General features: G+C 58.1%; 212 protein-coding genes and 3 tRNA genes (2 of these 215 cut by a window edge). 88 read left to right on the top strand and 127 right to left on the bottom strand.

Annotated elements, in window-relative coordinates; translation table 11 throughout:
* The 10 genes from AC0V6Q_RS01570 to AC0V6Q_RS01525 all read right to left on the bottom strand — a co-directional run.
* Positions 1-24 carry the beginning of an aspartate/glutamate racemase family protein gene (locus AC0V6Q_RS01570; RefSeq protein ID WP_486166687.1) on the bottom strand. The gene continues 681 nt to the left of window position 1, outside the view, so the window shows 24 of its 705 coding nt (coding positions 1-24); its start codon is at positions 22-24; the stop codon falls past the left edge of the window.
* A 124-nt stretch (positions 25-148) separates the two neighbouring features.
* Positions 149-1,147, bottom strand: coding sequence for an alpha/beta fold hydrolase (locus AC0V6Q_RS01565; protein ID WP_486166686.1), 999 nt, complete (start codon positions 1,145-1,147; stop codon positions 149-151).
* Complete coding sequence (locus AC0V6Q_RS01560; protein WP_486166685.1) at positions 1,144-2,172, bottom strand: SO2930 family diheme c-type cytochrome; 1,029 nt, start codon at positions 2,170-2,172, stop codon at positions 1,144-1,146. The genes AC0V6Q_RS01565 and AC0V6Q_RS01560 overlap by 4 nt, the downstream gene beginning before the upstream one ends.
* A complete protein-coding gene (locus AC0V6Q_RS01555) occupies positions 2,172-3,356 on the bottom strand; it encodes a parallel beta-helix domain-containing protein (protein WP_486166684.1) in 1,185 nt (394 codons plus the stop codon). The genes AC0V6Q_RS01560 and AC0V6Q_RS01555 overlap by 1 nt, the downstream gene beginning before the upstream one ends.
* 62 nt (positions 3,357-3,418) lie before the next feature.
* Entirely contained in the window at positions 3,419-3,781 is a 363-nt protein-coding gene (locus AC0V6Q_RS01550) for a hypothetical protein (protein ID WP_486166683.1), read from the bottom strand.
* 7 nt (positions 3,782-3,788) lie between these two features.
* The gene (locus AC0V6Q_RS01545) at positions 3,789-5,246 is read right to left on the bottom strand and encodes an NAD(P)(+) transhydrogenase (Re/Si-specific) subunit beta (RefSeq protein WP_486166682.1); all 1,458 of its coding nucleotides are present in this window, start codon (positions 5,244-5,246) and stop codon (positions 3,789-3,791) included.
* Positions 5,246-5,530: an NAD(P) transhydrogenase subunit alpha part 2 gene (locus AC0V6Q_RS01540; RefSeq protein WP_034959357.1), complete on the bottom strand. Its 285-nt coding sequence runs from the start codon at positions 5,528-5,530 to the stop codon at positions 5,246-5,248. The genes AC0V6Q_RS01545 and AC0V6Q_RS01540 overlap by 1 nt, the downstream gene beginning before the upstream one ends.
* Entirely contained in the window at positions 5,530-5,961 is a 432-nt protein-coding gene (locus AC0V6Q_RS01535; RefSeq protein WP_486166681.1) for a hypothetical protein, read from the bottom strand. The genes AC0V6Q_RS01540 and AC0V6Q_RS01535 overlap by 1 nt, the downstream gene beginning before the upstream one ends.
* Positions 5,958-7,079, bottom strand: coding sequence for an NAD(P) transhydrogenase subunit alpha (locus tag AC0V6Q_RS01530; RefSeq protein ID WP_486166680.1), 1,122 nt, complete (start codon positions 7,077-7,079; stop codon positions 5,958-5,960). Before AC0V6Q_RS01530 ends, AC0V6Q_RS01535 begins: the two co-directional genes overlap by 4 nt.
* Positions 7,080-7,091: 12 nt before the next feature.
* On the bottom strand, positions 7,092-7,214 hold the full coding sequence (locus tag AC0V6Q_RS01525; protein WP_486157999.1) for a hypothetical protein: 123 nt from the start codon (positions 7,212-7,214) through the stop codon (positions 7,092-7,094).
* Positions 7,215-7,555: 341 nt separating this feature from the next.
* On the opposite strand from AC0V6Q_RS01525, the gene AC0V6Q_RS01520 reads away from it, so the two are divergent.
* Together AC0V6Q_RS01520 and AC0V6Q_RS01515 are read left to right on the top strand one after the other, a co-directional pair.
* Positions 7,556-9,004, top strand: coding sequence for a sigma-54-dependent transcriptional regulator (locus tag AC0V6Q_RS01520; protein ID WP_486169219.1), 1,449 nt, complete (start codon positions 7,556-7,558; stop codon positions 9,002-9,004).
* A 43-nt stretch (positions 9,005-9,047) separates the two neighbouring features.
* Positions 9,048-9,818, top strand: a complete 771-nt coding sequence (locus tag AC0V6Q_RS01515) for an SDR family NAD(P)-dependent oxidoreductase (protein WP_486166679.1) — start codon at positions 9,048-9,050, stop codon at positions 9,816-9,818.
* 19 nt (positions 9,819-9,837) lie between these two features.
* Here AC0V6Q_RS01515 and folP read toward each other — a convergent pair whose 3' ends face one another.
* From folP to AC0V6Q_RS01490, 5 genes are all read right to left on the bottom strand, one after another.
* Entirely contained in the window at positions 9,838-10,977 is a 1,140-nt protein-coding gene (gene folP / locus AC0V6Q_RS01510; protein WP_486166678.1) for a dihydropteroate synthase, read from the bottom strand.
* Between the two features lie 254 nt (positions 10,978-11,231).
* Entirely contained in the window at positions 11,232-12,026 is a 795-nt protein-coding gene (locus tag AC0V6Q_RS01505; RefSeq protein ID WP_486166677.1) for an outer membrane protein, read from the bottom strand.
* A gap of 163 nt (positions 12,027-12,189) precedes the next feature.
* Positions 12,190-13,344 carry a DNA methyltransferase gene (locus AC0V6Q_RS01500; protein WP_486166676.1) on the bottom strand — a complete coding sequence of 385 codons (1,155 nt, stop codon included), beginning with the start codon at positions 13,342-13,344 and terminating at the stop codon, positions 12,190-12,192.
* A 210-nt stretch (positions 13,345-13,554) separates the two neighbouring features.
* Complete coding sequence (locus AC0V6Q_RS01495) at positions 13,555-14,478, bottom strand: calcium/sodium antiporter (RefSeq protein WP_486166675.1); 924 nt, start codon at positions 14,476-14,478, stop codon at positions 13,555-13,557.
* Positions 14,479-14,505: 27 nt separating this feature from the next.
* On the bottom strand, positions 14,506-15,156 hold the full coding sequence (locus AC0V6Q_RS01490) for a ribonuclease HII (protein ID WP_486166674.1): 651 nt from the start codon (positions 15,154-15,156) through the stop codon (positions 14,506-14,508).
* Here AC0V6Q_RS01490 and AC0V6Q_RS01485 point away from each other — a divergent pair.
* From AC0V6Q_RS01485 to AC0V6Q_RS01465, 5 genes are all read left to right on the top strand, one after another.
* A complete protein-coding gene (locus tag AC0V6Q_RS01485; protein ID WP_486166673.1) occupies positions 15,155-16,297 on the top strand; it encodes a PQQ-dependent sugar dehydrogenase in 1,143 nt (380 codons plus the stop codon). The genes AC0V6Q_RS01490 and AC0V6Q_RS01485 overlap by 2 nt on opposite strands.
* A 39-nt stretch (positions 16,298-16,336) precedes the next feature.
* The gene (locus AC0V6Q_RS01480) at positions 16,337-16,888 is read left to right on the top strand and encodes a GNAT family N-acetyltransferase (protein ID WP_486166672.1); all 552 of its coding nucleotides are present in this window, start codon (positions 16,337-16,339) and stop codon (positions 16,886-16,888) included.
* A 67-nt stretch (positions 16,889-16,955) separates the two neighbouring features.
* Positions 16,956-17,504 (top strand): DUF1285 domain-containing protein, encoded by a 549-nt coding sequence (locus AC0V6Q_RS01475; protein WP_486166671.1) that lies wholly within the window; start codon positions 16,956-16,958, stop codon positions 17,502-17,504.
* Positions 17,505-17,506: 2 nt separating this feature from the next.
* A complete protein-coding gene (locus AC0V6Q_RS01470) occupies positions 17,507-18,103 on the top strand; it encodes a CoA pyrophosphatase (RefSeq protein ID WP_486166670.1) in 597 nt (198 codons plus the stop codon).
* A gap of 46 nt (positions 18,104-18,149) precedes the next feature.
* Positions 18,150-19,340: a CCA tRNA nucleotidyltransferase gene (locus AC0V6Q_RS01465; RefSeq protein ID WP_486166669.1), complete on the top strand. Its 1,191-nt coding sequence runs from the start codon at positions 18,150-18,152 to the stop codon at positions 19,338-19,340.
* Here AC0V6Q_RS01465 and parC read toward each other — a convergent pair.
* Positions 19,337-21,628 (bottom strand): DNA topoisomerase IV subunit A, encoded by a 2,292-nt coding sequence (gene parC / locus AC0V6Q_RS01460; RefSeq protein ID WP_486166668.1) that lies wholly within the window; start codon positions 21,626-21,628, stop codon positions 19,337-19,339. The genes AC0V6Q_RS01465 and parC overlap by 4 nt on opposite strands.
* Before the next feature lie 249 nt (positions 21,629-21,877).
* Between parC and AC0V6Q_RS01455 the strand changes: the two genes are divergently transcribed.
* The gene (locus AC0V6Q_RS01455) at positions 21,878-22,792 is read left to right on the top strand and encodes a DUF4349 domain-containing protein (RefSeq protein ID WP_486166667.1); all 915 of its coding nucleotides are present in this window, start codon (positions 21,878-21,880) and stop codon (positions 22,790-22,792) included.
* A 308-nt stretch (positions 22,793-23,100) separates the two neighbouring features.
* Here AC0V6Q_RS01455 and AC0V6Q_RS01450 read toward each other — a convergent pair whose 3' ends face one another.
* Together AC0V6Q_RS01450 and AC0V6Q_RS01445 are read right to left on the bottom strand one after the other, a co-directional pair.
* Complete coding sequence (locus tag AC0V6Q_RS01450) at positions 23,101-23,208, bottom strand: enoyl-CoA hydratase (protein WP_486166666.1); 108 nt, start codon at positions 23,206-23,208, stop codon at positions 23,101-23,103.
* A 40-nt stretch (positions 23,209-23,248) separates the two neighbouring features.
* Positions 23,249-23,356 carry an enoyl-CoA hydratase gene (locus tag AC0V6Q_RS01445; RefSeq protein ID WP_081853275.1) on the bottom strand — a complete coding sequence of 36 codons (108 nt, stop codon included), beginning with the start codon at positions 23,354-23,356 and terminating at the stop codon, positions 23,249-23,251.
* A gap of 399 nt (positions 23,357-23,755) precedes the next feature.
* Between AC0V6Q_RS01445 and AC0V6Q_RS01440 the strand changes: the two genes are divergently transcribed.
* On the top strand, positions 23,756-24,337 hold the full coding sequence (locus tag AC0V6Q_RS01440) for a DUF4274 domain-containing protein (protein ID WP_486166665.1): 582 nt from the start codon (positions 23,756-23,758) through the stop codon (positions 24,335-24,337).
* 57 nt (positions 24,338-24,394) lie between these two features.
* Here the strand turns inward: AC0V6Q_RS01440 and AC0V6Q_RS01435 are convergent, their stop codons facing one another.
* The 3 genes from AC0V6Q_RS01435 to AC0V6Q_RS01425 form a co-directional block, all read right to left on the bottom strand.
* Positions 24,395-24,730 carry a 2Fe-2S iron-sulfur cluster-binding protein gene (locus tag AC0V6Q_RS01435; protein WP_486166664.1) on the bottom strand — a complete coding sequence of 112 codons (336 nt, stop codon included), beginning with the start codon at positions 24,728-24,730 and terminating at the stop codon, positions 24,395-24,397.
* Between the two features lie 4 nt (positions 24,731-24,734).
* Positions 24,735-25,817 (bottom strand): cysteine desulfurase family protein, encoded by a 1,083-nt coding sequence (locus tag AC0V6Q_RS01430; RefSeq protein WP_486169218.1) that lies wholly within the window; start codon positions 25,815-25,817, stop codon positions 24,735-24,737.
* 250 nt (positions 25,818-26,067) lie between these two features.
* Positions 26,068-27,057: a cysteine desulfurase family protein gene (locus AC0V6Q_RS01425; protein WP_486166663.1), complete on the bottom strand. Its 990-nt coding sequence runs from the start codon at positions 27,055-27,057 to the stop codon at positions 26,068-26,070.
* A gap of 135 nt (positions 27,058-27,192) precedes the next feature.
* Between AC0V6Q_RS01425 and AC0V6Q_RS01420 the strand changes: the two genes are divergently transcribed.
* Both AC0V6Q_RS01420 and AC0V6Q_RS01415 read left to right on the top strand, forming a co-directional pair.
* Entirely contained in the window at positions 27,193-27,849 is a 657-nt protein-coding gene (locus AC0V6Q_RS01420) for an alpha/beta hydrolase (RefSeq protein WP_034959385.1), read from the top strand.
* A 194-nt stretch (positions 27,850-28,043) separates the two neighbouring features.
* The gene (locus AC0V6Q_RS01415; protein ID WP_486166662.1) at positions 28,044-28,718 is read left to right on the top strand and encodes an energy transducer TonB; all 675 of its coding nucleotides are present in this window, start codon (positions 28,044-28,046) and stop codon (positions 28,716-28,718) included.
* A gap of 47 nt (positions 28,719-28,765) precedes the next feature.
* On the opposite strand, the gene AC0V6Q_RS01410 is transcribed toward AC0V6Q_RS01415, so the two are convergent.
* Complete coding sequence (locus AC0V6Q_RS01410; RefSeq protein ID WP_486166661.1) at positions 28,766-28,987, bottom strand: hypothetical protein; 222 nt, start codon at positions 28,985-28,987, stop codon at positions 28,766-28,768.
* Between the two features lie 99 nt (positions 28,988-29,086).
* On the opposite strand from AC0V6Q_RS01410, the gene AC0V6Q_RS01405 reads away from it, so the two are divergent.
* Both AC0V6Q_RS01405 and AC0V6Q_RS01400 read left to right on the top strand, forming a co-directional pair.
* Positions 29,087-29,452, top strand: coding sequence for a DUF3597 family protein (locus AC0V6Q_RS01405; RefSeq protein ID WP_486166660.1), 366 nt, complete (start codon positions 29,087-29,089; stop codon positions 29,450-29,452).
* Between the two features lie 181 nt (positions 29,453-29,633).
* Positions 29,634-31,259, top strand: a complete 1,626-nt coding sequence (locus tag AC0V6Q_RS01400; protein ID WP_486166659.1) for an FAD-dependent oxidoreductase — start codon at positions 29,634-29,636, stop codon at positions 31,257-31,259.
* 10 nt (positions 31,260-31,269) lie between these two features.
* Here the strand turns inward: AC0V6Q_RS01400 and AC0V6Q_RS01395 are convergent, their stop codons facing one another.
* Together AC0V6Q_RS01395 and AC0V6Q_RS01390 are read right to left on the bottom strand one after the other, a co-directional pair.
* Positions 31,270-31,818: a DUF937 domain-containing protein gene (locus AC0V6Q_RS01395; RefSeq protein WP_486166658.1), complete on the bottom strand. Its 549-nt coding sequence runs from the start codon at positions 31,816-31,818 to the stop codon at positions 31,270-31,272.
* A gap of 27 nt (positions 31,819-31,845) precedes the next feature.
* The gene (locus tag AC0V6Q_RS01390; protein ID WP_486166657.1) at positions 31,846-32,202 is read right to left on the bottom strand and encodes a hypothetical protein; all 357 of its coding nucleotides are present in this window, start codon (positions 32,200-32,202) and stop codon (positions 31,846-31,848) included.
* Positions 32,203-32,317: 115 nt separating this feature from the next.
* Here AC0V6Q_RS01390 and AC0V6Q_RS01385 point away from each other — a divergent pair, with 115 nt between their 5' ends.
* Positions 32,318-33,322 carry an endonuclease/exonuclease/phosphatase family protein gene (locus AC0V6Q_RS01385; protein ID WP_486166656.1) on the top strand — a complete coding sequence of 335 codons (1,005 nt, stop codon included), beginning with the start codon at positions 32,318-32,320 and terminating at the stop codon, positions 33,320-33,322.
* 25 nt (positions 33,323-33,347) lie between these two features.
* Here AC0V6Q_RS01385 and AC0V6Q_RS01380 read toward each other — a convergent pair whose 3' ends face one another.
* Positions 33,348-34,985 (bottom strand): phosphoenolpyruvate carboxykinase, encoded by a 1,638-nt coding sequence (locus AC0V6Q_RS01380; protein ID WP_486166655.1) that lies wholly within the window; start codon positions 34,983-34,985, stop codon positions 33,348-33,350.
* 322 nt (positions 34,986-35,307) lie between these two features.
* On the opposite strand from AC0V6Q_RS01380, the gene AC0V6Q_RS01375 reads away from it, so the two are divergent.
* The 7 genes from AC0V6Q_RS01375 (at position 35,308) to AC0V6Q_RS01345 (ending at position 40,813) form a co-directional block, all read left to right on the top strand.
* Positions 35,308-36,120, top strand: coding sequence for a response regulator transcription factor (locus AC0V6Q_RS01375; protein WP_486166654.1), 813 nt, complete (start codon positions 35,308-35,310; stop codon positions 36,118-36,120).
* Complete coding sequence (locus AC0V6Q_RS01370; protein WP_486166653.1) at positions 36,113-37,711, top strand: sensor histidine kinase; 1,599 nt, start codon at positions 36,113-36,115, stop codon at positions 37,709-37,711. Before AC0V6Q_RS01375 ends, AC0V6Q_RS01370 begins: the two co-directional genes overlap by 8 nt.
* Before the next feature lie 20 nt (positions 37,712-37,731).
* Complete coding sequence (locus AC0V6Q_RS01365; RefSeq protein WP_486166652.1) at positions 37,732-38,160, top strand: HPr kinase/phosphorylase; 429 nt, start codon at positions 37,732-37,734, stop codon at positions 38,158-38,160.
* A 54-nt stretch (positions 38,161-38,214) separates the two neighbouring features.
* The gene (rapZ, locus tag AC0V6Q_RS01360) at positions 38,215-39,156 is read left to right on the top strand and encodes an RNase adapter RapZ (protein ID WP_486166651.1); all 942 of its coding nucleotides are present in this window, start codon (positions 38,215-38,217) and stop codon (positions 39,154-39,156) included.
* A 108-nt stretch (positions 39,157-39,264) separates the two neighbouring features.
* Entirely contained in the window at positions 39,265-39,711 is a 447-nt protein-coding gene (locus AC0V6Q_RS01355) for a PTS sugar transporter subunit IIA (protein WP_486166650.1), read from the top strand.
* A 10-nt stretch (positions 39,712-39,721) separates the two neighbouring features.
* Entirely contained in the window at positions 39,722-40,000 is a 279-nt protein-coding gene (locus AC0V6Q_RS01350; RefSeq protein WP_486166649.1) for an HPr family phosphocarrier protein, read from the top strand.
* 12 nt (positions 40,001-40,012) lie between these two features.
* Positions 40,013-40,813 (top strand): TrmH family RNA methyltransferase, encoded by an 801-nt coding sequence (locus tag AC0V6Q_RS01345; RefSeq protein WP_486166648.1) that lies wholly within the window; start codon positions 40,013-40,015, stop codon positions 40,811-40,813.
* On the opposite strand, the gene AC0V6Q_RS01340 is transcribed toward AC0V6Q_RS01345, so the two are convergent.
* The 3 genes from AC0V6Q_RS01340 to recR form a co-directional block, all read right to left on the bottom strand.
* Entirely contained in the window at positions 40,814-42,268 is a 1,455-nt protein-coding gene (locus AC0V6Q_RS01340) for a DNA recombination protein RmuC (protein ID WP_486166647.1), read from the bottom strand. It abuts the gene before it with no gap.
* Positions 42,269-42,617: 349 nt separating this feature from the next.
* Entirely contained in the window at positions 42,618-43,190 is a 573-nt protein-coding gene (locus AC0V6Q_RS01335) for a peptide deformylase (RefSeq protein WP_486166646.1), read from the bottom strand.
* A gap of 81 nt (positions 43,191-43,271) precedes the next feature.
* Positions 43,272-43,868, bottom strand: coding sequence for a recombination mediator RecR (recR, locus tag AC0V6Q_RS01330; RefSeq protein WP_486166645.1), 597 nt, complete (start codon positions 43,866-43,868; stop codon positions 43,272-43,274).
* Between the two features lie 53 nt (positions 43,869-43,921).
* On the opposite strand from recR, the gene fmt reads away from it, so the two are divergent.
* From fmt to AC0V6Q_RS01310, 4 genes are read left to right on the top strand one after another with little or no spacing between them, the layout of a single operon-like run.
* On the top strand, positions 43,922-44,827 hold the full coding sequence (fmt, locus tag AC0V6Q_RS01325; protein WP_486166644.1) for a methionyl-tRNA formyltransferase: 906 nt from the start codon (positions 43,922-43,924) through the stop codon (positions 44,825-44,827).
* On the top strand, positions 44,824-45,579 hold the full coding sequence (truA, locus tag AC0V6Q_RS01320) for a tRNA pseudouridine(38-40) synthase TruA (protein WP_486166643.1): 756 nt from the start codon (positions 44,824-44,826) through the stop codon (positions 45,577-45,579). Before fmt ends, truA begins: the two co-directional genes overlap by 4 nt.
* A 35-nt stretch (positions 45,580-45,614) precedes the next feature.
* Complete coding sequence (locus tag AC0V6Q_RS01315; protein ID WP_486166642.1) at positions 45,615-45,989, top strand: hypothetical protein; 375 nt, start codon at positions 45,615-45,617, stop codon at positions 45,987-45,989.
* Between the two features lie 23 nt (positions 45,990-46,012).
* Positions 46,013-47,125, top strand: a complete 1,113-nt coding sequence (locus AC0V6Q_RS01310; protein WP_486166641.1) for a zinc-binding dehydrogenase — start codon at positions 46,013-46,015, stop codon at positions 47,123-47,125.
* Between the two features lie 52 nt (positions 47,126-47,177).
* Here AC0V6Q_RS01310 and AC0V6Q_RS01305 read toward each other — a convergent pair whose 3' ends face one another.
* Entirely contained in the window at positions 47,178-48,170 is a 993-nt protein-coding gene (locus AC0V6Q_RS01305; RefSeq protein WP_486166640.1) for an asparaginase, read from the bottom strand.
* On the bottom strand, positions 48,167-48,523 hold the full coding sequence (locus tag AC0V6Q_RS01300) for a MerC domain-containing protein (RefSeq protein WP_486166639.1): 357 nt from the start codon (positions 48,521-48,523) through the stop codon (positions 48,167-48,169). The genes AC0V6Q_RS01305 and AC0V6Q_RS01300 overlap by 4 nt, the downstream gene beginning before the upstream one ends.
* A 249-nt stretch (positions 48,524-48,772) precedes the next feature.
* Between AC0V6Q_RS01300 and AC0V6Q_RS01295 the strand changes: the two genes are divergently transcribed.
* From AC0V6Q_RS01295 to AC0V6Q_RS01280, 4 genes are all read left to right on the top strand, one after another.
* Positions 48,773-49,402, top strand: coding sequence for an ABC transporter ATP-binding protein (locus tag AC0V6Q_RS01295; protein WP_486166638.1), 630 nt, complete (start codon positions 48,773-48,775; stop codon positions 49,400-49,402).
* Positions 49,399-50,679 carry an ABC transporter permease gene (locus AC0V6Q_RS01290; protein WP_486166637.1) on the top strand — a complete coding sequence of 427 codons (1,281 nt, stop codon included), beginning with the start codon at positions 49,399-49,401 and terminating at the stop codon, positions 50,677-50,679. The genes AC0V6Q_RS01295 and AC0V6Q_RS01290 overlap by 4 nt, the downstream gene beginning before the upstream one ends.
* Positions 50,680-50,681: 2 nt before the next feature.
* A complete protein-coding gene (locus tag AC0V6Q_RS01285; protein ID WP_486166636.1) occupies positions 50,682-51,275 on the top strand; it encodes a DUF3299 domain-containing protein in 594 nt (197 codons plus the stop codon).
* 101 nt (positions 51,276-51,376) lie between these two features.
* Positions 51,377-52,738, top strand: coding sequence for an alkaline phosphatase PhoX (locus AC0V6Q_RS01280; protein WP_486166635.1), 1,362 nt, complete (start codon positions 51,377-51,379; stop codon positions 52,736-52,738).
* A gap of 50 nt (positions 52,739-52,788) precedes the next feature.
* Here the strand turns inward: AC0V6Q_RS01280 and AC0V6Q_RS01275 are convergent, their stop codons facing one another.
* Positions 52,789-53,916, bottom strand: a complete 1,128-nt coding sequence (locus tag AC0V6Q_RS01275; protein WP_486166634.1) for an iron-containing alcohol dehydrogenase — start codon at positions 53,914-53,916, stop codon at positions 52,789-52,791.
* Positions 53,917-54,070: 154 nt separating this feature from the next.
* Here AC0V6Q_RS01275 and AC0V6Q_RS01270 point away from each other — a divergent pair, with 154 nt between their 5' ends.
* The 3 genes from AC0V6Q_RS01270 (at position 54,071) to AC0V6Q_RS01260 (ending at position 57,790) form a co-directional block, all read left to right on the top strand.
* Positions 54,071-56,239: a S46 family peptidase gene (locus AC0V6Q_RS01270; RefSeq protein ID WP_486166633.1), complete on the top strand. Its 2,169-nt coding sequence runs from the start codon at positions 54,071-54,073 to the stop codon at positions 56,237-56,239.
* A gap of 110 nt (positions 56,240-56,349) precedes the next feature.
* Positions 56,350-56,425: transfer RNA gene (locus AC0V6Q_RS01265), tRNA-Val, on the top strand.
* A 114-nt stretch (positions 56,426-56,539) separates the two neighbouring features.
* Positions 56,540-57,790 carry an FAD-dependent oxidoreductase gene (locus AC0V6Q_RS01260; RefSeq protein ID WP_486166632.1) on the top strand — a complete coding sequence of 417 codons (1,251 nt, stop codon included), beginning with the start codon at positions 56,540-56,542 and terminating at the stop codon, positions 57,788-57,790.
* On the opposite strand, the gene AC0V6Q_RS01255 is transcribed toward AC0V6Q_RS01260, so the two are convergent.
* Positions 57,742-58,347, bottom strand: coding sequence for a TlpA family protein disulfide reductase (locus AC0V6Q_RS01255; protein ID WP_486166631.1), 606 nt, complete (start codon positions 58,345-58,347; stop codon positions 57,742-57,744). The genes AC0V6Q_RS01260 and AC0V6Q_RS01255 overlap by 49 nt on opposite strands.
* Positions 58,348-58,381: 34 nt before the next feature.
* Here AC0V6Q_RS01255 and argH point away from each other — a divergent pair, with 34 nt between their 5' ends.
* From argH to AC0V6Q_RS01235, 4 genes are read left to right on the top strand one after another with little or no spacing between them, the layout of a single operon-like run.
* Entirely contained in the window at positions 58,382-59,758 is a 1,377-nt protein-coding gene (gene argH, locus AC0V6Q_RS01250; protein WP_486169217.1) for an argininosuccinate lyase, read from the top strand.
* Complete coding sequence (locus tag AC0V6Q_RS01245; protein ID WP_486166630.1) at positions 59,758-60,006, top strand: hypothetical protein; 249 nt, start codon at positions 59,758-59,760, stop codon at positions 60,004-60,006. Before argH ends, AC0V6Q_RS01245 begins: the two co-directional genes overlap by 1 nt.
* Before the next feature lie 15 nt (positions 60,007-60,021).
* Positions 60,022-61,281: a diaminopimelate decarboxylase gene (gene lysA / locus AC0V6Q_RS01240; RefSeq protein ID WP_486166629.1), complete on the top strand. Its 1,260-nt coding sequence runs from the start codon at positions 60,022-60,024 to the stop codon at positions 61,279-61,281.
* 10 nt (positions 61,282-61,291) lie between these two features.
* Complete coding sequence (locus AC0V6Q_RS01235; RefSeq protein WP_486166628.1) at positions 61,292-62,107, top strand: precorrin-2 dehydrogenase/sirohydrochlorin ferrochelatase family protein; 816 nt, start codon at positions 61,292-61,294, stop codon at positions 62,105-62,107.
* A gap of 99 nt (positions 62,108-62,206) precedes the next feature.
* Here AC0V6Q_RS01235 and AC0V6Q_RS01230 read toward each other — a convergent pair whose 3' ends face one another.
* Positions 62,207-63,220: a MarR family transcriptional regulator gene (locus AC0V6Q_RS01230; RefSeq protein WP_486166627.1), complete on the bottom strand. Its 1,014-nt coding sequence runs from the start codon at positions 63,218-63,220 to the stop codon at positions 62,207-62,209.
* A gap of 129 nt (positions 63,221-63,349) precedes the next feature.
* Here AC0V6Q_RS01230 and AC0V6Q_RS01225 point away from each other — a divergent pair, with 129 nt between their 5' ends.
* Both AC0V6Q_RS01225 and AC0V6Q_RS01220 read left to right on the top strand, forming a co-directional pair.
* Positions 63,350-63,943: an RNA polymerase sigma factor gene (locus AC0V6Q_RS01225; protein WP_486166626.1), complete on the top strand. Its 594-nt coding sequence runs from the start codon at positions 63,350-63,352 to the stop codon at positions 63,941-63,943.
* Positions 63,940-64,314 carry a DUF6768 family protein gene (locus tag AC0V6Q_RS01220; protein ID WP_486166625.1) on the top strand — a complete coding sequence of 125 codons (375 nt, stop codon included), beginning with the start codon at positions 63,940-63,942 and terminating at the stop codon, positions 64,312-64,314. The genes AC0V6Q_RS01225 and AC0V6Q_RS01220 overlap by 4 nt, the downstream gene beginning before the upstream one ends.
* Before the next feature lie 10 nt (positions 64,315-64,324).
* On the opposite strand, the gene AC0V6Q_RS01215 is transcribed toward AC0V6Q_RS01220, so the two are convergent.
* From AC0V6Q_RS01215 to AC0V6Q_RS01205, 3 genes are all read right to left on the bottom strand, one after another.
* Positions 64,325-64,915, bottom strand: a complete 591-nt coding sequence (locus AC0V6Q_RS01215) for a L,D-transpeptidase family protein (RefSeq protein ID WP_486166624.1) — start codon at positions 64,913-64,915, stop codon at positions 64,325-64,327.
* 108 nt (positions 64,916-65,023) lie between these two features.
* Positions 65,024-66,313: an adenylosuccinate synthase gene (locus AC0V6Q_RS01210; protein ID WP_486166623.1), complete on the bottom strand. Its 1,290-nt coding sequence runs from the start codon at positions 66,311-66,313 to the stop codon at positions 65,024-65,026.
* Positions 66,314-66,418: 105 nt separating this feature from the next.
* Positions 66,419-68,134, bottom strand: a complete 1,716-nt coding sequence (locus AC0V6Q_RS01205; protein WP_486166622.1) for a hypothetical protein — start codon at positions 68,132-68,134, stop codon at positions 66,419-66,421.
* A gap of 270 nt (positions 68,135-68,404) precedes the next feature.
* Between AC0V6Q_RS01205 and AC0V6Q_RS01200 the strand changes: the two genes are divergently transcribed.
* Entirely contained in the window at positions 68,405-69,505 is a 1,101-nt protein-coding gene (locus AC0V6Q_RS01200; RefSeq protein WP_486166621.1) for an alpha/beta hydrolase, read from the top strand.
* A gap of 2 nt (positions 69,506-69,507) precedes the next feature.
* On the opposite strand, the gene AC0V6Q_RS01195 is transcribed toward AC0V6Q_RS01200, so the two are convergent.
* From AC0V6Q_RS01195 to AC0V6Q_RS01185, 3 genes are all read right to left on the bottom strand, one after another.
* Positions 69,508-70,614, bottom strand: a complete 1,107-nt coding sequence (locus AC0V6Q_RS01195) for an ATP phosphoribosyltransferase regulatory subunit (protein WP_486166620.1) — start codon at positions 70,612-70,614, stop codon at positions 69,508-69,510.
* A gap of 128 nt (positions 70,615-70,742) precedes the next feature.
* Entirely contained in the window at positions 70,743-72,326 is a 1,584-nt protein-coding gene (gene serA / locus AC0V6Q_RS01190) for a phosphoglycerate dehydrogenase (RefSeq protein ID WP_486166619.1), read from the bottom strand.
* Positions 72,327-72,439: 113 nt separating this feature from the next.
* Positions 72,440-73,618 (bottom strand): phosphoserine transaminase, encoded by a 1,179-nt coding sequence (locus AC0V6Q_RS01185; protein WP_486166618.1) that lies wholly within the window; start codon positions 73,616-73,618, stop codon positions 72,440-72,442.
* A gap of 151 nt (positions 73,619-73,769) precedes the next feature.
* Between AC0V6Q_RS01185 and AC0V6Q_RS01180 the strand changes: the two genes are divergently transcribed.
* The gene (locus tag AC0V6Q_RS01180; protein WP_486166617.1) at positions 73,770-74,984 is read left to right on the top strand and encodes a glycosyltransferase family 4 protein; all 1,215 of its coding nucleotides are present in this window, start codon (positions 73,770-73,772) and stop codon (positions 74,982-74,984) included.
* On the opposite strand, the gene AC0V6Q_RS01175 is transcribed toward AC0V6Q_RS01180, so the two are convergent.
* Together AC0V6Q_RS01175 and AC0V6Q_RS01170 are read right to left on the bottom strand one after the other, a co-directional pair.
* Complete coding sequence (locus tag AC0V6Q_RS01175) at positions 74,985-75,440, bottom strand: hypothetical protein (RefSeq protein WP_486166616.1); 456 nt, start codon at positions 75,438-75,440, stop codon at positions 74,985-74,987. It abuts the gene before it with no gap.
* Between the two features lie 92 nt (positions 75,441-75,532).
* Complete coding sequence (locus AC0V6Q_RS01170; protein WP_486166615.1) at positions 75,533-76,186, bottom strand: PadR family transcriptional regulator; 654 nt, start codon at positions 76,184-76,186, stop codon at positions 75,533-75,535.
* Between the two features lie 116 nt (positions 76,187-76,302).
* Between AC0V6Q_RS01170 and AC0V6Q_RS01165 the strand changes: the two genes are divergently transcribed.
* Positions 76,303-77,628 carry a replication-associated recombination protein A gene (locus tag AC0V6Q_RS01165; protein ID WP_486166614.1) on the top strand — a complete coding sequence of 442 codons (1,326 nt, stop codon included), beginning with the start codon at positions 76,303-76,305 and terminating at the stop codon, positions 77,626-77,628.
* Positions 77,628-78,530: a hypothetical protein gene (locus tag AC0V6Q_RS01160; protein ID WP_486166613.1), complete on the top strand. Its 903-nt coding sequence runs from the start codon at positions 77,628-77,630 to the stop codon at positions 78,528-78,530. The genes AC0V6Q_RS01165 and AC0V6Q_RS01160 overlap by 1 nt, the downstream gene beginning before the upstream one ends.
* A 115-nt stretch (positions 78,531-78,645) precedes the next feature.
* On the opposite strand, the gene AC0V6Q_RS01155 is transcribed toward AC0V6Q_RS01160, so the two are convergent.
* A complete protein-coding gene (locus AC0V6Q_RS01155) occupies positions 78,646-79,245 on the bottom strand; it encodes an NINE protein (protein ID WP_486166612.1) in 600 nt (199 codons plus the stop codon).
* A gap of 17 nt (positions 79,246-79,262) precedes the next feature.
* Between AC0V6Q_RS01155 and AC0V6Q_RS01150 the strand changes: the two genes are divergently transcribed.
* The 3 genes from AC0V6Q_RS01150 (at position 79,263) to AC0V6Q_RS01140 (ending at position 84,063) form a co-directional block, all read left to right on the top strand.
* Positions 79,263-79,338 (top strand) — tRNA-Thr (locus AC0V6Q_RS01150).
* A 284-nt stretch (positions 79,339-79,622) separates the two neighbouring features.
* Positions 79,623-82,709, top strand: coding sequence for an AAA family ATPase (locus AC0V6Q_RS01145; RefSeq protein WP_486166611.1), 3,087 nt, complete (start codon positions 79,623-79,625; stop codon positions 82,707-82,709).
* Between the two features lie 52 nt (positions 82,710-82,761).
* Positions 82,762-84,063 (top strand): cytochrome P450, encoded by a 1,302-nt coding sequence (locus AC0V6Q_RS01140; protein ID WP_486166610.1) that lies wholly within the window; start codon positions 82,762-82,764, stop codon positions 84,061-84,063.
* A gap of 6 nt (positions 84,064-84,069) precedes the next feature.
* On the opposite strand, the gene AC0V6Q_RS01135 is transcribed toward AC0V6Q_RS01140, so the two are convergent.
* Genes AC0V6Q_RS01135 through AC0V6Q_RS01125 form a run of 3 tightly spaced genes read right to left on the bottom strand, consistent with a single transcriptional unit; the run spans position 84,070 to position 87,327 of the window.
* Positions 84,070-85,716: a Dyp-type peroxidase gene (locus tag AC0V6Q_RS01135; protein WP_486166609.1), complete on the bottom strand. Its 1,647-nt coding sequence runs from the start codon at positions 85,714-85,716 to the stop codon at positions 84,070-84,072.
* On the bottom strand, positions 85,713-86,660 hold the full coding sequence (locus AC0V6Q_RS01130) for a hypothetical protein (RefSeq protein ID WP_486166608.1): 948 nt from the start codon (positions 86,658-86,660) through the stop codon (positions 85,713-85,715). Before AC0V6Q_RS01130 ends, AC0V6Q_RS01135 begins: the two co-directional genes overlap by 4 nt.
* The gene (locus tag AC0V6Q_RS01125; RefSeq protein ID WP_486166607.1) at positions 86,653-87,327 is read right to left on the bottom strand and encodes a hypothetical protein; all 675 of its coding nucleotides are present in this window, start codon (positions 87,325-87,327) and stop codon (positions 86,653-86,655) included. Before AC0V6Q_RS01125 ends, AC0V6Q_RS01130 begins: the two co-directional genes overlap by 8 nt.
* A gap of 119 nt (positions 87,328-87,446) precedes the next feature.
* On the opposite strand from AC0V6Q_RS01125, the gene AC0V6Q_RS01120 reads away from it, so the two are divergent.
* Positions 87,447-88,142, top strand: coding sequence for a Crp/Fnr family transcriptional regulator (locus AC0V6Q_RS01120; RefSeq protein WP_486166606.1), 696 nt, complete (start codon positions 87,447-87,449; stop codon positions 88,140-88,142).
* Positions 88,143-88,383: 241 nt separating this feature from the next.
* On the opposite strand, the gene AC0V6Q_RS01115 is transcribed toward AC0V6Q_RS01120, so the two are convergent.
* The 3 genes from AC0V6Q_RS01115 to AC0V6Q_RS01105 all read right to left on the bottom strand — a co-directional run bounded on the left by AC0V6Q_RS01115 (position 88,384) and on the right by AC0V6Q_RS01105 (position 93,044).
* Complete coding sequence (locus AC0V6Q_RS01115) at positions 88,384-89,802, bottom strand: DUF1501 domain-containing protein (protein ID WP_486166605.1); 1,419 nt, start codon at positions 89,800-89,802, stop codon at positions 88,384-88,386.
* Positions 89,803-89,812: 10 nt separating this feature from the next.
* On the bottom strand, positions 89,813-91,681 hold the full coding sequence (locus tag AC0V6Q_RS01110) for a DUF1800 domain-containing protein (RefSeq protein WP_486166604.1): 1,869 nt from the start codon (positions 91,679-91,681) through the stop codon (positions 89,813-89,815).
* A 133-nt stretch (positions 91,682-91,814) separates the two neighbouring features.
* Positions 91,815-93,044 (bottom strand): saccharopine dehydrogenase family protein, encoded by a 1,230-nt coding sequence (locus AC0V6Q_RS01105; RefSeq protein ID WP_486166603.1) that lies wholly within the window; start codon positions 93,042-93,044, stop codon positions 91,815-91,817.
* A 95-nt stretch (positions 93,045-93,139) separates the two neighbouring features.
* On the opposite strand from AC0V6Q_RS01105, the gene mobA reads away from it, so the two are divergent.
* Positions 93,140-93,739 (top strand): molybdenum cofactor guanylyltransferase, encoded by a 600-nt coding sequence (mobA, locus tag AC0V6Q_RS01100; protein ID WP_486166602.1) that lies wholly within the window; start codon positions 93,140-93,142, stop codon positions 93,737-93,739.
* On the opposite strand, the gene galK is transcribed toward mobA, so the two are convergent.
* The 4 genes from galK to AC0V6Q_RS01080 are packed head-to-tail and all read right to left on the bottom strand — an operon-like array spanning position 93,736 to position 99,501.
* Positions 93,736-94,767, bottom strand: coding sequence for a galactokinase (gene galK / locus AC0V6Q_RS01095; RefSeq protein WP_486166601.1), 1,032 nt, complete (start codon positions 94,765-94,767; stop codon positions 93,736-93,738). The two genes, mobA and galK, sit on opposite strands and share 4 nt — an antisense overlap.
* Entirely contained in the window at positions 94,764-95,846 is a 1,083-nt protein-coding gene (locus tag AC0V6Q_RS01090) for a galactose-1-phosphate uridylyltransferase (RefSeq protein ID WP_486166600.1), read from the bottom strand. The genes galK and AC0V6Q_RS01090 overlap by 4 nt, the downstream gene beginning before the upstream one ends.
* The gene (gene glpD, locus AC0V6Q_RS01085) at positions 95,843-97,333 is read right to left on the bottom strand and encodes a glycerol-3-phosphate dehydrogenase (RefSeq protein ID WP_486166599.1); all 1,491 of its coding nucleotides are present in this window, start codon (positions 97,331-97,333) and stop codon (positions 95,843-95,845) included. The genes AC0V6Q_RS01090 and glpD overlap by 4 nt, the downstream gene beginning before the upstream one ends.
* Complete coding sequence (locus AC0V6Q_RS01080; RefSeq protein WP_486166598.1) at positions 97,333-99,501, bottom strand: alpha-galactosidase; 2,169 nt, start codon at positions 99,499-99,501, stop codon at positions 97,333-97,335. The genes glpD and AC0V6Q_RS01080 overlap by 1 nt, the downstream gene beginning before the upstream one ends.
* A 283-nt stretch (positions 99,502-99,784) precedes the next feature.
* Here AC0V6Q_RS01080 and AC0V6Q_RS01075 point away from each other — a divergent pair, with 283 nt between their 5' ends.
* Positions 99,785-101,332 (top strand): sodium:solute symporter family transporter, encoded by a 1,548-nt coding sequence (locus AC0V6Q_RS01075; protein ID WP_486166597.1) that lies wholly within the window; start codon positions 99,785-99,787, stop codon positions 101,330-101,332.
* A gap of 10 nt (positions 101,333-101,342) precedes the next feature.
* On the opposite strand, the gene prfH is transcribed toward AC0V6Q_RS01075, so the two are convergent.
* Genes prfH through AC0V6Q_RS01060 form a run of 3 tightly spaced genes read right to left on the bottom strand, consistent with a single transcriptional unit; the run spans position 101,343 to position 103,797 of the window.
* Complete coding sequence (gene prfH / locus AC0V6Q_RS01070; RefSeq protein WP_486166596.1) at positions 101,343-101,960, bottom strand: peptide chain release factor H; 618 nt, start codon at positions 101,958-101,960, stop codon at positions 101,343-101,345.
* A complete protein-coding gene (locus AC0V6Q_RS01065; protein ID WP_486166595.1) occupies positions 101,957-103,063 on the bottom strand; it encodes an RNA ligase RtcB family protein in 1,107 nt (368 codons plus the stop codon). The genes prfH and AC0V6Q_RS01065 overlap by 4 nt, the downstream gene beginning before the upstream one ends.
* Positions 103,063-103,797 carry a hypothetical protein gene (locus AC0V6Q_RS01060; protein ID WP_486166594.1) on the bottom strand — a complete coding sequence of 245 codons (735 nt, stop codon included), beginning with the start codon at positions 103,795-103,797 and terminating at the stop codon, positions 103,063-103,065. The genes AC0V6Q_RS01065 and AC0V6Q_RS01060 overlap by 1 nt, the downstream gene beginning before the upstream one ends.
* A gap of 684 nt (positions 103,798-104,481) precedes the next feature.
* Here AC0V6Q_RS01060 and AC0V6Q_RS01055 point away from each other — a divergent pair.
* The 3 genes from AC0V6Q_RS01055 (at position 104,482) to AC0V6Q_RS01045 (ending at position 111,726) form a co-directional block, all read left to right on the top strand.
* Positions 104,482-107,856, top strand: coding sequence for a S8 family peptidase (locus AC0V6Q_RS01055; protein ID WP_486166593.1), 3,375 nt, complete (start codon positions 104,482-104,484; stop codon positions 107,854-107,856).
* A gap of 62 nt (positions 107,857-107,918) precedes the next feature.
* On the top strand, positions 107,919-108,977 hold the full coding sequence (locus AC0V6Q_RS01050) for a tetratricopeptide repeat protein (protein WP_486166592.1): 1,059 nt from the start codon (positions 107,919-107,921) through the stop codon (positions 108,975-108,977).
* Positions 108,978-109,122: 145 nt separating this feature from the next.
* Positions 109,123-111,726 carry an EAL domain-containing protein gene (locus AC0V6Q_RS01045; protein ID WP_486166591.1) on the top strand — a complete coding sequence of 868 codons (2,604 nt, stop codon included), beginning with the start codon at positions 109,123-109,125 and terminating at the stop codon, positions 111,724-111,726.
* A gap of 63 nt (positions 111,727-111,789) precedes the next feature.
* Here the strand turns inward: AC0V6Q_RS01045 and kduD are convergent, their stop codons facing one another.
* The 8 genes from kduD to AC0V6Q_RS01005 all read right to left on the bottom strand — a co-directional run bounded on the left by kduD (position 111,790) and on the right by AC0V6Q_RS01005 (position 121,103).
* The gene (kduD, locus tag AC0V6Q_RS01040; protein ID WP_486166590.1) at positions 111,790-112,548 is read right to left on the bottom strand and encodes a 2-dehydro-3-deoxy-D-gluconate 5-dehydrogenase KduD; all 759 of its coding nucleotides are present in this window, start codon (positions 112,546-112,548) and stop codon (positions 111,790-111,792) included.
* 34 nt (positions 112,549-112,582) lie between these two features.
* Positions 112,583-113,215 carry an RpiB/LacA/LacB family sugar-phosphate isomerase gene (locus AC0V6Q_RS01035; RefSeq protein WP_486166589.1) on the bottom strand — a complete coding sequence of 211 codons (633 nt, stop codon included), beginning with the start codon at positions 113,213-113,215 and terminating at the stop codon, positions 112,583-112,585.
* Between the two features lie 131 nt (positions 113,216-113,346).
* Positions 113,347-114,369 carry a LacI family DNA-binding transcriptional regulator gene (locus tag AC0V6Q_RS01030; RefSeq protein WP_486166588.1) on the bottom strand — a complete coding sequence of 341 codons (1,023 nt, stop codon included), beginning with the start codon at positions 114,367-114,369 and terminating at the stop codon, positions 113,347-113,349.
* A gap of 57 nt (positions 114,370-114,426) precedes the next feature.
* On the bottom strand, positions 114,427-115,704 hold the full coding sequence (locus AC0V6Q_RS01025; RefSeq protein WP_486166587.1) for a TRAP transporter large permease: 1,278 nt from the start codon (positions 115,702-115,704) through the stop codon (positions 114,427-114,429).
* Positions 115,704-116,219, bottom strand: coding sequence for a TRAP transporter small permease (locus AC0V6Q_RS01020; RefSeq protein WP_486166586.1), 516 nt, complete (start codon positions 116,217-116,219; stop codon positions 115,704-115,706). Before AC0V6Q_RS01020 ends, AC0V6Q_RS01025 begins: the two co-directional genes overlap by 1 nt.
* Positions 116,219-117,205 (bottom strand): TRAP transporter substrate-binding protein, encoded by a 987-nt coding sequence (locus AC0V6Q_RS01015; RefSeq protein WP_486166585.1) that lies wholly within the window; start codon positions 117,203-117,205, stop codon positions 116,219-116,221. Before AC0V6Q_RS01015 ends, AC0V6Q_RS01020 begins: the two co-directional genes overlap by 1 nt.
* A 35-nt stretch (positions 117,206-117,240) precedes the next feature.
* Positions 117,241-118,023, bottom strand: coding sequence for a 2-keto-4-pentenoate hydratase (locus AC0V6Q_RS01010; RefSeq protein WP_486166584.1), 783 nt, complete (start codon positions 118,021-118,023; stop codon positions 117,241-117,243).
* Positions 118,024-118,049: 26 nt separating this feature from the next.
* Positions 118,050-121,103: a TonB-dependent receptor gene (locus AC0V6Q_RS01005; protein WP_486166583.1), complete on the bottom strand. Its 3,054-nt coding sequence runs from the start codon at positions 121,101-121,103 to the stop codon at positions 118,050-118,052.
* Positions 121,104-121,288: 185 nt separating this feature from the next.
* Between AC0V6Q_RS01005 and AC0V6Q_RS01000 the strand changes: the two genes are divergently transcribed.
* The gene (locus AC0V6Q_RS01000; protein ID WP_486166582.1) at positions 121,289-122,917 is read left to right on the top strand and encodes a hypothetical protein; all 1,629 of its coding nucleotides are present in this window, start codon (positions 121,289-121,291) and stop codon (positions 122,915-122,917) included.
* Between the two features lie 65 nt (positions 122,918-122,982).
* On the opposite strand, the gene AC0V6Q_RS00995 is transcribed toward AC0V6Q_RS01000, so the two are convergent.
* The 9 genes from AC0V6Q_RS00995 to aspS all read right to left on the bottom strand — a co-directional run bounded on the left by AC0V6Q_RS00995 (position 122,983) and on the right by aspS (position 130,845).
* A tRNA-Met gene (locus AC0V6Q_RS00995) sits at positions 122,983-123,059 on the bottom strand.
* 117 nt (positions 123,060-123,176) lie between these two features.
* Positions 123,177-123,842, bottom strand: a complete 666-nt coding sequence (locus AC0V6Q_RS00990) for a Crp/Fnr family transcriptional regulator (RefSeq protein WP_486166581.1) — start codon at positions 123,840-123,842, stop codon at positions 123,177-123,179.
* 51 nt (positions 123,843-123,893) lie between these two features.
* Positions 123,894-124,412 (bottom strand): 2'-5' RNA ligase family protein, encoded by a 519-nt coding sequence (locus AC0V6Q_RS00985; protein ID WP_486166580.1) that lies wholly within the window; start codon positions 124,410-124,412, stop codon positions 123,894-123,896.
* Between the two features lie 6 nt (positions 124,413-124,418).
* Entirely contained in the window at positions 124,419-125,390 is a 972-nt protein-coding gene (mltG, locus tag AC0V6Q_RS00980; protein ID WP_486166579.1) for an endolytic transglycosylase MltG, read from the bottom strand.
* A gap of 4 nt (positions 125,391-125,394) precedes the next feature.
* Complete coding sequence (gene fabF, locus AC0V6Q_RS00975) at positions 125,395-126,657, bottom strand: beta-ketoacyl-ACP synthase II (RefSeq protein WP_486166578.1); 1,263 nt, start codon at positions 126,655-126,657, stop codon at positions 125,395-125,397.
* Positions 126,658-126,816: 159 nt separating this feature from the next.
* The gene (locus tag AC0V6Q_RS00970; protein ID WP_348157542.1) at positions 126,817-127,053 is read right to left on the bottom strand and encodes an acyl carrier protein; all 237 of its coding nucleotides are present in this window, start codon (positions 127,051-127,053) and stop codon (positions 126,817-126,819) included.
* 94 nt (positions 127,054-127,147) lie between these two features.
* Positions 127,148-127,930: a hypothetical protein gene (locus AC0V6Q_RS00965; protein WP_486166577.1), complete on the bottom strand. Its 783-nt coding sequence runs from the start codon at positions 127,928-127,930 to the stop codon at positions 127,148-127,150.
* A gap of 46 nt (positions 127,931-127,976) precedes the next feature.
* Positions 127,977-128,924: a tetratricopeptide repeat protein gene (locus AC0V6Q_RS00960; RefSeq protein WP_486166576.1), complete on the bottom strand. Its 948-nt coding sequence runs from the start codon at positions 128,922-128,924 to the stop codon at positions 127,977-127,979.
* Positions 128,925-129,054: 130 nt separating this feature from the next.
* A complete protein-coding gene (gene aspS / locus AC0V6Q_RS00955) occupies positions 129,055-130,845 on the bottom strand; it encodes an aspartate--tRNA ligase (protein ID WP_486166575.1) in 1,791 nt (596 codons plus the stop codon).
* A 163-nt stretch (positions 130,846-131,008) separates the two neighbouring features.
* Between aspS and rnd the strand changes: the two genes are divergently transcribed.
* The gene (gene rnd / locus AC0V6Q_RS00950) at positions 131,009-132,277 is read left to right on the top strand and encodes a ribonuclease D (RefSeq protein WP_486166574.1); all 1,269 of its coding nucleotides are present in this window, start codon (positions 131,009-131,011) and stop codon (positions 132,275-132,277) included.
* On the top strand, positions 132,274-133,170 hold the full coding sequence (locus AC0V6Q_RS00945; protein ID WP_486166573.1) for a hydrogen peroxide-inducible genes activator: 897 nt from the start codon (positions 132,274-132,276) through the stop codon (positions 133,168-133,170). Before rnd ends, AC0V6Q_RS00945 begins: the two co-directional genes overlap by 4 nt.
* Before the next feature lie 23 nt (positions 133,171-133,193).
* Here the strand turns inward: AC0V6Q_RS00945 and queF are convergent, their stop codons facing one another.
* On the bottom strand, positions 133,194-133,682 hold the full coding sequence (queF, locus tag AC0V6Q_RS00940) for a preQ(1) synthase (protein WP_486169216.1): 489 nt from the start codon (positions 133,680-133,682) through the stop codon (positions 133,194-133,196).
* A 312-nt stretch (positions 133,683-133,994) separates the two neighbouring features.
* On the opposite strand from queF, the gene AC0V6Q_RS00935 reads away from it, so the two are divergent.
* The 9 genes from AC0V6Q_RS00935 (at position 133,995) to AC0V6Q_RS00895 (ending at position 142,697) form a co-directional block, all read left to right on the top strand.
* Complete coding sequence (locus tag AC0V6Q_RS00935) at positions 133,995-135,485, top strand: hypothetical protein (RefSeq protein ID WP_486166572.1); 1,491 nt, start codon at positions 133,995-133,997, stop codon at positions 135,483-135,485.
* Between the two features lie 57 nt (positions 135,486-135,542).
* Complete coding sequence (locus AC0V6Q_RS00930) at positions 135,543-136,400, top strand: sulfurtransferase (protein ID WP_486166571.1); 858 nt, start codon at positions 135,543-135,545, stop codon at positions 136,398-136,400.
* Positions 136,397-137,602, top strand: a complete 1,206-nt coding sequence (metC, locus tag AC0V6Q_RS00925) for a cystathionine beta-lyase (RefSeq protein ID WP_486166570.1) — start codon at positions 136,397-136,399, stop codon at positions 137,600-137,602. Before AC0V6Q_RS00930 ends, metC begins: the two co-directional genes overlap by 4 nt.
* Complete coding sequence (locus AC0V6Q_RS00920; RefSeq protein WP_486166569.1) at positions 137,602-138,675, top strand: mechanosensitive ion channel family protein; 1,074 nt, start codon at positions 137,602-137,604, stop codon at positions 138,673-138,675. The genes metC and AC0V6Q_RS00920 overlap by 1 nt, the downstream gene beginning before the upstream one ends.
* 94 nt (positions 138,676-138,769) lie before the next feature.
* Positions 138,770-139,525: a uroporphyrinogen-III C-methyltransferase gene (gene cobA, locus AC0V6Q_RS00915; RefSeq protein WP_486166568.1), complete on the top strand. Its 756-nt coding sequence runs from the start codon at positions 138,770-138,772 to the stop codon at positions 139,523-139,525.
* On the top strand, positions 139,522-139,821 hold the full coding sequence (locus tag AC0V6Q_RS00910; RefSeq protein WP_486166567.1) for a DUF2849 domain-containing protein: 300 nt from the start codon (positions 139,522-139,524) through the stop codon (positions 139,819-139,821). The genes cobA and AC0V6Q_RS00910 overlap by 4 nt, the downstream gene beginning before the upstream one ends.
* On the top strand, positions 139,821-141,452 hold the full coding sequence (locus tag AC0V6Q_RS00905) for a nitrite/sulfite reductase (RefSeq protein WP_486166566.1): 1,632 nt from the start codon (positions 139,821-139,823) through the stop codon (positions 141,450-141,452). The genes AC0V6Q_RS00910 and AC0V6Q_RS00905 overlap by 1 nt, the downstream gene beginning before the upstream one ends.
* Complete coding sequence (locus AC0V6Q_RS00900) at positions 141,445-141,918, top strand: DUF934 domain-containing protein (RefSeq protein WP_486166565.1); 474 nt, start codon at positions 141,445-141,447, stop codon at positions 141,916-141,918. The genes AC0V6Q_RS00905 and AC0V6Q_RS00900 overlap by 8 nt, the downstream gene beginning before the upstream one ends.
* Positions 141,915-142,697 (top strand): phosphoadenylyl-sulfate reductase, encoded by a 783-nt coding sequence (locus AC0V6Q_RS00895; RefSeq protein ID WP_486166564.1) that lies wholly within the window; start codon positions 141,915-141,917, stop codon positions 142,695-142,697. The genes AC0V6Q_RS00900 and AC0V6Q_RS00895 overlap by 4 nt, the downstream gene beginning before the upstream one ends.
* Before the next feature lie 89 nt (positions 142,698-142,786).
* On the opposite strand, the gene AC0V6Q_RS00890 is transcribed toward AC0V6Q_RS00895, so the two are convergent.
* The 29 genes from AC0V6Q_RS00890 to AC0V6Q_RS00750 all read right to left on the bottom strand — a co-directional run bounded on the left by AC0V6Q_RS00890 (position 142,787) and on the right by AC0V6Q_RS00750 (position 174,310).
* On the bottom strand, positions 142,787-143,701 hold the full coding sequence (locus tag AC0V6Q_RS00890; protein WP_486166563.1) for an NAD-dependent epimerase/dehydratase family protein: 915 nt from the start codon (positions 143,699-143,701) through the stop codon (positions 142,787-142,789).
* Between the two features lie 10 nt (positions 143,702-143,711).
* Positions 143,712-144,854: a glutamate 5-kinase gene (gene proB / locus AC0V6Q_RS00885; protein ID WP_486166562.1), complete on the bottom strand. Its 1,143-nt coding sequence runs from the start codon at positions 144,852-144,854 to the stop codon at positions 143,712-143,714.
* Positions 144,839-145,909, bottom strand: coding sequence for a GTPase ObgE (gene obgE, locus AC0V6Q_RS00880; protein ID WP_486166561.1), 1,071 nt, complete (start codon positions 145,907-145,909; stop codon positions 144,839-144,841). The genes proB and obgE overlap by 16 nt, the downstream gene beginning before the upstream one ends.
* Before the next feature lie 103 nt (positions 145,910-146,012).
* A complete protein-coding gene (locus tag AC0V6Q_RS00875) occupies positions 146,013-146,966 on the bottom strand; it encodes a hypothetical protein (protein WP_486166560.1) in 954 nt (317 codons plus the stop codon).
* A 242-nt stretch (positions 146,967-147,208) separates the two neighbouring features.
* Positions 147,209-147,940, bottom strand: a complete 732-nt coding sequence (locus AC0V6Q_RS00870) for a Bax inhibitor-1/YccA family protein (RefSeq protein WP_486166559.1) — start codon at positions 147,938-147,940, stop codon at positions 147,209-147,211.
* A 149-nt stretch (positions 147,941-148,089) separates the two neighbouring features.
* Complete coding sequence (locus AC0V6Q_RS00865) at positions 148,090-148,902, bottom strand: pyrroline-5-carboxylate reductase family protein (RefSeq protein WP_486166558.1); 813 nt, start codon at positions 148,900-148,902, stop codon at positions 148,090-148,092.
* Positions 148,903-148,945: 43 nt separating this feature from the next.
* Positions 148,946-149,452: a type III secretion system chaperone family protein gene (locus AC0V6Q_RS00860; RefSeq protein ID WP_486166557.1), complete on the bottom strand. Its 507-nt coding sequence runs from the start codon at positions 149,450-149,452 to the stop codon at positions 148,946-148,948.
* Between the two features lie 181 nt (positions 149,453-149,633).
* Positions 149,634-151,109 carry a tetratricopeptide repeat protein gene (locus tag AC0V6Q_RS00855; RefSeq protein WP_486166556.1) on the bottom strand — a complete coding sequence of 492 codons (1,476 nt, stop codon included), beginning with the start codon at positions 151,107-151,109 and terminating at the stop codon, positions 149,634-149,636.
* Positions 151,110-151,227: 118 nt separating this feature from the next.
* Positions 151,228-152,949 (bottom strand): cell division protein FtsZ, encoded by a 1,722-nt coding sequence (gene ftsZ, locus AC0V6Q_RS00850; protein WP_486166555.1) that lies wholly within the window; start codon positions 152,947-152,949, stop codon positions 151,228-151,230.
* Between the two features lie 179 nt (positions 152,950-153,128).
* The gene (gene ftsA, locus AC0V6Q_RS00845; RefSeq protein ID WP_486166554.1) at positions 153,129-154,475 is read right to left on the bottom strand and encodes a cell division protein FtsA; all 1,347 of its coding nucleotides are present in this window, start codon (positions 154,473-154,475) and stop codon (positions 153,129-153,131) included.
* Positions 154,475-155,392, bottom strand: coding sequence for a cell division protein FtsQ/DivIB (locus AC0V6Q_RS00840; RefSeq protein WP_486166553.1), 918 nt, complete (start codon positions 155,390-155,392; stop codon positions 154,475-154,477). Before AC0V6Q_RS00840 ends, ftsA begins: the two co-directional genes overlap by 1 nt.
* A complete protein-coding gene (locus tag AC0V6Q_RS00835) occupies positions 155,385-156,383 on the bottom strand; it encodes a D-alanine--D-alanine ligase (protein WP_486166552.1) in 999 nt (332 codons plus the stop codon). The genes AC0V6Q_RS00840 and AC0V6Q_RS00835 overlap by 8 nt, the downstream gene beginning before the upstream one ends.
* Positions 156,380-156,904, bottom strand: a complete 525-nt coding sequence (locus AC0V6Q_RS00830; protein WP_486166551.1) for a DUF4262 domain-containing protein — start codon at positions 156,902-156,904, stop codon at positions 156,380-156,382. The genes AC0V6Q_RS00835 and AC0V6Q_RS00830 overlap by 4 nt, the downstream gene beginning before the upstream one ends.
* Positions 156,901-157,872: a UDP-N-acetylmuramate dehydrogenase gene (murB, locus tag AC0V6Q_RS00825; RefSeq protein WP_486166550.1), complete on the bottom strand. Its 972-nt coding sequence runs from the start codon at positions 157,870-157,872 to the stop codon at positions 156,901-156,903. Before murB ends, AC0V6Q_RS00830 begins: the two co-directional genes overlap by 4 nt.
* Positions 157,873-157,880: 8 nt before the next feature.
* Positions 157,881-159,332 (bottom strand): UDP-N-acetylmuramate--L-alanine ligase, encoded by a 1,452-nt coding sequence (gene murC, locus AC0V6Q_RS00820; RefSeq protein WP_486166549.1) that lies wholly within the window; start codon positions 159,330-159,332, stop codon positions 157,881-157,883.
* Positions 159,329-160,549 (bottom strand): undecaprenyldiphospho-muramoylpentapeptide beta-N-acetylglucosaminyltransferase, encoded by a 1,221-nt coding sequence (gene murG, locus AC0V6Q_RS00815; protein WP_486166548.1) that lies wholly within the window; start codon positions 160,547-160,549, stop codon positions 159,329-159,331. The genes murC and murG overlap by 4 nt, the downstream gene beginning before the upstream one ends.
* On the bottom strand, positions 160,549-161,718 hold the full coding sequence (locus tag AC0V6Q_RS00810) for an FtsW/RodA/SpoVE family cell cycle protein (RefSeq protein ID WP_486169215.1): 1,170 nt from the start codon (positions 161,716-161,718) through the stop codon (positions 160,549-160,551). The genes murG and AC0V6Q_RS00810 overlap by 1 nt, the downstream gene beginning before the upstream one ends.
* 68 nt (positions 161,719-161,786) lie before the next feature.
* Complete coding sequence (murD, locus tag AC0V6Q_RS00805; protein ID WP_486166547.1) at positions 161,787-163,196, bottom strand: UDP-N-acetylmuramoyl-L-alanine--D-glutamate ligase; 1,410 nt, start codon at positions 163,194-163,196, stop codon at positions 161,787-161,789.
* A gap of 10 nt (positions 163,197-163,206) precedes the next feature.
* Complete coding sequence (mraY, locus tag AC0V6Q_RS00800; protein WP_486166546.1) at positions 163,207-164,277, bottom strand: phospho-N-acetylmuramoyl-pentapeptide-transferase; 1,071 nt, start codon at positions 164,275-164,277, stop codon at positions 163,207-163,209.
* Positions 164,278-164,286: 9 nt separating this feature from the next.
* Positions 164,287-165,771, bottom strand: coding sequence for a UDP-N-acetylmuramoyl-tripeptide--D-alanyl-D-alanine ligase (locus tag AC0V6Q_RS00795; RefSeq protein WP_486166545.1), 1,485 nt, complete (start codon positions 165,769-165,771; stop codon positions 164,287-164,289).
* A complete protein-coding gene (locus AC0V6Q_RS00790) occupies positions 165,768-167,291 on the bottom strand; it encodes a UDP-N-acetylmuramoyl-L-alanyl-D-glutamate--2,6-diaminopimelate ligase (RefSeq protein WP_486166544.1) in 1,524 nt (507 codons plus the stop codon). Before AC0V6Q_RS00790 ends, AC0V6Q_RS00795 begins: the two co-directional genes overlap by 4 nt.
* On the bottom strand, positions 167,288-169,114 hold the full coding sequence (locus AC0V6Q_RS00785; RefSeq protein ID WP_486166543.1) for a peptidoglycan D,D-transpeptidase FtsI family protein: 1,827 nt from the start codon (positions 169,112-169,114) through the stop codon (positions 167,288-167,290). Before AC0V6Q_RS00785 ends, AC0V6Q_RS00790 begins: the two co-directional genes overlap by 4 nt.
* Positions 169,111-169,674, bottom strand: a complete 564-nt coding sequence (locus AC0V6Q_RS00780; RefSeq protein WP_486166542.1) for a hypothetical protein — start codon at positions 169,672-169,674, stop codon at positions 169,111-169,113. Before AC0V6Q_RS00780 ends, AC0V6Q_RS00785 begins: the two co-directional genes overlap by 4 nt.
* Positions 169,671-170,627, bottom strand: coding sequence for a 16S rRNA (cytosine(1402)-N(4))-methyltransferase RsmH (gene rsmH / locus AC0V6Q_RS00775; protein WP_486166541.1), 957 nt, complete (start codon positions 170,625-170,627; stop codon positions 169,671-169,673). The genes AC0V6Q_RS00780 and rsmH overlap by 4 nt, the downstream gene beginning before the upstream one ends.
* Positions 170,624-171,118, bottom strand: coding sequence for a division/cell wall cluster transcriptional repressor MraZ (locus tag AC0V6Q_RS00770; RefSeq protein ID WP_486166540.1), 495 nt, complete (start codon positions 171,116-171,118; stop codon positions 170,624-170,626). Before AC0V6Q_RS00770 ends, rsmH begins: the two co-directional genes overlap by 4 nt.
* Before the next feature lie 460 nt (positions 171,119-171,578).
* A complete protein-coding gene (locus AC0V6Q_RS00765) occupies positions 171,579-172,424 on the bottom strand; it encodes a hypothetical protein (RefSeq protein WP_486166539.1) in 846 nt (281 codons plus the stop codon).
* Entirely contained in the window at positions 172,405-172,839 is a 435-nt protein-coding gene (locus tag AC0V6Q_RS00760; protein ID WP_486166538.1) for a hypothetical protein, read from the bottom strand. Before AC0V6Q_RS00760 ends, AC0V6Q_RS00765 begins: the two co-directional genes overlap by 20 nt.
* A 70-nt stretch (positions 172,840-172,909) precedes the next feature.
* Complete coding sequence (locus tag AC0V6Q_RS00755) at positions 172,910-173,920, bottom strand: cysteine synthase A (protein WP_486166537.1); 1,011 nt, start codon at positions 173,918-173,920, stop codon at positions 172,910-172,912.
* A gap of 75 nt (positions 173,921-173,995) precedes the next feature.
* Positions 173,996-174,310, bottom strand: a complete 315-nt coding sequence (locus AC0V6Q_RS00750) for a 2Fe-2S iron-sulfur cluster-binding protein (RefSeq protein ID WP_486166536.1) — start codon at positions 174,308-174,310, stop codon at positions 173,996-173,998.
* Between the two features lie 109 nt (positions 174,311-174,419).
* On the opposite strand from AC0V6Q_RS00750, the gene AC0V6Q_RS00745 reads away from it, so the two are divergent.
* The 4 genes from AC0V6Q_RS00745 to AC0V6Q_RS00730 all read left to right on the top strand — a co-directional run bounded on the left by AC0V6Q_RS00745 (position 174,420) and on the right by AC0V6Q_RS00730 (position 178,612).
* Positions 174,420-175,037, top strand: coding sequence for a DNA-3-methyladenine glycosylase family protein (locus AC0V6Q_RS00745; RefSeq protein WP_486169214.1), 618 nt, complete (start codon positions 174,420-174,422; stop codon positions 175,035-175,037).
* A gap of 14 nt (positions 175,038-175,051) precedes the next feature.
* Complete coding sequence (locus AC0V6Q_RS00740) at positions 175,052-175,468, top strand: TonB family protein (protein ID WP_486166535.1); 417 nt, start codon at positions 175,052-175,054, stop codon at positions 175,466-175,468.
* 147 nt (positions 175,469-175,615) lie between these two features.
* Positions 175,616-177,706 (top strand): S9 family peptidase, encoded by a 2,091-nt coding sequence (locus AC0V6Q_RS00735; RefSeq protein ID WP_486166534.1) that lies wholly within the window; start codon positions 175,616-175,618, stop codon positions 177,704-177,706.
* An 84-nt stretch (positions 177,707-177,790) separates the two neighbouring features.
* A complete protein-coding gene (locus AC0V6Q_RS00730; RefSeq protein ID WP_486166533.1) occupies positions 177,791-178,612 on the top strand; it encodes an SDR family oxidoreductase in 822 nt (273 codons plus the stop codon).
* A gap of 271 nt (positions 178,613-178,883) precedes the next feature.
* Here AC0V6Q_RS00730 and AC0V6Q_RS00725 read toward each other — a convergent pair whose 3' ends face one another.
* Positions 178,884-179,189 carry a 4a-hydroxytetrahydrobiopterin dehydratase gene (locus tag AC0V6Q_RS00725; RefSeq protein ID WP_486166532.1) on the bottom strand — a complete coding sequence of 102 codons (306 nt, stop codon included), beginning with the start codon at positions 179,187-179,189 and terminating at the stop codon, positions 178,884-178,886.
* A gap of 63 nt (positions 179,190-179,252) precedes the next feature.
* Between AC0V6Q_RS00725 and ccmA the strand changes: the two genes are divergently transcribed.
* The 3 genes from ccmA to AC0V6Q_RS00710 are packed head-to-tail and all read left to right on the top strand — an operon-like array spanning position 179,253 to position 181,211.
* Complete coding sequence (gene ccmA, locus AC0V6Q_RS00720) at positions 179,253-179,885, top strand: heme ABC exporter ATP-binding protein CcmA (RefSeq protein WP_486166531.1); 633 nt, start codon at positions 179,253-179,255, stop codon at positions 179,883-179,885.
* On the top strand, positions 179,882-180,532 hold the full coding sequence (locus AC0V6Q_RS00715) for a heme exporter protein CcmB (RefSeq protein ID WP_486166530.1): 651 nt from the start codon (positions 179,882-179,884) through the stop codon (positions 180,530-180,532). The genes ccmA and AC0V6Q_RS00715 overlap by 4 nt, the downstream gene beginning before the upstream one ends.
* Positions 180,533-180,548: 16 nt before the next feature.
* Complete coding sequence (locus AC0V6Q_RS00710; protein WP_486166529.1) at positions 180,549-181,211, top strand: hypothetical protein; 663 nt, start codon at positions 180,549-180,551, stop codon at positions 181,209-181,211.
* Positions 181,212-181,224: 13 nt separating this feature from the next.
* On the opposite strand, the gene map is transcribed toward AC0V6Q_RS00710, so the two are convergent.
* The gene (gene map, locus AC0V6Q_RS00705; RefSeq protein ID WP_034959834.1) at positions 181,225-182,052 is read right to left on the bottom strand and encodes a type I methionyl aminopeptidase; all 828 of its coding nucleotides are present in this window, start codon (positions 182,050-182,052) and stop codon (positions 181,225-181,227) included.
* Positions 182,053-182,147: 95 nt separating this feature from the next.
* Here map and AC0V6Q_RS00700 point away from each other — a divergent pair, with 95 nt between their 5' ends.
* The 5 genes from AC0V6Q_RS00700 (at position 182,148) to glnA (ending at position 186,999) form a co-directional block, all read left to right on the top strand.
* Positions 182,148-183,533 carry a leucyl aminopeptidase family protein gene (locus AC0V6Q_RS00700; protein ID WP_486166528.1) on the top strand — a complete coding sequence of 462 codons (1,386 nt, stop codon included), beginning with the start codon at positions 182,148-182,150 and terminating at the stop codon, positions 183,531-183,533.
* Between the two features lie 69 nt (positions 183,534-183,602).
* Entirely contained in the window at positions 183,603-183,959 is a 357-nt protein-coding gene (locus AC0V6Q_RS00695) for a hypothetical protein (protein WP_486166527.1), read from the top strand.
* Positions 183,956-184,924: an N-acetyl-gamma-glutamyl-phosphate reductase gene (gene argC / locus AC0V6Q_RS00690; protein WP_486166526.1), complete on the top strand. Its 969-nt coding sequence runs from the start codon at positions 183,956-183,958 to the stop codon at positions 184,922-184,924. Before AC0V6Q_RS00695 ends, argC begins: the two co-directional genes overlap by 4 nt.
* 245 nt (positions 184,925-185,169) lie before the next feature.
* Positions 185,170-185,508: a P-II family nitrogen regulator gene (locus tag AC0V6Q_RS00685; protein WP_486166525.1), complete on the top strand. Its 339-nt coding sequence runs from the start codon at positions 185,170-185,172 to the stop codon at positions 185,506-185,508.
* Between the two features lie 81 nt (positions 185,509-185,589).
* The gene (gene glnA, locus AC0V6Q_RS00680; protein WP_486166524.1) at positions 185,590-186,999 is read left to right on the top strand and encodes a type I glutamate--ammonia ligase; all 1,410 of its coding nucleotides are present in this window, start codon (positions 185,590-185,592) and stop codon (positions 186,997-186,999) included.
* 69 nt (positions 187,000-187,068) lie between these two features.
* Here glnA and AC0V6Q_RS00675 read toward each other — a convergent pair whose 3' ends face one another.
* The 5 genes from AC0V6Q_RS00675 to AC0V6Q_RS00655 form a co-directional block, all read right to left on the bottom strand.
* Complete coding sequence (locus AC0V6Q_RS00675; protein ID WP_486166523.1) at positions 187,069-189,009, bottom strand: putative bifunctional diguanylate cyclase/phosphodiesterase; 1,941 nt, start codon at positions 189,007-189,009, stop codon at positions 187,069-187,071.
* A 168-nt stretch (positions 189,010-189,177) separates the two neighbouring features.
* Positions 189,178-191,112 carry a vanadium-dependent haloperoxidase gene (locus AC0V6Q_RS00670; RefSeq protein WP_486166522.1) on the bottom strand — a complete coding sequence of 645 codons (1,935 nt, stop codon included), beginning with the start codon at positions 191,110-191,112 and terminating at the stop codon, positions 189,178-189,180.
* Positions 191,113-191,410: 298 nt separating this feature from the next.
* Entirely contained in the window at positions 191,411-192,067 is a 657-nt protein-coding gene (locus AC0V6Q_RS00665) for a hypothetical protein (RefSeq protein ID WP_486166521.1), read from the bottom strand.
* Positions 192,057-192,269 (bottom strand): helix-turn-helix transcriptional regulator, encoded by a 213-nt coding sequence (locus AC0V6Q_RS00660; protein ID WP_486166520.1) that lies wholly within the window; start codon positions 192,267-192,269, stop codon positions 192,057-192,059. Before AC0V6Q_RS00660 ends, AC0V6Q_RS00665 begins: the two co-directional genes overlap by 11 nt.
* A 78-nt stretch (positions 192,270-192,347) precedes the next feature.
* The gene (locus AC0V6Q_RS00655) at positions 192,348-194,630 is read right to left on the bottom strand and encodes a putative bifunctional diguanylate cyclase/phosphodiesterase (RefSeq protein ID WP_486166519.1); all 2,283 of its coding nucleotides are present in this window, start codon (positions 194,628-194,630) and stop codon (positions 192,348-192,350) included.
* A 212-nt stretch (positions 194,631-194,842) separates the two neighbouring features.
* On the opposite strand from AC0V6Q_RS00655, the gene AC0V6Q_RS00650 reads away from it, so the two are divergent.
* Positions 194,843-195,496: a lysozyme gene (locus AC0V6Q_RS00650; protein WP_486166518.1), complete on the top strand. Its 654-nt coding sequence runs from the start codon at positions 194,843-194,845 to the stop codon at positions 195,494-195,496.
* On the opposite strand, the gene AC0V6Q_RS00645 is transcribed toward AC0V6Q_RS00650, so the two are convergent.
* The 4 genes from AC0V6Q_RS00645 to AC0V6Q_RS00630 all read right to left on the bottom strand — a co-directional run bounded on the left by AC0V6Q_RS00645 (position 195,493) and on the right by AC0V6Q_RS00630 (position 204,316).
* Positions 195,493-199,728, bottom strand: coding sequence for a translocation/assembly module TamB domain-containing protein (locus AC0V6Q_RS00645; protein WP_486166517.1), 4,236 nt, complete (start codon positions 199,726-199,728; stop codon positions 195,493-195,495). The two genes, AC0V6Q_RS00650 and AC0V6Q_RS00645, sit on opposite strands and share 4 nt — an antisense overlap.
* Complete coding sequence (locus AC0V6Q_RS00640; RefSeq protein WP_486166516.1) at positions 199,728-201,941, bottom strand: autotransporter assembly complex protein TamA; 2,214 nt, start codon at positions 201,939-201,941, stop codon at positions 199,728-199,730. The genes AC0V6Q_RS00645 and AC0V6Q_RS00640 overlap by 1 nt, the downstream gene beginning before the upstream one ends.
* Positions 201,942-201,951: 10 nt before the next feature.
* A complete protein-coding gene (locus AC0V6Q_RS00635; RefSeq protein ID WP_486166515.1) occupies positions 201,952-202,797 on the bottom strand; it encodes an arginyltransferase in 846 nt (281 codons plus the stop codon).
* A 265-nt stretch (positions 202,798-203,062) separates the two neighbouring features.
* Positions 203,063-204,316, bottom strand: coding sequence for a threonine ammonia-lyase (locus AC0V6Q_RS00630; protein ID WP_486166514.1), 1,254 nt, complete (start codon positions 204,314-204,316; stop codon positions 203,063-203,065).
* Positions 204,317-204,418: 102 nt separating this feature from the next.
* Here AC0V6Q_RS00630 and AC0V6Q_RS00625 point away from each other — a divergent pair, with 102 nt between their 5' ends.
* The gene (locus tag AC0V6Q_RS00625) at positions 204,419-205,318 is read left to right on the top strand and encodes an NAD(P)-dependent oxidoreductase (protein WP_486166513.1); all 900 of its coding nucleotides are present in this window, start codon (positions 204,419-204,421) and stop codon (positions 205,316-205,318) included.
* On the top strand, positions 205,318-206,988 hold the full coding sequence (locus AC0V6Q_RS00620; RefSeq protein ID WP_486166512.1) for an amidohydrolase: 1,671 nt from the start codon (positions 205,318-205,320) through the stop codon (positions 206,986-206,988). Before AC0V6Q_RS00625 ends, AC0V6Q_RS00620 begins: the two co-directional genes overlap by 1 nt.
* A gap of 6 nt (positions 206,989-206,994) precedes the next feature.
* Here AC0V6Q_RS00620 and tatC read toward each other — a convergent pair whose 3' ends face one another.
* The 9 genes from tatC to AC0V6Q_RS00575 all read right to left on the bottom strand — a co-directional run bounded on the left by tatC (position 206,995) and on the right by AC0V6Q_RS00575 (position 214,827).
* Positions 206,995-207,837, bottom strand: a complete 843-nt coding sequence (gene tatC / locus AC0V6Q_RS00615; RefSeq protein WP_486166511.1) for a twin-arginine translocase subunit TatC — start codon at positions 207,835-207,837, stop codon at positions 206,995-206,997.
* Positions 207,838-207,846: 9 nt separating this feature from the next.
* A complete protein-coding gene (gene tatB / locus AC0V6Q_RS00610; RefSeq protein WP_486166510.1) occupies positions 207,847-208,254 on the bottom strand; it encodes a Sec-independent protein translocase protein TatB in 408 nt (135 codons plus the stop codon).
* A 59-nt stretch (positions 208,255-208,313) separates the two neighbouring features.
* Entirely contained in the window at positions 208,314-208,565 is a 252-nt protein-coding gene (gene tatA, locus AC0V6Q_RS00605; RefSeq protein ID WP_486166509.1) for a twin-arginine translocase TatA/TatE family subunit, read from the bottom strand.
* A gap of 137 nt (positions 208,566-208,702) precedes the next feature.
* Complete coding sequence (gene scpB / locus AC0V6Q_RS00600; RefSeq protein ID WP_486166508.1) at positions 208,703-209,389, bottom strand: SMC-Scp complex subunit ScpB; 687 nt, start codon at positions 209,387-209,389, stop codon at positions 208,703-208,705.
* Positions 209,389-210,174, bottom strand: a complete 786-nt coding sequence (locus AC0V6Q_RS00595) for a segregation and condensation protein A (protein ID WP_486169213.1) — start codon at positions 210,172-210,174, stop codon at positions 209,389-209,391. The genes scpB and AC0V6Q_RS00595 overlap by 1 nt, the downstream gene beginning before the upstream one ends.
* Before the next feature lie 80 nt (positions 210,175-210,254).
* Positions 210,255-211,277: a beta-N-acetylhexosaminidase gene (gene nagZ, locus AC0V6Q_RS00590; protein WP_486169212.1), complete on the bottom strand. Its 1,023-nt coding sequence runs from the start codon at positions 211,275-211,277 to the stop codon at positions 210,255-210,257.
* Between the two features lie 137 nt (positions 211,278-211,414).
* Positions 211,415-212,170, bottom strand: a complete 756-nt coding sequence (locus AC0V6Q_RS00585) for an SPOR domain-containing protein (protein WP_486166507.1) — start codon at positions 212,168-212,170, stop codon at positions 211,415-211,417.
* Positions 212,171-212,213: 43 nt separating this feature from the next.
* Positions 212,214-213,965 (bottom strand): arginine--tRNA ligase, encoded by a 1,752-nt coding sequence (gene argS, locus AC0V6Q_RS00580; protein WP_486166506.1) that lies wholly within the window; start codon positions 213,963-213,965, stop codon positions 212,214-212,216.
* A 184-nt stretch (positions 213,966-214,149) separates the two neighbouring features.
* Positions 214,150-214,827, bottom strand: coding sequence for a hypothetical protein (locus tag AC0V6Q_RS00575; protein WP_486166505.1), 678 nt, complete (start codon positions 214,825-214,827; stop codon positions 214,150-214,152).
* A gap of 82 nt (positions 214,828-214,909) precedes the next feature.
* Between AC0V6Q_RS00575 and ispH the strand changes: the two genes are divergently transcribed.
* The 3 genes from ispH to rnhA are packed head-to-tail and all read left to right on the top strand — an operon-like array spanning position 214,910 to position 217,375.
* On the top strand, positions 214,910-215,896 hold the full coding sequence (gene ispH, locus AC0V6Q_RS00570) for a 4-hydroxy-3-methylbut-2-enyl diphosphate reductase (RefSeq protein ID WP_486166504.1): 987 nt from the start codon (positions 214,910-214,912) through the stop codon (positions 215,894-215,896).
* 18 nt (positions 215,897-215,914) lie between these two features.
* The gene (locus tag AC0V6Q_RS00565; RefSeq protein WP_486166503.1) at positions 215,915-216,883 is read left to right on the top strand and encodes a homoserine kinase; all 969 of its coding nucleotides are present in this window, start codon (positions 215,915-215,917) and stop codon (positions 216,881-216,883) included.
* Positions 216,884-216,913: 30 nt separating this feature from the next.
* On the top strand, positions 216,914-217,375 hold the full coding sequence (gene rnhA / locus AC0V6Q_RS00560; RefSeq protein ID WP_486166502.1) for a ribonuclease HI: 462 nt from the start codon (positions 216,914-216,916) through the stop codon (positions 217,373-217,375).
* Between the two features lie 79 nt (positions 217,376-217,454).
* Here rnhA and AC0V6Q_RS00555 read toward each other — a convergent pair whose 3' ends face one another.
* From AC0V6Q_RS00555 to AC0V6Q_RS00545, 3 genes are all read right to left on the bottom strand, one after another.
* A complete protein-coding gene (locus tag AC0V6Q_RS00555; RefSeq protein ID WP_486166501.1) occupies positions 217,455-217,631 on the bottom strand; it encodes a YegP family protein in 177 nt (58 codons plus the stop codon).
* Positions 217,632-217,696: 65 nt separating this feature from the next.
* Positions 217,697-218,821: an NAD(P)/FAD-dependent oxidoreductase gene (locus AC0V6Q_RS00550; RefSeq protein WP_486166500.1), complete on the bottom strand. Its 1,125-nt coding sequence runs from the start codon at positions 218,819-218,821 to the stop codon at positions 217,697-217,699.
* Between the two features lie 7 nt (positions 218,822-218,828).
* Positions 218,829-219,845, bottom strand: a complete 1,017-nt coding sequence (locus AC0V6Q_RS00545; RefSeq protein WP_486166499.1) for an alpha/beta fold hydrolase — start codon at positions 219,843-219,845, stop codon at positions 218,829-218,831.
* 132 nt (positions 219,846-219,977) lie between these two features.
* On the opposite strand from AC0V6Q_RS00545, the gene AC0V6Q_RS00540 reads away from it, so the two are divergent.
* The 7 genes from AC0V6Q_RS00540 (at position 219,978) to AC0V6Q_RS00510 (ending at position 227,587) form a co-directional block, all read left to right on the top strand.
* Positions 219,978-220,457, top strand: a complete 480-nt coding sequence (locus AC0V6Q_RS00540) for an A24 family peptidase (RefSeq protein ID WP_486166498.1) — start codon at positions 219,978-219,980, stop codon at positions 220,455-220,457.
* A 109-nt stretch (positions 220,458-220,566) separates the two neighbouring features.
* On the top strand, positions 220,567-221,682 hold the full coding sequence (cpaB, locus tag AC0V6Q_RS00535; RefSeq protein WP_486166497.1) for a Flp pilus assembly protein CpaB: 1,116 nt from the start codon (positions 220,567-220,569) through the stop codon (positions 221,680-221,682).
* A gap of 118 nt (positions 221,683-221,800) precedes the next feature.
* The gene (locus AC0V6Q_RS00530) at positions 221,801-223,450 is read left to right on the top strand and encodes a type II and III secretion system protein family protein (protein WP_486166496.1); all 1,650 of its coding nucleotides are present in this window, start codon (positions 221,801-221,803) and stop codon (positions 223,448-223,450) included.
* A gap of 24 nt (positions 223,451-223,474) precedes the next feature.
* Positions 223,475-224,131: a CpaD family pilus assembly protein gene (locus AC0V6Q_RS00525; protein WP_486166495.1), complete on the top strand. Its 657-nt coding sequence runs from the start codon at positions 223,475-223,477 to the stop codon at positions 224,129-224,131.
* Between the two features lie 3 nt (positions 224,132-224,134).
* A complete protein-coding gene (locus AC0V6Q_RS00520) occupies positions 224,135-225,421 on the top strand; it encodes a pilus assembly protein CpaE (RefSeq protein WP_486166494.1) in 1,287 nt (428 codons plus the stop codon).
* Positions 225,422-225,574: 153 nt separating this feature from the next.
* Positions 225,575-226,546 carry a type II secretion system F family protein gene (locus AC0V6Q_RS00515; RefSeq protein ID WP_486166493.1) on the top strand — a complete coding sequence of 324 codons (972 nt, stop codon included), beginning with the start codon at positions 225,575-225,577 and terminating at the stop codon, positions 226,544-226,546.
* An 18-nt stretch (positions 226,547-226,564) separates the two neighbouring features.
* On the top strand, positions 226,565-227,587 hold the full coding sequence (locus AC0V6Q_RS00510) for a type II secretion system F family protein (protein ID WP_486166492.1): 1,023 nt from the start codon (positions 226,565-226,567) through the stop codon (positions 227,585-227,587).
* An 80-nt stretch (positions 227,588-227,667) separates the two neighbouring features.
* Here AC0V6Q_RS00510 and AC0V6Q_RS00505 read toward each other — a convergent pair whose 3' ends face one another.
* Positions 227,668-228,159, bottom strand: coding sequence for a MarR family winged helix-turn-helix transcriptional regulator (locus tag AC0V6Q_RS00505; RefSeq protein ID WP_486166491.1), 492 nt, complete (start codon positions 228,157-228,159; stop codon positions 227,668-227,670).
* A 55-nt stretch (positions 228,160-228,214) separates the two neighbouring features.
* Positions 228,215-228,921, bottom strand: the 3' portion of a protein-coding gene (locus tag AC0V6Q_RS00500) for a crotonase/enoyl-CoA hydratase family protein (protein ID WP_486166490.1). Its footprint extends 166 nt past the window's final position; the window shows 707 of its 873 coding nt (coding positions 167-873); the start codon falls outside the window, past its right edge — the gene reads right to left on this strand; the stop codon is at positions 228,215-228,217.

Here is a 228,921-nt window from a genome sequence, read left to right as displayed (position 1 = left end):
CCCGATCATTCCCAGTTTGCGCAAGATTAAAGTCCCTCGAATCCTAAGTGCTCGCCAACGCATTGGCGCTGGCTGATGTAGCGAGCATAAGCCGCATTCGTCCATAGCGGCTGATTAAGATCGTCAAATCTGCAAACAGGGCGGAAAATCACCCTTCAGGCTCTGCACCTTCAAAGCTGGCCAGCCATGCCTTTACATCCGCCAAAGTGGCCTTTGGCGCTTCCTCGTGGGGAAGATGCCCGATTCCGGGGTACACGACCAGCGATGAGGCAAGCATGGTCTGATCAAGCCATTGGCCCGCTTCGACCGGGATCAGCCCATCTTCATCGCCCCAAAGGATCAGCGAAGGCGCCGAAATCGCGGCGATCTCTGCCTTGGTTAGAGGCTCGTAGTCGGCAGAAAACCGAGCCATGGTCGCTGCACGGTTGCCTGGATAGCGCAACAATTGCCAATAGCGATCAACCGCTTCTTCGGTCACAACCGCTTTGTTCGAGACGCTTTGTTCAAGGCTTTGCTTGATAAGCGAGCGCGGGGTGATGTGCTCGGCGATCATATTGACGCCGGGCATACGCGCAATCGTGAAACCGATATTTCCGCCGTCATCTGCTTCCAGTTCAGCCGGGTCCATCAAAGCCTCGACCTCGGCTTGAGGGGCTCCGCCTGCATCAACAAGGATGAGGCCTGCGATGCGATCCGGATATGCATTTGCAACGGCCAGAGCGTGCTTTCCACCCATGGAATTCCCGCCAAGGATGAATTTTTCGACACTCAGCGCATCGGCGACCTCGATCACATCGGCGGCATAGTTTGCTCTGGAATAATCCCCGGAAGGGTCAGGTCCGGTGAGGCCGTGGCCCACCTGGTCAAAGCGGATGATGCGGTGTGCCGCTTTGAGCCCCTCAACCCAAGGTTCCCACGTGTGCAGGTCTGCGTTTGAACCATGGAGCAGAATAATAGGTATGCCCTCTTGTGCGCCTTCATCGCGAAGGTGGACGGTTACTCCGTTACCAATCTCGACATATTGAGACGGCTCCCCGCCCCAACGCGCGCGCATCATCTCGGGGTCTGTATCCGGCACGCGCAGAACGAGGAAGGCAATCACCAAAATCGCAAGGATCGCAAAGACGATCCGAATAGCCCACTTCATTCACCCATCTCCGCAATCCAATCTCTCATCAGTTCAACCGCATCGTGATCGATGGTTGAACGGCCCAATTCAGGCATCGCAACGCCGGGCTCATTGGAATTCATACGGTGCAGGAGGATCGACTTGTCAGGCTTACCGGGCTCGATTGAGACAAGCAGCCCCCCTGCCCCGCGCCCGGCCGCAACCGGCGGTTTGTTGATGCCGATGGCAAAGGCGTCGGTCTGCTCCCAGCTGAGGTCGAGGCCGGAATTGGATGCTCCGCCTCCCGGACGATGACAATGCGCGCAATTTACGTCGAGATAGGCGCGAGCACGCGCTTCTTTGCTGGCTCTGATATCGTCCAAAAGGGGCAATGTGTCTGCCCCCACGGGCACTTGGTCTAGCCAGCCCTTTTTGTGCATTTCGTTCACCCACTCGCTCGACAGATTGCGCGCTTTAGGACCGATGGGGATGACTTCTCCATCCACTGAATGGCACGCCTTGCATTGGTTTTTATTGGGTATCCGGTAACTGATTTCCTCACCCGATGGCGTGGTGATCGGCACGCGCCCTCCGGCAAGTGCCAATTTCGCCTCAGTTTGCTCTTCGTTCCACCGATACGGGAGGGCCAACCACCCATCGGCCCGGTGCAGCAACACGCGCGTTTCGATAAAGCGCTGGTCTGAACCCTCACCAAAAGCAAAGGTCTTTATGATTGCGCTGCCCACGGGGAAATTAAGCAATCCCTTGCCATTGGCCCCAAGCGGTTTTGCCGCGCCCGTTTCATCGCCGGGCACGTAAATATATCTAAGCTTGTCCGCACCATCTGACCAAAGCGATGTATTGAGAGAATAGGCATGAACACCCCAATTGGGCTGGCGCGCGGCGGCATCGCTGAAAAAGCTGTACGCTTGAAGCGTGCGAGGGAAACCATCCCCTGAGATCAAGTCATCGCGCACTTCATTTGGAGCGAGCACTGTCGCTTGCGCCACCACAGATGCAACCAACGCCGCCAACGCAGCGAGAAAGGTGCGCAATGTTGACATCAGATACGCGCATCCAGCTCGGCAGGTGCACCGATGCCGGTGCGGTCGAAGTCAGCCTCCGGCTCCGGCACGCTAAGTGGAGATGGGTTGGCCCCTGCCAAACCCTTGCCTTGTTCGGTCAGGTTCAGCGACCAGCCAGCGGTGCCGGGCACGGCATAAAGGCTCCCCTGTCCATCCCACATGACAGGCGGCAATGATCCGCCAAAAGCTGCGAGAAGCATTTCTGCGCCTTCCATCTGAGGCTCATCCCCGCCGCGGCCATAGATGTTATTGCCAACCACCACCTCGCGCGGGAACGGGTTGTAACGGTCATCATCGAACCCTTGGATATAGGCGATCACCATGATCGGCGCGGTGGGGTTCTCGTCGATGATATTGTCCTGGATAAGGACCTTTTCATTGGCCATCACCATGATCCCCGTGCCTCGGCGCACGCCTGCGACAATATTGCCGGGAGGGGCAAAGTTGGGGGTGTCATTGGCCACCACGAGGTTGTTTTCAACGATTACATTGCCGCCATTCATGACCGGCAGACCGGGCAGGTCAAATACGAGGATGCCACCGGTGTTGCGGGTCGCAATGTTGTGCTCGACCAAGGCATTGCGGCTGTTCTCGATTTCGATGCCAGCAACATTGGCCTCGGCAATGGAGTTGCGCACGGTGATCTGGTTGGACTGGCCGACATAAATGCCAGCGTCAGAGGCTCCGGTAACCTTCACCCCGTCAACCAGAACGCCGGTGCTCTCAACCGGATAAATGCCATATGCGCCATTGTCGGGGTCAGGCCCCTTGGTCCACGTCACGCGAATGCGGTGGTAGACGATTTGGTCAGCGCCCTTGGACTTGATCCCATCGCCCTTGGGGTTCTCCAATGCGAAATCGCGCAGTGTCACGTTGTCTGAGGTGATCAACAGCCCCTCGCCAGAACCCGCCTGCGTGGTGAAATCGAGCACCGTCCCATCCATACCGGCCCCGCGCACTGTCACGCCGTCCACATCAAGGCTAAGCCCATCGGTGAGCGTGTATCGGCCTGCTTCAAGCACGATCTCATCGCCGGGCTCTGCAAGGATCAACGCCTCTTGCAAACGCTCCTGTGCGCCTTCGCCCGGGCTGACTGTATGCGTTTCGGCCAATGCGGGCGCTGCGCTCGCCAGCAATGCTGCGGCAATCGAAATCCTGATCATGTGATGTGTCTCCCTCTCCAGAGCGCATAGTGGCGCAATTCGAGGGCGGATTGCAAGCAAGCTTAGCGCCTCAGAAGCTCCAGTCCGATGTCGACACCGCAACCACCAGCAACAATGACCACTTGTTCAACGGCGTCGCGATCATCGACCCTGCGAAGACGGGCCATTGCTTCTCCTGTCGACAAGGGAATGCGTCTCTCACCTTCTTCGGGGGCAAAGCGTTCAAGCTTGAGCAATTGCTCGATTGTGAGCTTGTCGACGAGGCGCGGTGCCATGCAGGACGACATGCGCGCAGGCACGCCATTGTCGAGCAAAGCTTGCTCCACGCGCGCCTCTGTGACCTTCTCGACCAGTTTCTCTCCGCCAAGCACCCAAAAGGCACCCAGCCCCAAAAGAAACACAAGGAAGAGCAGCAGGTACCGCATCGAGCCTCTAGTCGAGCGCCTTCACAATGCCTTCGACCATCTTCTTGGCATCAGACAAGAGCATGACCGTTTGCGGCATGTAGAAGACATCATTGTCAACGCCTGCATAGCCAACGCCACCCATTGAACGCTTGATGAAGAAGACCTGCTTGGCCTTATCCACGTCAAACACAGGCATGCCGTAAATGGGTGATGACTTGTCGGTCTTTGCCGCCGGGTTCACCACGTCGTTTGCACCGATGATGAAGGCAACGTCAGCTTGCGCGAACTCGCTATTGATGTCCTCAAGCTCGAAGACTTCATCGTACGGGACATTTGCCTCGGCCAGAAGCACGTTCATGTGCCCCGGCATACGCCCTGCGACCGGGTGGATCGCATATTTGACCTCGACGCCCTTTTCTTTGAGCGCATCGGCCATTTCGCGCAGCACGTGCTGAGCCTGTGCCACCGCCATGCCGTAGCCCGGGATGATGATAACGCTTTCAGCCTGTTCGAGCATGAACGCTGCATCGTCAGCAGAGCCTTGCTTGTAAGGGCGCACCTCGCGCGGAGCCCCGTCGCTGTTGCCACCATCTTCCGCGCCAAAGCCGCCAGCGATCACGCTGATGAAGCTGCGGTTCATGGCTTTACACATGATGTAGCTGAGGATCGCGCCGGAAGAGCCCACCAGCGCACCGGTGATAATCATCGCCGAGTTGCCAAGAGTGAAACCCATGGCCGCCGCAGCCCAGCCCGAATAGCTGTTCAGCATCGACACAACCACCGGCATATCTGCCCCGCCGATCGGGATGATGAGGAGGAAGCCGATAAGGAAGGCGAGGACGGTCACCCAGATGATAAGCTGCCCTTCGCCCGGACCACCTGCGCCCGACACAGCATAGGCTGCAATCATACCAAGGATCGCGGCAAGCGTACCAAGGTTGATAAAGTGACGCGCTGGCAAAAGGATTGGAGAACCGCTCATCCGGCCAGACAATTTGAGGAACGCAATAACCGAGCCTGAGAAGGTGATCGCACCGATTGCGATACCAAGACCAAGCTCAACGCGGCTAACCACAAGAATCTGCCCGGTTGCGTCGAGAATACCAAACGCGCCGGGGTTAAGCCAAGCAGCGAGGCCCACGACTACAGCTGCAAGACCCACAAGGCTGTGAAAGCCCGCTACCAGTTCGGGCATCGCGGTCATCGCGATCTTGCGCGCGATGGTGACACCGATGATGCCGCCAAGGAAGATCGCGATTCCAATCTCGACTATATTGGCGATGTCATGGGTGACCAGCGTCGTAATGAGCGCAATGCCCATGCCGATCATGCCGTTTCGGTTACCCGCACGTGATGTGGCGGGGCTGGAAAGCCCGCGAAGCGCAAGGATGAAGAACACGCCCGCCGCAAGGTAGGCGAGCATAGCCCAAGCGGGGGTTCCGCCCACACCATCGGCGGCGGCTGCCAGAAGCGAGAAGCTCATCAGTTCTTCTCCTTCTTCTTATACATGGCGAGCATACGCTCGGTCACGGCAAAACCGCCAAAGATGTTGATCGAGGCCATCACAACCCCTGCCAGGCCAAGCCATTTGGCAAGCGGGCTCGTCGCCTCAGCTGCTGCGATTAGAGCGCCCACAATGATGACCGAGGAAATCGCATTGGTCACAGCCATAAGCGGCGTATGCAGCGCAGGCGTCACCGACCAAACCACATAATAGCCGACGAAACACGCCAGCACGAAGATGGATAGGATTGAAATAAAGTCCATTATTCGCCTCTCTCGGCTAACTCAGCGAGCACAATATCGATGCGGTCCATCACCGAATTGGCGACAGATGCTTCCAATTTATCGGCTTCTGCCTGCTGCTCTTCAGAAAACTCAGGGCATGCGATATCGACCAAGCTCATTTGATAATCATAGTCTGCCTTGGCGATGGCGAAATCGACCTCGCGCGGCGTACCTTTTTGCGCCGCGCGCATCGCTTGAAAACGCTCATAAGAGCTCGCAAGGCCAGCAGATCGCCCGCATGGATTGTACACCGCGCTCAGAACAACCCCGACCTCCGAACGCAACTGAGCCCCGTCGCGAACGTCATCCAGCGAATACACGGACTGCGTTTCAACGTTGTCAGTCTGGGCGCACGCTATAGTCGGCACAGTTGCAGCAACGATCAGAGCTGTAGCGGCGAATGCTCTCACACGTTCAGCCTTTCATTCACAACTTCGCCGCCTTGGGTCAGGCGGATCGCATCGCCGATCTCTTCGTCGAGTTCGGGTTTGCCTGCTTCGGCATCCCAGAAGGCAGAGAGAAAGTTGAAGTGGTTACGCGCAAACAGCGCTGAGGCATCGGCAGCAAGAGCCGCTGGCGTATTGGCATAGCCGATGATCTTCACACCGTGCTTTTCGACGACCCTATCAGCCTCTGAGCCTTCGACGTTGCCGCCTTGAGCAACGGCAAGATCGTAAATCACACTGCCCGGCTTCATCGAAGCAATCTGCTTGTCAGTGATCAGCACAGGAGCAGCGCGTCCGGGGATCAGCGCTGTGGTGATGACGATATCCTGTTTGGCAATGTGTTCGGAGACAAGCTTGGCTTGCGCTGCCTTATACTCATCGCTCATCTCTGTCGCATAACCGCCAGAACCTTCGCCCTCGATGCCTGCGACTTCGGTCACGAAGATCGCTTTTGCGCCAAGGCTTTCGATCTGTTCTTTGGTGGCAGAGCGGACATCAGTCGCAGACACTTGAGCGCCCAAACGCCGCGCGGTTGCAATCGCCTGGAGCCCTGCGACACCCACACCCATGATAAAGCAACGCGCGGCTTGAACCGTGCCTGCCGCAGTCATCATCATCGGAAATGCGCGGCCGTAAGTGTCAGCCGCCGCCAGAACCGCTTTGTAGCCAGCAAGGTTTGACTGGCTGGAGAGCACATCCATCGACTGAGCGCGGGTGATACGCGGCATAAACTCCATTGAGAGCGCCTCAAAGCCGGCCTTGGCGTAGGCAGCCAGCAGATCGCCGTTCTGGAACGGGTCGAACAAGGCTGCGACCCATGCACCGGAAGCTGCGCCTTTGAGCTTTGCTACCTCGGGGGCCTGGATGCCAAGCACGATGTCGGCGCCCTTCACCGTTGCAGCGGCGGTGCCAACAGTGGCGCCTGCCTCTGCATAAGCCTCATCAGGGATAGAGGCAGACAGTCCGGCGCCTTTTTCGACGGCGAACTCATTACCCAGCGCGATGAATTTCTTCACCGTCTCAGGCGTCGCAGCCACTCGCGTTTCGCCAGCGGCACGCTCTTTCAGAACAGCAATTTTCATTAAGTTACGCCCTTATGGAGCGATCAAAGCCACAACGATAAATGTGATGATCGCAATCAAAGGGATTGCCCATTTGAGCGCCCCCATAAACCCATCATAGGTGGAACGGGCGTGGTCCATATCATTGGCTGACATCGTTAAAGTCCCTTCAGCTTTCTTTCCCTCGAATGCCTTGGAATTCAGCGTTTGTTGCAACGCGGCCCCTTTCGGCATTCGTTCCTTCCCCGAACCCACTATCGAAGGGTTAGTTCAAGCTCAACCCACCAAAGCCGGTTCCGGTTCCGAATGACATCCAAATTGCAGGACATTGCACAAGTCGCAACAGCCTTAATTCCGTCTTTACCCGTCTCCTTTATGCCCAACCCACGTCTAACTCCCGGGGCGAGAGCCGGGTCTGTAAAGGAATCAGGGCCGAATATATGGCGCAAAGCGACGAACACGCTGAGATTTTGCCCGATTTGGCGGCTGACGAAGGCATGGATGCCGGTACCGATGTGCATGACGAATCGGATGAGAATACCCGCATCGTCATGCTTATTGACGACGAGCCTGCCCAAAGCCGCCTGATTTCCGCGATTGCTGCGCGCGATGGTTGGCGCACTGTTGTCGCAAGCGATGCCGAAACCGCGATTGCCATGCTTGGCACGCGCGAAGGCATGCAATTGTCCGCGATCCTTCTCGACCAGTGGGTTCCAGGAGACGATGCCTGTTCGCTTATCGCCGAGCTTAAAGAGCGCCGCCCTGCTCTGCCGATCCTGATGCTCACCACCAGCGCGTCTCCGCTCCTCGCGGTCGAAGCCATGCGTGCAGGGGCCAGCGATTACCTCGTTAAACCCATTTCGCCTGACCGTTTGATGGATGCCCTTCGCGCGGTCACCACCCGCGAAGCGCCTCGCGATGAGCTTGCGCCTCTGACCGAGAAGATGTCGGCGAGCCTCGATTTTGACGCCATGATCGGCACAGCGCCGCCTTTCCGCACAGCCCTTGCCCAGGCCGCAAAGGCCGCGCGCGGGCACAACCATTCGCTCATCGAAGGTGAAAGCGGGACCGGCAAAGAGATGCTGATGCGCGCAATGCACGCCGCCTCTCCGCGTTCGAAAGAGGCCTTGCGCATCATCAATATCGCAAGCGTTCCACCAAACTCGGTCGAGTCTGTCCTTTTCGGCCACGAACCCAACGCCTTCCCTGGAGCCTTTGACCGCCAGATCGGTGCGCTCCAGCATTGCGACGGGGGCACCCTTGTCCTTGACGAGGTCGACCGGCTCAGCATGTCCGTTCAAGAACGGCTGAGCGACGCGCTTGAGACGGGCATTGTCCGGCCGATGGGCGCAACCCATGGTTTCCGTATCGACATTCGCCTCCTTTCCGCCAGCAACATGAGCCTCGCGCGCCTTGTTGAAGGCGGCCTGTTTGACGCGGGCCTTGCCCAAAAGCTTGGCGCAACGCGGGTTCAGTTGCCACCCTTGCGAGAGCGCACGGGCGATATATCCGCGCTCACCCGCCACTTCCTCACCCGGATCGGAGAGCAGCCGGGTCTCACCCACCTCTCCATCGCCGACAGCGCGCTTGCCCTGCTTGCCGCATATGATTGGCCGGGCAATGTGCGTCAGCTTCAATCGGTTCTCTTCCGCGCGGCTGTGTATTGCGAAGGCGATACGCTGACCGCTGAAAGCTTCCCGCAACTCTCCGAGATGATCGGCGAACCCGACAGCACCGCGCGTTCTGCCCAGCACGAGGGCGTTGGCGTGATGCTTTACACCGAAGATGGCAATCTGCGCCCCCTCGAAGAGATCGAAGCTGATGTGATCCGCCTTGCAATCGGGCATTACCGAGGCCGGATGACAGAGGTCGCAAGACGCCTCGGCATTGGTCGCTCAACGCTCTACCGCAAGCTTTCCGACCTTGGCATCGACAACGCAGCGTAACGGGCAGCTTGATCTGTCGGCCGCGCACCCGTAGCGGTGGCGCATGACAAATCTCAAAGACTTCGGCGGGCGCACTGCCCTCGTCACTGGCGCGGCTTCCGGCATTGGTGCTGCGTGTGCAAAGCTCCTTTCGAAGCGCGGCGCGGCCAAGCTCTTCCTTGTTGACGTTGACGCCGAGGGTCTCGCCGCTCTCGACCTTGAATGCGAGGTTGAAGCCGTCATTGGCAGCGTTGCTGATGAAGCCTTGTGGGACGACCTCACCCCCAAGTTGTCGGACCTTGACCACGCCGTTGTGAACGCTGGCGTTGGCGGGTTTGGTACTATTGACGAACTCTCCTTCGATGAATGGCGCCGCGTTATGGCGATCAACCTTGATGGCGCTTTCCTTACTTTGCGGGCCGCTTTGCGCGGCATCAAAGCCAATGGGAAAGACACAGGCGGCAGCGTTGTTATCACCGGCTCCTCCACCGGGGTGAAGCCTGTTCCCGGCATCGGTCCTTATGGCCCGGCCAAAGCCGCGGTTGCCCATATGGCGCGCATCGCCGCGATGGAGAACGCACCCGCCAATATCCGCGTCAACGCCATTGCGCCTGGCGGCGTCGACACCGCCATTTGGGAGGGCGGCGATGACTTCAACGCTAGCGTCGAGGCCATTGGCCGCGAGGAAACCCTCAAACGCATGTCCAAGACGACGCCCAATCGCCGCTTTGCCACGTCCGAGGAAATGGCCGGAACCATCCTCTACATGCTCGGCGATGCCGGATCGAACATCACCGGACATGTCTTGGTCAGCGACGGCGGCTTTACGCTGTAACGGGGCCGACACCCTGCCTTCAAAGAGGCAGCCCGCTAAAGTCCGTCAGCGCCGCATCGCGAAGTCCGCGCCACACATTGCGCGCCTGAACCGTCTCGGCCACATCATGCACCCGCAGCATATGCGCACCGGCATTCATCGCAGCGGTCGCCAAGGCAATCGAGCCGCCAAGCCGTTCGTGCGCAGGCTCTTCATTGCTCAGCGCACCAATCATCCGCTTGCGACTTAGCCCGACCAGAAGCGGGCTTCCCAAAGCGTGGAACAGCGGCAGCGCATTGATCAGCGCCAGATTGTCAGCCAACGATTTGCCAAAGCCGATGCCCGGATCAATCATGATGCGGGTCTCTTCGATACCGTTCGCGATTGCCTTTGCCCGCTGGTGGTAAAGCGTGTCGAACACATCGCTCACCACATCGGTATATGCGCCCCCGCTTACCCCTTCCATGGAGTGCAAATCCTCACCCGTGCCAGGCGCATGCATCAACACCACGGGGCATTTTGAACTCGCCACAAGGTCGAGCATCCGCGGGTCATAGCGCAGCGCGGAGACATCGTTTGCCATATGCGCGCCCTTGGCAAGAGCCGCCTCAAGCACGCCTGCACGCCTTGTATCGACACTGATCGCAGCGCCCATGCTTGCGCAATATTCGATGGCCGGGACAACGCGCTCTATCTCGTCGCCTTCAAAGGTGGGCGTGCTGCCGGGCCGTGTGCTTTCCCCGCCAATGTCGATGATCGCGGCCCCTGCCTCGACCATGGCAGCGGCATGCGCGCGTCCTGCATCGGGTTTCTCCAGCCATTCGCCGCCATCGCTAAAGCTGTCTGGCGTGACATTCAGAACCCCCATCACCTGCGGCTGATCAAGGCGAATGGTGCGATCGCCCAGCGTCAGCGGCGCGTGGGTTTTTTGCAGATTTTCCCACTGCTGCTCCGCCTCGCGCGTCAAAGTGCCGCCGGGCTCTGCCAAAGCGTAATCAGCCTCGCTCACGCCGAATATGCGGCGGTATGTGACCTTGCCTTCTTCGCGGACAATCAGGGCAAAGCGGCTGGCATAGACCATCGTGCCTGCAAGCCGGATTGCGCCCGGGCCATCGCCGGTTGATTCCGTTTGCGGACCAAGCGAAAGGCCGACCGGACGAAGATAGATGCTCGATGTCATAGTCTATTGTATTCTTTCAATTATCGCCAAGTTTTGACACACTTGACACACTGTTCAGGGCCAAAAAACCTTGTGGCGCGAAAACCTGCCTGAAATGCCTGTCCCAAACCGGTTTCCATGGTGTCAATTCGTACATCGCGGGGCAGGTTTAGCAAGCCTGCACGGTGTAGGACACACGCTAACGAGGATGGCGCAAACGAAAAAGGGCCGCGCATTGCTGCACGGCCCCTTCCCATTGCAATGTGGTTCCGGTGTTAGCCGCCGAAGCGCACGCGCACCCCTGCAGTGACGAGCGATTGCTGCGCGCCAACATCAAGGTTTGCGGGAAGAATGGTCAAAGGAATGTCCACGTCTTCCGTCGTGTCACGGAAAGTGTACTGGCCAAAGACTTCGACACTGTCTGTCACGGCATAGCTTGCGCCTGCCATCAATTGATAGGCAAACACGCCGTCACTGTCGTCGCCCACCGGCACGCCTGATGGCTGATAATCAACGTCGACCCATTGATAGCCAAGACCACCACCGATGTAAGGCTTGATCGCGGTGCCGGTGTTGATGTCGTAATAGACATTACCAAACAGGCCGAAGGTCGAGACATCGCCTTGTCCGTCGGCAAGAACATCTCCTACGGTCGGGTTCGCAGCGTTTGCCGGACCGCGGGTCAGGACCGCTGAATCGACGCCGTCAATGATCGCGCCGCCAACCGACAGATCTTGGTGATCGTCAACGCTGTAGTCTGAGTAGGCTGCTTCAACTTCTAGACGGAAACCGTTTTCAAACGCGTATCCCGCCTGACCACTGATGGTGTAGCCGGTGTTGAAATCGGTTTCCCAACCGATGGGCGTGTCTGCCGGGATGGAGCCGAAATCATCGGTTTCAGGCACGGCCGTGGTAGTAACGCCTTCATTATTGCTGTCCTTTGGCAGTGCAATACCGCCACTGACCCCGATGTAGGGTCCGGATGTGTTGTTGTCCTGAGCGCTTGCCGGAACAGCGATCATTGCTGCCAGAATGGCCGGGGCGATAAGAAATTTTGACTGGTATTTCATGAGTTACCTCTTGTTCTAAACCAACGCACAAGTGTTCGGGGGTGTGCGATGAGAACTCATGTACGAATTTGTAACATTAATGGGAGCCAACAGGTCGATGACCCGTGCAATGCAAGCGATAATCAGTTGCAGTTTTCGATGAAACGAGTCGAGTGTGGGACGGTCAGTCTTCGTTAGCCAGCCGGTATAGGTCGCGCGCGGCGTCAACCGGCTTCATCTCGTCGCCGTCCTGATAATACCAGAAGGTCCAGCCATTGCAGCTTGGCGCGCCTTGCAGGTCCTTGCCAACGCCATGGATGGAGCCCTGAAGCTTACCCTTGGGTGTTTCGCACTCGAGCGAGCCGTCGGCCCGCACGGTTGCAAACCAGCGGCGCTTCTTGTCGAAGATTTGTGAGCCCGGTTTGATCAACCCGCTTTCCACCACTGCGCCAAAGGCGACGCGCGGAGCGGCCTTCTTGGATTGCATCGTGGTGAGAGCGCTTTCATCCAGCGGAAGCTCTTTTTCGATCCGTTTGTAGGCGGCATCGCGGTATACGTCTTCGCGCTCGCACCCGATCCATTCGCGGCCCAAACGCTTGGCAACCGCGCCGGTTGTGCCTGTACCAAAAAAGGGGTCTAGCACCACATCCCCGCGCTCTGTCGTGGCCAGAAGCACGCGGTAGAGCAGGCTTTCCGGTTTTTGCGTCGGGTGCACTTTGGTGCCGTTTTCCTTCAAACGCTCATTGCCTGAACAAATCGGCAGCACCCAGTCAGAGCGCATTTGCAGCTCGTCATTCAGCGTCTTCATCGCGCGGTAATTGAAGTGATAGCGCGCCTTTTCACCCTGGCTTGCCCAGATCAAAGTCTCATGCGCATTGGTGAAACGCGTACCCTTGAAATTGGGCATTGGGTTGGTCTTGCGCCACACGATATCGTTGAGGATCCAGAACCCGATATCCTGAAGGATCGCGCCCACGCGGTAGATATTGTGATAGCTGCCGATCACCCAAAGCGCGCCGTCAGGCTTCAGAACGCGTCTCGCTTCGATTAGCCAAGCCTTTGTAAATTCGTCATAAGCTTTGAAACTGTCGAACTGGTCCCAATGGTCCGTGACCGCATCCACTTCGGACCCGTCTGGGCGGTTGAGATCGCCGCCAAGCTGAAGGTTGTAGGGCGGGTCTGCGAAGACGCAATCGACGCTGTTATCGGGGAGCGAACGCAGGGCTTCGATGCAGTCTCCGTCGAGGATCTGGCCCAGCGGAAGGAGCGCGCGCACGTCCTGCGAGGTCGCTTTGGCTGCCCGCTTGGTCCGCTGCTTTGTTGTTTCAATCACGCCCATAATTCTGTCCCAGAGGTCACTATTCGCCAAACTTATCCACAGGGGATGAGTCCTCAGGCGTTTCGCGTCAAGCGCTTAGTTTCTGGGCTCTTATGGTTAATGCTTGGTAAACGCCCCTAAGTGCGGGGCGGAACAAAACGGGGCCCCACACAATGTTGAGTCCGCCCTTAAGGCAGGGACTCCAGATGTAGGGGGTGTTGCGTGGAGGACTCAGGCGAATACCAAGACGACGTTAGCCGTAAACGCCGCCAGCAATAGCGCGCCCAAGGGACGCCCGATGCGCTTTGCAAACCATAGCAGTGCCAATAGCGCCGCCGCGCTTGCCGTTAGAAGCGCCATTTGCAGGCCGCCAAGCTCAGCGGGAAGCGCAAAAGGCGCAATGCTCATCGTCGCCCCGCCGATCAGCAGGATGTTGTAAATGTTGGAGCCCACTACATTGCCCAGAGCCAGCGCGGATTTCCCGCGCAGGGCAGCGGCGATCGAGGCGGCGAGTTCCGGCAGGCTTGTGCCCACGGCGACAACGGTCAGGCCGATCACCGTCTCTGGCACCTTGAATATCGTTGCGAGGCTTATTGCGCCTGTGACCAAGGCATCACCGCCCAGCACAAGAATGCCCAGCCCGGCCACGAACAGCGCGGTCGCGACGACACCGTTTTGCGGGCCTTCTTCGTCCTCTTCATCCTCCAGGCTTTGCCCCGGATTGCGGTAGCGCCAGACGATGTAGGCGACGATGCCGAACAATAGCGCAAAACCGATCCATCGCGCGCCATAGCCGGACAGGACAAGCCCCCACAAAAGCACGGTCACAGACAACGCAACCACCGCATCGCGCTGTCCAACGCCTGTCAGGATAATCGGTGCCACGAGCGCCGAAACGCCGAGGATCAAAAGCGTGTTCGCAAGGTTTGATCCAACGATATTGCCCCACGCAATCTCGGGAGAGCCCGCAAGGCTTGCCTGAACGCTGGCGACCATTTCGGGCATGGATGTCGCAAAGCCGACGATCACAAGCCCTGTAAACAGGGTCGAAACGCCCAGTTTTTGGGCAATGCCAACAGCGCCCCGCACCAAAAGTTCGCCGCCAATGGCAAGGCCCACAAGGCCCGCCAGACTTAAGAGGATCGCATTCAACATGGCGTATGCGCCTAAAGCCTTGAGCCGCTAAAGCAAGCGGGCTTGAGCCACAGGGGCAAATGTCTGGCGGTGGAAAGGGGTTGGACCATGCTCTTGCAAGGCGTCCATATGCTCTTTCGTACCATAGCCCTTGTTGCGCTCCCACCCGTATTGCGGATGCGCCTGTGCTGCTTCGACCATCAAACGGTCGCGCCATTCCTTGGCGATGATGGAAGCGGCGCTGATCGAAGGTTCGAGCCCGTCGCCCCCGACAATCGCACGCGCAGGCCATCGCCAATCGTCACAGCGGCGCTCTGGTGTCTGGTTGCCGTCGATCAGGACGATCTCAGGGCCCCCAAGATTTTGGCCCTCCAGCTGAGCAACCAGATCGCACACGCACCGCGTCATCGCCTGCATGGTTGCCTGAAAGATGTTGACCTCGTCGATCTCGGCTGCATCTACCACGGCGACCGCCCATTGGCAGCTCTTGCGCAGTTCCTCGTCGAACACGGCGCGGCGTTTGGCCGATAACTTCTTGGAATCCGTGACGCCCGAAGGTATCGCCTCCCCCATAACAACAGCTGCGGCCACCACCGGCCCGGCCAATGGCCCCCGCCCCGCCTCATCGACCCCTATAATAATAGGTCCGGTTGCACATGAGCGGGCACCAATTTTAAGTTCAGGAGTTCCCTGCGACATGAACACTCTTTCAAAATATACCGCCTTATCCTCTCTCCCCGCGCTCGCGCTCGCAAGCTGTGCGACGGCCGAAACCGGGGAAAGCTCTCGTAGCGGCGGCCTGACCATCGCCGAAATGGGCGAATTTGAAAAACCGTGGGCGATTGAATTTGCACCGGGCACCGACATGCTTTTCGTCACCGAGAAAGAGGGCGTCCTCAAGGTGATGGACACGAAGAGCGGCCAGTCCGCCACCGTTGCCGGCGCGCCTGAAGTGGCCTTTGGCGGACAAGGCGGATTTGGCGATATCGCCTTCCTGCCAAGCGAAGCCGGGACAAGCGTTGATGGTCGTACCATCTATCTCAGCTGGGCCGAGATGGGCGACGATGGCGACACACGCGGCGCGGTTGTCGGCAAAGGCACTTTGTCTTGCGCCTCGATGGAGGACTGCGCGGTCGAAGGTCTTGAAGTGATCTGGCATCAGGCACCCAAAGTATCGGGCCGTGGCCACTATTCACACCGCATCACATTCTCACCCGATGAAAGCCATATGTATGTGGCCAGCGGCGACCGTCAGAAAATGTCGCCTGCACAAGATATGAGCAACACGCTGGGCTCTATTGTGCGGCTCAACCTTGATGGTAGCCCGGCTGAAGGCAATCCGTATGCCGATAACGGCGGCGTGACCGCTGAAATCTGGTCATACGGCCACCGCAATATTCTGGGTATGGATTGGGACGCAGAAGGTCGCCTGTGGGATGTAGAGCATGGCCCTGCTGGCGGGGATGAGCTGAACCTGGTTGAGGCCGGTGCGAATTATGGCTGGCCCACGCGGTCTTATGGCGAGCATTACAACGGCGACCCCATCACCGACCACACGGACGATGACGGCTATAACAAGCCCGCAATCTGGTGGACGCCGGTGATCGCGCCGGGCGATATGCAGTTCTATTCAGGCGACATGTTCGCCGATTGGCAAGGTGATGCTCTTATCGCTGGCCTTTCCAGCCGCGCCATCGTCCGCGTCGAAATCGAAGGCGAGAGCGCGACCGAAGCGGCCCGCTATCCGATAGAGGGACGCGTTCGCTCGCTCGATATTGCATCGGACGGCAGCATTTGGGTGGCGACGGACGAAGGGTCTGTCCTTCGCCTCAGCATGTAAGCTTGGCAAAGCAGCGCAAAGGCCCTAGCGCCCGGCGCGATGTCTGAAACAGCTACTCTCGTCCCGCTTTCAGCGGTTCCACCCGCCATGATCGAGGAATTGCTCGACCGTGTGTTCGGCGAGGATCGCCATGCGCGTACCGCTTACCGCATTCGTGCAGGTATGGAGTGGCTCGATGCGCTGTCCTTCGCAGCGCTTGATGCAGACGAAATGCTGGTCGGCACGATCCAGTGCTATCCCGTCGGCCTGCAAGCCAAAGACGGCGCGCGCGTGCCACTTGTCATGGTTGGGCCGGTGGCTGTTGTCCCCGAACGCCAGGGCGAAGGGTTTGGCGTTGGGTTGATGATGGCGATGCTGGACGCGGAAAACCGCATGGCGGGCGAAGGCTCGCCTGTGTTCCCGCAAGTTCTTATCGGAGACGAGGAATATTACGGGCGCTGGGGCTTTAGCGCGGGGTCAACCGTTGGATGGCAATGCCCGGGCCCCTATGAAAAAGAGCGGCTGCTTGCACGCGGCGCGGCGCTTTCGCAGATGCCGCAAGAGGGAATGCTGGGCCCCTGGAATGGCTTGGAAAGCAATGTAGCAAGCTAAGATTTTCCCATAGGTGCGCAAATGCACTTTCCTACGTGCCAAGCTTCTGCCATCGCATAGCTCGACTATGCCATACGAACCACCACCTTACCTCGCCGAACTCAGCCTCGCCGAGATCGCCAAGCAGGTCGAAGACCGCAAACTCCCTCCGGTGGAGAATTGGGCACCTGAAAAACTGGGCGACAGCTATATGCGCATTGCCGCCGATGGCACATGGTTTCACGAAGGCGATCCGATCCGCCGCCCGGCTATGGTGCGCGCGTTTTCCAGCCTTCTAACGCGCGATGATGCGGGGCAGCACTGGCTGGTCACCCCGTTCGAGAAACTCACGATCGAGGTCGATGATGCGGCCTTTATCGCGGTCGATTGCGTTGCAAAAGAGGGCGATCTCGCCTTTCGGCTGAGCACCGATGAACTGGTCGTGGCAGGGCCCGACAACCAGTTGCGCGTTGCAGGTGACCCCGACACGCCTGCGATCTATCTCCACGTACGGCGCGGGTTAGAGGCGCGTTTGAACCGCTCAACCTACACGCAGCTGGCTGAAATTGCGCTTGAGACGGGCGGCGATGACTGGATTGTCTCTAGCCAGGGCGCGCTCTTTTCGCTTCAAGGATAAGCGTGGACTTATTCAATAGACTGAGCGATCTTTATCAAACGGGCCATGCAAAAGAGTTGCACGGCCTTTTGGACGACGCCGAACTTGCCGATAGTCACACAGGCACGCCTGCTGCGGTTTTGATCGCAGTCACGGACCGGCCAGAGCCCGGCATTATCCTGACACAGCGTCCGCGCGGCATGCGCGATCACCCGGGGCAAGTCGCCTTTCCGGGCGGCAAATGCGATGATGGAGAAGACGCTGTCACCGCGGCCCTTAGGGAAGCGGAGGAAGAACTCGCTCTTCCCCGTGACGCTGTGCGCGTGATCGGAACCAGCGATCTTTACCGCACCGGCACCGGCTTTGATGTGACGCCTGTGCTGGGCGTTGTCCCGCCTGACCTGCCGCTCATTCCAAGCCCTGCCGAGGTCGAGGCATGGTTCGAACCGCCGCTGGAACTGCTGCTTGATCCTGCAAACTGGACGGCGCAGGAAGTGTTTTGGAAGGGTCAAGACCGCCGCTATTTCGAGCTCAATTACGAAGGTTTTCGCATTTGGGGTGTGACTGCCGCTATCATTCTCAATCTCGCTCGCCGCATTGAATGGACAAGAACCCAATAGAGGAAACTTGTCGAACACGCGCTTTTCTGTTTAGCGCAAGTCCACCGTGACCAAGACATTACTCCAAGCTGATTGGCCCAAACGCGAAGGCCTGGCGCTGCTCACTCAGGCGCTGGGCGCAGACAATGTGCGCTGGGTCGGCGGGGCTGTGCGCGACACGCTGTTGGGGACGCACGTGCACGATATCGACTGCGCGACCACGCTTACCCCCGATGTCGTGATCGACCGGTGCAAAACCGCCGGCATTCGCACCGTCCCGACAGGGATCGACCACGGCACGGTCACCGCCATTTTGAATGATGGAGCGGACGCAAAACTGACGGTGGAGGTCACCACCCTTCGCCGCGATGTGTCAACCGATGGCAGGCGCGCAACGGTCGCCTTTGCCACCGAATGGAAAGACGATGCGGCCCGCCGCGATTTCACGATCAACGCGCTCTACGCCCACCCCGAGACGCTTGAAATCTCAGATTACTTTGGCGGTCTGGACGATTTGGAGGCGCGCCGTGTGCGCTTTATTGGCGATGCGCGCGAAAGGATCGCAGAGGACCATCTTCGCATCCTTCGCTACTACCGCTTTCAGGCCCGCTTTGGCGCTCGGCTGGATGATGAGGCGGAGGAAGCATGCGCCGACCTTTCGGCAACGCTAAAGGGTCTGAGCCGGGAGCGCGTTGCCGATGAACTTCTGCGTCTGATCTCCCTGCCCGATCCGCACGCGACTGTGCAGCGCATGTTTGAACGCGGCGTCCTGCCGGTCATCCTGCCGGAAGCTTGCAAGGTGCATATCAAGGCGTTTCGCGCGCTCATCGACAGCGAAGCAGCGCAATCCATCGCGCCCGATCCGATCCGCCGCCTGGCAAGCCTGCTCCCGCCCTCACCCGATGTTGCCGAGGGGGTAGCGGCCCGCCTCAGGCTTTCCAGAGCGCAGCGCGCACGCCTTGTTTCGGCGGCGGAAAGAGGTGCGGGAGATGCCGAGAACCCGCAAGCGCTCGCTTACAATCTCACCGTGCCGTTCGCCGTTGACCGGATGCTGTTGCTGGGTGAGGACGCAAGCGCGCTTGCCCATTGGATGCCGCCCACCTTCCCGCTCAAAGGCGGTGCAATCGTTGCGCGCGGGGTTGCGGCAGGACCAGAAGTCGCCCGCATCCTGCAAACGGTGGAGCGCCAATGGGTCGCAGAGGGCTTTCCCGATGAGGCACGGGTTGAGGCGATTTTGGCGGAAGTGCTCTCAGCCTAGAACCTATTGTTCTTCGGGAACCCTTGAGGCGGCATGCGTCCGGCGGCTCCGCGCGCGACTTTCCATTGCCAGATTTCGTTTTCGGTGCGGGTGCGATCGCCCGAACCGCCCATTTGCCAGCTCAGCCCATCGGCAAGCGTGAAGGTCGTCGCATCGCTCAATCCGCCATCACGGTAACGCTGCAGCATCACGCCCTGCCCCCGCGCCATCACGGGCATCTCTTCCATATTGAAGACAATCAGTTTCCGGTTCTCTCCCACCGCCGCGACATGATCGTGGCCCGCAGGAATTTCGCGGATGACTTGCAGCCTGGCGTTGCCTTTGAGGTTCACCACCTGCTTGCCCTTTTTGGTCTCGGCGATGAGTTCCTTGGTCTCCGCGATAAAGCCTTTGCCAATGCTGGAGGCGAGCAACAGCCGGCCTTCGGGCTTGTGCACGAGCATGGAGGCGATGCTGGTTTCGGCAGGCAGGTCGATCATATTGCGCACCGGTTCACCAAAGCCGCGCGCGCCCGGCAATTTGTCGCACCCAAGGGTGTAGAACCGTCCGTCTGACCCTGCGATCAGAAGCTTGTCCGTCGTCTGCGCATGGAGGATAAAGGCCTGTGTGTCGCCTTCCTTGTATTTGAACTCCTGATCAAGATCGACGTGGCCTTTGGCGCCCCTGATCCATCCCTTTTGGGAGAGGATAACGGTCACAGGCTCCTTCTCGATCATCGCGTCCATCGAAAACTCGACCGCAGGCGCGGCCTCTTCGATCCGCGTGCGGCGCGCGCCCAAAGCGGTGTCCTCGGCGTAATCCTTGCGAAGGGCGCGCAGGTCCTTTTTGAGGCGCGTGCGTTGGCGTGCGGGGCTTTCGAGAAGCTTGTTAAGCTCTTCCTGCTCTTTGAGAAGTGTATCCTTCTCGGTGCGCAGCTCCATTTCCTCAAGCTTGCGCAAAGACCGCAGACGCATGTTGAGGATCGCCTCGGCCTGACGGTCGGTGAGCGCAAACTCGGCCATCATCACTTGCTTTGGCTCATCCTCGTAACGGATGATCTCGATCACGCGGTCAAGGTTGAGGAAGGCGGTGATGTAGCCTTCGACCAGCTCCAGCCGCCGCGCAATCTGGTCAAGGCGGTGCTGGGTGCGGCGTTGCAGGATTTCAATCTGCGCGGCGGTCCAGTTTTGCAGAAGCTCTTTAATCCCCATCACCATCGGCGTGCGGGTCGCATCGAGCACATTCATATTGAGCCCGAAGCGCGTCTCCATATCGGTGAGCTTGAAGATGCTCTCTTTCAGCAATTCCGGATCAACATTGCGGCTGCGCGGGACAAGCACGATGCGGATGCTTTCGTCGGACTCGTCACGGACATCATCGAGGATCGGCAGCTTCTTATCCGCAATCGCCTGAGCGATCTGTTCGATCAGCTTGCCCTTTTGCACCTGGTACGGGATTTGCGTGATGACCAGCTGCCATTGCCCGCCGCCCAGACGTTCAATGCCCGCTGCCTGATCTTCGGCCTTCTCTGCCTCTGGCGCATGGAACACACCGCGCAAACGGAAAGACCCTCGCCCGGTGCGATAGGCCTCGGAAATGACCGACGCGCTGTCCACCAATTGCCCGCCGGTCGCAAAGTCCGGCCCCTGCATCAACTCCATCAGGCGCTCATGCTCGACATGCGGATTGTCGATCAATTCCAGCGTTGCATCAATCACCTCGGCAACGTTGTGCGAGGGGATATTCGTCGCCATGCCCACGGCAATCCCGCTTGCCCCATTGCCCAGCAGATTGGGGAAGAGCCCTGGCATCAACTCTGGCTCTTCTTCCTCGCCATTGTAGGTCGGGATGAAGTCCACGGTGCCCGCATCGAGCCCTTCCATCAACTGGATCGCCGTCTTGGTCAGGCGCGCTTCGGTGTAACGGTAGGCGGCGGCATTATCGCCGTCGATATTGCCAAAGTTTCCCTGCCCCTGAACGAGAGGATAGCGAAGCGAGAAATCCTGAGCCAATCGCACCATCGCATCGTAAGCGGCGGTGTCGCCATGCGGGTGATACTTACCGATCACCTCACCCACGACGCGGGCGGATTTTTTATAGGTGCTGTCCGGTGACAGCTTCAATTGACGCATGGTCCAAAGCAACCGCCTGTGCACCGGCTTCAACCCGTCGCGCAGGTCCGGCAAAGAACGCGCGGTGATCGTCGAAAGCGCATAGACCAGATACCGCTCCGACAAAGCGGCATCAAAGGGCGCATCAACAATTGCATCAAAGGGATCGGTATCGTCGGTCATAGTGGGGTCAGCCATCGCCCACGCTTAGCAAGGTGCGACCCAAGGGGGGAGAGCAGTTTCCACAGAGTTGGTGGATTTGGCGATAGCGCCGTGACCACCCGTTTTGGCAAGGCCAAACTCCCCATTACAAGGCGACAAAACTTCGTCTGACTTGAATTATGGCAAAATTGTGGCACAACTGCGGCAAGAATGTGGCACTTAAAGACAAAGTCAGGTTCGGCTGCCCCATTCTTGATCCGCCGGTTTCCTTCAAGGGAGAGACAAATGCGTAAGTCACTAATTTCCATCGGAGCGCTCGCTCTTGCTCTAAGCGCCTGCAGCGAAACGCAAAATATGGAAGCGGACATGGTCGCCGCTGATTCTGCAGAGCCAGCGTTGGAAGCGATTGAAGCGGCTACGGGCAGCTCGGCCAACGGCGACAGCATTGAAGTCGATGACGCAGTGGCAGCGCCGCAAATCGCCTATCGCTATGCTTTGGGCTTTCGCCTTCCCGCAGATGCAATCAAGCCCCTGCAGGAACGCCATGCAGACCTTTGTGAAACACGCGGACCAACGCAGTGCCGCATCATTTCGATGGATCAAACGGATTCCGATGGCGATTATGCCTATGGCAATCTTCAAATCGCGGTTGCTGCCAATATTGCGCGGTCCTTTGCCAAAGAGCTCGAGGCAAGCTCCGGCAGCGCAGACGGAACGCTGGTTTCATCGTCCATCACTGGTGAGGACCTCTCAAAACAGATTGTCGATACCGAAGCCAAATTGCGGGCTCGCACTCTGCTGCGTGATCGCTTGATGGATATCTTGCGCAATCGCAGCGGGACGGTGGCAGAGCTGGTCGAGGCTGAACGCGGCGTGGCGCAGGTCAATCAAGAGATCGATCAAGCGCAAAGCTGGCTCAATGAGATGCGCGGACGTGTCGCATTCAGCCAGATGACGATCAGTTACGAATCCGGCAGCCGCGCCTCTGGCAGCTTTACCCAGCCAATCCGTGATGCGTGGAACTCGCTCGGCTCTATTCTGGGCAGTGTCATCGCCTTTTTGATGTTGGCCTTCACCGTTATTGTGCCAATTGGACTTGTCGGGTTTGGAGCGTTCAAATTGTGGCGTTGGATCAGGCCCAAGGCGCAAGCGCCTGTCGAGAGCCCGTCGCCAGTCTCATCTGAAGAGCCCGCTGGCTGAGGCAAGCTCATCATTCACGACAAAGGGCGCATCGGTCCTTTAGGGGAGAGAAACCGGTGCGCCCTTTTCGGGGTCTATTTGAGGGGTCAGCGGGGCGGATCAGGCGATGATGCCCGGATTGCTGAAGAAGATAACGGTCGCAAGGACTGCCGAGGTCGAGAGGATCGAGAGGGCGGCGGCGTAGAGGTTGTTCGTGCCGTTTGAGATTCTTGGGGGCATTATGGGTCTCCGGATGGGCAAGTGGACTAAGGGGTGGGGGACTGGGGGATGGGGGACTAGAAGATGGGGTTACCGGGACCCGTCAGCGATCAGGCAAATGCGAGCGGGCTGGCGGGTACGATGGCATAGGCAAACAGGCTAGCCGAGATAACTACTGAGAATGCTGCGGCGAGGAGGTTGTTGGTGGCGATAGTCATTTTGAAATTCCTTTGAATTGAGTGTTTGTCGAGATTGAAATTAAGCGAACATCGTGGGGCTTGCTGGAACGATGGCGTATGCAAGCAGGCTGGTTGAAACGATGATTGAAAGGGCTGCGGCGAAGAAGTTGTTTGCTGTGTTGGTCATGGTTCGTCTTTCCGTCTGATAAAGTTACTGTGGTCATTTGCGGGTTGTTTCCGCTGTATGCCAACTATCATGCAGACACCGTGCCAAACTCGAAAAACGGCAGAATTCTGCGGCTTTCGCGCAATCACCCAAACACACGAATTGCCCCCAAACGCAAAGATTGGGAAATTTTACCAATGTTTAGGATCGGCTTAATCGCCTATTCAGACAGGATCGTTATAATGCTGCGCTTTACTGCGATGGGGCGCTGCGCATTTCACCCCGCACGCTTTGCTTTGAGCGGTCATGTCCGACGCTGCGGTAAGTCTGGCTAAAGAGGCGAAGCTAGAAGGTAAATATTTCGAAACAAAGGTTTGGCATCTCAACCTGCCCTCAATTCTGATTTAGAGATGTGCCCTCATGACCGACGAAGAACTCCTCCAGAAGCTCACCGCTGCACAGATGAAGGCTCTTGAGAAAATGAGCCCAGACGACTGGCACTTCATCGCCGATGTCCACAATTGGGATGACGAGTTGAACGTGCTCTACTGGATCGTAAGCCAGCCCGATTGCGACAAGGCGACCGCAAGGCAGATCTTTTGGACAGGTGAGCCGACGGGATATAACTTCGAGGAATGCGAAGAGGTCATGGGCGAGAGCCCCTACAGTGTCGAACCCCTGCTGAAATACATCGCCGACCGCTTCCGTAGTGGGGGCTATCGTCGCGAAGAGATCAAATTCGACATTCTTCAAGCTATAACAGGCAGCGCTGATTACCTATTGCGCGAGGATCGGTCTCACGTCGACTATGGCATGGGACCAGAATTCGGCGAACTTCGAGACCGCGCGGCAGAAGTGGGCGCGCCTCCATTCCCTGAGGGTCTTATGGTCACGCACACGCCCGGACGGCTGATCAATCGATATGCTTATACGCTAAAGAGCCCAGAGCCGTATCCATGGACCATCGATCTCGAAACGGGTGAGCTCGACTTCGAAGGATAGACCTTCTAGCCGTGCTCTGAGTTATCAGTCCTTTCAAAAGGCCCGATAACAGCCATTCTAAAGCCCTCGCGCATCGTGGCTTTCGCCCGGTACGCTGACGGTAAGACCGTCCATCTCTTCGGTAAGATCAATCTGACACGACAATCGCGAGGTCCTCCGCGCTCCGGCGGCAAAGTCGAGCATATCTTCCTCTTCCTCAGACGCCTCGGCAAGCTTGTCGAACCACTCCGCTGCAACCACCACATGACAGGTCGAGCACGCCATCTGCCCCTCGCAAGTCCCTTCGAGCGGGAGGCCGGCGGCCTGACCAAGCTTCAGAAGATTCTCACCCACCTCGCCTTCGCATGGCACAGGCGCCCCTTTGGGATCGATAAAGGTCACTTTGATTGTCATTAGATTAGCCCCAGAGCTCCTGGTCTTTTGCCGCTGCCAATATCGTTTTGGCCGCATCGTCGATATCGTCAAGCGTGGTGTAACGCCCCCAGCCCAGCCGGATTGATGATTTGGCCTCGGCATCGGTGAGCCCGATGGCTTTCAGCACATGGCTTGGCCGGCCTGACCCGCTCGCACACGCGCTGCCAGCCGAAAACATAATGTTTCGGCAATCTGACATCAGCCGCGCCACGTCCAGCCCGTCCTTGCGAATGTTCATATTGCCATACCAGCGCGATGCCTCGCTGCCATTAAGGGTCCAGCTGTCGAAATGTTCGCGCGCGCGGGTCCACAAGGCTTCGACATGGGCGGCGTCTTGCTCCATCCGTTCCTTGGAAAGCGCGGCGGCCGCGCCAAATCCGGCGATGAGCGCTGGCGACAAAGTGCCGGAGCGAAGGCCATGTTCCTGCCCTCCGCCGGTTTGCACCTGCTGCAGTTCCACCCCGTCGCGCACCCATAATGCGCCCACGCCCTTGGGGCCGTTGAGCTTGTGCGCCGATACCGCGAGCATATCCGCGCCCGCGACGGCGATCTTGCCGTAAGCCTGCACCGCATCGACGAGAAAGAGAGCATTTTCCTGTTTGGCGCGGCGCTGCCAATCGAGGGTCGGTTGAATAGTGCCAATCTCATTATTGACCTGCATCACCGCAATCAGACGGGTCGCTTTGCCAATGTCCTGCGCCGGATCGCAGATTCCGTCGCTATCAACCTCGAGCATTTTGGAGAGCCCGGCATCGCGCGCGGTGTCGCCAACGGCTGAGTGTTCGATGGCAGAGAAGGCAACGCTCCCCTTGCCACTGGTGCCGCGAATGGCGAGGTTAAGCGCTTCGGTTGCGCCGCTGGTGAAGATCACTTTGCCGCCAGCAGGGAAAAGCGCCGCCACGGTGTCGCGCGCAGCCTCGATTGCCGCGGCTGCCTGACGGCCCATTTTATGCGGGGAATGCGGATTGCCGAAGCCAGTGCCATCTGGCCCATCGAGCCAGCGGATCATCGCATCGCGCGCTTCGGGTGCAAGCGGCGTGGTGGCTTGGTTGTCGAGATAGATCATTTCCTTGGCACCATCTTCTTCCCGCAATTTGGGCACTTCTTCATTGAGCCAATGCCATCAAAGTGCGTTGCAATCCTGTGGTCATGAGCTGGAAGGCCACAATTCATGCAACGAAAAGTGAAGACCGCCCAGCCAATCGCGCACGCAACGGGAATAAAAGACCAAGCGGTTCCAAAGATTGCATATTCTGCCATCGGAATGAAAGGAGCTGGGGTGAGAATCCTGAAGTACCATTTCCACCATTCAAGAGTCACTTGAGCGACCTCCACGCCTCAATGAAGCGGTCCAACTCCCCTGTGTTGGTATTCCACCCAAGGCTCACCCGGATGGTGCGCGCGGCGACGTCATCGCTCACGCCAAAGGCATCGAGCACCCGGCTTTTCTTCAAAGTCCCCGAGGAACACGCACTTCCCGCCGACACGGCAATGCCCATGGCGTCCAATCGGATCAGGAGAGCCTGCGCGCTCATGCTCGGATGCGCGAGCGCGAAGATGTAGTCAGTCTGATCACCGAATGTCAGGAGGTCATAGCCCAACTCCTTGGAAAAACCGGCCCGTTCTTCCGGCGTGGTCAGCCATTCGCTCGCCTCAAGCGCGCTCGCAAAGCCGAGCGCTGCGGGCATATTCTCTGTGCCCTGACGATAGCCGCGTTCGTGCCCGCCCATGGGCTCTAGCAAAGCCCAATCGCGCACCAGAAGCGCGCCAATGCCAATCGGGCCACCCAGCTTGTGAGCGGAAACCACCAGCATATCGGCATCAGGCAGGTCGAGCTTGCCCGCAGACTGCGCACAATCGGACAAAAGCACAGCGCCTGTGGATTTGATCGTCTCTGCCATCTGGGAGACAGGGTTGATCACGCCGGCTTCTGAATTGACATGCTGGACGGCCAGAAGGGTCGAGGCGTCAAATGTGCTTTCGTCCGAGGAGATTTCCGCATCGGGCGCTGCGCGAAACACCGCGTCATGCTCCACCGCGCTTACAATCCGGCGGCTCGCCTTGGTGCGATTGAGCGCAAGCCACAGCGATTCGCTAGCCCCGCTGGTAAAGATTACCTCGCCGTTCCATGAAAGCGCCGCCTTCACCCGGGCCCGCGCATCTTCGAGCGCCTGCTTCGCCTTGCGCCCCTCTGCATGCGGGCTCGACGGGTTGGCCCACAAGGCAAATCCCTCCTCCATCGCCAGCTTCGCTTCGGGGCGCAGCGGCGTTGTGGCGGCATGGTCGAGGTAAATCCGGTTGGTCAAGAATGAGCCTTATTGCGAAACGTTCTCAATAATTTGCATAGTGCAATCAATGCCTATATAGAGCCCGTAACTGCTGGCACCAGCCGGTGCACGCCATAGTTTTTCTGCCGCAACTCATTTCATAAAGGGTACTTGATGCCATCAGTCATCTTTCCCGGCCCAGAGGGCCGTCTCGAAGGTCGTTTTTCGCCGCCACCACGCCCGCGTGCACCTGTTGCCATGATCCTGCATCCCCACCCTGAAGGCGGCGGAACGATGAATGACCGGATTGTGCAGCGGCTTTACAAGACCTTCACCGACCGCGGCTTTGCAACGCTTCGCTTCAACTTTCGCGGTGTGGGCCGCAGCCAAGGCAGCTTTGACAATGGCATTGGCGAACTTTCCGATGCGGCCAGCGCGCTTGACTGGGTGCAATCGATCCACCCCGAGGCGCAGCAAACCTGGGTTGCGGGTTATTCCTTTGGCGCGCTGATCGGTATGCAATTGCTGATGCGCCGTCCGGAAGTGCGCGGATTTATCTCCGTTGCGCCGCCTGCGAATATGTATGATTTTTCGTTCCTGGCACCCTGCCCGGCCTCCGGCATTTTCGTGCAAGGGGCCGCCGATACGGTGGTTCAGCCGAGCGCTGTCCAGAAGCTCGTCGACAAGCTGCGCACGCAAAAGCACATCACGATCCATCACGACGAAATCCCGCGCGCCAACCATTTCTTCGAAAACGAAATCGAAGAGATGATGGGCAGCGTCGACAATTATCTCAATTTCCGCCTGTCGCCGGATTGTCCGATCAAATAGCCTCGATGGCTATTTAATCGTTCTTTGCTTTGCGCAACCGCACCCGCGCATACGCATTCGCAAAACAATAATTCCACGCAATTATAATACATTGCATCGGGCGACGGGTCGCGCTTTGCAACTCGATATTGCTTGTCACTCGCAACAACTCCTGTCAGCCTCCACTCATCGCACATCATGAGAGGAGAGAATCCATGAGTTTCGCGAACACAGCAAACCGCCCCAACCCCCTTGCCGCCGTTGGCGCTTTGGGCGTTCCTGCTGGAGTTGGACTGGTCTTGATTGCGGGCCTCGCAGTCACCCAAGTGATCATCCCGCCCAAGCCTAACCCCACGGCATCCAACATCCCCGATGTTGTCATTACCCCCAAACCCATCGACGACGTTCTTCCGCCGACAGACACCAAATCGGCCTCAACCCCGGTGCCCGTGCCCACATACACACGGCCGCAAAGCGACTTTGACCTGGATCTTGGCCCGACCGGTCCGATCACGCCAATTGGCAATCTGGATCCGGGCTCTTTGGTAGGGTCCGACGCCTTCACTGGCACGCTTCCTCCGATTGAACCCCTGTTTGACCCGGTCGCCGCCTCCCCGCGCGGCAATCCGTCGAACTGGATCACCACAGCCGATTATCGCAGCACCTGGATCAGGCGCGAGCTTACCGGAACGGCGCGCTTTACCTTGCAGATCGATGCAAGCGGCAAGGTCAGCGATTGCAGGATTACCGGTTCGACCGGCCATGCCGCGCTTGATCAGGCGACTTGCAGGCTGATCGAGGCGCGCGCCGTGTTCAACCCCGCCAAGGGCACCGATGGCGGCGTAACGGCCGGAACCTATTCCAGCTCGGTCAACTGGCAAATCCCCTAGGGTCCTGACCCTAGCCAACCGAGCAGGCAGCAAATGGCCGGGGCGTTTTACTGCGTCTCGGCCTTTTGTGTTTCCTCGATCATGTCGACCGGCGATGCGCCGTCCGATGTCGGGATCGTCCAGATCAGGACATTGCCAACCGCGATGACGGCCAGAACCACCATAAGCGCAGGCTGTTTCACCTCGCCTGTGCGCCGCCAATAGAGGTAGGCGCCAAGCACCAGGAAGATCGCAGCGAGCATCACGAGCGAGAAAACCAGATCAGTCATGCTTTGCGCCAATCATCCATTTGTCATCAGTTGTAAATGCTCTGGCAAAACAGCGCTTTGGTCGCTAGCCTTGAACCAACGCATTTCAAGGAGGGACATATGGGTATTTTCAGTTCAATTTCTAACGCGATTTTCGGCGACGACGAAGAAGAGAAAAAAGCAGCTGAAGCAGCGCCTGCCGCAGCGTCGGCCGCACCAGAGCGCGCAGCGATCAGCGCGGACGACGTGGCCGCTCGCATCGGCAGCATTCCGGGTTCGGACAAGCTCAACTGGCAGACTTCGATTGTCGACCTGATGAAGCTTGTGCGCATCGACCCTAGCTATGAGAACCGCAAGGCGCTCGCCATCGAGATGGGCAACACCGATTATTCGGGCACCGCAGAAGACAACATCGCTCTTCACAAGGCGGTTCTGAACCAGATGGCAGCCGCTGGCGGTATCGTCCCGGCTCACCTGAAAGACTGAGTTACCTGCGAAATCCTGTCGCCTCCGTTACCGGCTTCGGGAAAATCGCCTAAATCCAAACGCGCCGCCATGCCTGTTTCAGGGATGGCGGCGCTTTTATTTGCGCTTCTTGCCGCCAACTGATGGTAGTCTTGCGCCAGATCACTAAATCATGTGCTGACAAACGATCAGGAGCCGCGCGATGGAACAGTTGGGAAACGATCTTGAAACGATGCGGCGCGTGCCGCTTGCAGATGCGCACGTTGATGCAATCTGCGAAATTGGCGAGGAAAAAACCTATCCGGCGGGTAGCATCGTTGCCGACATCGGCGACCGGATGGACACCTTTGTGTATGTGCTCGACGGCGAAATCGAAGTCGTTGACCAATACACCGGCAAACGCCTGATGGAAGCATCGCTTGGTCCGACCCAGTTTATGGGGGAGATCGGCTTTCTCAATCGGGGCGCGCACTATCTCAAGATGCGCGCGACCTGTGACACCAGAGTGATCGAAGCGCCTCGGACACAAATGCTTGAGCTGATGAGCCGCGTGCCGGAATTGTCCGACCATATCCTGACCGTATTTGCAGCGCGCAGGCGCAAGCAATTCGAGCTTTCCAATGGCTCGGTCAAAGTCATCGGCGCAGATCGGGATGCAAAAGTTCAGGAAGTTGAACGGTTTTTGTCGCGCAACCGCATCCCTTTTTCCAGCTACGATATGGACCATGGCGACCGCGAAACGCTTGAGGCGTGCTCCATCGTCAGCCATGAGCCGGGCGTCATCGTTGGCACCGACACGAAACTGGAAGATCCCAGCCCTCGCAAAGTGGCGCAGTACCTGGGCCTTGATCTCGATATCTGCTCCCAACGCGAATTTGACCTTTTGATTGTCGGCGGCGGGCCAGCCGGTGTCGCCGCAGCGGTTTACGCCGGCAGCGAGGGGCTTGAGGCATTGGTGATCGAGGATACGGCAGTTGGCGGGCAAGCAGGCACGTCGAGCCGGATCGAAAACTACATGGGCTTTCCCACCGGCATCAGCGGCACTGATCTTACATGGCGAGGCCAGATTCAGGCGATGAAATTTGGCACGCGCTTTGTCATGCCGCGCCGGGTTGTGGATGTCGAACGGCGCGAGGATGGAAGCTTTTGCGCAAAGCTCGACGATGACGACGAGATTTGCACCAAGTCGATATTGGTCAGCACCGGGGTGCAATATCGCCGCTTGCCGCTCGACAATCTTGAAGAGCTTGAAGGTGCAGGCGTGTTCTATTCCGCCACCGAGATGGAAGCGCGCTTCTGTTCCAACACCGAGGCAGTGGTTATCGGCGGGGGCAATTCCGCAGGGCAAGCTGCGATGTATTTGAGCCGGTCAGCGGCGCATGTGCATCTTGTCGTGCGCTCCGACAGTCTGGCGGCGTCAATGTCGAGCTATCTTTCGCGGCGGCTTGAGGCCGATCCGCGCGTGACAATTCACTACAACACGACCGTAACACAATTGCATGGAGAGGATTGGCTGAGCGGGGTCACATTTACATCACCAGATGGAGAGCGCCTGATAGATACGCGCGCACTTTTCATCATGATCGGTGCAGCTCCCAATACGCAATGGCTGGGCGGGCTGGTCGAAACAGATGACAAAGGGTTCGTTATTACCGGCGCGCAAGCAGGCCGCGAGAGCCCGTTCGAGACAGGCACAGACGGAATTTTCGCAGTGGGCGATGTGCGATCTGGCTCCGTCAAACGCGTCGCAAGCGCCGTTGGCGAAGGGTCAGTGGTAGTCAGCCGGATTTGGTCTTATCTTGACAGCTTACGCGGCGACGAAGACTGAGAATTCGCGATTAGCGGCTAATCATACCGCCAACGATCGAGCCCAGGATACCACCCAGGCCGCCACCGCTCTGGCCGCTGCCTTGCGCGCTGTTGCCTGCTTCTTTCGCCATATAGCCAGCGACCGCCATGGCGAGGATCGGCAGCATCTTCTTGAGCAGACCTTCGTCAATGCCGGTGATCCCGGCGACTTCGCCTGCGACAGAGCGGCTGACATCCTTGGTGCCGAAAATCGCGCCAAGAATATCGTTACCAGGCTGAGTGGGCGTCGGGCTTGAGCCGAGGACTGCGTCGAGCAATCCTCCGCCAAGCATTCCGCCCAATCCGCCAGCAGCGCCGCCCTGAGAATTGCCGCCGCCAAGGATCGCGCCCGCCAGACTGCCCAAGCCGCCGAGGGGATCAGGCGTTGCATTGCCGCCCGTTGCGCTGCGGCCCATGCCTGCGACAATCGCGGGCAAAAGCGCGCCCGCTGCCGTTTGGGCTGTGCCCTCGTCCACGCCAAGTTCGCGCGCCATGGACGAAATCGCGCCCGTTTGTTGAAGCATTGCAGCAAGGCTCATGCCATATCCCCTCTCATCTGGTCGCGATTATTTCTTGCCGAACAGGCCGCTGGCCATGTCCGCAATATCGTCAAGCGGATTGCCGTCGCCATCCTTGTCGAGCAGCCCCATCAGGGAGGAGGGATCATTTTTGATTGCGTCTGCAAACTGGGTCAGCGAGCCTTCGCCGCCGATCTGTTCGACCATCTTGCTGAGCACGCCGGTATCAAGTCCGGTCTTGGCCGATGCCAGTTCGACCGTATCGCCTTCCATCTGGTGCGTCTGGCCTAGGGTGGCGATTGCTTTTTCCGCCATCGCGGGATCAATTCCCACCTTTGCGGCAAGATTGACCACATCATCCGGTGCACCACCGATATTCTTCAAAATTCCATCCAGCAAACTCATGGCGCTTCTCCTTTGTGTGTAAGGACATGAGCCTAGAGCGTTGTCGAGCGATGCGAAAGTAAAGAAATGTCCCCGAGGCGCTGGGAATAATCGAGAGGAGTGATACACACGGGTGATGCCCCCGCGTTCCACCATCGCTCTTGTTGCAGGAGGGCTTGCCCTTGCCTCAGCGATCCTGCCGCTGTTTCCTTCCGATTTCTGGGCCATCCGGGCGACCGGCTTCGTGCGCGAACCGGCGGGATATCTCTTTGGCGTGCTTGCGGTTCTGACAACGGTTTTCGTAAAGTCCTATCGCTTGATTGCCGCGGTGATGTTCCTGGTCGCGGCGACGATCAATTTTGTGGTCGTCTGGCCCTATTCGCAACTCGCCGCCGAGCAGGTCGATCTGGTGCCCTCGCACCCGTCAGAGCAATGCTTCACCGCCTATGCGGCCAACGTCAAAATGAAAAACAGGGACCACGACCGTCTGATCGAGCAGGTACGCGAGGCTGATCCGGACGTTTTGTTCCTGACCGAAGTGGACGAAAACTGGGCCGACGCCTTGCAACCGTTGCTGGACGAATATCCCTACGCTTTGACCCACCCGCAATCCGACACCTTTGGCAAGGCCTTTGCCAGCCGATTGCCGGTTCTTAATGCCGATATTCTTGAAAAACCGGGCGAAGATACACCAAGCGTCTTTGCCCTCTTGCAAGCAAGCGAAGGCTCGCTTGTGCAGTTTGTCGGCCTTCACCCCAAAGCGCCTCTGCCCGGTCAAGACACCACCGAACGCGATCGCAGCATCAAACGCGCGGCGGAACGGACAAATGGCGAGACGCCGAGCGATATGGCGGGCGCGGTGGCGATGGGCGATTTCAACGACGTGCCATGGTCCCCCACGACCACCCAATTCCGCAAAATCGGTGACTGGAAAGACCCGCGGATCGGAAGAGGCACCTACCCGACATTCCCGGCCTTTTTCCCAGCCTTGGGGTGGCCGCTGGATCAGATCATGGTGAATGGCGACCTGAAAGTTCGCACATTCGAAGTGCTCCCCGCGAACGGTTCGGACCACCGTGCGGTGCGCGCCGAATTGTGCATTGATCAGACGATCACGAGAGCCAGCCGGAACCCCGGCTGACCCTCGTTTTCACTCGCAATAATGATCAGGCGGCAACGGCCCCTGCGGGCGCTGCCTGACGGACGCCTTCGTCCACATGCGCTTCGAATTCAGCAAAGTTGTCGATGAACAATTGCACCAGCTTTTGCGCGGTCGCGTCGTAATCGGCCTTGTCCGACCAGGTGGCGCGCGGGTCGAGGATCGTCTGGTCAATACCAGCCTCGGCCAGAACCGGCACGTGGACAGGCACATCAAAGCCAAAATTCGGGTCTTTGCGGAACTCAACGCCTTCCAGATTGCCATCAAGCGCCGCATTCAAAAGCGCGCGGGTTGCCTTGATTGGCATACGATTGCCGACGCCATATTTGCCGCCGGTCCAGCCGGTGTTGAGCAACCAGCATTGAACGCCGCCCTTGGCGATGCGCTCTTTCAAAAGATTGCCATAAACGCTCGGGTGGCGCGGCATGAAAGGCGCGCCAAAGCAGGTTGAGAAGGTTGCTTCGGGCTCGGTCACGCCGATTTCAGTGCCAGCGACCTTCGCGGTGTAGCCCGACAGGAAGTGATACATCGCCTGATCCGGCGTCAGCCGCGCAATCGGAGGCAGAACGCCAAACGCATCGGCGGTCAGCATGACGACATTGCTGGGCGCAGGACCGAGGTTCTTTTCAGACGTGTTCGGAATGAAATCAATCGGATACGCGCCGCGTGTGTTCTCGGCGAGCGTGTTGTCGTCGAAGTCCAGTTCGCGGGTTTGTTCATCCATCACTACGTTTTCGAGCACGGTGCCGAACATTTTGGTGGTGGCGTAAATCTCGGGCTCTGCTTCTTCGGAAAGGCGGATCATTTTCGCATAACACCCGCCCTCGAAGTTGAAGACCGCCGTATCGGACCAGCCATGCTCGTCATCACCGATAAGCGTGCGCGAGGCGTCCGCAGAAAGGGTAGTCTTGCCCGTGCCCGAAAGACCGAAGAACACCGCCGTCTTTCCATCCGCGCTGATATTGGCCGAGCAGTGCATCGGCATCACGCCTTTGGTTGGCAGCAGATAGTTGAGAATGCCGAAGACCGACTTCTTCATCTCGCCTGCATAACGCGTGCCGCCGATCAGGATCAGTTTTTCGGTCAGGTTCACTGCAATCACGGTCTCCGAATTGGTGCCGTGGCGTGCGGGGTCAGCCTTAAAGCTGGGCAGGTCGATGATAGTGTATTCGGGCGCGAACGTGCCCAGTTCTTCCACGCTCGGGCGCACCAGCATCGTGCGGATGAAAAGGTTGTGCCAGGCAAGCTCATTGATAACGCGAACATTCACGCGGTGCTCTGGCTGAGACCCGCCGAAAAGGTCCGCGACATAAAGCGTCTCTTTATCACCAAGCGCGCTCAGGAAATCTTCCTTGAGGTTGGCAAAATGCTTGGGCGTCATGCTCGCGTTGACCTTGCCCCACCATACCGTGTCTTCGGTGGTGGCATCGCGCACGATGAACTTGTCTTTCGCGCTGCGTCCGGTCTTTGCGCCGGTTTTCACGACAAGCGCGCCGTGCTTGGACAGTTGACCTTCACCAGAGCCGATGGCTGCTTCGACCAGGGCCGAGGTACCAAGGTTTGCATGGATGGTCGCGTTGGTTTCAATGCCCTGTGAGGGGAGCGGTTGGGCCAGCGGGGTCAACGTGTATTCTCCTGTTGTCATCGCGCAATGCGACAGGTTGTGCATACGTATGCACCAATGGTCTGGGACGGGGGGTTTGCTTGCGCAATATCGATGCAACGATTCGCTTGAAAACGCCTGACCCCAGGAATTGAGCTTTCGCATAAAGACGAGCCCGCCCCACGTCAAACCCTGCAGGCCAGGCCGGTATTGTCGACATGATCAAACGCTGTGGATTGGCCTGTGCGGTTGGTTTGTGGGGTTAGCTTGGCGGGTCAGTTCGCCAGACCACGAGACTGATTGTTTCCCGAACAACTTACCGCTAACCTCTCGCATTCCGAAAAGGAAAAGGACAGGCCACCCAATGTCAGGCGATCTTCAAGACACCTCGGACGCAAGCGCCGCCACAGAGCATTCTGGCGAGGCAAGCGTTATCGAGGGCAGCGACGGGCAGACCGACGCGAAAGCTGTCGAAATCGCTTTGGTCGATGATGATCGCAACATTCTCACAACCGTTTCCATCGCGCTTCAGGCGGAAGGATTTGTGACCCGGCTTTATTCGGATGGCGAAACTGCCCTGAAAGCGCTGATCGAGAACCCGCCCGATTTGGCCGTTTTTGATATCAAGATGCCGAAAATGGATGGTCTGGAATTGCTGCGCAGGGTCCGGGCAAGCTCCCCCCTCCCCGTCATTTTCCTGACCAGTAAAGATGATGAGGCTGATGAAGAAGTCGGGCTGGAACTGGGCGCGGATGACTACATCGCGAAACCGTTTTCCTTGCGTCTTTTGACCGCAAGGATCCGAGCGATTTTGCGCCGGGCGGAACCGGAACGAAGCCATGGCCTGCCCGCCTCGTCCAAGGATGCGGCCCAATCCACGTTGAACCGTGGCCGGCTTTATATGGATCCTGCACGCCACCATGTGAAATGGGATGACAAATCGGTCAGCCTCACCGTGACCGAATTCCTCATCCTCGAAGCTCTCGCTGCACGGCCCGGTGTTATCAAAAGCCGCAACCAATTGATGGACGCAGCCTACCCCGACGACATATTTGTCGATGACCGAACCGTCGACAGCCACATCAAACGCATGCGCCGCAAATTCCGCTGCGTCGACCCGACTTTTGATGCAATCGAAACGCTTTACGGCGCAGGTTACAGCTTCACCGATGGCTAGCACCAGCTCAAAGGCACCTGACAGACAAGCTGCGCCATTGATCCAAAGCATCGCTCAAAGGATTGAACGGCCCAGCTTTTTTGCACGGTTCTCGCTTACCGCGCGCATTCTGATTGTGAATATTCTGCCGATTGCACTCTTGTCAGGCGGCTTGTTCTACCTCGATACTTATCGCACCCAGTTGATCGACGAACGGTTCAAACTGGCGCGGATCGAAGCGCAGATCACCGCAGAAGCGCTCGCTGGGGCCACCAAAAGCAGGCAGGAAGCCTTGCTTGTCCAGATCGGTCAGGAACAGCGGATGCGCATGCGTATGTTCGATGCTGAGGGCCTGCTTTGGGCTGACAGCTACGCTTTGGCTGAACCTGCCTTCGAATTTCACGACATTACCAACGACACCTGGGAACAGGAACTCGCACGATGGCTCGACAGAACCGTCGACGCCATTGTGAGCGCAGAGGCGGTTCCGGAATTCGTCGAACCCGAAGGGCAAACCGCGGACGCTTGGCCTGAATTGGTTCAGGCGCGCCAAGTGGGCTTTAGCCAGATTCGCCTCTATCGCTGGGTCGACGGGACGCCGGTTATCACCGCTGCTGCGCCGGTTGGCCTTAACGGCGCAACACTTCTCACCGTGCGCAATGCGGTGGACATCACCGAAAGCGTGCGCGCGGCGCGGACCGCGCTGATTACGGCGGTGTTGCTTGTGCTGGGCGCCTCGGCTGCGCTCTCGCTATACCTTGCGCGAACAATCGTCTCGCCCTTGCAGCTGCTTGCCGGATCAACCCAGCGCGTTCGCCTTGGCCGTGAACGCGACGTCGAAGTGCCCCGCCTGCCTGCGCGAAAAGACGAGATCGGACAGCTAGCCCGCTCGGTCTCCGATATGACCCTCGCCCTGCGCCAGAGGATCGATGCGGTTGACAGTTTTGCCGCCGATGTTGCCCACGAGATCAAGAACCCGCTTGCATCCTTGCGCAGCGCGATTGAATCGCTCCCCAAGGTTAAGGACAAAGAGACGCGCGAAAAGCTGGAGCAGATTGCCACGCACGATGTGCGCCGGATCGACCGGCTGGTCAGCGAGATTTCCGATGCGAGCCGGATCGATGCGGAAATGAGCCGCGCGACGCTTGAGAAGATCGATATGGCTGATCTCATCCGCGCCATCATCGGCAGCCGCGAAAACCGGGCGGAAAACCATGACCACCGGATCGAACTAACGACCAGAGGCTTCAAGGCCAATGTCATGGGAGTGGGCGCGCGGCTTGAGCGGGTGATCGAAAACTTGCTCGATAATGCCGTTTCCTTCGCCCCGCCCGACGCGCCCATCGAAGTAATGGTTGATAACGACGGCAATTGCGTCACCGTTACCGTGTGCGACACAGGGCCCGGCATACCCGAAGACGCGCGCGAAAAAGTGTTTCACCGCTTCCACTCCATCCGGCCAGAGGGCGAAGACTTTGGCAACCACTCCGGCCTTGGCCTCGCGATTGCCCGCACCATTGCACAGGCGCATGGCGGCTCGCTCGTTGCCGAAGCCCGCGAGGATGGTGCGCAGGGCGCATGCCTTCGTTTCCAACTGCCAGCGGCAGAGTAGCCTCAGGCAATGGCCCCCGCATGACCACGACCATCCTTTCAGCCAGCGCGGTTGCAATCGGCGATGTGGCTCTTGCAATCGAGGGGCCCCCGGGCAGCGGCAAATCATCGCTTGCTCTTGCTCTTATCGACCGTGGCGCAAAGCTCATCGGAGATGACGCGGTCTCGCTCACCCAGGACAATGGCCGCCTTATTGCTGGCCCTCCCCCCAGTATCGAAGGTTTGATCGAGCTGCGCGGTATCGGGCTTTTCCCGATGACGGTGGCCCCGCCCTGCCCGCTGGCCCTGATCTTGTCACTGGGGGTCGAAGGGGAGCGGCTTCCGCAAAGCGTGTCGCAGCGGGATATTTGCGGCCTGAAAATCCCGTGCCTGCCTTTTGAGCCAGGGACAATTGCACCTGCCATTCGCGCCGAAATGGCGCTCGAAAAGCACGGACTGCAATTCTCCTAAGCCGACAAATCGCTTCCCTTCTGGCGTCCAAAGCGCGAAAAGGGGCAACAGATTATGGACACCGCACCCCCCTCCCCTGACCCTAGACAGCGCCTCCTCCTCGTCACCGGACTTGCAGGCGCTGGCAAATCGACAGCGCTCGATGTGCTCGAAGATCTGGGGTGGGAGACCATCGACAATTTCCCCATCCGAATGCTCGAACGCCTCGTCGGTGAACCGGGAGAAACGGAACAGGATACATCGACCCCATCGCGGGCGCCGCTTGCCATCGGTTTCAACTCGCGCACGCGCGGCTTTGTCCCTGCAGAGATCATTTCGATCATCAAAACCATGGCGGCGCGCGATGATCTGGCGCTCACTTTCATGTTCATCGATTGCAAGACAAGCGAGCTGGAGCGTCGGTACAACGAAACCCGCCGCCGTCACCCGCTGGCGCAAGAACGCACCGTTCAGGACGCGATTGCCGCAGAACGCGAACTGCTCGAGCCGCTAAGGCGCTGGGCAGAAGTGGTAATCGACACAAGCGCATTGTCCGCAAATGAACTGCAAACCCAGGTGCGCGAGCTGTTTGGCCGGGAACACAAGGCCGAGCTGAGCCTCACCGTCTCCAGTTTCGGCTTTGCGCGCGGCATGCCGCCGCTTGCCGATCTGGTTTTCGACATGCGTTTTCTCGACAACCCGCATTGGATCGAAGGGTTGCGCGAGAAGACCGGCCTCGATGAAGAAGTCGGCACGCATATTCGCAAGGATCCCGCCTTTGACACTGTTTTTGAACAGATCCGTTCGCTCCTGCTGACCGTCCTGCCGCGCTATGCGGCGCAGGGGAAAGCCTATGTTCATGTCGCCTTTGGTTGTACCGGGGGGAGACATCGCTCCGTCTTTACCGCAGAGGGGATGGCGCAGGCCTTGCGCGAGGCAGGGTTTTCGCCCACTGTCCGGCATCGAAATCTGAAGTCGCGAGCGGCAGATACAATCGAGGGCGCCAATGAAAGTTAGCGCCAAGGTTTGGATTAAGAGTTTGCATCGAATGGTGGTGTTAGTGTTAGGCACAGACCCTCGCAGTTTTGAGCAGGTCACTGGGTACGGACGGACTGAATTCACGGTATGATCGGTTTGATTCTGGTAACGCATGGCCGCCTGGCGGACCAATTTGTCGAGGCAATGGAACACGTTGTGGGTGAACAATCCGCCGTGGAGACCGTCTGCATCGGCCCCAATGACGATATGGAACAACGCCGCGCCGAAATTGCTACTGCGATTGACGCTGTTGATGACGGAAGCGGGGTAATCATCCTTACCGATCTGTTCGGCGGCACACCGTCCAATCTGGCGATCTCGCTGCTTGATGCTGGCCGAGTCGAGGTGATCGCAGGGATCAATCTCCCGATGCTCATCCGTCTGGCCGGTGCGCGCAAGAATTTGAGCGTGGTAGAGGCGGTTGAGGCCGCGCAGGTCGCCGGGCGCAACTACATCACCGTCGCAAGCGAGCTTTTGGGCGCGGACAACGCACCGCAAGGCAAACCGGCACGCGCCGCGAGCGGCGGCAGTTAGGGACCGCGCGATGGGGGAAGTGCGTCAGACCGTCACGATCGTGAACAAGCGGGGCCTTCATGCCCGCGCCAGCGCCAAATTCGTTGGTGCCGTGGCCGCATTGCCTGATGGGGCGCAGGTCAAAGTCGCCAAAGGCGGGAACGAGGCCGCAGGCGGATCGATCCTTGGTTTGATGATGCTGGGCGCGGCCAAGGGCGACGAAATCGAGCTTATCGTCGATGGCGATGGTTGCGACGCGGTTCTGGCGGAGCTTGTCGCGCTGGTCGAAGACGGCTTTGGCGAAGACTGAGCACGCATCCTGATGCGCAAGCATATCTCCGGCTTTTCCAATCCCACGGTGAAATATCTGCGCAGTTTGCGCGAAAAGAAGCTGCGCAAACGTGCCGGCCAATTCCTGGTCGAGGGGCTGCGCCTGCTCGAAGATGCGCGGGTGAGCGGCTATGTGCCGCGCACTTTGGTCACGGCTGAAGGGCGCGATCCCCATCCGCTGATCGAGGGGCTGGAGCGCGAAATTGAGGCATCGGGCGGCGAGGTGATCACCACCACGCCAGACATTCTGTCCAAGATCACAGGCAAGTCAAACGCCCAGAGCGTCGTCGGCGTGTTCGATGAGTTCGACACTTCTTTGGATAAGATCGACCGCAGCGCCGCCAAAATCTGGCTGGTCGCACAGGACCTGCGCGATCCCGGCAATCTTGGGACCATGCTGCGCACCGGCGATGCGGTTGGTGCTGGCGGGCTGATCCTGATCGACGATTGCGCCGACCCGTTCAGCGCCGAAGCCGTGCGCGCAAGTATGGGCGCGGTGTTTACGCAAGGGTTAGCGAGAGCGCGCTGGGACGAGTTTATCCCGTGGCTGCGATCAGGCGCAGGCCAGCTTGTGGCGGCCAGCCTGCGCGACGCCGTGCCCTATCGCGGCGCGCCTTATCAATCGCCATGCTTTATCCTCGTAGGCAACGAATCCCAAGGGCTGCCCGAGGCTTACGAGATGGAATGCGACCTGCGGGTCACCATGCCGATGAAAGGCCGCGCGGATTCGTTGAATGCCGCCGTGGCTGGCGCGGTGCTGGCGTATGAGGTGCTGGCGGAGGTCGACGCGTAGCTACTCGGCCGCGTCCTGTTTGTCTTCGAGCATGAAGTTTTCTTCTTCATCGGCGGCTTTAGCATCCGCCGCATTATAACGCGGGGTGCTTTCCACCAGCGGGACTTCCTCGATCTCGCGCTTGCCGATCTCGACGCCTTTCTCGGCCAAGCGCTTGCCTGACGAGAGGACGTTGCGCTCAAAGCTGCCGACGAATTTGTTGTAATTGTTGACCGCAGTTTCGAGGCCCCCGCCAACGCGCTTGAGGTGCGAGGCCGCTGTTTCCAGGCGGCTGTAGAGTTCAGCGCCCATCCGGCCAATTTCCTGTGCTTCTTTTGCGAGACCATCCTGACGCCAGACCTGCGCCACCGTGCGCGCGATTGCGACAAGGTTGGTGGGCGTCGCCAACAGCACGCGCCGTTCAAATGCAAAGTCCCACAAAGTCGGATCGGCATCCAAAGCGGCGGTTACAAAATGCTCACCCGGAATGAACATAATGACGTAATCGGGCGCTTCTTCAAATTGGCTTTGATAGCTTTTCGCGCCCAAGGTCTGAACGTGATTGCGCATGGATTTCGCGTGTGCGTCCAACTCGCGTTTGCGCGTGTCGTCATCATCGGCCTCGAATGCGGCCTGATAGGCGTTGAGCGAGACTTTAGAATCGATCACCAGCTTCTTTTGGCCCGGCACATTGATGATCGCATCGGGGCGAAGCCGGCCCTCTTCGGTTTCAACCGAATGCTCCATCATAAAATCGGTATGCTCGGCCAGCCCGCATTGTTCGAGCAGGTTCTGCAGCGCCCTCTCCCCCCAGCGGCCCCGCGCTTTGGGAGCGTTGGTCAGCGAATTGCCAAGCCGCTGTGCCTCGCGCCGGACCTCTTCCTGCCCCTCGCGCATGGATTGGATGAGACCCTGCAATTGCCCAAAGGCATCGGTGCGCTTGGCCTCAAGTTCGGACACCTGCTTTTCGTAATTCGCGAGCTTTTCGCCCACGGGCGTGAGCAAAGCCTTGATCTTCGCCTCGCCCGTTTGCTCGGACTGTTTGAAGCGCTCTTCCGCTCGGCGCAGAAACGCTTCTTGGTTCTGGCGCAGGACTTCAGCGCCCGCAGCCTTGAACTGATTGGTCATTTCCTCACGAGCCTGACCCAGCAAACGTTTTTGCTCTTCAAACGCCTTTTCGCGTTCCTGCTTGCCGCTTTCTTCAGCAGCCAGACGCTGAGCCAATGCGGCGCGTTCCTCGTTTGCTTTTGCAAGCTCATCCGCCAATCCATCGGCGCGCCCAGCGCGTTCGGACATGGTCGCTAGATCAGTTGCGGCGCGGCGAAATTTTTCGTCCAGCGCCTTTGTTTCGCCCTCGCTGGCCGCAAGACGTTCTCGCAATTCGGTGACAGGCCGCGAGGCGAAAAAGTATGCGGCACCGCCCCCGAGAAGAAGGCCAACAACCAAAGATACGATGAGAAGAATCGGGTTTTCCATGCTTCTTTATAGCACGGAACAAATGCGGAACACTAGCGCTTTGTTGGATATCCCCAACTACTGTGCAGCTTTGGGCCTAGGCCAGTCTCTTACGGCACAAATCAGGAAAATAAGCGCACAGGTAGGCCAGATGTACCAGTCGCTGAAGCCGTTCGAATACTCTTCCCAAGCTTTGAAACCAAAATACGCTGCCATGAAGCAATACATCACGCACCAAATCTTGGATTGACGAGCAGTCGGCTCCTTCTTTGGCAAACCACGCGACCAAAACCAATATCCGAACACCAGCAGTCCAATAAGGACCAGGATCATAAAGCTACCGAAGATGTGTTCGGCGGGCCACATCTGGTTACGCCGCAGCCCTCAACTTCTTCAGCTTCTTCAGCATCATATTGCGCTTTAGCCGCGAGAGGTGGTCGATGAAGACGATGCCTTCGAGGTGGTCCATCTCGTGCTGGAGACAGGTCGCCATCATGCCGGTGAGGTGCTCTTTGTGGTGGTTGCCCTCAAGGTCCTGATACTCGACCGTGCAGGATGCCGGGCGATCGACGTCGGCGTAAATCTCGGGGAGTGAAAGACAGCCTTCCTGGAAGGTGCTCATTTCCTCGGTCTCGGGCGTGATCACCGGATTGATGAACACGCGCGGCTCTTTTTTCGTGGCAGGATGGGTGTGCTTGGTCCCGTCATGCTCGCACTCGACCGGCTCTGCATCCGGATCATCGGGCTGCAAGTCGATGACGAGCACGCGCTTGGGCACAGCGACCTGAATGGCGGCAAGGCCAATGCCGGGCGCGTCATACATCGTCTCGAACATGTCATCGACGAGCGTTTTGAGATCGTCGTTGAACTCTTCGGGTTTAACCGGTTCGGACACAAGTTTAAGCCGGGGGTCCGGCACTTCTATGATTTCACGGATAGCCATATGGGCAATTTAGTGCGCGTAAGCGTCAGCCGCAAGCGCAAGTGTTCGATCACCGTAATCGGCCATCCCATGGCGGGGATGTTAGCCCACAGGCCGCCGCGCCCTTAACGCTTGTGCCAAAGTGCCCTCGTCGAGGTAATCTAGCTCTCCGCCGACCGGCAGGCCATGGGCAAGCTGGGTGATGCGGACCTTGTGCTCCTCCAGCCGCTCGGCGAGGTAGTGCGCGGTGGTTTGCCCCTCTAGCGTCGCGTTCATGGCGAGGACCACTTCGTCCACTTCGCCGGTGGAAACGCGGTCCATCAGGGAGGCGATATTGAGGTCTTCGGGGCCGATGCCGTCGAGTGCGGACAGCTTTCCGCCCAGCACATGGTAGCGCCCTTGGAACAGGCGCGCCCGGTCCAACGCCCACACGTCGGCGACATCCTCAACCACGCAAAGCGCTTTCGCATCGCGGCGCACATCCGCGCAGATGCCGCAAGGGTTTACGGTGTCCACATTGCCGCAAGTGTCGCACTCGACCAGTGTTTGCGAAATCGCGTCCAGCGCCTCCAACAGGTCGGGCAAAGCACGCTCACGGTTTTTAACCAGCCACAGCACAGCCCGCCTTGCGCTGCGCGGGCCAAGACCCGGCAAACGCGCCAATGCAGCTGATAAAGCTTCGATCTCTTGCGATGCCATGTGGGGGGAGATAGGGCGCTTGGTTCAATTCACAAAGGTTTGCTGATCGCTTTATGCGCATAGTTTTTATGGGAACGCCCGATTTTGCGGTGCCTGCTCTGGTGGCCCTCCACGAGGCGGGCCATGAAGTGCTGTGCGTTTACACCCAGCCGCCAAGCCGTTCTGGCCGTGGCAAGAAGCTGCGTCCCTCGCCTGTGCAGGCTAAAGCCGAGGAGCTTGGGTTTGAAGTGCGATCGCCCAAGTCTTTGCGCGGTGAAGAGGCGCAAGCCGAGTTTGCAGCGCTGGGTGCCGATATTTCGGTGGTGGCGGCTTACGGTCTGATCCTGCCGCAAGCGGTGCTCGATGCGCCGACGCACGGGTGCCTCAATATCCACGCCTCGATCCTGCCGCGCTGGCGGGGCGCTGCGCCCATTCACCGCGCTATTATGGCGGGCGATGAGGAGACGGGCGTTACTATTATGCAGATGGAAGCAGGCCTCGATACAGGGCCGATGCGGCATATTGTGCGCACGCCGATTGGGGCCAAGACTACGGGCGAGATGTTTGCCGAGCTTGGGCAATTGGGCGCTGAGGCGATGGTCGAGGTTCTGGCCGATCTTGATGCTTTTCCGCCCGTGCCGCAAGACGATGTCCAAGCCACCCATGCGGCCAAAATCGACAAGGCCGAGGCGCGAATCGACTGGTCTCGGGGCTCGGGCGAGCTGGTGCGTCATGTCGCGGGACTTGCGCCCTTCCCCGGCGCCTGGTTTGAGCTGGGTGATGAACGGGTGAAGTTGCTTTTGGCGGAAGAGGTAGAGGGGTCAGGCGAGCCGGGAGAAGTCCTCGACGCTGAACTCACTATCGCTTGCGGTGAAGGCGCGATCCGTCCACTCAAACTACAGCGCGCGGGCAAGCCTGCGATGAGCTGCGAGGACTTCCTGCGCGGGCGGCCGATTGAGGTGAGGACTGTGCTCAAGTGACCCGTTTCGCGCTTACCATAGAATTTGACGGCACACCCTTTCACGGGCTCCAGCGGCAGAAACACGGGCCGTCTGTGCAGCAGTCGATCGAGGATGCGCTGCACCGGATTACGGGTGAGGACGCGGTCTTGCACAGCGCGGGACGTACCGATGCGGGCGTGCATGCTCTGGGAATGCGTTCCCATGTGGACCTTGAGAAAGATATCGACCCGTTTCGACTCTCCGAGGCGATCAATGCCCACCTTCGCCCGGACCCCATCGCTATCCTTGATTGCATGATCGTCCCCGATGATTGGCACGCGCGGTTTTCTTGTGTCGGGCGGCGATATGTCTATCGCATCTGCAACCGGCGTGCGCCCCTGACTTTTGCCAAGAACCAGGTTTGGCATGTTGCGCAGCCGCTCGACACGCACGCCATGCACCGCGCCGCGCAATCGCTTGTCGGACTTCATGACTTCACCACATTTCGCTCTGTTCATTGCCAGTCAAAAGACCCGGTAAAGACGCTGGACCGCCTCGATGTGGTGAGAGACGGCGACGAGATTCGCATTTATGCCGAGGCTCGCAGTTTCTTGCATCATCAGGTCCGAAGCATGGTCGGATGCCTCAAGCTGGTCGGCCAAGGGACATGGGACGAGGCGCAAATCGGCCATGCCCTAGCGGCAAAAGACCGCCGGGAATTAGGGCTTAACGCGCCCCCGCAAGGGCTCTATTTCGTTGAAGCAATCTATCCGGATGGGTACTGCGAGTAATGTCCAATTGGTACAAGTTTCCAATGAGCGCGAAGATGTCCAATGGCGATTATCGCGCCGGGCTGAACGCGCTCAACATCGTGTTTGGCGCAGTCTTGGGCTTTGTGCTTGTGGGAGGTGAAAACCTGCCGATATTCGACTTTACCGCTTTGCTCGTCATCAGCGCGTTAATCGTCATGATGATCCAGTCTATTGCGCTGAGCGACTTTACCCTGTTCAGCGTTGTTGCAACGGCAGTTGCGATTTATTTTCTGCCTCAAATGGCAGAGGAGTGGTTTTCGCTTACCAAAGTCCCCAAATTGCAACCAACCCTCGCGGTCTGGGCGAGTATGGCGACCATCCTCGAGTTGTCACCACGAGAAAAAGCGCACGAGAAATCAGGCGAGAATTCCGACACATCAACCGACTAATTCCACACTGGAGAGAGACACTTATGACTACCGGCAAACAGCTTTTCACCACGCTTTCAAAAGAAGGCAAACTCACCCTTGAGGTTAGCGAGGAGACCTTCCCCGAGCCCAAGGGCAACCAGGTTCTGGTCAAGATGGAAGCGGCGCCGATCAACCCGTCGGACCTCGCGATCCTCACCAGCGCGGCTGACTTTGAAAACGCGGAATACTCGGCGGGCAAGGTTGTTGCTAACATGCCTGAACCGTTTTTGTCAGGCCAACGCGGCCGTCACGGTCAACGCCTCGAAGCCGGTAACGAAGGCGCTGGCACCGTGGTCGCCACCGGTGACAGCGATATGGCGAAAGCCCTTATGGGTCAGAGGGTTGCCTGCGTCCCCGGACATGCGTTCAGCCAATACGCCATTGCCGATGCAATGATGTGTCTGCCTTTGGGTGACCACTCATGCGAAGCGGGCGCGTCCTCTTTCGTGAACCCGATGACAGCGCTCGGATTTGTCGAAACCGCGAAGATGGAAGGCCACGATGCGATCATCCACCTCGCAGCAGCGTCCAACCTCGGCCAGATGCTCAACAAGATTTGTCAGGAAGACGGCATCAAGCTCGTCAATATCGTGCGCCGTCAGGAACACGTTGACCTGTTGAAATCGCAAGGCGCGCTATATGTCGTGAATTCATCGGATGATGACTACATGGCGCAGCTTCGTGCAGCGATCAAAGAAACCGGCGCATTCCTTGGCTTTGACCCGATTGGTGGCGGCCAGAACACCGACCACGTGCTGAAAGCGATGGAGCAGGTCGCGGCCAGCCAAATGGACGAATATTCGCGCTATGGCTCGAACCAGGACAAGAAGATGTATCAGTACGGACGTCTGGACCTCCAGAACCCGACCATTCTGACGCCGTCTTACGGTCTGCAATGGTGTGTGGCTGGCTGGCTGCTCACCCCGTTCCTTGCGAAAGCGGGCATGGAGACGGTTGTGCGGATGCGCACCCGTGTTCTTGAGAACCTCGATACGACTTTTGCGTCGAGCTATAAGGCGAAGGTCAATCTGGAAGAGATGCTGACCAAGGACGCGATCCTTGATTATCGCCAGATGAAAACCGGCGAGAAGTATCTCGTTACGCCTTGGGGGTAATGGGTAGTATTTGCGCGCGGCCCGCACATTGTTGCGGGCCGCGGGCACACCTCTATCCGCGGTCAAACGCCGCTTGAATATCGCTTAGCTCGCTGACCCCGTTTGCGATCAGCACCATCAGCATAACGCGCGCTTTGGCAGGACCAAGCGCGCGGGCTGCGACGAACCCATAGGCGTCGTCATCCACCTCGACATTGCGGTCCACCAACCCCTCGTCCACGCGGGCCGAGCGTACCACGGGAACGCCGTCTTTCACCGCCTGCGAAAGCGCATCGAGCACAGGCTTTGGCGCATTGCCCTGCCCCATTCCGGCGAGCACCAATCCCTTGCAACCAATGCCAAGAAGCGCCTTCACAGCTTGCGCATCCATCCCTGCGCCCGCGTGAAGAATTGCGACACGGGGAAGTTCATCCGACCAATCGAAACGCGCCGTCTCTCCTGCACGGGTCGCACCGCCAAACCAGTCGAGGCTCGAAGGAGTCACACGCGCAATCGGGCCCCTTGGATACCCTTTGAATGCATCGATGTTGGAGGTCGCGCTTTTACGCACATCTTTGGCTGCAAACACGGTGTCGCCCATCACCAGCAAGGGCCCTCGCCCGGCCGCATCGGGATCGCTCGCCACCCGCACTGCATTGGCAAAATTGCGCATCCCGTCACTGCCCACCGCGCCCGCTGGCCGCATCGCGCCGACCAGCACAACAGGTTTTGCAGGCGCAAGGGTCAGATCGAGCAGATAGGCGGTCTCTTCTGCCGTATCGGTCCCGTGTGTCACAAGAATGCCGTCGATGTCGGGATTGTTCTGGGCATCGCTGATCTCACGATGAAGCGCGTCCCATACGTCCCAGCCCATATCCTGCGAACCGATTTGCGCGATCGGTTTTGCGATCAGCGTCGCATTGAGGTTCAATCCGGTCACATCGCCAAGCATGGTATCAAGGCTAAGCTGGCCTGCCGAATAAGAGCCGCCCGTGGCGCTTACTGCATGACCGGCAATTGTGCCGCCTGTGCCCAGAACTAAAAGCGTTGGCGCCAGCCTGTTCAACGTCCCTGCACCAAGCGGCGAATGTGGGCAAAGGCGACCAAAAGCCCGCCGATCACCGTCAGAACAGTCTCGTTCGAACCCAATTGCTCAGCAAAAAGCCCGGCGATCAGAAATGAAATGCCGAGCCCTGCGGGAACCATAAAGCCCGGTGTTCGCGCCAGAACGTCGCGGATGGGCACGCTCGCCGAGATGATCGCTGCAAGCCCTGCAAAGAGCCAATGCAGCCAATCCGCGTCAGCCACGACCGTCAGGAACGGCATCACGCTCGCCAACAAAGGCAGAGCGAGGCAGTGCACGATGCACAGGGCGCTGAGCGCGGTTGCGGCGCGGTCGCTTTTAACTGCAAGCTCCATGATATACTGTATCATCCAATAGCGAAACGCTGCGTCACTATGAGCCAAGTGAGGAAGCGTCAATCGCTAATCGGGTTCCTGTGAAGGAAGGAAACAATAAATGCCAGCCCCAAGCACGAACAGAAGGAAATGCGGCACGTTTTGCAAACTGGCATGTTCAATTCTATTGTCGGGTGCGGCCTGGCAATTCAGCGCGCGTATAAGACGAGCAGTGATCCCCCTGACGGCAAAGAAACAAACGAGCTGACGATGCAATTGGAAGTAAGCAATGTTGGCCTGTCCTATGGTGAGGACGCGGTCCTGCGCGATGTGAGCTTCACCTTGGGCTCGGGCGAGCAGGCGCTTTTGCTGGGCCCGTCGGGTTCTGGCAAATCCAGCCTTCTGAATATCATTTGCGGACTGCAAACTGCGGACAGCGGAACCGTTACGCTGGGCGGCAAGCCAATCGACGATCTGGTTCGCAAAGCCCATATGGGTGTCATATTCCAGACCCTGCGGTTGGTTTCAGCGTTGAATGTGCGGGCCAATTTGCTTCTTGCCCAAAGGCTTGCAAACGGTTCGCCTGATGCGGCCATGGTTGATGTGAAGCTTGATCAATTGGGCATTTCTCACCGCGCAAAGGCCCGTCCTTTCGAGCTTAGCCAAGGCGAAGCGCAGCGCGCGGCGATTGCGCGGGCCCTGGTGGTATCGCCCAAGCTTCTGATCGCGGATGAGCCGACCTCTGCGCTGGATGCAAGCAACACACAGGTTGTCGCAGATATGCTGATCGAGGCGGCCCGCAATGCCGGGGCGAGCCTGCTGATTGCGACGCATGACGACCGGCTGACTACACATTTTGAGCGCACATTGACGCTTGGCGAAGGGAGGGTGACAGGATGATCTCGCTTGCCCTCGCCTATTTGCGCGACCGCCCGTTGACGACGGCATTGAACGTCCTTTTGCTTGCGATTTCGGTCGCTATGCTCGTCCTGCTTTTGCAATTTGGCGAACAGGCGCGCCAACGGTTTGAACGCGATGCGGCAGGCGTTGACCTAGTGGTCGGCGCGAAGGGATCGCCGCTGCAGCTTATCTTGTCGAGCATCTTCCACATCGATCAACCCACCGGCAACATCCCCTATGAAAGCCTCGAAACATTGCGCAGCAATCCGGCTGTTTCGCGCGTCGTACCGCTTGCACTGGGGGACAATTTTCGCGGGTTTCGGATTGTTGGAACCGATGCGACATTTGCGCAGAGTTATGGTCTGGAACTTGCCGAGGGGGCCCAGTTTGACGGGCCGATGCAGGCGGTGATCGGGTCCAAAGTCGCACAGGAAACCGGCGCGCAATTGGGTCAGAAATTCATCGGCAATCACGGGTTTGCAAGCGAGGAAGGAGACGGTCAGGGCCACGACCATGCTCCGTTTGAAACCGTTGGTATCCTCGCGCCCAGTGGAACGGTGGCTGACCGCCTGATCCTTACCTCGGTCGAAAGCGTTTGGGACGTCCATGGTATCGCCCATGACCACCTTGATGAAGGTCAGGAAGATCACGAAAGCCATGACCATGGTGAGGGTCATGACCACGCACAGGCAAGCGAAGGCAATACGCCTCAAACGCGCATGCCCGGCCTTGAGCCCGACCTCACCGCCCTTCTGGTGACCTATCGCAATGCCTCGGCGGCCATTCGCGTGCCTGCCATAATCAATCGCCAGACCGAAATGCAGGCTGCGGTCCCGGCAATAGAAACCGCAAGGCTCCTCGAACTTTTGGGCGCAAGCCTTGATGGCATCCGCGTGTTTGCCTGGCTGCTCGGGATCACGGGCGGGCTCGCCATTTTTGTCGCCCTTCTCAATATGGCGCGAAGCCGTGAGGGTGACCTTGCCCTTCTGCGCGTGATGGGCGCGTCCCCTGTTCAGGTTTGCACAACGGTCATTCTGGAAGGGGTTATCACGGCGGCTATCGGCGCTCTTGTTGGCTGGGTTGGTGCCCACACACTCATCGCCTTTGCCCGCAGCAGGTTCTCGACCCTTTCGGATTTGGGCCTTGCCGCTTGGGCCCCTGTTTCAGGAGAGCTTTTGCTGGTTCTGTCGGTGATCGCTATCGGCGCACTTGCCGCCTTGATACCGGCGGCGCGAGTGTACAATATTGACCCTGCACGTGTATTGGCGAGACATTGAGAATGACCAAATCTGATTTCTTCACCAAAATAGCATGGCGCGTCGCGGCCTTGTCGGTGTTCGCGCTCATCGGTGCGCTCGGCTTCGCGAGCCTTTTGGAAAAGCCCAATGAAGGTCCCGCGCCCATTTCCCTCGCAACCAAAGCGAAAGCGCAAAGCTCTGGCGCGCCAGACCCCAAGCTGGGCGCGCAAATCGATGACATCTGGAAACCGGCAGCAACCCCGCCGGGCGGCACGTCATGGGCGCTATTGGAAGCAGCCAAGGAAGTCACCCGCACGGACGACGCAGGTTTCACCGTCTCCTATCCGCTATTCACCAAGGAACAGCGCGCTCTTGAAGGCAAACGGATCAAGGTTTCCGGCTGGATGGACCCGCTTCAGGTGGGCTCCGAGCAAAAGCGGTTTGTCCTTCTTGGCTATCCGCCCGGATGCCCGTTCCACTTTCACGCCGCCCCCATGCAATTCATCGAAGTGATGGCCAGCACACCGTTCAAAACCGACCGCACCAATGTGATAACGGTCAGCGGCGTACTGGAGCTGACCGGCTATGATGAAAGCGGGGTTTTCTACCGCCTGTGGGATTCGCGCCCTGCCTGAGACACACGGCCAAACTCTTGGGCAAAAATTGTCGCAAATTGTCGTGCAATTGTAGTCATCCGCACCCATATAGCGTGCGTAACTCGGGGATGAGCAACACCATGAAACACACGCTGATCAATAACAGCAACCGCCGCCAGTTCCTTGCCGCCACCAGCAGCGCATTCGCAGCGCTTGTGGCAAGCGGATGTTCGACCAAAGGCGCAAGCCTTGCATCTGCAAGCAGCGCTTCTGCGACAGGCTTCACCGACTATGGCCCGCTGATAACGGACCCGAATGGTATGCTCGATCTGCCCGAAGGGTTTTCCTACCGCGTGCTGTCCAGCCTCGGCGATGCGATGAGCGATGGCGGGACCGTGCCGGACAAAGCCGATGGCATGGGCTGTCTCGACATCGGAAATGGTGAGATCGTCCTGGTGCGCAACCATGAATTGATCCCCAGCGATGATGCAGGCGGGCCAATCGCCAAGGGTTTTGGCACGCGCAATGGTGAGATTGTCCCGGGCGGCACGACCAATATTGTGCTTGACGCCAAGACGCTTGAAGTAAAACGCCAGTTCCGCACGCTTGGCGGGACAATCCGCAACTGTTCGGGCGGTGTTACCCCTTGGGGCAGCTGGCTGACCTGTGAAGAAGCGCCAACGGGTCCTGGACAACGCTATGGTGATGGCCTTGCCGTCAATCACGGCTGGACATTCGAGATACCCGGCAATGCGACCGGCCTTGTCGATCCCGTTCCCCTTCGCGCGATGGGCCGCTTCAACCACGAGGCTGCCTGTGTCGATCCGGAAACGGGCTATGTCTACCAGACCGAAGATATGAACGATTCGGTCTTCTACCGCTTCATTCCAAACGTGCCCGGCAAGCTTTCCGAAGGCGGCAAGTTGCAGGCCATGGTGATTGAAAACGGCCCTGCGGATACGCGCAATTGGGATGCGGCGACAATGCCACTGGGCACCAGCTTTGCCGTAAGCTGGATTGATCTTGATGACGTAGAAGCGCCCAAGAACGACCTGCGCACACGCGCAGCAGCGAGAGGCGCGGCGGTGATCGCACGCGGCGAAGGCCTGCACATGGGCGATGGCGAACTATACCTTTGCTCGACCAGCGGCGGCGCCAAGAAACTTGGCCAGATCTTCCGCTTTGTGCCCGGCCGCGGGAAAACCGCTGACCGGATTGAGCTCTTCTTCGAAAGCGAGAGCAAAGAGCAGTTCGATTACGGCGACAATCTGTGTGTCGGGCCCAATGGCCACCTAGTCGTGTGCGAGGACCAATACACCGACGTGGTCGACAACCACCTTCGCGGGATTACGCCCGATGGCCGCGCCTACAAGCTGGCACGCCTCACCATGCAAACAGAGCCCGCAGGGCCCTGTTTCTCTCCTGATGGTAAGACCTTGTTTGTAAACGCCTATGCGCCCACGCGCACAGTGGCGATTACGGGGCCTTGGATAGACGCTTAAGCGCGGCCTCCCAAAAGCGCCTCTTACATAGAGGCGTCCTTGCTGGCCTCTTACATAGAGGCTCTAATCATCGCCTCAAAGTCCTCAGTTGACGCGCGGCGCGGGTTGCCGCGTGCGGCAAGGTCTTTGAGCGAATATTCAACCATTTCTCCAATGTCGTCTTCGACGATGCCCATCTCGGCAAGGCCGCTCGGGATACCGATTTGCGCATTAAGGTCCGCAATAGCCTGAGCAATATCTGCGCCTGGCTCCAGCCCCATGGCTTGGCGAAGGCGCACATATTTCGCCTCGCATTCGCTTTCATTAAAGCGCAGCACTTCGGGCAGGAACACCGCATTCAGCGTACCATGATGCGGGTTGAGGCGACGGATACGGCCTGCCGCATGGCTCATCGCGTGAACCGCGCCCAGCCCTTTGACAAACGCAAACGCGCCCTCGGTTGAGCACATCATCATATGCCAGCGCGCATCGCGGTCCGAGCCGTCTTTAACAGCGCGCGGCAGGTATTGCATTCCGCGCCACAATCCATCCAGAGCCACCCCTTCGGCAGGCGGATTGACGTTTGGCGTCAGGAACGCCTCGATACAGTGGGTGATTGCATCCATGCCGGTCGCCGCCGTCATCATGGCGGGCAGGCCCATGGTAAGCTCAGGGTCGCAAATCGCGGCTTTGGGGATGAAATGCGGGCTGGCAAAAGTCATCTTGCGCCCGTCTTCAAGGATAATCACAAAGCCAACCGATACCTCGCTGCCGGTGCCAGAGGTCGTTGGCACAGCGATCAGCGGCGTCATGCCCTTGATGTGCTTGGCGCCCCCTTGGAGCGGGTCATATTGCTCAAGCGGGCCACCAGATGCTGCAAGCAGGCCAACCGCTTTGCCCAAATCCATCGAAGAACCGCCACCCAGCGCAATAATCCCGTCGCAGCCTTCCGCCTCAAACAAGGCCAGCGCTTTCTTCACCGCTTCTTCGGTGGGGTTGCCGGGGGTTTCGTCAAAAACAACCGCATCGACGCCCATCGCCGCTTTGACCGTGTCGACAATCCCAACCTGCACAAGCCCCGCGTCAGTCGCGATAAACGGCTTGGTGATGCCAGCGTTGGCCATTTCCTTGGGCAGCAGCTCGAGCGCGCCAAAGCCGAATTGGGTGGTGGTCAAATATGTGAGCGTTGTGAGCGCCATGAGTAATCCCTCTCTTCTCTTTGGCGAGATGTTTGAGGGTTCCGCTGCGCCTTGGCAACCGGGTTTTTGTGTTTTGGGGGAAGCGGATTGCAACTCGCGTGGTTTGCCCTTAGCACCACATCCAAGCAACTTTGTTCCCAAACGAGGAAACTTCATGAAAGCCACCAAACTTCTTTCAGCGGCGCTGCTTTTAAGCAGCACTCTTGCAGCTCCAGCTGTCGCCAAAGAGGGCATGTTCACGCCTGAACAACTGCCTGATATTGCTGAACAGCTTAAAGAAGCAGGCCTCGAGCTTGACCCGGCTGACCTCACCGATCTCACCGGATTTCCCATGGGTGCGGTGGTTTCGCTTGGCGGATGCTCGGCAAGCTTTGTTTCGCCAGAGGGGCTTGTCGTCACCAACCACCACTGCGCACGTGGCTCTGTTCAATTCAACTCGACGGCTGAAAACAACTATCTCGAAAACGGCTTTCTTGCAGGCACCAAAGTCGATGAGCTTCCCGCAGCGCCCGGCAGCCGGATTTATGTCACCACAGAGCTGACCGATGTGACCGACCGCGTGCGCGAAGGCACGCTGGAGATGGGCGCGACCGAGCGTTACGAAGCGATTGACCAGCGCCGCAAGGACATCACTGCAGAATGCGAAGCCGAGCCCGGTTTCCGCTGCCTTGTCGCAAGCTTTTACGGCGGGGCGCAATACACCCTCATCAAACGCCTCGAAGTGCGCGATGTGCGCCTTGTTTACGCGCCCGCTGATTCCATCGGCAAATATGGCGGCGACATCGACAATTGGCAGTGGCCACGCCACACCGGCGACTTCGCGTTCTACCGCGCTTATGTTGCACCAGACGGCTCGGCCGCTGACTTTGATGAAGCCAACGTCCCCTATGCGCCAGAACACCACCTTAAGGTAAACGCTGCCGGTCTTGATGATGGCGATTTTGTGATGGTTGCGGGCTATCCCGGCTCCACCAATCGCTACACTTTGCTTGCCGAGGTCGAGAACACATTTGGCTGGACCTACCCGACGTTCCAGACGCTTTTGACACAGTGGATCGAGACGATCGAAGAGGCAGCACCAGACGGTTCCGATGCGCGTGTCAAATATGAGAGCCGCCTTGCCGGCCTCAATAACTTCGAAAAGAACCTGCGCGGCCAGATCGACGGCGCGCGCCGTGTTGGTCTGGTGGAGCGCCGGGCTACACGCGAAGCCGCCTTGGCTGAGTGGATCGCAGCCGATGAAGCGCGCGCAGAATACGCTCCTGCGATTGCGGCCCTGACGGAGCTTAGCCAGGAAAGCGCCACCGCTGCACGCACCAATTTCTGGTACAATAACGCAACGCGCCCTGCCCTTCTGGGCGCGGCACAACGCCTCTATCGCCTGTCGAAAGAGCGCGAGCTTCCCAATGCCCAGCGCGAATCCGGTTATCAGGAACGCGACATGACCTTCTTTCGTCAGGGACTTCAGGCGCTCGACCGGCGGTATGATGCCGAAGTCGACATGGCGGAATGGGTGCTGTTCCTTACAGGCTACATTGGCCAACCCGCCGAAGAACGCGTTGCAGTGTTTGACGAGGCGCTGGGCCTAACCGCGGAAACCACCGCCGACGATCTGCCTGCAATCCTCAGCGGCTTTTATGACGGCACCACTCTTGGCGACAGCGAGACGCGCCTTGCGATGATGGACGCCGATGCCGCCACGATCGAGGCAAGCGAAGACCCCTTCGTAAAGCTCGCGGTTGCCCTTTATGAGTATGAGCGCAGTCTTGAGGATGAAGCCGAAGAACGTGCCGGACGCGCGCTTGCGCTTCGCCCTCAATACATGGAGGCAATCACCGCGTGGCAACGTGAGGAAGGCGCACTGCCTTACCCTGATGCTAACTCCACGCTGCGCATCACCTTTGGCAATGTCATGGGCGGATCGCCCTTTGACGGTATGGCCTACCTGCCCTTCACCACTCTGGAAGGGATCAAGCAAAAGGACACCGGCGAAGAGCCATTCAATTCGCCGCAAAGCCAATTGGATCTGATCGCAGCCAAGGATTACGGTTCATACGCGCTCGATTCCATCGGATCGGTTCCTGTGAACTTCATGTCTGATCTGGACGTGACCGGCGGGAACAGCGGCTCGGCGACCCTTAACGCGCAAGGAGAGCTTGTGGGCCTGTTGTTCGATGGCACATTTGAAAGCGTCAATTCCGACTGGGACTTTGACCCGCGCACCACGCGTTCGATTCATGTCGATTCGCGCTATATGCTGTGGGTGATGGAGAAGGTCGATGGCGCCCAGAACCTGATCGATGAAATGGATGTGGTGCGTTAAAAAGCGCCCGTTCCATAAAAACCATCGAAACTGGTCTTGACCGGAGCGCGGCTTCGCCTTAGTGGGCGCGCTCCGATCAGCAAAAAGCTGGTTTTTGGAAACACTGGTTGGGGCGATTAGCTCAGTTGGTAGAGCATCTCGTTTACACCGAGAGGGTCGGCAGTTCGAGCCTGTCATCGCCCACCAGTCTCCGCAAAGTCGCCGTCTCACCCCATACGGGGTAGATGCGGGCAAACCCTTCAACAACATTGCACAAATTCGCACTTGGCGCGGGCTTAGTCATGCGTCATGCCGGGAGCCATGGACAGCTATTCCATTGCTATCGCCGGATGCGGGCCTGCGGGTCTTGCTGCTTCCATTTTGCTGGATGCACAAGGTCACGATGTCACCATCTACGACCAGTTTGATGAACCGGGCCCGGTCGGCTCTGGCCTGATGATCCAGCCAAGCGGCCTGTCGGTTCTGGACCAATTGGGCTTGGCCAAGGAAACTCTCAAGCGCGGTGCGCGGGTGGACGGGCTTTTAGGGCTCGAAGAACACGGCAAGGCGGTGCTTGATGCGCCCTACTCCAAGCTCGGCGTTGCCGGTGCCTTTGGCATTGGCATCCACAGGTCCAGCCTGTTTGGCATTCTCTACGAAGAAGCGCTCGCCAAGGGCATAAGGATCGAAACCGGCCACGCTGTTACCGGCAGCACGCTTACGAAAGAAGGTCGCGCCCTTACCTTTGATACGCGCGAGCCAACGAAGCCACACGACCTGATCGTTGATGCAAGCGGCAGGCAAAGCGTGTTTGACACAAGCCCTCCGGGTCACTTGGAATTTGGCGCAATCTGGGCAAGCCTTCCGACATCAAGCGATGATCCTTTTGCAGGAAACCTGCTCGAACAACGCTATCGCCGCGCGGCGCAAATGGTGGGCGTCCTTCCCATCGGCACCCGCAAAGGGGCATCTCAGGAAGAGGTCGCATTCTTCTGGTCGCTCAAACGCTCGGACTTTGCCGCTTGGCAGAATGCGCCTTTGGATGATTGGAAAGAGGATGTGCACAACCTCTGGCCAGAGGCAGAAGTACTGCTCGACCGGATCACGGCGCGCGATCAACTGACCTTCGCCAGCTATTCGCACCGGACCCAAAATCCGCCCACAAGGGAGCGGATGATTGCCATCGGTGACGCATGGCATTCGGCCAGCCCGCAATTGGGACAAGGCGCGAATATGGCGCTTCTGGATGCCTGGGGATTGGCGCGCGGGTTCGAGCATGGCCTCACGCTTTCGGAAAAACTGCGCCACGCGGTATCATGGCGGCATGACCATGTGTGGCTCTACCAATGGGTGACGAAGCTGTTCACCCCGCTCTATCAATCGGACACAAGCTGGCACCCGATGCTGCGCGACCGGTTGATGGCGCCCTTGTCGCAAATCTGGCCGATCTCAAAAATTCAGGCGCAATTGATGAGCGGGCTCTTTGGCTTCCCCCTCGCCCCGCTTGGCCTCAGCATACCCGACTATGAAGCGCTTTCATCTGAGCCAGAGTCGAGGGCCTCGCGCACCTGAGCAATCGCTTCCTCGCTGTCCCATTCATAGCCGCCGGCAACCCGCAAAAGCTCTTTGCCCTCAGCATCGAACAGGACCGTCACAGGCAGCAACCCGCCATCGCTAAACGCCACAGCCAGATCGTTTTGCGGGTCAAGCCATTGTTCCAGATAGCGAAAATCACGCTGAGCGAAGAATGGCACTACGACTTCTGCGCCGCGATTGTCCTGGCTGATGGTCAGCACTTTGACCTCGCCCTCCATCTCGGCGGCCAGCTGATCAAGCGCAGGCATCTCCACCACGCACGGCACGCACCACGTCGCCCACAGGTTTACCAGCACCGGCGTATCCAGTTCGCCAAGATTGATCGTGTTGCCTTCGGGATCGCTGAATTCAAGCGCGGGAAGCTCGGTCCCGGCAAAGGCGCGCACAATCTGACCCGGCAATTGGGGCGGAGGCGGCGGAGCGGCGTTTTCACCTGAAGAAGCAGCGCTTTCTTGCGCAGGCGTCTCTGCCCCACTATCGCAAGATGCCAGAGCCACGGCAGCCAAACCAATAAGAGCAATTGAGCGGATCATGAGCGTTTCCAATAATAGCACCCAATCCAATACCATGTGGGGCGGGCGGTTCGCTGATGGACCTAGCGCGATTATGCGCGAAATCAATGCCTCGATCCCCTTCGACAAGGCTCTGTGGCGTCAGGATATCGCCGCATCAAAGGCCCATGTCGCGATGCTGGCGGCTCAGAAAATCGTGACCGATGAAGACGCCCGGACCATTTCAGAGGGGCTCGACCAGGTCGCTGGCGAATATGAAACCAACGGGGTTCCAGAAGACTGGGACCTTGAAGACATTCATATGACAACCGAAAGCAGGCTCGCCGAAATTGTCGGACCAGCAGCGGGGCGTCTGCACACCGCGCGTAGCCGCAATGACCAGGTTGCGACCGATTTCAAGCTGTGGGTGCGTGATGCGATTGACCGCGCGGATGATGGGCTCAAAGCTCTGCAAATTGCGCTGGTGACGCGAGCGGACGAGAATGCAGCGTCCATCATGCCGGGCTTTACGCACCTTCAAACCGCCCAGCCCGTGACGCTGGGCCATCACCTTATGGCCTATTACGAAATGATCGCGCGCGACCGCGACCGCTTCGCCGATGCGCGGCGGCGCTTGGCGCTGTGTCCCTTGGGGAGCGCGGCTTTGGCAGGGACAGGCTTTCCTATCGACCGCGATATGACGGCCAAGGCTCTGGGCTTTGACGGGCCCACCCACAACAGCCTTGATGCTGTATCGGATCGCGACTTTGCGCTCGATTATCTGATGGCGGCAAGCCAATGCTCGCTGCACCTGTCGCGTTTGGCCGAGGAGCTCATCATCTGGGCGAGCCAGCCCTATGGCTTTGTGCGGATGCCCGATACGCTCTCGACCGGCAGCTCGATCATGCCACAAAAGAAGAACCCGGACGCCGCAGAACTGGTGCGGGGGCACGCGGGGCGGATTTTGGGCTGTGTCACATCGCTGATGATTTCGATGAAGGGTCTGCCGCTCGCCTATTCCAAGGATATGCAAAACGACAAGCCGCCCGTTTTCGAAGCCGCTGGCCTGCTTGACCTGTGTATCGCGGCGATGACCGGCATGGTGGCCGACAGCACGTTCAACACAGACCGCATGCGCGAAGCAGCGGAGCTTGGTTACGCCACTGCGACCGATCTTGCCGATTGGTTGGTGGTGCAAGCGGACATCCCTTTTCGCGAGGCGCACCATATCACCGGCGCGGCTGTCAAACTGGCCGAGACGCGCGGGGTTGCCTTGGACGCCCTGCCGCTGGCCGATCTCAAGGCGATTGATGAACGGATCGAAGAAAGCGTGTTTGCCGCCCTTTCCGTCGATGCTTCGGTGGCTGCGCGATCAAGCTATGGCGGAACCGCGCCGAACCAAGTACGTTCACAGGTGAAGCGGGCTCGAAAAGAGCTCGGAATGGAGGGCTGATGGCCAATCTACTCAAACCGGTTTTGATCGTTAGCCTCGCAGGTGCAATCGCCGCTTGCGGTGCGCGCGCGCCGTTGGAACCGCTTGCCAGCAATGAGCTGCCGCCTGTCCCCTATGGAGAAGCCGAGGAGCCCGATGCAGAGCAATTGCTCCAGCTTCCTACCCTCGCCGCGCCAGAACGCAGCGTGGAGCTGCGCCGCCGTTCGGAAGAACGCGAAGACGACCCCTTCGACCTTCCCCCTGATTGAGAACTCTCTGATCTGATGGACCATTTTGCGATTAAAAACGGCGTCATGCACGCCGAAGACGTACCCCTGCCGCGTATTGCGGAAGAAGTGGGGACACCTGTCTATGTCTATTCCAGAGCCACGCTGGAGCGGCACGCCCGCGTCTTTCGCGAGGCCTTGGACGATGTGCCGGACAAGCTGATCGCCTTTGCGGTGAAGGCTAATCCCAACCTTTCAGTCCTCAAAGTGTTGCAGCGTCAGGGATATGGCGCGGATGTTGTATCGGTCGGCGAAATGCGCCGCGCTTTGGCCGCTGGCATGGCCCCTGAAAACGTCGTGTTCTCCGGCGTTGGGAAAACCCGCGCAGAACTGATCGCCGCGCTTGAAGCGGGCATCGGTCAGTTTAACATCGAGAGCGAAGAAGAAGGCGTCGAGCTTGCCGAAGTCGCCCGCGAGTTGGGGATGGAGGCGCGCTGTACGCTGCGGATCAACCCAGACGTGGATGCGGGCACACATGATAAAATCTCCACCGGTAAAGCCGACAACAAATTCGGCGTTCCCATAAGCGAGGCAGGGCAGATTTTCGGCAAACTAGCCGGCGAGCAGGGCGTCAATTTGCGCGGTGTCGCCGTTCACATCGGCAGCCAGCTTGCCGATCTTGCTCCGCTTGAAAACGCTTTTTCCAAGCTTGGCGAACTGGTCGCGGCTCTTCGCGGAGCGGGCCATACGATCACTCACGTGGATTTGGGCGGCGGACTTGGCGTGCCTTACAAACAAGGCGAGGAACTCCCCAGCCCAGCTGAATATGGCAAGATGGTTGCGAGGCTGACCAAGGATTGGGGCGTAAAGCTCATTTTCGAACCGGGCCGTGTGATCGCTGGCAATGCAGGCGTGCTGCTTACCCGCGTGGTCAGGGTCAAGCGCGGGATCAAAGACCCGTTCGTGATCGTCGATGCCGCTATGAACGACCTTGCGCGCCCTGCCCTTTACGGCGCTTACCATGACTTCACCGCAGTGGAGCCATCGGGCGCAGATATGACCGCCAATATCGTTGGACCCATCTGCGAAACCGGCGATACCTTTGCAATGGGCCGGCTTTGCGACAAGCTCGTGGCGGGCGATCTGGCCGTGTTCCGAACCGCGGGCGCTTACGGTGCGACGATGGCCTCGTCCTACAACTCGCGCGGCTTTGTTGCGGAAGTTCTGGTCGACGGGGACAAGTTTGCGGTTGTGGCCGACCGCATCGATGCAAGCTCGATCATGGACGCAGAGCGCGTTCCTGAATGGCTCGCCTAGAACGCCGACAATGAGCGAGCTTGCCAGCCTTCCCCTGTTCCACAACATCAAAGGCCAGAGTATCTTGGTGCTGGGCGATGGGGAAGCAGCGGAGCCCAAGCGGCGGCTGGTCGAGCGAGCAGGCGGGATCATCGAAGACGACCAGCAACGCGCCATTGATGAAGGCGTGCGAATTGCCTTTGTCGCCTATGACGATGCAAAGGCGTGCGAAGTGGCCGCGATCAATCTTCGCTGTGCTGGCATGATCGTCAACGTCGTGGACCGTCCGGACCTTTGCGATTTTACCACGCCGAGTATCCTTGATCGCAATCCGGTATTGATCGCGGTGGGTACTGGCGGGGCGTCCGCCGGGCTCGCGAAACATGTGCGCTTGAGGCTTGAGCGGATTTTACCGCAGAGCCTTGGTGAATTGGCCCTCAGGCTGTTCGCCGCTCGCCCCTCCTTGCGCAAAACCTATCCCGAAGGCGCCGCACGACGCCGCGCCCTCGATGAAGCTTTACGCGAAGGCGGGGCCCTGGACGCGCTTAACGCCGGTTCCGCTGCACGGGTCGAGGATTGGGCGCGCGGCGAAGCAAAAGCGTTTGGCGCTCAAAGCGAGGCATTCACTCTTGCCAGCGATAACCCCGAGGACTTGACCGTCAAACAGGCACGGTTGCTGGGGGAAGCCGACACAGTGTGCGCCGATCCGCAGATCTCATCGCAAATCCTTGCGCGGGCAAGAGCGGACGCCGTTCGCATCACCTGCAACAAAGGCCCCGAATGCCGCGGGGATCGTTGCCCGTTTGCTAATAAAACCGGCCTCACGGTCGTTCTTCGCAGCAGCTAATTCAAGGCAAGCCGGTAAACCCGGGTTGGTGCGAGCCCCCGGTTGGGGATGAGAGGGCTCGCACCTGTTCGAATAGCGGGGTGGTGGACCTATCGCGGCTCAAGCAGTTTGCAGACCGGGCGATCCAACTTCCGCAAAATAGCGCGCCATGGCTTGGCGGGATTGATCGGACAGACCGATAAAGGCGCGGCGTTTGTCATTGGGGTCTGCGACACGTTGGAACACGCCGCAATCGACCAATTGCTTGATCCAGCGAAGCGCGGTTGTCGCAGGGACCATCGCCGCAATGCACAGGCTGGTCACCGACACACGCTGGTTCTCGCCATCGGCCGCCGTCAAATCGAGCATCATATCCCACGCAGGATCGGCAAACAGTTCACCTTCGAAAAACTTTGCCCGCGCCTGACGCCTCGCGATCAAAGCGCGCACCACCTCGGGGTCAGGCAAGCACGGGGATCCTGTATCTGGCCTTGAGTTAAGCAGCGGATTGGCCTCTGGCCCGCGAAAATCCTGCTTGAAATCAGACAGCCTGGCGCTGGACGCTTGCTGTGACTGGCCATGCGGGCCCGAGAGTTTATCGAGCTCCAGCGCAATCGCATCCACCTGGCGCGAGAGATAGAGCAGGCTCAAACGGTCTTCCTCGGTCATTTCGCGGACGCGGGCATTGCCGATCTGGGAGAGCGTGCGGCCAACGGCGACGAGGCGCTCTGCACGGCTGGGCCCGACAAGGATTTGCGGCTCTGATTGATCAAGCGCGCTGAACACACTGTCGAGCGCCTCAAGCGAGGTTGTCACAATCAGATGCGCCCCTGCACTCGCCACGCGCATATCAAGCCGGACAAGCGCCGCGAGAGTGGCAGCGCCCACTTGCGGGCAATCCACCATGACCACATCGCCCAGAAGGGTGATGGGACCATCGAGCAAATCGGACAGTTTTCCGCCTTCAACAGTCCGGAACCCCGCGCCAGACAAATCTTCTTCAATCTCGCTGCGCATGCGTGCCCGGTCGGCATAAATCGCGACCCTTGCAGGTAGTCCCGAAGCATCATGCCCGATAGCATCTTCGCGGGTATCATAAGAAAAGTCTTCGATCGCGGTGTCTGTATTGAGCATCGACTCGCCCTCTTGTTGGAATAGAACAAGATTAGAACAAATAGAGATCAAGTCAAGATTATTACCTCTGCAGTGATTTTTTCAGGTAGAATTTGAACCATCTGCACCCTTGGGACGACTACATAATTGATGACCAAGTCCACGCCTGCAATCGGCAATCGCCACAAGGCTTCGCAGCCAAATTCTGCGGCGCTGTATGACGAATTGCTTGTGACCATGGCGCAAAAGGGTGACCGGCGCGCCGCCGACAGACTTTATCAGAGGTGGAATGCGCGTCTGGCGCGCGCTGCGCGGCGTTACGGGATGGAAGAAGAGGCAGCGCTCGACCTTGCGCAGGAATGCTGGTTGGCGATCTTCAAGGGTCTCGCACGCCTGCGTGATCCTTCGAGGTTTCGGTCCTACGCCTTTGCAGTCCTGCATCGGCGCGGATCAGATCATATCCGCAAATCCCTGCGCGAGCGAGATGCGATGACTGAAATCCAACCGGAAACGAATGCGGCGCACGAAACCGTTACCGAGCGAGCAGCGATTAACCAGGCCTTTGCAAGCCTTTCGCCCGACCAACGCCTGGCTGCGCATTTGCACTTTGTCGAAGGGCTAACCCTCGCAGAGATCGCGCAGGTGCAGCAGATTCCGGAAGGCACCGCGAAAAGCCGAATATTCCATGCCCGCTGCAAGTTGAAAGCGGCGCTTACACCATTTCAAGAAGGAGACAGATTATGACCAGCCCGGATGAAAGGATCACAGCGGCCCTCGATCAGGACGATCACGCGTTCCTCGCAAGCCTCGAGGAGAATCGCGGAATGTTCCAGCAGATCGGCGATTCGATGCACGGCCCGCTTGCGTGGTGGGCGCGATTTGCATTCGTGATTGCAATCGCGATTGGCATCGGGCTCGCCTATTGCTTTTACCGCGCCGTTACTGCCGACACGACAGATGCCATTCTGGGATGGGGGCTGACCACGATCGGGCTGTTGATCATGCAAGGCTTCCTCAAAGAATGGATGTTTGCGCGCATGACTATGCTGACTTTGCTTGGCGAGATAAAACGGCTGCAAGTTCAGGTCGCCCTGCTTGGCGAGGAGCGCGGCTAGTGCGTCTTGGTTAGGGCCGGATTTCGATGGGTGTGCCGTCGGGCACGATCCGCCACAGCTCTTCGATCTCTTCGTTGGAGAGCGCGATGCACCCGTCGGTCCAGTCACCGCGCATGCGGCCCGATAGAAGGCCGTTGGGCTGTCCATGGATAAAGATATCACCGCCCGGTGACCGGCCATATTGCGAGGCAAAGGCGCGGTCATTGGAGTTGGGATAGGAGATGCGCAAAGACAGGTGATAGCTGCTTTGCGGATTGCGCCAGTCGATCCGATAGACGCCTTCCGGAGTGCGCTCATCCCCTTGGAAGCGTTTGTGCCCACGGGGTGCATCGCCAAACTGAAGGCCGCGGTACGCACGGATAGGCTTACCGTTCTCGTAAGCGACCAGAAGCCGTTCTGACTTATCGACGATCAGGTAGTCGGCAATCGGGCCAAAACGCGATTGGTTGCGTCTCTCGATAGAACGGGTCGCGTTCCCACGGGTGGCGGTGGATGCTTCGGATGCAGGGCCCCGTGCAGCAGAACCAAGATCGCCAGACGGAGCCTGTCCCGCGCATGAGGCGAGCAAAAATGTCAGCGCAAGGGCAATGAAGCGAAGCATGCCCCAAGGTTTAACCCGACTGCGCCTCGCCCGCAATTGGGGCTGTTATCGCATGTCCCAGCTAAGGACTCTTTTAGAAAAGTGGCCCGATAGAAAGAATGCCCGGTATTAGTCGACGAACGGATCGCGCATAAGGATCGTATCGTCGCGCTCCGGACTGGTCGAGACCAGCGCCACAGGGCATTCAATGAGCTCTTGAACGCGCTGAATATATTTGATCGCATTGGCAGGAAGATCGGCGTAGCTGCGCGCGCCGACGGTGCTTTCGGACCAGCCTTCCATCTCTTCATAGATCGGCTCAACCGCAGCCTGTTCGGCGGCGTGGCTGGGTAAATAGTCATAGACATTGCCATGCAAGCGATAGCCGGTGCAGATTTTGACCGTTTCCAGCCCGTCGAGAACGTCGATCTTGGTTAGCGCAATGCCGGTGACGCCAGAAACCGAGCAGGTTTGCCGCACCAGTACCGCATCGAACCAGCCAACACGGCGTTGACGTCCGGTAACGGTGCCAAACTCATGGCCGCGCTCACCGATGCCTTGTCCGATTTCGTCATCAAGCTCGGTCGGGAACGGGCCGCTGCCAACGCGGGTGGTGTAGGCCTTTACAATCCCCAGCACGAAACCGGTTGAATTGGGGCCAAGCCCGCTTCCGCTGGCGGCTGTACCGCTTACCGTGTTGGAACTGGTGACGAACGGATAGGTGCCGTGATCGACATCAAGCAGAACGCCTTGCGCGCCCTCGAACAGGATTTTCGCGCCCGCCTTGCGCACTTTCTTCAAGCGCTTCCAGACAGGCTGCGCAAACCGGAGCACGAAATCGGCAACATCGCGCAATTCTTCAAGGAGTGCCTCACGGTCCACTGGCGGCTGGTCAAAGCCTGCGCGCAGCGCGTCGTGGTGGGCGCACAGACGGTCCAATTGAGGCTCCAGACTGTCGAGATGGGCAAGGTCACAGACCCGGATTGCTCGGCGGCCGACCTTGTCTTCGTAAGCGGGGCCGATCCCGCGTCCGGTGGTGCCGATCTTGCCTTTGCCCGCAGCGCCTTCACGAAGTGCATCCAGATCACGGTGCAGCGGCAGGATCAGCGGGCAATTGTCTGCAACCGCCAGATTATCGGCGGTAATTTCGACGCCCTGACTTTCAAGCTTGGCGATCTCATCGCGCAAGGCCCAAGGGTCGAGGACCACGCCGTTGCCGATCATGCTCATCGTGCCAGACACAATGCCTGATGGCAGGAGAGAGAGCTTATAGACCTCGCCATCAATCACGAGAGTGTGGCCCGCGTTATGGCCGCCCTGAAAACGGACAACGGCATCGGCGCGCGACGCCAGCCAATCGACGATCTTGCCTTTGCCTTCATCGCCCCATTGGGCGCCAATCACGGTGACGTTGGCCATGCTGTTTCAAGCTTTCTATGTCGGAAAAACGAGTCTGTTGTGCGCGCGCGGGCCTAAGCGCTCACGCGCTCAAGGGCAAGCGGGCAATGAACGCATTAAACGCCTTTATTCGAACATCACCGTGCCCGTTTCGCAGACGTTGACCTGCCCCACCTCGATCTCGCGATCGCTCTCGGTGACAGCGCGGAAATCGAAAATACAGGCCGCAGAGCCGTCCGTGACTTCGACATTCCATTGCTGGCCTCTGGCAAGCGAGGTTTCGGCAAGCTTGTCTACGCCCCAGCCGAGCGTCGCGGAATTGGACCAGTACATGCTGACCAGCGCCTCGCCCGTGTTGTTGTAGAGCGCAACCTTGCGATTAAGCGCTTCTGCAGAGCCGGGGAGCCCTTTGCGAAAACCGATGGCTGGCCCAGGGCGCGCAATCGCCGATGATGGACGGGTTGGCCCAGCGATAAATGGTCCGTCCTGCTTGCGCGGATCGGCAGTTGCACCGTCTTTACCGAAGGCAACCGTCAGCGTGTTTCCGGTGTCGCCAAGGTTGCTGACGCTGATCTGGTAATCCTTGCAGGTCCCTTGCGGATCGATGGTGAATTCGGTCGTATCGGTCAGGCCGTAGTCCGAATGCACGGAACTGCCCGTGCCATCGGTCACGTCGAAATCAAGGTCAGTGTCGCCGCCGCCACGCGCGCTGATCTTGGTCTTGCCGCAGATTTGCAGCCCAACCTTTGTCGAAGTGTTGCCGCGGATCAGATAGTCGCCCTCGCCGATTTCGCCGACACGGGTTGCAGGATCGATCAGAGCCACATCGAAAGCGTTGTCTGTCTCACCAAGGTTGCTGACCGCGAGGTTATAAGTCTCGCACTGCGGAGGCCCTTCAAGGGTCTTGAAAGTCACATCGGTCAGATCAAGGTCAGAGTGGATTTCATCGCCGTCACTATCGGAGAGGACGAAATCGAGGTCGGTTGCCCCGCTCCCGCGCACCTCAAGCCGGCGTGTGCCGCATACTGACAGGTCAAGGAGCAGCCGCGTGTTCGCGCTCGCCGTATATTCGCCGGGCCCGCTGCCCTCTGCCTCGACCGTGCGCAGATCGCCGCCGCTTTCCGAGCCATCGGTCGCAGTGGTTGCGGCAAGAGTGGTGGTAGGCGCGGTCCCCGAGAATTCTGACTGGTCATAACCTTCTGGCTCAACCACGAGCATCATCGCATTGTAGACAGCGCCAAGATTAGTGACCTCAAGCTCAAAGGTTTCGCAATCTGAAAGCAGTCCGGCAAGCTGTGCGCTGGTTTCGTCAGTCGTACCGTCATCTTCATGCACAATGCCGCCATCAGAATTGCGGATAATAAAATCGAGGTCGGTGTCGCCATCGCCGCGCGCGCTGACCCGGGCAGAGGTGCCGCAGGCTTTGAAGCTGTGCGTCTCGGTGCTTTCGCCTTGAACGAGGAACTTCTTCACTCTCGTGGAGCCTTCGACAACCGGCGTCAGCACAACGGTCAGATCGTTCTTCTCTTCACCAAGGTTCGAGACATAAAGGTTGAACTGGGCGCAGCCTTCGCTCTCGTTTTCGAGGACAAGGCTGATGTAATCGTCGATCCCGGTATCTGACAAAAGCGTATCGCCGTCCGGTCCGGCAACCTCAAAATCGAGATCGGTACCGGTATCGCCGCGAACCGCAAGCTGGCTTTCAGCAGAGCACACATCAAGATTGATCTGAAGACGCTGCGATGGCTCAACCGAATATTCATCAACTGCGGCAAATGCAGGGTTGGCGGCGGCCGCAAAGCAACCGGTACAAGCCAAGAGAGTTGCTCGAAGAGAGATCATAGACGCCGCCTTGCACGCATAAATGTTGTCATTGGCATGAGCGTATAGGCTTTTCAGCCTGAATAACAGCTTGATCCCGGCTTAAGCACTCGAAATTTCCGGCGAGGCCAAACGACACATTGAAAAACGCGACACAGCGTTAACACCTGATACAAATTGCGACCCACATTTGCTCGGAAAACGGGTAAGAGCATCGCTTGCAGTGTGCAGCACAGCGAAAAGTCAGAGCCAAAAAGCCAGTTGTGACAAACGCCACATTGAGGAGCCCCTATGCCGGAATTTTTGACTTCGAGAGGACTAGGTCTTCTGGGCCGCGGTTTCAGTGCAGCACTGATTGCAGGTTTGATAGCGACCCCGATTTTCGCCCAGCAGCAAGAGCGGATGCCACGTGAATGCCGTCAGGAGATCCGCGAACTTTGCGGCAATGATCGGAGCAAAATCCGCCAATGCCTCCAAGAACGATTTGGAGAGCTTTCGGAAAGCTGCGCTGACACAATTCGCGAGCGGGTGTCCAAGCGTCGCCAAGATCAGGGCCAAAATCAGGGTAACAATCAAGCAAACACCGAGAACGCGCAGCGCGGGCAAGACGCGTATCGCAACGCGAGGCTCGCTGCTGGTTCGGTTGTCTATGGCCAGAGCCAGCGCCAGCAGGTCGACCTTTACGCGCCCCGAGACGCGATCAATGAACGACCCGCAATCGTGTTCATCCACGGGGGCGGCTGGTCGATGGGAGACAGGAGAAACCTCCAGTCACAGCCTTCCCACTTCACCGATGCAGGCTACATTTTCGCCTCTGCCGGATACAGGCTTGTACCAAACGTCTCTGTCGAGGATCAGGCCAAAGACATCGGCGCTGCGGTTCAGGCATTGGTGGGGCAAGCCAGTACCATTGGCGTTGACCCATCCCGCATTGTCCTGATGGGGCATAGCGCAGGGGCTCACCTTGCCGCTTTGGTCGCGTCAGACCCGCAATATGCAGGCGATGCGTTTGGCTCGATCAAGGGCGTGATCCTGCTTGATGGCGCTGGCTATGACGTTGCCGCAAACATGGAGGCGGCCAGCCCAAGAGCCTGGCAGCTGTACTTCGCCGCCTTTGGAAATGACGCGGAAAGGCACGCGGCTCTGTCCCCCATCACCCATGTTGGCGGAGAAGATGCGCCGCATTGGCTCGCGCTTTACGCTGAAGAGCGGGAAATTGCCCGCTCACAATCACAAAATCTTGTTAAAGCCCTGACCCAGGCAGGTTCATCGGCAAACGCTGTAGCGATTGCGAACACCGATCACCGGCGCATGAAGCGTGATATCGGGGCGCCGCCGGGAACCGCCCAAACCGAGATGATAGACGAGTTCCTGAAAACCGCGTTGGAATAAACTTAAAGCGGTGTCGGCTCACCAGATTTAAGGAGGTGGCTACACCCAAGAGCGGCCGGATCATCGCTATCGCTAAGCTGGGCCTTTGTACGCCACCCTTGCGCGCGCAGGCCCTCTGCGGCCTTGGTGTCATAGCCAAAGGGCAAGAATACCACCCGCACTGGCTCAGGCTGAGGCGCGATTTGTGCCAGAGCGTTGAGATAAAGCGTAAAGCCGGTCGCCGCTTCGTCAGTTCCGCCGATTTTATAGGTCCCGCCCCGGCCAATCGCGCCGTGAAGACCCTCGGCATAGAGGGTGAACCCGAACCAGCTTTGATATTCGAACCCGTGCCGCTCTGTCGGGTCGAGCGTAACGCGGGCGCTGTCGCCGATACGCGCAGCAATCGCGGCAAGGCCGTCAAGCCGGGTCGTCAATGCGCCCTCGCCGTCGAACTCGCGCAATTGCGATAGAGCTTTGTCGATGGGGCCCGTTGCGTAAAGGAGCGGGAGAAACGCCTCACCACCAGCCGCTTTCAATCCGCCGGCATCCTTTGTGTCGAGCTCGCGCCGGATGGCATCTGTGGTCTCTTCATCAACCGTTCCATCACCTCGAAGCAAGGTCTGGACCAGATCGGGCATGGTGAAATCAACCGAAATGCCGGTGACCCCCGCCGCTTCAAGCGCCGCAATCGCGGTCAGCACGCTTTCCGCAGCGGCCTCGACCGTATCTGCGCCGATCAATTCGGCGCCCAATTGCAAACGCTCGCGTGCCGGGTTCAACTGATTTGCCTTGATGAGTGCCGTGTCTCCGCAATAGGCAAGGCGAAGCGGGCGGGCTGAATCCTTCATGCTGGTGGCAGCGATACGCCCGATTTGCGGGGTGATGTCGCTACGAAGCGCAAGGGTGCGCAGGCTCACCGGATCAATCATCCGAAACATGCCCCGCGTGCGAACACCCTCCATCCGGCTCGCCAAAGAGCTTTCAAATTCCAGCAAAGGCGGGCGCACACGATCATAACCGTGAGAATCGAGAGCATCCAGGCAAGCACGCATGGCGGTGGTGATCCGCGCAGCGCTTTGGGGCAAGCGATCTTCGAGGCCTTCGGGCAGGAGGTCGGTGTTTTTAGTCATAGCGTTGCGCGAGCTAGGGCAAGTTTCGAATGCAGGCAATGCCCACCCCGCTGCAACTGGAAAGCAAGCTTCCAAGTTTCGCTCCCCACCCACATGCGGGAGGGGTTGGGGGTGGGCCTAGCGCAAGTTCAGAAAGACAGGCCCTTCACCAGTTTCACGCCTTCAAGGCCTTCGGCTTCTGCAACAACCTCTGGTGCAAGCGCCTCGTCAAGGCTGAGCAGCAGCACGGCCTCACCGCCTGCATCGCGGCGACCAAGGTTGAAGGTACCGATGTTGATGCCATGGCTGCCCAAAAGCGTACCGATGCGGCCGATAAAGCCCGGCTTATCGTCATTGACGATGTAAAGCATGTGGCCCTTCAATTCCGCTTCGATCCCGATGCCGAAGATTTCAACCAGTCGCGGTGCTTCATTGCCGAACAGCGTGCCAGCAACCGAGCGTGTGCCCTGATCGGTTTCGACCGAGACGCGGATCAGCGTGTTGAACGCGCCGTCGCGGTTCTGGCGGATTTCGGAGACTTCAAGGCCGCGTTCCTTGGCAAGGTATGGCGCGTTGACCATGTTCACCGTGTCGGAATACCGGCGCATAAAGCCTGCGAGCACAGCGCCCGTGATGGGCTTACCATTGAGTTCAGCCGCTGCGCCTTCGCGCTCGATGCTGATCTTGGTGAGATTGCCGCGCGCCAGTTGACCAACCAGTGAGCCCAGACCCTCTGCCAAAGCCATGTAAGGCTTGAGCTTGGGCGCTTCTTCGGCGCTGAGGCTCGGCATGTTGAGGGCGTTGGTGACGCCGCCATTGACGAGGTAGTCGCTGAGTTGCTCGGCCACTTGCAACGCCACATTGACCTGCGCCTCGGTGGTGCTGGCGCCCAAGTGCGGGGTACAGATGAAGTTTGGCGCGCCGAACAGCGGGTTTTCCTTTGCCGGTTCTTCCGCAAACACATCCAGCGCAGCGCCGGCCACATGGCCGCTTTCGAGGCAGTCTTTGAGCGCTGCCTCGTCGATCAAGCCGCCGCGTGCACAGTTGATGATGCGAATGCCCGGACGCGCGCCTTCGAGGCGTTCCCGGCTCAGGATATTGCGGGTCTCATCGGTCAGCGGCGTGTGCAGCGACACGAAGTCGGCACGTTGCAGCAGCGTATCGAGATCGACCTTTTCGATGCCCAGTTCCACTGCGCGGTCTTCGGTGAGGAAGGGATCGTAGGCGATCACTTTCATCTTGAGACCTTGCGCGCGGCTCGCAGCGATCGAGCCGATGTTGCCTGCGCCGATCAGACCAAAAGTCTTGCCGGTGACTTCGACGCCCATGAAGTCCTTCTTGGGCCAGGTGCCGGCCTGTGTGCCGATGTTTGCTGCCGGAATTTGGCGAGCCAGCGCCATCATCATCGCAATCGCATGCTCGGCGGTGGTGATCGAGTTACCAAAAGGCGTGTTCATCACCACGACGCCTTTGCCAGACGCATAGGGAATATCGACATTGTCGACCCCGATACCAGCGCGGCCAATCACTTTGAGATTGGTGGCCGCATCAAGGATTTCCCTGGTCACGGTGGTTGAAGACCGGATCGCAAGGCCGTGATATTCGCCGATGCGCGCCTTCAGCTCCTCTGGTGTTTCACCAGTGATTACATCGACTTCGCAGCCGCGCTCTTCGAAAATGCGGGCCGCATTGGGGTCCATCTTGTCGGAAATAAGTACTTTGGGTTTGGTCATGATAACCTCATCGCTCCAGCGACACGCTGGTCATAGAATTGGGAAACTGGGAAATTGGGAATGGGAGGGGTTGGTGATCCCAGCCTTAGCCAGGATCACTCAAAATCCTCAAATCAGCCGTTCTTGACGGCTTCGTAGGCCCATTCGATCCAGGGCAGAAGGCGCGAGATGTCCTCTGCCTCGACCGTGCCGCCGCACCAGATACGAAGCGAAGGCGGAGCATCGCGGTAGCCATTGAAGTCGTAGCCAACGTGACGCTCTTCGAGCATCTTGACGATGTTCTTAGGCACAGCCGCCTGATCTTCAGCAGACAGGCTGTCGTACCATTCACCAGTAAACTGCATGCATACGCCGGTGTTGGTGCGCTTTGCCGGGTCAGCGACCATATTCTTCAGCCAAGGTTTGGCTTCAATCCAGTTCTTGACGATGTCGGCATTGGTGTTCGCCCGCTCAAACAAAGCTTCCCGCCCGCCAATGGACTTCGCCCATTCAAGCGCCGCGATGTAATCTTCGGTGGCAAGCAGCGAGGGCGTGTTGATGGTCGCGCCTTCAAAGATGGCGCGGTTGATCTTATCGCCTTTTTTCAGGCGGAAGAGCTTGGGCAGCGGCCACTCAGGGTCATAGCTTTCGATCCGCTCAACCGCCTTAGGTGAGAGGATAAGCATGCCGTGCTGCGCCTCTGAACCCATGACTTTCTGCCACGAGAACGTCGTCGCATCGAGCTTCGCCCAATCCATCTCCATCGCGAAGATAGCAGATGTGGCATCGTTGATGGTGATGCCTTTGCGGCCCGGCTCCAACCAGTCGGTATCGGGGATCATTGCGCCTGACGTCGTGCCGTTCCAGGTGAAGACGACATCATTGTCCTGCGGGATGGTGGAAAGATCGGGGATCTCGCCGTAATCGGCGGTCAGCGTTTGCAGGTTTGGCAGTTTCAACTGCTTTACCGCATCCTGAATCCAGACATTGCCAAAGCTTTCCCACGCAGCGACCGATGCCGGGCGCGCAGGATCAAGCATCGTCCACATCGCCGCTTCGAGAGCGCCGGTGTCGGATGCTGGCATGATGCCGATAAGGTAATCGTCTGGAACGCCGAGCAGTTCGCGCGTCAGATCAATCGCATATTTCAGGCGACCTTTGGCATACGCTGAACGGTGCGAGCGACCGAGCGAATCTGTTTTCAGCTTGTCGAGAGACCAGCCTGGGAATTTAACCGTAGGACCGGAAGAAAATTGGGGGCGCTCAGGTTTGAGCGGCGGCTCGTGCAAGAGCCCACGTGCGTAGTCAGTCATTGTATTCTCTCCTTACAGAGAGCTCGCGCGGCGTTGGGACCGCGTGGCCCGAAGCCGCGTTTAGAGACCACACATTTCCTGTCAATGAAGATTGGTGCAGAATTGGTGGAGTGTGGTAACGCCGCGCTGAATCCCCTAGATAAAGTCACACATGCAAATTTCCGACCTCCGCATTGCCCTGTTCAGCGGCAACTACAATTACACCCGCGACGGGGCGAATCAGGCTTTGAACCGTCTGGTCTCCACCCTTTTGAGCAAGGGCGCAAAGGTGCGCGTCTATTCACCCACCGTCGCAGAACCCGATTTTGAACCCACGGGCGATCTGGTTCACGTGCCCAATGTGCGCATGCCGGTAAAAGGGCGCGGCGAATATCGTCTACCCCTTCGCCTTGGCAGAAAGGTCAAGCGCGACCTCGTGAAGTTCGAGCCCAATATTGTCCACATCGCCTCGCCCGATCCTGCAGGCCACGCCGCGCTTCGGTGGGCGCAGGAATATGATATTCCGGTGTTGTCTTCGGTCCACACGCGGTTTGAAACATATCCGCGTTACTATGGACTGGCCTTTCTTGAACCGCTCGTGGTCAAGATTTTGCGCCGTTTCTACAATCGCTGTGATGCCTTGGTTGCCCCTTCGCAAAGCATGATTGACGAACTTCTGGCGATGAAGATGCACGACGATATCGGGCTTTGGTCGCGCGGGGTGGACCGGACAGTTTTTGCCTCGCAAAAGCGCGATCTTGAATGGCGGCGCAGCCTCGGGCTTGCCGATGATGACGTGGCGATCGTGTTTCTTGGGCGGCTGGTCATGGAAAAAGGGCTCGACGTTTTTGCCGAGACCATCATCCAGTTGCGCAAGCGCCAGGTCCCACACAAAGTGCTCGTCATTGGCGATGGCCCGGCGCGCGAATGGTTTGAAAACGCGCTTCCCGGCGGGATCTTCGCAGGGTTTAAAACGGGCGCTGACCTTGGTCAGGCGCTGGCCAGCGGCGATATCTTTTTCAACCCCAGCGTCACCGAAACCTTTGGCAATGTCACGCTGGAGGCGATGGCTTGCGGATTGCCGGTCGTCGCCGCGGGCGCAACGGGCGCATCCAGCCTTGTCACAGATGGCGAGACAGGCCGGCTTATCCCTCTGATCGGTAAAAAGGGGGCAGAGACGCCTTGCAGCGAAGCCCTGGCCGAAGCGATTGCCCCCTATTGCACCGATGGAGAGCTTCGCCGAGCTCACGGAGAGGCGGGCGAAAAACGCAGTCTCGATTACAGTTGGGAAGCGATCAACAGCATCGTTGCCGACACATATGTGAGGCTGGTAGAGGACCGCCGCGCCTTGCAAATGGCAGAGCAGGCAGCCCTCGCCCGAGTATGATTACTTCAGCACGCCGTTCACATGCTGACGCCGTGCATAGATGAACAGCGCGATGGTAATCACCCAAATCAAAGCGGCAAAGAGGCTGTGTCCCATGGTCTGATAAGATGCGGGCAGATCGGAAAGCAGCCGCTGATAAACGGTCAGCCCCATCAGGCCCACCAGCGATATGCCGAATAGCATGGTCGCAAAACGGCTGCGCAAAAGCAGAGCGGCTGATCCAAGCAAACATCCCCATACGCCCAAGGCCCAGAACGCGCTTGCCCATGCCGGGATGTTGGAGAGATATTCGATTTGTTCAGCAGGGATACCGCTTCCCTCGAGCATGCCCAGCTTGGTTGTGGTGTAACTGATCGCGCCGCCGCTGTTCCAAAGCAGGCTGACCGCTCCTACCACCCAAAGATGCCATGGTGTTTTTGCGCCAGCACCGGTGCCGGCATTCAAGGTCGTTTCCATGAGTTTCCCCTCCTCTTGAAACGTATTTCGTCCAAGAAGAGGGGTAAACCTTTACAGCCTCAAGGGCAAATTGATGCCCGGTTGATACGCGATCACATGCGCTCAATGCGCTTGGCGACCTCGTCGATTATGTCGACGATTTCGTTGATCGCAGCCTGGTCCAGCTTTCCGGCTTTCGCGCGGTTTTTGAGCACCGTGCCAAGGTTGGCCATTGCGCGGAAGAGGTCGGGGGACTTCTCTTTGATGCGCTCTGTACGCTCGCCATGTTCGCCAAGGCGCTCCATCACTTGCGCTACTTCGTCAGCTCGATCTGCGAGCTCGGCCTTGCCCGATTTGGTCACTTTGAAAGGCTTCTTGCCGCCGCTTTCGCCGTCGTCGCTCGACTTGGCTTTGGCAGGCTTGATAAGGCCTTCCTCCTCGAGCAGTTGCAATGTCGGATAGACCGCGCCAGGCGACGGGGCATAGCTGCCACCGGTCATGTCTTCGATTGCGCGGATCAGCTCATAGCCGTGGCGCGGTTCGCGTGCGATCAAGGCAAGCAATGCGAGGCGCAGTTCGCCTGTGCCGAACATACGGCCACGGCGTTTGCGGCCCGCCCCTCTCCGGCTTGGTCCGTCGTGCCAATCGGTGGCTTTGCGACGCGAACGGCGTTCGCTGCTGTCCCAATCCGAAGCGGCCGAAGCCGCCATCATCGCGATCATGGGACCGAGTTTTTCCCAGCCGCCGTTTCTACCATTCCACGTCATTAAGAATACTCCTGATAGTTCTTATGCGTCTAAAGATATATCTTTGAGGCCACCGTTCAAGAGGGCGTACCTAACAATCTGGCATTTCCCGACGAACGGCTTATGCCGGTCTGCGAATGGCTGATTTGTTTGCAGATGAACCTCCACAGGCTGTTTCGGAGACCCGAAATGGGCCGGGTAATGATGCCCCGCTGGCTGACCGTTTGCGCCCGCGCGCGCTTTCGGACGTTATCGGACAGGAGCATCTGACCGGTCCCGAAGGCGCGATCGGGCGTATGGTCGCAGCGGGCAAGCTTGCGAGCATGATCCTTTGGGGGCCACCGGGCACTGGCAAAACCAGCATTGCCCGGTTGCTTGCGGCGAGCGTTGGCATGCGGTTTCAGTCGATTAGCGCTGTTTTTTCAGGGGTTGCCGACCTCAAAAAAGCCTTTGCCGAAGCGGACAAGATGGCGAGCGCGGGGCAGAAGACCTTGCTGTTCGTGGACGAAATCCACCGCTTCAACCGCGCGCAGCAGGACGGGTTTTTGCCCTTCGTTGAACGCGGCACCGTGACTTTGGTAGGTGCAACCACCGAGAACCCCAGCTTCGCCCTGAACGCAGCGCTTTTGAGCCGCGCGCAGGTGCTGATCCTTGAACGCTTGGGGCATGAGGCCTTGGGCGCTTTGCTCACCCGCGCTGAAGAATTGGAAGGCCCCCTCCCCCTCACCGATGACGCGCGCGCCGCTTTGGTCGCAAGCGCGGACGGAGACGGGCGGTTTCTTTTGGGGCAGGCAGAGACGCTGTATAACGCCAATCTTCCCGAGGCGCTTGATCCCAAGGGCCTCAGCACATTCCTGCAGCGCCGCGTTGCCGTCTATGACAAGGACCGCGACGGGCATTACAATTTGATCAGCGCGCTGCATAAATCTCTGCGCGGGTCCGACCCGCAGGCCGCGCTCTATTACATGGCGCGCATGCTGACCGCCGGTGAAGAGCCGCTCTATGTCCTTCGCCGCCTAGTGCGATTTGCGAGCGAGGATATTGGCCTTGCCGATCCGCAAGCCCTCACCCAATGCCTTGCTGCCAAAGACGCCTACCAATTCCTTGGCAGCCCAGAGGGCGAGCTCGCGATTGTTCAAGCGTGCCTTTACTGTGCCACCGCGCCCAAATCGAATGCGGCCTATGCTGCGCAAAAGGCGGCCTTCAAATCCGCGCGCGAAACGGGGAGCCTGATGCCGCCCGCCAATATACTCAACGCACCCACCGCGCTGATGAAAGACATCGGTTACGGCGAGGGATATTCCTATGATCACGAGGCGGAAGACGGTTTTTCGGGCGACAATTACTGGCCAGACGAATTGTCGCCGCAAACCTTCTATGAACCGGTGACACGCGGTTTTGAGCGCAAGGTGAAAGAGCGCATCGATTATTGGAACAAGCTTCGCCAGGAGCGAGGGACATAATGCGCGATTGGGACCACTTCCTCGCGATTGATTGGTCGGGCGCCAAGGGTGAACGCCACAAGGGCATCGCACTCGCAATCGCGACCAAAGAAGGCGAAGCGCCGGTTCTGGTCGAACCACCCAAGGGCGGATTTTCGCGGACAGACGTGCTGGAAATCTTGCGCGATGACTTGCCGGTCAACACGCTTGTGGGAATCGATCTGGGGATCAGCCTTCCCTTCAACGATTGCGGCGCATTCTTCCCGGGCTGGGACCGCTCACCCAGTCATGCGAAAAAGCTATGGGCACTGATCGACGCGATCTGCGATGCCGAACCGCATCTGGGCGCGAACAACTTTGTCACCCACCCTGACGCGCGCAAATACTTTCGCCACGGCAAAGATGATGAGGGCGCGCACTTCCACCTCCCCGATGCCGTCAGCAAGCAGGGCCGTTTTCGCGAGGCCGAAATTGCGCAGTGGCGTCAAAAATGCCGTCCGGTTAGCAATTTCAACCTCGTTGGCGCGGCGCAAGTGGGCAAAAGCTCGCTGACCGGTATGCGCATGTTGCACCAATTGCGGGGGCATCTTCCGGTGTGGCCGATGGACAAAATTCCTGACAGGCGGCTGCGCAAAGGCGGTTCGATGCTGGTCGAAATCTATACGGGCCTTGCTTCGCGAGAGGCGGCTGCGAAAAGCGGATCACGCACGAAGCTGCTCACCTATGCCGACCTTAATGCCGCGCTTGGTGCCATGGGGTGTCCGCCCGTGGACGAAGTGGGCGAGATCGACGATCATTCTTCCGACGCGCTTCTCACCGCCGCATGGCTGCGCAAAGCGGCCAAAGAAACAGAACGGTGGGAACCGCGCGCCCTGACCGCAGAAATCGCCTGGACCGAAGGCTGGACCTTCGGAGCGTTTTGAATATTGCGAAAACCCGCGCGGGCTTTCCTCCTCGCTTTGCGTCCTTCACGATGTTGCGGACCCGCTGCGGACGCGCGGTCGCGCTTGTGCAATCACTGGCGTTCTTGCGTGGACGCTACCGGTAAAGGCGTGAGATGTCGTCGCGACGCGTCTTTCGATAGCCCGTCTGCTTCAGGTCATCGAGCATCGCTTGCCGCCGCTGATCGGTTTCATCGGGAAGCTGCCGCGGTTCTTCCTGCGGCTTTGGCTTATCCGTGCCATAGATCATGTCGATGGTCTTCAAATTGTGCTGATTGATCATGTCCGGGACCAGAAAGGCGTCGATCAGCCACCAAATAATGGTAACGCCCAGCCCCACTACCGAAAGCGACAACAGCAGCTGCGCAAGGCCGGACCCTGTTTTGCCTGCATAAAACCGATGCACACCAAGCCAGCCGAAAAGGAGCCAAAGGAGGTAAGCGACACCCTTCGACTTCTCGTTTCGTTCAAATACGATTTCCTTTTGTCGAAGCTCGTCCATCGGTCCCGTCCCTATACCCGCACCCAAATGTAACGCGCAGACCATCATTGCAAGGATGTAAAACAGCATCTGAGGGCGTTCTTCGATGAATGAACAACCCTGTTCTGCCAATTCAAAGCAAAAGGGGTCTGGACATTGCATGCACTTTGCGGCTAGCGGGCGCTTCGCAAGATGAAACAGCGTGACCGCACGCATCTCTTGCAAGGAAATGGGCCGGCTTAGCTCAGTTGGTAGAGCAGTTGATTTGTAATCATCAGGCCGCGGGTTCGACTCCTGCAGCCGGCACCATTTCTCCGATAACTCCCGAAATCAGATCTGCGCCACCCACCCTTGTGTGACATGCAGTGCGCTTTGCCACACGTCGCACCAAAGTCTCCGGCACCCAAAGCTCAAGCGAACTTTACTTTCTATGCGCCAGCCGACTTTAAAAGCTTAATCTCGAGTGCGCTTGAAGTTTTGCTCCGGATTTCGGGACCGCGCTCTATCCAAATGGCATCTGTGCAAAGCCCGATGAACGGCGCATATCGAAAAAGCGCTTTTGAACCGGACGATTGGGGTTTATTCACACGCCGATGGGTTGCTCGGAATGTCACAAGGAAAGCCTCAAAGGCCATAAGTTCTGCAGCAATTGCGGCACAAAGCTTGCCCCTGCATCGCAGCAAAGCGCCAAGCCTGAAACCGAGCGCCGCCAGATCACCGTCCTGTTCTACGATCTCGTGGGGTCCACAAAGCTTTCGACAAGCGTTGAGCCGGAGGACTTTCGCGAGGCGATTGCGAACTTTCACAATGTCGCCTCTGCCGCTGTGCGTCCCTTCGATGCCTATGTCGGGGCACATGTGGGCGATGGCGGGATCATCTATTTTGGCTATCCGGTTGCGCGCGAAGATGCAGCCGAATGTGCCATTTTGTCAGGCCTTGCCCTGACCGAAGCCGTCTCCAGGATCACGCTACCCAACGGGGAGCAAGCACATGCCCGCGTCGGAATTGCGACAGGCACCAGCATTGTCGGACGCATCGAGGAAGGCGACACCGGCAACAGCGCGGTTGGCAAAGTCACCAGCCTTGCAGCGCGGCTCCAATCCCATGCAAAACCTGGTCAATGCGTCATCGCAGAACGCACAAGGCGTCTTGTCGGCGGCCTGTTCAAGCTCGATGACTTGGGCATTATCGAGGCCAAGGGCTTTACCGATGACGTGCACGCATTTGGCGTCGTGGCCCGTCAGGAAACAGACCGGTTCAGGGCACTGCGCGGGAGCGGTCCCGAGCTTATCGGACGCGAGGAACAAACTAAAGCCCTGCACGAAATGTGGGAGGCTGTTCTCCAAGGGTCGAACCAGACCTGTATGGTGGTGGGCGAAGCGGGCGTGGGCAAATCACGCCTTGTCGCTGATTTCGTAAACTCCATCGACCATTCAAAAATCGCCTTTGTCCCGTGTTTCTGCGCGCCTCACAGCCGCCAATCGGCGCTTCGCCCCTTCATCACGCGGTTCAGGAACGTTGCAGGGGCCACCGACCACAAAACCCAACCGTGTATGGAAGCACTGGATGAGCGCCTTGCCAAGGACACGACCGAGCTTGACCGGCATCTCATCCGCCGCTTGATCGGGATTGCAACAGATCCACCGTTAGACGCGCAGGCCATGACATCGGGCCAACTGCGCGCGGCGACGATCCTGGCGCTCATCAATCAGATCGACTTATTGTCCAACGACCAGCCCGCACTTGTGCTGATCGAGGATATGCATTGGGCGGACCCGAGCTCGCGCGATCTTGTCGAGAAAGCACTTGCGCGCAGAGACCTTGGGCAGGTCTTTATCGTTATGACGAGCCGCCCGGAAGTCGATGAGACCTGGGACAAGGCAAGCGCCATCACGAGGATCGAACTGCCTCCCTTCACCGCTGCTGAATCGCAAGAGCTGATCAATCAGGTCTTGGGCGCGCAAGCATCCCCGTCGATGGTCAAAGCCATTTCGGAGCGGGCCGGCGGGATTGCACTGTTTGTCGAAGAGCTGACCAAAGCGGTCCTCGATTCCGACGCTCACGTCCGAGATAACGTGGCAGACGGTTTCGAGCTTCAATCAACATTCGCCTTGCCCGAAACCTTACAGGACTCGCTATTGGCGCGGCTTGATCAACTGGGAGAGGCCAAGCGCATCGCACAGATCGCATCCGTCGTCGGGCGCGAATTCACGGCGAGCGACCTTGCCAAGGTTGCACCAGACCTTTCACCATTGATCGAACGCGGCTGCGAAATGCTGCACGGTTCAGGCATGACAAGCGCGCTTCCCGGCGAAACAGACGGTTACCAGTTCCGCCACGTATTGATTCAGGAAATCGCCTATTCGACCCTCGTTCGGGGAGAACGGCGCGAATACAATGCCCGGCTTTTGGAAGCGCTTGAGCAAGATACCGGCAACGCGCACCCGATCGATGCCGAACGTTGGGCCCATTATGCGCAAGAAGCGGACCAGCCTGCGCGCGCCATTCACTATTGGCTATTGGCAGGGCAGGATTCCCTTAGGATCTTCGCCATGAACGAGGCCGAGGCGCGATTGAGACGCGGGCTCGAGCTCATCAATCAAATTGGCGATCCGAGCGAGCGCGCCCGCCTTGAACTTGATCTGCTTTTGACCCTCGGGAAAGTCCTTCTGGCACAGGTCGGTCACGCCAATCCGGAAACCGGTGAGGTGTTTGCGCGCGCAAAGGACCTTGCGGAAAAACGCGGCGACAGGGCGAAACTGCTGGCCGCAATGCATGGTCAGCAAGCCTATGACCTTCAGCTCAGTAAAATTCAGGCGACACAGGACCGCGGCGCCGAGATGCTGTCGTTAGGCGATGAGTTCGACGATGATACCTGGCGGCTGATCGGATATCGCAGCCGCGGCATCGCAAGCTTTGCGCTTGGCAATTACAAGCAATGCGTCGGCGACCTTGTGAGCGGTGTCGAATTGCTCGACCGCCTGGGGGACTCGGTGGCTGAGGACATTGTCGTGGACGACCTCTACGTTGCGATGAAGTCCTATGGCGCGATGGCTGCAGTGTATTTGGGAGAGGACGAGCTTACCCGTAAACTGTATACAGCCGCGACCCAGCGCTCGATCCAGTTTCGCCAACCCTACTCCCGCGCCTTTGCGGCCGTGGGTCGCAATTACTGCCGCTTGATGCTCGGCGAATATGACGGGCTGGAACAGGATTTTCTCGATCATATTGCATTGAGCGAGACGAATGAAATTCCCTATTTCTATTACACCTTGCGGGTCTTCCTTGCGCATTACCATGCCTTGCAAGGCGCGCCTGATGCAGCACAAAACCTTTCCGGTGCGATTGACGGATATCGCCTGACACGCAGCATCGTTTACCAGCCGACATTCAAACATTGGGAGGGCCTTGCATGGCTTGCCCAGGGGGATTTGGACAAGGCGAGAGAGGCCAATATCTGGTCGATTGATACGGCCATCGAATATGGCATGCACCACATGTCTGCAGAATATTACGGCCTGAAGGCGGTATTGGACCACAAAGACAACAAGGCCGAAGATGCCGCCGAGGCCGTTTTGTCAGCTAAAAAATGGGCGAACGAACAAAATGCCGTCCTGTGTTCAAAATTGAACACGCAGCTATGGGAAACCCACGGGATTTCAAGTAGACTGCCCCAATAGACAGGGCGCAAGCTTAATTGTCTAAGGTGCGAATATTTGTGTGGGGGACAATATGGGTGATGCGGCGACGCTAGAACATGCAGAGCAGCAAGGCGGATTGGCCGGTGGCTCGCCTGGTCAGACGAGGGAACTGTTTGATCCTGCGGTTCTGAAATCTGACGGGCTTGCTTCCCGAATTACCCAGTATTTCATCCGCCGCCCCTTTGGCATCATGGCATTTTTGCGCCGCTATTGGCCCATCGCCAAAATCGGCAATTGGGCGATCATCACGCGCTATGACGACGTGGCCGAGGCTCTGCAAAACGACAAGGCTGTGGCTGTGCCGTTTGGCGAAAAGATGAAGAAGGTTGCCGCAGGGCCAAACTTCGTTCTCGGCATGGCGGACAGCGACGCGTATCAAGCAATGCACAAGGAGATCGTCAACGCCTTCCCGCGCGAAGACAACGAAGATTTGATCGCGCCATTCGCCTATATCGAAGCCAAACGCTTGCTGGATGAAGGCGGCGGCAAGATCGATGCGATCTCGCAGCTTTTGACCATGGTTCCCACCCGGATTTGCGAAGAATATTATGGCCTCAAGATCGAGGACAAAGAGAACTTCGCGCGCTGGACCATAGCGATGAGCTGTTACATGTTCGGGGACCCGTCAAACGATCCCGAGTTGGAGAAAGTCGCGATCGAAGCCTCCACCCAGGTCCGCCCGATTGTCGACGAAGCCATCGACAGAGCGCAGGCAGGTCCGACGGGCGACACTGTGGTCGCACGGTTCGTTCAGCGGCAAAAAGAAGACCCTGACGCCATGCCTGACAATGTGATCAGGGGTATCATGCTGGGCATGATTACAGGCTTCGTTCCGACAAACACCATGGCTTCAGGACACATGCTGGAATTGCTTTTGAGCAAGCCTGACTGGATGAGACAGGCCCGTCATGCAGCGCGCGACGGAGATGATGCTCTGCTGCAAGGTTGCCTGTTTGAAGCCATGCGCTTTTGGCCGATTAATCCTGGCCCCTTCCGTGTGGCAGGGCAGGATGTTGTCATCGCAGCGGGTACCCGCCGTGAAAAGCTGATAAAGAAGGGCACCAATCTGGTCGTCTCGACCCAATCTGCCATGCATGATCCGCGCAGGATCCCAAACCCCAAGGTTTATGACCCGCGCCGCAAACGCAACGATTCCATGCTCATGGGCTTTGGGCTTCACTGGTGCATCGGCGCGCCGCTTGCCTACGCGCAAATCACGCAGACTTTCAAAGCTTTATTGGAGCTGGACAATATCCGCCGTGCGCCTGGCGATGAGGGCAAGATGACCACATTTGGGCCCTTCCCCAGCAGTCTATGGGTGCACTACACCTAACGCCCTTTACGTCGGGTCGATCACTCCGATCGAAATCATCCTGAGGCTCGTCATACTAGGCACAAAGAAATAGGCGCCGCCCTTGGTCTCCACAAATTGCGGGAGCTTGGAGCAGATATATGGCGCACCCTCCCCATTGGCATCGGGGTCATTGGGGATCACAAATTTGAGATCATCCACCGGGCGCGAACCAAGCATCGGGCACGTATCATTACCGGCATTGGAATCCATGCCGTAATTAATCCATTGCTGCTGCACGAATTCAAATTGCCGCTCCAGACTGGCGCAGCAAATCAGCATCACAATCCCGCGTTCCCGCTCACCATTGTCATTGGTCGCATCGTAAGGGAGGCCGCGGCGCAAAATGCGCCTGCGGTTGACAAGGATGGTCCCGCTTCCCGGCGTTGGCCCAAGCATATCGCGCGGATGAACGCGCCGTGTGTGCGAGCTTGCCGGACATGCCGCACCGTGCTCGTCATCGGCATAGATAAACCGCGAGAGCTTTTTTCGCTTCGTCACGTCATCCTTGTAGCGCGCGTTGAATTCGACCCACTCGTCATGGTTTTTCGCAAGCGCCAGAGGCACGCCGTCCTGCCAGCGACCGGAGAATTTCGCGAGCAAGGTCGCGCGCGCCTCGCTCTCGTCTTCGATGCCATAGACTTTTGCAAATTCTGGCACGGTTTTGTCGATGTAGGCATCGAAATCTTCAACGTTTTCCTGAAGCTTGCGATACGCCATAAAGGTGCCATTGGTGCTGAACAGGTTTGGCCGTGCTGCCGGCGGCATTTCCTTGGCCTCGTCTGGATAGCCTAGCAGGAATTCCCCAGTGGCAAGCGGCTCCCAATTGGCCTCGTCCTCGATCTCTTCTGTGGTATTTAGCTCGCCTGTAAACTTGCCATTGCCGACTTTGCGCACCGCTTCGTCTTCGGGCGGAAACTGGCCTTCGAAAACGGGGTCGCTGATCCCGTCGACATAGCCGAAGTGTTCAAGCGGAACAGGCTTGAAATGCCCGGTCTGCGGGTCCTGCATCAGCCGCGCGCTCATATCCTGATAGTCTTCGGCACCAACGCCGTGCCCTTTCAGGATGCGCACACCGCCCTTTGCATTGCATTCGCTGCGGATCTCTTCGGTAAGCTCGTCCATTTCGGGGACGGGATTGCCTGTGACCGGGTTCATCTTGGAGTTTAGCAGCGCCATAATATGCACCGCATTCGCGCCCCCTGCCTCGGTTTCGTCCTTCCAGACATCGTCCCAGCGATCAAGCGCACCCTTGGGTGATGTGTCCCCCAATATGGGCGCCCGCGCGCGCATCCCCTGAAGGAATTCTGCGGGCATCATGGAAAGCGTTTTGATCGGCACGCCAAGCGCTGCGAGCCCGTCGAATGTGAAGGCAAAGTTCAGTGTAACAGGCGGCCTTTCGGGCGCACTGGTTTCGGCCTTTGGCGCGTATGGGTTATCGCTTTTCCAACGGACCGCTGTGGTCACCCGGTCATAGAATTTTTCGAGGAACGCCCGGCCCTTTTCCCCGTCATCCACATGCAGGAAAATGGCACGCCCCTTGGGAAATCCCTGCTTGCCATATGCGTTGAGGATATTGCCCTGAATATCGGCCAGCCGCAGTGCGATGCGTTCGTTATCGCCAACTATGCTCATGGATAAACCTGTCCGGCCGGATGGTGCGGCTCTGGTTTTTGCAGCTGGTTTTCATCAAGATATTGGCCAAAGGCCGCGTGTAGGTCGGCCACATCTGCCCCTTGTTTCTCGACCACGAATTGACCGAATGTGTTTTGAACGTGAAGTCCTTTGAGGACCGACATCAGGTCTGCATCAGGGGGCGCGGGAAACGGTCTGTCGCCATATTTCTTGAACCGCATGGAAACAAAGCCGATTGCACCCCCGAGAAAGGCGATCAATGCCGCAGGGATCGCAAGATACAGGCCGAAGCCTGCAAACAGCGCATAGAACACCATCGCCATGATAGCGCCGGTGAATACACCCCCGGCAGCGAGCCCTTTGATGGTCAGGGTCGGCAGGTTCTTAGGCGGTTCGGACCAGTAGAAATTGAACGGCATTGTCGTCTCAATCTCGCACTTCTTGATATATTCGATGAAGTCGGCAGCGGTGGTGATTTCCTCCGGATCGAATGCCACGCAATTGGAGAAGATCTCGACCAGATCCTCTTTCATAACATCCCACAATTCGCGCAAATAGACAGCAAGGTCGAAATTGCGCGAACCGCCAGGTGCGTCGAATTCCGCTGCGAACAGGAGATAGGGGCTCGATAACTCGGTCCGGGCAAGGCTTGGTTTTGCCAGATTTATAGTCTCGAACACCGGATCGGCGGCCTCATAGCCATTATAGCCGAGGCGATCGATCACCGAAAAACGGGCGAAATGGGTGCGAGTGGATTTTGAAAACGCGCTGATCTCGCCGCTTTTGTGAGTGTGGGGGGTCTGCATCGCGGTTGGCATCTGCGCGAGCTTCTGACGCAGTTCGATGATCGGCGCCGCGCGCTCGTTCTCTTCCCCGTTGGCCCATGCACAGCGCACCGGCGCCAGCACTGTAAGAAAGTAATATCCGCCATCAATACTAGGCATCACCAACTCCCTCAGGATTATGCTCTCTTTGCCAGACCTCGTTAAACTTGTTCTGGAGAGCGTTGAATTGTCGGCGATGCTCTTCGGCACGGTCAGTCGAAGTCGAGGCGACCGGCGAAAAGCCTTGTGTGGTCAGGTCATTTTGAATGACTTTCAGCTTTGCCCGGTACGCTTTCGCAAATGTCTCCGGCGCGGTCTCAGGGTCGCGGTAGATATCTTCAAGCTCGATCAGCGCGCTTTTGACACGCAGGGCTGACACCACATCGCGGTACGCCGCACCGGGGGTCGCGTTGTAGTAGAAGTCGCAATTGATCTGATTCGCGCGAATATACTGTTTGAACGGGGTGATCGGGACAGACCCGGGGTAGCGCGCGTTCTTGTACCAGAACAGATCGAGCCCGGTTGGAATCCCGTCAGAAAACGCGTCGATATACTGGTCCCATGTCCCGTTAAAATTCGACAGGAACAGCATGGTGTCCCGGTCAAGCTTCTCACACTCGTCAGAAAGCGTGGGCCATGCATCCTTGGGAATGATAACCCAGCGCGCAAAATGGATGAATTTGAGCCCGATCAACCCGGCCAAGATACCAGGGAAGCTGCGGCCAAAGCGAAAGACCCATTTATTGGTCCATCCCAAGCGCTTGGCCAATGGGGTGATCACAATCATCCCATATGCTTTTCCAGCAACATTGGACACGTGGTCCCCCCTCTTTTACTACCCTATCGCACCATTCCATAGGATGAGGCCATCTGGCAAGTGAGATCGGGGCAATGGGGGCCCCTTACATGAACTCAGACAATAAACTCGAAGAGAAGCTGCGCCTTTTCAGTATCTTTGAAAATCTAAGCGATGAAGATCTTCAAACTGTATTGGACAAAATCTCTATCGTCCGATTCGAGCGCGGAGAGACAATTATCGCCCATGAGGCGCGCGACACAGACGTCTTTCTTCTGCTCGAAGGGCAGGCGCTGGCCAACCGCTATTCGTTGGCCGGGCGCGAGATCAGCTATCGCCGGCTACCAGCCTATTCCTACGTGGGAGAGCTCGCCGTCTTCGATGGGCAGCCACGATCAGTGAATATTGTCGCGCTTTCGCCGGTGACTATGGGCCGTCTCAGCGGCTCTGCATTTCTGGCGCTGATGCAAACGATCCCGAGCGTCAACGAGGCGCTTTTGCGTGATCTCGCCGGACGGATACGGGACCTTTCGGATCGCATTTACGAAACCACGGCAAGCTCTGTGAAAATGCGGTTCTATACCGAGCTTATCCGAACCGCGATGGAGCAGAACAGCGAAGGGGACGAGATTGTGCTGCGCAATCCCCCGACCCATGCCGAATGGGCCGCCACAGTGGGCGGGCAACGCGAAACGATCACACGAGCAATCAGCGAACTGACCCAGCTTGGCCTCTTGCAAAAACAAGGCCGCAACCTTGTGATCCCCGACATCAACGGCTTGATGGATCAGTGCGAAGACGTTTGAGAGCGCGCGATATGAGAATTCTGGGAAATTTGGCGATTTGAGCAAGCAAAAAAAAGCTCCCCGATAAACGGGGAGCCAAGGCTTCGGGTCGCTTGGGCCAGGAACTCGTGGCCCATGAGCAGCCTGATACCCAGCTCCACGGCTTAGCAATGTGCATAAAAACACTTATGGGATTTTACGGATCATTTTTCTTGAAAAAGGGGAGAGCCGGCGCACGGCCAACTCCCCCTTTTCGAAGCGATCAACCGGCTGGAACGCTGGTGCGCATAAAGCCAAGATCGGGCGAATTGAAATTGCCGATATTGGGCGAGATGATCGGTATCTCGCCGGACTCAACCCCGAGCCACTTCGCCAAAGTCGCCGAGTATTCATCGACCGAGGTTGAAGGCAGAAGCCTGCCCCGCCCGACCTGATCGTCGGCATCGACAGAGATTTGCGGCGCGGTTCCATAGAACTGCCCACCGTTGACCGCGCCGCCCAGAATGAAGTGGTGCCCACCCCATCCATGATCTGACCCGTCACCGTTAGACGCAAGCGTGCGCCCGAAATCGGAAGCCGTAAAGGCGGTGACCTGCTCGGCCGCGCCGATTTCCTCCATCGCGCGATAGAATTCGTCCATCGCAGCATCCACGCCTGCCAAAAGCCCTTCGTGAGTGCCGATTAAACCGTCGTGATTATCAAAGCCGCCGGTCGAAACGAGGAACACCTGCCGTGTCACACCCAGAGACCCGCGAGCGGCAATTAGTTGCGCGACGATTTCCAGCTGGCTTGCAAGGCTGCTGTCGCCGAACTGGGTGTTCAGGCTGACATTGGAAACCGCATCCTCGATAAAGCCGGAGAACTGGATCGAGCGTGCATTGGCCATTGCATAGTCATTGCCGAACACATGGCCGTTGCCCTGCGTCAGCAGAGTTCTCAACGCATCGCTGGCAGCTTGCGAGCCATAGAGCCTTCGGTCCAAAGCCCTCACAGTGATCGCGCCATTGGACGAAATTCCGTAAGGCTGGATCTGGTCGCCGGATAGGAAGACCGCATTGCCCGTTGCGTTGATTGCGGTGAACATCGAGTTGGTGTTGCTGCTCGCCGCGAGATCGCCGATCCGCCCTCCCCAGCCCGAAATCGACCCTTCAGGCGAGCCTGATTGCCAGGTCGATTGCTGGTCATTGTGCGAGAAAAGCTTTGCCGGCCGCGGGAAGCGGGCGACGTCATCGCTTTCAAACTGCTGCTTTGTAATCGGTGCAATCAGCGGCCCGACATTGAGGAGCGGTGCCATAACACCTTGATCAAAGCGCGCCTTCAAACGCGGCATTGTTGGTGCCAAAGCCAGCTGCATATCATCGGTCAGCGTTTGGGGTTGCAGCGGGTTCAGAACCTGGGGACCGAGCGGATCGCGCCCTATCGCGATTGTGTCCCTGATCTGGGCATAGCGATCGTAGTTGGGAACATCGAACGGGATCAGCGTATTTGCATGATCGTTGCCCCCCAAAAGGAACACGCAGACAAGCGCTTTATGGCCGCCTGAGTTATCGAATGCCGCGGCATCGCTGAGCCCTGCAAGGCCCATCGCATATCCCGATGCGGCACCCATAACGGCCAGTTGACTGGACCGGTGCATAAAGGTTCGGCGTGAAATTTCTTTGGATTTGCCAATATGAAACATGTCCGCCCTCCTATCGCTGAATCAGATAATCGTTGGACACCATCACCAGAAGGACGGCGCGATGCACTTGGGCAAGCTTGTCCTCCTCGCTGCTGGTGGCGGTTACCGTCTGCGCATTGAGGGCATCGGCTATCGTTGTTTTGGTGGCATCGGACAATTGCCCCGCAGTCAAAAGCAAGTCGAGCCGGTCTATAAGAGCTTCGGTATCATCGACGATCTCAAGCTCGTCCTGATAGGTGGCTTTGATATCGAACATCCAAAATCCACGGCCATCAATCGTACGCTCCATAAAGTTCACGTAAGATGCTGCAGTGGTCTCGTTCACCAGCTGGAATTCCGGTGCGAGCAGGTCGCGTTCGGCGGCCTGGCTGTTGGCGGGAATAAAACCCGGACGGAAGAAATTGAAAACCGAAGGCGAGCGCAGCGGCGATTGGCTCAGGAAGCGCGAGCGATCAGACAAATCGCGCATCAACCACGCTGTGGTTTCCGAACGCGCACCAAAGGTCCGCCCCCACTGCGCAAAGCGAAGCATCGGCTCGCGCAATTTGCCAAAGGTCGGGTCTGCAAGGGATTGCTGTGACAATGCCTCATCATCGAGTAGGATCGCCTTGAACACGGCCCTTAAATCGCCGCGCACACCCGAGCCATTGTTGTTGAACACTTCCGCAACGCGCTGAACATAGGCAGGCGACGGATTGCTGGTGACCAACCGCTGGATCATCTGTTTGCCGAAGAACGGGCCAACATTGGGATGATTGAACAGAGTATCCATCGCGATCCGCAAACTCTCCTGCGCGCCGGTCCCTGGCGGGATGGTGACGCCAAGAAAGCTCTTCTCTTCCATCGAATGTTGATCCCCGCGATTGGGTATCTGGAAGAAGCTGTTCGCGGTCATCGGATTGCGCAAAAGGCGCGCTTCGGGAATGTTCAGATTGGGCCGGTCAGGCGGGCTCTGGAAGGTGATATTGCCTTCGTAGCTATAATTGTAGCCGGTGAAGACCTTTGCGATGCCGGTGACATCGTCATTGTCATAGGTCTCGATCGGATTGCCCGATCCATCCAACCGTTCCGTCCCGTCAATATTGAGCTCGAACAGGCCGATGGAAAACAGCTGCATGACTTCGCGTGCGTAGTTCTCATCAGGAACGCGCCCGGTCGCAGGGTCCGCCTTTTGGTTGCCGAGCGTATTGAGGAACACACCCATCCCTGCGTTCAAGGTGATCGCCTCAAGCATATCGCGGAAATTGCCGAACGCGCCTTCTTTGAGGATATCCCAATAAGCCCCGATCGAAGTGCTCGGCCAAATCTGGATATTGTTCACGGAAACAACGAAGAACTCGCTCAGGGCGAGGGCCACGCGTTTGCGCACCGAGTTGGAACCGGTCAGCAACTGGTTCCAGATCATATAGTCGGCAGGGTCAGAACGGAAGAACCATTGCTCCGCATCGATTGCTTCAAAGCCGATGTCTGACAGGAATTGCTGCGCGCTTCGTTCAATCGGCTGATTGATTTCGTTATCGAGCCAACGCTCATACCCTTCAGAGCGCATCTCAAGAATATCGCCGGTCGATACGGAAAGGCCCGCTTGCAATGCAAAACGCGCCGCCTGGGCATCGGTATCAGGGGTCAGAGCGGTTGGAGCGGGCGATCCCCCTCCTCCGGTCGGCGGCGGTGTTCCTCCACCCCCAGAGCCTCCTCCCCCACCACATGCCGCAGACGCGAGAGCGATTGTTGAAACGGCCGCGAGTGAGGTTTTGCTCGGGGATTTTTCCTGAGGATCACGATCCGTGTCGTGCCCGGTCCCATGGTTGGGGGCGTCGTCTGCCTCGTATTCGAGTTCAGACCAGTCTTGCAGATCTAGCTGCTCGTGATTGGTCAAATCACTTCTCCTGTGGCGCTACGACCCGCGCACAATTGAATGTGCCCAAGCTCGTACCGTTAGTCAAATCGCGGTACGGCCAATTGACCCGATGTCGCGGCAGTTAGGGTGATCAAGCCAATTCGCACCGCCGCTACTGGACCACCTCGAATGTCAGCCCTGCATTGTCGCTCAGGCGTTTGCGCAAAGCCCCGCCCATCAGGGACGAAGGCGTCCAAAAACCGCCCTTCGCCTCTCCACCCTCGGCGGTGTCCAGAATGCACAAGGCCGCCTCGGCAAGCATTTTCGCGGTCGAGCCATAGCCCGGGTCGCGGTCTCCCGTAACGCGCACACGGCGCACTTCCCCGCCCGGCAAAGTGCCTGCGAACAAAAGCTTGTAAAAGCCGTTCTTTTGGTCCTCTGGCGATGGACCTTCGCCCGGCTTGGGCAGCAAAAACTTCTCTGCGAGACTGCGTGTGGGGCCAAGGGCAAGCACGCCCATAAATACGCCCATTCCCGCCGTCATACCGATTGAACCAAGGCTGCCTTTAAAGCCATCTCCGGTCATGGTATATTCGCTGTAGCGGAAATTTTCGCCGTAGCGATTGTCTTGCAACGCGTTGGAGCGGTGCACATTGCGCGTGTTGATCGCGGCCATCACAAAGGGCGCGCACCAGCTTTCGAGAGCATCCGAATAATAGCGCGCGCGTTCTTCCTGTTTGGCGGTGAAGCCATGACCCTTTGGGCAAAGCAGATAATGATCCGCGAGTTTCTTGCGCAGTGAAGGATCAGCCTGTGCTTCTTTGAGAACGTTGACAAGGCTCGCCGCTGTGCCCCCGCTTAAACCGCCTTTGGCTGCCTGAACGCCCATTTCGACCTGCTCGCAAGTGTGGCCGAATTCTTGTTCGACCTGCTCTTGCAGGAAATGAACACCCATGTCCGAGGGTATGGAGTCGAAGCCGCAGGAATGGACGATAAGTGCGCCACTCTTCTTGGCGGCGTCTTCATGCGCCTCTTGCATGGCCGCGATCCACTGTGTCTCTCCGGTGAGGTCACAGTAATGGGTGCCTGATGCCGCGCAGACTTTGACCAAATTGTCACCGTATAGGGCGTATGGACCTACCGTGGAAATCACCAGCCGCGTTTGGTCACACATCGCCTCAAGGCTGGCCTCATCATCGGAATTGGCAAGGATGGTGGGCAAGTCCTTGGCCGCGCTCCCCAAGGTCTCCTTAAGCTTGGCAAGCTTTGCCTCGGATCGTCCTGCAACCGCCCAACGGACGGGGCCATCCGCGCCATATTTATCAAAAATGTATTCAACGGTGATCTCGCCCACAAAGCTGGTGGCACCAAAGATGACGAGATCGAACTTGGAGGCGCTCATGGTGGTCCTTAACTGGCTGAATGAGAGGTTGTGTGCGGTCTTGGGTGAAGACCTGCCCCTTTGCAAGCAAGCCGGCTGCAATTAGGGGGCGCACCATGGCGCAGAAACCAGACAACCCGATTTGCATTCTGGCTGGCGGCGCATCGCGGCGTTTTGGCGCTGACAAGGCGCTTGCCGTGCTTGATGGTCGGCCCATGGTGGAACATGTTCTGGACCGGTTGCACGGTCAGACAATCGGCCCGATTGCCATCAACACGGGCAATGCCGAGGCATTCAAAGAGCTTGGTCTCCCGCTGCTGCGTGGCACATCATGGGAAGGTGCCGGACCGCTTGCCGGGATTTACATTGCGCTTGAATGGGCATCGCAGGAGGGTTTTGAAACCGTCATCACGCTGGCGGTCGATCAGCCTTTTGCGCCGCTCAACCTTGTCACAAGGCTGAACGCATCGGGAGCCCCCTCAATCGCCGCAACCAAAGAACGCTGGCATCCGGTGAACGGCATCTGGAATGCGTCGCAGTCGGAAACGCTCGGGGCCTACCTGGAAAGGGGCAAGCGCTCTGCACACGGCTGGACAGAGTATTGCGGGGCGAAAGTCGCTCTGTTTGAGCACGGGCCGGATGGCGTGGACCCGTTCTGGAACGTCAACACGCAACAAGATTTGGCGCTTGCCGAACAGTTTTCGAGGACTGCCTAGGCTTCGCAGACGAACCAGGCATCGCGATGCGCCTCCATCAAGTGGGCCGACCATTCCTCTTTGCGCGTCTTTTCGACCAGTGCCACAATGCACCCGCCAAAACCGCCGCCCGTGAGCCGCGCACCCAATGCACCGACCTCGACAGCAGAGGCAACAAGCGTATCAATTGGCGCAACAGACATCTCGAAATCATCTCGCATGGAGACGTGGCTTTCATTCATCATTGCGCCGATTGTTTCGACATCGCCCGCTTTCAGGGCGTCGACGGTTGCAAGGACCCTGCGGTGTTCGGTTGCGCAATGAAGCGCCCGTTTGCGAGCAGCCTCGTGCAAGGAAGATGCGATGATATCCTCAGGCTCAGCTGCGCACAAATTGTCAGTTTTGAAGTAGGCCTTGGCCTCGTCGCATTCGACCTTGCGTTCCTTGTATCGCCCGTCGGTCAGTTTGCGCGAAACACCCGAATGGATGACTACAAATGTGTGGTTCGCGGGCAAGTCCAACAGTTCATATTCAAGCGATGCCGTGTCTAGCGCCATTGCTTTGCCCGGCGTCGCAATCGCCACAGCGAACTGATCCATAATACCGCAAGGGACGCCCAGATATTCGTTCTCAACCCGGCGCGCGGCGATAGCGATGTCTAGGTCAGTGAGAACACTCGCGTCGGACGCATCGCGCGCCGCTTTCAGGATTGCGACAGTCAACGCAGCAGAGGAGGAAATCCCCGCCCCTTGCGGAATGTCAGAGCGGATTATGAGGTTAGCCCCGCCGCTAAGCAGCCCAAGGGCATTGGCCTCGCGAAGGGCGCCGACGCTTGGATCTGACCAATCGCCTGTAGCGTCTTCGGACAGTTGTCGCTTGGCAGGCGCATCATATTGATCAGCCGAAACATGGACGCCGTCATCCTCGCGCGGCTCCAATTCGACGCTCACACCAACCGATAGCGCAGCAGGCAGGACCATGCCGCCGTTGTAGTCAATGTGCTCGCCGATCAGGTTAACCCGGCCAGGCGCGCTTGCGAAACCGGTCATGCCACGTCTCGCAACATCTGCACCGCCGTCTCTGGCATCACATCGACCGTGAAGGTGCCCGTGTGCTGCTCGACCGATGCGAGATATTTGACCCGGCCCTTCGCGCGCAAAAGCGGGTAGAATTGCACGGTAAAATGATACCCATCAGAACCACCACGCGGCGCGGCATGGAACGCCATCATGGTCGCGGCTGGCCCGTCAAATAGCGCATCATAGCGGCGCGTCATTTCGCCCAGCCAAAAGGCCAAGCCCTCAAGTTCCTCGTCACTGCAATCCCAAGGCCCCTCGCGGCGTCGTTTGGGAGCGAGCCACACCTCGTACGGGAAGCGCGCAAATCGCGGAACAAAAGCGGCCACACCGCCCTCCTCACCCAGCCCGTAATCGGGCATGCATTCCGCTATTTCTGCGGCAAGGTCATAGCCGCCCGCAAAGGCATCAACCGCGCGCTGCTGGATGACCGGCGTGCGCTCGAACCCGTAAATCTGTCCGTGCGGGTGGTGCAGCGTAACGCCCACTTCGTCACCGCGATTTTCGAACGGGAGGACGTGATTACAGCCCGCCTCAAACAAAGCGCCATAGCGGTCGATAAGAGCGGCAATCAGAACGCGCCTTCGGTCCTGCCCGATGGTGTGCAGGCTCCCGCTCGCATCGGGCGCATAGACAACCACATCGCACGCGCCTTTGGCTGGTTCGCAAGCCATACCAGCGAGGCTCACCGCATCGCTTGCCGAATGGTGGAAAGCGGCAAATTTGTTCTCGAAAATCGCCAACTCAAAGTCGGCAAAAGGAATTTCCGTCTCTACCCCGCCAGCAACCGTTGGTGCGAGCGGGTCATCTGCGGCAGAAGGTTTGAATGTCCGGTTCTGGCGGTGGGCTGCATAGACGTTCCATTCGGCGCGCAAGGGATGATAGCGCAGCTCTCCCCCTTGCGCGACGGGGTCCGCGCTTTCCGCAGAAGGCTCAAGCGAATGAGCCTCTCGCCCATAAAGCCGAAGCATCCGCCCGTCGGCCTTGCGGTGCTCGCGCACATAGGTCGGCTTGCTGCCCAAACTGCGCGCCAAGGGAACGGCGGTGCTCACTGCGCAGCCTTGCGACCCGCAAACCACGCGGCGACTTTGTTATGGGCAGTTTCGTCCAGATGCAGGCCCAATTTGCTCCGCCGCCAGAGCGCATCCTCGGCATCGCGGACAAATTCATGCTCGCACAGATATTCAAGCTCACGCGCATAAAGATCACCGCCAAGGTGCTCACCCAGCCCATTCACGCTGGTGACGCCATCGAGCAATGTGTGAACCCGCGTTCCATAGGCGCGCAGCAGACGGCGCAGCATGCGCTCATCGGCCCAAGCGTATTGCCTGTGAAAATCGGCAACCAATTGGTCGAATTGCATCGGATCAAAATCACCGCCCGGAAGCGCCTTGTCCGCCGTCCAGGCTTCGCCGCCCACGCCAAGCTTTTCGAGCGCATGCTCGGCAAGTTTGCGATAGGTTGTGATCTTTCCGCCGAAGATCGAAAGCACCCGCGCACCGTCCGCCTCGTCCAGATCAAACACATAATCGCGTGTGACAGTCGAGTTGTCAGACTTGTGATCGTCATACAGCGGGCGGACGCCTGAATAGTCCCACACCGCCTGATCCGGGGTCACATCGACGCGCAAATATTCGTTGAGCGCATCGCACAGATACCGCTTTTCATCGTCCGAGATCGTGACCTTCGCCGGGTCCTCTTCCCACAGGACATCGGTAGTCCCGACAAGCGTAAAGTCCCGCTCATAAGGAACCGCGAAGATGATCCGGTTGTCCTTGTTCTGGAAGATGTATGCCTCATCGTGGTCGAAGAGTTTGGGGAAGACCAGATGGCTTCCCTGAACCAGACGCACATGGTCTTTGTGTTCGCCCTTTTTCGCCTTGCCCAGCACCTCATCAACCCAGGGCCCTGCCGCATTGATGACGGTCTTTGCGCGCACGGTTTCCTCGTCCGCATCGCTTTTGAGCGTCGCTTCCCATTGCCCATCCACGCGCGTCAGGCCGCTGCATCGTGTGTGTGTAGCAATGGTCGCCCCGCGTTCTTTTGCGTCCATGCAATTGAGCACAACCAGCCGCGCATCTTCGACCCAGCAATCGGAATATTCAAACCCGCTGACCAACCGGTCTTCGAGCGTTTTCGCATGGGGGCCCTTGCGCAAGTTCACCGTCTTTGTCGCTGGCAGCAATTTGCGCCCGCCCAGATTGTCATACAGGAACAATCCCAGCCGCAGCATCCACTTGGGACGCAGGCCTTTGTCATGCGGCAAGACAAAGCGCATCGGCCACACGATGTGGGGCGCGATTTTGAGGATACGCTCCCGCTCGATCAGACTTTCGCGCACAAGGCGAAATTCCATATGCTCAAGGTATCGAAGCCCGCCGTGGATCAGCTTGGTCGACGCGCTCGACGTGTGGCTGGCAAGGTCATTCATCTCGACCAGAAGCACTTTAAGACCGCGCCCGGCTGCATCGCGGGCAATTCCGGCACCATTGATGCCTCCGCCAATAATCAGCAAGTCGTATTCAGGTGTTTGGGACATCAGGCCTCTTCGAGGTGGTAGATCACGGCGCTATCGGGATGAAGCGGCGGAGTTTGCATACCGAATTGCATCAAGGCAGCGCCAGAGAAAATCGCGCCCTTACCCATCAAATCACCCGCTTCCACAATGGAAGGCGTCGTGATTGACGGATCGGTAGTGGGCCAGATGATCCTCACGCGGTATTGGCGCGATGCATCAAGCCCCTTGAAGAACAGCCGGTCTGGCGCTGTTCGGGGACGCGAGTCCAGCAGAGCATAGCTGAAAAGCGCCTCTGCCTGGCTCTTGGAAACGACTCCGACGACATTCGCGTGGGGCGCGAATGGAACGCGGTGGAATGTGCCGGAGTGAAGGAGCGCGCGGTGCTCTTTATAAAGTGCGATCCCCTTGGCCAGAACAGCCCGATCCGCCTCGCTCTCAAGCTGAAGATTAAGCTCCAGTCCCATATGACCAAAGATCGCGCTCGCTACGCGAAATTCCATGGAGAACCGCCGTCCGGTAATGTGGCATTTCTTTGGCCCCACATGGCTTCCCAGAACGCGCAAGGGGAAAAAGTAGGACGCGCCCTTCTGGATATGCTGGCGGTCGCGGGCATCATTGTTGTCCGACGTCCAGATACGGTCGGTGCGCTGCAAGATGCCAAAGTCCGCCCTCGCCCCGCCTGATGAACAGCTTTCAATCTCGAGGGTCGGGAAAGCGTCGCGCAGGCGATCAATCAGGCAATAGACGCCCGAGGTTTGCAAATGCATCGCAGCGCGCGCGCCGCCTGCGCCTGAATTGCCGGGGTGGTGGCAATCGCGGTTCATGTCCCATTTGATGTAATCGATACGGTATTCATCAACGAGGGCCGCGATCTTCTCAAAAAGGTAATCGGCGACCTCTGGCTTGCTAAGGTTCAAGGTCAGCTGATTGCGAAAAGCGATTGCGTCGACACCGGGCGCTTCGAGCACCCAATCGGGATGTGCGCGGTAAAGGTCGCTGTCCGGATTGACCATTTCAGGTTCAAACCAAAGGCCAAATTCCATGCCCAGCTCGCGCACTTTATCGACGATGGGGTGGAGGCCTTGCGGGTAAACATCGGGCGAAACCCACCAATCGCCAAGCCCCGCCTTGTCGCTGCGGCGAGCGCCGAACCATCCATCATCCAGCACGAAACGCTCCGCACCCACCGACGCTGCCATTTGGGCAAGCTCGATGATGTGGTTTTGGTCGTGCAAGAAGTAGACCGCTTCCCACGTATTGAAGTGGACGGGACGCGGTCTCGCCGCCGTCCGTTTGTCGAGGATCACCTTTGAAAGATGCGCGTGAAACGCCTCGCTCACCCCGCCCACACCGCGGTTTGACCATGTGGCCAAGACATCGGGTGTCCGGTAGCTTTCCCCTGCTGCGAGGCGTATTTCACCCGGCCACAAAAGCTCGCCCATTTGTAGGGCAGAACGTCCATCGGGCAAGCGGTCCACGCGAAGGCGATGATTGCCACTCCATGCAAGGTGAAAACCGCAGGCAAGGCCGTGCCCTTCGCACGCTTCGGGGGCCTTCAGAATCAGGCCGGGGAAACACTCGTGACTGGTCCGGCCCGCCATGTTCTCGCGCACATAGCTGCCTTGGAAAGCGCCAATTTCCTCTGTTTGGAATTCACCCGCCCAACGACCAGAAAACCCCATGATCTCGCTCAGCCTCGGGTCGAGCGGGATCGTAACGCCAGCGCACCATTCTAAGCAAAGCGGTGCGTCACCATTGTTCTTGATCCGGGTGCTGCAGGTCAAAACTCCCGTTATGGGATCAAGCTGCAATCTGTAGGCTGCGCCAACCTTGGTGCGCTTGTCACTGCACTCGATTGTGACGCCCGAAGTACCCGAGACCCGCACGTCCTCGACCCGCAGGTCAATCGCCCAGTCTTCGCCTTGCCTGCTGGCGATAAGCCCCGGAGGCGCGAGCGTTCCGGTGGCAAATTCGTTTGAAAGCGTGAGAGGACGCTCCTCGCCTGCGCCGCCATGAACATATTGCCAGCACGACAGCAGCCTGAGCTGGGTCGCATCCACGCCCACGATGTCGGGTCCGCAGTAGAGGATTTTGGGCCGGGCGTGTTTTTGAGCATCAATGACAACAAGCACACCGCCGCCAGCCAGTGTGATCACTCCCTCGTTTAAAGACAGGGGCTTGTTTGCCATCAAAGCGCTTCTCTTTCCAATCTCGACGCCTCGCCCGGACGCTTCTGCGTTTTCCCGCATATTGTGATTTTCTGCATTTGGCGATGAGGGAAATCGATGTTTGCCCCTGAGCCTTTCAAAATGCCGGCAAGAGCGCAACTGTCGCAGCGCAGAAGAGATTCACTCTCGAGATTTTTGCGGTGCAGGCCTTGCTGACTTGGCACTTAGTTGAAAAAGAGGACGCGAACGCCTGCCGCGATGCGCAAAAACGGGCAGAAGCAGGCGCCGGGGAGAGAAAGCCAAAATGGACGTTTTACAGGTCGCTGTGTTCTTCGGGCTGATGATCGCCCTTGCCTATTTCACCTGGGCCAAAGTGGCCGCAGCCAAAGCGGCAAGCCATGCTTCAGCGGATAAGGAAATCTTTCTCGCTGGCGGAGGGCTAAGCTGGTTCTTTGTCGCAGGCGCGATCACGCTAACCAACCTGTCCACCGATCAACTTGTCGGCATGAACGGGGCGCAGATGTTCCTTCTCGCATGGTGGGAGATTGCAGGCTTTATCGGCCTCATGCTGCTCGCCTTTGTGTTTGTGCCGATTTACTACCGCGAGAAATGCACCACGGTGACCGAGCTTCTCGAAAAGAAGTACGACGGCGGCAGCATCCGCACCGTCATCTCCGGCCTGTTCCTTGCGGGCAATGTATTTATCTACCTGCCCGCGGTGATTTACAGCGGCGCGCTGTTTATCCAATCTTTGTTTGGGCTTGGTGTTGGAGAAATCGTGACGATAGAAGGCGGACGAGCCACCGACAGCACAGGCCTCGACACAAGCCTGCTGATGATTGCTGCCATATTAGCCATCGTTGGTGCAGCTTACGCCATTTTGGGCGGTCTTCGCGCCGTGGCTGTGCTCGATACCTACAGCGGGATTGGCATTCTAGGCCTTGCACTTGTGGTGGTATTCCTGGCGCTGCAAACGATCGGTTTCGATTTTTCAGGCATCCCGGCAGAACGCTTGTCGATGGTTGGCGACAACAATTCTCAGATACCGTGGCACACGCTGTTCACGGGCATGATCTTTATCCAGATTTTCTACTGGTCCACCAATCAGAATATCACGCAAAAAGCGCTCGCCGCGCCGAACGTCAAAGAGGCGCAAAAGGGGATTATGGCAGCCGCGATTATCCGCGTGCTGATCGTGCCGCCTATCGTCGTGATCCCCGGCGTGGTCGCCTATAAACTGTTCGGCGGCGTGGGTGACAAGGCATACGGGATGCTTGTCGATCAGGTCCTTCCCGGCTGGACCAGCGGGCTTTTTGCCGCGATGATCGCAGCCGCTGTCCTCACCACCTATTCCGCCGTTATGAACGCAACGATCACACTGTGGTCAGTCGATTTCCACCGCAAGTTCATCAATGAAAATGTCGATGTGGTGAAGTTGAACCGCAAGGTCGGCATTGCCGCGATGCTCGTCTCGATTGTGCTGGTCCCGCTCTATGCCAATGCGGAGAGCATTATCGACCTTCTGCAACAGCTGAACGGTCTGTTGTCCATGCCAATACTCTCAGCCTTCGCAGCGGCCCTATTGTTCCGCAATATGGACGCGCGCGCAGCGGTTGCGGGGCTGGTGTACGGCGTTGGCATCTACGCCTTCCACACCTTCTTCCTCTACACCGATCAGGAGATGTGGGGCGGCACGACCTATTACCGCTACCTCGACCTCGATTGGCTGCACTACATCGACGTGATGGTCTTTGTGCTTTTCTCATCGATAGCCGTGGCGCTGTTCACCAACAAAGTGGCGTTTGGAAAAACCGCGCAGTTTGTCGGTTTCGGGCGCGCCAAGGCTGCATAGATCGCACAGTTCATCGCAACTTGAACTTTATGCCCTCATAACACCGCACCTCGTTCCCGCGTTCAAGATCGCGGTTTTGCCTCCAAAGATCTGTCTTTGAGCTGGCTTTGCTTTCCTCGCTCTCTTCTTGAAGCGCGATTGCAAGTTTCAGCCGGGCGATTTTCTTATTCGCAAACTGCGAGCGCTGCTCTTGAGAGACCACTGAAAGGCCGGTTGGACCGTGGGTTGCGCGAACCGCGCTATCGGTTTTGTTGACATGCTGACCGCCGGGCCCCGAAGCCCGGATGGCCTGGTATTTGATATCCTCATCCCGCAAGTGAGGCGTATCATCGGGAGCTGGTGCCATGCTCACACCGGCATACCAGTTTTTGCGTTTATGGCGCGGCCTGAATGGGCTGTTCCCGATCCAGCGGATGGTCCCAATGCGTTCGGCTGCGAAACTCTCACAGCCCTGCCCTTCGACCGACAACAACACCGAAGCTGCCGTATCGCCAGAGCACTCAAGCAGGTTGCAATCCAACCCTTGTGCCTTTGCTTCCTTGGCAAAAACCCGGGCCAAATTGGCAACAACCCATTGGCATTCCTTTGGCCCCTGCCCCGCCGAGAGATGCAAGATGACCTCTTTCATTTCCGCCTCGTTTTGTAAGTGATGACAGGGCGCATGACTGCGATGACAGAGATCAATCCGGCCTGCTCAAGGTCCGAAATGACCGTCTCGATATCCTTGTAGGCTTGCGGGGCCTCTTCAAAGATCAATTGATTGTCCTCGCACAACACTCTGCCGCCAAGGCTCGTTCTCTCAAGCTCCGCAACGGTGATTTTCCGGCCCAGTTTTGCCTTTGCGCTGCTGCGCGGCCATTTGCGGCCCGCCCCGTGAGCAAGCGAATGCAAAGCCATGTCCGCTTTTTCCTCCTTGGGAAGGACCAGATAGGTCATGCTTCCGCGCGAACCGGGAATGACAATCGGGCCCTTGTCAGCAGACGCTGCGCCCTTGCGGTGGAGCCATCCGTTTTGATGGCGTGTCAGGCTGTTATGGAAGATATCCAGCTTGAGCTGGGCCTTAGCGCCCAGCTTTCCAAGAAACCGCTCTGCAATGATGTCGCGGTTGAGCCGCGCCCATGTCATCGCCTGGTCGTGCCGGGTCAGATATAGCGCAAAGGCTTCGCTCGACACGCTCAGCCCTTCGGCACTAAAGCGCCGGGTGTGATCCTCCTGAATGGCATGGCCCAACCCTCTGGACCCGCTGTGGACCAGGAGAAAGAGCAGCGAGGGGTCCAGGCCCATGTGACCGAATTGCTCTTCATCAATGATGGCCTCGACCTTCTGGAATTCGGCAAAGTGATTGCCACCTCCAATCGTGCCCAAGGCCTCTCCTGCAAGGTCCCCGGGCAGGCCTGCGCGCTCCAATCTGGCAAGATGGTCGCCTGCCCATGGATTATCGAGGCCGGTGAGCTTCTTCACCGCCCTGTCCAGCTTGAATTTGCCAGCGCTGATATCGGTTAGCCACAGCGCCATACCACATCCGATATCGTTGCCGATCAAATGCGGGTGAGCATGAGTGCTGGACCAGAAAGCCGCTCCGATGGGTATCCCTCGCCCGGCGTGAAGGTCGGGGAGCCCAACCGCGCGCTCGATCCCCTCAAGCTGCGCGGTTCGGTGCAATTGATCGATGGCCGATTGCTCGATCCAACTCGCCGTTGAGGCGATAATCTCAACACTACTCGTCATCATTATGCCTCCCCACAATTGCGCAGCCCATGGCGCTTCAATGCCTTGCTCGAAAGCTGAGCCATCTTGACGACCTTCCATCGTTCATGCGTTTCCCACTGCTTCTCGATAAGTTCGAAACGCAGCTGAGCGTCACCACATTTCGGGTCGCGGTCCAGTTCGCAGTGGAACCAGAGCCCCTTGCGCTTGATCAGGATCGAAGTTTCGCAAAGCCGCCTGAAATCAGCAAACGGCCCTTGGGGATAGCAGGTACAGGCGCGGACAAAGGCACGCCGTAACGGTAGCCCTAGCGCACCGCGAAGAGCGTCCGTTTCCTTGACAATGCCATCGTCGGGATCGACATAAAGGTCCGGCCACCACCGATCGAGAGGCTGCGTCCCGCGCCATCTGTGCTGGCCCAGCCATATACCTTGCCTGTCCACACAAATGCGCACCATGATGAAGTCCTCCACATGCTCGCGCACATGCATCTTCACCGTGCTGGTGGTGTCGAGAGACTGGCATATCTCGCTGAAAACATCATCCCACCGGCGGCCGCGTTGCTTATGCAGATAACGCTTTAACGGTGCGAGGTTTTCGCTGAGGGATTTCGTGTATCGCGCTTGTTCCCACGCGTGGCGTTTCAGGCCTACGAATTTGCGATCAAAGCTTACGTCCTTCTTGAGTTTAACAGCAGGTGCATGGCGAGACGCCCAGCGAGGGCGCTCAACGATGACCTTGAACATATCAGCGCGCATGGCTCATCCCCCCGTTTTGAAAAGACGAGAAGGCCAGTGTCAGCCGAAGATGAAGAGTATTTGCCGCCCTGTTATACAGTCGGCTAACATTGGTTAGGTGCGCGCACCCAACCGGGATCGAATTGCCCATGACAATTGTTCCTGAGTATCAAATTTTCGTGAAGTGATTGCTTTGCGATACAGTGCGTTTTGCATGATGCATTCCCTTCTTTGATAATGAACAATTGCGTCAGGGCGGCGCTCCTATGCGAGGCATTCGGGAAAAGCAAGCACGCATCCGTTGAGAGCGCGGCAATTAGCGCGCGAATAACGCCTCCGCAGGGCAATCAAGCCATCTTGCCGACCGGCATTAAAGGCCAATTACACCAATGGGATGGATCGCTTTTCAGCTAGCCAGCCTGATTCGCAAACGCCCCCAAAGACCGACCGCTTGAGTTAACACCGGCAAAGTCTTTACTCCTTCCACCGGCACGCCGGTTTCGCGCGTTCACTTGGTCTTAACGATCCTGTTGCCCATCCTTTTGCCAATTCCCGAAATTTGGAGCCGGAATTTGCCCCCGGCGGCCAATCGTGAACTTCTTAAAATCTTAACTAAGCCCATGAACCGCATCACCAACTCTGCCCGCTAGAACAGTGGCTAACGAGATGGAATAGTTCCGTCCCGAGGGAATTTTTGGTGTAATTATGAAAGCTCAACTCGCACGTAGCACAGCAGGCATCGCTCTGGCCGTATCGGCCATGAGCGCAGCGCACGCTAATGAGAGGACTGCAGATATTGCAGTGGCGTTCGACCCATCTGTGGCAACTGTTACAGTCGCGCAGGAAGGCACGCACGAGACAGAGAGCTCAGCGCTCCTCATCAGTGCAGTCGATCAAAAGCGGCTTGACGATACCATCGCCACGATCGAGATCGCGGCGCTTGAGGATGTGTCCAAGGTCGCTTTGAGCGATGATATCCAGCAGGCTATCTATGATGTAGACTTCACCAGCGATGGTGATGACGGCTTCGTGAATACACCCATTCCCGCATTCACACCGTTCCAGTCTGCAAACTCCAGCCCGATCATCAATGCTGTATCGCTTGGCTATGGCGACACCGCTGCACACTCTGCGACCTTCGGCCTTAGCCAGGACGCACAGCAGGCCGTTTACAACGTCAACTTCGCCGGCGACCTCAGCGGTAGCCTGGTGTCAACAACGCTACAGCTTCCGGGCGCCACCGAAACCGGTGTTGTGACCCTTCGCAGCCTTTCGCCTTTCTACGGTGACATCAACCCGTTCTGGGGTGACATCAACCCGTTCTGGGGCGATATCAACCCTTTCTGGGGCGACATCAATCCGTTCTACGGCGATATCAATCCGTTCTACGGCGACATCAGCCCGTTCTACGGCGACATCACCGCGTTCTGGGGCGATATCAACCCGTTCTACGGCGACATCATCGCGTTTGATGCCAGCAGGTTTGAATCGTTTGGCAACTTCTGGAACGTCCACCGTTCGCAGATTCAGGCGGTGAACCAGAGCTTTGATGCGATCCAGCACGACGTGCTTGGCAACATTGTACGCGACGGCGCACCAAGCCTGATGATGAATGCAGTCAACGATCTGATCTCTCAGGCCGAAGGCCAGTTCGGTGCGGAATACACCGCGCGCACAGGCAACGACTTCAGCGTTCTGGTCGACGAAATCTTCAGCCGTCACGGCTTTGACGTAACCAGCCGCGCAAGCCTCGAAGTGATGACCGCTGCAGAGCGCGGCGCGCTGCTGCTTGACTGGCACGATTCAATCAACCTGTATTCCGGCATTGACGCGGTTGACCACTGGATGTCGACCATCAACTGGACTCCGGAGCTCACCCAGATTCAGGGGCGCGGTGCTGATACAATCATCGGCATTATCGACGGCAGCTTCTCGAACGACACCGACCTTAGCAACAACATCATTTTTGCTGGCGGCTTTGACAATGAAGTTGGCGGTCACGGTGCCGGTGTTGCAAGCTTGATCGCAGGCGACCACGATGGTTTCGGTGTCATGGGCATTGCGCCAGATGTAAGCATCGCCACCTACAACCCGTTCAATCCGGCTGGCGGTTCCGGCTGGAATGAAGTCGCGGACGGCATTCTCGCGATGCAGCCTAGCGGTTTGCAGGATGCAAACCAGTTTGGCCGCACCAGCATCATCAACATGTCGCTTGGTGAAAGAGGCTGGGTCATCCCGCAAGCCATGGCTGACATGTTTGCGCGTACTGACATTCAAAGCGTCAACCGTGACACACTTTATGTGATCGCATCGGGCAACGAAGGTATCACCCAAACCGTCGACATCGAGTGGCGTTATGGTGAGGATGCAGCGAGCACGATCTTCGTTGGCTCGGTCAATCCGATGGGCGAAATCTCGTCATTCTCTAACCGTCCGGGCAGCACTTGCCTGCTCGACAACGGCGTATGCAATGCCGGTAACGAGCTTTACTTGCGCACTGTTGTTGCGCCGGGTGAAATGCTACTGCTTTCCGATGGTCACGGCGGTGTAACACGCCACAACGGCACATCGTTTGCTGCTCCCCTTGTGTCGGGCGCGGTTGCTCTTTTGCATGACCGTTGGCCCTGGCTTTCGCAGGCTCCCGAAGCTTCGGCTCAGATCATCTTCCGCTCGGCCCGCGATTTGGGCGCGCCTGGTCCTGATGAGGTTTATGGCTGGGGTCTGCTCGACGTGACCGCATCGCAGTCACCGCTCGATTTCAATTCCATGTACTTCTCGATGCACCGCTGGAACAAAAGTGCCCAAATGCATCAGAAGTTCGCAATTTCGGCGAATGATCTGCTTGCCGCTGGCATTCCAAGCCACTGGGAAACCGACCGGGTTTTCTTCACCGGCTTTGAACAGGTTGCAGGCACTTACCGCGATTTCTCGATCCCGGTTTCGTCCTTCACCGTGGGCACGAAAACAGATGCCTTGGGCCGTGGTAACGAGCGTTTCCAGGACTATGTGACCCAGCGCTTCACTAACTGGATTCAAAGCGGTGGCACCGACGCCAATGGCAACGGCCGCGACGGCTTCAGCGAAGTGCGTTCGAACGGCAATGAAATTGGCAACAGCTGGAACCTCCGGGTTGACGCCATGGCACCGCGTTTCGACCAACAGGGCAGCCTGCAAATGGTCCACGGCGCGGCAACTTTGACCAATCCGAAAGGCAACATGTCTTTCATGGTTGGCCACGGCCAAGGCGCGATGGCACTGTCGGGCTACCAGTTCGGTATCCAGAGCGACTACGATCCGATCACCGGCGGTGTTAACCCGCTGCTTGGTCTTGCTTCTGGCGAAACCTTTGCACAGGCCGGATTCCAAGTCCTGCCTTCGACCACCGTTCGCGTCGGCTTCTCGCAAAACCGCGAAAGCTGGAATGATCTGAGCAACAGCAACCCTCAGCAGGTGCTGCTCCAGCGTCAATTTGGCGATCGTCCGGCTCAGGCTCTGACTTTCGACATTGAACAGAAGGTCAATGACAACATCAAACTGGGCTTCCAGTACACGCGTTTGGACGAGGACAATGCTGTCCTTGGTCAGCAAACTGGTTCCGATGCACTTTTGGGCAATGGCGCACAAACCGAAGCCATGACCGTTTCTGCATCGTTTGACCTGGGCAGCGGCTTCTCGCTCGACATGTCAGCGACCGGTGCGCGCACTGAAACGTCTCGCGAACAATTCCTGACGAACTCAAGCGGCGTCATGAGCACCGCGGGCCAGATTTCGGCCACCAAGCGCGGCGTTCTCTCAAATCGCGACACACTGCGTTTCTCGCTTGCTCAACCACTTCAGGTTGAACGCGGTGAACTGCAGTTCACCAGCGAGCAGGTCATCGACCGTCAAACCGGCGAACTCGGTATGGTCACGCAAACTTTCGGCATTGAAACGAAGCGCCGCATCACAGCGGAAGCGGTCTACTCGATGCCGGTAAGTACCCGATCTGACTTCGCCTTATTCGGCAGGCATGTGTCGGCCGGAAACACTGCGGACGAAGCCGGCTTCGTCGTAGGCGGCAACTTCAACCTCAGTTTCTAAACCACTGATATCTCTTAATTTAGGTAGTCAAAAGTTTGGAAATTCTCTCAGGGGTAATGGGAATGTTGAAGTCACACACACAAATGCTCACAAAGATCGCAGCGGCCACAGTCTTGATGGTCAGCGCTCCGGCGGTAGCACTCTCAGGGGCAGAGGAAGCTGCATTCGAAGCCGAGATCGGCGAAGCAAAATCGAAAATGATGGGCCACTCGGCAGAGGCTCTGAAGCACGCACGCAACGCAGGGAAAATCGCTCAAGGGGAAAGCGCGAGCGCGAAAAAAGCGAGGCTGACGGCTCGCTGGCTCGAAGCCGAAGCTCTGATGCGTCTTAACCGTTCAGGCGAAGCTTCACCGATTATCGAACTCACGCTTGCGGAAACCGCTGACAATTTCGATGGCTCGAAATTGCATGCCGACCTGCTGCGTTCGCACGGAAGTTTGAAAGCGCGCCAAGGTGAGTTTTCAGTGGCCCTCCCCGCGTTCAAACGGGCTCAGGAAATTTACCAAGATGTTGGTGAAAATCGCAGCCGCGCAATCGTGCTGCTGAGCATTGGATCGGTCTATTCCGGCGCCCGCCAGTTCGATTCAGCGCTGATGTACTTCCAACAGGGACTCGAAGCATTCCCTGAAGATCCTGCGCTGGCTCTGTCGGGTCACAACAACAGCGGCAACGCTCTTAAAGGCCTTGGACGCTACTCCGAAGCGGAAAGCTCTTTTGCGCTCGCTTTGGAAGCCGCAAAGGCGAAGGGAAGCCCTCTTCTTGAAGCTCGCATCATGACCAACATTGCCGCCGTGCAAGTTGCCGATGGGCGCGCCGAAGAAGCAAAGGCCACCGCCCTGCAAGCCATGGCACTTGCCGAGGAACATGGACCTGGCTGGGCCCGGTTTGTCGATGGAGTGCTTGCACAGATCGAATTGGCAAATGGCAATCTGGCTACCGCGCAAATGCATATCGAGCGCACGTTCGATGGCGAAAGCCTTGAGGCTACCGCTGCGCATTTCCGCGATTTCCACGAGACCGCTGCCAATATCTACGCAGCTTCGGGTCAGCAAAATCACAGCGAGCTCCACAAGGCCGCTTTGACAAGGCTGAATTCCAAGGTCGCCCAGCTCGACGGCTAACCCTAAAAAAGCCTCGCGTATTAACCAGATATTCTAGAATCCAAGTCTTTAGAGGTGTGTGCAGAGTTTTTGGTCACGAGACGGGGGATCAAAGACACAGGTTTCGGCCTGGCCGACGAAAGTTTGGCAGTGTGGGAGAAGTGTAGTGACTATTATTGGCGCAAAGCGCTTGGCACTTCTTGCCACGCCAGCCTTAATGGCGCTCGCATCGCCTGCATTGGCGACTTCTGCGACTGACCAGGCCGATTTTGAAGCCGCTATCGGCGAAGCCAAATCGATGATGATGGCCGATTCCGCAGCTGCGCTGGAAAGCGCAGTGAAAGCGGAACGCCTTGTCATCGGCGACAGCGACGAAGCAGAGAAAGCGCGCCTCACTGCACAATGGCTTAAAGGCGAGGCGCTGATGCGCCTGAACCGCGCTGACGAAGCGGCCCAGACCATTCGCACAGCGATCAAAGAGATCACCACCAATTTTCCGGGCTCCAAGCTTCACGCAGACCTTTTGCGGTCCGAAGCCAGCTTGAAAGTGAGCCAGGGCGACTATGGCGAGGCTTTGTCGTGCTTCCTTGAAGCACACGAACTTTACGAAGCCCTTGGCGAAGATCGCAGCCGTGCGATTGTACTACAGAACATCGGTTCGCTCTACTCCGATGCGCGCGATTACGAACGCGTGCTGCGCTATTACAAACAAGCGAAAAGCGCGTTTCCCGAAGACAAATCGCTGTCTTTGTCGGCGCACAACAACACAGGAAATGCGCTGAAAGAGCTTGGCCGGTATGAAGAGGCCGAGGCTGAATTTCAGGAAGCGCTAAGCGTTGCGATGCAGATGGACAGCCCTCTGCTTGAAGCGCGTATCCTTACAAATATCGCGTCGGCACAATATCTTGCAGGCAATCTTGATGCGGCCGACCAATCTATCCGGCAAGCAAATGCAATCGCGTCAAGCAACGCGCCTGAATGGCTGACATTTGTCTACGGTGTAAGAGGACAGATCGCTTTGGCAAAAGGCAATGCCGGGACTGCGCGCATGTATTTTGGTCGCACATTCGAGGGCGAAGACCTGGCCAATACATCGCCCTATTTCCGGGATTTTCACGAGACCGCCTATCAAGCCTATTCGGAATCGGAGAACTACCAGCTGGCCCTGAAGCACCTTGCGGCGTTTAACCGGATTGATGGTGAAGCGGGCAAGATTTCGTCGACCGCAAACAACGCGCTGCTCGCGGCGCGATTTGATGCTGCCAATCGCGAGCTGCGCATCGAAAAACTGTCGCTTGAGAAAGCGGCGAACGAGGCAGAGCTCAACAGCACGCAGCAGCAAGTTATCCTTCTGACGGTGGCGATTGCCTTTGTGATCATTGCATTTCTAGCGGCGCTTTTGTCCCTAAGGGCAGTGAACCGCAGCCGCAAACAGATCGAGGAAGCCAACGAGAAACTGACTCATGTTATCCAGCACGATAGCCTGACCGAGCTGTATGCGCGCGACCACTTCAGGACTCTTCTCGATCAACGGATCGCAGCAAGTGTCAATTGCGATGACAGTCCGATCCTGGCCTTCATCGATCTCGATCGCTTCAAACAGGTCAACGATGAATTCGGTCACGCCGCAGGTGACCAGCTTCTCGAACAAGTTGCACAGCGTTTCCGCCTGGCAGCAGGCGAAGATGCGGTCATCGGACGCCTGGGCGGCGATGAATTCGCTCTTGTTCTGCCTGAAGGATCAACAATCGACGAAGCGGTCGAATTGTCCCATCACATCATCGATAAGGTTTGCGAGCCTTTTGCGATTGACGGGTTTGAAATCCTGATCGGTGCCTCGATCGGCCTTGCTCAAAACACCGACGGCGTAAATTCCAGTGTTCACATGACCAATGCCGACCTTGCGCTTTATGCTGCAAAAGACAGCGGCCGTGGAACCTGCGAAGTCTACGAACCGACGATGCGTGAAAAGCTGGAGGACCGTTCGAGCCTCGAAAAGGACCTGGAATCGGCCCTTGAAAAAGGACAGTTTTCGATCTGCTACCAGCCGATTGTAAGAGACTTCGAAAAAGGCGACAGCCAAACCGTGATGTGTTTCGAAGCTTTGATGCGGTGGCGGCATCCAGAGCGCGGAATTGTCTCACCAGAAGTGTTTATTCCTGTCGCCGAAGAATGCCGTCTTATCGACCGCCTTGGCGCCTGGATGCTGAGGGAGGCGTGCTCCGAAGCAGCGAAATGGTCGGACGATATCAAGCTTGCTGTCAACGTTTCCACCTTGCAGATGGGCGATCCGCATTTCTTGCAAACCGTCGCCCAAGCTCTTGCAGCCAGCGGTCTCAAGCCAAACCGGCTTGTGCTGGAGCTGACAGAGAGCCTTGTGCTGGAAATGGACGAACAGGTCGAAAAACTGCTGCATAGCCTGCAAAGTCTGGGCGTCTCGTTTGCGCTTGATGATTTTGGACGCGGCTATTCGTCGCTCAATTACATCGACAAGATGGACTTCTCGATGATCAAAATCGACCGCGAGTTCGTGCAAGCAGCAGCGGCCGGCTCGCAGCGCAGTCAAGCTGTCGTATCCGCTATCGTTGCCCTGGCGCAATCGCTTGAGATCGACGTGACCGCGGAAGGTATCGAACGCGAAGAACAAGCCGAAGCAATGGCCGAGCTTGGATGCAATTGCTTCCAGGGCTTCTACTTCGGACGCCCACAGCGCAAGGTCAATCGCTCCGGCGAAAACTACGCACCTGCTGCCAAGAAAGCCGCAGCCTGAAATCCGCCTAAGAAGCGCCTGACCCGGTAAGGCTACGATCCACCCTATCCGCTCCGCAAGCGTCTAACGCGCTAACCACCCGCCATCGACTGCGAGAATGTGACCCTGAACGTAGCGGGCCGCATCTGAGGCAAGGAATACAGCCGCTCCGCCAAGATCCGAAGGCTCACCCCAACGCTGTGCTGGAATACGCTCGAGGATTTGGCGGTTGCGATCCTCATCGGCCTGCAGTGCGGCGGTGTTGTTGGTCGCAATATAGCCAGGCGCAATTGCGTTGACCGTGACGTTCTTTGCCGCCCATTCGTTCGCAAGCAGCTTGGTCAGCCCACCGACGCCGCTCTTTGAAGCGGTATAGCTCGCGACCCGGATTCCCCCTTGAAAGGTCAGCATTGAGGCAATGTTGATGATCGACCCGCCGCCCTGCCCGATCATTTGCCGTGCTGCTGCCTGACTGAGGAAGAATAGCACCTTCAGATTGGTGTCGAGCACAGCGTCCCAATCATCCTCGGTGAAATCGAGCGCGTCATTGCGGCGGATAATACCGGCATTGTTGACCAGAACATCAAGCCGCCCAAGACCATTAAGCGTTTCCGAGACAATCCGATTGCACGGCTCGGTTGATGACAGATCTGCCTCAATCACGAGTGCACGGCGACCAGCCTGCTCGATCAGGCCAATAGTTTCCGATGCATCACTGCGCGTTACCAAGGCAATGTCGGCGCCGGCCTGCGCCAAGGCAACGGCTATGCCCTGCCCTATGCCGGTGTTGGCGCCGGTCACAATTGCGACCTTGCCCGACAGGTCAAAAGGATTGTTAGTCATCAGCCTCTCCCGATTTCAATGCGAGGACCCGGCCCTATAGACCGCGAAGATAGGCGTTGATTTGTTCATCCTGAGAATTCGGATAGAAAAGCTCTGCGAACTTCTCGCCCGCAATTGCTCCTTTGAGCAGGTCCTGATCGACGTTCTTAAGCACTGTCAGCATATCGTGGCACGCCGCCGCTTTAAGATCGGTCAGCTTGCCGCGATTGACCTTCATGATTGCAGCGCGTTCTTTTGGATAGCCAAGCCCCGGCTCATTCTCGAACAGTTTGCGGTAGCAGTCCTGCAGGTTGAGCTCCGCCGCCCAGCCAAAGCCCTTGGCATAAGGCATGGAAATCGCATTGCCGGCGTTGATCTGGCTGAAAAGGAATGCATCCGTCGGATCAATTACTAGGCCGCAAAATACGCCCGGCATTGCGTTGCAAGCGAGCATAGAGCCCATGCCGGTTCCGCACCCAGTGACCACGAAATCCGCGGCTCCCGAATTGAGCAGAATGCCGGTGAGCAGGCCGTTCATATTGTAGGTGAGCGAAGCCTTGTCTTCTGCGGTGTACATGCCGTAATTATGAACCTGATGGCCAAGCGGCTCAGCAACCGAGGTCAGCGCATCATGGATGATGGCATTTTTCGCAGCCTGGCTGTTCTCTGTGATCAAAGCAATTTTCATAGCGTTTCACTCTCTGGTTTGCTGGCGTGTTTGCCCGCTTTACGGGACGCTTCATTTGTACTGTGATATTTTTGGTAACCGGTGTCATTTATCGATGCAAGCGCTGTTTTCAGGTTACCGAATGCAGGTGTCTAATCGTCTGGCGGAGGGGCTACGGAATCCCGCTCGATCAACTGCGATGGCAACAAGGACTCTGGGATTGGCGGATCATCCGGCCCCGCCATTAGCTTGAGCGCAGCAATCCGGGCCATATCAACGATCGGCCATTTTACCGTGGTGAGCGGCGGCCAGACCTGACTGGACATTGGCGTATCATCAAAGCCGACGATAGACAGGCCTCTTGGCACCTCTATTCCCTTGCGCCGGGCACCGATCAACGCCCCGATTGCCATCTCGTCATTAGAGGCAAAAATGGCGGTTGGACGCACCGGCTTGGCCAACAGTTTGAGCGTGGCCTCAACTCCGCTTTCGAATGAGTAACGGCCCTGTTCGATCATCTCGGGATCGACCGGTAGGCCCGCCTGCTTCAAAGCATCTTCATATCCGGATCTGCGCTCAAAGGCAGAGCGCGAATTTCTGCGCCCCTGGATCAGCGCGATGCGTCGGTGTCCCAGTTCGGCGAGATAGGCAACAGCCCGCTTTACCGCCTCCCGATCGTTGGACATGACCATCTGTTCGGGGGCGTCGACCACAACCGACGCCATGCGGATATAGCGCGTTCCAAACTCGCGGCAGACTGCAGCAAGTTCGTCGTTTTCGGAGATCGGGGGAAGCAGAACCACACCATAAGGACGCTGACGTTCGAGAAAATCGCGCAGGTCCTGAGCAATCGTCGGGGAGTTGCGATCAACCGGTTGAACCATCAGGCCGAAATCGGTGCCTTCCAGCGCGTCGAGAATACCCTTCTGTACATTCACGATAAACTGCGCATTGGGATTGTCGTGCACAGCGGCAATGATGAAGTTGCGCCGCAACGCCAGCGCCCGCGCTTGAGGATTGGGGACAAATCCGATCTCCTCAATCACAGCCTCGACATGCTTGCGTGTTTTCTCGCTTAGCAGAGGCGATTTATTAATTACCCGACTAACTGTCTTTTTGGAAACCTCGGCTAGGCGCGCAACATCATTGATCGTCGGTTTGCCATTATGCTCCACTAAAGGTCCCCTTTTGCGCCCGCCATCACTTAAGCGGACTTGCCAACAAAACGAAAGTCAGAATGCGGCTGGAAGTGCAAGCGAAAGCGCTGGCACAAAGGTGATCAGGGCGAGCGCGGCCAACAAAGTCAGGTAGAATGGCCAGATCGTTCTCACCATCGCAGGCACTTCAATCTTGCCAACGGCCGAGCCGACGAACAGAACAGAACCAACCGGAGGCGTAACCAGTCCAATCCCCAAATTGAGCATCAGGATGATCCCGAAATGCACCGGGTCAACGCCTGTTGTCATTGCTACGGGAAGGAAAATCGGGGTGGTGATCACGATCAGCGGTGCCATATCCATAAATGTGCCAAGCAAAAGCAACATCACATTGATGATGATCAACGTGAGGATGGGGTTTTGCGTCATCAAGCCGATCAGACTGGCCAAAGCCGAAGGCACTTCGAGCAATGCAAGAGCAAAGCCGAATGCGCTGGCCGCAGCGATCACGAACAGCACCATCGACGCGGTCCGCACCGATTTTTGTGCAGCTTCGATAAAGCCTTTCCAGCCCAGGCTTCGATATACGAATGTTCCGATCAATGCGGTATAGATTACCGCGATGGCTGAGCTTTCGGTGGGCGTGAAAAAGCCGCTCAGAATGCCGCCCATGATGATCACGGCGGTCATCAATCCGGGAATGGCGTAAACGAAGGCAACGAAGAGTGCGCGCCAGCCCGGAAAGTGCCCTTTGGGAAGATTGCGCCTGCGTGCGATAAGCCAGGCGGTTAGCATCAACATTGCGCCAGTCAGGATGCCGGGGACTATGCCTGCCAGAAACAGATCCCCGATCGAAACGCCAATGCCAGAGGCCGCCGAATAAATGATCATGTTGTGCGAGGGCGGGATCAACAGCCCGACAACCGCCGCCGTCACCGTTACATTTACAGCGTAATCCTTGGGGTACTTTTTCTCCTCCATCAGAGGAACCATAGTGGACCCAATGGCGGATGCGCTTGCGATGGCCGAACCCGATACAGCTCCGAACATCATAGATGCGCCAACATCAACAAGGCCCAGACCGCCCCGAACCCGGCCCAGTGCTGCGTCGGCAACTCGTACCAACCGGTCGGCAATGCCAGAACGGTACATGAGATCGCCAGCGAAGATGAAAAACGGGATTGCCATCAACGTAAACACGCTGATCCCGGCGGCCATGCGCTGAACCGCGACAACCAGCGGGATATCGATCACCATGAATGTGGCAAGCGCTGCGCCAAAGAGTGCGAACGCAACCGGCACGCCCAGGAAAAGCAGTATAGCCAGCACACCGAGCAAGACGAGAATTTCCATCAGATATCCTCGCTTTCAGTGGCTTCGGCCTCGCTCTGGCCCCCGCCCCCGCCCCCGCCCTCGCCCTCGCCCTCGCCCTCACGCACGAAGTGAAGAGCCGCAAAAACTGCAATAAGCAGGCCGCAAACCGGAATTGGAATATACGCAAAGCCCCGGCTGATCCCCAAAGCGGGGACAACGTGATCGCGCACCAACCAAACCAGCTGAGCGCCATAGACCAGAAGGACAATTCCGCCGCCTGCGACGAGCGCGTGAATTACTCTGCGAACCATGCGGGCCCTGCCTTGAGAGAGCCCATTTTCGAGCAGTGCAATGCGAATGTGAAAGCCCTCATAAACGCCCGCAGCGGCGGCAAAGAAGACATACCAGATCATCAGGATCAAGGCCGCCTGTTCCGACCATGAGGGGCTATCGTTCAATACAAATCGACCGAACACCTGCCAGCCGATAATCGCTGTCATCAAGACCAACCCGGCCGCACCAAGCTTGATCAGGAATTCCGATATTTGCTGCATCAGTTTGTCCCTTTGCGCAGCGACAGTATCCGGTCGACCAGGTCCTGTTGCTGCGGCGTATCAACAAAATCGCCCCACATGCCCATCATCTTTTCCGTGAAAGGTGCAGGATCAACTTCGTTCACCTCGACACCGGATGCGAGCACGATCTCCATGCTCTTTGCGACCTGTGCATCCCATAGCTCACGCATATAGATGACCGATTGCTTGGCCGTATCGCGCACCAGTACCTGATCGTCAGCGCTTAGTTTGTCCCAGCTGATCTTGGACATCACGAACATTTCGGGCGCAAGCAAATGCCGCGTCAGGCTATAGTAGCGCGCAACTTCAAAGTGTTTTCCATTTTCGAACGAGGGCCAATTGTTTTCCGCCCCATCGATCACTCCCTGTGCAAGCGATTGATATACCTCATCAAGCGGCATTGGGGTCGCGTCAGCGCCAAGCGAGTCGATCATTCCGATGTATAAATCAGAGCCCGGTACACGCAGTTTGAGACCCGCCATATCTTCGGGTGAGTTTATCGGTCCTCGCGTGTTGTAGAAAGACCGCGATCCGGAATCGTAAAAGCAAAGTCCGATGAGGCCATGCGGTTCAAGCGAGGCAAGGATTTCATCGCCTATGTCTCCGTCCATGGCGGTCCGCATGTGTTCGGTTGATTCAAACAGAAATGGCAGCGCAGGCACTTTGGTCAGCGGCTCGATCGAATTGAGCGGCGCCAGATTGACACGGTTGAAATCCAGCCCGCCGAATGTCGTGATCTCCAGAGTATCGCGTTCATTACCCAATTGGCCGCCAGCATACATTTTGACGCCCAAGCGGCCATTGGTTCGCGCGCTCAATGTCTCACCAAAACGGATTACGGCCTGAACCGTCGGATAGCCGAGCACATGCGTGTCTGTGGAGGTAAACAGGCTCGAAAAACGCCCATTGCAAGCCGCCAGCATCGCAAGTGACCCGCCGATCATCATGCGGCGCGAAATAGACATCACCTTGGAACTTGCGACCCCATTTGCCTCGTCGTTCACGAGCTTGGCTCTGCGGCTACCAGCGACAATGAGAACGATCCGTAGTCGCCAAAAGAGATGCGCGATTTTGCACCGATTTCGGCCTCGTGGACACCTGTGATGGCACCGGTGGAAATATGCGTGCCTGGTGGCATTTCGATGCGTTTGCGTTCACCGTGTGAGAGCAGGAAGGCAATAGTCTGATCGGCCGAGCCAACAACGTCACTGACTTCGCGTTCGCCAACGTACTTTTCATTGATCATGCAAGTCACGGGAATTGGACCAAGGCCTCGTTCACGCCAATCAACGATTTCAGGCCCGATGATCATTCCGTTATTGTTGCCAAAATCGCTGATCACCGCAATCGGGCCAATCGAATTGATCGCCGGCAGCGGGCTGCTTGCGATTTCGGCCCCGATGAACATTCTGTCATGAGCACGCGTTGCACCCAATTGCACGATAAGCTCAGGCTCGATTGCGGCAAATCCGCCCATGAATACGGGCATTTCAACATGCCCGCCGTCGGTCACTGTCTCAACTGAACGAGAGAAAATCGGTCCAACCAGGCGGGTCTCGCCGAACCTGTCGATGAAAGCAGGCGGCACGCCGCCCACTTTCCATCCGACAACATCATCTTGCCACAACTTTCGGGAAAGCTCTTGGATCGAATAGGCTTCCCCGAAAGTTTGTGGAAGCGTCCCGGGAAAGCCGGGCAGGGCTTTGGCTGATTGTCTTGCCCTTACCAGAACCCGGGATATTTCCCCGAGCCTTTCCTGGGCAGCCAAGTCCTGCGTATCCATGCTTTCCTCGCTTAGCTCAGCTTCGGTCAAAACCGAACATTCGCACCAAACGTAATCCGGCGGTCAGGCAAACCCTGGAAGCAGAATTGTGCCCCATCGTTCACGCAAAACTGCTCAATATCGTCTTTCATCAGGTTTACACCCTCAACACCAATATTGATATTGTCCGTCACGTCATAGCTGATACTCGCGTTAAGCTGCCCGCGCGCACCAGTCACTGTTGGGAAACCAAGCGTACTGCCGAGTGAGGCACCGCCAGCGGTATCCAGAGTACGGAACGAGTCGCGCCAAGTGTAGCGTGCCCGTGCCGACAGACCGTATTTCTCATAGAACAGCGTGACGTTGTAAGCGTTTTTCGAGAAGTCGAGCAGGCCTTGAACAGCTGTGAACGGACCGGTGAGACCACTGCTCGATTCAAGGATCGTGGTGCCGCGTGCCGAGGATTGGTTCACAGCTTCGCCGCCGCTAAAGTCCTGATAGGTGTAGTTAGCGACAATACCAAAGCCCGAAGCAAAGCCCAACGTGTCCTCAAAGCTGGAGAGGTCATACTGGAATGCAACTTCGATACCTTTTTGCTTGGTCGTTGAGCTGTCGTTGGTCTGGGTCAAAAGATCGACACAGATACCTTGCTCGGAAATGCCGGTCACGAAGACGCCTTGGTCAGCAATCGGGTTGAAAATACCGCCGCCTTCGCAAGGTGGGGTGATGTCTTTCAATCCGCTTGAACCGCCCGGCGTGACCTCTGCTTCATCAAGCTGTGTGACGAAAATATTCGTACGCTCTTTGTAGAACACACCAACGCTGAGCACGGCTGCCGGAGCAAAATACCATGCCAAAGACGCATCATACGACGTTACCGTTTCCGGTGCGAGATTGGGGTTACCAACCCGAACAGGAGCGGTTGAGCTCGTGCCGAAAGAAACCGAAGATGAAAGGTCATTGAAGTCAGGACGGTTGATGTCCTCACCCCAGCTGGCCCGCAATACGAGGTCATCGGTCAGATCGGCGATCACGTTAAGGCGCGGCAGGAATTCGGTGTAGTTACCGCGTGTGGTAACCGATGTTACCGTGCCGTCCGGGAATACAGTGTTACCGATAGAAGCAATTGAAGTGTCGACCCAGCGAGCACCGATATTACCGCGAACAATCCCGAATTCGAAGTTCACTTGCCCGTAAACTGCATGCGTGGTTTCATCGATGTCGAAAAACGCGTCTGGTGACGCCGAAGGCTCACCGATAACTACTCCGTTCTCGGTTTGCAGGAACGCGGCCTGAATAATATCCAGCGTGCCTTCGGGATCGCTAAACGAGCGGTCTGGATCAATTAGCAAAAAGTTACGGAAGGCCAAGGTACGGCCATCGGCATCGCCAAAATTGCTAGGCCCTGGAACCAGCAGATCAGCGAAAAGTGATCCGTTCGGGCTATCGAACAAACGGCTAAAGCCGCGCGATGTACCGATATCATTGAACGTGCTTGATCGCTTGCTGTAGCGATAACCTGCGTCAACAGAAGTGATGAAGCCGGTCAGGTCTTCCAGATCAAGCGATGTATCGATCCGCGCAGCATTTTCCGCGTTGTCGATCGTATCGCGGCCGACAGTCACGGCGTCGAGCACCACGTTGTTCGGATCCAGCAACTGTTCGACGGTTGGAGCAAACGGCGAATCAAAATTGATGCCGAATGCTAGCGAGCCGCCAGACAGATCATAACGAAACGGAACCGCGTTATCGTTGCTGGTGTTGTTAGTCGGGTTGCCATTCGCGTCCAGACGGTTGAGCGGCGCGTTCGGATTGATGAAGTTCAGCGTGGTGCTGAGGTTTGGATTGACTGTGCTTGACGTCGTGCGTGATGCCTCAATCCGCGCCGAAAAACGGCCAGCGCTGAATTCGGTACCCAGAATATAAAGCTGACTGGTCGTCAGACGCGCGCCCGTGTCGCTAGAGAAACGCAAGTTCGGATCATCATCATCGCGCGCCAGATTGGGTTCGATCGTGCCGGTCAGTGCGCCCTGTATGGAGCCCAGATCGACACCGTCCAGCGTTCCGTAGTTGATGGTCTCAAATGAATCAGGAACGTTGTTGAAACGGACCGAGCTAACTCCCGATGCCTGAATTCGGGAACTGTCCTGGCGACGCTCTTGGTCGCTGATAATTGTGTCGAAATAGAATCTCAGGTTGTTTGATGGCGCGTATTCAAGCGTACCGGCAAAGTTGATTGTCTCATATTCGAAATTCTCAAGTTCCTGATTGAGGAACTGGATACCAATGAAATCGAAACCAGGACCCGGATTGCCCGCTGAATCGACGACGGCCCCTTGCGGGATGAGCGTATCGCGATCAACGCGCGGACGGAATGATGTGGCCTCCTGCTCGGCATAGCTGCCGCTCAGGACGATGCCGATTTCACCAATGCCCGTGTCCCAGCTGTTGCCGAAACTTCCGGAGATGCGCGGTGAAATGCTGTCGGATAGTTCGCTGTATTCCCCCTGAACCCGGAAAGCGACCAGACGCTCGGTCAGGTCCAATGGTCGAATGGTTCGCAAGTTGATCGTACCCCCGACAGAACCTTCAATGGTCTGTGCGGTTGGAGATTTGGTCACTTCCAATGAGGAGATGATCGCCGCGTTGACGTCTTCAAAATTGATGCCGCCCCGGCCGGTGCCAGAGCCAACGGTCCCGACACCGTTGATTTCGGTTCTATTGTCATTCGTACCGCGAATCTGGACCCCGGACCCGACGCCAGCCCGGCGGGTAATCTGAACACCGGGAATATTCTCCAATACCTCTGCGAGGTTTTGGTCGGGCAGCTTACCGATGTCCTCGGCCTGGATGACTTCAACCAGGCTATCCGCATTTCGCTGCTCATTAAGCGCGCTTGCGAGCGAGGATCGAATGCCCGTAACTACGATTGCATTGCCCGTGCCTTGCGCACCGGCGTTGACGACTGGCTCTTGCTCTGCGTCTTGCGCAAAGGCAGTACCAGGCAGACCCAAGGCAATGGTTGATGCAAGCAAGGCGCAGCGCATTTTAGTAACGCGCACGCCAGATTTTCTCGCTGAACGAGCAGCTAGTGAACTCATGATACTCTCCCATGTTTCTGCACACTCCCACGTGCAGACCGATTTATGACACCGGTTACCCCAATAATTGACACCGGTGCCAATGAACGTCAATACCCAAGTCGAAAAAGTTCGTAAGAGCGTTCAAAAGGGTGAGTGGGATGTTGGGTTTACGTATTTTTATCAAGAGTTTAAGCTGCGCCCCAATGGCCCTGTTGGCCTGTGGTACGCCCTTGGTCGCGCAAGAAATACCCCGAATTCTTGGTGATCAGAAAACCGAAGCGCAATACCCGCTTCCCGACTTTTCCTATGCCGGATATGGCTTCGGCGTTCAGCCTATTCCTGCAGTCGACAACGTCCTTGATGTCGCAAACTACGGGGCAATTCCCGATGATGGTAAAGACGATAGCGTAGCCCTCAAGGCAGCGCTCGCCGCAGCGCATGAAATGGCCGGGCCAGTCCGCGTCCAGTTGCAGCAAGGTCGCTACATCCTAAGCGAGATTTTATGGATCGAGAAAAGCGGCATTGTCTTGTCCGGTATCGGTTCAGACGACGGTGGGACGCAGCTCTACATGCCCCGCCCACTCAACCAGATAGATGACGGCGGCGCGCTCAAAGAGATCCGGGAATACTTGGCTGAAGAAGACAAATACGAGCGGCAACCGGATGCAAATCTCAATGTGCTTTTCTCGGAATACAGCTGGAGTGCCGGCTTCATATGGGTTCGCTATCCGGGCGGTCGACATGCCACCTACAAACAGAGCTACGACCGACCGATTGAGACTGTCAGCTCGATCAGCCAAGGAACTCAGTTCATGCGTGAGCTCACGGTGGCAAATCCCGATCAGCTGAACGTGGGCGACGTGCTGCAAATTCATTGGCACAATCGTCATGGCCCGGACGGGGCGCTCATCAAATCGCTTTATGGCGATACCGATTTAAAAGTCGGCAGCCGGCATTGGGAAATGCCCGATCGTCCGCTGGTGCGTCAGGCAACGCGGATCGAGGCCATTGACGGCGATCGCGTAACAATTGCCGATCCATTGCTGCATGACATAAACGCGCAGCTACCGGCCTATTTTGCGCGCTGGGATCACCTTTCCAATGTCGGCATTCAGGACCTGGCCCTGACCTTTCCGGAAAACCCCTATTTTGGTCACCATAATGAGGCGGGCTATAACGGAATTTATTTTACCGGTGTTCACAACGGTTGGGTCCGCAATGTACGCATCAGCGATGCGGATGCTGGCATACTCACCGATGACGCCGCGAACGTGACAATTGCGAATGTCGTTACCGATGGCAAACACAAGGCGCATTACGGTGTGCATATTGGTAATGTGCATAATGTGTTGGTTGAAGAACTGACGGTTTTCAATCCGACCGAACACACATTCAGTTTCAACACTCAGGCGACAAAGTCGGTCTACAAAGACTCGGTCGCCTGGCATCAGCCCACTCTTGATCAACACGCAGGGGCAAACCATCAAAATCTGTATGACCGGATCACAGTGCACGTCGTCGCTGACCAGACCACCGACGATGGCAAACCGATGTATGACCTATTCAAGGCAGGAGGCGCTGGATACTGGAACCCTGGCCATGGTCGCTACAACACCACGTGGAACCTACAGGTGATCGCCAAGGGCAATGTCCCACCCGACAGCCCGCTCGTGCTGCTCGCCGGTTCGGAAGGGCCTGACGCAAGGGTCGTCAGCCTATACGGAAACCGGGAGATCGAGCTCGATTTCACGCCCGCTCCCTATCTCGAGATGCTGAACAAAGAGATCACTTCGATCTCCTCGCTGTACGAGTACCAGCTTGGCAAACGCTAGATGCATGCTGTCTGGGGTTTGGCTAAACCCAGCTTGCGGATTGAATGTCGGCCAAATGCAAGATTTGGTAGCGGAGGAGGGACTTGAACCCCCGACACGCGGATTATGATTCCGCTGCTCTAACCACCTGAGCTACTCCGCCCCAAAAGGGTTCCCATTGGATTGAAAGCCAGCGGGAATCGCGAGGCTTCACGCCTCAAGCGAGCGCGCGATTTAGGGCGCGGACCTGCAATGGTCAACCAAAGTTTTGGGGTCTACCTCAGTTTTGCGCTTCTTCGATTGCTTCGTTCATTCGCACCACTTTCACCGCCAGACTGCGATTGAAAGCGCTGTCCACCGCGCGGCCGATTTCGGGCAGGCTTTGGGAGAGCTGTGCCAGAGCATCGCGGTCAAGCTGGGCCATGCGCATGGGCAAGACCACCGTTACGGTGGCGCTTGCTCCCTCGCCTGAAATATGGCTGATCTCTCCGACAAATTCGCCAGCGCCGCATTCATTGACCAATTGGCCATCGCGCTTGATCGAAGCACGGCCCGTGGCGATGTAGATGAGCGGCGGGTCAATCTGGTGCTGCTCTATCAACACATCGCCTACGTTAACATCGTGCCATTGCATAAGATCGCGCAGGCGGTTTTGCTTCGCGGGGTCTTCGATCTTCATCACATGATCGAACAACTCGCGTTCTTCCTTCGACATATTTCCGGTTCTTGCCCGGTCCCACAATTGATAGAGGCGCGCAGCGTTTAGGACGGCAAACACCACAGCGACGTAGAATTCTGCGCCCACATTGTCAGTGACCACCAAATGCGCCGCTGCAAACACGCCTGCTGCCAAAAGGAACATGCGGATGGAGCGCACCTGATGAACCATCACAGCCGCGATCAGCATCGCTGCTGTCATCCAGCCAAATATCGCGGTCAAATCCATGATGTTCCCCCCTTTGCCCGTCTTTCAAGGCTCGTTGCACCAGGGTCTATACTACAAACGCTCTTTTCCGCGAAAGGTGCATGTTTTGATGTGTTCCCACGGGCCGTCTTGATAAAGGTGTAGCTCTAATGCGGGAAAGGAAAAGCGGCGCTGTTCGATTGTCGGCGCAAGGCTTGCCTGAAGCGCGCGGGCTTCGGATTTGGTCACCTTGTTCTGGATCGTGATGTGCGGGCGCGGCTCGTAGAGGTCTTGCGCCGTCAGGCTGCCGTGAAAGTGCTCTGCGATCAGGCCGCGCAAAGTCAGCAATGGCTCGCTCTGGAGCGCGATTGCCGTGCCCTTCCCCAAGTCCATGATACCAGTGATGTAAGCCTCAGGAGCGGCAAATTCGCGCGTTACGATGGGAAGGAAATCCTTCAACTCCTCATAGAGGGAGGGCGCAAAGGAGTGGAACATGGTGACATGCGCATGAAGGTGATTGCGCTCTGGCGGGTAATGCTCGCGGCGCAAGGCATCGGCCCAGCGCTGAATGTCAGGCGGTAGAGCCGCCGTCACGATGAAGGGACGGCCCACGGCGCGTCAGTCCATTTCGCCGCGCTGCCTGCGAAGCTCGAACCAGCGTCCGACAGCCTCATTATGGCCCGCCAGCGTCTCGTTGAATTCATGCCCACCCGTGCCATCGGCGACCATGAACAGGTAATCGTGATCCTCCGGGTTCATGACAGCGGCGATCGTCTCTCGCCCAGGATTGGTGATCGGTCCCACCGGAAGCCCGACGCGGGTGTAGGTGTTGTAGCCATTGACCGCGGCGATTTCAGATTGGCGAATGCGCCGGCCCAAAGGCTTGCCCTTTGTGATGGGGTAGATGATCGTGGGATCCGCCTGCAGCATCATGCCGGTGCGCACGCGGTTGGAATACAGCCCCGCCACAGTGCGGCGCTCTGACGCGGTGCCCACCTCTTTTTCAACGACGCTTGCAAGGATCAAGGCCTCGCGAATGGTGTCTACGGCGGCGTTTTCGCTCCGCTGCGCCCAGGCTTCCGCCAGGTACAGGTCCATCGCGCTTTGCATCTGTTCAATCAGGCTGGCTCGCGATTGGCCGCGTTCATAGGAATAGGTGTCGGGTAGGATTGACCCTTCCAAAGGCACATCCACCTCTCCGGTGAGCAATTCTTCTGCCATCACCCGCTCCCATACAAGGATGCTGGGCATGCCTTCCGGGATCGTGATGAATCGGCGGATGACATCGCCGGATTGGAACATCTTCAGGATGTCGCCCTGGCTCATACCGGGTTTGAGCTCGAACTCGCCCGCTTGGATAGGGTCAGATGACCCGAAAATGCGCGCCGAGAGCAGGAAGCCGTCAGCCGAGCTGATATGGCCCGCTTCCTCGAGGTTTTGCGCAACAGAGGTCAAAGACGAGCCTGCCGGGATCAGGAAGGGCGTTTCCGCCTCGACGTTTGCCTTACCCAACAGTTGAGTGCCCAGCAGCAATGCACCTGCGGCAAACACCGCAAGGCCCAGCCCGACAATCCAGCCGAGCTTCTTCACGGGTCTAGTCCTCGACCTTCTGCATGATGATCGAGGCATTGGTCCCGCCAAAGCCAAAGCTGTTGTTGAGCACAGCCTTCACTTCGCGTTTTTTCGCCTTCAATGGCACAAGGTCGATGCCTTCGGTGCCATCATCCGGATTGTGCAGGTTAAGCGTCGGCGGCACGATCTGGTCACGCATCGCGAGGATACAGAACACCGCCTCAACCGCGCCAGCACCGCCCAGAAGGTGGCCGATTGCGCTTTTGGTCGAGCTCATCGACGCACCGCCGAGACCTTCGCCAAGGACGCGCTTGACCGCAGCAAGCTCAATCGTGTCGGCCATGGTCGAAGTGCCATGTGCGTTCACATAGTCGATATCGCCCGGACCAAGACCTGCCTTCTTCAAAGCCATCTTCATCGCAAGCTCTGCGCCTTTGCCCTCCGGGTGGGGGGCGGTCACGTGATAGGCATCGCCCGACAGGCCATAGCCGGTGACTTCGGCATAAATCTTCGCGCCGCGCGCTTTGGCGTGCTCGTATTCTTCAAGGATTACAACGCCTGCGCCCTCGCCCATTACGAAGCCTTCGCGGTCCTTGTCGTAAGGACGGCTTGCCTCGGTCGGGCGATCGTTAAAGCTGGTGTTCAATGCGCGCGCTTGCGCAAAGCCGGCAATGCCAAGCGGGTTGATCGTGCTCTCTGCCCCGCCTGCAACCATAATGTCGGCATCATCCATCGCGATCATGCGCGCAGCGTCACCAATGGAGTGCGCACCTGTTGAACAGGCCGTCACAACAGCATGGTTTGGCCCCATGAAGCCGTATTTTATCTGAACCTGGCCCGTCACCAGATTGATCAGGCGACCGTGCACAAAGTGCGGCGAGACGCGGCCTGGGCCACGCTCATGCAGATTGACCGATTCTTTTTCGATCCCTGGAAGTCCGCCAATACCAGCGCCGATAGAGCAACCAACGCGCTCCTTTTCCTCATCGGAAAGGTCGGTAAGGCCCGCATCTTCGAGAGCCTGTCCTGCTGCATCAATGCCATAGATGATGAAAGGATCGACTTGCCGCTGGATCTTACCATCAACGCGGGTATCAGGGTCAAAGCCCCAAGGGTGGTCCTTGTCCTTCACCTCGCAAGCGATGGTGCATTTCTGCCCTCCAGGCTCGAACCTTGTAATCGGCCCCGCCCCGCTTTCACCAGCGATCAGGTTCTTCCAAGAGGTCTCAACATCCCCGCCAAGCGGAGTAACAAGACCCAAACCGGTGACAACAACACGACGCATTCAACACTCCATAGCCCCGATCACCGGAGCAGATACATGTTCGATCCCAATACACTACAGGCCCGATAGCCCTAAAAAGGGCCCGGGCCTGTCGGTCAGTCGTCCATCAAAACGGACGATCTGAAGGCGTTAGCCCGGGGGCTTGGCCCCCTTGCGGACTTAACCTTGCGTTTCTTCGATGAATTTGGTTGCATCGCCAACGGTTGCGATCTTTTCAGCCGCATCATCGGGGATTTCCACGCCAAACTCTTCTTCGAAAGCCATTACCAGCTCAACGATATCGAGGCTGTCTGCGCCCAGATCATCGATAAAGCTTGCTTCCTGAGTTACTTTGTCACCTTCGACGCCGAGATGTTCGACGACAATTTTCTGCACGCGGGTTGCAGTATCGCTCATGTTGATCCCTCTTTTCTGGGGTTTGAAACTTCTCCTACGCCCCTATAGGTCGGTTCGAAATAGCGCAAGTCAAGATGCAAGCCTGTTTGGGATATCAGGCAAACAGCGCCCTTGTATCGAGCAGCTCGACATCGTCCCGGCCCTCAAAACTCTCGAGAATCTTGTATTTGTGCAAGGTCCCAAAGGTGACGAGGGCGGTCAGACCTTGCCCGCTGATCCGGTCGAGTTCCTGATTGATCAGATCGGTATGCGCGCGGTTGATTTGCGTCCAGCCGCCTGCACCAAAGTCTTCGTCAAAATACCGCTCATATGGGCCGCGCGACGCCTTTGCGAGCGCATCGAATTCAGGCGTATGAATAAAGCGCGGATCATCGCCGCGCCCTGCCAGCTCGCGCGAAAACGTGCGAACGGCCGCGCGGTGCTCGGCCCACTCGTTAGCGCGGGCTGGATCGTTTTGAATACGCCGCAATGCACGGGCGCGGTTCCTTGCGATACCTTGCGACCAACCAGCCGTCCCAAGGATGCGAAACCCGAGCTCTTTGCTTAGCGGAAAGACCACATCGGTGTACTCGGGAAAGACTTGCGTGCGAGGCTCATCCACTTCGCCCGTGGCCTCAAAGCTTGCGATCGCCTGATCAATGCGGTCCGGGGGAATTTCTGTCAGGATGATATCGGGCGATGCCTTTCGGATCGCCTGTTCGAGCACCTGAAGCGAGTAATCCTTGCTACCAAGATGATTCGAATGGATCACCCCCATGACATAAAGCTTGGTTTTGGGCGGGCCTGCCTCTGCCCCTTGCTCGCAGCTGACCAGCGAGGGCGCGATTAAAGCGGCGGCAAGGCTCGCACCAAGAAAGGATCGGCGATCAAGGCTCATAATGGGCCATTCGCGCGAACAGGGGCAGTTGTTACGAGCGCTATGATCAAAGCGCGGCGCGCGCGGCCAGGTCTTCTTCGGCTCTCACCCGGCTGCGCACCCGTCGCATTCCGTCGGTGGGGTAATCGCGGTCAGGATCGACCAACAGCGCGCGAGCATAGTAATCGAGCGCCGCTTCCAGCTCGCCTGCGCTTTCATGACATAGCCCGATGTTGAACAGGACGGAGACATGCTCGGGATTGGTCGCCTCCAGCGCCCCGAACCCTTCGCATGCGGCATCAACGCTGTCATCGGTCAGTTTGACCGCATCACGAAAGGCCCGGCGATCCTCTTTGCGAAGGTTCTTGCGGCTTTCCATCACACGAATGCCCCTGCGTGACTGAACCGGTGCAAGGTCACGGCGTATCTCCTCTACGAGAGCGCCGATAAGCTCGTTTTCCATATCAAGGCTCGAGGGAACGCCGCTTTCATCTGCACAATACCGCTCGGCAGCAGCGCGCGGTTCGGTTTGAGAATACAGCTGCTCGCCGCCTGCGCCGGTCAAAAGCAGGCGCGGGTCAACCCGCACCGAAAGCTCGCGGCATTCGATGCGCACTTCGCGCCGCTCGATGCATTTGTCTTCTGCATTACGCTTGGAGCATTCGCGTTCGATTTTGGGCTTTACTTCACGCTCGATAACCTCGCTGCGCACAGTGCCGCGAAGCTCCGCATCGGGGAGCAGAGGCCGGGCCGAAACTGTACCGTCATTGCCCTCGACCTGAACCTCTGCACTGGCGAACGTATTGGGCGTAACAAGCTCGAAATAGGGTTCGCCTCGGATGAAGACATTGCCAAGCTGCTCGGAGAGCGCGAGCTCAAAATCCTGCCCTAAATCACCGCGGAACCGGTCAATAAGGATAAGCTGCACATCGACAGGCACATCCACGCGCGCAGCATAGACACCCTCGACCGGGATCGTTTCAGCCTGCGCCGCCTGCGCGCCGCAAAGTGCCATGGCCCCGACCAAGCCCCTCACGAAGCACACTTTTCCAGTCATCCAAACCCCCGGTTCTGCTTTCAACCGCAATCTGGATAGGCTGCAATTTACGCCAAATGAATGGGTCGGGAGGCCGGAATTTCCGGGCTTATTGCTGGCCTTCCGTTTTGGGAGGCTCCACCACGCGAATGCTCAGCTCGCGTTGCTGCGCTGGGGCGGCTGGCGAAGGCGCGCCCATCATCAGGTCCTCGCCCTTCTGGTTCATCGGGAAGGCGATAACCTCACGGATTGCCTCTTCGCCTGCGAGCAACATGACAATGCGGTCGATACCCGGTGCAGAGCCACCGTGCGGAGGCGCGCCAAGCTTGAACGCTTCGATCATGCCGCCGAACTCTTTGTCGACAGTGGCGTTGTCATATCCGGCAAGCTCGAACGCTTTGTACATGATGTCCGGGCGGTGGTTCCGGATTGCGCCCGATGACAGCTCATAGCCATTGCAGACGATGTCATACTGCCACGCCTTGATGTCGAGCGGGTCCATGGTCTCCAGCGCTTCCATCTCGCCTTGCGGCATCGAGAAGGGGTTGTGGCTGAAGTCGACCTTCTTCGCTTCCTCGTCATATTCGAACATGGGGAAATCGACGATCCAGCAGAATTTGAAGCAGTCTTGCTCGATCAATTCCAATTGCTCGCCCACTTGGGTGCGGGCAGCGCCTGCGAGTTTGGCCGCGTCCTTTTCCTTGCCGGCCGCGAAGAACAGGCCATCATCCGGGCCAAGGCCAAGCTCGTTATAAAGCTCTTCCATGCGCTCCGGACCGTGGTTCTTGGCAATCGGACCGCCAAACTCACCGCCTTTGCGGGTGACATAGCCAAGGCCAGCAAACCCTTCGCTGCGGGCCCAATTGTTCATGTCATCGAAGAACTTGCGGCTCTTACCGGCTGTGTTCGGGGCAGGAACCACGCGAACAACGCCGCCACTGCCAACGATCTTTTCAAACAGGCCAAAGCCCGATTTTTCAAAGTGGCTGGTGACATCCGAAATGATCAGCGGGTTGCGAAGGTCGGGCTTGTCGGTGCCGTACTTCATGATCGCTTCGGCGTAGGGGATGCGCGGGAAATCGCCTGATTTGGTGACAGTCTTGCCGCCCGAGAATTCCTCGAAAGTGCCCGCGAGCACAGGCTCAAGCGCTTGGAACACATCTTCCTGCGTCACAAAGCTCATTTCAAAGTCGAGCTGGTAAAACTCAAGGCTCCGGTCTGCGCGAAGGTCTTCGTCGCGGAAACACGGTGCAATCTGGAAGTAGCGGTCGAAGCCCGACACCATCAGCATCTGCTTGAACATCTGCGGCGCTTGGGGAAGCGCGTAGAAATTGCCCGGATGCATGCGTGATGGCACGAGGAAGTCGCGCGCGCCTTCGGGGGAGGACGCGGTCAGGATCGGCGTCTGAAACTCGGTAAAGCCCTGATCCGTCATCCGCTTGCGAAGCGAAGTGATAACCTGGCTGCGCAGCATGATGTTACGGTGCATGGTCTCACGCCGCAGGTCGAGGAAGCGATATTTCAGGCGAATGTGCTCTGGGTAATCCAGCTCGTCCGCGACCGGCAAAGGCAATTCTGCCGCCGCGCTTTGCACGGTAATCGCGCGGGCGAACACTTCGATCTCGCCGGTGGCAAGCTTGGGGTTCACTGTATCGGCGCTGCGGGCCTTTACCTCGCCATCAATCGTCACCACCGATTCCGCGCGAAGCCGGTCGAGCACTTCCAGTGCAGGCGAATCTTCGTCAGCCACAATCTGGGTGATGCCAAAGTGATCGCGCAAATCGACGAAGAGAACCCCGCCAAAATCGCGTTTGCGGTGGACCCAGCCCGAAAGACGGACGGTTTCACCAACATTTTCGGCGGAAAGCTGGGCACAGTTGTGGGTACGATAGGCGTGCATCTAAATTATTGTCCTATTTGCGTGTATGGCGCTATGGGCGCGCTAACAGGGGAAGCATACCGCTTTGTCAAGTCGCGGCATCACGTCGCAAGCGCCTCTACCATATTCTGGCCACTTGCGGGCCGAGAGCGGCACTCCGCTCAAGACATAAGAAATGAATGAAATGAAAATACATGATCTGATTACCACTACCGACGCTCTGGCTGAACTGTGCGAGCGTTTGGCAGCTTCCGAATTCGTCGCGGTGGACACTGAATTCATGCGCGAAAACACCTATTGGCCGGAACTTTGCCTGGTCCAAATCGCCAATACCGAAGAAGCCGCCGCAATTGATCCGCTTGCCGATGGCATTGATCTCAAACCGTTGCTCGACCTGCTCACGGAAAACGATGAGGTTCTCAAAGTCTTCCACGCTGGCGGGCAGGACGTCGAAATTATCGTCAACATGACCGGCAAGACGCCGCAGCCCGTGTTCGACACGCAAATTGCAATGATGGCGATCAGCCAGTCCGAACAGATCGGCTATGCCAACCTTGTCGACCACTGGCTGGGCTTTCAGATCGATAAAGGCGCGCGCTTTACCGATTGGAGCCGCCGCCCGCTGACCGATCGCCAGATCGAATACGCGATTGGCGACGTGACGCATTTGTCGAGCATCTTTCCCAAAATCCTCAAAAAGCTGATCAAGACGGGGCGCGGCAATTGGCTTGATGCAGAAATGGAGAAGCTTGCCAACGTCTCCAACTACACCGTCGATCCAAGCAATTCGTGGAAGAAAATCCGTCAGCCCGGGCGCAATCCGCAGGTGCTTGGCCGCCTAAAGGACCTTGCCGCATGGCGCGAGGGTGAGGCGCAGCACAAGAACATTCCGCGTGGGCGTATTATGCGCGACGAAACACTCGCCGATATCGCCTCGCATCCGCCCAAGAAGCAAAGTGATCTCGCCAAAGTGCGCGGCCTTTCCAGCGCGTGGCGCGACAATGATATTGGCAAGCGCCTGATGAAGGTAATCGCCGAGGCGGAACCTCTGCCCAAATCGGAAATGCCCGAGAAGATGAAGCGCGGCGCGCCGCTTGGCAAAGAGGGTGCCCTTGTGGCCGACCTTCTCAAATTGCTCCTGAAAATCCGGGCGCGTGAGATTGATGTGGCTGCGCGTCTGTTGACCCGCGCGGACGAGATGGAAGCGCTCGCCGCGGGCGTGCGCGAGCTCAAAGTGCTCGATGGTTGGCGCTATGACGTCTTTGGCAAGGACGCTCTGGAACTGGTCGAAGGCCGCACCGCCTTTGCGGTCAAGAAAGGCAGGCTGGTGATGACCCATATCGACGATATGCAAGCCAGCATGGAAGAGGCGCAGGCGGAAGAAGACGCGGCCGAGGCACACGCAGAAGAATCGACACAAGAGGAAGGCGCAGAAGCAGAGGTCGGGCAGTGAGTACCTACCTGCCCACCTTGAAACAGCTGCAATATCTCGTCGCTTTGCACGAGGCAGGGCATTTCGGGCGTGCCGCCGATGCGAGCTTTGTCTCTCAATCAACGCTTTCCGCCGGTATTCGCGAGCTTGAATCGCTTCTGGGTGTGACCCTGGTCGAGCGTTCGCGCCGGGTGGTTCGCTTCACCCGGCTTGGCGATCAGGTCGTTGAAAAGGCGAACAAGATCCTGCGCGAAGCAGAGGAGCTTGCCGAGCTTGTTCAGGCAGCGGGCAAGCCTTTGACCGGTGAGCTTCGAATGGGCGTTATCCCGACGATCGCGCCCTTTATGATCCCGCGCATTTTGCCGCGCCTCAGGAAAGAGCGCCCTGACCTGCAATTGATGCTGCGCGAAGAGACGAGCCAGGATGCGATTGAATCGCTTCAACATGGGCGCGTGGATTGCGTGCTTCTGGCACTTCCGTTTGACACAGGCGAGGTCGAAAAAGCGAAGATTTCCGATGACAGGCTGTTCGTCGCCTTTCCCAAGGATGACCCGCGGATGCCGCCTGCGAGCGTCGATCCCGACCTTCTCGATTATGGAAGCCTGCTTTTGCTCGAAGACGGGCATTGCCTGCGCGATCATGCGCTGACTGCGTGCAACCGCTCCGAACTGCGGGCAAGCGCCGGTATGATCGGTACAAGTCTGCACACTCTCGTGCAGATGGTCGACAATGATCTGGGCCTTACCATCCTGCCGGAGATGGCACTGGATGCCGGTATTTTGAGCGGCACACAAGTGGTTGCGCGCCCGATGGAAAGCGGCACTGCGAGGCGAGAGATTACTCTTGTGTGGCGCAAGAACTCACCGCGCGCACCCGATTTCCAGCTGCTCGCCGAAGAATTGCGCGCGGGCTAACTCACCCGCTCAACCACAGCATTTTAGCCGCGCCCGCGATAGGGCGAAACACCTTGGTCAGGCAGCCACAGGTCTGCAGGCGGCGCACCGGTCTGCCAGAACACGTCAATCGGAATGCCGCCGCGCGGATACCAATATCCGCCAATGCGCAGCCATTTGGGCTTCATCTCTTCAGCGAGCCTTTGGCCAACGCCAACAGTCACGTCTTCGTGAAAGCCGTTGTGATTGCGGAATGAGCCGAGGAAAAGCTTGAGGCTTTTCGATTCCACAATCGTCTCATCCGGCGCGTAGTCGATTACGATATGTGCAAAGTCAGGCTGGTTGGTCACCGGACAAAGCGAGGTAAACTCGGGCGAGACAAAGCGCACGAGGTAAAGGCTGCCAGCGCGCGGATTGGGGACATAATCCAGAACCGCTTCTTCGGGAGATTGCGGAAGGTCGGTTTGCTTACCCAGAAATGCGGGAGTGCCCGACGTTTCATTGGGGGCGTTCGATTCAGGTGTGGTTTCCATGCCGCGCTGTTGCCGCGAAAGAGCATGGGTTGCAAGCCGCTTACTGGACGCGGGCGCATCGGACACTATGTCACTTGTATCAGGCGCAATCCCCCGCGCGCCCGAAGAGTTCACTTTTTAAGCTCGCAGCAAGGTGTGTTGTTGCAATTTATCGACGTTGATCGTGGTATGACCTGCTTGTTTACCCTTCCCGCTTTTTCGCAAAGCACTGTGCTGCAAACTCCTTCGGCTTTGAGGCCAATGGCGCTGAGGCCAGTAGCGCTGGGGACATTGGCGCTGGGGCGGGGCTTTCGGATGGGCGCCCTATGCTTTGTGAGCGCGGCTGCATTGGCAATGCCGATGCAGCTTGCCGCGCAAGAGCAGCAGGACGAGACATTCTCCGTCCCAACGGCGACGCCGACGCCTTCGCCCTCGCGCGCGCCGCAGGGGCCAGCCGATGAGCGGTTCGGCGTGCCAATCGGGCCAAGGGTCATCCCCCAGCCAACCCGAACGCCTCCCGCTTCGACCACCCCTGCGCCAACGCCTGCCCCGACTTCGGCTCCAACTGGGGCTCCAAATGGGGCTCCAACTCGGGCACCGACGCAGACTTCAACTCCGGCTCCGGCAGCAACCCAAACGCGCACAGCGCCCTCCCCGCAAGCCTCACAGCCCGCGCCTGCACGCACTGAGCCGGATATAGCCCGTCCAAATGTGCGCCCAGAGGTCCGAAACCCCAATGCGCAAGGCGCCGGGATCGGAGTCGAGGACACGGCAGGCCCGGGCTTTGACTCGCTTGGTGAAGAGCCCGGCGCGACCGCGCCTCGCAGCGACGATGGATGGTACAGCGTCGATGAAGCAGGCGCAGAGAACGCGGGAAGCGCCGTGCCACCTGCCCCGGCATCGCAAAATGCCATCCCGCTTTCGACCAACACTCCAAGCGTGTGGGACAGGTTGATTGCGCAAACCTGGCTTTTGGTCGCGCTTGTTGCTTTGATTGCGGCGCTTGGCGGGATCATCGCTATCGTCTGGCTCAGACGCAAGCAGGAGAGCGAGGCAACACTCGAGGCATCCGCGAACGTTTTGACCGCCGGAGTGCGCGCCTCGATGGGCGAGGAAGTGGAAGCCCCCAGAAACGAGTGGACCGAGCCCAAACCGCAGCCAGCAGCAGCGCCGACTGCACCTGAAGCGGCGCCAACAAAGGCGGCAGAGCCCCTATCCGATCACATGCCCGAACAGGTGACCGAACCGGTGGCCGAAGCGGTGGCCGAAGCGGTGGCCGAAGCGGTGGCCGAACCAGGGCCAGAGCCCGCGGTGGCTACAACTACGGCCCCGCCACCGATCGCCCCAAGCGCCCCTCCCAAGGTCGATCTTGCCCTTGATATCGCCAATGCATCGCGCAGCTTGATGCGGTTGACTGTGGATTTCAGCCTCGAGATCAAGAACCTGTCGCAGCATCCCCTCAAAGACCTGAGCATCGCAGGAGAGCTTGCCTGCGCACAGGAAGGCGCGGCCAGCCCTGCGCCGATTGACAAGGCCATGCCGATCACCACGGTCGACAGGATCGCGCCTCAGCAAAGCCGCAGGATCAAAGGCACGGTGCAATTGCCGGTAAGCGAGATCACCGCGATCAGCCAGAACGGTCGGCCCGTTGTGATCCCGCTGATCCACTTCAGGCTCGATATTCCCGATCAACCGGCGATGACACGCTCCTTCGTTCTGGGCACGCCCAGCGCAACCAGCCCGACGCGGGTCCACCCGCTGGTCCTCGACGGGCCTCCGGGCTCACTGCCGCCTCTACGCGCGCAATTGATCAAGCATTCGTGACGCAACATCGCTCGATCCTGCTTGGCGTGGCTCCATCGGCGGGCTAGCAAGGCGGGCATGACCGATCAGTTTCAAAACCTTGTTTCTACCGCGTGGTTGGCCGACCAACTTGGCACGCCCGGAGTGGTAGTCCTCGATGCATCGCGCCATTTGCCAGCCGCAGGTCGCGATCCGCGCAGCGAGTTTGAAGAAGGTCATATTCCGGGCGCACGGTTTCTGGACCTTGCCTCGCTCATCGACGCATCGTCTTCGGTTCCCGCCGCGCTTCCGCGGGCAGAGCAGGTGGCGCAGCGTTTGGCTGAGCTGGGCGTTGAAGCTGGCGCGAAAATCGTCCTTTACGACGACAGCGCGGTAAAGACATCGGCACGCGCATGGTTTTCGCTTATCCAAGGCGGCTTGCCGAATGTCGCGGTGCTTGACGGGGGCCTTGGCAAGTGGCGCGCAGAAGGACGCAGTCTGCAGGCGGGTCCAAGCACCCACGCTCCGGTCGAACCTCTCACGCCCGAGGACGTATCTCCAAAAGTCGCAAGCAAAGCCGACATGCTCGCCAATTGCGAGAGCGGCATTGCCCAGGTGCTCGATGCAAGGGGTGCAGACAGAGTCTTTGGCAGCGGCATCGATCCGGTACATGGCGGGCAGAACGGGCGAATACCGGGCGCGCTCAACCTGCCGTTTGGCAAGGTCTTCAATGACGATGGAACCTTCAAATCCGCTGCAGAATTGCGTGTGCTGTTTGAAGACGCAGGCGTCGATCCGGCTCGACCTCTTATCACCACATGCGGCAGCGGAGTGACCGCATCGGTTCTGCTTTTTGCAGCCCATATTGCGGGCATGGACGACCTGCGGCTCTACGACGGCAGCTGGCAGGAATGGGAAGCCGATCCTGATACACCCAAAGAGCAAGGTCCCGCATGAGCACTTCGGATGACAAACAGCCTCTTGGGCCCGGCACAAAGCTGACCCATGCAGGCAGGCGGCCTGAATGGACCGGGCGCGTGGTCAATCCGCCTGTGTGGCGCGCCTCCACCCATCTTTATGAAAGCGAGGCCGAGCGCAAAGCGGCCAACGCTGGAACGGTTGATGGAGAATTCTTCTACGGCAGGCGCGGCGCACCGACACAGTGGGCTCTCGCTCAGGCGCTGACCGATATCGAGCCGGGGGCCTTTGGCACTGTTCTCTACCCAAGCGGCGTTGCAGCGATTGCCGGATGTTTGCTGGCTGTCCTGCGCCCGGGTGATCATTTGTTGATGAGCGACAATGCCTATGACCCGTCGCGCTCTATGGCGACCGGCCTGTTAAGGCGCATGGGTATTACGCACAGCTTTTTTGACCCCATGGACGTTGCAGGTTTTGAGGCGCTGGTGTCCGAGAAAGCCCCACGCGCCGTGTGGTTTGAAAGCCCCGGCTCGCTCACCATGGAAGTCTGCGATGTGCCTGCAATGGCGCGCATTGCGAAGGATGCCAAGGCGGTAACCCTGATCGACAACACATGGGCAGGCGCGCTTGGCTTTGCTGCTCTCACACATGGTTGCGACATCACCATGCAAAGCCTTTCCAAACATGTCGGCGGGCACAGCGACCTCATGATGGGTTCGGCAAGCGCTGGCGAACGCTGGTACAAGGCGCTGCGCCGAACCTCTCACGAGCTCGGTCAGGTTGTCTCACCCGATGATGCAGCGCTCGCCGCACGCGGACTTCGCACGATGAAGGTGCGGTTGGAGCAGGAAACGGCAAGCGCGCTTAAAATCGCGCAGTGGCTCGATGACCAGCCCCAAGTGGAACAAGTGCTCTGCCCCCTTCTGCCCGGCGCACCCGGCCACGAGCTTTGGAAACGCGATTTCACCGGCGGATGCGGGCTGTTCAGCTTTGTCCTTGCAAGCGATGATGCAGAGGCCAGCGGAAGACTTGCCGATGCGCTCAAGCTGTTTGGTATAGGCTACAGCTGGGGCGGATTTGAAAGCCTCGTGCTCCCGATCTACCCTGACAAGCACCGATCTGTGATGAACGCGCCCACTGAAGGTGGCGAAAAGCCGGCGGTTCGCCTATCCATCGGGCTTGAAGACACGCACGACCTGATCGCCGACCTTGAACAAGCGCTCGGCCAATTGGACATTTGATGACCGCAGTAACACCCGAACCCCCGACCCCTGATACCGAAGTAGAGGCCGCCCCGGAGTTGGAAGCAGCCCCGACCCAGGCGTGGAGCCTCGCCGAAGAAGCGCCTGCCGTAGAGGAGGTGGTCAGCGTTGCAGAGGGCGCGAAAGAAGGGCTGGCGGCCCAAAACGACACTCTTGGTGCAGTCATCGGCACGCTCGACAGCTGGGCGCTGGTTGTGGGCGAAGTTCGCATTTCGGTGTTCGATGTCGTGTTCCTGCTCGCCACAATCGGCCTGGTTATCACCGCTGCGTGGTTCATCACGCGGCTTGCACGCAATCTGATCGGGCGCGTTTCTGCCTTTGACGGCAGTCAGAAACTGCTTGCCGAGAAGCTGGCCACCATTGCCATTTGGGCGATTGCCTTCTTTGTCACGATTGATCTTATCGGCATTGATCTCACCGCCCTTGCGATCTTTGGCGGCGCGTTTGGTCTGGCCATCGGTTTCGGTCTCCAAAAAACCTTCGGTAACCTCATCTCAGGCATTCTCCTGCTGCTCGACAAATCGATCAAGCCGGGCGATGTAATCTCTGTTGCCGACACAACCGGGCAAGAAGCGGTCGGCCAAATCCGCAAGATCGGCATTCGCGCCATTTCGGTCATTACCCGTGATCAAACCGAATATCTCATCCCAAACGAGCTTTTGATGACCAATCAGGTGGTGAACTGGTCCTACAGCTCAAAAGACGTGCGCGTGAAGGCACCCGTTGGCGTATCGTATGACAGCGATCTGGAGCTCGTCACAAAGCTGCTGTATCAGGCGGCAGACGAAGTTGAGCGGGTCCAAAAACATCCAAAGCCGCGCGTTAATATCATGGAATTTGGCGATAATTCGGTGAATTTTGAGTTGCGCTTCTGGATCCAGGACCCCGAAGGCGGGCTCGCGAATATCCGTTCCGATGTCTACATGCGGATTTGGAAATTGTTCAAAGAGAACGACATCGAAATCCCGTTCCCGCAACGCGATTTGCACCTGCGCTCATCCAAACAGTTGGACCAATTGGTCGAGCTGATGAGCGCCGGGAAAGCGTCCTAGGAATAAAGTTTCAAGTTCCGCGCGAAAGCTTTGCTTGGCGCGGCCCAATCCATTCTCGCTGGCGCACGGTGGCCCTCCCCGCCATTTGGGAGCGATGGAAACTGGAACCATCTTTCTTGTGGGCGCAGGTCCGGGTGATCCCGACCTTTTGACACTGCGCGCGGCGCGCTTGATCGAGAGCGCCGAAGTGATTGTCCATGACGGGCTTGTAAGCCCTGAAATCATGGCGATGGCGCGCCCCGATGCGCGGCTTATCTCGGTTGCAAAGAAACGTGCGCGGCACACTATGCCGCAAGATGATATCAACCTGCTGCTCGTGCGTCTGGCTCAAAAGGGTCAAGATGTTGTGCGCCTTAAAGGCGGCGACCCGCTGATCTTTGGACGCGGCGGGGAAGAGGCTGAATTAGCCCGCGCTCACGGCGTGAAGGTCGAGTTTGTCCCCGGCATTTCGGCTGCGAACGGTATGGCGGCCGCGACCGGCATCCCCCTCACCCACCGCGACGCTGCGAGCATCGTCAGCTTTGTCGCTGGCCAGTGCAAAGGCCTGTCTGATCAGGATTGGTCGGGCCTTGCTGGTAAAGGCCGCACGCTAGTCATCTATATGGGCGTCAAAACCGCGCCGCAAATCGCTGAGAAACTGATGGCGGACGGCCTCACACCTGATGTGCCCGTGGTTGTGGTGGAGAATGCTGCACGCGCCGATATGCGGGTGGTGCGCGGGCCCTTGGCGGGGCTCCCCGACCTTGTGACAGACAACAAAATCAAGAGCCCTGCCCTGATCGTCATCGGCGATGTGACGGCGCGGGAAGACGCTCACCTCGAACAATTGGCGCTGGAGGCGCATCAATGAGAGTTCTTACCGGAAACGACCTGAAGACAGGCGATGTGATCTGGTGGACCGGCGAAGGCTGGTCGCGCCATGTCGATGATGCTGTGGACGCTGGCGAAACGGCAGAGCAAGTGCTCGCAGCTGAAGAAGCCGCTCTTCGCGTCAACGTGCCTTACATCATCGAAGCGACCCGCGAAGACGACGGCAGTGTGCGCCCTGCCCACATCAAGGACCGCATCCGCGCCCTTGGCCCCACCGTGCGTCAGGATTTGACGCTCAAACCCAAAGACCCCGAAGCGATTGACTGGGTAATCTGATGTACAAATACGATTCATATGACCAAGCGATGGTCGATGCCCGCGTTGAAGAATTCCGCGATCAGGCTCGTCGCCGCCTTGAAGGTTCGCTCTCGGAAGACGAGTTCAAGCCGCTGCGCTTGATGAACGGGCTCTATCTGCAACTCCACGCCTACATGCTGCGCGTTGCGATCCCCTATGGCACGCTTAACAGCGAGCAGATGACGGTGCTGGGCGATATCGCGGACAAATATGACCGCGGCTATGGCCACTTCACCACGCGTCAGAATGTCCAATACAACTGGATTAAGCTCGAGGACACAGCCGACATTTTGGCGGACCTCGCCAAGGTGGAAATGCATGCGATCCAAACGAGCGGCAATTGCATCCGCAACATCTCAAGCGATCACTTTGCAGGCGCAAGCCATGATGAGCTGGTCGATCCGCGTCCCTATGCCGAACTGATGCGCCAATGGTCGAGCTTCCACCCGGAGTTCACATACCTGCCGCGCAAGTTCAAAATCTGCGTGATCGCGTCTGAAAAAGACCGCGCCGCCATGCGCCTCCACGATATCGGCGTTCAGATCGTAAAGAACGATGATGGCGAGATCGGCGCGCGCTTCTATGCCGGTGGCGGCATGGGACGCACCCCGATGATCGCTCCGATGATCCGCGATTTTGTACCGCTCGATCAGCTGATTACCTATGCCGAGGCGTGTTTGCGGGTCTACAACCGCTATGGCCGTCGGGATAACAAGTACAAAGCGCGCATCAAAATCCTTGTCCATGAGCTGGGCCGTGATGAGTACGTGCGCCAGGTCGAAGAAGAGTTCGCGCATATGCTCGAGCAAGGTGTTGAGCCACCACGCGAAGAGCTTGAGCGGATCAAGCCGTTCTTCGCCGATCCTGCGTTCGAAGACGGTCCCAAACAGGTCGATCGTTCGGACCCCGACTTTGCGCTTTGGGTCGACCGGAACACCAATCGCCACAAGCACGAAAGCTATGTCAGCGCGGTGATTTCGCTGAAGCCTGTGGGCGGTATTCCGGGTGATGCGACGGGCGATCAAATGCGCCTGATGGCGAAGCTCGCCAAGCAATACAGCTTTGACGAACTGCGCATCATGCACACGCAGAACGTGGTGCTGCCGCATGTGAAGATCCGCGACTTGCACGCGCTTTGGACCGAGCTTGAGGCCGCTGGCCTTGGCTCGCCAAACCTCGACACCATCGAGGACATGATCGCGTGTCCCGGCCTCGACTATTGCGCGCTCGCCAACGCTCGTTCGATCCCGCTGGCACAGCGTATCTCTGAACGGTTCGATGCGTCGGGCAAGACCGAAAAGCTGGGCGAACTGAAGCTCAAAATCTCTGGCTGCATCAACGCTTGCGGACATCACCACGCAGGTCACATCGGCATTCTTGGCGTCGATAAAAAGGGCCTTGAGAACTATCAGCTTTCGCTTGGCGGTTCAGAGGCCGAGGACACCAGCCTCGCCAAGATCACCGGACCCGGCTTCACCGAAGATGGCGTGATCGAAGCAGTCGATACCGTGACTGACGTCTACCTCGCCCAGCGCGAGGACGGCGAGCGTTTCCTCGACACATACCGCCGTATCGGCATGGCCCCGTTCAAGGAGGCGCTTTATGGATAATGCGTCCGATAGCAATTGGGGTACATCCCCTGACGATGTGCAGTTCCGTTTCCGCGATGACGAAGTGGCCGACCACGCCGCTGTCACGGTCGATGCGTGCTGCGATCAGACCAATGCCACCGCTGTCCGGATCGAACCGGGCGATGATGCGCGCGTGCTGCTGCCGTTCCTCGACCGTTTGGCGCTCGTCGAGGTCAACTTCCCGAGCTTTGGCGATGGGCGCGGTTATTCCTCGGCCCGTATCCTGCGCGAAGCCGGTTTCACCGGAGAATTGCGCGCGGTGGGCGATGTTGGCATCGACCAGTTGAGCCATATGCGCCGCTGCGGGTTTGACGCGTTTGCGCCGGACAAACCCCTTAACGAAGAGGACGCCAAACGCGCCTTTGCGACGTGGGAAAATGTCTATCAGGCGACCACTGATGGCCGCCGGACAATCCCCCGGATCCGGCATGGAGTTTCTTCATGACGAAACCGGAATCCCGCGCTGCTGTTCAGGATCGCACAATCGACCGCCTCGATGCGTCTCCGCGCTTTACCGAGCATGATGCCGTGCGCCTTAACCGCATGTTCCGTGGCTCCTCGACGCAGGAAATGCTTAAAGCGGTGATCGAAGGATCGCTTGCGGGCGATGTTGCGACAGTCTCCAGCTTTGGCGCGGAAAGCATTGTTTTACTTCACCTTTTGGCCGAGGCGGACCGGAACATTCCGGTGCTTTTCCTCGATACAGGCAAACACTTTGCCGAGACGATCGCGTACCGCGACGCAGTTGTGGAGCGGCTTGGCCTCACCAATCTACAAATCCTCACCGCTGACGAGGCAGACCTTGCCGCCAAGGATGAAACGGGTCTGCGCTGGTCCTATGATCCGGACGGTTGCTGCGACATTCGCAAGGTGAAGCCGCTGGAAAAAGCGCTTGAACACTTCGACGCAAGCTTCACCGGCCGCAAGAGTTTTCAATCGGCCACCCGCGCCAATCTGCCCCGCTTTGAAGTGGACACTTCCGATGCGGCGGGCCGTCTGAAAATCAACCCGCTGATCGACTGGTCCGCCGAAGACATCGCCGCTTACATGGAAGAGCACGATCTGCCCCGCCACCCGCTGGTAGCCCGCGGTTTCCCAAGCATTGGTTGTGAGCCGTGCACCCACAAGGTGGCACCGGGCGAAGACCCGCGTTCAGGGCGCTGGAAAGGCTGGGACAAGACCGAATGCGGTATCCACAAGCCGGGCGAGGAACCGTTTTTGTGACACTGTGAATCCTCGCGCAGGCGGGGATCTTTGCAAGCCAGGCGTGCAATTGATGCAGATCCCCGCCTGCGCGGGGATGCACATTGGCGCTACAGCCAGCCCTTATCCTTGTACCATTCGGCGGTCATTTTAAGGCCCGCCTCTGCGTCCCAGACCGCTTGCCAGATGGATATCGGCGGCGCGCGGCGAAGGTCGCTCACCCAATCCTTGTGAAGCATATAGCCCACGCGGTCTTCGGTCAGTTTCGCCTTGTTGCCTCTGATAAGCCCGTCAAGCTTTGCACCCCATTGCATGATTTGCGGCGGAAGCGATGCGGCAACCGCATTGGGATTGCCAACCGCCTCCCCGATCATCTTGGCCAAGTCCTTGTGGGTGTAGCCATAGGCGTTGTCGTCCCATGGCTCGTACATTTGACCTTTGGTCTTGGGATTGGCGGGCACAAGCGCCACCAAAAGCCGCGCCAGATCTTCCACATGGATAAGCGAGCTTGCCCCTTCCGGCGGCACCGGCACAAAGCCCAGTTTTGCCGCCTTGAAGAGGTCGAGATAATCCTTGTCGCCCGGGCCATAGACGCCAGGAGGACGCACAATGGTCCAGTTAAGGCCGCTGTCTTGGACGAGCTTTTCAGCGCGCGCTTTGGATGTGCCATAGGCCGATAGATCGGGTTCACGCGCCGACAGTGACGAGACGAAGACGAAACGCTCGACCCCTGCCTTCTTCGTCGCCGCAATCATATTGGCGGTGCCGGTGACATTGGCCGCCTCGAACCGGCCGACATTGGGCGTGTTGGTGAGCCCGGCGATATGGATCACCGCATCGCAACCCTCGACAAGCTCATCCAGAGACGCCGCATTGTCGAGCGCGCCCGACACCCATTCCACCCCGTCACGCGGGACCGCTGGACGGCGGGTGAGCGCGCGCACTTTCATCGCCTTGTGCAAGGCCACATCCAGCGTCGCCTTGCCGACAAATCCGGTCGCGCCAGTGATCGCAATTTTGCTCATAATTTCATGCTCACTCAGGCACCATATGATCGCGGTGAACAACAGCCGCACGCGGCGCATAGCCCAGCTTTGCCTCTTGCTCTGTGCCAGACAAGCCAAGGATCGCGCGGCATTCTTCGCTGGAATATTCAACGAGGCCCTGTCCCAATCGTTCCCCCTTGGGACCGTGCAAGGACACAAGCGCGCCGCGTTGGAATTCACCTTCCACCTCGGTGAGACCGGCTGCAAGAAGACTTGCGCCAGCTTGAAGAGCACTGACACAGCCAGCGTCGACGGTCAGCACGCCTTCAAGCGCAATCCTTCCGCCAAGCCAGCTTTTGCGCGCATTATCACTGCGCACGGGCAGGAAGATCGTGCCCCGGTTTGCATCGACAGCACGGGTGATGGGCGAGCTTTGCGTGCCGTTGATAATCGCCAGAGCAATCCCGGCGCGCTCTGCAATACGGGCCGCCTGAAGCTTTGACAGCATCCCGCCAGAGCCCATGCCAGATGAACTATCGCTGGTCGCCATAGCGATGATTTCAGGAGTAACACCCTCGACCCGCTCAATCAGCGTCGCGCCTTCTTCGCCGGGCGGCTTGTCATAGAGCCCGTCGACATCCGACAAAAGCAGCACTGCATCGGCATTGCCCGCCTGTGCAACGCGTGCCGCAAGCCGGTCATTGTCGCCAAAACGGATTTCTTCGGTCGCAACGCTGTCGTTTTCATTCACGACTGGCACTGCGCCTGCCTCAAGCAAGCGATCGAGCGTGGCAGCCGCGTTGAGATAGCGGCGGCGGTTCTCAAGATCGTCAAGCGTCACCAGCATCTGGGCAGCGATCAAGTCGTGTTCACCCAGCACATCTGCCCACAATTGAGCGAGAGCCACTTGGCCCACAGACGCAGCCGCTTGCGCATCGGAAAGGCTTGCCCGCCCCCCCTTGGGAAGGCCCAAACGCGACGCGCCCAGAGCGATCGCCCCCGAGCTTACGACGATAATTTGAGCGCCCTTTTGGCGAAGCTGCGCCAAATCCTTCGCAAGCGACCGGATAAGCGGGGCATCAGGGTTTCCATCGCGCACCAGAAGCGCGCTGCCGACTTTCACGACAATGCGCCTGGCGCTTGCTGTATCCTTGATCGAAGCGAAAGCCATTGGCTTCAGATCGGCGACCATTCGCCCTCTTCCCCTACACCAAGCGTGCTCTCGTCTTCGACTTCGACGGTCTTGGTCTCGGTCGATGTGCGGTCGGGCAGATAGCCAAGCACCGCGTCGAGCAATTGCTCGATCCCCTCACCGCTGACGCCGGACACGGTGAACACCTTGTCCGCGCCTGCATCAAGCAGTTCTTTTGAGAATGCCTCGCCCAGCTCCTTATCGGCCAGATCAAGCTTGTTGAGCGCGACCAATTGCGGCTTGTCTTCAAGCCCTGCGCCATATGCGGCAAGCTCGTCACGCACCACACGCATCGCCTCGGCGGGGTCATCGCCGGCAATGTCGATCAGGTGGATGAGCACGCGGCACCGCTCGATATGGCCAAGGAAGCGGTCGCCGATACCGGCACCGTCCGCCGCGCCTTCGATGAGGCCAGGAATGTCGGCAAGCACGAACTCGCGCCCCTTGTGACGCACTACGCCAAGCTTGGGCACGAGGGTCGTAAAGGCATAGTGCCCGACCTTCGCCTGCGCATTGGACACCGCATTGATAAAGGTCGATTTACCCGCATTGGGAAGGCCAAGCAGACCCACATCCGCGAGCAGTTTCAGGCGCAGCCACACCCACATTTCTTCCGATGGTTCACCGGGTTGATGTTGCCTTGGCGCGCGATTGGTTGAGGTTTTGTAGGACGCATTCCCGCGCCCTCCCATGCCGCCTTCAAGGAAAACCTCGCGCTGCCCCACTTCGGTGAAGTCTGCGAGCACCTCTTCCTTGTCTTCGGACAGGACCTGTGTGCCAACGGGAACCTTGATCACAAGATCGGGCGCGCTTGCGCCAGTCTTGTCCTTGCCCTGCCCGTGATTGCCGCGCTTGGCCTTGAAGTGCTGCGAATAACGAAAGTCGATAAGCGTGTTGAGGCCCGCAACCGCCTCAAGCACGATGTCGCCGCCCTTGCCGCCATTGCCCCCGTCCGGGCCGCCATATTCGACATATTTCTCGCGCCGGAACGAAACTGCGCCGGGACCGCCTGCGCCCGATTGCAAATAGATTTTGGCCTGGTCAAGAAAGTGCATTGTTTTAAAGCCTCAAGCGCCCACAGGCGCGCAGCCGCAGGTTTTGCGGCTCTGTAAATCAGGGCTGCACTAGAGCGCTCGCGGCATCACCGCAAGGCAAAGGCTAACCCGTGCTGTCGTCTTCCGCTTGGCCCGACGGCTCGTTGGCCACGGGTTGTGTAACAGGTTGGGAGACGAAATCCTCCTGGACGGGGACTACCGGGACGACGACTCCTGTCTCCTGATCCGCAATCCCGCCTGCAAGGGCGCTCGGCTGAGCGAGTGTCGCGGACGGATTGCCCTGCGCGCTTGGGACGGGCACGCCATTTCTGCGCGCTTCCTGAACGGCGACCCAGCCGGGCTGGGACGGGCCGTAGAGATCGCCATACCTTGCATCCCAATCCGCCGACAGCCGCTGATAGCGCTCATAATCGTCGAAGAAGGTATCAAATGGCGCTTCGAGCAGCTCAAAATTGGCCGCTGCAAAGGTTGTGGGATCACTTGGCGGGGTGGCAATCGCACGGTTCGAGATATCGAGCGCAGCGCGGCAGAACCCGGCCCTCGCAGGGGGGAGCGCGAAGTAATTATAGACCGCGGTCATCCGTTCTTCACGCGCCAGAATACCGGCGCGGCGGCCACCGTTTACGCGGCGATAATCGGCTTCGATCCGGTCGTTGATGCGCCGGATCTCGCGGGAATGATCGCTGATAAAGGAGCTGTAAGCGGTGAGGATCGGTTGATACCGCGCCGCGGTACAGTTCAGCGCCGCAACATTCCATGCAGACCGGAAGTGCCAGACCCGTTCGTCATCCGAAAGCGCCGAATTCACGGTAAACCGGTCCCCGCTCGCGTCCTTCAATGGCATCTGCATCACATAGGAAGCACCGCCCGGTGGAAGGGGCCGATAGGGCGTGCGTTCAGCCGCAGGTGGAGGTGGCGGAGGAGGGGGCGGCGGTGGCGGCGCAGGGGTCGCACATGCGCCCAGCAATGAAACCGCCAGCGCTGCTGCTGTTATACGAACCGGGGCACTTTTTCCCCCTTCAGCCTTTTGAGGGGATTGAGCCGCATTGTTTGTCATTATCTGTGTTCCTCGCCCATATGGCCGCTTGCCATGCATGCATGGCTGGATCGCTTGGCTAAGGCAATGCAGGTTAGTGCGTAAAAGCTCAAAGCTGCACCGGTTAAGCCACGTTTAGTCGAGCGTCTTCATGCCAAAAGAAATGCCCGGAGCCTATGGTAAGGCTCCGGGCATCTTTAGGTTTCAACAGCTGAATGCTGTGTGAGTAATATGCGGGTGAGCGAATTTCGCCCGTTTGGCGATTACTCGCGGCTACCCAGGAAATTCAACAGGAACATGAACATGTTCACAAAGTCGAGATACAGGCTGACCGCGCCCATGATCACCGCTTTGCCCATGAATTCAGTGCCGCGAAGGTACTGGTAATCATTCTTCAGGCGCTGCGTATCGTAGGCGGTGAGGCCTGCGAAGATGAGCACGCCAAGGCCGCTGATCACGAATGCCATGGTTTCAGACTGGAGGAACCAGTTGACGACCATTGCAACGATCAGGCCGATAACACCCATGATGAGGAACGAACCCATGCCGGACAGGTCTTTTTTCGTGGTGTAACCGAACAGCGAAAGCCCTGCGAAGGCGGCTGCGGTCGCAAAGAACGTCGTAGCGATGGATTCACCCGTGAACACGAGGAAGATTGTCGACATCGACAGGCCCATGACGGTCGCGAACGCCCAGAACACGATTTGCAGCGTGCCGTAGCTCATTTTGTGCAGGCCAAAGCTCATCGCGAGGATGAAGCCGAGCGGCGCCAGGCTGACAATCCACATCAGCGGACCACCTGCAAAAGCGTATGCAAGTCCAGTGGCAGCAGCACCTGCAGCCACGATACCGGTCAACAGCACAGCCGAGGCCATGTAGTTGTAAATCGAGAGCATGTACGAACGCAGACCTTCGTCATAGGTCTCACGCCCTGCAACATCTCCGCCTGCGCGTGGCACAGAACCAAATTGTTGCGTCTCTTTCCAATCAGACATTTTGGATCCCTTTTGTCTCCAATAGTGACGCGGAAATACGCGCCTTCTGGATGTGAATATCGGTCTTTTGCGCGGGATTTTCAAGCGAAACCGGCGCAGAATCGACGAATGGCGTTCAGATTACGCCGATTTATCATTAACAAAGCGTTTCAACTGGCCCCGGCAGACAGCTGAGCGCCCCTATCAGCCGTCGCTTTAAGCGTGCGGGTAAGCAGTTTGACGAGCGCCTTTTCATTGTCCAGCACATTCAAACCCTCGCGGGTCATACCGCCCGGGCTCGCCACTTGATCGGCAAGTGCGCCTGGCGAAGCATCAGCGATCGCTGCCAGGGTCGATGCGCCATCGACCGTCGCAAGCGCCAGAGATGTCGCTTGATCAGGGTCAAGGCCGAGCCCCACCGCCGCCTCGGCCAGGGCATCGATGAATCGATAAACAAAGCCCGGGCCAGAGCCCGCAAGAGCGGTCATAAGATCGTATTTCGCCTCGTCGTCCAGCCAAAGCGCCGTGCCAAGCGGATCGAAGAATGCGAATGCGTCGTCACGATCACTCTCGCCCATGCCATCTTGCGCAAGAATGATCGGCGACTTGTTCACCCGGCACGCAAGGTTGGGCATCACGCGAATGTGCGATGATGCATCCGGATACGCGCCTTTGAGCTGTTTAAGTGTGATCCCGGCAAGAAGCGAATAAACCGCAATCCCTTCGCCGGTAAGCGCCTGAATTTCCGGCGAACGCGTCCCCAATTGCTGCGGCTTGAAGCCCAGCATCACTGCATCGTGGTCTCCGGCGGCAAGAGCTTGCGATACATTGCGGTACAGAGGAATGCCGTCCGGCGCTTTTTCAAGCGATGTGCTCAGGATCGAGAACCGCGAGGGATCAAAACCAGCGGCCAGCCACCCGGCCAGCATTGCGCCAGCCATATTTCCGCACCCGATGATGAGAAGTTTCCTGATCTGCGCCATCGCCTTCCCCTTCCAGTCTGCCAAAATCGAGACCTGTATGTGGTTACGCTTCCCCGGCGGCGTCAACCATTGCCGCATCCAAGGCGGCCCGCGGCGATTTGTCACCCCACAGCACGAACTGGAATGCTGGGTAGAACCGGTCGCACTCGTCAATCGCATTTTCCACCAGCGTTTGCGCCTGCTGGATCGAAAGCATCCCGTCATCACCAAGAAGCGCGCCGTGACGATAAATCAGCACATCGCCCTGTGACCAGATGTCAAAATGCCCCAGCCACACCTGCTCGTTCACGAGACTAAGAAGCTCGTAAGCGCTCTGCTTTTTCTCGGACGTGACGCGGATATCGGGGAGGCACAAGAACTGGAGCACATTGTCTTGAGCGCGCCAGATCGCGCGCAATTGGTATTTGGCCCAGCTTCCCTGAACCTCGCCCACCATTTCATCGTCCGAGACGATTTCGCTTTCCCAATCGCGCGCTTCGAACAATGCGGCGAGCATTTCGATCGGGGCTGCGTCATCATTCGCGGTGAATTCGGCTTCGCGCGGTCTCATTGGTCACCTCGAGCAAGGTTAACCAAAAGGGGGCGGAAAAGAGGAGCGTCGTTTTGCATCGAGTGGAGAGATGCACGCTGGCCTGCCCATTTGGCAATCCGCCGCACCTCCAACTCTTGGGGAGAACCGTTCTGCCTTGTTCAAACCCTGTGCACAGAAAGCCGTGGAAGAACCAAGGTAATTACTTAAGTGCTTTGATTTCAGTGCCTTCCGGACTGGTATAGGTGAAGGTCTCGATCCCCTTCTCGCTCAAGGCATTGACCAGTCGCCGCGCCTCGCTCCTGCTATCAAAAGGTCCTGCGAGCAAGCGGTTGGCCTGTCCCCACGGCGTTACATGCGGCTCTAAACGCCCAAGCAATTCCGGAGCACGCCGCGAGAAACGGCGCCAGTCAAACCCCAGCGCGTTAACATCGCGCCCTGTTGCAAGCTGCACCCAAATGCGGCGGGGATGATCAGGTTTTGCAGGTTCAGATGCTGGCTCGGGCCTAACCTCGCGCGGCACCTCTATCGCGGCAATATCGACGGCGTTCCCGCTTGCCTGCACTGTAGGCAATGATGCGCTATCAAGATCGGCAAATGCGTCAGCGACGCTTGCGGGAGGGGTTGTAATGGCGGGAGTGGCCGTTGTGGCTGTTGGGGGCGTCTGCTCTGCTGGCGTTGTTTCTGAAACCTCGCGGGTCGCGACCTGCGGCAGGGCGGCCTCCGGATTGGTTTCTGAAGGTATTTGAGCGGGTTGGGGTTCAATCGTTTGAACAACCTCGCGCAAAGTCTGCTCCACCGGGACAACCGGGCTGCCAAGAGGCTCCCCTACAGGTTCGAGCAGCGCGCCACTTTCACTCTCCCGGGCAAAGCGGGCGATGCGGGGATCTTCGCGCCCGATGTCCGCCGCGCGCGGAAAAATGCCAAGGTTTGCCGCCGCTGCCTGCTGCGCCGGAGTAAGACGGGGCATATAGGCAAGGTAAGGGTTGATGCGCGCAGACAAATCGCGCGGCATGATCGAGTTCACAATCCCCTCTGCCCGCTCCTGCTCACCCAGAATGGCAAGCCCGAATGCCCGCGTCCGGAACGCTGCCACATCGCGCGCCTCGATCAGCGGGGCGAGCGTTTCCTGAAATCCGGTCGCATTGCCGGAAATTGCCTGACTAATCGCAAATCGCCGCCGCACCTCGTCATCCTGAGGGCTCAGCTGCAATGCCGAAGCATAAGCAGTCTGGGCCGCCTCCTGATCTCCGACAAGATCATAGGCCAAGGCCCGCGCACCGATAACATCGCGCAATTGTGCGCCTGCACTTTCGGCCTCTTGCAACAGGGGCAAGGCCTCAACCGGCCTGCCGGAACGCAAATAGACCTGAGCCAGGCCAAGTTTCACGCGCGGATCATTGGGGCCCAGCTCCGCTGCCCTTCCGTAAAAGCCGATAGCTGCGTCGAGATCACCGAGGTCGAGCGAGGCATCGCCCGCCTCGAGCAGCGCGGAAACGCTTTGCGGCCGCCGGGCGATCTCCAGCAAGGCGCGGTTGAGCCGCTGCACCTGCGGAGACGGCAAAGGCTGGACCACTTCGCGAGAGGTCGCATCTTGCGCAAGTGCCGGTTGAGAGCAGATCAGGGTGAGGGCCCCGGCGAAAGCGCCGGTAAGGCCGGTGGTCAAATAACGTGTCACAAGCGAAGCGTTACCAGTAGTCAGAGCCCTTGTAAAAAGGCGCGCGCGCCCGATTAGGACAAGCAGCCTTCCTCAGCCGACAGGCCGAGGAAATTGCGCGGGCCGATTGCTGGAAAGCTTACTGGTTGTTCTGGCGCCCGAGGAAACGCGGGATCGACAAAGCGGGTGCGTCATCGCCATCGTCGTCATCATCGCGGTCTTCATCGTCAGAAGAGCCCGAAGAACGCGACAGATTGGCCATGCGTTCAAACAAGGTCGCTCCACCTCCGCCGGATCCACCACCTGCGGCCCCACCGCCGGATCGCGGTTCTACCGGCCCATCACGCTGTGCGAGGCGATCCGCGTCAGAGAGAAGGTCGTCACCATCAGATGAACCGCCCCCATCCTGTCCTGCATCTTGTGCAGCAGCCCATTCGACCGATGTCAATTCCTCAGGAGCCCCGTCCTGGAACTCTGTGCCCAGATCGAGAGTGTCCTCTTCGACCGGAAGAGCATCTTCGTCCTCGGCTCCGCGAAGTCCGGCGAGTGGGTCGATGATCTCGTCAACGTCATCGCCTGTATCGCCCATGTCATCGCCGGCCTGCATACCGGAGAGATCAAACGGTTCAGAACCGCCTTTTTCCTCTGCATCGCCCCTGCCGTCGTCATCGCCTAAATCACCTTCAGGTTCGGAGACGTCCATGGACGCATCATCCTCGCCGTGCTCTTTCGAGAGGTCGGCCATCGGCGTTGCAATTGCCGGAATACGCGGCGCGCTGCTGGTTTCTTCTTCCGCAGCCGTTTCGGTCTCGCCTGCCAGATCAAGGACCGGGCGCTTGGGTGGACGCGATGCAGACAGCCCTTGCGGGATCGCGCGCGGCGCTTCGGCCCCAGCGACCGCTTCAATGCCGGTTGCGACAACCGAGATGCGGATCTTATTATCAAGATCAGGATTGAACGCGCTGCCCCAGATGATGTTGGCATCTTCGTCCACCAGATCGCGGATGTAGTTTGCCGCTTCGTCCAGTTCCATCAGCGTCATGTCTTCGCCGCCGATGATCGAGATGATCACGCCGCGAGCGCCTTGCATGGAAACACCGTCGAGCAGCGGGTTGGCGATCGCCTGTTCTGCCGCGTTAAGAGCGCGGTTTTCACCCTCGCCCTCGCCTGTGCCCATCATCGCTTTGCCCATCTCGCTCATCACTGCACGAATGTCGGCGAAGTCGAGGTTGATAAGGCCCGGATTGACGATCAGGTCAGTGATCGAACGCACGCCTTGTTGCAGCACTTCATCAGCAAGCTGGAACGCCTGTTTAAACGTCGTCTCAGGCTTGGCGACGAGGAAGAGGTTCTGGTTCGGAATAACGATCAGAGTGTCGACATGCTCTTGGAGCTCGGCGATGCCTGCTTCGGCTGCGCGCATACGGCGCGTGCCTTCGAACAGGAATGGCTTGGTCACAACGCCGACGGTCAAAACGCCTTTGCGCCGCGCCGCTTCTGCGATGACGGGCGCCGCACCTGTGCCCGTGCCGCCGCCCATGCCCGCAGCAATAAAGACCATGTTGACGCCTTCGAGCGCCTCTTCGATCTGCGATACGGTTTCTTCGGCCGCTGCCTTGCCCACTTCGGGACGGGCACCTGCACCAAGGCCGCCGGTGATGTCCGGGCCAAGCTGAATTCGGGTTTCTGCCGGAGACGAGCTGAGCGCCTGCGCGTCAGTGTTCGCGACAATAAACTCGACGCCCTCGATCTCGGAATCGATCATATTGGTGATCGCGTTTCCGCCTGCACCGCCAATTCCGATAACTGTGATTTTGGGACGGAGATCATCCGTCGCAGCTGGTCCGATATTGATGCTCATCGCCTTAATCCTCCAGACCTCTGGTCTAGTTTCTACACGCCTAACCTAAAGTTAGACTTCTGTGACACATTCGTGATGTGTCCGTTATACTTAACACTTCATTATCCACAGCGGGCATTTGCCGCCCGTTTTCATGGATTTACAAAAGCACCGCGCAAATAACTGAATTCAGGTGCCATTTAAAAGTTCTCTTTCAGCGCACGCCATAGCCGCGAAAGCCCTGCAAACAGGTTCACGGAGCCGCCGAAATCCTGGGTTTCGCTATACCTTGTGCCGACCGCACGAATATCAATGGGGTCCACTGCTGCATAAAGGCAAAGGCCCGCAAGCCCGGAAAAGCCCGGTGTTGCGTGGGCTTCCGGCAATCCGGTCAGGGTCGGCGCCCTGCCAATGCGAACCGGCATCGCAAGCGCGCTTTGCGCAAATTCGGCGAGCCCGGCAAGCTCCGCCCCGCCACCGGTCAGCACCACCTGACCGCCGCGTACGCCGGCAAAGCCAAGCTCTTTCAATGCCTTGCCAATTTCGCCCATCAATATGGACTGGCTTTGAGTGATGACGGAGATAAGCTCTGCGCGCGCAATACGGTTCTTGTCGTCTGCGCCGCGTGCGTTTCCGCTCGCCCCTGCTTCGGTGTCGCTTGGCCCATGCACCGGGATCATCTCGCGGTGATCGCTGGGTGAAGCGATGGCGGAACCGGATACGCATTTAAGGCGCTCTGCCTGAAAGCGGCGGATGCCAAAGGCGCTTGCCACCGCATCGGTGATGTCGCCCGACCCAAGCGGAATGGACCGAAGGCCCAGCAGCATACCCGCTGCAAAAACGGAGACATTGGTGACGTCCGAACCGATTTCGACCAGCGCCACGCCAAGGTCACGCTCTTCTTCGGTGAGGCAGGCATAGCCCGAGGCAAGCGGGGCTGCGACCACGGCCTCTACATCAAGGTGCGCATTCTGGACCGCTTCCATAAGGTTGCGCACAGGCGCCCCATCGGCGAGCATGACATGGATATCCACGCCCAGCCGCTCTGCATGAAGACCGCGCGGGTTTGCAACGCCGTGCGCCCCATCGAGAGTGTAGTGCGCCGGAATGGCGTGCAGCACACTGCGGCCATCAGGATGGATGCGGTCACGCGCTTCAAGGAGAAGGAGCTCGATGTCATCTTCCTCGATCCGGCGACCGCCAATTTCGGTTTCAACCGTAGTGATCGTACTTTTAAGGCCAGCGCCTGCGCATGCGATCCAGACGCTTTGCACATTGGTGCCCGCGTTCTTTTCCGCGCGCTCAACCGCATCGCGGATTGCATAGGTCGCCGCTTTCATATCGGTGACATAGCCCCGCTTGACCCCGTTGCTCGCCCTGTGGCCAGAGCCGAGCACCACGAGATCGCCTGTCTCGGTCTCGCCCATAATCATCGCGGAAATGCGGAACGAGCCCACATTCACCGCGCCAAAAACCTTGGCCAATCTGGCTTTGGGTGGCCTCGCTTTGGCTGGCGCGGGCTTTGCAGCGGTTTTGCTTAGCGCCATTATCGATTTCCTCTTCCATTATCGGCAAGTTCAACCGCATCAGCGCGGCCCGGGACCCGCATGTAAATGCGAGGCGGCGAGCGCATGTCGAAGGTTGCAACCTGCCCGCCGATCAAACGGTTCTGCCCGTCCATACGGGCGAACTTGATGAGAGCGCTTGCCGATGTTTCGGCGCCTTCGGGAAGGGCCAGCACCTGCCCGCTTTTGAACGTCAGGTTCCAGCGGCGATTGCCCACCCATTCTGCGCTTTCCAATTGCGGGACGAGGGCAGGCGCGGAGGCAAGCAGTGTTTCAAGCGGAGCCACTTGTTTCGCAGCGCCGGGTCCAGAGATACGCATTTTGTCGCCGGTCTGGTCCTTGGCAACCGGTTCCAGCTCCACTCCTTCGGCGTCAATCAGCATAAGGCGATCGGGCTTTTCAAGGACGGCGTGGGGTTTGCGCTCTACAATGTCGATGGCAAGCGTCGAGGGAAGCTGGACCGACACGCGCGCGTCTTTGACCCACGGCAGTTCGCGCAATTCCTCGCGCAAGGCTTCCAGTTCGACCGTAGGCATTGGCCGGTCTTTTTGTGCCAGAGCGCGGGCGTAGATTTGCTGTTCGTCCATCCGGTTTGTGCCTGTGACGCGCACGTGCTTCACCTCAAACCCGGCATCAGACGCGAGCACAGCAACTTGCGCCTTCGCCATGGCAGGGACGCCAGCAAGGTTTGCAATAACAAAGGCAATGCCCACAGCGCCGCCAATAATGATGGTAAGCCAGATCGTGCTCCACTGTTCCTCGGTGAAAGGAAACAGGCCCATCAACCGGTCAAGAATACCGCCCGTGGTTGCCTTTGCCCGGCGCGCGGTTGCAGCCCGGCTCTGCGATTTCGCAGCGCGGCGCACGCCCTTGCCGCCTGAACGCGTGATTTTAGCCATCGGCGCTCTCCTGTTTTTTCAACTTGTCTGCATGAACCCGGATCGCTTCCATCACGATCAATTCGACCAATTCGGCATATCCGATGTCCGCTGCCCGCGCCTGTTCAGGCACAAGGCTAAGCGGGGTCATGCCAGGTTGTGTATTGGTTTCGAGGACGAACAAGCCCTCTTCGCCCAGCTCTTCGTCCCAGCGAAAATCGGTGCGGCTGGTGCCGTGACAGCCTAGCACTTTGTGCGCGCGTATCGCGTAGTCTTCGCACAGTGCAGCGATTTCAGGCGGGATTTTCGCAGGGCACACATGCTGCGTGCGCCCTTCGGTGTATTTGTGCTCGTAGTCGTAAAAACCGGTCTCGATAATGAGTTCGGTCACGCCCAAAGCGCGCGGACCCGATGCCCCGTCGATCACAGCGGTGGTAAGCTCGCGCCCCTTGATAAAGGGCTCGGCGAGAAGCTCGTCAAATTCCTGCCAAGGCCCCTTGGCGCTGCGGGAAATCGGATTGCCGACGTTGGAGTCCTCGGTGATGATCGCAACACCAACGGACGACCCTTCATTGACGGGCTTGAGCACATAGGGACGCGGCAGCGGGTCGCGTTCATAAAGCTCATCGCATGGCACAATCCGGCCGCCCGGCATCGGAATGCCATGAGGCGTGAGCGCCTGCTTGGTGAGCTGTTTATCGATCGCGATGACTGAGGTCGCGAGACCCGAATGCGTGTAGGCAATACCCATCAGATCAAGCATGCCCTGAACGCTTCCGTCCTCGCCCGGCACACCGTGGAGCGCGTTGAACACGACATCTGGCTTTGCCGCTGCGATCTTGGCCGCGACATCGCGGTCCATATCAATCTGCGTGACGCGGTGCCCGTTCATTTCCAGCGCATCGGCAACGCCCGCGCCCGACATAAGGGAAACCTCACGCTCATTCGCCCAGCCGCCCATGAGGACGACGATGTGAAGGGGGTTTGTGGGAGGGTTTTGGGGAGGGTTCATGAGTTTAGCCTCGCCTCATAAAGGGCCGGTTGATCCGCCCGAACCCAGTCCTCGCAACCATCTTCCCAAGGAAAAATGCCGTCTTTGTCAGGCCACACAATCATAACCGCCGAGTTTAATGCGCGGCCCATTTGAGTTTCATGGTACCAGATGGCAGAACCAAAATAATCCGGGATGATCCAACTCGGATGGACCTGACGAACTATGCCATCATAGTCACCAAAGAATCCCTCGATCCGCTCACCATCTGAAAGTTCTGTATGCCCGGCAACGCTTGTCGCAAGCAACCCATTGAGCGCAGGGCCGCAAAGGTCTCCCGGAAGGCCAAAGATGATCGCTTCAGGCTTCGTCTGATCAGACACTTTCTCAATCGTCTTTGTGAAACCGATCGAATAGACGAAAGGCGGATCTCCATCGTCAGGATCGAACACCCCGGTCAGATGACAACCGTGCTTATCGACATTGCTGACGATTTCCTTTTCGGCTTTGTTCAGCCCGCTGCGTCCGAACCAATTTTTCATGGACGCCCCACCCGGCGGATTTCCCACTCCAACTGAATGCCTGAATTGGCGTAGACTTTTTCGCGCACCAGCTCGCCAAGCTCCTCGATATCGCTCGAGGTAGCGGTGCCAGTGTTGATGAGGAAGTTGCAGTGCTTTTCGCTGACCTGTGCCCCGCCGTGGGTAAACCCGCGAAGACCTGCATCATCGATCAGTTTCCAGCTCGAATGCCCCTCAGGGTTCTTGAAGGTCGACCCGCCTGTCATTGACCCGATAGGCTGGCTCTCTTTGCGCTGGTTCGAGATGCGCGCCATGTCCGCTTTAATCTCTTCCGGATCGCCGGGAAAGCCCTGGAAACGCACGGCAACCACTACCGCGCCCTCTGGCAAGGCAGAGTGGCGGTAGGAATATTGGAGGTCCGCATTGGAGAGCGTCACGAACTCACCCCCCGGCAGGATCACGTCGCAATCGACCAGCACATCACAGGTCTCGCGGCCATAGCATCCGCCGTTCATCTTGGTGACGCCGCCGACCGAGCCGGGGATGCCGATAAAGAACCTGAGGCCGTCAATGCCAGCCTTTGCCGCGCGGCGCGCAACCATGCTGACCGGAGCAAAGGCACCCGCTTCCAAAGCCGTTTCGCCTGTCACCTCCACTTGAGCAAAAGGCGCGCCCAGCTTGATCACTACGCCTGGTACGCCGCCGTCACGGATGATCATGTTGGAACCAACGCCCAAAGGCATCACAGGAATGCTAGGGTCGAGCGCTTCGAGAAAGGTTCTGAGGTCGTCCAAATCCGCCGGTTCAAACAGCCAATCGGCATTGCCACCGCTTTTGAACCAAACATGTTTGGCGAGTGGCGCATCCTTAGTCAGTTTTCCGCGCACGGCGTCCACCGGAACAGGCGCGCCCGCGCTGCCTTCGACGGCGCAGCTGGGCGCGCGGCCAGTGTCCAGATTGTTACATTCGCCAAATTGATTGCTATTCATTTGAGAGCTCATGCCCCTCTTATCGTTGAAACAGCTGACCCAAGGGTAGCGGCCCACTTGGTGATATCCCCCGCCCCGAGGCACACGATAATGTCACCGGGTGCGATTTCCTGCGCCAGTGTGGCGGCGAGGTCGCTTTGGCTGTCAGTGGTTTGCGCCGAGCGGTGTCCACGTGATCTGAGACCTGCTGCAAGGGCGGCTGCATCGACGCCTTCGATCGGGTCCTCGCCTGCTTCGTAAACGGGGGTCACAAAGACCATGTCGGCCTCGTTAAAGCAGCTTTGGAAATCGTCCATCAGATCGCGCAGGCGGGTGTAGCGGTGGGGCTGTGCGACGGCGATTACGCGGCCGCCGGTGTCCTTTGATGCGACGGCTTCGCGCGCAGCTTCAAGAACGGCTTTAATCTCGACCGGGTGGTGGGCGTAATCGTCGATCACAGCGACCGAACCACTTTTGCCAGGGCCGCCGTCCAGCGCGATAGAGCCAACTTTGGTAAAGCGGCGGCGCACGCCGCTAAAGCTGCCGAACCCTTCGCGGATGACATCATCAGCGCAGCCCATTTCAACCGCAACCGCAATCGCGGCAAGAGCATTCTGCACATTGTGACGGCCCGGCATGGGAAGGTGCACGCCTTCGATCCGGCGGTCTTCCTCTCCGCGCTGACGTACGATCACATCAAAGGTGTTGCCGCCGTCAGAGGGCTGAACATTGACGCCGCAAATGTCGGCCTGAAGCGAGAAGCCATAGGTCACAACCTTGCGGTCGCGCACTTCGCCGATGACGGCCTGAACCTCTGGATGGTCCACGCACAGTATCGCAGCACCATAGAAGGGGACGTTGTGAATGAACTCGACAAAGGCGCGTTTGACACCGTCAAAATCGCCATAGTGATCGAGGTGTTCGGGATCGATATTGGTGACAACCGCGATGGTGCCATCAAGCCGCAAGAAGCTGCCATCGCTTTCATCGGCTTCAACCACCATCCAATCGCTATCACCCAGACGCGCGTTGGAGCCATATTGCTCGATGATACCGCCATTGATGACGGTGGGGTCAACCTGCCCCTTGTCCAGCAGGCTTGCGATCATGCTTGTGGTGGTCGTCTTGCCATGCGTGCCTGCCACCGCGACGGTGGATTTAAGGCGCATCAGCTCGGCCAACATTTCGGCGCGGCGTACCACAGGGATGCGCTGTTCAAGAGCGCAGGCAACTTCGGGATTGGTGCGGCGCACGGCGGTCGATGTTACGACGACCGCCGATCCTTCGACGTTTTCGCGTCTGTGGCCGATGTGGACCGTAATACCGCGCTCACGCAAACGTTCTACGCTTGGCCCTTCGGCAATGTCGCTGCCCTGCACCGTATAACCAAGGTTGTGCATCACCTCGGCAATGCCGGACATACCAATCCCGCCAATACCGACGAAATGGATCGTGCCAATATCGGTGCCAACACCCTTCACGCAGCAATATCCTTGAAGCTGTCGCGGGTCGCGGTTTGTGTCTTCGTCGCTTTCGCCGAAGCTTTAGGAGCGCCCTCGCCCATGCGGATAACGTCCATCAGGTCGATACCGCCCATGCTTTCGACCAGATCGGCGAGGTCCTTGGCCGCCTTTGGACGGCCGCAATTCCACGAACCGTGGGCAGCGTTGGAAAGGCTTGCCGGGTTTTGCGCCAGTGCCTGAATCTGTTTGGCGAGCTCTTTGGGCGTGAATTTTTCCTGACGGATCATGCGCGCGCCGCCTGCCTTGACCACTTCGCCTGTGTTCGCGGCCTGATGGTCATCGGTCGCAATCGGCAGCGGGACGAGAATTGCCGGACGGCCCACAGCGGTCAGCTCTGCAATCGTCGATGCGCCCGCGCGCCCGATGAACAGATGCGTATCGGCAAGGCGTTCGTGCATGTCTTCGAAATAGGTGCCAAGCTCGGCAGGAATATCGTGATTGGCATAGCGTTCGCGCACCGCCTCGAGATCTTCCTTGCGGCACTGCTGTGTCACCTGAAGACGCGATCTGAGCGCAGGGGGCAACATCGCAAGGCCGTCTGGCACAATCTCGGAAAGGACGCTTGCCCCTTGCGAACCGCCCGTGATGAGCACGCGGAGCAATCCCTCTTCGGTGAGCGCGGGGAAATCCTCATCACGCAGCGCCAAGACCTCTTCGCGAACCGGATTGCCAACCAAATGCGTCTTGTCGGCATATTTGGGCTTTAGCCGCGCGACTTGCGGGTAAGATGTCGCAATCGCATTCACTTTGCGCGCAAGCAGGCGGTTCACCCGGCCCAGCACCGCGTTTTGTTCGTGCACCGCGCTTGGCAGATCAACCGCGCTGGCGGCCAGCAATGCGGGAAACGCAGGATATCCGCCAAAGCCGACAATTGCCGAAGGCTCAAATGTTTCAAACAGGCGCAGCGCCATATTGCGCCCTTCAAGAATTGCGCGAATACCGCCGATCCATTTCAACGGGTTCTTGCCAATGCGGCCTGCGGGCAAAATGTGGGCGGTGAGGAAATCAGGCTTACCCGGAATATTCGCGCCGCGCTCATCCGTGATCAGTGCCACATGGTGCCCGCGCGCGTGCAGTTCCTCTGCCAAGGCAAAGGCCGGGATCAGGTGGCCACCGGTTCCCCCTGCGGCCAAAACAAAATGGCGGCTTGCGCCTGTGGGTGTCTCACTGCTCATCAAAACGCTCTCGGCTTGCTATCTTCGGCCCCGGAACGTCCCAGCAGGTCTTTGAGGCCCGGCTTCTCGCGCTCCAGGAAGGGATTACGACGGGTAATCGCTAAGAGCAGTCCGAAGGTTAGGCAAATCGCCAGCGTCGATGATCCCCCGTAACTTACCAATGGCAGCGTCATGCCCTTGGACGGGAAGAGTTGGAGGTTGACGGCCATATTGATGAACGCCTGTCCACCGATAAGCGTCGCAAGGCCAGCAGCAGCAAGTGTCGCGAACAGGTTCTCCTCATTCACAAGCCGGACCAGCGCACGGGTAATGATCGCAACGTACAACAGCAGAATGACGGCGCAGGCGAGCAGGCCGAACTCTTCACCGATGACGGAGAAGATGTAATCGGTGTGTGCCTCGGGCAATTGCATTTTGCGCGTGCCCAGAAACAGGCCACTGCCTGTCCACCCGCCAGAAGTAAGCGTGCGCTCTGCCAGATACACCTGGTCGTAGGCCGTGCCCCCGCCAAGGAAGCTGTCGATGCGGTAGCGCGCATTGTCATAAAGGAAATAGGCCGCCGTCAGACCGCCGATCCCTGCGCCAACCAAAGCACCCATTTTCGCGAGCGATACGCCTGACAAAAGGACCAGCACAAACCACACGCCGCCAAACAGAATGGTTGCGCCAAGGTTGGGTTGAAGCATCAAAAGCGCGGCGACCAGCACCATCGCGAGCGTCGCGTAACCGAGCACGGGCAGGCTTTGATCGCGCATCCTCCACGAAAGCATCCACGCAAGCAGGATCGCAAAGCCGGGCTTCAAAAATTCGGACGGTTGCAATGACATGCCGACATTCAGCCACCGGCGCGCACCGTTTTTCTCCACCCCGATCAAGGGTACGAGCAAAAGCAGGAACAGCATGACGACCGCGAGCAGAATTCCGAGCCTTCGCGCGTCCTCCCGGCTCAAGAACGAAGCCCCGAGGATAACGCCAAGGCCCATCACCTGAAACACGATGTGACGCTGGAGAAAGGCAAATTCGTGGACGCCATATTGCTTGCCGCCAGCAGGCGATGCGGCCGCAACAGCGACCGTCCCCAAAACCATCAGCAAGATGACGAGCCCCAAGAGCACCTTATCAATTTCGCGCCACCAGATGAGCACACGGTCCGCAAATCCGCGGCGCACTGCAACGGGTGCGTGGAAGCGGGCGTCGCCTCGAACCGAATTGACGTTGGTGCCATTAGTAGAGAGGCTCACGCGATCTCCCCCTTGATATAATCTGCATCGGTGTTCGGGAAAGCGGCTGGCTCGCAGTCGCCTTCTTCTGCGATCACGCCGACAAGCTTGCGGAAGTGGTCGCCGCGGTTTTCATAGTCGCGAAACTGGTCAAAGCTGGCGCAGGCAGGGCTGAACAGCACGACATCGCCGGGCTGTGCCGCATCGCGCGCTCTGGCAACGGCTTCGGACACAAGTTCGCAGCGCTCCACCTTGGGAACGCGGCCTTCGAGCAGATCGGCAAAATGCGGGCCTGCCTCACCGATGGTGTAAGCCGCCGCGATATTGGACAGCATGTCCTCGCAAGCGCCAAGGCCATCCTCTTTGGCCAGCCCCCCGACAATCCAGTGGACGCGCGGCGCAGCATAGCGGATTTCGGTGCGCGGCGGGTAAGCGGCCAGTGCGGGCGCAGAAGAGGCGGTGTTGGTCGCCTTGCTGTCGTTGACGAATGTGACGCCGTGTTCTTCGCACACAAATTCCATGCGGTGCGGCAGACTGCGAAAGCGTTTTAGCGCGTGCTGCCACTGCGCCTTTGTCACGCCGAGCTCCTCGACGATTGCAACGGCCACGGCGGCGTTTTCGAGATTGTGGGGCCCTTGAAGGCTTGGCCATTCGTGTTGAAGCCCGGCAATCGCTTCAAGGTCGGCTGCGACCGCTCTGCCAGCAGGGCGGCGGGTGCGTTCGGTTTCAAAAATCGCGCCTGCTGGCTCTTCAAGCGAACCGAACACGGCAAGCCCGCTCTCGCTCTGCATTTTGAACAGGCGCGCTTTGGATGCGGCGTAGGCGGCAAAGCCGTCATAGCGATCAAGATGGTCGGGCGTGATATTGGTGAGCGCCGTCGCCTCGCAATCGAGGCCAAACGAGAGGTCGATCTGATAGCTCGACAGCTCCAGCACATAGACGCCCGTACCTTGGCCATTGGGCTCAAGCGGATCCTGACCCATGATCGGCTCGCCAATGTTCCCGCCAAGCAACGCGGGGAGCCCCGCCATTGCAAGGATATGGTGGATGAGAGCGACGGTGGTCGATTTGCCATTGGTGCCCGTCACGCCAACGACGCGGTGCGCGGGCAGGTCTTTGCGAGCCATAGCGAACAATTCGATATCGCCGATCACCGGCACGCCAAACCTTGCCGCATGGGCCGCAATCGGATGCGTGTTCAACGGCACTCCGGGCGAAACGACAAGGCCGTCAAAGCCGGTCAGGTCCATCTCCAGCGGATCGGCAATCTCGCAGCGTCCTTCAAACGGTGCACGCGCCACATCCTGACGATCCCAAACGGTAACCTTTGCGCCGCTTGCCAGAAGCGCCTCCACCGCTGCCGCACCTGATCGCGCGAGCCCGAGGACCGCGTATCGTTTGTTGGCAAAGGCGGAAGAAGTGATCACTAGGGCTTCGTTATCTCAGCTTGAGGGTTGAAAGGCCGATCAGCGCAAGCACGATTGCGATGATCCAGAAGCGGATCACGACCTTGCTTTCCGACCAGCCCAATTGTTCGAAATGGTGGTGGATCGGGGCCATGCGGAACACCCGCTTGCCCGTGCGTTTGAACCAGAAGACCTGAACGATCACTGAGACCGCTTCGAGAACGAAGAGCCCGCCGACAATGGCGAGCACGACTTCGTGGTGAGACGCGACCGCAATCGCACCCAATGCGCCTCCCAAGGCAAGGCTTCCGGTGTCGCCCATAAAGACCGCCGCTGGCGGCGCGTTGAACCAGAGGAAGGCGAGCCCCCCTCCCATTATGGCCGCGCAGAATATCGCAAGCTCTCCGGCACCCGGCACATGGGGAATGCCAAGGTATTCGCTAAAGTCCGGACGCCCCACCAGATACGCGATGATCGCAAAGGTGCCGCTCGCGATAATGACCGGCATGATCGCAAGGCCATCGAGGCCATCGGTCAGGTTTACCGCATTGCCCGCGCCCACCATGACGAAGGCCGCGAAGACATAATACGCCGGCCCCAGAGGGATTTCGACGTCGGAAAAGAACGGGATGTAGAGGTTGGTGTTGATCTGGCTCACAATGATATAACTCGCAATGCCAGCGACCACGAACTCCAAAAGCAGCCGGACACGCCCTGAAAGCCCGGCGTGGCTGTTCTTGGTGACCTTATCGTAATCATCGATAAACCCGATGATCCCGAAACCCAAAGTCACCGCCAGACACGCCCACACAAACGGGTTGCTGAGGTCCATCCACAAAAGCAGCGAGACCGCGAGGCTGACGAGGATGAGCAATCCGCCCATGGTCGGCGTGCCGCGCTTGGCGAGATGGCTTTGCGGACCGTCTTCGCGGATCGGTTGGCCCTTGCCCTGTCGCACGCGCAGGATACTGATCATTTTGGGGCCAATAATAAGGCCCAGGATCATCGCCGTCATCAATGCCGCGCCAAAACGGAACGTTTGATAACGCACAAGATTGAGGGCTCCCTCAAATCCTAGAAATTCTGCGATCCAGTAGAGCATTCAGATCCCTCAACTGCCGCCCGGAGGGGCTTTGCTCGTGTAATGTGTGACAAGTCCGCCAAGGCCAACCGAATTGGAACCCTTGACCAGCACAGTATCCCCGTGCGTGAGGCCAAATGCGTCCAGTGCTTCTTGAGCCTGTGCAGGTGTGTCGCATTGGTCGAAAGTCGGCTTGAAGCCAAGCGAGTTCCCGCTCCTTCTCCCCAGTTCGCCCGCCAGTGCGCGCATCTCTTCGCCAACGAGGATGGCATGGTCGATGCCCTCTTCTACCAAAGGCTCTGCTAGCTGGCGGTGGAAGTCGGCGGCAAAGTCGCCCAGTTCCTTCATCGAACCCAGCACCGCAACGCGGCGAAGCGCAGGTGTTTGGCCCAGCGCTTTCAACGTCGCGCGCATCGAAGCAGGGTTCGCATTGTAGCTTTCATCAATCATCAGCGCAGTGCCGCCGGGCACATCAATGTTGTGCCGCGCGCCGCGCCCTTTCAATCCGCCCATCTCGCCAAGAGCCAGCCCTGCCGCGCCAAGATCACCGCCCGCCGCGCGAACGGCAGCGATAACGCCAAGCGAGTTGGAGACCCAGTGCTCTCCGGGTTCAGCGACCGTGTAGCAAAGCCGCGAATTATCATGCGCCGGACCAAGCTGAGCGGTAACGAGCGAGCCGCCATTGGCGCTGGGGATGACATCAAGAAGGCGCACGTCAGCGGTCTTGCTACGGCCAAAGGTGACGATCTTCACGCCCATAGCCCTGGCGTTTGCGATCATACGGGTCGTGTAATCGCTGTCTGCGGGAATAATGGCCGTGCCCCCTGGCATCAGACCTGTGAAGATTTGCGATTTTTCATCAGCAATCGCTTCCATGCTGCCAAGGTTCTCTATGTGAGCAGGCGCAATCGTCGTGATGAGAGCCACATGCGGGCGAACATGGGCCGACAAAGGCGCGATTTCGCCCTCGTGGTTCATGCCCATTTCAAACACGCCATATTTCGCGCGCGCCGGAAGCCGTGCGAGGCTGAGCGGGACGCCGACGTGGTTGTTGTAACTTCGCACGCTGCGGTGGGCAGCGCCCCTGCTTGACCGGTCGAGGGATGCAAAGATTGCCTCTTTGACGCCGGTTTTGCCGACTGATCCGGTCACACCAATGCGCACCGTATCGCCGCGTTCGCGGGCATAGTGGGCAAGGGCGTGGAGCGCTTGCGTAGTGTCTTTCACAAGCACATGCGGAAAATCGACGGGCCGGTCCACAATCGCAGCAGCAGCGCCTTTGGCGAAAGCTGAGGCTAAGAATTTGTGCCCGTCCATCGCCTCGCCTTTGAGCGCGATAAACAGGTCGCCGGGGCGCACATCGCGGCTGTCCATTTCGACGCCGGATGCCTGAAATTGATGAGACGCCTCGCCGCCGGTCGCGGCCTCAATCGAGGATGCATCCCATAGGGCAAGCGGCAGCAAGTCGCGCGGGTCCGCTGGCCATTGGCGCAAAAGAGCGTGCGCGGCCTTCATGCTGATACCCCACTTTGAGCCGGGGCTGCAGCGCATTCACGCGCAACTTCCACATCGTCGAACGGCAAAACCTGCATTGTCTCTCCAGATCCGATTATCTGTCCTTGCTCATGGCCTTTTCCGGCAATGAGGATGATGTCGTTTGCGCCCGCTTCGGCAATGGCCGCTGCGATGGCTTCGCGCCGATCAGCAACGTTGAATCCGGCCTGCATAAGATGGTCGGCGCTGCAATCGTCGAAACCATCCATAATCTCATTGCGAATAGCTTCAGGGTCCTCTCCTCGCGGATTGTCGTCGGTTACCCATACACAATCGGCCATTTCCGCCGCGACCCTTCCCATAGCTCGCCTTTTTCCCTTGTCGCGATCACCGCCCGCTCCAAAAACAAGCCGGAGCAAACCGCCCTTCTCGGTATTTACATGGGGACGCAAAGCCGCAATCGCAGCTTCCAATGCGTCAGGCGTATGCGCATAATCGACATAGGCAGGCGCGCCCGATGCCGTGATGCACGCCCGTTCCAACCGTCCGCGAACAGGTTGAAGCCGCGAGATCGCATCGAAAACCAGACCAACATCCGCCCCGGTCACAATCGCGAGACCCGCAGCGACAAGCGCATTCGCTGCCTGATACGCCCCGATCAGAGGCAATTTGACGCTGCGAACTGTGCCCTCATGCTCAATCTCGAGCATCTGGCCAAGCTGGCTTGCCTCGCGGCCGACAAGGCGCAAGTTGTCGCCCCGATCACCGACCGTGAAGGTGTGAAGCCCGCCCGCTTTTGCACTGGCAACCGCGCTTTGCGTCCACTCGTTTTCATCGTCCCCGCACCAGATGACCGCGTGGCCACCCGATTCCACGACTTCGGCAAACAGACGCATCTTGCATCCGAAATATTCTTCCATCGTGCCGTGATAGTCGAGGTGATCGCGGCTTAAATTCGTGAAAGCCCCTGCCTTCACGCGCAGGCCCTCATTGCGGAATTGCGAAAGGCCGTGGCTTGATGCTTCATAGGCAACATGGGTCACGCCTTCACGCGCCAGACCGCTCATATTGCTCAGGAAAGTCACAATATCGGGCGTGGTGAGCCCCGTTGAAACGCTGCCATCGGGCGTCGTGACACCCAAAGTGCCAATGCTCGCTGCGCGCTCTCCGCACATGCGCCAGATCTGGCGGGTCATTTCCGACACGCTGGTCTTGCCATTGGTGCCGGTGACCGCAACGACCGTGCCGGGAACAGGGGTAAAGAACCCCGCCGCCATCTGTGCAAATGTCTGACGCGGCTCGTCGCTGGCGATGTGCAGCGCGCCTTCGACCTTGGCCTCAGGCGAAGCGATTACAGCAACCGCGCCCGCCTCGATCGCAGCCGGGATAAAGTCCTCGGCGTTGAATTTTGCCCCGCGAAACGCACCGAACACAGTGCCGGGCGCGACTTTGCGGTGATCAATGGCAAAGCCGGTGACGGAAATGTCCGCACCGGCTTCAATATCCAGCCCCGCCTGTTCGATCAGCGCCCCCAGCTTCATCGGCGACCCTCCACCAGATAGCGCAGGTCAGAGATGTCAACGTCGCGGTTCGCATCAGGACGAACGCCCAGCATTGGCCCGATCCGAGGAACGAGCTCTTTCACAATAGGCGCTGCGTTAAACGCCGCGGTGCGTGCCCCGCTTGCGGCCACAGTGCCGCGCGGTTCGTCCAGCAAAGTCACGACCACATAACGCGGGCGATCCATCGGAAAAGCTGCGGCAAAGGTGGTGATTAGCGAGGTCTGACGATACCCGCCCCGCCCCGCTTTTTCCGCAGAACCGGTCTTACCGCCAACCCGATATCCCGGCGCATCGGCGCTGCGGCCTGTGCCGTACATCGCAATCATGCGCAGCATCTGGCGCATCCGCGAAGAGGTTGACGCCTTGAACACACGCTTGCCCTTGGGCGCTTTGCCTGCCTCGATTTTGCGCAAGGTCGCTGGCCGCCAGATACCGCCATTGACCATCGCGGCATAGGAATTGGCAAGGTGCAGCGGCGTTACTGCGATGCCGTGGCCATAGCTGACCGTCATATTGGTGATGCGCGACCATTTGCCGTTCGGCAGTTCCTGCGGCCAAAGCGGGCGGCCTTTCGCCTGAAGCTCGATTTGAGGGCGCTCGTTCATCTGCAGGTCGAGCATGACCTTGCGCATGGTTTCCTCGCCCAGCGCATCGGCCACACGCGCGGTCACGGTGTTCGAGGAATAGACCAGGCTTTCCGGCACATTCAGCGTCGCACCCTTGGGGTGAAGATCGCGGATTTCGCGTCCTGCAATCTCGACATTTGCTGCGTTCCATTCCTTGCGAAGATTGCGAACCACGCCGCCATCAATCGCAGCGGCAATCGTGATCGGCTTGAAAGTCGAACCCAGTTCGTAAACGCCATTGGTCACGCGGTTGTAGATATTGGGCGAACGGTGCGCATCCGACAGGTTTGGATCGAACGCAGGCAGGGATGCCATGGCCAGAACCTCGCCTGTATCCACATCAAGAACAATGCCCGCTGCGCCCTTTGCATCGGTCGCCAGCATGCCTTTGCCAAGCTCGTCCTCAAGCGCGCCTTGAACGCGCAGATCAATCGAAAGCGGCACAGGTTCGCCGCGCAGGTCAGGCGAGGCAAGCCGCTCGTCGAGCACCTGCTCCATTCCAAACGCGCCCTCGGTCTTGCCCTCGTCATTTTCGCGCACAAAGCCAAGGATGTGTGCGCCCAATGCCCCTTGCGGATAATGGCGGTCAAATTCGCGCGGCACTTCGAGTGCGATTTCGCCAAGGTTCATGACCTTGTTCGCATCTTCGGGAAGGATACGGCGCAGGACATAGCCACCGCGCTCTGACGACAGAACTCGCATGGCGCGTGCCACATCCATATCGGGGAAAATGGTCTTGAGCTGCGCGGCGACTTCAGCGGGTGACTTTACCAGTGGCGAGCCATCATCGCCCATCGCCTTGGGGTTGAACCACAGGGCATAGGCGGGGAAATTGCGCGCGAGCGGCGTGCCATTGCGATCGGTGATTTCACCGCGCGGGGGCAGCAACGCTTCGGTGAGGCTTGGCTGTGACGGGGCAGAACCCACAAAGCCGAGATACCCCACGCGAAGAAGCGCGATCACCGCCACAAGGGCAAAGCACCCCATCAACAACAGCAGCCGCGTGCGGGCGACAACCAGAAAAGTGGAACGCCGGTGCGCCGAATGAATGCGGCCTGCAGGAATGACGGTCTCAGGGCGCGGCTTTCGTTCTGCCGGATCAACGCCGTGACCGGTTCCAAAACTCCTCGCGCGCGGCTGTGCTCCAAGCCCTTCGGAAAGGGCCAGCGTATTCATTGACCCACCTCGCCAAGCAGTGCCGCTGTCTGCGTGTCGGCCGAAAGCGGCGTTTGCGCATTGGCAGGGCGGATGGGCGATGCGTCGGTCAGGAACTCGCCAAAGGCATCGGCGAAGATCGCACCTGCATCCTCACCCGTATTGACCGAGGCAAGCGTGACGGGCTCCCCTGTCACAGGCGAGCGCATATCATTCGGGCCCATGTCGGCTGCCGACAGCTCTGCACGCGCAACGCGGATAGGCGCAGGCGCATCAGGACGCACATCCTGGCCAAGGCTCGCCAGCTGGCGGTTGTTGTCGAGATATTGGTCGGCGCGCGGCGCTTTATAACCAAGCTCGATCGTGTTCCATTCGGCCAGTTGGCGCTGGCTTGCGCGGGTTTGAAACTCTGTTTCGAGCATCAGGACATTGCGCTCAAGCGAGATGATTTCGCGCTCTGCAAGCAGCACTTCGCTCTTCACGGTCTGCACCTGCAAACTCAGCAAAGCAAACATGGCAACGCACACAGCCAAAACCGCAGCCCAGCCGATCTGACGAATGCGGGAACCTGATGCGATCATGCCGATGTCCTTTCGAGTGCTGGGGCGCAAGTGCGGATGGCGTGGCGCAGGATTGATGATCTTGCGCGCGGGTTGCGGGCGATTTCGGCCTCGGTGGGGCGGATCGCCTTGGAGACTTTGGTAAAGGTTGGCGCAGGTCCGGGAATTTCACCGGGCAGGTGGCGCGAAATCGCCTTCCCCGCGCCCGACGCCTCTTTGAAGAAGCGTTTGACCAGCCGGTCCTCGAGGCTGTGAAAGCTGACCACAGCGAGTGTACCGCCCTCTTTCAAAAGCAATTCAGCCGCCGCAAGGCCAGCGCGAAGCTCGCCCAGCTCATCGTTCACGTGAATGCGCACCGCCTGAAAGCTGCGGGTTGCTGGGTCTTTCTTATCGTGCGGCTTGTGACCCAGGGCGCGGCGAACCACGCGGGCAAATTCGCCCGTAGTCTCTAGCGGACGCGCAGCCACAATCGCGCGGGCAACGCGGCGTGATTGGCGCTCTTCGCCGTACTGGTAAAGCACGTCGGCAATCGCACCCTCATCGGCGGTGTTGAGAAAGTCGGCGGCGCTTTCGCCATCCTGGCTCATCCGCATATCGAGCGGGCCGTCGCTGCTGAAGGCAAAGCCGCGCTCTGCCTGATCGAGCTGCATCGAAGAGACGCCGATATCCATGACCACCGCGTCCACCTGCGGCACGCCGATCCGCTCCATCTCTTCGCGCATCTGGGCAAAGCGTTCGGGATGCAAGGACAATTGGCCGTCAAATTCGGCGACCATCGCCTGACCGTCGCGGATCGCATTGGGGTCGCGGTCGAAAGCGTACACGCGCGCGCCGCTTGCCAGCAGAGCGCGCGAATAGCCGCCTGCACCAAAGGTCGCATCGATGATCGACATGTCCTTGGTGGGCGCGATTGCGGCGACCACTTCGTCAAGCAGAACGGGAATGTGGGGAGCGATTGCTGGCGAAAGGGTCACTTCTTGCCCCCTTTCGCTGCGGCCTTGGCCATTTGCGCTTTGCAGGATGCTTTAGCGCCGCGGAAATCATTCCCCATTTTCTCAAGCTCGTCAGGCTTCCACACCATGAAGAACTTGCCAGAGCCGTGAAAATACAGGCCATCGCCCGCCAGATCGAGATCGCGGAACTGTTCAGGCATCACAAAACGGCCGCTGTCATCGAAGGGCACCTGCTCAAAGCCGTAAAGCTGGCCCGCGCGCGCATCGGGATCGAAATCCGTATCGCCCATGCGGATTGCGCGCTCTTCTTCTTTTTCAAGCTGGGCATCAAATTCATCGACGCGCGAAAGGCCAAAACCGATCAGGCAGTTGTAACGGTCGTGCACCGCCAGACAGAGCGTTTTGGAACCGCCGGAGCTTTCCTTGACCGCCTTGCGAAAGGCAGGAGGCAGGACATAACGGCCCTTATCGCCGGCTGGCGAATAGGCTTGTCCGTTATATCTTTGCGGCATTGCCACGGCCTCGTCCCACTCCCTTTTTGTGTGAAGAGGGCCACCCAGCCTCCTGTCACACCGTCAGTCACGCTTGCTGTCACGCAGCGCCACACAAACGCAGCCGATCAGTCACAACTTACCCGCCACCACCTCCGCGCGAGCGGAAGCAGCGCGCCAACCGTATTCGGCGACGCGGGGCAATTCGGCTTGTTTGATGGAGCCCAGACATATCGGGGAAGAAAGCCACTGGGAAGGGCTTTTCTAGGGATTTCACGGGATTAAACGGTAAATAACTGTTTAATATATATTTTTATCATGTAAATTCTGATGACAAGTCACCAGAATCGCTAAGGAATTCCCCCTATTTCCCTCAAAAATCGGGCAAATCGCGTATGATTCCCCAAGATTCCCGCTCGATTCCCTATTGATCGAACAACGGACATTCCAGTTCCCGTAATATCCCCAAAGCTTTGCAAGGTCACTTGGTATCGAAGGCGAAGCGGACAAGTGCCTGTATTGCAGAGTTTCTTATTGCAGGGTCTCCCTCTGAGGCTTCTTCACGGGTATCGTTATGATCATGGCTGAGGGTCTCACCATCGCCCTTGAACACTTCGGCATCGGCAAGCACGGTCACCCGCCCCTCGCCAAGCTGACACTGCGCCATCGTACCACCGCCCAAAAGCCGGCAATCGCCACCCGTTCCCGCAATTTCCCGAAGTTCGCCGGATAGTGCCACAGGTATCGAGCTTCCCGGCAGATCAAACGCGCGAAGATCGCTTTGCTGCTCTTCGTCGAAATGCATCTCCAGCCCCCAGCGGCCCAAAACCGGCGGGACCAATGCCGCTTCGACCGGACGACGCGGATCGCCAAGGGGCAAAGGATAATGCCCATCAAGCAGCGGATCGAGCACCAGCAAAAGCTGCCCCCCTTCCCTAACCCAATCATCGAGCGCAACATTATCGGCCGGGGTCAAACCGCGCGGCTGGATCACGGCAAGGTACTCAAGCTCGGCCAGCGGCTCGACCTCGGGCGCGTCCGGCGTCAATCCTGCGATCGGGGAAAGCGTGTCGAGCAGCACCATTTCATGCGTTGCTTCAAATGCGCTGCGCTGTGCCGGGACATCCGCCTCACCAGACGCCAGCGCACCCAAATTGGCACCAAGCGGCCAGTACAGCGGCATGCTTGTCATCAGGCCCAATTGCGGTTTTGGCCCCTGATCCGCGGCTGTATCGTCCTGCGCTGGCTCGGCACCGCAGGCCGCCAGGAAGGCACAAGCGACCAGTGGGAACGCCGCGCCGTTATGCCTATTGTTTGGAATTGTCATCGTTAGGCGGCGATCCGCCCGCGCCCGGCTCCACATCTTCAACCGATTGGTCGTCTGGCGCACCTTCCGCGCCCTCATCCGCAGCGTTTGGTTCAGCGGGAATATCCGGCACAATCCCAGCGCTGGCGAGCGGATCGCGTTGCTGCGGTGCTTCGACAGGCTCGGTCGTCGGAGCGGCCTCTGGCACGGAGCTTTCCAGCGTGCGGTCCGCTTGATTGCCGATAATGGTCGCAAGACCGATCAAAAGCACCATCGAACCAAGTCCGAACAGCCCGATTTGCAAACGCTGCGTCGCCTCGGATTTTGTGCCACCCAGAGGTGCACCGTCCGGGGGCGCACTGTCGAGCTGCGCATCGTCTTGCGCTGCTTCGATCTGGGCCTCATCAATGTGAGCTTGGAATTTTCCGGCGTTCATGGGACCGGTTTAGCGACCAATGGAATGCGTGTCGATTGGAATGCTTGCCACCCCTGCCAATTGCCCGAACCTACTGCTCAAGCCAATCGAACACAGGCAGGCCCTTTTCGGCAAGCCATTGCGGATTGTAGAGCGTTGAAAGATAGCGAAAACCTGTATCGCAAAGGATGGTTGCGACCTGCGGGTTTTCGTGGCCATCTGCGACCAATTGTTTGCCAAGCTCGATCGCGCCCGCGACATTGATGCCGCTCGACAGCCCTAAACACATGCCCTCTTCGCGGAGGAGCTGTTTGACCCATTCCATTCCGGTTTCATCCGAAATCCGGAACTGGGTATCAATCGGCGCACCTTCGAGGTTGGCGGTGATGCGGCCCTGCCCAATGCCTTCGGCAACCGACGACCCTTCGGATTTCAGCTCTCCGGTGGCGTAATAACTGTAGAGCGCTGCGCCATGCGGATCGGTTAGAGCGATGCGGATGTCGGGGTTCTTTTCCTTCAATCCCATGCCAACACCGGCAATGGTGCCACCGGTCCCTGCCGCGCAGGTAAAGCCGGAGATCCTGCCTTGCGTTTGCTCCCACAATTCAAGCGCGGTGCCTTCGATATGGGCCCGCCTATTGGCGACATTGTCGAACTGCCCCGCCCACACTGCGCCGTCGATCTCTTCGGCCATGCGGCGCGAGACGTGCTGGAAGTGGTTTTGATCGGCGTATTTTGTTGGCGGCACCAGAACGAGCTGAGCGCCCAACGCCCGCAGCGTGTCCATTTTCTCTTTGGACTGGTTGTCAGGCATGACGATGATCGTCTTGTAGCCCAGCGCATTCGCCACCAGCGCAATGCCAATTCCGGTGTTACCAGCCGTACCTTCGATGACGGTGCCACCCGGTTTCAATTCGCCGCGTTCTTCGGCATCGCGGATCATGTAAAGCGCCGCGCGGTCCTTTACGCTGGAGCCGGGGTTGGCAAATTCGCACTTGCCCCAAATGTCACAGCCAGCCGCCTTGCTTGCCCCTTGAAGGCGTACAAGCGGAGTATTGCCAATGAGGGCGAGCGTGTCGCCAAAAGGTTTGGTAATGTTCATGGCTCTCGAAATAGAGGGGCGCGGTGACCCCTGCAATCAAGATAAACCTTCAAGCGCTTCAATTCGTCTACGCTATCAGTCTTCAGGTGCGATGGTGATTTTCATCCCGTCAAGCACTGGCGCGAGCGCGATCTGGCAGGAGAGGCGCGAGCTTTCCTTGCGGTGATCGGACGATTCCAGCAGGTCATCTTCGTCTTCGCTCATCGCAGGAATTTCTGCAGGCGCTTCGTCGACATAAACGTGGCAGGTCGCGCATGAGCAGCAGCCACCGCACAGCGCGAGCAATTCGTCAAAGCCATTGTCGCGAACCGCTTCCATGACGGTCAGGCCATCTTCGACTTCGATTTCGCTGGTTTCGCCGTCGCGGTTTGTGACGATAAGCTTGGGCATGGTGCGTTGGTCCTTGATTCTGGCTTTGAGCGCAAGAATGCACTCTTGGGTTTTCTTGGCGATCAGCTAGGTACTTCGACAGCATATGGCAAGACAGAAGGGAAGCCGCGTGGGTCTTAGCGCAAGCATTTTACGAAGCGAACTGGACGCCTTGGCGGCCAAAGATGCGCGCGTTGGCGAGGAGCTTGCCCGGATCGGTTATCCCGAACCGCGCGTCCGGCCGACCGGTTACAAGACGATGCTGCGCACCATTGTGGGCCAGCAGGTGTCGGTGGCAGCGGCTGCGTCCATGTGGAGCAAGCTGGAGGCGGAATTGGGCGAGGATTTCACAACCTCTTGCCTGTTGAAACGCGATTTCGACACACTGCGCGCCTGCGGATTGTCGCGCCAGAAACAGGGCTATGCGCGGTCTTTGTGCGAGTTGGTCGAGGCAGGCGTGGTCGATTTCGATGCCCTGCCCCAAGACGATGAAGAGGCGATCACCGAACTTACCCGGATCAAGGGTATTGGCCGGTGGTCAGCGGAGATTTATCTGATGTTTGCAGAAGGCCGCACCAACATCTGGCCCGCCGGTGACCTCGCCGTGCAAGAGGGGGTGAAGCGCCTGTTGGACCTGGGCGAGCGCCCCAAGGAGAAAGAGTGCCGCCATCTTGGTGATCCATGGTCCCCGCACCGGTCCAGCATGGCACTGTTTACCTGGCACTTCTACGCCAATCCGGCGCTGTGAACGGAGGGGACGTTATGCGACTTGCCGGGCCTTTCTCACTAGCACTTGCAGCAACCGTCCTGTGTGCAAATGCGCAAGACGAAGTGCCCGAACTCTCGTTTTTCGAGCGCGCCGAGTTGCCTGAGGCGACGCTGTCAAACGCAGAGCAGTTTGGGCAGAAGATCATCGAGAATTACCCCGTCCCAATCATCCGCAGGGACGTTACAGGCACCGCTACGATCAACGTGCTTGTCACCACAAACGGGCGTGCGACGCATTGCCAGATCAAGAAAACCAGCGGCGATAATATCATCGACCAATGGGCCTGCCGTGGCACCATCCGCTATGCACGCTTCACACCTGCCACTGATGACGAGGGCAACCCGACCCTTGGCCAATGGACGCAAGAATTCACATTGACCCTTGGAAATCCGCCAGCCGAAGACCGCTGAGGCGCGGCCAGAGCACCCGCAGCCACGACCAAATGCCGTTCGTTTCCGACGAAGTGCACTTGCACGCGTCGGGCTTACGTGTAGCACTCTTCGCATGGGCACCGGGGCAAATTGTTCCAATTCTTGAAAATTGAAGGAGGCGTTTTCATGCCTATATTCCCGAACTCTGCGAAGCTGCTTGCAACCACTGCGGCGGCGGCGCTGCTCACACTTCCGGCGATGACAGCGGCAAACGCGCCAGCTGCTGATAACCACGCTGCACATAATGGACACCAAATGACGACACCTGCTGAAAGCTTTCCACTGATCCCGCGCGATGCGCTGTTTGGCAACCCGACGCGAGCGGCTGGCCAGATCAGCCCGGATGGCAAAATGCTCAGCTGGCTTGCCCCTCAAGATGGCGTGCTCAATATCTGGGTTGCCCCGCGCGAAACGCCTGATGCTGGCAAAGTCATCACAAGTTCGACCGACCGTCCGATCCGCCAGTATTTCTGGGCGCCCGACGGCAAGAGCATCATGTATGTTCAGGACAAGGGCGGGGACGAAAACTTCCTGCTTTATCAGATTGATCTCGACACGCTGGAAGAGAAAACAATTACTCCGTTCGAGAACACCCGCATTACGATCGTGGGCGCGTCTGAGACGATCAAGGACAAGGTCCTTCTTGGGATCAACAACCGCAACCCGCAGTTCCATGATGTGCATATGCTCGACATCACGACCGGCGAATTGACGCTGGTTTACGAAAACAACGGCTATGCAGGTTTTGTGGCCGATGACACGCTGACATTGCGCATGGCGTTCCGCCAGAATGCCGAAGGCGGCAGCGATTATTTCAATGTCGAAAACAACGAAGTGTCAGCCGAGCCTTTTGAATCCACCCAGATGGAGGATTCGCTGACCACTGACCCGGCCGGCTATACGACCGATGGGTCGATCCTCTACTGGCTCGACAGCCGGGGTCGCAATACCGCGGCGCTTTTCGCGCAGGACACCGCTACGGGTGAAAAAACCCTCATCGCCGAAGATGACAAGGCCGATATTGGCGGCACCATCCGCGACCCCAAAACCGGCGTCGTCGAAGCCTACAGCGTCAACTACCTGCAAAACAAATGGACCGCGATTGACGAAGAGCTTGGCGCCGCGCTCGACTGGCTCGATGGCAGGCTCGAAGGTGATTTCGGCATCTCCAGCCGCACCGATGATGACCGGACATGGATCGTGTGGAACGATCCGCTGACCGCGCCAACCGCGACCTATATCTATGACCGCGATGCCGAAACGCTTACCCCGTTCTACACCTCGCGGCCCGAGCTTGAAGGGATGCCGCTGCAACCCATGCACCCGCGTGAAATCACCAGCCGCGACGGGCTGACCCTGCCCTCATATCTGACACTGCCCGTTGGCAGCGACAGCGATGGCGATGGCAAGCCTGACGAGGCGGTTCCAATGGTCCTGCTGGTCCACGGCGGACCGTGGGCGCGCGATAGTTACGGGTTCAATTCGATCCACCAAATGCTCGCTAATCGCGGCTATGCGGTGCTTTCGGTGAACTTTCGTGGCTCGACCGGATTTGGCAAGGACTTCCTCAACGCAGGCAACCTCGAATGGGGCCTGAAAATGCACGATGACCTTATCGATGCGACCGATTGGGCGATCAATGAAGGCGTGGCTGTGCCGGATAAGGTTGCGATCATGGGCGGCTCATACGGCGGCTATGCAACGCTGGCTGGCCTGACGTTCACACCGGACAAATTCGCCTGCGGCGTCGATATTGTTGGCCCGTCCAACCTGGAAACCCTGCTGGAAACCATCCCGCCGTACTGGGCTCCGATTGTGAAGATGTTCCACACCCGCATGGGCGATCCGAACACCGAAGAAGGTTTGGCGCTTCTGAAAGCGGCAAGCCCGCTTTATAAGGCGGACCAGATCGTCAAGCCGCTGCTCATCGCACAAGGCGCAAATGACCCGCGCGTGAAACAGGCGGAAAGCGACCAGATCGTAGGCGCGATGAAGGAAGCAGGCATTCCTGTGACCTATGTCCTTTACCCCGATGAAGGTCACGGTTTTGCCAAGCCCACCAACTCGATCTCGTTCTTTGCGGTGGCTGAAAACTTCCTGTCGGAATGCATCGGCGGGCGTTCTGAGCCACTTGGCGATGTGCTTGCCCCGTCGACGGCTGAAATCGTCGAAGGCGCAGAGCACGTAAAGGGCCTGGAGGACGCGCTGGGCGGGTAATCACCCACTTCCAGTTGCGACATTGCTGACAAACAGATCGCCTCGGGGTAACCCTCGGGGCGATTTGTTTATGGAGAGAGGCAAATGACTTCGGGATCACAGGGTAAGCGCCACATTTTCATCACCGGCGGCGCGTCGGGCATTGGCCGCGCGGTTGCGGTGTATTTTGCTGCACGCGGGTGGTTTGTCACTGTGACCGACGTGAATGCAGCAGGGCTAGAGGAAACGCTGGGCCTGATCGAAGGGGATGCCAAGCATTCCCACAAACTTGATGTGCGCGACCGCGATGCGTGGGACGTGGCTCTGCAATCCGCAAGCGAGGCCGCAGGCGGGCGGATCGATGTCATGTTCAACAATGCCGGGATCGGCACAGGCGGTCCTCTGGCCGAGCTTGAAAAAGACGAGATCGACGCCTGCCTCGACATCAATTTGCGCGGGGTTTTGTACGGCGCACAAGCCGCATACCCGCATCTCAAAGCAGCTGCTCCGGGCTCTGCTCTTGTCAACACGGCGAGCGCTGCTGGCATCACCGGCGGGTCTGGGATGAGCGTCTATTCCGCCACCAAATTTGCCGTGCGCGGGATTGCTGAAAGTCTGGACGCAGAATGGGCAGGCGAAGGGATCAAGGTATCCTCGATCTGCCCCAGCTTTATCGAAACGCCGCTTTTGGATGGCACGGGGCACCGCGGGGAGAACGAACAGGTGCGCACACGCGTTCAAGAGGCGGGCCTTGAAATCACTCCGGTGGAAGAGGTCGCCAAAACCGTGTGGGATGCGGTCCACGGCGATGCGCTGCATTATCTTGTCGGGAAAACCGCCAAGAAGCTCAATTTCGCCAAACGATGGATGCCGGGCCGCGTGCGCAAGCAACAGCGCGGTGCGGGAAGCCTGCTTGGTGGAAACTAAGGGCGGAAGTTAAAGGCGGATAAGCGGGCGCTTTCCTACTTGGAAATCGCACGCCAAAATGGCGGCTCGCTCTTTCAAAATTGCATCGCCCTGAAATCCGGTTTTCGGCGTCTCGCGTCAAAGTGTCTCATAGCGCTTCGACATAAGAGACTGAAACTCAAAGATTGTTGGGAAATTTTGTAGGACCCTATGAGACAGTGGTGTCTCATAGGGTTAATTTCCGCCACTGATTCTCGGGGTCAATTTACGGCCCTTTATTTCCGGCAGGCGTTCAAACCAGGCGATCAATTGCGCGCGCCATTTTGGTATCGCGGATCGAAAGCCCGCCGCCATCTGACCCGGCATCGTGAGTGGTCAGCGTAATCTCGACCTTGGCATACACGTTGAACCATTCGGGATGGTGGTCCTGTGTCTCGGCAATCAACGCCACCCGGCTCATAAAACCCCAGGCCTCGTTGAAATCGCCAAACTGGAACGTGCGGGTGATCGCTTTGCCTTCGCGGGCAAGTTCCCACTTTGGGTGATCTTCTAAAAGTTGCGCAACTTCGTCTTGGGTGAGTTCGGGGACGTTGGCCATCGCAGGGGGAACCTTCATGTAGAGTGTTGTGACTGGAGAAGCTTTTGCCTAACGCTTGACGCGATGCAAGCGCAACCGCCTAACACCTCCTTGGCCGCCTCCCTGGCCGCCTCTGGCCTCGCATGCAGGCGCGGCGACCGGTTGTTGTTTCGCAAGTTGAGTTTCACCTTGGGAGAGGGCGACGCGCTGCATATCACCGGCGCGAATGGCACGGGCAAGACGACCCTGATGCGCGCTTTGGCCGGGTTCACCACGCCCTTTGCAGGCGAGGTGTCACGCGAAGGCGAGCTTGGCCTGCTGGATGAGCGCCCCGCCCTCGACCCCGATCTGCCTTTGGGCAAGGCCTTGGGTTTCTGGAACGCGGTTGATGGCGGCGGCGACCCGTCGCAGGTCTATGGCAAGCTGGGCTTGAGCACTCTGTTGGAAGTGCCGGTGCGGTATCTCTCGACCGGGCAAAGGAAGCGCGCGGGCCTCGCCGCACTAATGGGGCGCAGCGTTCCGATCTGGCTTCTGGATGAGCCATTGTCGGGCCTTGATACCGCAGCGATCGAGACGGTCACCCGGCTGATCGAGGGTCATGTAAAAAGCGGCGGGTTAGCGCTCATCGCCTCGCACCAGAGACTGGAAATAGAGGGTCTGCAAACGCTGGAGCTCGGCGATTATGTGCCGGCCCGCGCGGTGGAGGAAGAGGAATGATCGGGACGCTGTTGAAGCGCGATCTGGCCAAGTTCTTCCCCTTCGCAGGCGGCGGGGCAAGCCTGCCGGTGATGTTCTTCATCGCGATTGCCATGCTCTACCCCTTTGCGGTGGGGCCGGACGTCAACATCCTGTCGCGCACAGGCGGCGGGGTTGTGTGGATTGCGGCATTGCTTGCCGCGATCCTGCCGCTGGAGAAGTTAGTGGCGAGCGATATTGAGCTTGGTTTCTTCGACCAGCTGCGGCTGCGCGGGCTGACAGAGGAAATGATGATGGCGGTGCGGTTGGTCGCGCATTGGCTAAGCTTTGGCCCGCCGCTGATCCTTGCAACCTTTCCTACTGCGGCTCTGCTGGCTATCGACGGGCCGACTTTGCATTTGCTCTTGCTGGGCCTTCTCGCAGGGACACCCGGTCTGGCAGCGATAGGCCTGATGATAGCCGCCCTCACCGCGAGCCTTCGCGCAGGCGCTGCATTGTCAGGATTGCTGATGGTGCCGCTGGCGCTCCCGATCCTGATTTTCGGCGCGGGCGCTCTGGCAAGGCAGGACGGCGCAAGTCTGGGCTTTGTCGCGGCGATCAGTCTGGGGCTGGTGGCGATGGCACCGTTCGCGGCAGGCGCTGCGATTAAAGCCGCGCGGGAGGTTTGATCGTAGCTTTGCGACGATGAAAGCACCCGAAACCCACAGGCAGGCAAACCTCCTGCTCGCTCGCATCGCATTTGCCCTCTTGGCGTTCAGCCTTGTGGCTTTCGCGGTAAAGGCCGCCGCGCACACAGAGGTGCAAGCGCGCTACACACCGCTTGTCATCATCCACGGCGTCTCGATGCTGGCGTGGATGGGTTTGCTGGGGACGCAGGCTTGGCTTGCCGCAAACGGGCGGTATTCGCTCCACCGGATGATGGGCAAATCATCGCTTGGCTTGGTGGCGGTAATGACGGTCACCGGCCTTACCTTAGCGGTGAACATTGGCGAGGAATTGGGACGGGTCGAGGTAACCATCGTCAACCTTGCAGCATTTGCGACTTTCCTACCGCTGTACCTTGCCGCTATCCGCTTCGCAGCGCGCAAGGAAATCGCGCGGCACCGCATGGCGATGTTGATCGGCACGCTTGCCTTTATGACGCCGGCCTACGCAAGGGTGGTGCAAGTGTTAGAATTGCCGGACCCGCTGGCGATTGCAGTTCAGGTGCCGATAACGGTCGCGATAGCGCTTGGTTTTGACTGGAGGACGCAAGGGCGCTTTACACGGTCGACGCTGGCCATGCTGGCCTTCTCCATCATCATTGTTGTGGTGATGGTGGCCAGCCTTATCCCTCTCATCCTGTGAGAGGTTAGGCCCATTAATAAGGCGGCTTGTCGCGTCCGGTCGGGCTTTTGGTGAAAATCTCCGTGCCCTCTTCGGTAACCGCCAAGGAGTGTTCGAACTGGGCCGACAGACTCTTGTCGCGGGTGACGGCGGTCCAGCCATCGTTGAGGACTTTCGCCCATGGTTTGCCAAGGTTGATCATCGGCTCGATGGTGAAAAACATGCCGGGTTTGAGCTCTGGCCCGGTGCCTGCTTTCGCGGCGTGCACCACTTCGGGTGCATCATGGAACAGGCGGCCGAGACCATGGCCGCAAAATTCGCGCACCACGCCGTAGCGAAATTGCTTTGCATGCGCTTCAATCGCGGCACCAATATCGCCAAGCCGCGCGCCCGGCTTACCCGCCGCCTCGATGCCCAGCATCAGGCATTCATAGGTCACATCGACCAAACGCTTTGCCTTGATCGAAGGTTCGCCAGCGAAGAACATACGGGACGTATCGCCATGCCAACCATCCAGAAGCGGGGTCACATCGACGTTGAGAATGTCACCCTCTTTGAGGACCTTGGGACCCGGAATACCGTGACAAATCACATGGTTGATCGAGATACAACATGAGTGGGTGTAGCCGCGATAGCCCAGCGTGGCAGGCACAGCGCCCGCATCCAAAGTCATCTCGCGCACACGGTCGTCAATGCTAGCCGTGGTGATGCCCGGCTCCACCATATCGGCAACCTCATCAAGGATGGTCGCAGCCAGACGACCCGCGGCGCGCATGCCTTCAAAGCCTTCTTCGGTGTGCAGTTTGATAGTGCCGTCGCGGTAGACGGTGTCATTGCTTGTCACGAGTTGGTATTCAGTCATGAGCGTCCATATAGCGGCCTGCTCACAAGAATGCGAGCGCCTGATTACAGACAAAAGCGCGTGACAAGCTTGCCCCTTGCCAGCAATAGGAAAACATGACTGAAATTAATGACCTGATCCAGGCAGACCGCGGGCAAAATGCGGTTGCCATCCATCTGATTACCAAGGCTGGTTTCGAAGCGTTTGCCAAAGGGCTTACCGCTGGCCAGCATGCAAGCCTGAAGGCGCAGAAGTTCGAAGGCGATGCTGGCACTGTTGGCATTGTGCCGGATGGCGACGGCTTCTTTGCAGTTGGCGGGGTCGGTGATCCGGCAAATCTGGGAAGCTATTGCCTTGCGGCCCTTGCGACAAACCTGCCTGAAGGAACGTATCGTCTGGTGGACGCACAGCCTGGCGCCGCGGCGTTTGGCTGGCTCACCGCGCACTATCGCTTTGCCCGTTACAAGACGGAAGACAATGCGGTCGGACCTCGCATTCTGTTGACAGAGCAAGTGGGACGCCTCCCCGGCTATGTCGCCGAGGCTCGGGCTGAAATGCTGGTGCGCGATCTGGTGAACACGCCGGCTGAAGACATGGGGCCTGCCGCGCTTGAGGCCGAGTTCAAGAAGCTTGCCAAAGAGCATGGCGCGGACCTGAAAGTGACGCGCGGCGATGAGCTGGAGCAAGGCTATCCCATGGTCCACGCCGTAGGGCGCGCTGCGGCTCGAAAGCATGACCCGCGCATTTTGCACCTCGAATGGGGAGCGAAGGACGCGCAGGTTCTGGCCATCGTTGGCAAAGGCGTGTGTTTTGATTTAGGCGGCCTTGATATCAAGCCCGCCGCCGGAATGCGGCTTATGAAAAAGGATATGGGCGGCGCAGCGCACGCGATTGCGCTGGCGGGCCTTGTCATGGGCGCAGGGCTAAATGTGCGGCTGCATCTGATTGTGCCAGCGGTCGAGAACGCGATTTCGGGGCCCGCTTTCCGGCCCGGCGATGTCCTGCCAAGCCGCAAGGGTTTGACGGTCGAGATCCACAACACCGATGCCGAAGGACGGCTTATCCTTGGCGATGCTTTGACGCGGGCGAGCGAGGAAAAGCCGGAGCTTATTATCGACTTTGCGACACTTACCGGCGCTGCACGCGTGGCGCTTGGCCCGGATTATGCTGCAATGATGGCGCGCAATGATGCGACTTCGGATGCGCTGATCGAAGCAGGCCGCGCCAACGGGGATGAACCCTGGCGCCTACCCCTGCCCGATGCCTACCGCGAATATCTCAATTCCGACATCGCAGACATCGTGAACGCGCATTCCAACCCCTATGCAGGCGCAAGCGTTGCGGGGCTATTCCTCGACCGTTTTGTTGAGGAAGGCATCGACTGGGTCCATTTTGACACCTTCGCATGGCGTCCGTTCCCCAAACCCGGGCGCTCGAAAGGCGGCACAGCCTATGGCCTGCGGGCCTCGTGGCACATGTTGAAGCAGCGATTTGGGAGCTAAACTTGCCCCAAGGCGTCTGTGTGTCTAAGCGCGAAAAAACAACGGGGCTTTTCAGGAAAGCAATTGCGAATGAGCGGCGACACCCGCCAAACCCACGAGTATACAGTGCCAAGCGGTGATCTGGGCCTTAAGGGCCCGGTGAAAACGCCTGCGCCCGGTACTTTGGCGCTGCGCGGTGACCTTGCGCATATTGCTCTGGCGGGCACGCATCTGGCCGCGCATTATGTGATACCGCATGTCTGGACCGTTGGTGAGGCAGGCGTCGACGTGATGGAAAATACCCGCGATGACAGCCCGATTGTGACCCGGTTCGAACCGGGCACATTGGTCGAGGTCATCGACGTATCAGGCGACTGGATCTGGGGATGTCTGGGTCCGCAGGGTCCAAGTGGTTATATGAAAGCCGCAAAGCTGATTTCGCCATGACACACCGGATTTTCATCGATGGCGCGGCTGGCACTACCGGCCTTGAAATTCGAGACCGGTTAAAGGATCGCGAGGAATTTGAGCTGATCGTCCTCGACGATGAGCAGCGCAAGGATCTGGAGGCTCGCCGCGAAGCTCTGCATGAGGCGGATGTGGCAATTTTGTGCCTGCCCGATGATGCGGCGCGTGAAGCGGTTAAGCTTGCGGAAGGGTCGAATACACGGATCATCGACGCGTCCTCCGCGCACCGGGTGGCGGATGGGTGGATCTATGGTTTTCCTGAGCTCATCGGGCATGAGAAGGTCGCGAACGCGCAGCTTGTGAGCAATCCGGGATGTTATCCGACAGGGTTTCTGGCGCTTGTCGCACCGCTTGTTCGCGCGGGGCTTATGCCAGCCGACTGGCCACTCACCGCCAATGCCGTGAGTGGATATTCGGGTGGCGGAAAAAGCATGATCGACCGGTTCGAAGGCAACGGCGATACCGCTTACGATAGCGACACAGCTTTTCACGCCTACGGATTGCAGCTTAACCACAAGCATCTGCCCGAGATGAAAGAGTACTCAGGCCTAGCCCGCCCACCCGTATTCTCGCCCGCCGTCGTTCCTGCTTATCGTGGAATGCTGGTCGATGTCCCGATCCCATTTAGCGTTTTGGAGATAGGCGAAGCGCACGATATCCGCGAAGCATGGCAGCGCCAATACAGGGGATCGAACATCATCCATGTAGACGACCCGGTCGCGGGGAAAGCCGATCAGATTGCAGCCCTTCAACTTGCCAAGAACTCAGAACCATGGGACGGCATGGAACTGTTTGCGTTTGGCGATTTAAGCTACCCAGACATCCGAACCCATATTCGCCTGATCGCCCGCCTCGATAACCTTGGCAAAGGCGCGAGCGGCGCGGCGATCCAGAACCTCAATATCATGTGCGGTTTAGAGGAAACGACAGGGCTTCGGCTCTGAGCTAGGTTGCAACACGTAGCCCGCCTGCCTGTTTATTGGGCAGGCCCGCCCGCCCATTAGGCACAGCTGGCAAGTGTTGATAAATTGCTGCGCTTAACGCGGCCCTACGGAATGATCCTTGCGCGAGGGCTCAGATCGGCTACCCAAGTGTGACAAAGCCTTGGCATGATTCTTGATGCGCGTGCGCTTAAGAACAAGCGCCAAGTGCAATAGTCAGCCACGGCGTATGCGGGAACATATCTAACGTGAAAAAGATCGAAGCGATCATCAAACCCTTCAAACTCGACGAAGTTAAAGAGGCGCTCCACGAAATCGGCGTTTCGGGTATCACCGTCACAGAGGCGCGCGGCTTTGGTCGGCAAAAGGGTCACACGGAACTTTACCGCGGCGCCGAATATGTCGTCGACTTTCTACCTAAGGTGAAACTCGAAGTCGTGATCGCTGATGATCAGGCCGAACGCGTTGTCGAAGCGATAGCAGCAGCAGCACAAACAGGCCGGATTGGCGATGGCAAGATCTTCGTCTCGCCGATCGAAAGCGCGCTCCGCATCCGCACCGGCGAAACCAATGAAGACGCTATCTGATTTCAACTGAAAACCCGCGCCAAGACCGAATACGGTCAGGCGCACCTCTCGAACAATAACGACAAGCTGGAGTATACCGAAATGGCGACCGCAAAAGACATCGTAAAACGTATCAAGGACGAAGAGATCGAATGGGTCGATCTTCGCTTCACCGATCCCAAAGGCAAGTGGCAGCACCTTTCGATGTCGGCGGCCGTCATGGACGAAGATGCTCTCGAAGATGGCCTTATGTTTGACGGCTCGTCCATCGCAGGCTGGAAAGACATCAACGAAAGCGACATGATCCTGAAGCCTGACCTTGACGCGGTGTACGCCGATCCGTTCAGCGCAACCCCGATGATCAGCATCTTCTGCAACATCATCGAGCCTTCCGATGGTCAGCTTTATGGCCGCGACCCGCGTTCAACCGCGACCCGCGCCGAAGCATATCTGAAATCAACCGGCATCGGTGACACCATTTACGTCGGTCCAGAGCCGGAATTCTTCATGTTCGACGATGTGCGTTTCGAAGACGGTTATGCAGGCTCGGGCTTTGCCATTGATGATGTCGAATTGCCGACCAACACCGGCAAAGAATACGAGATGGGCAATATGGGCCACCGCCCACGCGCAACCGGCGGTTACTTCCCCGTAGCGCCTGTCGATAGCGCCATGGACATCCGTGCCGAAATGGTTTCGACCATGCAGGAAATCGGCCTCTCTATGGACAAGCACCACCACGAAGTGGCTGCCGCTCAGCACGAGCTTGGTATTACATACCAGACACTGACTGAATCCGCTGACCACGTGCAGATCTACAAGTATGTCGTGCAGCAAGTCGCGCACGCTTACGGCAAAACCGCGACATTCATGCCAAAGCCGATCAAGGACGATAACGGTTCGGGCATGCACAGCCACATGTCGATCTGGAAAGACGGCAAGCCGACTTTTGCAGGCAATGAGTATGCCGGCCTTTCGGAAAACTGCCTTTATTACATCGGCGGTGTGATCAAGCACGCGAAGGCTCTTAACGCCTTCACCAACCCGACCACCAATAGCTACAAGCGTCTGGTCCCGGGCTTTGAAGCGCCAGTGCTGCTTGCCTACTCTGCGCGCAACCGCTCTGCTTCGTGCCGCATTCCTTACGGTGCTGGCGAGAAAGCCAAGCGAGTAGAGTTCCGCTTCCCGGATGCTCTTGCGAACCCGTACCTTGCCTTCTCGGCATTGCTGATGGCTGGCCTCGACGGGATCGAGAACAAGATCCACCCGGGCGAAGCAATGGACAAGAACCTTTACGATCTGCCACCAGCCGAGCTCTCACAGGTTCCAACGGTTTGCGGTTCGCTTCGCGAGGCGCTCGAGGCTCTGGAAGCCGATCACGACTTCCTTCTCAAAGGCGACGTATTCTCGAAAGACCAGATCGAAGCTTATACCGAGCTTAAGTGGGAAGAGGTAATGCGCCTTGAAACCACGCCTGCCCCGGTTGAGTACGACATGTACTACAGCTCGTAAGAGATTTGGCGGCGCGCTTTGCGCTCAAACACAAATGAAAGGGGCTGGCCGCATGGCTGGCCCCTTTTGCTATCCGGCCTCGCGCTTCTCAATCACGGAACGCCCAACCGCCAGCGCATCGCGCAAGTCGTGCGCGCTCATCGGTTCTGAAAACAGGTACCCTTGAACCAGTTCTGCCCCTGCGCGTTTTGCCATCAGCAGTGCAATCTCATTTTCAACCCCTTCCAAAAGGCAGTTGACGCCCAGCACGCGGGCCATCCCGACGAGCGAAGCGAGGACCTTCTCCGCCATAGGATCGCTTGGGTCTTCGATGAAGGAGCGGTCGACTTTCAATCGTGTGATCGGAAGCGAGCGAAGGTAACTGAAGTTCGAATAGCCGGAGCCAAAGTCATCAAGCGCAATCGAATAGCCTGCATCCGCCAAGCGTATCAGGTTCGCGGTCGCTTTCTGGATATCGCTCATCATCGCGGTTTCGGTAACTTCAAATTCAATCAAAGAGGCACAGATTTCGTATCGCTCGATCAGCTCAATAATCTGATCAATCGCAGGATCTGACATAAGATCATGAGCCGACAGGTTGATCGATATGGGGAGCTTGTTGCTCCACCCGCGCAGTTCATCCAGAGCCTTCTGAACAACCACAAGAGTGATGTTTGTTACAAGACCGCTTTCTTCGGCAATCTTGATGAAACGGTCGGGCGGAATTGTCCCAACGGCCGGGCTGGTCCAACGGGCTAGTACCTCGGCGCCGACCACCGCATTGTCGCCAAGTCGGACCTGAGGCTGGAACACTACCGAAATCTCGTCTGCAAGGTCCGCACCGCGCAGCGCCGATTCAATCTCTAGACGTATTTTGGCTTCGGCCTCATGCTCTTGATCGAACAGCACGACCTGGTTCTTGCCCTGCTTCTTTGCGACCATCAGAGCATAATCGGCATTGCTGATTTGCGCATCTGAGGGAAGTGACGGATCGAACTGGACGCACCCAGCCGAGCATGAAACACGCACCTTGCGCCCTTCAATCACATAAGGCTGAGCCAGTTCGCGCAGGAGCTCGGCGCAACGGTCGCGCAGATCGTCCACATTCGCAACGCCGGTCACGATCATGTTAAACTCATCGCCGCCCATCCGGCTGACATGTGCGCCAGTCTTCGCAAAATCACGCAAACGGTCCGCAATCGCGACAAGCAGAAGGTCACCTGCCTTATGTCCGTGCACATCATTCACCGCTTTAAAGCCATCAAGATCGAGCAGCACCAGCCATGTGTCATCGGCAGCATTAGCGCTCGTTTCCTCGCCCTCTGCCCCACGCACAACGTCTTTGAGCGCTGCAAAAAATGCGCGCCGGTTCGGAAGCTTCGTCAGGCTGTCCGACAGTGATTTTTCACGCATTTCGGAGCCTAGAGCCATCGCATCGGACAGTTCCACGCGCGCTTGTTCATTCGCATCAGCGATCCGCGAAATTGCCTTTCGCAGGTAAAATGCAATTGCGAGCGAAGACATCGCCGCCCCGAATGTCAGGTAGCCAAACGCGCTCAACGTTGCAGCATCAAGCCTGTCGACAAAGGAGAACATTGCCATGAGGGCGATCGCAATTGCCACGAGCGATTGCCGGAAAGTTGGACTGGCCAATGCAAACAGCATCGACGAAATAATAAAATATGTGAGCTTTTCAGGGACAAAGCCGATTTCAAGAGCGACCCAAACGTTTCCAACCACAAGCAAGTTCATACCGAGCAATAAAGCTTCGGTCGTCGGCTCATCCTGCGACTTGCGCATTCGCCAAGCCCCAAAGACTGCAAAACAGGTCGCCACAAATGTGGCTGATTGAAGCATCAGAAAATCGCGACCGGCGTCCATGCTGAGCCAATTCAGCCCAAGCATAATCGTGTAATAGAGCCCGTAGACTACAAAATAGCCGCGCAGGATCGGACGATAGATTTCCCCTAGCGATGACTGGGTAAGATCATTTGCGCCCTTATATCCGGAAGATGATTGCAAAAAGCCCATAGTTCAGGGCGTTAGGGTGGAGCCATTAACATCGGGTTTCTTTTTGGGGGTTGTAGAAAGACGGGCTGAAGTATTTAGTCGCTGCACCAAAAGACAAAGGCCCCAGCGTATTGCTACGGCCGGGGCCCTTTGCTTTCGTGCCCGTTTAAACAGGCTTAATCAAATCGATCAGCGAGCACCGATGCGCTCTACCGGACCATCGAAGGTAGGCACTGACATCACAAACGGATCGGTGGGATAGCCAATCGCTTGCTCTTCCAGCATGCCGATGGCGATTTCCTCACCCATGCGCACGCTGTCAAAATAGTCGGTGAAGTAGTGAACACCAGCCATATTGCGCCCAATCGAGATGTTTGCGGCAAGCTTGTTGAGCTCCCCTTCGAGGGTAAGCGGACATTCCACAGTCGTAGTGGTTAGCCCCGTGCCCTTGTTGTTGGTGCCAATCTTAATGTAGCGCACTTTGGATTTTAGCACATTGCAAGCACCGGTGAAGCCAGCGATCTGCTCTTCGGTGTAGAAGCCAATCATGGTCTCCTCGCGCTTGGGTTGACAATCGTTCTTGTCCAGAACCCGCGTGATCTCAACCAGAAGCGCCGATGTGTCAAAGAAGGCCTTCAGAATAGTCACGCAAGCACCCGCGACGGTCGCATGCCCTGCACCATAGGCCGGGTGCATGGGCGAGCCTTCAGCAAACGCCATCGGCAACAGACATGTCTTCGCCGCCGTGTTCGGTTTCTTAAGCGACGCATTGTGGTCCATGATCGCATCAATCAGCGAAGGCGTGGAACGGTTGGGCGCTTTCGTAAGGTCTTTCTTCATTTTGGTGAAGGAATCGCAGACTGCAGGATAAGTCTTCTCGATCGCCGTCGACCACTCCAGCCGAGCGGCTAAAGCCTCTGGCCGCAAGCGAATGTGAGTGTTGAACTTCTGAAAACGGACCGCCTTCAATGCTCGAGTCGCAACTTCGGTCACCAGCGTTAGAATGTGCGGGCCGCCATAAAGGGCAAAACCACCTGCATTCACATCAACGGTTGAGCTTTGGTCGCGTGCATCGATCAACACTTTCGCGCCCGATGAGCCCGACAATTTGTCAAATGCCGGATCAAAGGCCGTACCGTCGCCCAGAAGGATAAGGCAGGCATTGAGATAGGCCTGATAGAGCGCATCAAAGTGCACATAGGTCGCCAAATCGCGCGGCGTGTGAATGAACCGGCGCGGCTGCCCTCGCAATGCCTGGCCCGAGCCAGAGCAATCGGCGGCTTGCACAGCAAAACCCTGCTGAACCTCGAGATATTCCCCTCGATCGACCATGTAATCATCGCCGACCGGTGCTTGCGGCACCTTCTGATCGATTACTTGCGCACCGTAGCGCACCTGTCCGTCAAGCGCGCCAAGATTGCCGGTCTGATCGCCATTGCCCATCAGCATGAAGGCTGAAAGATAGGGCCCCTTATCGACCCCTGGAGACGAACCGCGGAACACATTTTGTGGATCGAGCAAGCCCTTCTCATTCACAATCCGAGGACGGCCTTCAAACTCACAGCATTTCTGAGCATGCTTGATATATTCCATGTGATTGAGGCGAGCCAGCGTCGCCTTGAGCTTTGGCGAGGCTCCGTGCTCATCAAACTGTGCAAATGGCACGTCGCGAAGCAGCGCCAGCTCATACACTTCCGCCATTTCAAAGGTCAGCTCGTCGCTGCACATGGCAGGGGCTGGCGGCATGGTGACGGCCTGTGCGTCCGGTCCTTCAAGATCGAACACAAGGCCAGCTGTCGGCGCTTCCCATTGGCGGCGGGCGCGGTCACGCTTGTCTTTACAATTTTTGTCGACCTCGCGCGGAACTGGCACGCGGGTGGTAAAATCCTCGATTACGCCATTGTCGATGGCGCTGCGAAAAGCTTCAAAGTGGTTTTTGTCGCGCACAAGCCCAGTGTTGGGATCATGGTCGAGCCCTTTGGTAAAACTCATAGCATAGTTCGCCGAGGCGAAGCGTTGCTCATCGCCATTGGCTGTATGATCAGGATGATCGCGGTTAAACGCAAGGTCTGCGGCATCTACTCTGAAACGCCGGGATTCAATTCGTCTATCATTATTTGGCATCGGGTCCTCCATTATGTTGATTGCAGCAGACCCGTGTTATTTTTCCCTTCTCATATTCGCCGCGATTACTTCCGTAATGTGATTATTGCACATAGCCTTTGATGATCTGTTCAAAATAATCGACTTTTCAAAGAGATATATGGCATTTTTTAGTTTACCTTCTCTTGATGCAACTTACCAATTGAACTTCGCCAAATAACCATATTGTCCCCGCAACACCCGGTTTTTGCATGAGATCCACAGAAAACCCCGCGCAAACCAGGTTTGCGCGGGGCGTATTTTAAATTGGGGAATTAGCTTACCGGGTTTTGAGCATCCCGCGCCGGCCAGCGGCAATAAAAGTTGCGAGCAAGACCAAGGCGTAGAACGCGCTGAGCAAATCGAGCGGTTCTGGCGGGGCGAGATAGCCGACATGGGCAAGCGCGCTCCAACCACCGAGAAAGGCAAAAGAGAGGCCATAGGCCCAATTGCCCGCTTCGCGATTGACCGCCATCATCAGCTCATCCGCTTTGGCATAAGACTGAACAACGAAGTAGATACCGACCACATAAAGTGCACCCGCAATCGCAAGCGACATTCCAGGAGTGAAAGCGGAAATGATGCCGCTCAATGCGAGAATGATAAGCGCTGCTCCCCACAAGCTCATCGCATAGCTGGACAAGAGCAGCATGGAACGCTGCTCGCGCAGCTCATCGGCGTCCTCGACATTGAGAAACTTTGCGCCTGCCCCGGGCAGCATGGTACCACCGCCGACAAACATGCCCATAATCACGTATAACGCGCCAACAACCATCGCGATTTCAGCCGAAGTAGAAAGGCCTGTTTCACCCAAGCCATCGCCAAACCTGCCGATGCCAAATGCAATCGCAAAACCAACGACGCCTCCCATAACGAGCGGGAGGATAAGCTTCTTCATGGTTCCGCCCTTCGGGTCTTCTTTTGCTTCACTCATCATCACTCGGCTCCCAATGATCGATAAAAAGGTCGGGCACCGAAACACCAAACAGCTTCGCCATGCGTAGTGCGAGCGGAAGCGAGGGGTCATATTTGTCTGTTTCAACCGCGTTGATCGTTTGCCGCGAAACGCCCAGCCGGCGCGCCAGTTCGCCCTGGCTCCAGCTGTGTTTTTCACGATGATCTTTAACGCGGTTTTCCAAACCAGAGCCCCTTCATGGCGATTCGTGCCTGTAAAGAGGTCTTTACTGTAAAGAACTCTTGTCAGTCAAGAGCTCTTGTCACCCTGTGGGACTGTGAGCCACATTGCGCCGGCGTTCCGATCCCGTTCTGGTATCGGTGGAGCGATGGGCAGCTGTGCGCTCGATCTCTTGTGCCAAGCGCGCCTGAGGTTGGGGGTGCCCGAGCAAATATCCTTGCCCGTAACGGCAACCCATCACCGCGAGCAGATCGCGCTGGACCTCGTTTTCGATGCCTTCTGCGATGACATCAATCTCAAGGCTTTGAGCCATGGCAATCATGGCCTGAACGATAAGGCGCGATTGGTGATCTGAGCTGATTACCCTTACAAAACTGCGGTCAATCTTGACGATATCAATTGGAAAATCGCGCAAGTGGGTGAGCGATGAATAGCCGGTTCCAAAATCATCAAGCGCTATCTTCATTCCCGCTTCTTTGAGGTCCGTGAGGACATTTCTCGCGGTGTCGTTGTCGTTCACCATCAACATGGTCTCGGTGACTTCAAGGGTCAGCGATGCGGGATCAATCCCCGCCGCTGTGAGCTTGCCCAGAAGGTTGGGCGCATAATTCTGGCTGAGCAAATCGGCTTCGCTGGCGTTAAAACTGATTGACCGCAGCGTGCCTATGTCGCGCCTAATTGCGAGGTGGTCGGCGCAGATGTTGCGCACCATGGCCTGACTGATCTCGCGCGAGACATGGGGGTCGACAACCGCAGGCATCAGATTGCCTGCGGTCAGTTCAGTGCCATCGCGAGCTCTCACGCGCATCAACGCCTCGATACAAACCACCTCCTGCGTCAGAAGATCGACGATCGGCTGATAGGCGGCAAAAAGACGGTTTGACTGGATAGCTTCGCGAACCTCTGTGACCGCTTGAATCTTGTCGGTATGTTCTTGCGCATGGGCGGCATCGTAAAAGCTTAATGTCGCTGATGCGCGTTTCTTGCCCGTGTACATCGCAAGGTCAGCCCGGCGAACAATTTCGCGTCCACCGATCACCTCATCGCTGATTTCGACCCCGGCGGTGCCGTGGATCATGAGCTTTCGCCCGGAAATCAGGAACGGCTTGTAAACGGCTTCCGACATCAGGTCCCACAAGGCCTCTACATCGGATCGTGTGGACCCCAGGGGGAGGATGAAGACAAACTCGTCCCCGCCCCACCTTGCGATCACAACATCTTCGGGGACGGTCTTGCGCAAACGGTCGCTCATCTGCTGCAAGACCATGTCACCGACAAGGTGTCCAAAGGTGTCATTGATCGCTTTGAACCCGTCCAGATCGATCAGCATCACGGCAAGCGGTTCACCCGTTGCGCTTTGCAGTTTGATCTTTTCGCCAAGGATGCGGTCGAATGCGTTTCGGTTGAGCAGGTCGGTCAGGCGGTCATAATCTGCCGCACGCTGGAGCGCCGTTTTCGCACGGTGCGCTTCGGTAATATCGTGGATCACCCCCACGAGTCTGTCGGGGCTCTTCTCATCACCCGTGATGCATTCCCCGCGCGATTGCACGCGCAGGATGTTGCCATCCTTTGCTTCCAAATTGGCCTCGAATTCGAATGGCTCACCATTCTCTAACGCGGCGTCCACCAAGGCTGAGACATGTTCGCGGTCTTCGGACACATAGGCATTGATGGCATCTTCGACGCAGACATCCTGGCCCACCGGGATGCCGTGCATCTCATAGACACCTTCTGACCAGGTGAGGTCCATTGTCGTCAGGTCAATCTCCCACGACCCGATCCGCGCAGCTTTTTCAGCAGCGACAAAGATGCGGTTGGCCTTCTCGAGATCGCCTTGTTTATCCTGCGCCTGTTCAGCAAGCCCGGTCATCTCGATGGTGTGCTTGTGTGCCCGCAGCAGATCTTCAACCACGCCTGCCAACACCTTGAGTTTTTCACGGTTGATGCCGTCAAACCTCGAAGGGCGCGGATCGATAACTGCAAGGGTCCCGATAAGAAAGCCTTCCGGACTGCGCACGGGATGCCCGATGTAGGAGCGAATGAACGGCGCCCCTGTGACCATCGGATTATCCGAAAAACGCTCATCCAGCGATGCATCCGGCACATCCAGAACGCAGTTTTCGGAAATAGTCACAGCGCAAAATGCGTGTTCACGCGCAGTTTGCGCAGGCTCCAAACCCACTCGGGATAGGAACCACTGCCGGTCTTCATCCACCAGCGAGATTACAGAAATAGCGCTATCGAACAGGACTGACGCAAGTTTCGTTATGCGATCAAACATCGCGGATGGAGGCGTGTCGAGCAGCTCCAAAGCGCGAAGCGATGCGAGGCGCTCCTTTTCTGTGTCGATGAGATGTAAGCCCATGACCTCTTTAAGATAACCTCGCTTTTGCAGTCGATTGCATCACGCGGTCATTAAATCTGGAGAGTTGATTTGAGGTAGCCGCAGCCTCGCGCCATCTACGGATGTGCCTGGCAATACTCTGGTAGGATTTGGCTAAACTGTTTTCCTACTTGCCCATGTTGTGACTAATCAAACGGCCTCGTCTTTCCCGAATCGACCTTGAGGTAGCCCATATGTCCGACGTTACTCCGCCCCCAACCACGCGCCTGTCCACGCGTTCACGCAAACCGGTCTTCGACCTTGTCCGCAAATTGCTGGGGCGCAAGTTTCGCCAGTCCGAGGTTGAGCTTTTGGACGAGGCGCTTGAGCAAAATATCTCTGGCCGCAGCAAACCTATATTGGGTGCCAAACGGACCATCGGACCGCGCGGAATTGCGCTTATCAAGCGATTTGAAGGATGCGCGCGGCTAAGGCGTGATGGATTGGTAGAGGCCTATCCTGATCCCGGCACCGGTGCCGAGCCTTGGACCATTGGATGGGGCGCCACAGGCATGGAGTTCGACACCGACGGGCGGATCGGTCCGGGTAGTGTGTGGACACAGGCGCAGTGCGATGCGCGCCTTGCATCCGATCTTATCATCTATGCCAAAGAGGTTGCGCGCGTGATTGACGGCGCGCCGACCACGCAAGGCCAATTCGATGCAATGGTGAGCTTTCACTACAACACAGGCGCCATTCGCCGGGCGACACTTACGCGAAAGCACAAGGAAGGCGATTTTGCAGGCGCGGCGGCCGAATTTGCGCGCTGGAACAAAGCGGGCGGCAGGGTGCTTAAAGGACTGGTGAAGAGGCGGCGCGAAGAAGCGCGGCTCTATATTGAAGGTTAGTAGTCGCGGCTGATTTCGGCCAAGACGCTGTCGCGCCCGATGGTCGTCACACTACCCAACAATGCAAGCCAGCTGGTGATGCGATATTCGACCTGCGTCGCGCTGTACCCTTGTCCATCGGTCACCAGCTCAACATAGACACGCCGTCCAAGGTTTTTGCCAAGAGCAACACCGGTCCCGCGACCTAAGGCAGGGTCCGCGCTTACAATCCGCAATTGATCCAGTCCGATAGAACGGCGCAAATCGCCAATCGGGTCAAGCCCGCCTCCACCGCCCTGCAAGGAGGCAAGAGCAGCGCCAAGCTGAATGGCATCGGTCGCCGAAAGCGAGGTCACCGACCCGCCGAACAACAACCGCGACAAGATCTCCTCCTCGGGCAATGCGGGTACTGAGGAAAATGCGATTTGCGGTACCTGCGAATTTCCGGTGATGTCGATGGTCACATCTGTCCCGTTGGCGCTCGCCTCAGCCTGAATATCAAGCCGTGGATCGATGGGCCTGCTCGCGTCGAATGCAATACGCCCATCCGTCAGCTCAAATCGGGTTCCAGAGAACCGATAATCGCCCCGAACAAGGCGAGCCTCGCCGCCAATCCGCGGGTCATTCACGGTCCCACGCAATGCAATATCAATGGCCCATTCGCTATCGAGACCAAGGCCGTCAACTTCCACGCGCGACGGGGCTTTTGCATCGATCAGATAGCGCCATCCGCCGTTTCGCGCCGGCGTGGCAAGGGCAGTTTGAAGCGGCCGGCCTGTCTCGCGGGTCGGGATCGTCGGGAGACGCAAATCCTCTGCGGCGACGCCCAATGCCCAGCTCGCCCGGTTGACTTCCACCCGGCCAGCAATCGCGCCGCCTAAACCATCAGAGACAATCCGCAACGGCCCTGTGATCGTTGCCTCCAGCCCGTTGGCATTGAGCAACCTCGCGTTGGAAACCGCTGCGCGAATATCAATTCCTGGCCCGCGCGATCCGGACATATCGGCAAGGTCCACAGTGCCGCTTCCGGTGACAGTGCCGCCGCCATTGGTCACGCCGGAAATGCGGGTAAGCTCAAGCTTTGACCCTTCGAACCGGCCACGGGCCGAAACCTGACTGATGTCGGTTCCTGAAACGGCGCTTTGTATTCTCAAATTGTCGCTGGAAAGATCTCCGACGATACGCGGCGCTTCGAGCGTGCCAGTCGCACGGGCATCAACGTTCAGGGCCCCAGTCAGATCAAACACCTCAATCGCGAGCAGACGCCACAAAGCCTCTGCCGCGCCGTCATAGCCAAGCTGTGCATTTAGCCGACCGCGCAAGACCCTCTCGCTCACGGACCGGCTGCGCAGGCTTGGGCTGTCCAACCCGCTAACCCTCGCATTGAGGCGGCCCAACCGGTTGTCGCCTTCCGTTAACCGCGCTCCTACCGCAAGTTCGCTTTGCGACAGGTCCGCCACCGCAAAAACATCGATCGGGCGCGATGACAGAACAAGGCCGGAGCGGGTGAACCCGTCGATCTTCACCCGGGCATTACCCGTTGCAGGACCGCTTCCATACTGGGCGAATTCGAAAACTCCTGAAAGCAATCCGCCAAGCCCCAAATCCGCGCCAGCAAGATCGGCAAGGCGCAAAGGCATCTTTGCAAAGCGGGCTTCGATCCGGGTGTTCTCGCCGCCCAATTGGCCTTCCAACAGCGTAAAGCCGCGGGCAAAACCGATCTGGGTAGGAGAGAGCGAATATCCCCCGCCGTCCAATGGGGTGAGTACGGCACGGCGCGGCATGGTAATCGGCCTGCCGCCATATTCGCCTTGCGCGATCAGGGCGATCCGGCGCGGCGAAAAGTCGCCATCAAGCTTGAGCTGGAACCGGTTTGCCCGCCTGCCTGCAATCGAGGCCTGAACATCTCCGCTACCGTCAACGATTTGCGCTTTGGCGTTAAAGGCGTTCAGCCGGAGAGCACCGTACTCAAGCCCCCTGCCAGCGATTGCGCCCTCGATCCGGTTCGAATTTGTACCGGCAGCGCTTCCGAATACGCCACTTGCGTTTACATCGGCATATTCAAGCGCGACCGGAAAATCCCCGCCAAAGCGGGCGCCGCGTGAGGTCAGGTCAAGGTCGAACCCTTGTGCACCATTGGCGGCCGGTGACAGCGCGATATCTCCGTCTATCCCACCCCCGCTCAGCGACAGTTTCCCATTGAGCGCCTGTTCCCCGAATGTGAGCGCTCCGGTCACATTGGTGCGATAAATGCGCATGGTTTCAACGCCGATGCGGCTGGGTCCGTTGGCCGGAAGCTCGAGAGCAAGCTCGCCTACAAATGGACCAAGCATCGACCCGCCTGCCATATCAATAGCAAAACCATCACCGCTAGGGGCAATTCCAAGACGCACATCTTTCAGACCGGCTGCGGGATAAGGATCGGCCAGAACCAGATCCGCGCGAACGCCCTCATTTGCGATCTCGGCATCGAAGTCGAAGGCCCCGTATTGGACATGGCTCCCGGCACCTGAAAGGGTCGAACGGTCCCCCACAATCCGGCTGTCGAGCCGGGCGTTCAGCCGCTCGCTTTCCAGTGTCACATCGCGAAGCACGATGGGGGCCTGCGCGCCCATCCCGAGGCTTCCCTTGAACCGTACGCTATCGCCTGCGATGGTTGGGATTGAGGCGTTTTCGAACTGGCTGGCGACCCCTGCAAGATTGGTGCGCAAGCTCCACGGAATACCGCCGCCGAATTTCGCCAGAATCTTGGCGTCCGCCGTGACAAGCCCCACATTTTCCAATGTCAGTGCACGCGCTCTCACAGGGCCAGCCACCGCAAAAACACCGTTGCTCAAATCACCACGAAATGTGATTTCGCCGTCCAGATCGGGGAAGATGATCTTCGTATTGTCCGCTGCAAGGTCACTGCCAACCACGCTGAGCATCCCTTGGAGCGTTCCACCTATAAGCCGTTCGTCGATGACAGAATTGCCGGTCAGAACCCGCTCGGTTTCAGCGGAAAGCGGCAGGCGAAACGTCTCACCGTCAAAGGTCGCGGTGCCAGCTTGCGAAAGGCGCGAGACTGTAACGGATTGCCCGATTACGAGCGCCTCAACATCCAATTGGTGGTCGATTTCAAGGTCCCTGAACGGGCCGTCGACCAAAGCTGTAAGCCTGCCCCCTTGCAGCCCGATACCCGGTGCAAGCCAATCCGGATCGCGAACATCAAGACCAACGTTAAAACCGTCTGCACGGTTGCCAGCCAGATCAATTGCGCCATTGCCGCGCACATCCAAAGTGTCGCTGACCGCCGCGATCCGGCCGTCAAATACGCTGTCTTCAAGCGTGCCAGCCATCGCCAAGGCGACCCCGCCCGCAAGGGCCCTGCCCAGTGTCGAAGCGGGTGCAAGATCGGGGGAGATTATTCCCAAGGCGCCAAACTGGCCGGACTTATTCGTCAATTCGAGGGCGGCAACGCGCTTGTCTTCCTGCGAGGCATTCTTGCGCTTGACCAAAGCGTAGCCGAGCCAGTTCGACCATGCACCCTCGCCCTCGATACGCGCCTCATACGCTGCGCCCAATCCGGAAAGCTTAGCGATAGGTCCATCTTGGGCAGCGTTGTAATCCAATGCGAGGTCGAACCGGTCGCCGTCAGGTTCTGCATTGAGCAAGAGTTTAACACGGTCTTCGGGACCAAACCGTCCCTGCGCATCGACCAGAGCCCGGCCCTTTCGGATATCGACTTTCGCCCCGAAATCGACCCGCTGGGCTTCTTCCCCTGCAAGACCGGGAGCGAGCTTGAAGTTGTCCAGCTCAAACTCGTCAATACGAATATCAAAGTCGGGCAAGATTGGCGCGTCCGGATCACCGGGCAGCAATTCCGGCAACCGCTCCAACCGCCCGCGTTTTGCGATCAGCTGGCGGATGTCGATACCGCTCCAAAGCCACGCGAGGGGCCGCCAATCGAGTTCCACTTCGGGAATGGTTAGAAACTTGCCCTTGGGATCTTTGACTACCAGATCGTGCAGCACAGCCTTTTGATAAAGGTCGCCTTCGATGCGCCCGACTTCAAACCGAAGACCCGATGCCGGAGCAGCGCTGGCGATCTGATCGGCGACGAACCGCTTTCCAATAGGCGAGGACAAAAACACTGCGCCGAGAACAAGTGGGACGAGCACAATCAAGAGAACCCAGCCAAGCCGCTTGGCCCAAACTCTTTTGCGCTTCGCCTCGCGTGGCTCTTGCTCTTCGGTGTTCTCCGGATCCGCCATCAGAATGCCTGCCCCAAACTGACATAGACGACGACTGGCGCATCATTTGGCGTTGGATTGAGAGGCACGCCGACATCAACGCGGATCGGGCCAAAGCTGGTTTTGTACCGAATGCCAATGCCGGCGCCTGCGCGTACAACATCGAAATCGGGCCGCTCTTCGCTTGAGATCGAGCCAAGGTCGAAGAAAGGAACCACTTCAATCGCTCCGTCCAAAAAGCCGGTCGGAATGCGGGCTTCGACGGCGGCTTCGATTAAGGAGCGCCCACCTTGGGGCTCATCAAATTCATTGCGCGGACCGATGGCTTGAAAGCCAAATCCGCGAACCGATCCGCCACCACCCGAATAAAGCCTGCGCGATGGGGCGATATCCAGCAGGTCCGCGCCAAAAACCGTGGCCGCCGCAAAGCGTGCCGCGATCACTGTGCTCCCCACCGGCTGGTAGTAGCTCGCATCGAAACGGGCCCGCACATAGGGCGAGTTTTCGCTCAAACTGCGTGAGAATTCCGGTTCGGCAAAGAAGGATACGCGGTACCCGTTTCTGGGATCGAGTAGGTTGTCACTTCCATCAAGGGTCGCCCTGCCAAAGACACCGCCGATCAGATATTCCTGACGCGGACGCGCGATGCCATTTGTCACGCGGTTGCGTTCATCGGTGTAAACAAGCTCTGCGCCCAGCTGCCAGCTGAACGGCTTTTGAAACAGTAGATTAGAGACCCGTTCAAACGTACCTTGCAAGGCGACAGTGCGCGCATCAACCGCTTCGGTCTCGATATCGCTTGCGAAGGCATCGACCGAGAGAATCTGGTCCCGCGCGCGGAAATTGCTGCGCCGGAAGGTGATGCTGGCCAATTGTTCGCGCGTACCAACGATACCGCGAAGGCGCAGCGCCCCTTCAGGCGGGAAGAGGTTGCGATGCTCCCATGCCGCCTCAAGCTTGAAGCCGTCTTCCGTACCATATCCGACCGCGCCGGATATTGTGCGCAAAGGCGCGCGCTCAATCGCCACATCCAATGCAACTTCGCCCGGCTGGTCGCCAACAGGCTCGGAAACCGCACGCGGAGTGATCGCGACCGACGATACAAGTCCTGTCGCAAGGATCGCGCGGCGCAAATCTGCCTGCATGCTTGTTTGATAAAGATCGCCCTTATCGAACCGGGCAATGCGTCCCAGATGTCGCCCCGAGAGGAAATTTGGGTCATCGCTGACCACTTCTCCGAATGTGAATTGTCCGCCCGGTTCAACCGACAGCGTGAGATCACCCATTTCGCGGGAATGATCGATCAGCAGATCAGGCTCGCCAAGCTCGCTAAAGGGATAGCCATTTTCGCCAAGCGCCAACCGTAGCCGGGCCTCGCCTGCAACGATAGCATCCGCGTAAACCGGATCGCCCGAGGTAATCCCAAACGCCCTTGCAAGCGGCGTGCGCTCTTCTTGATCCAGACGATCAAGCGCCCCCAGATCAATCACATCAAATGTATATTGCTCGCCCGGAAGCACATCGAACCGCACCTTGGGGTCACGGTCGGCGGTTTGGTCATTGAAACGGTCGGTTTCGTCAGCAAAACCGCGCCTGCCCCCGGAAAGTTGCTGGATGACTTCGCCGTCATAATAGCCGTAATTGCGCAGCATCGCTGAAAGCAGGTCTTCGTCAGCGCGCGCTCTGGCGGCAAGCTGCGGGATTGTATCTTCGCCCGTGCCAAGCGCCTCAATTGCGGACAATGCGCGGAACCGGGCGATGAAAATCTCTTCCTCGGGAAACCGGGCGAGCTCTGCCGGGAAAGCGAGGATGAGTTGATCGCTAATCTCGACCTCGGCCAGATCCGGCAAATCCACCAGGCTTGGCGCGTCGATGTCGGCAAAAGACGGGCGATCAGCGTCATGCTCAAGCTGTTCTGGCTCGGCAATGTCGAGGGTCTCCAGCGCTCCGTCTATGTCAAACGAAGGAGCGGGAGCTTGCAAGGGCTCAGGACCCGGGCTTTCCGGTGGAGGCACGACCGCGTCGGGCGGCGAAGTGACGTTGTCGTCTCTCGTTGCCCAGTCTTCCGGGTTCTCAACGGCGCTCTCCGGTATGAGATCGCCGAGCGTTTGGTTCGACACATCGTCAGAACCAGAGGGCTGCACACTTTCCGGGGACGAGTTCTCCTGCCCGGCAGCCGCGGTGCCGGAAACAAGCAGTCCGGCCGCGAGAGCCAGTCTTAGTCCCGATATCATCAATTAATGGTCAACTCGCAGAGAATTTGACAGGCTGTCCGTCTTTACCCCGTGCGCCAGCAATTGCGCCATCCTTTTCGGTGCGCGGAGCAGTGGCTGCGGCGATCAGGCGGCTCTGCTCATTATCATCCATCCGGCGCCATCCGTCACGGGTCAGCTGTTCCAGCGGACGGTAACGCACTTTATATTGCATCCGCGGTGACCCATCGACCCAATAGCCAAGGTAGACATAAGGCAGGCCACTTTGCGCTGCGCGCTGGATATGGTCGAGGATGATATAGTTGCCAAGGCCTGCGCGCCCTTCATGATCGGGATCATAGAAGGAATAGATCATCGACAGACCATCGCCTTGGCGATCGGTCAGGCACGCACCGATAAGCTTGCCCGGTTCACCCGTTTCAGTCGGCTCGCGATATTCGACCAGAGAGCTTGTGACGGGCGTGTGCTCGACCATGTCGGCATAATCCATCTCGTCCATGGTCGACATGCCACCATCGGGATGACGCACGCTGAGATATTTGGTCAGCAATTCAAACTGTTCATCGGTCGCCCAAGGACGGCACTCAGTCACGATAAGATCGCGGTTACGCTTGATATCGCGTTTTTGTGTGCTCGACGGTTTGAATTCACCTGCAACGACACGGACGGATACGCAGGCCTGACAGTCGAGACAGCTTGGCCGATAGGCAACGGTTTGACTACGGCGAAAACCGATCCTGCCAAGAGCTTCGTTAAGCTGATCCGCGTGAGCGCCCTTAAGCTCTGTGAACACTTTGCGTTCGCTGCGCCCCGGAAGATAGGGGCACGGCGCCGGACTTGTCACAAAGAAACGGGGGAAGCGGATTGGGGCCGTCACGGGTTTGGCTCTTCGTCCTCTAAGGCGGATAGTGGAATCAGCAATCGCTGCGTTAAGACATTCTTATGCCTATTTGCGCCCCTCGGTAAAAGGGCTTTAACCAAAATTCACGGTGAATTTTGTCTTACTTTGCACATGACTGGACGCAAAAAGGAACCGGATCGGAGCAATGCTTCACGATCAGGCCGTTGTGCGTCACTTTGTGGGACAGCTTCAGACGCTGATGTCCGCCGCGAGAGATTTCCGGTTCGGATCGAACCTGGAATCAGTTTAATTCAACGACATCTACGTGATATCGCGCTGCCCGCAAGGCCTCGACCAATTGCTCGACCTGCTGCGCATCGCGCGCCTCGCATTCGATATCGGTGATGAGACCCTTTGCCGGCAAACTTGTGAAAATCCGCTGGTGATAGATCTCGATGATGTTGACGTGATGCTTATCAAACAGGCGCATCACTTTAAACAAAGCGCCGGGGCGATCCTGCAAAGTTACCCGCAAACGCGCAAGGCGGCCTTGCCGGGCAAGATCACGCAGCAGCACATTTGCAAGTAAGCGCGTGTCGATATTGCCGCCGCACAGCACAAGGCCCACTTTCTTGCCCGCAAACCGCTCCGGATTGTCGAGCACGGCAGCAAGGCCAGCGGCCCCTGCTCCCTCGACAACAGTCTTCTCGATCTGGAGCAGCAATGACACCGCCTTTTCAAGGACCGGCTCATCGACCAGCAGAATATCGTCGACTTTCTCGGCGATCACTTGCGAGGTGAAATGCCCGGGCTGTTTGACCGCAATGCCTTCTGCCAGTGTATCACCACCGCAAGCGAGATCTTCGCCTTTGAGCTTGGCAAACATGCTGGGATAAAGGCCCGCTTGTACCCCGACGATCTCCACGTCTGGCGCAATCGCGCGCGCAACGGTCGCCATTCCGGAGATAAGCCCGCCTCCACCAATGGGTGTGACCAGGCAATCAAGGTCGGGGACCACCTCCAGCATTTCGAGCGCTACGGTCCCTTGTCCAGCGGCCACATGGGGATCGTCAAACGGGTGGATGAAAGTAAGCCCGCGCTCTTCTTTGAGCTCGCACGCATGGGCATACGCATCGTCGAAGGTCTCGCCTTCAAGCACGACATTTCCGCCCACGCTTTCGGTCTGCATGACCTTCACGGTGGGCGTGGTTTTGGGCATCACAATAGTCACAGGCACTCCCAAACGGGTGCCGTGATAGGAAAGGCCCTGGCTGTGGTTGCCAGCCGACGCTGCGATCACGCCGCGCTTCTTTTGCTCTTCGGTCAAATGCAGCAACGCGTTTAACGCGCCGCGCTCTTTATAGGCGGCGGTAAATTGCTGGTTTTCAAACTTCAGCCAGATTTCCGCGCCCGTAATCTCCGACAGGGTTTTCGAATCCATCATCGGAGTTTTGACAACCGAGCCTTCGATGCGGGCAGCGGCTGCGCGGACATCGTCGAGGGTCAAGTCGGCAGGCGTTGGCCCAGCGGTGAGGCTTGCGTTTGGTGCATTCATAACGCGCAACGCCCTAAGCCCTCGCAATCACGAGAGCAACCATGATTGAGTGGGCGCGATTGACTTGGCAAATGTGTCGTAAAGCTATTAGGTGCCCCGCATATGGATAAGAGCATAAAGATCGCCTTTATCGGGCTTGGCGTCATGGGCGGGCCAATGACGGGTCATCTGGCCCGTGCCGCGTTCAGTGTGACAGCCTACAACCGTTCCCCTGAGCGCGCCAAAAACTGGCGGAAAAGCTGGCAGAACGAGGGGCTTGACGTCGCATTCGCCGACACGCCTTCGGATGCTGCCAAGGGGGCTGATGTCGTTTGCACCTGCGTTGGCAATGACGATGATTTGGCAAGTGTCACCACTGCATTTGGCGGCGTTCTGGAAACGATGTCTGAAGGCTCACTCCTGATCGATCACACCACCACCTCTGCCGATATGGCGCGCCAGCTTGGTGCGGCTTGCGAGGCAAAAGGGATTGCCTTTGTCGATGCCCCCGTCAGCGGTGGTCAGGCAGGCGCTGAAAACGGTCAGCTTGCGATTATGTGCGGCGGCTCGAGCGAGGCGATGGCGCGCGCCAATCCTGTGATGGAGCCGTATGCAAAATCAATCGTCCATGTCGGTCCCACGGGCGCTGGACAAACGGCAAAAATGGCCAATCAGATGTGCATCGCAGGCGTTCTTGGCGGACTGTCAGAGGCAATCCGGCTGGCACAAGGCGCAGGGCTTGATCTTGATAAAACCTATGAAGCGATTTCCGGAGGGGCCGCGCAAAGCTGGCAAATGGATAATCGCTGGGCGACCATGACCAAGGACAAATTCGACTTTGGCTTTGCCATCGACTGGATGCGCAAGGATCTGGGCTATGCCCTTGACGAAGCAAAGCGCCTTGGCCTTTCGTCACCCATTTCATCGCTGGTCGATCAATTCTATGCCGAGGTGCAAGCCTCGGGCGGCAGCCGCCATGACACCAGCGCACTTATCTCACGTCTTCCAAAAGCGAAATCGTAATGCAGAAACTTTCAATGATCCGCTCACTCCTCACCGCGAGCCTCGCCGCAAGCGTCGCTGTTGTCGCAAGCCCTGCCCTTGCCGATACGCTTGTCTACAATGTCGACGGGGTGACCATTGACGAGGCAGGCGAGGTCAAACGCTTTACAGAGCTCGTTTTCGATGATGACGGCTTCATCACCCATGTTCTGGAGCGCGGGGAAGAGCGGCCCGAAGACATCGAATTTGCGATGGACGGCGAAGGACAGGTGATGTTGCCGGGCCTGATTGATGCGCATGTGCACGTCATGGACATCGGATTTGCCGCACTCACACTCGACCTGTCAGACACGAACAGTCTGGAAGAAGCACTTGCCAAGGTCGCCGAGTTTGCCGAGGCCAATCAGGGCCGCCCGTGGATTCTGGGCCGCGGCTGGAACCAGGAAAAATGGGGCCTTGGCCGTTTCCCGACCGCGGCGGAATTGGACGCGGTGGTCTCTGATCGCCCCGTATGGCTCGAGCGCGCTGACAACCACGCCAACTGGGCAAACAGCATAGCGATGGAGCGCGCCGGGATCACCTCCGACACGCAAAGCCCCGATGGCGGCCGCATCATTCGCGATGAAGATGGCAATCCGACCGGTATCTTCATCGACAACGCCATCCCCCTCGTAGGCGACAGCGTGCCCGCCCCGCGCCCCGAAGATCGCGACGCGGCCTTTGCGATGGCTCAGGAAAGACTGCTGGAAAACGGTATCACGGCGGTCGCCGATATGGGCACGCCGGTGGTCGATTGGATGACGTTCCGCAGATCCGCTGATCGCGGACAATTGCGGATCCGGATTATGTCCTATGCCGATAGCCCCGATGCGATGGAACTTATTGGAGGGCCTGGCCCCACCCCCTGGCTGTATGAGGACAAGCTGCGCCTCAACGGGATCAAGCTTTATGTCGATGGCGCTCTTGGTTCGCGCGGTGCGACATTGAAAGAGCCTTATCACGATGAACCCACCACAAGGGGCATTGCGATCACGTCGCCTGCACAATTGCGCAACCGGATGAGCCGCGCAGCGATGGACAATTTCCAAACCGCCGTGCACGCGATCGGGGATGCCGCCAATGCCGACGTGCTCAACGCGATCGCGGAACTCTCTGAAAGCTACAAGGGTGACCGCCGCTGGCGCATTGAACATGCACAGATCGTCGATCCTGCAGACCTTCCCCGCTTTGGCGAACACGGCACGATTGCCTCGATGCAGCCGCTCCACCAGACCAGCGATATGTTCATGGCCGAAGCGCGGCTTGGTGATGATCGCTTGGGAGGCGCTTACGCATGGAAGAGCATTATCGAAGTGGGCGGCCAGATTGCCTTTGGCTCGGATGCACCGGTTGAGCCGGCCGATGTCTTTGCGGGCATAGCCGTTGCCATCAGCCGCACTGACGAAAACGGCAATCCGTTCGGCGGCTGGCGCGCGCATGAAGCGGTGAGCCGCGAGCAAGCCCTGGCCGCCTTCACCTCTGACGCAGCCTATGCAGGATTTGCGGAAGGCAAATTTGGCCGATTGGTGCCAGGCGAGCGGGCAGACTTTATCTTTGTGAACCGCGACCCGATGCTCGCCTCGCCAACGCAAATCCGCGAGACGCAAGTGCGCGAAGTGTACCTAGCAGGAAAACGCGTCTTTGCGCGCTAGACCGGATTATTCGGCGGGTTGATCGCTGGGGTCGCCCTCAGCTTCGCTTTCGTTTTCATCCTCAGCGTCCGCCTCTTCTTCGATCTGCTTCTTGTTCATGCTGCGCTCTTGCACGCGCATCAACAAAAGCGATCCCTCGAACAAAAGCAGCAAGGGCACAGCGAGGATCACCTGCGTGCCCGGATCAGGCGGGGTGACAAGGGCTGCAATCGCGACGATCCCGACGATCACATAGCGCCGTGCGGCAACCAATTGCGCGCGGGTCACAATTCCTGCGCGGTGGAGCAGCATCAGCAGAACGGGCAGCAGGAACGTCAGCCCAAAGGCCAGAATGAACTGCATCACAAGGCCGAGGTATTCACCCGCCGATGGGAGCGCCTGGACCTGAAGCCCGCCTGTCTCTCCCCCAAATCCAAGGAAAAAGAAGAACGCGAGTGGCATGACCACATAGTACGCAAGCGCCGCGCCGCCGATAAACAGAACCGGCGTCGCAATAAGAAACGGCAAAAACGCCTTCTTTTCATTTGCATACAGCCCCGGCGCCACAAACGCCCAAAGCTGGTTCGCGATGATCGGAAAACTCACCATGAAACCTGCGAACAGGCCGATTTTCAGCTCAACGAAGAAGATTTCGGGAAGTTTGGTGAAGATCAGCTGCCCTTCCCCTTCAGGAAAAGCATCTTTCAATGGCTGGACCAGAAAACCAAGGATGGGGTCGGCAAAATAGAAGCATATGCCGAACCCGACCAGCAAAGCGAAAATCGCACGCATCAACCGGCTGCGCAGCTCGATCAGGTGGTCGAGAAGCGGTGCTCTGGTCTCGTCAATATCCTTGACTTCAAACGCCATCTTCGCCGCCTATTCCGGGCGCTTGGCCGGCGTATCCGGCGAAATTGGCGTTTCGGGAGCTGGCGCGGCTGCAATGCTTTTTGCTGTGTCTTTCGCAGCACTTTCGGCATCGGGCACTGTTGTTTCTGAAACTGGAGGGGGGCCTGTCATGACAGGTTCGCCTTTACTCGCCTCAACTTCCGCCGCAGAGCGCTTCATGATCTCTTCATTCTGCGCTTTCCACTTTTTCTCCATGTCTTCGAGTTCAGCCTCGCGAACCATGGCATCAATGCCTGTGCGGAAATGCGAGGAAACGCGGCGAACTTTTCCGATCCAACGGCCCGCGTGACGCATGGCCAAAGGCATATCTTTCGGCCCGATCACAAGGACCGCGACGATGATAATCACCAGAAGCTCTGCTGCGCCGATGTCAAACATTGCCTAAAGGACTTTCAAAAGGCGTAGGGCGCGCGGGTCGTGCGCGCGCGTCAGGTGCGTTAATTAGAGGCTTCGCTCTTTTCGCTCGTCTTGGCCTCGCCAAATTCTTTTGGGCTCGCGTCTTTGGCGGGCGCTTCAATCTGGGCTTTGGCTTCATCAGTCGAGGCAGACTCTTCGCTCATGCCTTTCTTGAAGCTGGAAATGCCTTTGCCGAAATCGCCCATCATTTCGGAAATACGACCGCGTCCAAACAGGATCAAAATGACCACTGCGAGGATAAGAATTTGCCAGATACCGACTTGGCCAAACATAAGGATTCTCTCTTCATTGCCCTGTTCGGGACTTGCGCGAGACGTGCGCGGGACGGGGTTTGCGTTAGCCAATATAGGCGTTCTCGCGCCATCACGCCAGTGAGAGCGGCGATTCTTATGAAATCGCGAGCAGAATCTTACTGCGACGTGTGGTTTGCCGGGTGCTCGGGCGCTGCTTCGCAATCCGTCTCATCACCCGGTTCGCACGTTGCTTCTGCCTCGCTATCGTCATCACCTACCGACATCGCCTCTTCGAAAGCATCATCGACAGGATCGAGCAGGCCAGAGGCGCGCAGTTCGTCAATACCGGGCAAATCGCGGCGCGAACCAAGGCCGAAATGATCCAGAAATTCCGGCGTTGTGGCGTAAATGACCGGCCTTCCCGGCACCTCGCGGCGGCCCGCAAGCTTGATCCAACCTGCCTCCATCAGCACATCGAGTGTTCCTGAACTGGTTTGCACCCCGCGGATCGATTCAATCTCCGCCCGGCTGACCGGCTCGTGATATGCGATGATGGCAAGAACCTCGGTCGCAGCGCGGCTCAGGCGGCGAACCTGCTCTTTTTCGCGCCGCAAGAGGTGCGCCATGTCGGGTGCTGTTTCGAAATGCCAGCGCTTGCCCCGTTCGACCAAATGCACGCCGCGATTTTCGTAGTGATGGGCCAGAGCCTTCAACGCGTCGCGGACGAGGCCCTTGTCGCAATCACCCAGATGAGCAGCAATTTGATCGACGGTGAGCGGCTCCTCGGCAGCAAACAGAGTGGCCTCAAGGCCGCGTTCAAGCTCATCCGGTTCGCCGCCGATTTCGCCATCTACCTCCGACATCAGCCTTCCACTCGCTCTTTAAGGCGGCGGATGCGCAAGGGTGCAAACGCGCCCTCCTGATCAAGTTCTGCGCGGCCAAGACGGGCAAGCTCAAGTGCTGCAACAAAGCTCGACGCCAAGGCCGACTTGCGCAAGGCGGGCCCTGCATGTTTGGGAAGGAAATCTCGAATTTCCATCCAGTCGAGCGTCACGCCCAACATCGCCGACACGCGATCAAGCGCGCTATCAAGCGTCATAACCGGGCGATCAGAGACGTGATAAATCCGCGGCGCGGTGCGCGCTTTCACCTGACCGTATGCCTGGATTAGCGAGAAGGTATCCGACTTCCAAAGCGTCTTTCGGTCGGTCCGCAATCCTTCGGGAGCACCGCGCAGGAAGATATCGCGTCCGATCCTGTCACGCCCCAAAAGCCGCGCCGCCGCCTCGCGCATGGCTCCCAACCGTTGCAGGCGCAATTGCAGCCGAAGTGCGAGCTCCTCGGGGCTCGGGTCTTCCTGCTCATCCTTGGGCAAAAGGAGCGAGGATTTAAGGTAAGCAAGCCACGCTGCCATCACCAGATAATCGGCAGCAAGCTCCAGCCGAAGGTCCTGCGCCCGCTCAATATAAGTGAGATATTGATCCACCAGCGAGAGGATCGAAATCTGTTTCAGATCAACCTTTTGCCGCCGCGCAAGGTCGAGGAGCAGGTCAAGCGGGCCCTCCCAGCCATCAAGCTCAAGATAGAGCGCTTCTTCGCCGGGCTTCGCGCCCTGTTTGGCCGGATCATCGTCCCAGCCATCGGGCATGATGGCTCCGGGTTCAGAGGCATTCATGCTGCCGCCGGTGAGCATAAAGCCGTCTTCTGCCTCGGTCGTGATCGGAGGGCTCATGCAGCTTCTCCTGCAAGGGCGAGAAGCTCGTCGCGCTTGGCCAGAAGATCGCTTGCCTCGTCAGCGACAGTGTCAGCCACCCGCGTTCCTGCGAGCGCACGATCAAGCCGCCCTGCCGCAGCTTCGGAGATGCTTGGCAAACGCTCGCAAATGCCTTGCATATGATCCATTTTCGCCCAGCAATTCAGCACGATATCGCATCCTGCCGCAATGGCGCGCTCTGCGCGTTCGGGGACGGTCCCATCAAGCGCTTCCATATCGATGTCATCGGTAAGGAGCAGACCGTCAAAGCCGATTTCGCCGCGAATGATGTCCTCGATAATCGTTTTGGAAAGGGTGGCAGGCGATTCAGCATCCCAGACCGGAAATTTGAGATGCCCTGTCATCCCGATCAGAGCGGAATTGAGTTTGCGGAACGGGGCAAGGTCGCTCTCCAATTCCTCGACGCTCGCATGGACGGTGGGCATTTCCTTGTGACTGTCGACGCTGGACCGGCCATGGCCCGGCATATGCTTGATACAGCCGGTGACGCCGCCTGCTGCCAATCCATCGAGGATCGCGCGGCCAATCGCGGCAATTTGCATGGGATCATGGCCAAGCGACCGATCTCCGATCACATCATGCGCACCCTTTTGGCGAAGGTCCAAAGGCGGGTGATAATCAACCGTAATCCCCATCGCTGACAGTTCGAGCCCCATCGCGGTCGCACCCGCACGTGCCGCTTCAATCGCGCTTGCTGGGGCAAGCTTGTAGAGCTGATCGAAAGCCTCTCCGCTTGGATAGGCCGCCCAATGCGGTGGACGAAGGCGCGCAACGCGGCCCCCTTCCTGGTCTATCGAAATGAGGAGGTGATCGCGTCCATGCAGATCGCGCAGTTCATCGGTCAATGCGCGCAGTTGCTCGGGCGTCTCACAATTGCGGCCAAACAGGATGTAGCCCGCAGGATCAGCCTCGCGGAAGAACGCTCGCTCTTCTGCGGTCAGCTTTGTGCCAGAACATCCGAATATTGCCGGGACCATGGAAAGCAGATTTGCAGGCGCTGCCCCATCAGGCAAGCGCCGTAACCATCCATTGTGGGGTTTTTGCGGGGAAAGACGTGGAAAGACGCGGGAAATCCCCGCTCTCCCAGAAAATCAGCCCCGAAAATTAGCCCAGACTAGCCCTTAACCTGGCAATCAATGCCGTCGGATTTGAGGTTTGCGCAAAGCCGGTCGGCGGCTGCACGGTCGCTCGCCACGGCTTGCAAGCGATAGACAGTACCGATGTCAACAACGCCTTCTTCGATGCGATAGCGCATGCCTGATAGAGCATCGGTACGGCGGCTAAGCTCGTTCCAGCCCTGCTCGGCGCGCGCGCGCGAGGAATAGGCTGCGAGCTGGACGCCAACACCGCTGCGCGATGTGGTTGCACCTGATTGCGTGCCTGATTGGCCCGCTCCGGCCGCGTTTGCGGTCGCAGCGCCTGCTTCGCCAGCATTTGCCCCGGTACCGGTACCTGCACCAGCGCCTGAACCCGCACTGGCACCCGTCCCAGCATTGCCATCGGTGTTCATAACGCCTGCGGGCGTGCCGCCTTCGCCAACCACCGGGGCAACATTGCCGGTGCCGGCAAACTCCTTGCCGCCGGGATCTTCGGGACGCTCTTTGTAGGGGCCTTCAGGTGCTTCGATCACGCTTCCGTCGGCTACCGCTGCATCATCGGCAGTTTTGCTGCCAAAAATCCAGACAGTGCCCACCGCCAAGGCCAGAATGCCAAGCAGGATAAGCGCGAGGATAATGATCTGCGTGTTGTCTACGCCGCCCGCGCCATCGTCGTCTTCGTCCGCTTCAAGCCAAGGCAGGCTGTCATCTTCAGACAGGTCGAGTTCACCCTCGCTGCCTTCGACTTCTTCAAATTCGGCATCGATAATCACGGCTTTATTCCCCTGGAATTCAAGCGCTTAACCGCCTGACCCACTACATTCTGTCCACTGCCTCCACGCCAAGAACGCGCAGACCATTGCGCAGAACTTGCCCGATTGCCGCAGCCAGGAAAAGCCGCGATTGTGACAAAGACGCGTCCTGTTTCACAATGAAGCGTTTTTGCGTGTCAGTGTTACCCAAAGAATAGAAGGCATTAAGGTCGGTTGCCAAGTCATAGAGGTAAAATGCGATGCGGTGCGGTTCGCGTGCCTTGGCCGCCGCTTCGACTTCGCGCGGGAATTGCGCGGCGCGTTTGACGAGCGCGTGTTCCTCTTCGCCAAGCTCTGCCAGTGCATCAGAGGAAGGCGAAAAGCCCTCATCTTCCAATGCTTTACGCAAAGTCGATTGGATCCGCGCATGGGCGTATTGAACGTACCAGACAGGATTATCCTTGGACGCCTCTACCACTTTGGCAAAGTCGAACTCCATCTGCGCTTCGGGTTTGCGCGTCAGCATGGTGAAGCGCACAACATCGCGGCCGACCTCTTCGATCATGTCAGCAATCGTGATGAAGTTACCGGAACGCTTGGACATTTTGACAGGCTCACCGCCGCGCATCAGCTGGACCATCTGGACCAGCTTCACATCAAACGGGGTTGGTTTGCCCTTCCCTTCGGAAAGAGCAGCGACGGCGGCTTTGATCCGTTTCACGGTGCCCGCATGGTCCGCACCCCAGATATCGATCAGCTCATCGGCGCTTTCCGCTTTCTGCATATGGTAAGCAAGGTCAGCGCCAAAGTAGGTCCATTTGCCGTTCGATTTCTTGATCGGCCGGTCCTGGTCATCGCCAAATTTGGTCGAGCGGAAGAGGGGTAGCTCAACTGGCTCCCAATCTTCAGGCGGTGCCTTGCCCTTGGGAGCCTCAAGGACGCCGTCATAGACAAGGTCTTGTTCACGCAGCCATTTTTCCGCTGAATCGGGTTTTCCGGCGGCGTGCAGTGCGGCTTCGGATGCAAAGACATTATGATGGATACCAAGCAAGGCGAGGTCGGCCTTGATGAGATCCATCATCTTCTCAACCGCCTCGGCGCGGAAGTAAGGTAGCCACTCCTCTTCGGGGGTGTCCTGGTGCTTGCCGCCCAATTCCTGCGCCAGATATTCGCCAATGGGTTTCAGGTAATCGCCGGGGTAATACCCTTCCGGGATCTCTCCGATGTCTTCGCCCAATGCCTCGCGGTAGCGAAGGTGCACAGATCGGGCGAGCGTATCGACCTGACCGCCCGCATCGTTGATGTAATATTCGCGCGTGACCTCGTGTCCTGCAAGCTCAAGCAAGCTTGACAATGCGTCGCCGACAACTGCTCCGCGGCAATGGCCCATGTGCATGGGGCCGGTCGGATTGGCGCTTACATACTCGACATTGACGCGGGTGCCCTTGCCCATGGTGGAACGGCCATAATCATCGGCGAGAGCAGTGATTGCTGCCAGTTCATCGAGCCAGACCTGCGGGTCGAGCGTGAGGTTGATAAAGCCGGGTCCCGCGATTGCGGCGCTAGCAATGCCGGGGGCTGCCTCCAGCTTGGTCACAAGAGCCTCAGCCAAAGCACGCGGCTTGGTTTTGGCAGGCTTTGCCAGAACCATCGCTGCGTTGGTCGCCAGATCGCCATGCGAAGGGTCGCGCGGCGGCTCTAGCGTCACATTCTTGAACGATGCGTCTTGCGGCAGCACACCGTCTGCGACAAGCGCGCCAAGTGCGGTTTCAATCGTGCCGCCAAAGGCTGTGTAGAGTGTTTGCATATCTGTCATCTCGCATGCGCCCGTTAGCGCAAAGGGGAGAAAGGGAAAAGGGAAAGGCTGGGCACACGAAACCAAAACGACGCGCCATGCGTCGCAAGGCCGACCGGCCGCCCACAGGTGCCCCGCACCCTGAACTTGTTTCAGGGGAAAGGAATAGCGCCGAGGAGTTCGCCCGGATGGGCGAACACAATCCTTAACGCGTTGCGTTATACGCCAGCTGCGATTCGGTCAGTTGGAAGCCCACCAGCATCTCGAAACGGGTGCGCTGAATGGCTGCTTTCACTTCGGGGTCGGACAGCGGGTCAAGCGCTGCATCGGCATCGCCGGCTCGTCGCTTGCGTGTGATACGCTCGCGAATGTCCTCTGGCAGCGAAGCAGCGGAGCGGTCGATGAACGAACCGGCCTTGGCGCTTGCTCTTGCACGATCCTGCCCATCGGCGAATGTCACTGTCACCTCGCCCACACGTTTGGTAACAACCGCGCTGCTGCCCTGAAGGACAGTCACAAAATACGGCAGTGTCACAGTGCGCGCGCCGCGCGTGTCGGTGCGGCGGGCAAGCACGTCAAATGTCGCCTCGGAATAGACCTTGTCGCCGGTATCATTGCAGGTTGAGCGCAGGTTGGTCATCGCAGCGCTGACGTCCAGATTGCTCTGTGTCTTGTCGCCAGCGGCACGGAATGTGGTCACATCGCCGGTGAAATCGGGAATACCCACAGACGGGCACGACGACAGCACAGCGGTGATGCCGACACCCTGGTCAATCACCAGATCGCCCTCGCCAGCACAGCCAGCCAGCGCAGCGGCTCCAACAAGAGCGGTAAAAGCGGATTTGCGATGCATCATGGTAAGCTGTGATCCCTCGAAATTCATATCTTGCGCTTGCGATGCGCAATTTGTCCAAAGCCTCTTTAGCCCCTAGCGAGCCATGCAGCAAAGCGCTAGAGGGACTTATATGAACGCGCCTATAACCCGTGACACCGGAGCCGATGCAGCACCATTGTCGGCTGAGCCACTCAACCTCCTGATCGCTGCCCCGCGCGGCTTTTGCGCAGGCGTCGACCGCGCGATTGAAATCGTCGAGAAAGCGCTCGAACGCTATGGCGCGCCCGTTTATGTGCGGCATGAAATCGTCCACAACAAATATGTGGTCGAGGGGTTGAAGGCCAAAGGCGCGATCTTCGTGAAAGAGCTCGACGAAGTGCCGACCGATGCGCCGGTCGTGTTCAGCGCGCACGGCGTGCCCAAATCGGTGCCCGCAGAGGCAGAACGTCGCAATATGATCTATGTCGATGCCACCTGCCCGCTGGTCTCAAAAGTCCACCGTCAGGCCGAGCGCCAGCTTGAAAAAGGGCGGCACATCATCTTTGTCGGCCACGAAGGCCACCCGGAAGTCATTGGCACAATGGGTCAGGTTGAACCGGGTCAAATGACCCTCGTTGAAAATATCGAGGACGTCGACAAGCTTCCTTTTGAAAGCGATGAACCGCTCGCATACCTCACACAAACCACTCTTTCGGTCGATGACACGCGCGAAGTGATTGAAGCGCTTGAATGGCGCTATCCCAATATCCGCGGGCCCAAGGCAGAGGACATCTGCTATGCGACCTCGAACCGCCAGGCCGCGGTGAAGGAACTTGCGCATGATTGCGATCTGGTTCTGGTTGTGGGTGCGCCCAATTCATCCAATTCACTGCGGCTGGTAGAGGTTGCAGAGCGGCTCGGCACACCGGGCAAACTGATCCAGAGGGCCGACGAGATTGATCCTGCTTGGCTTGAAGGTGTTGAGACGATTGGCCTAACCGCCGGGGCATCCGCGCCTGAAATACTGGTACGCGAAGTCGTGGATGCGCTTGCCAAGATCCGCCCCATTAGCGAGCGCGAAATCAAGCACACCGAAGAGAAAATGGTCTTCAAACTGCCGCGCCAACTTACCGAATAAAGCCAAAGGGCCCGCCTTATGGCCGTCTACACACATCTTGGCGCAGAAGAATTGGCGGCGCTTATCGCGCCTTATCCGGTCGGACCGCTGGTGTCGGCGAAGGGGATCGCGGAAGGCGTCTCCAACTCGAACTGGTTGATCGACACTGCCGGAGAAGACGGCAATGGCGCTCGCTTCATCCTCACCATGTATGAACGGCGGATAGAGCTTGAGGACTTGCCCTATTTCCTCGGACTTCTCGATCATTTGTCGGCGAAGGATTGCCCCGTCCCGCGCACCATTCACGACAAGGATGGCGCGGCTTTCCGGATGCTGGATGGCAAAGCCGTCGCATTGATCGAATTTTTGCCCGGTGTTTCTCCGGCAAAGCCAGAGGCCACGCAGGCATTTGCCGTGGGGGCAACCCTCGCCAAGATCCATGCAGCGAGCCAGGATTTTGGCCTATCGCGTGATAACACCATGGGGTTTGGTCAAAACCTGGCTTGCCTTGAGGGATGCGGGGCTGGCCCCTTGGCATCAATAAACCCCGATTTGCCCAACATCCTCGGCCCGGCACTCGAAGCGGCTCAACTGGATTTGTCCGCCCTCCCCCAAGCCCAGATACACGCCGATCTGTTTCCGGATAATGTGCTGATGCTTGGCGATGAGGTCACGGGGCTTATCGACTTCTACTTCGCATGCTCGGGAGCCATGGCTCTCGATCTGGCGGTCACGCATGCCGCGTGGTGTTTCGACGAGCATGGCGCGTATAGGTCCGATCTCGGAGACGCCTTGGTCGCAGGCTATCAAAGCGTGCGGCCTCTAACCTCGCCAGAGAAGTCGGCTCTGCCAGCAATCGCCAAGGGAGCAGCGATCAGGTTCATCGCCAGCCGGGCAGAAGACTGGCTCGATACGCCCGATGATGCGCTTGTGACGCGCAAGGACCCAATGCAGTTTGTCTCACGCTGGCACTTCTACAACGAACATGGCGCTGAAATATTTGCATGAAGCCACAGTCTGCGGCAAACGAGCCGAGTAATGGCAAAACCACCCAAACACGTTGAAATCTTCACAGATGGTGCTTGCAAAGGCAATCCTGGACCAGGTGGCTGGGGCGCGCTTTTGCGCAAGGGCCAGCACGAGAAAGAGCTTTCGGGCGGCGAAGACGACACCACCAACAATCGCATGGAGATGATCGCGGTCATCGAAGGGCTCAATGCCTTGATCGAGCCATGCTCTGTCGATCTGTATTCCGACAGCAAATATGTGATCGACGGGATCACAAAATGGGTTCACGGCTGGAAAAAGCGCGGCTGGATTAATGCGAGCAAAAAGCCGGTGCGCAATGCCGATCTTTGGCATGACCTGATCGAAGCGAGCTCGCGTCACCAAGTGTCATGGCACTGGGTCAAAGGCCATTCGGGGCACGAAGAAAACGATCGTGTGGACCGTCTTGCAAGCGATGCCGCAGACCGGATTGCGGCAGGCGAACTTTCCTAAGGCAGAAACGCGGCAGAAACGAAAACGGGCGCGCCGTTATCGGCACGCCCGCGCATCAACTCGATAAAGCGTAAACGCTTTAGCTGTTGTCTTCGACCGGTGCGCCCGGGCCGTTTTTCTTGATCGAATTGATCGCGTTCTGGGCTGATGACTTGCTCGAATAGCCTTGGGTCGAGAACATCACTTCGCTGTTGTAGCTGAAGCGTACGCGGAACTCGTCAGCTTTGTCTTTGTATATTTCAAACTTGTGAGCCATCTTCTTGGTTTCCCTCTCAAATGGTGGTGGAACGCGTCACACCATACAGATCAAAAATCGTCTGGCTAGAGTGCACAGACGGCTTTCTCGCGGCAAAAACGTGATGGATTGTAAACCTGTGCATCAATCGTTCGGGTCAGATCATCGCGTTCGAGCCCGAGCATTATCTGCGATCCCAATTTCGCAGCAGCAGGGGCCGTTTGAATGCCAAAGCCGCCTTGGCCTGCGAACCATAGAAAGTTCGCGCAATCAGGATCAGGGCCATAGATTGGCAAGCGATCCGGAGCAAAGCTTCGGAGGCCTGCCCAGCGCCGCTCTACCGCTTTGATACGCCACTGGGTGGCGCGCTCGAAGGCGTCGATTGCACGGGCAACATCGATCTCTTCAGGTGCCGCATCGCAAGGTACGCTTGGCGTTTCGTCATGCGGGCTTAGCCACAGACGGCCATTGTCCGATTTGAAATAGAATTGCCCCGATATATCGAGAACGAGCGGCATATCATCAGGCGCGCCAGGTTCGACCCGCAATTGTGCCACTGTGCGGCGGTACGGGGTGATGCCAATGGGCTGCGCCCCTGCCATTTGTGCGACGGTGTCTGCCCAGGCCCCGCTGGCATTCACAAGTTTGGCGGCGCGAAACACCTCGCCGCGGGTTGTCGTGATGCGCCAGCCACCGTCTTCGCTTGCCACATCACCAATGCGTGCATTGCATTTCAACTGGGCACCCGCCGATTTAAGGACCTTCAAATAGTGTTGGTGCAAGGCTCCAACATCAATATCTGCGCAAGCCTGCTCATAGATCGCATCGCTCCATTCTTCGCGCAGGAACGGCGCATGGCTGCGCGCTTGCACGCCGTCGACGCGCTCAATCGTGACCCCGCTTCCGGCAAATTGCTTCGCGAAATCATCAAGTTTCGCGCGGTCTTCATCGCGGCCGATATAGAGCGCGCCGCGCTGGCGCAGAAATCCGTGCTCGCGCAAGTAGTGGCCCGAGGCAAGCGTGAGCGGCACAACGCCGGGCCCGCCATAACATTCCTCCCAGAATGCAGCTGAACGCCCGGTCGAATGGTATCCCGGTGCCTCTTCCGCCTCGAGCACAAGCACTTTGGCGAAAGGTGCCAATTCGGCGGCAAGGCTGGCCCCTGCCATCCCCGCACCGACAATGGCAAAATCATACAGTGTAGCGGTCATTGGGGCGTCATTGAGGTGGGGCAACCTCATCCAGAAACTGCGCGACAGCAGCCATCACGCTAGCTCGTACTTCGTCTGTCTCGCGCAAGACCTCGTGGTGTGCGTTTGCGCCAAGTTCGAACATGCGCCCTTTGGGAAGCCGTTTGACCGCGCGCACATTGGCAGGGTGGCTCACCAGCTTGTCGTTCGAGGTCGATGCGATAAGCACCGGTGTCTCAACCCGCTCCATCGCGCCGGCTGAATCCAATGCGCGGCATGATGCATAAGCGCGCTCGACCCAGCGCCAGCTGGCAGGCCCCATCACCAATTCCGGCCTCGTATCGCGCCAGAATTGTTCATCGGCATAGCGGTCAGGGTCGTGGGTCAGAAGATTAATTCGATCCTTGGGAAGTTCCCCGGGTTTCTCGCTCCATTTCCAGGCCTGGCGTGTGGGCGCGCCGACCCACGTCATCAGCTTTGCGACAAAATGCTGGACAAAGAACGGCACTGGCGGCCCCTGCATACCGAGCATGGGCGCGCTGAGGAAAGCGGCCTTTGGAGGCACGTCGCCATCAAGCTTTCCATCGACCAGAGCGCGCATAACAAGGTGCCCGCCCATGGAGTGGGCAGCGATAACATGTGGTCCGGGCACCTCTTTGACCCATTTGCGCCACAGAAAGGCAAGGTCATCGGTCCAGATCGAAAAGTCTTCGATGTGGCCGGTATAGGGGTCTTTACCCAGCCGCCCCGAACCCGCCTGCCCGCGCCAATCCGATGCGGTGACCCGCCACCCGTCGCGGTGCCATTCTTCCAGCGTCTCCAGGTATTTTTCATAGCAATCGCCGCGCCCCGGCAGAAACAGGATTGATCCGCGCGCAGGCAAACCGGCCTCATTGGCTGAGCCCGGCCAGTCAATACGGCGCACTTCGTGCCCGTCTTCAAGAGCCCATTTGCTCTCGGTCGCAGCGGGAGGGATTACGCGCCGATCGATGGGAGCGCTCTTGTATCCTTCCTTGGGAGAAGCCTTTGTCACTTGTTCATTCATGAATAACGCGCGAAGTCCCGAGCCATTGATCGTGGTTACTATTTGGTAAGCACTGGGCTGTAGCACACCCCAAAGACGCAAAGTTCGAGAAACCGATCCCGGCATTCACGAACACCTTGTCGAGGGGCACATATGTTGATGACGACTGTTCAATACGGACTGCTGATTGCCTTGGCAATTGCGCTCCTATACGCCGCATTCACGGATATCCGTTCGCGTACTATCTCCAACTGGCTGAACCTTAGCATTGCAGCTGTTGCCCCTGTTTTCTGGTGGGCAAGCGGCCTTGCTCTTTGGCCGGATGTCGCGATCCAATTGGGCGTTGCAGTTGCAGCCTTCGCGGTTTTTGCCGGGATGTTTGCCCTTGGCATGATGGGCGGCGGCGATGTGAAGCTGCTTACAGCGCTTGCGCTCTGGATCGAACCCAATGCCTTTTTACAATTGTTGCTGGTCATGGCTGTCGCAGGCGGCGTGCTGACCATTGCAATGGCGGCCGTGCATGCAATTCGCAAACAGAAGGAAAAGCTCGCCATTCCCTATGGCGTTGCAATCGCCATCGGCGCCTTCTGGATACTTATTCCTCGTCTTAGCGAGTTTCCGACAATTGCCTGAAATTCAAGAAGAGCGCGGTCTGGAAACCCGATCTTAACTACTTTGGTCGTAACAACCACAAGCATACCTGCCCGTAATGTCACGGGCCCACGAAGGGGGCTAATTAGCCATGGATAGGAAGAAACTGGTTCTGTTGCTTGGTGCACTCGTTGTCGCGATCGGCAGCGCATTTCTTGCACGCAGCATGTTTGCAGGTGACGCAGCTCCGGCTGCGGAAGCCCAGGCCGAGCCAACAGGACCCAAGGTTCTTGTTGCAAACCGCGCACTGCCTGCAGGCACCATCATCACCGCTGATGCCATGGGCTATCAGCAATGGCCTGAAGAGCTCGTACAGGACGCCTACTTTATTGAAGGCAACTCCGACATGAGCCAGCTTTTGGGCACAGTAGTCCGCTTCCCTGTTACTGCAGGTGAGCCTGTCACTCATGGTTCGCTTGTGCGTCCTGGCGACCGGGGTTTCCTCGCAGCAGCGCTTGGCCCGGGCATGCGCGCCGTAACGGTGCCAGTGTCAGCCAAGACCGGTGTTGCCGGCTTTGTTTTCCCGGGCGACCGCGTTGACATGGTTCTGACCCAAGCCGTTAAAGGCGATGGTCGCGATCTTCAGGCAGCCGAGACTGTTCTTCGTAACCTGCGCGTTCTGGCAACCGACCAGACAACCGAGCAAGTGACCGATGAACAAGGCAAGACACTCGTTCGCGCTTTCCGTACGGTTACGCTCGAAGTCACTCCACGCATCGCTGAAAAAGTAGCCGTCGCTCAGACGATTGGCGAACTCACTTTGGTGCTGCGTTCGATTTCGGACAATCAGGCAGAGCTTGAGCGCGCTATCGCTTCTGGCGATATCGAGATCCCTGCTGATGCGACACCTGAAGAAGAAGAGCGTTTCTTGCGCACTGCAATGGGTCGTCCTGTCGAAGGCAAATCAACCTTCCAAACCGGCGGTGATGTCTCACGCTTCCAGCGCAAGACCATTCCACCGCAAGACCAAGGCGGCCGCAACCGTGCTCCAACACGCACGCCAGCAGCTCCAGGTGTCGGTGCAAAGGTCAACGGCGCGCCAGTCTACAGGGGCCCATCGGTCCGTGTGACACGCGGCAAAGCAACCACCGAGGTTCCAGTGAACGGTTCGATCACCGCAGCAACCGGTAACCTTAACAACACTGTTAGCCGGGGCGTTGGCCAAGCGGGGCAAACCGTCCCGTCAGCGCTCAGCACAATCCGGTAACGGGCTCGGAAAAAGGACAAAAGCCATGCGAGCCTACACCAAAACGAACACCCAATTGGCCAATCCGGCCATGCGGACACGGACACGCACTCAAGGGAAATCCACAGGGGGCCCTAAGATGAAAGCCAAGTTTCTTAGCCGAGCGTTGCTCGCCGGAATTGCAATGCTGCCAATGGCGGCAATGCCAACCGGATCAGCAACAGCGCAGCAAGTCGTAAGCCCGAATTCAGAAATCGTGCTTTCGATTGGTCGCGGCGAATTGATCGCTGTACCGGGCGCTATGACGGACGTCTTTGTGGCGAACGAACAGGTCGCTGACGTTCAGATCAAATCCCAACGCCAGCTCTATGTGTTTGGCCGTTCAGGCGGTGAGACCACGATCTACGCCAGCAACGCTCGCGGCGATGTGATCTTCTCTGCGAACATCCGTGTAGGCAACAACATCGGCAGCATCGACCAGATGCTTGCGCTCGCCATGCCACAAGCCAAGGTCAACGTGGCGACGATGGGCACCAATACGGTGCTTCTCACCGGCACGGTAAACGCACCCGAAGACGCAGCGGAAGCAGAGCGTCTGGTGTCAGCTTTCCTTGGCGAAGAAACGAATGTGATCACCCGCCTCAAAACGGCGACACCACTGCAAGTTAACCTCCAGGTTAAGTTTGCCGAGGTCAGCCGCAGCCTGGTCCGTGAAATCGGTGGCAACGTCACCACAATCGACGGTGCACAAGGCGGTTTTCGCGGCGGTATCGGTACTGGCAGGGACCTTGTTGGTGAATCCGGGTTTAACACGGGTGGTCCAGTGAGTGTTGGCCCTGGTGCCGGCGCAGTTGCCGGACAGCGCTTTGTACGCGATATTACTGGCGCGATTGCAACCGACGAAAACGGTATTCCATTGATTGAGGAAGTACCAGGAAGCGCGATCGGCACGAATGCGGGTTCAGGCACGACCATTGGTGGTCTGGCTCAACTCTTCGGCCTCGATGTGCTTGGCGCGATGGACCTGTCCGAGCGTCTGGGCCTTATCACTACGATTTCGCAGCCCAACCTGACTGCGCTTTCCGGTGAAACTGCCACATTCCTTGCTGGCGGCGAATTCCCGATCCCGATTTCGCAAGGCCTCGGCAACGTGGCGATCGAATATCGCGACTTTGGTGTCAGCCTCGCTTACACGCCAACGGTTCTTGCCAATGGCCGGATTTCGATCCGCGTTCGCCCGGAAGTTTCCGAGCTTTCATCGCAGGGCGCAGTTACGCTTAACGGCTTCCAGGTCCCTGCCCTCACCATCCGCCGCACCGAGACGACGGTTGAGTTGGGCTCGGGTGAGAGCTTCATGATTGCTGGCCTGCTCAGCAACAATGCGCAAAACTCGCTCGACAAAGCGCCTGGTCTTGGCGACGTGCCAATCCTTGGCAACTTGTTCCGCTCACGCTCTTTCCGCCGCGGCGAAACCGAGCTGGTGATCGTTGTGACGCCGTATCTGGTGAAACCAGTCAACGAGCGTGACATCGTCTATCCAACCGATGGTTTCCGCGCAGCAAGCGAATTGGAGCAGCTGCTTCTCTATCGTGAAAGCGGCAGCAAAAGCGGAGAGCGCCGTCCTGGCCCAACCGCTTCAGAGCCTGACGCTCCAAACCCGGAAGTAAGCGCTGTTGATCCTGCAGCAATCGTGCCTTCGCGCCCGAGCAAGCAGGATCGCCGCGCAGACACCAGCCGAGACCGCAAGCGTAACGGAGCCGATGCTCCTGCGCCCGGCTTCAGCCTCTAAGCCCTCAGCAAAAAGGTTACCGTGATGAAGAATGCACACAATAACAAGCTGATGGGCGCCATCGCCCTCGCTTTGGGCGTAGGTCTTGCTGGATGCAGCAGCGGCCCGCTTTCAGAAAACAACACCTCGCTCTATTCGGTCAATCAACCTGTGGTCGAGCGTACCAACTTCACTCTTGATGTGGACACCAGCCGGTCTGGTCTCACCATCAGCGAGCAACAGCGTCTCAACGGTTGGTTCGAAACGATGGACCTTCGCTACGGTGATCGCATCACCATCGAAGATCCTTCGTCGAACCCGGCGGTTTCTGACGCTGTGAACCAGTTGGCTGGTCGTTATGGTCTTATTGTCGAAGGCGTCGCCCCGACAACAACGGGCCTTTTGGGAGCAGGTCAGGCGCGCGTGGTTATCACCCGCTCAACTGCTTCGGTTCCCGGATGCCCGGACTGGGAGGGCCGCTATGACGGCAACTTCAAGAACGAAACCAGCTCGAACTACGGCTGCGCTGTCAACAGCAACCTGGCAGCAATGGTCGCCAACCCAGAGGATCTTCTCGAAGGTCAATCGGGCACAGGCGAGACCGTTATCGCAACCGGTACAAAAGCAATCCAGACTTTGCGCGAGGCAGAGCCGACCGGTGCTGGTGGTCTTCAACAAGCTCAAGCTCAAGGGGGTAACTGATCAATGAACGCTCCATGGAAATCCGGTATCCCCGGCAATCGCGACCCCTTTGCCGCTTACATTTGCGACGATGCTGCGCTCGACGTGCTGCGTCCGGTCGTCATCGAAATGGGCTGGCAGCCTGAGAAGTGCAACAAGGGTGGCCTGCGCAATGCGGTCCAGTCGCTGTCTGTCAGTGCAAGCCCTGCCATTCTGGTTGTCGACCTGTCTGAAAGCGGCGATCCGCTGAACGACATCAACGCTCTGGCCGAAGTTTGCGAACCGGGAACGGTTGTGATCGCAATCGGCCAGGTCAACGACGTGCGCCTTTACCGCGACCTTATCTCAAGCGGCATCCACGATTATCTGCTCAAGCCTTTGAACGCTCAGGCTGTGCATGATGCGTTGAACGGTGCTCTGGCCGTCTTCACTTCGCCAAAAGCTGGCGATTCTGAGGGTGTTAAGCGTCACATCTCAACCGCTGTCGTTGGAACACGCGGCGGTGTGGGTGCATCGACGCTCGCGACTTCACTGTCATGGTTGTTCAGTGACCAGCACAGTGCGCCAACCGCTCTGTTCGATCTCGATGTGCACTTTGGCACGGGCGCTCTTGCGCTTGATCTCGAACCTGGCCGCGGCCTCACCGATGCGATCGACAACCCAAGCCGGATCGACGGCCTGTTTATCGAACGCGCCATGATCCGCGCGAATGACAATCTGTCGATCCTCTCGGCCGAGGCCCCTATCAGCCAGCCGCTGATGACCGATGGCTCTGCCTTTGTGCAGCTTGAAGAGGAATTCCGCCAAGCGTTTGAAATGACGGTGATTGATCTGCCACGCAATATGCTGATCAACTTCCCGCATTTGCTGGCGGATGTGAACCTTGTGCTGCTGACATGCGAGCTCACGCTTGCATCGGCGCGCGATACGATCCGCGTCCTGTCCTGGCTCAAAACCAATGCAGCGCACGCCCATCCTATGGTCGTCGTCAACAAGTACCAGTCCGGCGTTGCCGAAATCAGCAAAGCGGATTTTGAAGCTTCTATCGAGCGGAAAATCGACTTCGTAATTCCTTACGACATCAAGGCGGCATCCAATGCTGCCAAGCTGGGTCAGGTCTTCACCGAAGCGAACAAGGGCTCGAAAGCAACCGCGACGATCAAACAGATCGCAGAGCGCATCATGGGTGCGAGCGAAGATGATCTGGCCGCTATCACCGAAGAGAAGAAATCGCTTCTGGGTGGCTTCGATCTGAAATCGCTGTTGGCGAAGAAAGACAAGAGCAAGGCTGACGCAGAGCCTGCAGAATAAACGATTTTTCCGGCAGTCCCGGCGGTGAAGCTTCACTCTTCACCCCGGCCTGTCGGGGAACATGATTAGCAATTCGCGCGGTCCGGTACCGGGCACTCCTTTACGAGTAACACGCGCAAGCAAAGCAACGAGAACAGGCAGGAAAAAACCGACATGGACATACTGCAAACCCTGCTGATCACTGTGGTGATCTTTTTGGTGATCGTTGGCGGCTACCTGCTTTTGTCGGGGCCTAACGTTGGCAAGTCGCAAAAACGCCGCGTTGACGCGCTGCGCTATCGCCACTCGGACAGCACCGATTCCAAAGTTGAGTCGCAATTCAAGAAAGCCATCGCTGCACGCAAACCCAAATCGCACCGTGTTGCGGGATCCGGATCACGCGTTGAAGCCCTGGAAATCCGGCTCGACCGGACCGGTAAAGGCTGGACCTTGTCGCAATATATCTATGCTTCGCTTGGCCTGACATTAGGCGTCGCCGTGCTGGTGTTCCTCCAAAGCGGCGCGCCACTGCTGGCGCTCGGCGTTGGGGCTGTCATCGGCTGCGGATTGCCGCACCTTGTCGTTGGCTTCTTCATCAAGAAGCGCACCAACGATTTTGTCGCGAAGTTCCCCGACGGCATCGAATTGCTCGTTCGCGGTCTTCGCTCGGGCCTTCCTGTGGCTGAAACGCTTCAGGTTGTGGCCGAAGAGGTCCCGGGACCCGTAGGCATCGAATTCAAGGGCGTCGTTGAACGCATCAAGATCGGTAAAACGATGGAAGATTCCCTCCAGGAAGCAGGCGACAAGCTTGGCATCCCCGAGTTCAACTTCTTCACCATCACTCTGGCAATCCAGCGCGAGACCGGTGGTAACCTTGCCGAAACCCTTTCGAACCTTGCCGACGTGCTGCGCAAGCGTTCGCAGATGAAGCTGAAGATCAAGGCGATGAGCTCTGAATTGAAAGCTTCTGCCTATATCGTGGGTTCCTTGCCCTTCATCGTTTTTGGCCTGATTTATTGGATCAACCCCGATTACCTCGGCCAGTTCTTCGTAGATGATCGCCTGATCATCGCAGGTATCGGCGGTCTCATCTGGATGAGCATCGGTGCCTTTATCATGGCCAAAATGGTCAGCTTTGAAATTTGATCCGGGAGTTATCAGACAATGCTTGATCAACCAGCCGGACCAACGCTTCTTGGCTTTGATGTTATCCTCGTGGGAAGCATCCTTGCAGGATTGGCCGCCTTTGCCGTGATGATGGCGATTTATGCCGCTGTCACGATCAAAGACCCTATGGCGAAACGCGTCAAATCGCTCGAAGAGCGGCGCGACGAATTGAAAGCCGGCATTGTGACCGGCGGCTCACGCAAGCGCGCCAGCCTCGTTCGCAAGACTGACACCACCGACAAGGTGAAAGACAGTCTTGGCAAGTTGAACGTGCTCGAGCAGAGCCAGATCGAGGCTGTGCAGCAAAAGCTTGCTCACGCAGGCATTCGCAACAAAGAGCTTGCGGTGATCGTCATCGGCCTTCGCGCAATCTTGCCGATCATTTTTGGCCTTATCGGTTTCTTCCTCTTCTACTGGATCGATTATTTCGCCTGGGGCGATGGCTCCATGAAGAAGGTGTTTGCCTTTGGTGCACTTGTGTTCCTTGGCTACAAAGGGCCCGAGATTTATCTGTCGAACCTTGCAAACAAGCGTACGGCCGAAATCCAGAAAGGTCTGCCAGACGCGCTCGATCTGCTCGTCATTTGCGCAGAAGCGGGCCTTACCGTGGACGCAGCCTTCAACCGCGTCGCAAAGGAATTGGGCCGGGCGTATCCGGAACTGGGCGATGAATTTGCTCTGACCGCGATTGAGCTGTCCTTCCTGAACGAGCGTAAGATGGCCTTCAACAACCTTGCCTACCGGGTTAATCTCGAAGCGGTTAAGGGCGTTGTGACCACCATGGTTCAGACCGAACGTTATGGTACGCCGCTTGCTTCTGCTCTGCGCGTGCTCTCGGCCGAATTCCGGAACGAGCGTATGATGCGCGCCGAAGAGAAGGCAGCCCGTCTGCCAGCGATTATGACCGTTCCGCTGATTATGTTCATTCTGCCGGTTCTGTTCATCGTGATCCTTGGTCCAGCAGCATGTTCGATCAGCGACGCTTTGATCACGCCGCAACAAGAAGGCGGCGGCGGCTAACACCAAAGCTTCCAAGCAACATCAAGAGAGCCGGTGCCCCAATATGGACGCGCCGGCTTTTTTGCATTCAGGTCTGTGATTTATGACCCGGTTTGCCGGGTAAGGGCCCCGGCGCGCGCGCGGATCTTGGCAAGCATGGATCGCAGCGCTGCCTCTTCGGCCTCGTCCAAACCTTCGCAAAGCTCACGCTCTGTCGCGCGGGCTGTGGGCATGACCTCGCTATGGATAGCCTCCCCCTCGCCTGTCAGAGCCAGAAGGTGCGAGCGTCCATCGCTCTGGTTGGCGACCCTTGCAATCAGGCCGCGCTCCTCGAGCACTTTGCACGCCCGGTTCACCGCGACCTTGTCCATCAAAGTCGCCTCGGTCAGGTCACGCTGGGTCAGCTGCCCGCCGTGGCTCGCCGCATCGCCCAGAACCGCCATGACCCGCCACTCTGTCACCTTAAGGCCAAAGCGGGCCCGATAACGCTCGGAGATCAGCCCGCTCACCGCGTTGGATGCAATGGAAAGCTGGTACGGCAGAAAATTGGCGAGCTGGAAATCTTGCCCCGGCGAAGCTTGTGAGTTTGTCATGAGAACCGGTTTCTCATGAAACCAATCGCTCTTCAAGACCGCGACCGCACTCTGTTTATCCGTAGGGGCGTTCATCCCACCATGGGTAGAAGTCCGGCATGTCCTCGCTGACCTTGCCCGGATATTGTGGCGCGCGCTTTTCAAGGAAGCTGGCGATGCCCTCTTTCGCGTCCTTCCCGCGTGACAGGCGATAGATCGCGCGGCTGTCGATCTTGTGCGCTTCCATAGGGTGGTCGGCATTCATCAAACGCCACATCATCGCCCGGGTCATCGAAACCGATACAGCAGAGGTATTGTCGGCAATTTCGCGCGCAAGCGTCCTTGCCTCAAGTAAGAGATCATCGGGCGCATGGATGGACCGGATAAGCCCGCCATCCTTCGCTTCTTCCGCGCCAAAGACCCGGCCGGAATAGCACCACTCAAGAGCCTGGCTGATCCCGACAAGGCGCGGCAAGAACCAGCTTGAGGCCGCCTCTGGCACAATCCCGCGGCGCGCAAAGACAAAGCCATAACGCGCATGGGACGCCGCAAGCCGGATATCCATCGCCAATTGCATGGTTGAACCAACGCCAACGGCCACCCCGTTACACGCCGCAATCAGGGGCTTTTTGCTCTCGAACAGGCGAAGCGTCAGAAGGCCGCCACCATCACGCACGCGTTCATCGGACAGATCATCAACCTGTGTCGGATCAGAGAAGACGTGCCCTCCCCCTTCCGGTGTCAGATCAGCGCCTGCACAAAACGCCTTTTCGCCTGCGCCTG

This window comes from Erythrobacter sp. S227 (assembly GCF_057364925.1).
Note: the sequence above shows the minus strand (reverse complement) of the source record. Positions and strands in the feature narration are given on the sequence as shown.

Bases quoted from the DNA above. Each gene is read 5' to 3' on its own strand.
- queF (WP_486169216.1), bottom strand. From the start codon at position 133,682: ATGGAAACCACACCTGAATCGAACGCCCCCAATGAAACGTCGGGCACT.
- AC0V6Q_RS01505 (WP_486166677.1), bottom strand. From the start codon at position 12,026: ATGAAATACCAGTCAAAATTTCTTATCGCCCCGGCCATTCTGGCAGCA.
- parC (WP_486166668.1), bottom strand. From the start codon at position 21,628: ATGGCTGACCCCACTATGACCGACGATACCGATCCCTTTGATGCAATT.
- AC0V6Q_RS00515 (WP_486166493.1), top strand. From the start codon at position 225,575: ATGGACATACTGCAAACCCTGCTGATCACTGTGGTGATCTTTTTGGTG.
- AC0V6Q_RS00565 (WP_486166503.1), top strand. From the start codon at position 215,915: ATGGCCGTCTACACACATCTTGGCGCAGAAGAATTGGCGGCGCTTATC.
- murB (WP_486166550.1), bottom strand. From the start codon at position 157,872: ATGAATAGCAATCAATTTGGCGAATGTAACAATCTGGACACTGGCCGC.
- AC0V6Q_RS01180 (WP_486166617.1), top strand. From the start codon at position 73,770: ATGCAAATTTCCGACCTCCGCATTGCCCTGTTCAGCGGCAACTACAAT.
- AC0V6Q_RS01475 (WP_486166671.1), top strand. From the start codon at position 16,956: ATGCCATACGAACCACCACCTTACCTCGCCGAACTCAGCCTCGCCGAG.
- ccmA (WP_486166531.1), top strand. From the start codon at position 179,253: ATGCAAGCGCAACCGCCTAACACCTCCTTGGCCGCCTCCCTGGCCGCC.
- AC0V6Q_RS00890 (WP_486166563.1), bottom strand. From the start codon at position 143,701: ATGAGCAAAATTGCGATCACTGGCGCGACCGGATTTGTCGGCAAGGCG.
- ispH (WP_486166504.1), top strand. From the start codon at position 214,910: ATGAACGCGCCTATAACCCGTGACACCGGAGCCGATGCAGCACCATTG.
- AC0V6Q_RS00540 (WP_486166498.1), top strand. From the start codon at position 219,978: ATGTTGATGACGACTGTTCAATACGGACTGCTGATTGCCTTGGCAATT.
- AC0V6Q_RS01160 (WP_486166613.1), top strand. From the start codon at position 77,628: ATGCGCGATTGGGACCACTTCCTCGCGATTGATTGGTCGGGCGCCAAG.
- AC0V6Q_RS00555 (WP_486166501.1), bottom strand. From the start codon at position 217,631: ATGGCTCACAAGTTTGAAATATACAAAGACAAAGCTGACGAGTTCCGC.
- AC0V6Q_RS01065 (WP_486166595.1), bottom strand. From the start codon at position 103,063: ATGATGACGAGTAGTGTTGAGATTATCGCCTCAACGGCGAGTTGGATC.
- AC0V6Q_RS01205 (WP_486166622.1), bottom strand. From the start codon at position 68,134: ATGATCTCTCTTCGAGCAACTCTCTTGGCTTGTACCGGTTGCTTTGCG.
- AC0V6Q_RS00740 (WP_486166535.1), top strand. From the start codon at position 175,052: ATGCGACTTGCCGGGCCTTTCTCACTAGCACTTGCAGCAACCGTCCTG.
- AC0V6Q_RS00715 (WP_486166530.1), top strand. From the start codon at position 179,882: ATGATCGGGACGCTGTTGAAGCGCGATCTGGCCAAGTTCTTCCCCTTC.
- AC0V6Q_RS01530 (WP_486166680.1), bottom strand. From the start codon at position 7,079: ATGAAAATTGCTGTTCTGAAAGAGCGTGCCGCTGGCGAAACGCGAGTG.
- AC0V6Q_RS01315 (WP_486166642.1), top strand. From the start codon at position 45,615: ATGTCCAATGGCGATTATCGCGCCGGGCTGAACGCGCTCAACATCGTG.
- AC0V6Q_RS00625 (WP_486166513.1), top strand. From the start codon at position 204,419: ATGGATAAGAGCATAAAGATCGCCTTTATCGGGCTTGGCGTCATGGGC.
- scpB (WP_486166508.1), bottom strand. From the start codon at position 209,389: ATGTCGGAGGTAGATGGCGAAATCGGCGGCGAACCGGATGAGCTTGAA.
- AC0V6Q_RS01335 (WP_486166646.1), bottom strand. From the start codon at position 43,190: ATGGCTATCCGTGAAATCATAGAAGTGCCGGACCCCCGGCTTAAACTT.
- AC0V6Q_RS01345 (WP_486166648.1), top strand. From the start codon at position 40,013: ATGCGCAAGCATATCTCCGGCTTTTCCAATCCCACGGTGAAATATCTG.
- AC0V6Q_RS01055 (WP_486166593.1), top strand. From the start codon at position 104,482: ATGAAAGCTCAACTCGCACGTAGCACAGCAGGCATCGCTCTGGCCGTA.
- AC0V6Q_RS01415 (WP_486166662.1), top strand. From the start codon at position 28,044: ATGAGTTTCGCGAACACAGCAAACCGCCCCAACCCCCTTGCCGCCGTT.
- AC0V6Q_RS01035 (WP_486166589.1), bottom strand. From the start codon at position 113,215: ATGAAAATTGCTTTGATCACAGAGAACAGCCAGGCTGCGAAAAATGCC.
- AC0V6Q_RS01540 (WP_034959357.1), bottom strand. From the start codon at position 5,530: ATGGACTTTATTTCAATCCTATCCATCTTCGTGCTGGCGTGTTTCGTC.
- rnd (WP_486166574.1), top strand. From the start codon at position 131,009: ATGAAAATACATGATCTGATTACCACTACCGACGCTCTGGCTGAACTG.
- AC0V6Q_RS01355 (WP_486166650.1), top strand. From the start codon at position 39,265: ATGATCGGTTTGATTCTGGTAACGCATGGCCGCCTGGCGGACCAATTT.
- AC0V6Q_RS01555 (WP_486166684.1), bottom strand. From the start codon at position 3,356: ATGATCAGGATTTCGATTGCCGCAGCATTGCTGGCGAGCGCAGCGCCC.
- tatB (WP_486166510.1), bottom strand. From the start codon at position 208,254: ATGTTTGACATCGGCGCAGCAGAGCTTCTGGTGATTATCATCGTCGCG.
- AC0V6Q_RS01485 (WP_486166673.1), top strand. From the start codon at position 15,155: ATGAACACTCTTTCAAAATATACCGCCTTATCCTCTCTCCCCGCGCTC.
- AC0V6Q_RS01350 (WP_486166649.1), top strand. From the start codon at position 39,722: ATGGGGGAAGTGCGTCAGACCGTCACGATCGTGAACAAGCGGGGCCTT.
- glpD (WP_486166599.1), bottom strand. From the start codon at position 97,333: ATGTCCCAAACACCTGAATACGACTTGCTGATTATTGGCGGAGGCATC.
- AC0V6Q_RS00700 (WP_486166528.1), top strand. From the start codon at position 182,148: ATGACTGAAATTAATGACCTGATCCAGGCAGACCGCGGGCAAAATGCG.
- AC0V6Q_RS01175 (WP_486166616.1), bottom strand. From the start codon at position 75,440: ATGGAAACGACCTTGAATGCCGGCACCGGTGCTGGCGCAAAAACACCA.
- AC0V6Q_RS01565 (WP_486166686.1), bottom strand. From the start codon at position 1,147: ATGAAGTGGGCTATTCGGATCGTCTTTGCGATCCTTGCGATTTTGGTG.
- AC0V6Q_RS01525 (WP_486157999.1), bottom strand. From the start codon at position 7,214: ATGTCAGCCAATGATATGGACCACGCCCGTTCCACCTATGATGGGTTT.
- kduD (WP_486166590.1), bottom strand. From the start codon at position 112,548: ATGACTAACAATCCTTTTGACCTGTCGGGCAAGGTCGCAATTGTGACC.
- AC0V6Q_RS00575 (WP_486166505.1), bottom strand. From the start codon at position 214,827: ATGAATTTCGAGGGATCACAGCTTACCATGATGCATCGCAAATCCGCT.
- AC0V6Q_RS01105 (WP_486166603.1), bottom strand. From the start codon at position 93,044: ATGAGCGCCTCCAAGTTCGATCTCGTCATCTTTGGTGCCACCAGCTTT.
- AC0V6Q_RS01495 (WP_486166675.1), bottom strand. From the start codon at position 14,478: ATGTTGAATGCGATCCTCTTAAGTCTGGCGGGCCTTGTGGGCCTTGCC.
- AC0V6Q_RS00795 (WP_486166545.1), bottom strand. From the start codon at position 165,771: ATGAAGGCCGCGCACGCTCTTTTGCGCCAATGGCCAGCGGACCCGCGC.
- AC0V6Q_RS00510 (WP_486166492.1), top strand. From the start codon at position 226,565: ATGCTTGATCAACCAGCCGGACCAACGCTTCTTGGCTTTGATGTTATC.
- AC0V6Q_RS01015 (WP_486166585.1), bottom strand. From the start codon at position 117,205: ATGTCTATTTCGCGCCGCATGATGATCGGCGGGTCACTTGCGATGCTG.
- AC0V6Q_RS01435 (WP_486166664.1), bottom strand. From the start codon at position 24,730: ATGACAATCAAAGTGACCTTTATCGATCCCAAAGGGGCGCCTGTGCCA.
- AC0V6Q_RS01365 (WP_486166652.1), top strand. From the start codon at position 37,732: ATGACCACGACCATCCTTTCAGCCAGCGCGGTTGCAATCGGCGATGTG.
- lysA (WP_486166629.1), top strand. From the start codon at position 60,022: ATGGACCATTTTGCGATTAAAAACGGCGTCATGCACGCCGAAGACGTA.
- recR (WP_486166645.1), bottom strand. From the start codon at position 43,868: ATGGCATCGCAAGAGATCGAAGCTTTATCAGCTGCATTGGCGCGTTTG.
- AC0V6Q_RS01295 (WP_486166638.1), top strand. From the start codon at position 48,773: ATGCAATTGGAAGTAAGCAATGTTGGCCTGTCCTATGGTGAGGACGCG.
- AC0V6Q_RS01445 (WP_081853275.1), bottom strand. From the start codon at position 23,356: ATGACCAACACAGCAAACAACTTCTTCGCCGCAGCCCTTTCAATCATC.
- AC0V6Q_RS01375 (WP_486166654.1), top strand. From the start codon at position 35,308: ATGTCAGGCGATCTTCAAGACACCTCGGACGCAAGCGCCGCCACAGAG.
- AC0V6Q_RS00905 (WP_486166566.1), top strand. From the start codon at position 139,821: ATGTACAAATACGATTCATATGACCAAGCGATGGTCGATGCCCGCGTT.
- AC0V6Q_RS00965 (WP_486166577.1), bottom strand. From the start codon at position 127,930: ATGAGCCTTGATCGCCGATCCTTTCTTGGTGCGAGCCTTGCCGCCGCT.
- AC0V6Q_RS01440 (WP_486166665.1), top strand. From the start codon at position 23,756: ATGACCGACGAAGAACTCCTCCAGAAGCTCACCGCTGCACAGATGAAG.
- AC0V6Q_RS00665 (WP_486166521.1), bottom strand. From the start codon at position 192,067: ATGATGAGTGAAGCAAAAGAAGACCCGAAGGGCGGAACCATGAAGAAG.
- AC0V6Q_RS00785 (WP_486166543.1), bottom strand. From the start codon at position 169,114: ATGAATACGCTGGCCCTTTCCGAAGGGCTTGGAGCACAGCCGCGCGCG.
- AC0V6Q_RS01450 (WP_486166666.1), bottom strand. From the start codon at position 23,208: ATGACTATCGCCACCAACAACCTCCTCGCCGCAGCATTCTCAGTAGTT.
- AC0V6Q_RS01225 (WP_486166626.1), top strand. From the start codon at position 63,350: ATGACCAAGTCCACGCCTGCAATCGGCAATCGCCACAAGGCTTCGCAG.
- AC0V6Q_RS01195 (WP_486166620.1), bottom strand. From the start codon at position 70,614: ATGACTAAAAACACCGACCTCCTGCCCGAAGGCCTCGAAGATCGCTTG.
- AC0V6Q_RS01210 (WP_486166623.1), bottom strand. From the start codon at position 66,313: ATGGCCAACGTCACCGTGATTGGCGCCCAATGGGGCGATGAAGGCAAA.
- AC0V6Q_RS00860 (WP_486166557.1), bottom strand. From the start codon at position 149,452: ATGAGACCGCGCGAAGCCGAATTCACCGCGAATGATGACGCAGCCCCG.
- AC0V6Q_RS00920 (WP_486166569.1), top strand. From the start codon at position 137,602: ATGACCGCAGTAACACCCGAACCCCCGACCCCTGATACCGAAGTAGAG.
- AC0V6Q_RS01260 (WP_486166632.1), top strand. From the start codon at position 56,540: ATGGACAGCTATTCCATTGCTATCGCCGGATGCGGGCCTGCGGGTCTT.
- folP (WP_486166678.1), bottom strand. From the start codon at position 10,977: ATGACATCGAGCATCTATCTTCGTCCGGTCGGCCTTTCGCTTGGTCCG.
- prfH (WP_486166596.1), bottom strand. From the start codon at position 101,960: ATGAAAGAGGTCATCTTGCATCTCTCGGCGGGGCAGGGGCCAAAGGAA.
- AC0V6Q_RS00550 (WP_486166500.1), bottom strand. From the start codon at position 218,821: ATGACCGCTACACTGTATGATTTTGCCATTGTCGGTGCGGGGATGGCA.
- AC0V6Q_RS01300 (WP_486166639.1), bottom strand. From the start codon at position 48,523: ATGGAGCTTGCAGTTAAAAGCGACCGCGCCGCAACCGCGCTCAGCGCC.
- AC0V6Q_RS01285 (WP_486166636.1), top strand. From the start codon at position 50,682: ATGACCAAATCTGATTTCTTCACCAAAATAGCATGGCGCGTCGCGGCC.
- AC0V6Q_RS01270 (WP_486166633.1), top strand. From the start codon at position 54,071: ATGAAAGCCACCAAACTTCTTTCAGCGGCGCTGCTTTTAAGCAGCACT.
- AC0V6Q_RS00545 (WP_486166499.1), bottom strand. From the start codon at position 219,845: ATGAATGAACAAGTGACAAAGGCTTCTCCCAAGGAAGGATACAAGAGC.
- AC0V6Q_RS01230 (WP_486166627.1), bottom strand. From the start codon at position 63,220: ATGCTCAATACAGACACCGCGATCGAAGACTTTTCTTATGATACCCGC.
- AC0V6Q_RS00900 (WP_486166565.1), top strand. From the start codon at position 141,445: ATGGATAATGCGTCCGATAGCAATTGGGGTACATCCCCTGACGATGTG.
- AC0V6Q_RS00840 (WP_486166553.1), bottom strand. From the start codon at position 155,392: ATGGCTAAAATCACGCGTTCAGGCGGCAAGGGCGTGCGCCGCGCTGCG.
- AC0V6Q_RS01515 (WP_486166679.1), top strand. From the start codon at position 9,048: ATGACAAATCTCAAAGACTTCGGCGGGCGCACTGCCCTCGTCACTGGC.
- AC0V6Q_RS00655 (WP_486166519.1), bottom strand. From the start codon at position 194,630: ATGGGCTTACATCTCATCGACACAGAAAAGGAGCGCCTCGCATCGCTT.
- AC0V6Q_RS01370 (WP_486166653.1), top strand. From the start codon at position 36,113: ATGGCTAGCACCAGCTCAAAGGCACCTGACAGACAAGCTGCGCCATTG.
- AC0V6Q_RS00710 (WP_486166529.1), top strand. From the start codon at position 180,549: ATGAAAGCACCCGAAACCCACAGGCAGGCAAACCTCCTGCTCGCTCGC.
- AC0V6Q_RS01140 (WP_486166610.1), top strand. From the start codon at position 82,762: ATGGGTGATGCGGCGACGCTAGAACATGCAGAGCAGCAAGGCGGATTG.
- AC0V6Q_RS01050 (WP_486166592.1), top strand. From the start codon at position 107,919: ATGTTGAAGTCACACACACAAATGCTCACAAAGATCGCAGCGGCCACA.
- AC0V6Q_RS01080 (WP_486166598.1), bottom strand. From the start codon at position 99,501: ATGGCAAACAAGCCCCTGTCTTTAAACGAGGGAGTGATCACACTGGCT.
- AC0V6Q_RS01170 (WP_486166615.1), bottom strand. From the start codon at position 76,186: ATGACGTGGAATGGTAGAAACGGCGGCTGGGAAAAACTCGGTCCCATG.
- AC0V6Q_RS00895 (WP_486166564.1), top strand. From the start codon at position 141,915: ATGACGAAACCGGAATCCCGCGCTGCTGTTCAGGATCGCACAATCGAC.
- map (WP_034959834.1), bottom strand. From the start codon at position 182,052: ATGACTGAATACCAACTCGTGACAAGCAATGACACCGTCTACCGCGAC.
- AC0V6Q_RS00765 (WP_486166539.1), bottom strand. From the start codon at position 172,424: ATGACAATTCCAAACAATAGGCATAACGGCGCGGCGTTCCCACTGGTC.
- AC0V6Q_RS00970 (WP_348157542.1), bottom strand. From the start codon at position 127,053: ATGAGCGATACTGCAACCCGCGTGCAGAAAATTGTCGTCGAACATCTC.
- AC0V6Q_RS01025 (WP_486166587.1), bottom strand. From the start codon at position 115,704: ATGGAAATTCTCGTCTTGCTCGGTGTGCTGGCTATACTGCTTTTCCTG.
- AC0V6Q_RS00750 (WP_486166536.1), bottom strand. From the start codon at position 174,310: ATGCCCAAGCTTATCGTCACAAACCGCGACGGCGAAACCAGCGAAATC.
- AC0V6Q_RS01405 (WP_486166660.1), top strand. From the start codon at position 29,087: ATGGGTATTTTCAGTTCAATTTCTAACGCGATTTTCGGCGACGACGAA.
- AC0V6Q_RS01255 (WP_486166631.1), bottom strand. From the start codon at position 58,347: ATGATCCGCTCAATTGCTCTTATTGGTTTGGCTGCCGTGGCTCTGGCA.
- AC0V6Q_RS01520 (WP_486169219.1), top strand. From the start codon at position 7,556: ATGGATGCCGGTACCGATGTGCATGACGAATCGGATGAGAATACCCGC.
- mobA (WP_486166602.1), top strand. From the start codon at position 93,140: ATGGCGCAGAAACCAGACAACCCGATTTGCATTCTGGCTGGCGGCGCA.
- AC0V6Q_RS00875 (WP_486166560.1), bottom strand. From the start codon at position 146,966: ATGACAAACAATGCGGCTCAATCCCCTCAAAAGGCTGAAGGGGGAAAA.
- AC0V6Q_RS01185 (WP_486166618.1), bottom strand. From the start codon at position 73,618: ATGACTGACTACGCACGTGGGCTCTTGCACGAGCCGCCGCTCAAACCT.
- AC0V6Q_RS00960 (WP_486166576.1), bottom strand. From the start codon at position 128,924: ATGGCACTTTGCGGCGCGCAGGCGGCGCAGGCTGAAACGATCCCGGTC.
- AC0V6Q_RS01545 (WP_486166682.1), bottom strand. From the start codon at position 5,246: ATGAGCTTCTCGCTTCTGGCAGCCGCCGCCGATGGTGTGGGCGGAACC.
- AC0V6Q_RS01280 (WP_486166635.1), top strand. From the start codon at position 51,377: ATGAAACACACGCTGATCAATAACAGCAACCGCCGCCAGTTCCTTGCC.
- AC0V6Q_RS00835 (WP_486166552.1), bottom strand. From the start codon at position 156,383: ATGAACCCTCCCCAAAACCCTCCCACAAACCCCCTTCACATCGTCGTC.
- AC0V6Q_RS00645 (WP_486166517.1), bottom strand. From the start codon at position 199,728: ATGGCGGATCCGGAGAACACCGAAGAGCAAGAGCCACGCGAGGCGAAG.
- AC0V6Q_RS01385 (WP_486166656.1), top strand. From the start codon at position 32,318: ATGCCCCCGCGTTCCACCATCGCTCTTGTTGCAGGAGGGCTTGCCCTT.
- AC0V6Q_RS01420 (WP_034959385.1), top strand. From the start codon at position 27,193: ATGCCATCAGTCATCTTTCCCGGCCCAGAGGGCCGTCTCGAAGGTCGT.
- AC0V6Q_RS00730 (WP_486166533.1), top strand. From the start codon at position 177,791: ATGACTTCGGGATCACAGGGTAAGCGCCACATTTTCATCACCGGCGGC.
- AC0V6Q_RS01500 (WP_486166676.1), bottom strand. From the start codon at position 13,344: ATGGGCGTGATTGAAACAACAAAGCAGCGGACCAAGCGGGCAGCCAAA.
- AC0V6Q_RS01245 (WP_486166630.1), top strand. From the start codon at position 59,758: ATGGCCAATCTACTCAAACCGGTTTTGATCGTTAGCCTCGCAGGTGCA.
- AC0V6Q_RS01005 (WP_486166583.1), bottom strand. From the start codon at position 121,103: ATGAGTTCACTAGCTGCTCGTTCAGCGAGAAAATCTGGCGTGCGCGTT.
- argS (WP_486166506.1), bottom strand. From the start codon at position 213,965: ATGACAGATATGCAAACACTCTACACAGCCTTTGGCGGCACGATTGAA.
- AC0V6Q_RS01275 (WP_486166634.1), bottom strand. From the start codon at position 53,916: ATGGCGCTCACAACGCTCACATATTTGACCACCACCCAATTCGGCTTT.
- AC0V6Q_RS01135 (WP_486166609.1), bottom strand. From the start codon at position 85,716: ATGAGCATAGTTGGCGATAACGAACGCATCGCACTGCGGCTGGCCGAT.
- AC0V6Q_RS00670 (WP_486166522.1), bottom strand. From the start codon at position 191,112: ATGCCAAATAATGATAGACGAATTGAATCCCGGCGTTTCAGAGTAGAT.
- fmt (WP_486166644.1), top strand. From the start codon at position 43,922: ATGCGCATAGTTTTTATGGGAACGCCCGATTTTGCGGTGCCTGCTCTG.
- AC0V6Q_RS00930 (WP_486166571.1), top strand. From the start codon at position 135,543: ATGACCGATCAGTTTCAAAACCTTGTTTCTACCGCGTGGTTGGCCGAC.
- mraY (WP_486166546.1), bottom strand. From the start codon at position 164,277: ATGCTCTACTGGATCGCAGAATTTCTAGGATTTGAGGGAGCCCTCAAT.
- AC0V6Q_RS00865 (WP_486166558.1), bottom strand. From the start codon at position 148,902: ATGGCGCAGATCAGGAAACTTCTCATCATCGGGTGCGGAAATATGGCT.
- AC0V6Q_RS00735 (WP_486166534.1), top strand. From the start codon at position 175,616: ATGCCTATATTCCCGAACTCTGCGAAGCTGCTTGCAACCACTGCGGCG.
- AC0V6Q_RS01550 (WP_486166683.1), bottom strand. From the start codon at position 3,781: ATGCGGTACCTGCTGCTCTTCCTTGTGTTTCTTTTGGGGCTGGGTGCC.
- AC0V6Q_RS01020 (WP_486166586.1), bottom strand. From the start codon at position 116,219: ATGCAGCAAATATCGGAATTCCTGATCAAGCTTGGTGCGGCCGGGTTG.
- ftsZ (WP_486166555.1), bottom strand. From the start codon at position 152,949: ATGAGCATCAATATCGGACCAGCTGCGACGGATGATCTCCGTCCCAAA.
- AC0V6Q_RS00640 (WP_486166516.1), bottom strand. From the start codon at position 201,941: ATGATATCGGGACTAAGACTGGCTCTCGCGGCCGGACTGCTTGTTTCC.
- AC0V6Q_RS00780 (WP_486166542.1), bottom strand. From the start codon at position 169,674: ATGATCGCATCAGGTTCCCGCATTCGTCAGATCGGCTGGGCTGCGGTT.
- cpaB (WP_486166497.1), top strand. From the start codon at position 220,567: ATGGATAGGAAGAAACTGGTTCTGTTGCTTGGTGCACTCGTTGTCGCG.
- AC0V6Q_RS00770 (WP_486166540.1), bottom strand. From the start codon at position 171,118: ATGCCGCAAAGATATAACGGACAAGCCTATTCGCCAGCCGGCGATAAG.
- serA (WP_486166619.1), bottom strand. From the start codon at position 72,326: ATGACCAAACCCAAAGTACTTATTTCCGACAAGATGGACCCCAATGCG.
- nagZ (WP_486169212.1), bottom strand. From the start codon at position 211,277: ATGGTCCCGGCAATATTCGGATGTTCTGGCACAAAGCTGACCGCAGAA.
- AC0V6Q_RS00870 (WP_486166559.1), bottom strand. From the start codon at position 147,940: ATGTCTGATTGGAAAGAGACGCAACAATTTGGTTCTGTGCCACGCGCA.
- AC0V6Q_RS00830 (WP_486166551.1), bottom strand. From the start codon at position 156,904: ATGAAAAATTGGTTCGGACGCAGCGGGCTGAACAAAGCCGAAAAGGAA.
- AC0V6Q_RS01000 (WP_486166582.1), top strand. From the start codon at position 121,289: ATGGCCCTGTTGGCCTGTGGTACGCCCTTGGTCGCGCAAGAAATACCC.
- AC0V6Q_RS00530 (WP_486166496.1), top strand. From the start codon at position 221,801: ATGAAAGCCAAGTTTCTTAGCCGAGCGTTGCTCGCCGGAATTGCAATG.
- AC0V6Q_RS01115 (WP_486166605.1), bottom strand. From the start codon at position 89,802: ATGTTTCATATTGGCAAATCCAAAGAAATTTCACGCCGAACCTTTATG.
- AC0V6Q_RS00755 (WP_486166537.1), bottom strand. From the start codon at position 173,920: ATGAACATTACCAAACCTTTTGGCGACACGCTCGCCCTCATTGGCAAT.
- rnhA (WP_486166502.1), top strand. From the start codon at position 216,914: ATGGCAAAACCACCCAAACACGTTGAAATCTTCACAGATGGTGCTTGC.
- cobA (WP_486166568.1), top strand. From the start codon at position 138,770: ATGGAAACTGGAACCATCTTTCTTGTGGGCGCAGGTCCGGGTGATCCC.
- AC0V6Q_RS01130 (WP_486166608.1), bottom strand. From the start codon at position 86,660: ATGCCTAGTATTGATGGCGGATATTACTTTCTTACAGTGCTGGCGCCG.
- AC0V6Q_RS00990 (WP_486166581.1), bottom strand. From the start codon at position 123,842: ATGGATTTGACCGCGATATTTGGCTGGATGACAGCAGCGATGCTGATC.
- AC0V6Q_RS00695 (WP_486166527.1), top strand. From the start codon at position 183,603: ATGAGCGGCGACACCCGCCAAACCCACGAGTATACAGTGCCAAGCGGT.
- AC0V6Q_RS01390 (WP_486166657.1), bottom strand. From the start codon at position 32,202: ATGAGTTTGCTGGATGGAATTTTGAAGAATATCGGTGGTGCACCGGAT.
- AC0V6Q_RS01430 (WP_486169218.1), bottom strand. From the start codon at position 25,817: ATGATCTATCTCGACAACCAAGCCACCACGCCGCTTGCACCCGAAGCG.
- AC0V6Q_RS01220 (WP_486166625.1), top strand. From the start codon at position 63,940: ATGACCAGCCCGGATGAAAGGATCACAGCGGCCCTCGATCAGGACGAT.
- AC0V6Q_RS01075 (WP_486166597.1), top strand. From the start codon at position 99,785: ATGGACGTTTTACAGGTCGCTGTGTTCTTCGGGCTGATGATCGCCCTT.
- obgE (WP_486166561.1), bottom strand. From the start codon at position 145,909: ATGCACTTTCTTGACCAGGCCAAAATCTATTTGCAATCGGGCGCAGGC.
- AC0V6Q_RS00525 (WP_486166495.1), top strand. From the start codon at position 223,475: ATGAAGAATGCACACAATAACAAGCTGATGGGCGCCATCGCCCTCGCT.
- AC0V6Q_RS01395 (WP_486166658.1), bottom strand. From the start codon at position 31,818: ATGAGCCTTGCTGCAATGCTTCAACAAACGGGCGCGATTTCGTCCATG.
- AC0V6Q_RS01120 (WP_486166606.1), top strand. From the start codon at position 87,447: ATGAACTCAGACAATAAACTCGAAGAGAAGCTGCGCCTTTTCAGTATC.
- AC0V6Q_RS01410 (WP_486166661.1), bottom strand. From the start codon at position 28,987: ATGACTGATCTGGTTTTCTCGCTCGTGATGCTCGCTGCGATCTTCCTG.
- galK (WP_486166601.1), bottom strand. From the start codon at position 94,767: ATGACCGGTTTCGCAAGCGCGCCTGGCCGGGTTAACCTGATCGGCGAG.
- AC0V6Q_RS00760 (WP_486166538.1), bottom strand. From the start codon at position 172,839: ATGAACGCCGGAAAATTCCAAGCTCACATTGATGAGGCCCAGATCGAA.
- AC0V6Q_RS01310 (WP_486166641.1), top strand. From the start codon at position 46,013: ATGACTACCGGCAAACAGCTTTTCACCACGCTTTCAAAAGAAGGCAAA.
- AC0V6Q_RS00675 (WP_486166523.1), bottom strand. From the start codon at position 189,009: ATGGGCTTTTTGCAATCATCTTCCGGATATAAGGGCGCAAATGATCTT.
- AC0V6Q_RS01155 (WP_486166612.1), bottom strand. From the start codon at position 79,245: ATGCGTGCGGTCACGCTGTTTCATCTTGCGAAGCGCCCGCTAGCCGCA.
- AC0V6Q_RS00620 (WP_486166512.1), top strand. From the start codon at position 205,318: ATGCAGAAACTTTCAATGATCCGCTCACTCCTCACCGCGAGCCTCGCC.
- argC (WP_486166526.1), top strand. From the start codon at position 183,956: ATGACACACCGGATTTTCATCGATGGCGCGGCTGGCACTACCGGCCTT.
- AC0V6Q_RS01145 (WP_486166611.1), top strand. From the start codon at position 79,623: ATGGGTTGCTCGGAATGTCACAAGGAAAGCCTCAAAGGCCATAAGTTC.
- AC0V6Q_RS01480 (WP_486166672.1), top strand. From the start codon at position 16,337: ATGTCTGAAACAGCTACTCTCGTCCCGCTTTCAGCGGTTCCACCCGCC.
- ftsA (WP_486166554.1), bottom strand. From the start codon at position 154,475: ATGGCGCTAAGCAAAACCGCTGCAAAGCCCGCGCCAGCCAAAGCGAGG.
- AC0V6Q_RS00505 (WP_486166491.1), bottom strand. From the start codon at position 228,159: ATGACAAACTCACAAGCTTCGCCGGGGCAAGATTTCCAGCTCGCCAAT.
- murG (WP_486166548.1), bottom strand. From the start codon at position 160,549: ATGAGCAGTGAGACACCCACAGGCGCAAGCCGCCATTTTGTTTTGGCC.
- tatA (WP_486166509.1), bottom strand. From the start codon at position 208,565: ATGTTTGGCCAAGTCGGTATCTGGCAAATTCTTATCCTCGCAGTGGTC.
- AC0V6Q_RS00520 (WP_486166494.1), top strand. From the start codon at position 224,135: ATGAACGCTCCATGGAAATCCGGTATCCCCGGCAATCGCGACCCCTTT.
- AC0V6Q_RS01340 (WP_486166647.1), bottom strand. From the start codon at position 42,268: ATGGAAAACCCGATTCTTCTCATCGTATCTTTGGTTGTTGGCCTTCTT.
- AC0V6Q_RS01165 (WP_486166614.1), top strand. From the start codon at position 76,303: ATGGCTGATTTGTTTGCAGATGAACCTCCACAGGCTGTTTCGGAGACC.
- aspS (WP_486166575.1), bottom strand. From the start codon at position 130,845: ATGCACGCCTATCGTACCCACAACTGTGCCCAGCTTTCCGCCGAAAAT.
- AC0V6Q_RS01380 (WP_486166655.1), bottom strand. From the start codon at position 34,985: ATGACAACAGGAGAATACACGTTGACCCCGCTGGCCCAACCGCTCCCC.
- AC0V6Q_RS01010 (WP_486166584.1), bottom strand. From the start codon at position 118,023: ATGGATACGCAGGACTTGGCTGCCCAGGAAAGGCTCGGGGAAATATCC.
- AC0V6Q_RS01490 (WP_486166674.1), bottom strand. From the start codon at position 15,156: ATGTCGCAGGGAACTCCTGAACTTAAAATTGGTGCCCGCTCATGTGCA.
- AC0V6Q_RS01400 (WP_486166659.1), top strand. From the start codon at position 29,634: ATGGAACAGTTGGGAAACGATCTTGAAACGATGCGGCGCGTGCCGCTT.
- AC0V6Q_RS00630 (WP_486166514.1), bottom strand. From the start codon at position 204,316: ATGAATGCACCAAACGCAAGCCTCACCGCTGGGCCAACGCCTGCCGAC.
- AC0V6Q_RS00790 (WP_486166544.1), bottom strand. From the start codon at position 167,291: ATGAAGCTGGGGGCGCTGATCGAACAGGCGGGGCTGGATATTGAAGCC.
- fabF (WP_486166578.1), bottom strand. From the start codon at position 126,657: ATGCGTCGTGTTGTTGTCACCGGTTTGGGTCTTGTTACTCCGCTTGGC.
- AC0V6Q_RS01215 (WP_486166624.1), bottom strand. From the start codon at position 64,915: ATGCTTCGCTTCATTGCCCTTGCGCTGACATTTTTGCTCGCCTCATGC.
- argH (WP_486169217.1), top strand. From the start codon at position 58,382: ATGTGGGGCGGGCGGTTCGCTGATGGACCTAGCGCGATTATGCGCGAA.
- metC (WP_486166570.1), top strand. From the start codon at position 136,397: ATGAGCACTTCGGATGACAAACAGCCTCTTGGGCCCGGCACAAAGCTG.
- tatC (WP_486166511.1), bottom strand. From the start codon at position 207,837: ATGGCGTTTGAAGTCAAGGATATTGACGAGACCAGAGCACCGCTTCTC.
- AC0V6Q_RS00725 (WP_486166532.1), bottom strand. From the start codon at position 179,189: ATGGCCAACGTCCCCGAACTCACCCAAGACGAAGTTGCGCAACTTTTA.
- AC0V6Q_RS00910 (WP_486166567.1), top strand. From the start codon at position 139,522: ATGAGAGTTCTTACCGGAAACGACCTGAAGACAGGCGATGTGATCTGG.
- rapZ (WP_486166651.1), top strand. From the start codon at position 38,215: ATGGACACCGCACCCCCCTCCCCTGACCCTAGACAGCGCCTCCTCCTC.
- proB (WP_486166562.1), bottom strand. From the start codon at position 144,854: ATGGTCGCCGATCTGAAGCCAATGGCTTTCGCTTCGATCAAGGATACA.
- glnA (WP_486166524.1), top strand. From the start codon at position 185,590: ATGGCGACCGCAAAAGACATCGTAAAACGTATCAAGGACGAAGAGATC.
- AC0V6Q_RS01455 (WP_486166667.1), top strand. From the start codon at position 21,878: ATGCGTAAGTCACTAATTTCCATCGGAGCGCTCGCTCTTGCTCTAAGC.
- AC0V6Q_RS01125 (WP_486166607.1), bottom strand. From the start codon at position 87,327: ATGATTGTGATCACCCCATTGGCCAAGCGCTTGGGATGGACCAATAAA.
- AC0V6Q_RS01560 (WP_486166685.1), bottom strand. From the start codon at position 2,172: ATGTCAACATTGCGCACCTTTCTCGCTGCGTTGGCGGCGTTGGTTGCA.
- AC0V6Q_RS01060 (WP_486166594.1), bottom strand. From the start codon at position 103,797: ATGCGCGCTGATATGTTCAAGGTCATCGTTGAGCGCCCTCGCTGGGCG.
- AC0V6Q_RS00650 (WP_486166518.1), top strand. From the start codon at position 194,843: ATGTCCGACGTTACTCCGCCCCCAACCACGCGCCTGTCCACGCGTTCA.
- AC0V6Q_RS00595 (WP_486169213.1), bottom strand. From the start codon at position 210,174: ATGCCCGATGGCTGGGACGATGATCCGGCCAAACAGGGCGCGAAGCCC.
- AC0V6Q_RS01235 (WP_486166628.1), top strand. From the start codon at position 61,292: ATGAGCGAGCTTGCCAGCCTTCCCCTGTTCCACAACATCAAAGGCCAG.
- AC0V6Q_RS01200 (WP_486166621.1), top strand. From the start codon at position 68,405: ATGCCGGAATTTTTGACTTCGAGAGGACTAGGTCTTCTGGGCCGCGGT.
- AC0V6Q_RS01290 (WP_486166637.1), top strand. From the start codon at position 49,399: ATGATCTCGCTTGCCCTCGCCTATTTGCGCGACCGCCCGTTGACGACG.